Annotated in this window: 164 protein-coding genes, 15 tRNA genes, 2 rRNA genes and 1 pseudogene (2 of these 182 only partly in view); 114 read left to right on the top strand and 68 right to left on the bottom strand. The window is 41.5% G+C overall.

Going from position 1 to position 186,001, the window contains the following annotated elements; genetic code table 11:
* A 23S ribosomal RNA gene (locus S4054249_RS15080) occupies nt 1–2,057 on the top strand (it extends 825 nt beyond the left edge of the window).
* A 180-nt stretch (nt 2,058–2,237) separates the two neighbouring features.
* Nucleotides 2,238–2,352 (top strand): 5S ribosomal RNA (gene rrf / locus S4054249_RS15075).
* Nucleotides 2,353–3,060: 708 nt separating this feature from the next.
* On the opposite strand, the gene S4054249_RS15070 is transcribed toward rrf, so the two are convergent.
* A complete protein-coding gene (locus S4054249_RS15070) occupies nt 3,061–3,795 on the bottom strand; it encodes an IS481 family transposase (protein ID WP_046356366.1) in 735 nt (244 codons plus the stop codon).
* Between the two features lie 751 nt (nt 3,796–4,546).
* On the opposite strand from S4054249_RS15070, the gene S4054249_RS15065 reads away from it, so the two are divergent.
* The gene (locus S4054249_RS15065; protein ID WP_046356367.1) at nt 4,547–6,409 is read left to right on the top strand and encodes a S8 family peptidase; all 1,863 of its coding nucleotides are present in this window, start codon (nt 4,547–4,549) and stop codon (nt 6,407–6,409) included.
* Nucleotides 6,410–6,451: 42 nt separating this feature from the next.
* On the opposite strand, the gene S4054249_RS15060 is transcribed toward S4054249_RS15065, so the two are convergent.
* Nucleotides 6,452–7,642 (bottom strand): class I SAM-dependent methyltransferase, encoded by a 1,191-nt coding sequence (locus tag S4054249_RS15060; RefSeq protein ID WP_046356368.1) that lies wholly within the window; start codon nt 7,640–7,642, stop codon nt 6,452–6,454.
* 95 nt (nt 7,643–7,737) lie between these two features.
* Here S4054249_RS15060 and S4054249_RS15055 point away from each other — a divergent pair, with 95 nt between their 5' ends.
* Nucleotides 7,738–8,370: an HD domain-containing protein gene (locus S4054249_RS15055; RefSeq protein ID WP_230851863.1), complete on the top strand. Its 633-nt coding sequence runs from the start codon at nt 7,738–7,740 to the stop codon at nt 8,368–8,370.
* A gap of 5 nt (nt 8,371–8,375) precedes the next feature.
* Here S4054249_RS15055 and S4054249_RS15050 read toward each other — a convergent pair whose 3' ends face one another.
* Nucleotides 8,376–9,356: an ion channel gene (locus tag S4054249_RS15050; RefSeq protein ID WP_046356370.1), complete on the bottom strand. Its 981-nt coding sequence runs from the start codon at nt 9,354–9,356 to the stop codon at nt 8,376–8,378.
* A 78-nt stretch (nt 9,357–9,434) separates the two neighbouring features.
* Between S4054249_RS15050 and S4054249_RS15045 the strand changes: the two genes are divergently transcribed.
* Nucleotides 9,435–10,097, top strand: coding sequence for a M48 family metallopeptidase (locus S4054249_RS15045; RefSeq protein WP_046356371.1), 663 nt, complete (start codon nt 9,435–9,437; stop codon nt 10,095–10,097).
* Between the two features lie 32 nt (nt 10,098–10,129).
* On the opposite strand, the gene S4054249_RS15040 is transcribed toward S4054249_RS15045, so the two are convergent.
* The 3 genes from S4054249_RS15040 to S4054249_RS15030 all read right to left on the bottom strand — a co-directional run bounded on the left by S4054249_RS15040 (nt 10,130) and on the right by S4054249_RS15030 (nt 10,427).
* Nucleotides 10,130–10,214 (bottom strand) — tRNA-Tyr (locus S4054249_RS15040).
* Nucleotides 10,215–10,238: 24 nt separating this feature from the next.
* Nucleotides 10,239–10,323, bottom strand: a tRNA-Tyr gene (locus S4054249_RS15035).
* Between the two features lie 19 nt (nt 10,324–10,342).
* Nucleotides 10,343–10,427: transfer RNA gene (locus tag S4054249_RS15030), tRNA-Tyr, on the bottom strand.
* Nucleotides 10,428–10,539: 112 nt separating this feature from the next.
* Here S4054249_RS15030 and S4054249_RS15025 point away from each other — a divergent pair.
* Entirely contained in the window at nt 10,540–11,061 is a 522-nt protein-coding gene (locus tag S4054249_RS15025; protein ID WP_046356372.1) for a VC2046/SO_2500 family protein, read from the top strand.
* Nucleotides 11,062–11,120: 59 nt separating this feature from the next.
* On the opposite strand, the gene S4054249_RS15020 is transcribed toward S4054249_RS15025, so the two are convergent.
* The 3 genes from S4054249_RS15020 to S4054249_RS15010 form a co-directional block, all read right to left on the bottom strand.
* On the bottom strand, nt 11,121–11,486 hold the full coding sequence (locus S4054249_RS15020; RefSeq protein WP_080928361.1) for a YchJ family protein: 366 nt from the start codon (nt 11,484–11,486) through the stop codon (nt 11,121–11,123).
* A gap of 105 nt (nt 11,487–11,591) precedes the next feature.
* Nucleotides 11,592–12,017, bottom strand: coding sequence for a SulA-like leucine-rich domain-containing protein (locus S4054249_RS15015; protein WP_046356374.1), 426 nt, complete (start codon nt 12,015–12,017; stop codon nt 11,592–11,594).
* 114 nt (nt 12,018–12,131) lie between these two features.
* Nucleotides 12,132–12,587 carry a tetratricopeptide repeat protein gene (locus S4054249_RS15010; RefSeq protein WP_046356375.1) on the bottom strand — a complete coding sequence of 152 codons (456 nt, stop codon included), beginning with the start codon at nt 12,585–12,587 and terminating at the stop codon, nt 12,132–12,134.
* A gap of 119 nt (nt 12,588–12,706) precedes the next feature.
* Here S4054249_RS15010 and S4054249_RS15005 point away from each other — a divergent pair, with 119 nt between their 5' ends.
* Nucleotides 12,707–13,996 (top strand): NCS2 family permease, encoded by a 1,290-nt coding sequence (locus S4054249_RS15005; protein WP_046356376.1) that lies wholly within the window; start codon nt 12,707–12,709, stop codon nt 13,994–13,996.
* Here S4054249_RS15005 and S4054249_RS15000 read toward each other — a convergent pair whose 3' ends face one another.
* Nucleotides 13,997–14,758, bottom strand: a complete 762-nt coding sequence (locus tag S4054249_RS15000) for a hypothetical protein (protein ID WP_046356377.1) — start codon at nt 14,756–14,758, stop codon at nt 13,997–13,999.
* Between the two features lie 279 nt (nt 14,759–15,037).
* Here S4054249_RS15000 and cysB point away from each other — a divergent pair, with 279 nt between their 5' ends.
* Nucleotides 15,038–16,015, top strand: a complete 978-nt coding sequence (cysB, locus tag S4054249_RS14995; RefSeq protein ID WP_046356378.1) for an HTH-type transcriptional regulator CysB — start codon at nt 15,038–15,040, stop codon at nt 16,013–16,015.
* Nucleotides 16,016–16,070: 55 nt separating this feature from the next.
* Here the strand turns inward: cysB and S4054249_RS14990 are convergent, their stop codons facing one another.
* The 3 genes from S4054249_RS14990 to pabB form a co-directional block, all read right to left on the bottom strand.
* On the bottom strand, nt 16,071–17,447 hold the full coding sequence (locus S4054249_RS14990) for an L-serine ammonia-lyase (RefSeq protein ID WP_046356379.1): 1,377 nt from the start codon (nt 17,445–17,447) through the stop codon (nt 16,071–16,073).
* 100 nt (nt 17,448–17,547) lie between these two features.
* Nucleotides 17,548–18,105: a CoA pyrophosphatase gene (locus S4054249_RS14985; protein ID WP_046356380.1), complete on the bottom strand. Its 558-nt coding sequence runs from the start codon at nt 18,103–18,105 to the stop codon at nt 17,548–17,550.
* Nucleotides 18,102–19,448: an aminodeoxychorismate synthase component I gene (gene pabB, locus S4054249_RS14980; RefSeq protein ID WP_046356381.1), complete on the bottom strand. Its 1,347-nt coding sequence runs from the start codon at nt 19,446–19,448 to the stop codon at nt 18,102–18,104. The genes S4054249_RS14985 and pabB overlap by 4 nt, the downstream gene beginning before the upstream one ends.
* A gap of 237 nt (nt 19,449–19,685) precedes the next feature.
* Between pabB and S4054249_RS14975 the strand changes: the two genes are divergently transcribed.
* From S4054249_RS14975 to S4054249_RS14930, 10 genes and pseudogenes are all read left to right on the top strand, one after another.
* Nucleotides 19,686–21,212 (top strand): fumarate hydratase, encoded by a 1,527-nt coding sequence (locus S4054249_RS14975; protein ID WP_046356382.1) that lies wholly within the window; start codon nt 19,686–19,688, stop codon nt 21,210–21,212.
* Between the two features lie 426 nt (nt 21,213–21,638).
* Entirely contained in the window at nt 21,639–22,679 is a 1,041-nt protein-coding gene (locus S4054249_RS14970) for a Leu/Phe/Val dehydrogenase (RefSeq protein WP_046356383.1), read from the top strand.
* Between the two features lie 59 nt (nt 22,680–22,738).
* Nucleotides 22,739–23,404, top strand: coding sequence for a CatA-like O-acetyltransferase (locus tag S4054249_RS14965; RefSeq protein ID WP_052960984.1), 666 nt, complete (start codon nt 22,739–22,741; stop codon nt 23,402–23,404).
* 379 nt (nt 23,405–23,783) lie between these two features.
* Nucleotides 23,784–24,554, top strand: a complete 771-nt coding sequence (locus tag S4054249_RS14960) for a DUF3450 domain-containing protein (protein ID WP_039607759.1) — start codon at nt 23,784–23,786, stop codon at nt 24,552–24,554.
* 6 nt (nt 24,555–24,560) lie between these two features.
* Nucleotides 24,561–25,925: a MotA/TolQ/ExbB proton channel family protein gene (locus tag S4054249_RS14955; protein WP_046356384.1), complete on the top strand. Its 1,365-nt coding sequence runs from the start codon at nt 24,561–24,563 to the stop codon at nt 25,923–25,925.
* Entirely contained in the window at nt 25,925–26,449 is a 525-nt protein-coding gene (locus S4054249_RS14950) for a MotA/TolQ/ExbB proton channel family protein (RefSeq protein WP_039607761.1), read from the top strand. The genes S4054249_RS14955 and S4054249_RS14950 overlap by 1 nt, the downstream gene beginning before the upstream one ends.
* Before the next feature lie 14 nt (nt 26,450–26,463).
* Nucleotides 26,464–26,868, top strand: coding sequence for an ExbD/TolR family protein (locus S4054249_RS14945; protein ID WP_023402250.1), 405 nt, complete (start codon nt 26,464–26,466; stop codon nt 26,866–26,868).
* Nucleotides 26,868–27,483: pseudogene (locus S4054249_RS14940) on the top strand (energy transducer TonB). Before S4054249_RS14945 ends, S4054249_RS14940 begins: the two are co-directional and overlap by 1 nt.
* A gap of 10 nt (nt 27,484–27,493) precedes the next feature.
* Nucleotides 27,494–28,756 carry a tetratricopeptide repeat protein gene (locus S4054249_RS14935; RefSeq protein WP_046356386.1) on the top strand — a complete coding sequence of 421 codons (1,263 nt, stop codon included), beginning with the start codon at nt 27,494–27,496 and terminating at the stop codon, nt 28,754–28,756.
* 234 nt (nt 28,757–28,990) lie between these two features.
* On the top strand, nt 28,991–30,010 hold the full coding sequence (locus S4054249_RS14930) for a hypothetical protein (RefSeq protein WP_046356387.1): 1,020 nt from the start codon (nt 28,991–28,993) through the stop codon (nt 30,008–30,010).
* Here the strand turns inward: S4054249_RS14930 and S4054249_RS14925 are convergent.
* The gene (locus tag S4054249_RS14925; protein ID WP_046356388.1) at nt 29,997–30,362 is read right to left on the bottom strand and encodes an RNA polymerase-binding protein DksA; all 366 of its coding nucleotides are present in this window, start codon (nt 30,360–30,362) and stop codon (nt 29,997–29,999) included. The genes S4054249_RS14930 and S4054249_RS14925 overlap by 14 nt on opposite strands.
* 44 nt (nt 30,363–30,406) lie before the next feature.
* Nucleotides 30,407–31,387, bottom strand: a complete 981-nt coding sequence (locus tag S4054249_RS14920) for a tRNA-dihydrouridine synthase (RefSeq protein ID WP_046356389.1) — start codon at nt 31,385–31,387, stop codon at nt 30,407–30,409.
* Nucleotides 31,388–31,583: 196 nt separating this feature from the next.
* Between S4054249_RS14920 and S4054249_RS14915 the strand changes: the two genes are divergently transcribed.
* The 6 genes from S4054249_RS14915 (at nt 31,584) to S4054249_RS14890 (ending at nt 37,502) form a co-directional block, all read left to right on the top strand.
* Nucleotides 31,584–31,997 carry an HvfA family oxazolone/thioamide-modified RiPP metallophore gene (locus S4054249_RS14915; RefSeq protein ID WP_046356390.1) on the top strand — a complete coding sequence of 138 codons (414 nt, stop codon included), beginning with the start codon at nt 31,584–31,586 and terminating at the stop codon, nt 31,995–31,997.
* A gap of 46 nt (nt 31,998–32,043) precedes the next feature.
* A complete protein-coding gene (locus tag S4054249_RS14910) occupies nt 32,044–32,883 on the top strand; it encodes an HvfB family MNIO-type RiPP peptide maturase (RefSeq protein ID WP_046356391.1) in 840 nt (279 codons plus the stop codon).
* Nucleotides 32,883–33,653, top strand: coding sequence for an HvfC family RiPP maturation protein (locus tag S4054249_RS14905; protein WP_046356392.1), 771 nt, complete (start codon nt 32,883–32,885; stop codon nt 33,651–33,653). Before S4054249_RS14910 ends, S4054249_RS14905 begins: the two co-directional genes overlap by 1 nt.
* Nucleotides 33,654–34,036: 383 nt before the next feature.
* Nucleotides 34,037–34,582 carry an adenine phosphoribosyltransferase gene (gene apt / locus S4054249_RS14900; RefSeq protein ID WP_046356393.1) on the top strand — a complete coding sequence of 182 codons (546 nt, stop codon included), beginning with the start codon at nt 34,037–34,039 and terminating at the stop codon, nt 34,580–34,582.
* A gap of 5 nt (nt 34,583–34,587) precedes the next feature.
* Complete coding sequence (gene dnaX, locus S4054249_RS14895) at nt 34,588–37,116, top strand: DNA polymerase III subunit gamma/tau (RefSeq protein ID WP_046356394.1); 2,529 nt, start codon at nt 34,588–34,590, stop codon at nt 37,114–37,116.
* 59 nt (nt 37,117–37,175) lie between these two features.
* Complete coding sequence (locus S4054249_RS14890; RefSeq protein ID WP_046356395.1) at nt 37,176–37,502, top strand: YbaB/EbfC family nucleoid-associated protein; 327 nt, start codon at nt 37,176–37,178, stop codon at nt 37,500–37,502.
* A gap of 135 nt (nt 37,503–37,637) precedes the next feature.
* On the opposite strand, the gene S4054249_RS14885 is transcribed toward S4054249_RS14890, so the two are convergent.
* Nucleotides 37,638–38,420 carry an FAD-binding oxidoreductase gene (locus S4054249_RS14885; protein WP_052960985.1) on the bottom strand — a complete coding sequence of 261 codons (783 nt, stop codon included), beginning with the start codon at nt 38,418–38,420 and terminating at the stop codon, nt 37,638–37,640.
* A gap of 117 nt (nt 38,421–38,537) precedes the next feature.
* Here S4054249_RS14885 and S4054249_RS14880 point away from each other — a divergent pair, with 117 nt between their 5' ends.
* The 9 genes from S4054249_RS14880 to S4054249_RS14840 all read left to right on the top strand — a co-directional run bounded on the left by S4054249_RS14880 (nt 38,538) and on the right by S4054249_RS14840 (nt 46,356).
* The gene (locus tag S4054249_RS14880) at nt 38,538–39,446 is read left to right on the top strand and encodes a LysR family transcriptional regulator (RefSeq protein ID WP_046356396.1); all 909 of its coding nucleotides are present in this window, start codon (nt 38,538–38,540) and stop codon (nt 39,444–39,446) included.
* Nucleotides 39,447–39,912: 466 nt separating this feature from the next.
* Nucleotides 39,913–40,899, top strand: a complete 987-nt coding sequence (locus S4054249_RS14875; protein WP_046356397.1) for a DUF1852 domain-containing protein — start codon at nt 39,913–39,915, stop codon at nt 40,897–40,899.
* Nucleotides 40,900–40,923: 24 nt separating this feature from the next.
* Nucleotides 40,924–41,952, top strand: coding sequence for a methionine synthase (locus tag S4054249_RS14870; protein ID WP_046356398.1), 1,029 nt, complete (start codon nt 40,924–40,926; stop codon nt 41,950–41,952).
* Between the two features lie 88 nt (nt 41,953–42,040).
* Nucleotides 42,041–42,865 carry a sulfite exporter TauE/SafE family protein gene (locus S4054249_RS14865; protein ID WP_046356399.1) on the top strand — a complete coding sequence of 275 codons (825 nt, stop codon included), beginning with the start codon at nt 42,041–42,043 and terminating at the stop codon, nt 42,863–42,865.
* A gap of 526 nt (nt 42,866–43,391) precedes the next feature.
* A complete protein-coding gene (locus tag S4054249_RS14860) occupies nt 43,392–43,916 on the top strand; it encodes a rhomboid family intramembrane serine protease (protein ID WP_230851860.1) in 525 nt (174 codons plus the stop codon).
* 129 nt (nt 43,917–44,045) lie between these two features.
* Nucleotides 44,046–44,645 carry a recombination mediator RecR gene (recR, locus tag S4054249_RS14855; protein WP_046356401.1) on the top strand — a complete coding sequence of 200 codons (600 nt, stop codon included), beginning with the start codon at nt 44,046–44,048 and terminating at the stop codon, nt 44,643–44,645.
* Between the two features lie 263 nt (nt 44,646–44,908).
* Nucleotides 44,909–45,283, top strand: coding sequence for a hypothetical protein (locus S4054249_RS14850; RefSeq protein ID WP_046356402.1), 375 nt, complete (start codon nt 44,909–44,911; stop codon nt 45,281–45,283).
* Between the two features lie 175 nt (nt 45,284–45,458).
* Nucleotides 45,459–46,010 carry a hypothetical protein gene (locus tag S4054249_RS14845; RefSeq protein ID WP_046356403.1) on the top strand — a complete coding sequence of 184 codons (552 nt, stop codon included), beginning with the start codon at nt 45,459–45,461 and terminating at the stop codon, nt 46,008–46,010.
* A gap of 1 nt (nt 46,011) precedes the next feature.
* Nucleotides 46,012–46,356 (top strand): hypothetical protein, encoded by a 345-nt coding sequence (locus tag S4054249_RS14840; RefSeq protein ID WP_046356404.1) that lies wholly within the window; start codon nt 46,012–46,014, stop codon nt 46,354–46,356.
* Between the two features lie 41 nt (nt 46,357–46,397).
* Here the strand turns inward: S4054249_RS14840 and S4054249_RS14835 are convergent, their stop codons facing one another.
* Nucleotides 46,398–46,850 (bottom strand): helix-turn-helix domain-containing protein, encoded by a 453-nt coding sequence (locus S4054249_RS14835; protein ID WP_046356405.1) that lies wholly within the window; start codon nt 46,848–46,850, stop codon nt 46,398–46,400.
* A 174-nt stretch (nt 46,851–47,024) separates the two neighbouring features.
* On the opposite strand from S4054249_RS14835, the gene S4054249_RS14830 reads away from it, so the two are divergent.
* Nucleotides 47,025–47,327 (top strand): helix-turn-helix transcriptional regulator, encoded by a 303-nt coding sequence (locus S4054249_RS14830; protein WP_046356406.1) that lies wholly within the window; start codon nt 47,025–47,027, stop codon nt 47,325–47,327.
* 213 nt (nt 47,328–47,540) lie between these two features.
* A complete protein-coding gene (htpG, locus tag S4054249_RS14825) occupies nt 47,541–49,457 on the top strand; it encodes a molecular chaperone HtpG (protein ID WP_046356407.1) in 1,917 nt (638 codons plus the stop codon).
* Nucleotides 49,458–49,546: 89 nt separating this feature from the next.
* On the opposite strand, the gene tpx is transcribed toward htpG, so the two are convergent.
* Nucleotides 49,547–50,134, bottom strand: coding sequence for a thiol peroxidase (tpx, locus tag S4054249_RS14820; protein WP_046356408.1), 588 nt, complete (start codon nt 50,132–50,134; stop codon nt 49,547–49,549).
* A gap of 188 nt (nt 50,135–50,322) precedes the next feature.
* Here tpx and S4054249_RS14815 point away from each other — a divergent pair, with 188 nt between their 5' ends.
* Nucleotides 50,323–51,327 carry a response regulator gene (locus S4054249_RS14815; RefSeq protein WP_046356409.1) on the top strand — a complete coding sequence of 335 codons (1,005 nt, stop codon included), beginning with the start codon at nt 50,323–50,325 and terminating at the stop codon, nt 51,325–51,327.
* Between the two features lie 4 nt (nt 51,328–51,331).
* Nucleotides 51,332–52,303 (top strand): sensor domain-containing diguanylate cyclase, encoded by a 972-nt coding sequence (locus tag S4054249_RS14810; RefSeq protein ID WP_046356410.1) that lies wholly within the window; start codon nt 51,332–51,334, stop codon nt 52,301–52,303.
* 304 nt (nt 52,304–52,607) lie between these two features.
* Here S4054249_RS14810 and S4054249_RS14805 read toward each other — a convergent pair whose 3' ends face one another.
* The 4 genes from S4054249_RS14805 to S4054249_RS14790 form a co-directional block, all read right to left on the bottom strand.
* Nucleotides 52,608–54,116: a SpoVR family protein gene (locus S4054249_RS14805; RefSeq protein ID WP_046356411.1), complete on the bottom strand. Its 1,509-nt coding sequence runs from the start codon at nt 54,114–54,116 to the stop codon at nt 52,608–52,610.
* Nucleotides 54,117–54,134: 18 nt separating this feature from the next.
* On the bottom strand, nt 54,135–55,421 hold the full coding sequence (locus S4054249_RS14800) for a YeaH/YhbH family protein (RefSeq protein WP_046356412.1): 1,287 nt from the start codon (nt 55,419–55,421) through the stop codon (nt 54,135–54,137).
* 22 nt (nt 55,422–55,443) lie between these two features.
* The gene (locus S4054249_RS14795; RefSeq protein ID WP_046356413.1) at nt 55,444–57,366 is read right to left on the bottom strand and encodes a PrkA family serine protein kinase; all 1,923 of its coding nucleotides are present in this window, start codon (nt 57,364–57,366) and stop codon (nt 55,444–55,446) included.
* A gap of 192 nt (nt 57,367–57,558) precedes the next feature.
* Nucleotides 57,559–58,140 carry a superoxide dismutase gene (locus S4054249_RS14790; protein WP_046356414.1) on the bottom strand — a complete coding sequence of 194 codons (582 nt, stop codon included), beginning with the start codon at nt 58,138–58,140 and terminating at the stop codon, nt 57,559–57,561.
* 235 nt (nt 58,141–58,375) lie between these two features.
* On the opposite strand from S4054249_RS14790, the gene S4054249_RS14785 reads away from it, so the two are divergent.
* From S4054249_RS14785 to S4054249_RS14770, 4 genes are all read left to right on the top strand, one after another.
* Nucleotides 58,376–58,714, top strand: coding sequence for a Grx4 family monothiol glutaredoxin (locus tag S4054249_RS14785; protein ID WP_023402222.1), 339 nt, complete (start codon nt 58,376–58,378; stop codon nt 58,712–58,714).
* 435 nt (nt 58,715–59,149) lie between these two features.
* A complete protein-coding gene (gene gltB / locus S4054249_RS14780) occupies nt 59,150–63,607 on the top strand; it encodes a glutamate synthase large subunit (protein WP_046356415.1) in 4,458 nt (1,485 codons plus the stop codon).
* A 10-nt stretch (nt 63,608–63,617) separates the two neighbouring features.
* Nucleotides 63,618–65,033, top strand: a complete 1,416-nt coding sequence (locus S4054249_RS14775) for an FAD-dependent oxidoreductase (protein ID WP_046356416.1) — start codon at nt 63,618–63,620, stop codon at nt 65,031–65,033.
* Between the two features lie 212 nt (nt 65,034–65,245).
* The gene (locus S4054249_RS14770) at nt 65,246–65,836 is read left to right on the top strand and encodes a cytochrome b (RefSeq protein ID WP_046356435.1); all 591 of its coding nucleotides are present in this window, start codon (nt 65,246–65,248) and stop codon (nt 65,834–65,836) included.
* Between the two features lie 52 nt (nt 65,837–65,888).
* Here S4054249_RS14770 and recN read toward each other — a convergent pair whose 3' ends face one another.
* The 3 genes from recN to nadK all read right to left on the bottom strand — a co-directional run bounded on the left by recN (nt 65,889) and on the right by nadK (nt 69,161).
* Nucleotides 65,889–67,565, bottom strand: a complete 1,677-nt coding sequence (gene recN / locus S4054249_RS14765) for a DNA repair protein RecN (RefSeq protein WP_046356417.1) — start codon at nt 67,563–67,565, stop codon at nt 65,889–65,891.
* A 61-nt stretch (nt 67,566–67,626) separates the two neighbouring features.
* Entirely contained in the window at nt 67,627–68,214 is a 588-nt protein-coding gene (locus tag S4054249_RS14760) for a hypothetical protein (protein ID WP_046356418.1), read from the bottom strand.
* Nucleotides 68,215–68,276: 62 nt separating this feature from the next.
* Nucleotides 68,277–69,161, bottom strand: a complete 885-nt coding sequence (gene nadK / locus S4054249_RS14755) for an NAD(+) kinase (protein WP_046356419.1) — start codon at nt 69,159–69,161, stop codon at nt 68,277–68,279.
* Between the two features lie 94 nt (nt 69,162–69,255).
* Here nadK and S4054249_RS14750 point away from each other — a divergent pair, with 94 nt between their 5' ends.
* The 3 genes from S4054249_RS14750 (at nt 69,256) to S4054249_RS14740 (ending at nt 71,849) form a co-directional block, all read left to right on the top strand.
* Complete coding sequence (locus tag S4054249_RS14750; RefSeq protein WP_046356420.1) at nt 69,256–70,200, top strand: HrcA family transcriptional regulator; 945 nt, start codon at nt 69,256–69,258, stop codon at nt 70,198–70,200.
* A gap of 58 nt (nt 70,201–70,258) precedes the next feature.
* Nucleotides 70,259–70,867 carry a nucleotide exchange factor GrpE gene (grpE, locus tag S4054249_RS14745; protein ID WP_046356421.1) on the top strand — a complete coding sequence of 203 codons (609 nt, stop codon included), beginning with the start codon at nt 70,259–70,261 and terminating at the stop codon, nt 70,865–70,867.
* 184 nt (nt 70,868–71,051) lie between these two features.
* Complete coding sequence (locus S4054249_RS14740; protein WP_046356422.1) at nt 71,052–71,849, top strand: M48 family metallopeptidase; 798 nt, start codon at nt 71,052–71,054, stop codon at nt 71,847–71,849.
* 40 nt (nt 71,850–71,889) lie between these two features.
* On the opposite strand, the gene S4054249_RS14735 is transcribed toward S4054249_RS14740, so the two are convergent.
* The 3 genes from S4054249_RS14735 to S4054249_RS14730 form a co-directional block, all read right to left on the bottom strand.
* Entirely contained in the window at nt 71,890–72,396 is a 507-nt protein-coding gene (locus S4054249_RS14735; RefSeq protein WP_046356423.1) for a M48 metallopeptidase family protein, read from the bottom strand.
* Between the two features lie 579 nt (nt 72,397–72,975).
* Nucleotides 72,976–73,137 carry a hypothetical protein gene (locus S4054249_RS26630; RefSeq protein WP_155401384.1) on the bottom strand — a complete coding sequence of 54 codons (162 nt, stop codon included), beginning with the start codon at nt 73,135–73,137 and terminating at the stop codon, nt 72,976–72,978.
* A gap of 406 nt (nt 73,138–73,543) precedes the next feature.
* Complete coding sequence (locus S4054249_RS14730; RefSeq protein ID WP_046356424.1) at nt 73,544–74,392, bottom strand: DUF72 domain-containing protein; 849 nt, start codon at nt 74,390–74,392, stop codon at nt 73,544–73,546.
* A 195-nt stretch (nt 74,393–74,587) separates the two neighbouring features.
* On the opposite strand from S4054249_RS14730, the gene aspS reads away from it, so the two are divergent.
* The 24 genes from aspS to S4054249_RS14610 all read left to right on the top strand — a co-directional run bounded on the left by aspS (nt 74,588) and on the right by S4054249_RS14610 (nt 89,732).
* Nucleotides 74,588–76,369: an aspartate--tRNA ligase gene (aspS, locus tag S4054249_RS14725; protein ID WP_046356425.1), complete on the top strand. Its 1,782-nt coding sequence runs from the start codon at nt 74,588–74,590 to the stop codon at nt 76,367–76,369.
* A gap of 111 nt (nt 76,370–76,480) precedes the next feature.
* Complete coding sequence (ruvC, locus tag S4054249_RS14720) at nt 76,481–77,002, top strand: crossover junction endodeoxyribonuclease RuvC (RefSeq protein WP_046356426.1); 522 nt, start codon at nt 76,481–76,483, stop codon at nt 77,000–77,002.
* Nucleotides 77,003–77,004: 2 nt separating this feature from the next.
* A complete protein-coding gene (gene ruvA, locus S4054249_RS14715) occupies nt 77,005–77,622 on the top strand; it encodes a Holliday junction branch migration protein RuvA (protein ID WP_039607799.1) in 618 nt (205 codons plus the stop codon).
* 2 nt (nt 77,623–77,624) lie between these two features.
* Nucleotides 77,625–78,626, top strand: a complete 1,002-nt coding sequence (ruvB, locus tag S4054249_RS14710) for a Holliday junction branch migration DNA helicase RuvB (RefSeq protein WP_046356427.1) — start codon at nt 77,625–77,627, stop codon at nt 78,624–78,626.
* Nucleotides 78,627–79,445: 819 nt separating this feature from the next.
* Entirely contained in the window at nt 79,446–80,150 is a 705-nt protein-coding gene (tolQ, locus tag S4054249_RS14705) for a protein TolQ (protein WP_039607801.1), read from the top strand.
* Nucleotides 80,137–80,565 (top strand): protein TolR, encoded by a 429-nt coding sequence (tolR, locus tag S4054249_RS14700; RefSeq protein WP_046356428.1) that lies wholly within the window; start codon nt 80,137–80,139, stop codon nt 80,563–80,565. The genes tolQ and tolR overlap by 14 nt, the downstream gene beginning before the upstream one ends.
* Nucleotides 80,565–81,503 carry a cell envelope integrity protein TolA gene (gene tolA, locus S4054249_RS14695; protein WP_046356429.1) on the top strand — a complete coding sequence of 313 codons (939 nt, stop codon included), beginning with the start codon at nt 80,565–80,567 and terminating at the stop codon, nt 81,501–81,503. The genes tolR and tolA overlap by 1 nt, the downstream gene beginning before the upstream one ends.
* A 9-nt stretch (nt 81,504–81,512) precedes the next feature.
* A complete protein-coding gene (gene tolB, locus S4054249_RS14690) occupies nt 81,513–82,871 on the top strand; it encodes a Tol-Pal system beta propeller repeat protein TolB (RefSeq protein WP_046356430.1) in 1,359 nt (452 codons plus the stop codon).
* A 41-nt stretch (nt 82,872–82,912) separates the two neighbouring features.
* Complete coding sequence (gene pal, locus S4054249_RS14685; RefSeq protein WP_046356431.1) at nt 82,913–83,446, top strand: peptidoglycan-associated lipoprotein Pal; 534 nt, start codon at nt 82,913–82,915, stop codon at nt 83,444–83,446.
* Nucleotides 83,447–83,463: 17 nt separating this feature from the next.
* Nucleotides 83,464–84,219, top strand: coding sequence for a tol-pal system protein YbgF (gene ybgF / locus S4054249_RS14680; protein WP_046356432.1), 756 nt, complete (start codon nt 83,464–83,466; stop codon nt 84,217–84,219).
* Nucleotides 84,220–84,370: 151 nt separating this feature from the next.
* Nucleotides 84,371–84,446: transfer RNA gene (locus S4054249_RS14675), tRNA-Lys, on the top strand.
* A gap of 24 nt (nt 84,447–84,470) precedes the next feature.
* A tRNA-Lys gene (locus tag S4054249_RS14670) sits at nt 84,471–84,546 on the top strand.
* Between the two features lie 22 nt (nt 84,547–84,568).
* Nucleotides 84,569–84,644 (top strand) — tRNA-Lys (locus S4054249_RS14665).
* Nucleotides 84,645–84,671: 27 nt separating this feature from the next.
* Nucleotides 84,672–84,747: transfer RNA gene (locus S4054249_RS14660), tRNA-Lys, on the top strand.
* 24 nt (nt 84,748–84,771) lie between these two features.
* Nucleotides 84,772–84,847, top strand: a tRNA-Lys gene (locus S4054249_RS14655).
* Nucleotides 84,848–84,872: 25 nt separating this feature from the next.
* Nucleotides 84,873–84,948: transfer RNA gene (locus tag S4054249_RS14650), tRNA-Lys, on the top strand.
* A 22-nt stretch (nt 84,949–84,970) separates the two neighbouring features.
* Nucleotides 84,971–85,046, top strand: a tRNA-Lys gene (locus S4054249_RS14645).
* Nucleotides 85,047–85,071: 25 nt separating this feature from the next.
* Nucleotides 85,072–85,147 (top strand) — tRNA-Lys (locus S4054249_RS14640).
* Between the two features lie 25 nt (nt 85,148–85,172).
* Nucleotides 85,173–85,248 (top strand) — tRNA-Lys (locus S4054249_RS14635).
* A gap of 23 nt (nt 85,249–85,271) precedes the next feature.
* Nucleotides 85,272–85,347: transfer RNA gene (locus tag S4054249_RS14630), tRNA-Lys, on the top strand.
* Between the two features lie 24 nt (nt 85,348–85,371).
* Nucleotides 85,372–85,447: transfer RNA gene (locus S4054249_RS14625), tRNA-Lys, on the top strand.
* Between the two features lie 122 nt (nt 85,448–85,569).
* Nucleotides 85,570–86,613 carry a quinolinate synthase NadA gene (gene nadA, locus S4054249_RS14620; RefSeq protein ID WP_046356080.1) on the top strand — a complete coding sequence of 348 codons (1,044 nt, stop codon included), beginning with the start codon at nt 85,570–85,572 and terminating at the stop codon, nt 86,611–86,613.
* A gap of 99 nt (nt 86,614–86,712) precedes the next feature.
* Nucleotides 86,713–86,802 (top strand) — tRNA-Ser (locus tag S4054249_RS14615).
* 350 nt (nt 86,803–87,152) lie between these two features.
* The gene (locus S4054249_RS14610) at nt 87,153–89,732 is read left to right on the top strand and encodes a serine/threonine-protein kinase (protein WP_046356079.1); all 2,580 of its coding nucleotides are present in this window, start codon (nt 87,153–87,155) and stop codon (nt 89,730–89,732) included.
* Here S4054249_RS14610 and S4054249_RS14605 read toward each other — a convergent pair.
* Entirely contained in the window at nt 89,682–90,230 is a 549-nt protein-coding gene (locus tag S4054249_RS14605) for a hypothetical protein (protein ID WP_046356078.1), read from the bottom strand. The genes S4054249_RS14610 and S4054249_RS14605 overlap by 51 nt on opposite strands.
* Before the next feature lie 346 nt (nt 90,231–90,576).
* On the opposite strand from S4054249_RS14605, the gene S4054249_RS14600 reads away from it, so the two are divergent.
* From S4054249_RS14600 to S4054249_RS14580, 5 genes are all read left to right on the top strand, one after another.
* Complete coding sequence (locus tag S4054249_RS14600) at nt 90,577–91,605, top strand: GGDEF domain-containing protein (RefSeq protein ID WP_046356077.1); 1,029 nt, start codon at nt 90,577–90,579, stop codon at nt 91,603–91,605.
* Between the two features lie 122 nt (nt 91,606–91,727).
* Nucleotides 91,728–95,012: an exodeoxyribonuclease V subunit gamma gene (gene recC, locus S4054249_RS14595; RefSeq protein WP_046356076.1), complete on the top strand. Its 3,285-nt coding sequence runs from the start codon at nt 91,728–91,730 to the stop codon at nt 95,010–95,012.
* Nucleotides 94,999–98,526, top strand: a complete 3,528-nt coding sequence (gene recB, locus S4054249_RS14590) for an exodeoxyribonuclease V subunit beta (protein WP_046356075.1) — start codon at nt 94,999–95,001, stop codon at nt 98,524–98,526. Before recC ends, recB begins: the two co-directional genes overlap by 14 nt.
* Nucleotides 98,526–100,415, top strand: a complete 1,890-nt coding sequence (recD, locus tag S4054249_RS14585) for an exodeoxyribonuclease V subunit alpha (protein WP_046356074.1) — start codon at nt 98,526–98,528, stop codon at nt 100,413–100,415. Before recB ends, recD begins: the two co-directional genes overlap by 1 nt.
* Nucleotides 100,416–100,653: 238 nt before the next feature.
* Nucleotides 100,654–101,175: a DUF962 domain-containing protein gene (locus S4054249_RS14580; protein WP_046356073.1), complete on the top strand. Its 522-nt coding sequence runs from the start codon at nt 100,654–100,656 to the stop codon at nt 101,173–101,175.
* A 24-nt stretch (nt 101,176–101,199) separates the two neighbouring features.
* On the opposite strand, the gene S4054249_RS14575 is transcribed toward S4054249_RS14580, so the two are convergent.
* Nucleotides 101,200–102,156 carry an FHA domain-containing protein gene (locus tag S4054249_RS14575; protein ID WP_046356072.1) on the bottom strand — a complete coding sequence of 319 codons (957 nt, stop codon included), beginning with the start codon at nt 102,154–102,156 and terminating at the stop codon, nt 101,200–101,202.
* Nucleotides 102,157–102,605: 449 nt separating this feature from the next.
* Between S4054249_RS14575 and S4054249_RS14570 the strand changes: the two genes are divergently transcribed.
* The gene (locus S4054249_RS14570; protein WP_046356071.1) at nt 102,606–103,196 is read left to right on the top strand and encodes a CBS domain-containing protein; all 591 of its coding nucleotides are present in this window, start codon (nt 102,606–102,608) and stop codon (nt 103,194–103,196) included.
* A 25-nt stretch (nt 103,197–103,221) separates the two neighbouring features.
* On the opposite strand, the gene S4054249_RS14565 is transcribed toward S4054249_RS14570, so the two are convergent.
* The 3 genes from S4054249_RS14565 to S4054249_RS14555 all read right to left on the bottom strand — a co-directional run bounded on the left by S4054249_RS14565 (nt 103,222) and on the right by S4054249_RS14555 (nt 105,576).
* Nucleotides 103,222–104,133, bottom strand: coding sequence for a M14 family metallopeptidase (locus tag S4054249_RS14565; RefSeq protein ID WP_046356070.1), 912 nt, complete (start codon nt 104,131–104,133; stop codon nt 103,222–103,224).
* Between the two features lie 61 nt (nt 104,134–104,194).
* A complete protein-coding gene (locus S4054249_RS14560) occupies nt 104,195–104,605 on the bottom strand; it encodes a hypothetical protein (RefSeq protein ID WP_046356069.1) in 411 nt (136 codons plus the stop codon).
* 107 nt (nt 104,606–104,712) lie between these two features.
* The gene (locus S4054249_RS14555; RefSeq protein ID WP_046356068.1) at nt 104,713–105,576 is read right to left on the bottom strand and encodes a hypothetical protein; all 864 of its coding nucleotides are present in this window, start codon (nt 105,574–105,576) and stop codon (nt 104,713–104,715) included.
* Between the two features lie 140 nt (nt 105,577–105,716).
* Here S4054249_RS14555 and S4054249_RS14550 point away from each other — a divergent pair, with 140 nt between their 5' ends.
* Nucleotides 105,717–106,079 (top strand): hypothetical protein, encoded by a 363-nt coding sequence (locus tag S4054249_RS14550; RefSeq protein WP_046356067.1) that lies wholly within the window; start codon nt 105,717–105,719, stop codon nt 106,077–106,079.
* A 22-nt stretch (nt 106,080–106,101) separates the two neighbouring features.
* Here the strand turns inward: S4054249_RS14550 and S4054249_RS14545 are convergent, their stop codons facing one another.
* The 6 genes from S4054249_RS14545 to S4054249_RS14520 form a co-directional block, all read right to left on the bottom strand.
* On the bottom strand, nt 106,102–107,574 hold the full coding sequence (locus S4054249_RS14545; RefSeq protein WP_046356066.1) for a carboxypeptidase M32: 1,473 nt from the start codon (nt 107,572–107,574) through the stop codon (nt 106,102–106,104).
* Entirely contained in the window at nt 107,574–108,512 is a 939-nt protein-coding gene (locus S4054249_RS14540) for a LysR family transcriptional regulator (RefSeq protein WP_046356065.1), read from the bottom strand. The genes S4054249_RS14545 and S4054249_RS14540 overlap by 1 nt, the downstream gene beginning before the upstream one ends.
* Nucleotides 108,509–110,242: a bifunctional isocitrate dehydrogenase kinase/phosphatase gene (aceK, locus tag S4054249_RS14535; RefSeq protein WP_046356064.1), complete on the bottom strand. Its 1,734-nt coding sequence runs from the start codon at nt 110,240–110,242 to the stop codon at nt 108,509–108,511. Before aceK ends, S4054249_RS14540 begins: the two co-directional genes overlap by 4 nt.
* Before the next feature lie 233 nt (nt 110,243–110,475).
* Nucleotides 110,476–110,949: a hypothetical protein gene (locus tag S4054249_RS14530; RefSeq protein WP_046356063.1), complete on the bottom strand. Its 474-nt coding sequence runs from the start codon at nt 110,947–110,949 to the stop codon at nt 110,476–110,478.
* 96 nt (nt 110,950–111,045) lie between these two features.
* Nucleotides 111,046–112,539 carry a DUF3413 domain-containing protein gene (locus S4054249_RS14525; protein WP_046356062.1) on the bottom strand — a complete coding sequence of 498 codons (1,494 nt, stop codon included), beginning with the start codon at nt 112,537–112,539 and terminating at the stop codon, nt 111,046–111,048.
* 4 nt (nt 112,540–112,543) lie between these two features.
* On the bottom strand, nt 112,544–112,756 hold the full coding sequence (locus tag S4054249_RS14520) for a DUF1414 domain-containing protein (RefSeq protein WP_046356082.1): 213 nt from the start codon (nt 112,754–112,756) through the stop codon (nt 112,544–112,546).
* A 66-nt stretch (nt 112,757–112,822) separates the two neighbouring features.
* On the opposite strand from S4054249_RS14520, the gene yejK reads away from it, so the two are divergent.
* Nucleotides 112,823–113,833: a nucleoid-associated protein YejK gene (gene yejK, locus S4054249_RS14515; RefSeq protein ID WP_046356061.1), complete on the top strand. Its 1,011-nt coding sequence runs from the start codon at nt 112,823–112,825 to the stop codon at nt 113,831–113,833.
* A gap of 119 nt (nt 113,834–113,952) precedes the next feature.
* Here the strand turns inward: yejK and S4054249_RS14510 are convergent, their stop codons facing one another.
* From S4054249_RS14510 to S4054249_RS14500, 3 genes are read right to left on the bottom strand one after another with little or no spacing between them, the layout of a single operon-like run.
* Nucleotides 113,953–114,948, bottom strand: a complete 996-nt coding sequence (locus S4054249_RS14510) for an LPP20 family lipoprotein (protein ID WP_046356060.1) — start codon at nt 114,946–114,948, stop codon at nt 113,953–113,955.
* Nucleotides 114,938–115,552 carry a penicillin-binding protein activator LpoB gene (locus tag S4054249_RS14505; protein ID WP_046356059.1) on the bottom strand — a complete coding sequence of 205 codons (615 nt, stop codon included), beginning with the start codon at nt 115,550–115,552 and terminating at the stop codon, nt 114,938–114,940. Before S4054249_RS14505 ends, S4054249_RS14510 begins: the two co-directional genes overlap by 11 nt.
* Nucleotides 115,553–115,565: 13 nt before the next feature.
* Nucleotides 115,566–117,272, bottom strand: coding sequence for a hypothetical protein (locus tag S4054249_RS14500; RefSeq protein ID WP_230851859.1), 1,707 nt, complete (start codon nt 117,270–117,272; stop codon nt 115,566–115,568).
* 205 nt (nt 117,273–117,477) lie between these two features.
* Here S4054249_RS14500 and S4054249_RS14495 point away from each other — a divergent pair, with 205 nt between their 5' ends.
* Nucleotides 117,478–118,056 (top strand): LPP20 family lipoprotein, encoded by a 579-nt coding sequence (locus S4054249_RS14495; protein ID WP_046356058.1) that lies wholly within the window; start codon nt 117,478–117,480, stop codon nt 118,054–118,056.
* A gap of 45 nt (nt 118,057–118,101) precedes the next feature.
* Nucleotides 118,102–119,430, top strand: coding sequence for a murein transglycosylase domain-containing protein (locus tag S4054249_RS14490; RefSeq protein ID WP_046356057.1), 1,329 nt, complete (start codon nt 118,102–118,104; stop codon nt 119,428–119,430).
* Between the two features lie 212 nt (nt 119,431–119,642).
* Here S4054249_RS14490 and rne read toward each other — a convergent pair whose 3' ends face one another.
* The gene (gene rne / locus S4054249_RS14485; RefSeq protein ID WP_069949073.1) at nt 119,643–122,888 is read right to left on the bottom strand and encodes a ribonuclease E; all 3,246 of its coding nucleotides are present in this window, start codon (nt 122,886–122,888) and stop codon (nt 119,643–119,645) included.
* Nucleotides 122,889–123,434: 546 nt separating this feature from the next.
* Between rne and rluC the strand changes: the two genes are divergently transcribed.
* Both rluC and S4054249_RS14475 read left to right on the top strand, forming a co-directional pair.
* Entirely contained in the window at nt 123,435–124,397 is a 963-nt protein-coding gene (gene rluC / locus S4054249_RS14480; RefSeq protein ID WP_046358586.1) for a 23S rRNA pseudouridine(955/2504/2580) synthase RluC, read from the top strand.
* Nucleotides 124,387–125,028: an HAD-IA family hydrolase gene (locus tag S4054249_RS14475; protein ID WP_046358587.1), complete on the top strand. Its 642-nt coding sequence runs from the start codon at nt 124,387–124,389 to the stop codon at nt 125,026–125,028. The genes rluC and S4054249_RS14475 overlap by 11 nt, the downstream gene beginning before the upstream one ends.
* Here the strand turns inward: S4054249_RS14475 and S4054249_RS14470 are convergent.
* Nucleotides 125,008–125,604, bottom strand: a complete 597-nt coding sequence (locus S4054249_RS14470) for a Maf family protein (protein WP_046358588.1) — start codon at nt 125,602–125,604, stop codon at nt 125,008–125,010. The genes S4054249_RS14475 and S4054249_RS14470 overlap by 21 nt on opposite strands.
* Before the next feature lie 121 nt (nt 125,605–125,725).
* Here S4054249_RS14470 and yceD point away from each other — a divergent pair, with 121 nt between their 5' ends.
* From yceD to mltG, 9 genes are all read left to right on the top strand, one after another.
* The gene (gene yceD / locus S4054249_RS14465; RefSeq protein ID WP_046358589.1) at nt 125,726–126,250 is read left to right on the top strand and encodes a 23S rRNA accumulation protein YceD; all 525 of its coding nucleotides are present in this window, start codon (nt 125,726–125,728) and stop codon (nt 126,248–126,250) included.
* A gap of 10 nt (nt 126,251–126,260) precedes the next feature.
* Nucleotides 126,261–126,431: a 50S ribosomal protein L32 gene (rpmF, locus tag S4054249_RS14460; RefSeq protein ID WP_023400289.1), complete on the top strand. Its 171-nt coding sequence runs from the start codon at nt 126,261–126,263 to the stop codon at nt 126,429–126,431.
* Nucleotides 126,432–126,442: 11 nt separating this feature from the next.
* Nucleotides 126,443–127,483, top strand: a complete 1,041-nt coding sequence (gene plsX, locus S4054249_RS14455; RefSeq protein WP_046358590.1) for a phosphate acyltransferase PlsX — start codon at nt 126,443–126,445, stop codon at nt 127,481–127,483.
* Between the two features lie 156 nt (nt 127,484–127,639).
* Nucleotides 127,640–128,566 carry an ACP S-malonyltransferase gene (gene fabD, locus S4054249_RS14450; RefSeq protein ID WP_046358591.1) on the top strand — a complete coding sequence of 309 codons (927 nt, stop codon included), beginning with the start codon at nt 127,640–127,642 and terminating at the stop codon, nt 128,564–128,566.
* A gap of 12 nt (nt 128,567–128,578) precedes the next feature.
* On the top strand, nt 128,579–129,325 hold the full coding sequence (fabG, locus tag S4054249_RS14445) for a 3-oxoacyl-ACP reductase FabG (RefSeq protein ID WP_046358592.1): 747 nt from the start codon (nt 128,579–128,581) through the stop codon (nt 129,323–129,325).
* A gap of 208 nt (nt 129,326–129,533) precedes the next feature.
* On the top strand, nt 129,534–129,770 hold the full coding sequence (gene acpP, locus S4054249_RS14440; RefSeq protein ID WP_010374019.1) for an acyl carrier protein: 237 nt from the start codon (nt 129,534–129,536) through the stop codon (nt 129,768–129,770).
* A gap of 81 nt (nt 129,771–129,851) precedes the next feature.
* On the top strand, nt 129,852–131,090 hold the full coding sequence (fabF, locus tag S4054249_RS14435) for a beta-ketoacyl-ACP synthase II (RefSeq protein WP_046358593.1): 1,239 nt from the start codon (nt 129,852–129,854) through the stop codon (nt 131,088–131,090).
* Between the two features lie 57 nt (nt 131,091–131,147).
* Nucleotides 131,148–131,912 (top strand): aminodeoxychorismate lyase, encoded by a 765-nt coding sequence (pabC, locus tag S4054249_RS14430; protein ID WP_046358594.1) that lies wholly within the window; start codon nt 131,148–131,150, stop codon nt 131,910–131,912.
* On the top strand, nt 131,909–132,892 hold the full coding sequence (gene mltG / locus S4054249_RS14425; protein WP_046358595.1) for an endolytic transglycosylase MltG: 984 nt from the start codon (nt 131,909–131,911) through the stop codon (nt 132,890–132,892). The genes pabC and mltG overlap by 4 nt, the downstream gene beginning before the upstream one ends.
* A 96-nt stretch (nt 132,893–132,988) precedes the next feature.
* On the opposite strand, the gene S4054249_RS14420 is transcribed toward mltG, so the two are convergent.
* Nucleotides 132,989–134,542: a polysaccharide deacetylase family protein gene (locus S4054249_RS14420; protein WP_046358596.1), complete on the bottom strand. Its 1,554-nt coding sequence runs from the start codon at nt 134,540–134,542 to the stop codon at nt 132,989–132,991.
* A gap of 493 nt (nt 134,543–135,035) precedes the next feature.
* Between S4054249_RS14420 and S4054249_RS14415 the strand changes: the two genes are divergently transcribed.
* Complete coding sequence (locus S4054249_RS14415) at nt 135,036–136,907, top strand: DUF885 domain-containing protein (RefSeq protein WP_046358597.1); 1,872 nt, start codon at nt 135,036–135,038, stop codon at nt 136,905–136,907.
* Nucleotides 136,908–137,035: 128 nt separating this feature from the next.
* On the opposite strand, the gene S4054249_RS14410 is transcribed toward S4054249_RS14415, so the two are convergent.
* Entirely contained in the window at nt 137,036–138,628 is a 1,593-nt protein-coding gene (locus S4054249_RS14410; RefSeq protein ID WP_046358598.1) for an ABC-F family ATPase, read from the bottom strand.
* Between the two features lie 241 nt (nt 138,629–138,869).
* On the opposite strand from S4054249_RS14410, the gene S4054249_RS14405 reads away from it, so the two are divergent.
* The 3 genes from S4054249_RS14405 (at nt 138,870) to S4054249_RS14395 (ending at nt 142,340) form a co-directional block, all read left to right on the top strand.
* A complete protein-coding gene (locus S4054249_RS14405) occupies nt 138,870–140,846 on the top strand; it encodes a methyl-accepting chemotaxis protein (RefSeq protein WP_235611254.1) in 1,977 nt (658 codons plus the stop codon).
* A 9-nt stretch (nt 140,847–140,855) separates the two neighbouring features.
* Nucleotides 140,856–141,215, top strand: coding sequence for a hypothetical protein (locus S4054249_RS14400; RefSeq protein ID WP_046358600.1), 360 nt, complete (start codon nt 140,856–140,858; stop codon nt 141,213–141,215).
* A gap of 360 nt (nt 141,216–141,575) precedes the next feature.
* Nucleotides 141,576–142,340 (top strand): class II glutamine amidotransferase, encoded by a 765-nt coding sequence (locus S4054249_RS14395; protein WP_046358601.1) that lies wholly within the window; start codon nt 141,576–141,578, stop codon nt 142,338–142,340.
* A gap of 29 nt (nt 142,341–142,369) precedes the next feature.
* On the opposite strand, the gene S4054249_RS14390 is transcribed toward S4054249_RS14395, so the two are convergent.
* The 3 genes from S4054249_RS14390 to purM are packed head-to-tail and all read right to left on the bottom strand — an operon-like array spanning nt 142,370 to nt 144,775.
* A complete protein-coding gene (locus S4054249_RS14390; RefSeq protein ID WP_187301389.1) occupies nt 142,370–143,131 on the bottom strand; it encodes a DUF3108 domain-containing protein in 762 nt (253 codons plus the stop codon).
* Nucleotides 143,079–143,723, bottom strand: a complete 645-nt coding sequence (gene purN, locus S4054249_RS14385) for a phosphoribosylglycinamide formyltransferase (protein ID WP_046358602.1) — start codon at nt 143,721–143,723, stop codon at nt 143,079–143,081. The genes S4054249_RS14390 and purN overlap by 53 nt, the downstream gene beginning before the upstream one ends.
* Nucleotides 143,723–144,775 carry a phosphoribosylformylglycinamidine cyclo-ligase gene (gene purM, locus S4054249_RS14380; RefSeq protein WP_046358603.1) on the bottom strand — a complete coding sequence of 351 codons (1,053 nt, stop codon included), beginning with the start codon at nt 144,773–144,775 and terminating at the stop codon, nt 143,723–143,725. The genes purN and purM overlap by 1 nt, the downstream gene beginning before the upstream one ends.
* A gap of 367 nt (nt 144,776–145,142) precedes the next feature.
* On the opposite strand from purM, the gene S4054249_RS14375 reads away from it, so the two are divergent.
* From S4054249_RS14375 to S4054249_RS14365, 3 genes are all read left to right on the top strand, one after another.
* Nucleotides 145,143–145,385 (top strand): YdcH family protein, encoded by a 243-nt coding sequence (locus tag S4054249_RS14375; RefSeq protein ID WP_046358604.1) that lies wholly within the window; start codon nt 145,143–145,145, stop codon nt 145,383–145,385.
* Nucleotides 145,386–145,471: 86 nt separating this feature from the next.
* Entirely contained in the window at nt 145,472–147,076 is a 1,605-nt protein-coding gene (locus tag S4054249_RS14370) for a putative bifunctional diguanylate cyclase/phosphodiesterase (RefSeq protein WP_230851858.1), read from the top strand.
* Between the two features lie 415 nt (nt 147,077–147,491).
* The gene (locus S4054249_RS14365) at nt 147,492–148,034 is read left to right on the top strand and encodes an MlaC/ttg2D family ABC transporter substrate-binding protein (RefSeq protein WP_187301402.1); all 543 of its coding nucleotides are present in this window, start codon (nt 147,492–147,494) and stop codon (nt 148,032–148,034) included.
* A 9-nt stretch (nt 148,035–148,043) separates the two neighbouring features.
* Here S4054249_RS14365 and S4054249_RS14360 read toward each other — a convergent pair whose 3' ends face one another.
* Nucleotides 148,044–148,853: a DUF2989 domain-containing protein gene (locus tag S4054249_RS14360; RefSeq protein ID WP_046358606.1), complete on the bottom strand. Its 810-nt coding sequence runs from the start codon at nt 148,851–148,853 to the stop codon at nt 148,044–148,046.
* A gap of 330 nt (nt 148,854–149,183) precedes the next feature.
* On the opposite strand from S4054249_RS14360, the gene S4054249_RS14355 reads away from it, so the two are divergent.
* From S4054249_RS14355 to S4054249_RS14320, 8 genes are all read left to right on the top strand, one after another.
* Nucleotides 149,184–150,626, top strand: coding sequence for a glyceraldehyde-3-phosphate dehydrogenase (locus S4054249_RS14355; protein WP_046358607.1), 1,443 nt, complete (start codon nt 149,184–149,186; stop codon nt 150,624–150,626).
* A 181-nt stretch (nt 150,627–150,807) separates the two neighbouring features.
* On the top strand, nt 150,808–151,935 hold the full coding sequence (locus S4054249_RS14350) for a M14 family metallopeptidase (protein ID WP_046358608.1): 1,128 nt from the start codon (nt 150,808–150,810) through the stop codon (nt 151,933–151,935).
* 66 nt (nt 151,936–152,001) lie between these two features.
* Nucleotides 152,002–153,714, top strand: coding sequence for an alanine/glycine:cation symporter family protein (locus S4054249_RS14345; protein ID WP_046358609.1), 1,713 nt, complete (start codon nt 152,002–152,004; stop codon nt 153,712–153,714).
* A gap of 72 nt (nt 153,715–153,786) precedes the next feature.
* On the top strand, nt 153,787–154,113 hold the full coding sequence (locus S4054249_RS14340; RefSeq protein ID WP_046358610.1) for a hypothetical protein: 327 nt from the start codon (nt 153,787–153,789) through the stop codon (nt 154,111–154,113).
* A 2-nt stretch (nt 154,114–154,115) separates the two neighbouring features.
* Nucleotides 154,116–154,397 carry a YeaC family protein gene (locus S4054249_RS14335; protein WP_046358611.1) on the top strand — a complete coding sequence of 94 codons (282 nt, stop codon included), beginning with the start codon at nt 154,116–154,118 and terminating at the stop codon, nt 154,395–154,397.
* Nucleotides 154,387–157,071 (top strand): DUF349 domain-containing protein, encoded by a 2,685-nt coding sequence (locus S4054249_RS14330; RefSeq protein ID WP_046358612.1) that lies wholly within the window; start codon nt 154,387–154,389, stop codon nt 157,069–157,071. Before S4054249_RS14335 ends, S4054249_RS14330 begins: the two co-directional genes overlap by 11 nt.
* A 570-nt stretch (nt 157,072–157,641) precedes the next feature.
* The gene (locus S4054249_RS14325) at nt 157,642–160,452 is read left to right on the top strand and encodes a bifunctional aconitate hydratase 2/2-methylisocitrate dehydratase (RefSeq protein ID WP_080928484.1); all 2,811 of its coding nucleotides are present in this window, start codon (nt 157,642–157,644) and stop codon (nt 160,450–160,452) included.
* Nucleotides 160,453–160,860: 408 nt separating this feature from the next.
* Complete coding sequence (locus S4054249_RS14320; RefSeq protein WP_046358613.1) at nt 160,861–161,082, top strand: hypothetical protein; 222 nt, start codon at nt 160,861–160,863, stop codon at nt 161,080–161,082.
* Nucleotides 161,083–161,241: 159 nt separating this feature from the next.
* Here the strand turns inward: S4054249_RS14320 and S4054249_RS14315 are convergent, their stop codons facing one another.
* Nucleotides 161,242–162,816, bottom strand: coding sequence for a serine hydrolase domain-containing protein (locus tag S4054249_RS14315; protein WP_046358614.1), 1,575 nt, complete (start codon nt 162,814–162,816; stop codon nt 161,242–161,244).
* 111 nt (nt 162,817–162,927) lie between these two features.
* Between S4054249_RS14315 and S4054249_RS26625 the strand changes: the two genes are divergently transcribed.
* Nucleotides 162,928–163,071, top strand: coding sequence for a hypothetical protein (locus tag S4054249_RS26625; RefSeq protein ID WP_155401423.1), 144 nt, complete (start codon nt 162,928–162,930; stop codon nt 163,069–163,071).
* Nucleotides 163,064–163,207 (top strand): hypothetical protein, encoded by a 144-nt coding sequence (locus S4054249_RS26620; RefSeq protein ID WP_155401424.1) that lies wholly within the window; start codon nt 163,064–163,066, stop codon nt 163,205–163,207. The genes S4054249_RS26625 and S4054249_RS26620 overlap by 8 nt, the downstream gene beginning before the upstream one ends.
* 95 nt (nt 163,208–163,302) lie before the next feature.
* Here the strand turns inward: S4054249_RS26620 and S4054249_RS14310 are convergent, their stop codons facing one another.
* The 3 genes from S4054249_RS14310 to S4054249_RS14300 form a co-directional block, all read right to left on the bottom strand.
* Nucleotides 163,303–163,896 carry an HAD family hydrolase gene (locus S4054249_RS14310; protein WP_046358615.1) on the bottom strand — a complete coding sequence of 198 codons (594 nt, stop codon included), beginning with the start codon at nt 163,894–163,896 and terminating at the stop codon, nt 163,303–163,305.
* A gap of 210 nt (nt 163,897–164,106) precedes the next feature.
* Nucleotides 164,107–166,101: an EAL domain-containing protein gene (locus S4054249_RS14305; protein WP_230851918.1), complete on the bottom strand. Its 1,995-nt coding sequence runs from the start codon at nt 166,099–166,101 to the stop codon at nt 164,107–164,109.
* 179 nt (nt 166,102–166,280) lie between these two features.
* Nucleotides 166,281–167,177: a TIGR01777 family oxidoreductase gene (locus tag S4054249_RS14300; RefSeq protein WP_046358617.1), complete on the bottom strand. Its 897-nt coding sequence runs from the start codon at nt 167,175–167,177 to the stop codon at nt 166,281–166,283.
* 148 nt (nt 167,178–167,325) lie between these two features.
* Here S4054249_RS14300 and S4054249_RS14295 point away from each other — a divergent pair, with 148 nt between their 5' ends.
* Complete coding sequence (locus tag S4054249_RS14295) at nt 167,326–168,357, top strand: AI-2E family transporter (RefSeq protein WP_046358618.1); 1,032 nt, start codon at nt 167,326–167,328, stop codon at nt 168,355–168,357.
* On the opposite strand, the gene S4054249_RS14290 is transcribed toward S4054249_RS14295, so the two are convergent.
* The 5 genes from S4054249_RS14290 to S4054249_RS14270 all read right to left on the bottom strand — a co-directional run bounded on the left by S4054249_RS14290 (nt 168,347) and on the right by S4054249_RS14270 (nt 171,384).
* Nucleotides 168,347–168,760, bottom strand: coding sequence for a hypothetical protein (locus S4054249_RS14290; RefSeq protein WP_046358619.1), 414 nt, complete (start codon nt 168,758–168,760; stop codon nt 168,347–168,349). The genes S4054249_RS14295 and S4054249_RS14290 overlap by 11 nt on opposite strands.
* Nucleotides 168,744–170,087, bottom strand: coding sequence for an ATP-binding protein (locus tag S4054249_RS14285; protein ID WP_046358620.1), 1,344 nt, complete (start codon nt 170,085–170,087; stop codon nt 168,744–168,746). Before S4054249_RS14285 ends, S4054249_RS14290 begins: the two co-directional genes overlap by 17 nt.
* Nucleotides 170,081–170,755 (bottom strand): response regulator transcription factor, encoded by a 675-nt coding sequence (locus tag S4054249_RS14280; protein WP_039607865.1) that lies wholly within the window; start codon nt 170,753–170,755, stop codon nt 170,081–170,083. Before S4054249_RS14280 ends, S4054249_RS14285 begins: the two co-directional genes overlap by 7 nt.
* A gap of 2 nt (nt 170,756–170,757) precedes the next feature.
* Nucleotides 170,758–171,006, bottom strand: a complete 249-nt coding sequence (locus S4054249_RS14275; RefSeq protein ID WP_046358621.1) for a PepSY domain-containing protein — start codon at nt 171,004–171,006, stop codon at nt 170,758–170,760.
* Between the two features lie 78 nt (nt 171,007–171,084).
* On the bottom strand, nt 171,085–171,384 hold the full coding sequence (locus S4054249_RS14270) for a YciI family protein (protein ID WP_046358622.1): 300 nt from the start codon (nt 171,382–171,384) through the stop codon (nt 171,085–171,087).
* Nucleotides 171,385–171,560: 176 nt separating this feature from the next.
* Between S4054249_RS14270 and S4054249_RS14265 the strand changes: the two genes are divergently transcribed.
* Complete coding sequence (locus S4054249_RS14265) at nt 171,561–172,985, top strand: sodium-dependent transporter (RefSeq protein WP_046358623.1); 1,425 nt, start codon at nt 171,561–171,563, stop codon at nt 172,983–172,985.
* A 37-nt stretch (nt 172,986–173,022) separates the two neighbouring features.
* Here the strand turns inward: S4054249_RS14265 and S4054249_RS14260 are convergent, their stop codons facing one another.
* The gene (locus S4054249_RS14260) at nt 173,023–173,667 is read right to left on the bottom strand and encodes a CPBP family intramembrane glutamic endopeptidase (RefSeq protein ID WP_046358624.1); all 645 of its coding nucleotides are present in this window, start codon (nt 173,665–173,667) and stop codon (nt 173,023–173,025) included.
* A gap of 137 nt (nt 173,668–173,804) precedes the next feature.
* A complete protein-coding gene (locus S4054249_RS14255) occupies nt 173,805–174,416 on the bottom strand; it encodes an inner membrane-spanning protein YciB (RefSeq protein WP_046358625.1) in 612 nt (203 codons plus the stop codon).
* A gap of 122 nt (nt 174,417–174,538) precedes the next feature.
* Between S4054249_RS14255 and S4054249_RS14250 the strand changes: the two genes are divergently transcribed.
* Nucleotides 174,539–174,814, top strand: coding sequence for an HU family DNA-binding protein (locus S4054249_RS14250; RefSeq protein ID WP_046358626.1), 276 nt, complete (start codon nt 174,539–174,541; stop codon nt 174,812–174,814).
* A gap of 6 nt (nt 174,815–174,820) precedes the next feature.
* Here the strand turns inward: S4054249_RS14250 and trpA are convergent, their stop codons facing one another.
* Genes trpA through S4054249_RS14220 form a run of 6 tightly spaced genes read right to left on the bottom strand, consistent with a single transcriptional unit; the run spans nt 174,821 to nt 181,340 of the window.
* Nucleotides 174,821–175,627, bottom strand: a complete 807-nt coding sequence (gene trpA / locus S4054249_RS14245; RefSeq protein WP_046358627.1) for a tryptophan synthase subunit alpha — start codon at nt 175,625–175,627, stop codon at nt 174,821–174,823.
* A complete protein-coding gene (trpB, locus tag S4054249_RS14240; protein ID WP_046358628.1) occupies nt 175,624–176,805 on the bottom strand; it encodes a tryptophan synthase subunit beta in 1,182 nt (393 codons plus the stop codon). Before trpB ends, trpA begins: the two co-directional genes overlap by 4 nt.
* Before the next feature lie 10 nt (nt 176,806–176,815).
* Nucleotides 176,816–178,180, bottom strand: coding sequence for a bifunctional indole-3-glycerol-phosphate synthase TrpC/phosphoribosylanthranilate isomerase TrpF (gene trpCF, locus S4054249_RS14235; protein ID WP_046358629.1), 1,365 nt, complete (start codon nt 178,178–178,180; stop codon nt 176,816–176,818).
* The gene (gene trpD, locus S4054249_RS14230; protein WP_046358630.1) at nt 178,173–179,177 is read right to left on the bottom strand and encodes an anthranilate phosphoribosyltransferase; all 1,005 of its coding nucleotides are present in this window, start codon (nt 179,175–179,177) and stop codon (nt 178,173–178,175) included. The genes trpCF and trpD overlap by 8 nt, the downstream gene beginning before the upstream one ends.
* An 8-nt stretch (nt 179,178–179,185) precedes the next feature.
* On the bottom strand, nt 179,186–179,770 hold the full coding sequence (locus tag S4054249_RS14225; protein WP_046358631.1) for an aminodeoxychorismate/anthranilate synthase component II: 585 nt from the start codon (nt 179,768–179,770) through the stop codon (nt 179,186–179,188).
* Nucleotides 179,760–181,340, bottom strand: coding sequence for an anthranilate synthase component 1 (locus S4054249_RS14220; RefSeq protein ID WP_046358632.1), 1,581 nt, complete (start codon nt 181,338–181,340; stop codon nt 179,760–179,762). Before S4054249_RS14220 ends, S4054249_RS14225 begins: the two co-directional genes overlap by 11 nt.
* A 503-nt stretch (nt 181,341–181,843) precedes the next feature.
* On the opposite strand from S4054249_RS14220, the gene rnm reads away from it, so the two are divergent.
* From rnm to rluB, 5 genes are read left to right on the top strand one after another with little or no spacing between them, the layout of a single operon-like run.
* The gene (gene rnm / locus S4054249_RS14215; RefSeq protein WP_046358633.1) at nt 181,844–182,692 is read left to right on the top strand and encodes an RNase RNM; all 849 of its coding nucleotides are present in this window, start codon (nt 181,844–181,846) and stop codon (nt 182,690–182,692) included.
* A 1-nt stretch (nt 182,693) separates the two neighbouring features.
* Nucleotides 182,694–183,314: an L-threonylcarbamoyladenylate synthase gene (locus tag S4054249_RS14210; protein WP_046358634.1), complete on the top strand. Its 621-nt coding sequence runs from the start codon at nt 182,694–182,696 to the stop codon at nt 183,312–183,314.
* Nucleotides 183,315–183,317: 3 nt separating this feature from the next.
* Nucleotides 183,318–184,118 carry a segregation and condensation protein A gene (locus S4054249_RS14205; RefSeq protein WP_046358635.1) on the top strand — a complete coding sequence of 267 codons (801 nt, stop codon included), beginning with the start codon at nt 183,318–183,320 and terminating at the stop codon, nt 184,116–184,118.
* Nucleotides 184,119–184,173: 55 nt separating this feature from the next.
* On the top strand, nt 184,174–184,761 hold the full coding sequence (gene scpB, locus S4054249_RS14200; RefSeq protein WP_046358636.1) for an SMC-Scp complex subunit ScpB: 588 nt from the start codon (nt 184,174–184,176) through the stop codon (nt 184,759–184,761).
* Entirely contained in the window at nt 184,758–185,618 is an 861-nt protein-coding gene (gene rluB, locus S4054249_RS14195) for a 23S rRNA pseudouridine(2605) synthase RluB (protein WP_046358637.1), read from the top strand. The genes scpB and rluB overlap by 4 nt, the downstream gene beginning before the upstream one ends.
* Nucleotides 185,619–185,682: 64 nt before the next feature.
* Here the strand turns inward: rluB and S4054249_RS14190 are convergent, their stop codons facing one another.
* Nucleotides 185,683–186,001, bottom strand: partial view of a YciK family oxidoreductase gene (locus tag S4054249_RS14190; protein WP_046358638.1) — the 3' portion only. It continues 425 nt past the right edge of the window; the window shows 319 of its 744 coding nt (coding positions 426–744); the start codon falls outside the window, past its right edge; the stop codon is at nt 185,683–185,685.

Raw genomic sequence — 186,001 nt, 5'->3', positions numbered from 1 at the left:
GACGAATACTTACGGGGGTAGAGCACTGTTAAGGCTAGGGGGTCATCCCGACTTACCAACCCTTTGCAAACTCCGAATACCGTAAAGTAATATCCGGGAGACACACGGTGGGTGCTAACGTCCATCGTGGAGAGGGAAACAACCCAGACCGTCAGCTAAGGTCCCAAAGTGTATGTTAAGTGGGAAACGATGTGGGAAGGCTAAAACAGCTAGGAGGTTGGCTTAGAAGCAGCCATCCTTTAAAGAAAGCGTAATAGCTCACTAGTCGAGTCGGCCTGCGCGGAAGATGTAACGGGGCTAAACATACCACCGAAGCTACGGCTGCATACTTTGTATGCGGGGTAGGGGAGCGTTCTGTAAGCGGCTGAAGGTGAACTGTAAGGTTTGCTGGACGTATCAGAAGTGCGAATGCTGACATGAGTAACGATAATGCGGGTGAAAAACCCGCACGCCGGAAGACCAAGGGTTCCTATCCCATGTTAATCAGGGTAGGGTGAGTCGACCCCTAAGGCGAGGCTGAAGAGCGTAGTCGATGGGAAACGGGTTAATATTCCCGTACTTGGTATAAATGCGATGGGGGGACGGAGCAGGCTAGGCAAGCATGGCGTTGGTTGTCCATGTGAAAGGCTGTAGGCTGGTGACTTAGGAAAATCCGGGTCGCTAAGGCTGAGAGTCGAGACGAGCCACTACGGTGGTGAAGTTGTTGATGCCCTACTTCCAGGAAAAGCCTCTAAGCTTCAGTTTATATCGAATCGTACCCTAAACCGACACAGGTGGTCAGGTAGAGAATACTAAGGCGCTTGAGAGAACTCGGGTGAAGGAACTAGGCAAAATTGTACCGTAACTTCGGGAGAAGGTACGCTCTTGTTTGTGAAGGATTTACTCCGTAAGCAAACGAGAGCCGCAGTGACCAGGTGGCTGGGACTGTTTATTAAAAACACAGCACTGTGCAAAATCGTAAGATGACGTATACGGTGTGACACCTGCCCGGTGCCGGAAGGTTAATTGATGGGGTTAGACTTTTGTCGAAGCTCTTGATCGAAGCCCCGGTAAACGGCGGCCGTAACTATAACGGTCCTAAGGTAGCGAAATTCCTTGTCGGGTAAGTTCCGACCTGCACGAATGGTGTAACCATGGCCACGCTGTCTCCACCCGAGACTCAGTGAAATTGAAATCGCAGTGAAGATGCTGTGTACCCGCGGCTAGACGGAAAGACCCCGTGAACCTTTACTACAGCTTGGCACTGAACATTGACCCTACATGTGTAGGATAGGTGGGAGGCTTTGAAGCACAGTCGCTAGATTGTGTGGAGCCGACCTTGAAATACCACCCTTGTAGTGTTGATGTTCTAACTTAGGTCCCTAATCGGGATTGAGGACAGTGCCTGGTGGGTAGTTTGACTGGGGCGGTCTCCTCCCAAAGAGTAACGGAGGAGCACGAAGGTTGGCTAAGTACGGTCGGACATCGTACGGTTAGTGTAATGGTAGAAGCCAGCTTAACTGCGAGACAGACACGTCGAGCAGGTACGAAAGTAGGTCATAGTGATCCGGTGGTTCTGAATGGAAGGGCCATCGCTCAACGGATAAAAGGTACTCCGGGGATAACAGGCTGATACCGCCCAAGAGTTCATATCGACGGCGGTGTTTGGCACCTCGATGTCGGCTCATCACATCCTGGGGCTGAAGTCGGTCCCAAGGGTATGGCTGTTCGCCATTTAAAGTGGTACGCGAGCTGGGTTTAGAACGTCGTGAGACAGTTCGGTCCCTATCTGCCGTGGGCGTTTGAGAATTGAGAGGGGCTGCTCCTAGTACGAGAGGACCGGAGTGGACGAACCGCTGGTGTTCGGGTTGTTATGCCAATAGCATTGCCCGGTAGCTACGTTCGGAATCGATAACCGCTGAAAGCATCTAAGCGGGAAGCGAGCCTCGAGATGAGTTCTCACTTTAACTTAGAGTTAACTGAAGGGCCGTTGAAGACTACAACGTTGATAGGCGAGATGTGGAAGTGCTGTGAGGCATTGAGCTAACTCGTACTAATTACCCGTGAGGCTTAACCATACAACGCCAAAGTGGTTTTAAGCTTGTTAGAAGTTAAGAATAAAAAGTAGACGATAAGAATTTAATTACGCTTCCAGATTTAAGCATTGTGAATAGATAAACTCTTATGAGACATCAATTCACCTTGCGCAAATGAAATGACAAAAAGACGTCATTAACCATTTGCACGACAAGAATTTGCTTGGTAACCATAGCATTTTGGAACCACCTGACTCCATGCCGAACTCAGTAGTGAAACGAAATAGCGCCGATGATAGTGTGGGGTTTCCCATGTGAAAGTAGGACATTGCCAAGCGCCAAATAAAAGAAACCCGTTGCAGAAATGCGACGGGTTTTTTTGCGTTTAAGTCCCTTAGCAGCGGTTAAACTCGCTTATTTCACCTTGCGCAAAAAGAGCGCTCTCACTACGTTCGCTGTCGCTAACCTTTTGCACGATAATCACCTTGCGCAAAAAGAGCGCTCTCACTGCGTTCGTTGCCATTAACCTTTTTCACCATGTCGTCCTGAACTCGTTTCAGGATCCAGACTTTGTTGGTTTTTAATCGGTTGCTACGCTGATAGGGGGGTATTGATTATCTCTTGTTAAAATGGGTTACTTCACCTTGCGCAAAAAGAGCGCTCTCACTTCGTTCGCTGTCGCTAACCTTTTGCACGATAATCACCTTGCGCAAAAAGAGCGTACTCACTGCGTTCGTTGTCGCTAACCTTTTGCACGATAATCACCTTGCGCAAAAAGAGCGCTCTCACTTGGTTCGCTGTCGCTAGCCTTTTGCACGATAGCGCCGATGATAGTGTGTGGGGCGGACGGCGAGTCTTCCCCATGTGAAAGTAGGACATTCAACTGCGTAGCGCACCAAGGGCCCAATTAAAGGTCGATTAACAGCATTCATCCATGAATCTAATCGACATTAGTACATCCATGTACGTCAAACCCGTTGCAGAAATGCAGCGGGTTTTTTGCGTTTAAGTTGTGGGTCTCGAAACCTCGGCTGACAAACCATAACTAGGCTCTCATTTTCGAAACTAGAATCTCATAAGGCGTTTTTCCTTTCAAGCCACCATGTGGTCTATGGTAGTTATAAAACGCCTCCCATTCAGCTAATTTGGCCTCTAAATCAACGTCTCCTTTATAGTTTAATAGCTGATAAAACTCTCTCTTGTCGGTTAGATGAGAGCGTTCGACTTTTCCATTGAGATTAGGACTAGCAGGTTTGATATACACATGCTGCATTCCTAGATCCTCGCAGTGCCAATGAAACTTAGATTGAAATTCATGGCCATTATCTGTATGTATCATTTTAATGCGGAACGGAAACTTACCAACAACGTAATTAATAAAGTCGATGGCACATGCTTGATTGTGTTTTTCGTAGACTTTCAATGCTCTTATACGCCTAGCGTCATCGATAGCTGTATATTGGAATCTACGCACCTTCCTGCCTGACTTATCTTTGAAGGTTAGAAACTTAACGTCTACTTGAACATGATGCCCAGGAACCTGTTTCTCATACCTCTTTACGGATTTAACTTGCCGCGTTCTAAGATTCTGGGGAAGACGATTAAGTCCATGTCTACAAAGCACGCTATAAAAGCCTGATATAGAGACTTTTAGCCAACGATAAAACGTATCTTTGGATATCCGCCAGTAGCGACAGGTCTTACTAACGTTTCTGGTTTCTTTTGCGTGATCAAAAATCTTAAGCTTACGTCTAACTTCTTGTTCTTCTTTTCTATTCATCTAAAACCTCAACTAACACAATGTAAATATACAAAAATGTGTCAGCCAAGGTCTAAATATTCACAAACCTTTCGCACGATACTCACCTTGCGCAAAAGAAATGTACTCACCGTATTCGTTGTAATTAACCTTTTCCACTATGTCGTCCTGAACTGGTTTCAGGATCCATGCTTCGCTTTTTTTGAGTTGGTTGCTACGTATAAAGAGAGGTGTTGATTATGTTTAGTTAAAACGGCTCATTTCACCTTGGCAAAAAGGGCGTACTAACTGCCTTTGTTGTCGCTAACCTTTTGCACGTTAATCACCTTTTAGACGTTGAATACCTTCACAGGTAATAATTAGAGTGATTTACCAACTCAGTTATTTATCATGGTGAAATAAAATCATAGAGGATTTATTTGAAAAACTTGTTAGTTAGGCTTTGCCAGTGCTTTATGCACTATTGCTTTATGCATCAAGGCTAAAAAATTTCATTTGGAAATTGTTACATATCTACTTAACCATGTGAAAGGCTTGCTTAAAATCAATCTGTCTATACCACTCGCTTAGTGAATAATTCATTACAACGGCTCAAGTTGAATTAAGTTTGTTTAGGAATTGATATTAATGAATAAAACTTACCATTGTAAATAATACCTTACAATTGAAGGTGTTTTTGGTTAATTATTAGTTAAATAAATTGTTTATTATTTCTACATTTGAGCTACATTTTGTTTGGAAATTAACCAAATGACATAATAAAGGAACAAGTATGCGTAAATTAAACACACTAGCATTTGCGGTCTTGGCAGGTCTTTCAGGAAGCTGTTTAGCGCAAGCACAGCTGATGACTGTGGATCAAAGTAATGCAATTGAAGATCAATATATTGTTGTCTTCAAAACGCCAACCGTGATGAATGCATCGAGTAGTGATGCTATATCTAGTTATGCAAAAAGTCAGGCGCAGGCTTTGACTACTAAACATAATGTTCAAGTCTCGAAGCATTTCGAAGGTGTTTTAAATGGTGTTGTTGTTAGTGCTTCTAAGCAGCAAGTACAGGAATTATTAAACAATCCAAGTATTGATTACATAGAGCAAGACCAAATGGTCACTGTCACACCAATGGTTGATACAAGTGCAGATCAAAGCAACGCAATTTGGGGTCTGGATAGAGTTGATCAGAGAGACTTACCGTTAAATAGCAACTATCACTATGATTTTGATGGAAGTGGCGTAACTGCATATGTTATCGATACGGGTGTACGTATTACGCACGCTGAGTTTGGCGGCCGTGCAAGTCATGGCTATGATTTTGTTGATAATGATGCAGATTCTAGTGACTGTAATGGTCATGGCACGCACGTTGCGGGCACCATAGGTGGTGGTGACTATGGTGTTGCTAAGAACGTAAATGTCGTTGGGGTACGTGTATTAGGCTGTAATGGTTCAGGTTCATACTCAGGTGTGATCTCAGGTATTAACTGGGTTAAGAATAATGCTTCTGGTCCTTCTGTGGCGAATATGAGTTTAGGTGGCGGTGTATCTCAGGCAGTAGATGATGCGGTAAATGCAGCTGTTGCTTCAGGCGTTACATTTGTTGTTGCTGCGGGTAACGATAACAGTAGCGCATGTAATTACTCACCTGCAAGAGCTGCAGATGCTGTTACTGTAGGTTCTACAACAAGCTCAGATGCTCGCTCTAGCTTTTCAAACTATGGTAACTGTCTTGATATTTACGCACCTGGATCTAGCATTAAATCAGCTTGGTACAACTCTGACTCGGCAACTAATACCATCAGTGGTACGTCAATGGCTGCACCTCATGTAGCAGGTGTAGTTGCTTTGTACCTTGATGAGAATCCAAGTTTAACACCGAGTCAAATTGATACATTATTAAGCTCACGCAGTTCAAAAGATAAAGTAAGTGATGCAAAATCAGGCTCTCCGAATGAGTTGTTGTTCTCACTGGCTGATAGCACACCTCCACCACCTCCACCAACATTACCTGAATTAGATGATGGTGTTGCCGTCGGTGCAAGTGGTGCATCTGGCAGTGAGACACATTACTTATTCAAGGTACCTGCTGGTAAAGATACATTGACGGTGACACTATCAGGTGGAACAGGTGATGCAGACCTTTATGTTCAGCAGGGCCAGAAAGCAACTCAAAGCAGCTATGTATGCCGTCCTTATCAAAATGGCAACGATGAAGTGTGTACGATCAGTAATCCAGCCGCTGGTGACTGGTACGTTATGTTGCATGGTTACTCTGCATACTCTGGTGCAAGTTTAGTTGCTGCCACTTCAACAGGGGGTGGTTGTGGTGCTAATTGTTTAGACAATGGAGTGCCGGTAACTGGCTTATCTGGTGCGTCAGGAAGTGAAGTTGCTTACACAATTGATGTACCTGCAAACTCAACGCTCAGCGTCGCTATCTCTGGCGGTTCTGGTGATGCAGATTTATATGTGAGAAAAGGTGCTGCGCCAACAACAGGCACTTACGATTGTAGACCTTATCTCGGTGGTAACAGTGAAACATGTACATTAACTAATAATGGTGGTGCGGCTACGTATCATATTATGTTACGCGGCTATACTAGTTACTCAGGCGTTACTCTAACAGGTAGCTTCTAGAGGTAAATCAAAAGGGAGCGTAATGCTCCCTTTTATGTGTATTTAGTACACTTTACAAATAAGCCCTTTAAGGTAAAACCCTTCTGGGTAAAAACCCGCAATAGGGTGATCTGCGGCTTGATTTAATCTTTCCATAATCATCAAGTCTTTGCCTGCATCTAGAGCGGCATCAGCCACGACTTTTTGGAATAAATTTTGATCCATTAACCCCGAGCAGGAGAATGTTAACAAGGTTCCGCCTGGCTTTAATAATTGCATTGCGAGCATATTGATATCTTTATAACCACGACATGCTCCAGTTAGCTGTGCTTTACTCTCAGCAAATTTGGGGGGGTCCATGACGATGGTATCAAATTGACGGCCTTCATCTCTGTATTCACGAAGTAGCTTGAAGACATCTTTTTTGACAAAATCGACTTTATTTATATCTAGTCCATTGTGCTCGACATTTCGTTTAGCTGTGTCTAATGCTGGTTGAGAGACATCGACATTGATAACTTCATTACATCCACCTCTTAGGGCATATAAGCTGAATGTACCTGTGTAGCAAAAACAGTTTAGAACACTTTTGTCTTTAGAAAAACGTTCAAGTGCTGCACGACTGTCTCGTTGATCTAAATAAAACCCTGTTTTATGGCCGCCGATAATATCTACTTCTAGCCTTAAACCATTTTCTTCAATGAGTACGGGGCCAGTTGGTGCTTCACCATGTAAAACCCCCGTGATTTTCTCAAGGCCTTCTTTTTTACGTACGTCAACATCGGAGCGTTCGTATACATGGCAATCTGGGAATAGCTCGCGCAATGCTGCAACTATCTCGCCTTTGTGTCGCTCTGCACCTGCACTTAATAACTGACAAACTAGGTAATTATCAAACTTATCAATAGTTATGCCCGGCAGTCCATCTGATTCGGCAGCAGAAAGCCTAAAACCAGTCAATCCGCCTTCGGCAATTGCGTACTCTCGCACGGCAAATGCACGTGCCAGGCGGCGTTTGAAAAAAGCTTGATCGATTTGCTCATTTTCATCAAAGCTCCAGATCCTTGCTCTTATCTGAGAGCTTGGGCTGTATGCTGCTGTTGCCAAATACTGACCATCATGACTATAGATTTTGACAATATCTCCGAGTCCGGGTTTACCTTTGATTTTTTTTATTGCTTTGGAGAATATCCAAGGATGTTTTCTTTTAAGAGATTTTTCTCGGCCGGGTTGTAAATACAGCGCGCAAGACATATAAATTCCTTACTAAGTAGAATCCTGTCATTTTAGTGAAGGGGGTTCCAACATACAATGTAAAGCATAAGGTTTAAGTAAAAATGATGGAAAATATGAAACAGTTTGAGGAAGCATTTAAGGAGTTCATGCTAAATACACCTTTTGCTGATACCGCACATGACCTTTCACACATACAGAGGGTTGTAAAAACTGCAAAGCAGCTTGCGATGGCTGAGGATGCAGACTTAGACATTGTTATTCCAGCAGCATGGCTACATGATTGTGTTGCTGTTGCGAAAAATCACCCTGATCGTGCACAGGCGTCAAAAATGGCTGCTGATAAAGCAGAAAGGTTTTTGATTGAAATTGGTTACCCTCAAGATAAATTAGAGGGTATCCATCATGCGATTGTTGCGCATAGCTTTAGTGCAAACGTACCGCCAACGACATTAGAAGCTAAAATTGTTCAAGATGCAGACCGTATGGATGCACTTGGGGCTATTGGAGTGAGTCGGTGTATGAAAGTCGGTGGTGCAATCGCAAGGCATTTGTACCACACGGATGATCCTTTTTGTTCTTCAAGAGAGCCTGATGACAAAAACTATACGATTGATCACTTCTTTATAAAGTTATTGCACATCGAATCTCAAATGCACACAGTGTCAGCAAAGCAAGAAGCAAAGAGGCGAACCGAATTTATGCGTCTATTTCTTAATGAATTAGGCCGCGAAATCTCCCTTGATTGAGTAGGTTACCTTGTCATCCTCTTTACAAATACCACCACAAACAGAGCCAGAGAGAAGCTGCCTATAAAGGCTTCTATGGTAGCTATGAGGCGCGTTATACCTACAGGTGTAATGTCGCCATAGCCCAAGGTTGTAAATGTCACCACGCTGAAATAGAAGCAATTTAGCATTGAATGCAAGTTTTGTTTGATAGGAGCATCTGGAGAAAATTGGATCACATCACCATTGTAATTAATGCCAAGCATAAAGTAACACAGCGCGCACAATAAAATCATACCTAGACTGAAACGGATGACGTTTTCAGGCTTTTCACCATAGCCACACAACATGTCGATAAAGCTTGAGACGAGTCTTTTTTTGGAGTATTTTGGGTACTGCGCATGTCGCATTCGTAACTCGCTGTAAGTATACTTTCCAGCCATTTCAAAAAGCCCTTGCTGCTCAGCGCCTTTTCTTAGCAGTCGGTATATCTCCTCGCTTTGTAAGTAGAGATCTTGCGCCTCCTCGTTATTTTTTTGTTTTGTTGCTTCAATAGCCTGACTTTCTTGGAGTAATTTATCTCCCAGCACGAGGTTATCTATTCTGGTGGCATTGAGCTTTACCCCCAAGATATTGGTATTTTCAATTTTACAGCAATGCAAATTCGCGTCTCTCAAATCTGCTTTCATTAGTGAGGCATTGCGAATTGTACTGTTAAAAAGGTGAGCGCCATGTAAATTTGCCCTGTAGAAATTACCATAGGATAAATCGTAGCCATTATGATCATTAAATTTGACGAGATTAAGGCCTTCAAGATTTGCTCTTTTTAGCTCTAGCCCTTGCAGTAACCCCCCTTTTTTGGCATAACGTTCGAGTTTATGCGATAGCTCTAATCCACTTTTATCGAACTTGGCATCGTGCCAAAAGCAATATCCAGAGCCCATGTCGATTTCTTGGCATTTGTGTCCATCAGGAGATATGTACTGACACTTAGGTTTACTAGTCATGGCAGCCTATTTTTTCCGTAATAAGTATAAAGATTAGCAGCAAATTAGATTGATAGATGAAAAAGCAATAAATTTACTATGAATTTCAATTACCAACTCAAATTGAGTCGCCGTAGAAAAACGGTCGCGATCAGTGTTAAACCGCAAGGAGTTGTTGTCCATGCACCTTATGGTATTTGCGAAAAGTGGTTAAAGGGCTGGTTGTTAAGTAAGCAGGCATGGGTTGAGCAAAAGCAACAACTTGTGACTCAGAAGTTGGACCTTATGAGCGAGCAGCTAGACAGTATTAATATATATGGTCAACCGTTTGCACTCAACTTCGGGGCAACAATGAGTTTTATCGATCACCAAAATACCTGTGTACATCTTCAATCGCTTTTAACGGCAGAACGCACAGAGCAGATACGTGAAATTCATGACTTATTGAGCGCCGAGTTAACAGGCTACTTAGAGGGACGATTACCTTATTTTGAGTCTCTTATGGGCTCGAAATATAAAACACTAAAAGTGAGATTTTATAAAAGGCGATGGGGAAGTTTATCTAGCAAAGGGGTGCTGGCGTTCAACAGCGCTTTGGCGTGTGCGCCAAAATGGGTGATTGATTATGTTATTGTGCATGAGTTAGCACATTATTATGTTATGGCGCACAACCGTGCATTTTGGGACATTGTGAGGCGTTACTACCCTGAGTTTAAAAAAGCGAAAACATACCTGAAGGAGCATGTTAAAGTGATTCAATAAATAGAGATTAAAATATTGAAAAGTAAAAGAAGTGGTGGAGGGAGCTGGATTCGAACCAGCGAAGGCTGAGCCGTCAGATTTACAGTCTGATCCCTTTGGCCGCTCGGGAACCCCTCCATAACAGATTTTAGAAGTACAAAGTGGTGGAGGGAGCTGGATTCGAACCAGCGAAGGCTGAGCCGTCAGATTTACAGTCTGATCCCTTTGGCCACTCGGGAACCCCTCCAATTGTACTTTGTCGTTGATGGTGGAGGGAGCTGGATTCGAACCAGCGAAGGCTGAGCCGTCAGATTTACAGTCTGATCCCTTTGGCCGCTCGGGAACCCCTCCTCAACAACGGCGCTGATAATAACAAAGTTTTTGACGAAGTAAAGAAATGTCCTAAAGTTTTTTCAAAAAATGCCGATAAATTTTTGAATTTAGAATTTTTTGGCGAAAATCCATGCAGATAGAACAATTGTTACTCAAAGAGGCTCAACTCGGTAATGCGTTGAGTATGAGTGTTCATGAATCGAGAAGAGGTGACTTTGCGTTACTGTTGTCTGCATTATCTCAAGATGTATTGGATTTTAGCCAGTTTGATTTACCTCGCAGTGCGGTTGATGAGGTAGATAAATCAGAAGAGTCATTACGCAAAGCACTTCAAGTCGGCCCTAAACAGCCTCTTGCGCCAGAAAAATTTGATTTCTCGATTGGGCAGTACAATCGATATTTTGTTAAAGATGGTGGGTTGGAAGATATCAAGCTAAACGAATGTCTAGATCCAGAACCATTTCATATTCGTGATGATAAGTTACATATTCCCTTGCATATCGTAGAGAATTTGGAACCCGCAGTAAGAGCGAAATTGTATCGCCAAAAACATCCTGAAGTTGATGTAAAAGACAAAGAGATTGATGCAGTGGCATTTTACGACCAACTTTCAAGTGGAGAAATGCAGTCTCAACTTAATGTTGCCGTATAAGCTATCCAAATACCTAGGCAGCTTGATTAGGTTTAAATTGAGCTACCCAGATTTATTTGTTACCCGTGACACTTCTTAAACTTTTTCCCACTTAAGCACGGACAAGGATCGTTACGGCTTACTTTTTTGCTTTCAGTAGGGTAAAGCTCACCATCGAGGTATAGCCACTGATCACCTTCTTTAATAAACCTTGAGCGCTCGTGCAAGGCACTAAGTTGTGTACCTTCTATATAATATGCTTTAAATTCTACATATTGATACTCTGTATTTTCATCTGTATCAATCACGTCTAAATTGATAAATGATACCTGTTTGGCGAATACCAATATATCTTCAACTGTATGGTCACTTCGGGTTTGTGACGCATAGGTATCTAAAATATATTGGCCTTCTTGAGTGCAATATGCACTAAAACGAGAGCGCATTAACTGCTCTGAGTTTATGGGGGTTGTTTGACCTGTAATAAAGGGCTTACAACATTGCTCAAAGGTTTGTGTGTTACCACAAAAACACATAAATGACCTATATGGTTAGTGCGCAAGTTTCGACATCGGTAAATTTGCGTCGCTTTTAAAGCAATACAAAGCTGTTTTTGAGCAGTTAAGACTTCTATGCTCAATTTGCTTTTGTGATAAAACTCCTGGCCATGTAATTACAGCTGCAAAATTACCATTAGACAAAGCGCGATCCAAAGTATGCTCCAAGTTTATCAGATCCTTCTGTTTGAGCACTAGTAGCTTATTTATATCTATCCCATTGCTGTCTAGCATCGTTTTATTGATTGCATGGTCGGGTACAATCAATAGTGTCCAGCCAGCGATAGCATTACATCGGTATAAAATTTTTAATAGCATATCATTGGTGCTTTGTTCATCGTCCGCGTCCAAAACATTAAAACAATCATATTGATTAATGTTTTTTTGCTGTGCGTTAAGGTTCGTTGATATGTGCAACATAATTAAACCACTGATTCTTTATACAGTGTATATACAGTATTTCATACAGTGGTTTTAATCAAGTTTTATTTGATGATTTTTTGTTCTTTTTTCAATCGGAAGATCACCGTTAGATTATTCATGCACTCCAAAATGCATTTGCTGATGTATTTGTTCAAATAATGTCGCTGCATAACACTGGGCATCTATATAACGCTTTGTTGTTAGATGCGGACGAACTTCATTTAGCGTGCTTTGCGCGGCATTATTACCTTGGCTTTGAGCAAGGCTTAACCATGCGACACCGTGGAATACACTTTTAGGAACTCCTTGCCCTTTAATAAAAAGCAGGCCTAAATAGAATTGGGCTTTATTATCTCCAGACATAGCAGCGAGTCTCATCCACTTTGCAGCCAGTGGATATTGTTTTTCTTTGATGTAATAAAGGCCTTTTTTATAAGCTTGCTCGGGCTCTTGTGCTGCTGGCCAGCTGTGTTTAGGGTCTGGCTCTTGAGTCACAAACTCGAGCACATTGAGTAGTTGTTGCTCTAGGTCACCACTGTGCGCTTTTGTTGATAGATTGCTTTTCATACTCACTTCACTTATTACAACTTAGTCTTCATTGTAGCCGATTTTTACTATATTTGTCCGTTAAAGGTCATGATTTATGGTAAAATCGCGGCCCTCGTTTCCATTTAAAATACAAAGACATGCTAGAAAAATTATTTTCGCTCAAGTCGCTACACACGGATGTAAAAACCGAAGTTGTAGCGGGACTCACAACGTTTATCACCATGGTTTATATTGTATTTGTTAACCCAGCAATGCTCGCTGAAGCCGGAATAGATCACGGCGCAGCATTTGTAGCAACTTGTCTAGCTGCCGCAATCGGTTGTTTTATCATGGGCTTTATCGCTAACTATCCGCTTGCCTTAGCGCCAGGTATGGGCTTAAACGCTTTTTTTACCTATGGAGTTGTTTTAGGTATGGGCCATAGTTGGCAGACAGCGCTTGGAGCAGTGTTTTTATCTGGGTGTTTATTTTTATTGTTAAGCCTCTTTAAAGTGAGAGAGTGGGTCATACAAGCTATTCCTGTAGTGTTGAAGCGTGCTATTGCAACCGGTATAGGTGCATTTTTGGCGCTGATAGCGCTAAAAAATGCAGGCATAATCGTGGCAAGTCCTGCAACACTTGTACAGTTAGGCGATATCACCAGCCCAGGCCCTCTACTGGCAATTTTTAGTTTATTTGTAATTACCGCACTGATGTATAGAGAATGGAAAAGCGGGGTTTTGATCAGCATATTGTTGGTCACGGTAATTGCTTGGGCATTGGGTTTAGTTGAGTATCAGGGGATTGTTTCTGCGCCTCCCAGTATTGAACCAACATTTGGTCAGCTAGACATAGTAGGCGCTCTAGAAATATCGATGTTGAGTGTGGTATTCGCATTTCTATTTGTTGATCTGTTCGATACCAGTGGCACATTGGTGGCTGTGACTCAAAAAGCGGGCATTGCAGACGATAAAGGGAATATGCCTAGATTGGGTCGAGCACTATCAGCAGATAGTTCAGCCACAGTAGCAGGGTCGTTCTTAGGGACATCTACTACGACCTCATATATTGAGTCGGTGTCAGGCGTTTCAGTTGGTGGACGTACAGGGCTAACTGCGGTTGTAGTTGGTTGCTGCTTTTTGCTTATGATGTTTTTTGCACCTTTGGCCAAGATGGTTCCAGCATATGCCACTGCTGGTGCAATCCTCTATGTATCTGTGCTCATGTTACAAAATTTGAAGTTGGTAAATTGGGATGATATGACAGACGCAATTCCTGTGAGTGTTGTTCTATTAATGACACCACTCACATTTTCAATAGCACATGGTATTGCGTTAGGGTTTATCGCTTATACCGCGGTTAAATTGGCATGCAATAAAAAAGAAGAGATATCAATCAGTGTTTGGGTACTGACGATATTATTCATTGTGAAATTTGCAATCAGCTGATCACCACTTCTTTTTTGGTGCGAAAAGGACGTCTAAATCGTCCTTTTCTTTTTCTGCTTTTTTCTTAACTGCTGATGCATTAGACGCCTTAAGCTCGGTGCTGATTTCGTTCAAGTAGCTTTCCAGTTGATTTTTCTTTTCTGTAACGTATTCGTCGCTGTACGTTACCGCCATAATTGTTGCGTAAGCTTTTTCGAAATATTGTCTTGCGGAGCCTACCATATTCGCTGTTTTAGCAGATAGGCCACGTTTGATTTGGCTCTCTACATTGATCCTTAACTGAATTTTTTCTAATCGACGATCTTCTTTGACGAAAACTTGTGTATCAACTTTTCCTTTGCTGTGCTCTGAACGCAGGAGTTGACGAAGTTTTTTGATGCCTTGTACAAGGGCTATTAGTTGTTTATCGTTGTCAGGTAAAGCAACATTGTCACTGTCACTGAGGTTAGCTGGTTCAGAGTTCATCCGTTCGGTTGATTCATGAAGACGGTTTTTTAACTCTCGAGAAGTAGGTGAGAGTTCAACCATAGTCGCCAGTGCATTATGTACTCTTTTTTGGATGACCTGAAGCATTGCTCCAGACATAGGTATATTGGCACTATTGACTAGAACATCTTCTGACTCTTCAATGATGCGTTTTTGTTTTGCTAGCTCTTTGCGTCTTTCTGCTTCTTGTTTTTCTTTGTGCTGTTGAATTGCACTAACCCACACCGCAATTATAACCAAAGCAACAATCAACAATACTATTATGTAAACAAACATACCCGATTCTCTACGAAAACTACCCAAGGCGATAATTTTTTATATTACATCAAACAATTGTATATTGGATAGTTTTAATAACAAGGTGTATGTAAATGAATTTGAATACACCATTTTTCAGTATAGACGTTTCTAATTCGTTTTTCTTATATGATTGCGTAAATGTTACAATTACTATCAGGCTATCAATAACTATGCTAGTCTTACAAAAGATCCGACTCGGCGTTCAGCGTAAACCAAGTCTTTTATTGGATAACAACTAAAAAAATAAACAATGTTATGAAACTACAACAATTGAAATACATAGTTGAAGTACTTAATCATAATTTGAATGTATCTGCTACTGCTGAGAGTTTGTATACCTCTCAGCCAGGTATTTCAAAACAAGTACGTATGCTAGAAGATGAATTGGGTGTGCAGATATTTGGTCGCAGTGGTAAGCACCTAACACATGTCACCAGTGCTGGTAATGAGATAATTAACATCGCAAGAGAAATCCTTTCAAAAGTGGAAGGGATTAAAGCGGTTGCAAATGAACACACCTTACCTGATCAAGGTAAGTTGAATATAGCTACCACGCACACACAAGCGCGATATGCTTTGCCGCCAGTTATTCAAGGGTTTATGCAAAAATACCCCGCTGTATCTCTACATATGCACCAAGGTACGCCTCAGCAAATTTCTGATGCTGCGGCTAGAGGGGATGCTGATTTTGCGATTGCAACTGAGGCGCTTCATTTATATGGTGACTTGATCATGTTACCTTGCTATCACTGGAACAGAAGTATAGTGGTCACTAAGGATCATCCTCTAGCACAGTTAGGCAAGAACATTACTGTTCAAGATGTAGCGAAATACCCGTTAATCACTTACGTTTTTGGCTTTACTGGACGTTCAGAATTGGACAAAGCGTTCAATGCACATGGCCTTGAGCCACATATTGTGTTTACCGCGACAGATGCTGATGTTATTAAAACGTATGTCAGATTAGGTTTGGGTGTAGGTGTTTTGGCGACGATGGCGGTTGATGATATCGCTGACAAAGACTTGGTATGTATTGATGCGAGCCACTTGTTTGAGGCAAGTACGACTAAAATAGGTTTTAGAAAGGGCAGTTTCTTACGTGGCTATATGTATGACTTTATTGAGCGATTCGCTCCACATTTAACTAAAGATGTGGTTGAGAAAGCGAGCTTGATGAGAAATCAAGACGATGTCGATGCGCTATTCTCAAAAGTGACACTGCCTGTAAAGTAAAAACTGTTTTACATCGTTAAAATAGAAAACCCAACATTCGTTGGGTTTTTTTGTTTTAACACTCGATAATATTTACTGCGAGACCGCCACGGGCTGTCTCTTTGTATTTGGTTTTCATGTCATTACCAGTGTCGAGCATGGTCTTTATGACTTTATCGAGTGATACTTTTTGTTCACCGGTGCCTCTTAATGCAAGCCTTGATGCATTAATTGCTTTGACAGCTCCCATTGCATTTCGTTCTATACATGGTACCTGCACTAACCCACCAACTGGGTCACAGGTAAGTCCAAGGTTGTGCTCCATTCCAATCTCTGCAGCATTTTCAACATGGACGACGTTACCACCCATAATTTCAGTTAATGCGCCTGCTGCCATGGAACACGCAACGCCGACTTCACCTTGGCAACCTACTTCAGCTCCCGAAATAGACGCATTCTTTTTATACAGAATGCCAATAGCAGCTGCTGTTAGTAAGTACTTAGTTGCAATTTCAACATCGACTTCTTTAATAAATGTGTGATAGTACATCAGTACAGAAGGCAAAATACCTGCCGCACCATTGGTAGGAGCGGTCACGACACGACCGCCAGCAGCATTTTCTTCATTGACTGCTAGTGCAAACAGATCCACCCAGTCCATAGCGCGAAGCGGGTCGTTACTATTTTCTACATTTAATTTTAAATATAAGCTAGGTGCTCGACGTTTTACCTTCAAACCACCTGGTAGGATCCCTTCAGTGCGCATGCCACGCTCGATACACGCTTTCATCACTAGCCAGATATTAAAGAGTTCTTCTTTGATCTCCGTTTCACTGCGCAGTGTTTTTTCGTTTGCCATCATTAATGCAGAAACACTTAATCCTGTTTCTTTACAAATTTGCAGTAGTTCTTCTGCGGTATCGAATAGGTAAGGTGCTGGGTTTTGTTCTCGTACGTCAATCGCAGCTTGTTTTTCAGCTTCAAAATCCTGGTCGGTTACAATAAAGCCGCCACCGATCGAATAATAAATTTGGCTGTGTATTAGATCATCACCATTATAAGCTTGAATTTCCATGGCATTGGAGTGCTTAGGTAATGTTTTACGACGATGAAAAACAACCGCACCTTGTTTAGGGAAATCAGCTTTGTGCTGCTGATCAAGGTATATGACTTGTTCTTGTTCAATTTTTTCGAGTATTTCGGGAACAAGGTCAGCATCGATCGTTTCAGGATCGTGACCAGCAAGGCCTAAGATCACGGCTTTGCCTGAACCATGACCAATACCTGTTTGTCCAAGGGAGCCAAACAGTTCAACTTTTACAGAAGTGACGTCATCAATTAACTTACTATCTTGTAAGTCTTTGACAAAAAGACGCGAAGCGCGCATTGGACCAACAGTATGGGAAGACGATGGCCCAATACCGATGCTAAACATATCGAATGCACTAATCATAAAATTTACTCATCATTGCCTCTGAACGGGCGCACATAATAACGTTAATTATTGCAGAAGTAACCCGTTATTGGATGGAAAATTGACAAATGTAATGAGATTAAGAAAGTGTGCTGGTTAATTTTTTTATAATGCTCGCTGTCGCGCCCCACAACAGACCATGAGGAGTCATGAACCCATTGATGCTTATGGGCTTGCCACGATATCGACAGGGTTGGCTTTGCCATTGATTAGGGTCCATAAGGGCACTTAAAGGTAGGGTAAATACACTTTCTACTTCATTACTTTGATGTTCCCAAGTAGCGCATTTCTGAACTCTTGCAACAACGGGGGTAATATGAAATCCGCTCAAGGTGTTGTGGATTGGAAGTTGGCCCAGCGCACTAATGTGGCTGCGACTTAAGCTGATTTCTTCAAAGGTTTCTCTCAAAGCTGTGTCAACTGCTGAGTTATCACTGTGTTCCACTTTTCCACCAGGAAAACATATTTGGCTCGGATGTGACCGTAATTTGGCGTGTCGTTTACACAGTAATATGTGCGCGCAATTATCTTTATCAATGAGTGGAACCAATACTGCACTTTCTACTCCCTGTGTTACACAGCGGGAAGTAGAAAGTCGAGAGAGTCTAAAACGACTGATTACGTGTTCAAGCTTCATTGTAGTATGGGTAAAATCTTGTTGACCTTGTGGTAAGTTTCTTGATATTCAGCGTCTACTTGCGAGTCAGCAACAATACCACCGCCAGCCCAACAATGAATACGGTTACTTTCGCACACCAATGTACGAATCGTGATAGAGGTATCCATGTCGCCGCAAGCGCTAAGATAGCCCATAGAGCCACAGTACGCACTTCTGCGATGTGGTTCAAGCTCTTCTATGATTTCCATTGCTCTTATTTTTGGTGCGCCAGTGATTGAGCCGCCTGGAAATGCAGCTTCCAATTGGTCTACGGCACTTTTTCCCTTGGCTAACTCACTGGTAACAGTACTCACTAGATGATGCACCGCAGGAAAGCTTTCTATTGCGAATAGCTTTGGAACAGAGACAGAGCCAGGTTCAGCTACCTTACCGAGGTCGTTGCGTAATAAGTCTACAATCATGACATTTTCGGCGCGGTCTTTAGTGCTATTTTGTAGTATTTGAGCTTGCTGTTTGTCGTCATTTATATCGACTAGACGCGGCAATGTGCCCTTAATTGGTTTGGTTTCAACTTGTCTTTGGCGAACAGATATAAAGCGCTCCGGTGAAACTGAAACAATTGCTGTGTCATTACCTAAATTATAATAAGCAGAAAATGGAGCTTGATTTTGTTGTCTTAGTTTTTTGTAAGCAGCCCAAGTAGAGCCTTGATAATTGGCACTAAAGCGCTGCGCTAAATTAATTTGGTAGCAATCTCCGCTGAGTAGGTAATCCTGAATTCGCTGAAACTTAGCTCGGTATTCCTGTTCAGTCATGTTGGATTGCCAGTCGCTTTGCAACTCAAACCGGTGTGATTCTGTATTTGTTCGTTCAATGAGTTGGAGGTAGTCGTCAAGGCGATCAACACGGGGTTGGGAGACATAGTACCACTGGCCGTGTTGGTTATCATAAATCAAGGCATCTAGATACAACCCAACAACCGTATCTGGTAACGGAATGTCTGAGACTGCATTTTGTGGTATTGATTCAATGTAACGACCTAAGTCATAGCCAAAGTAACCAAGCCAACCACCACAGAAGGGAACATTCTCATGTCGTGAAGTACACAGTTTTTCTAATTCTTGATGTAAAATGTTGAAAACACTGTTTTGTTGAATGAGACCATCTAAAAAAACATGTCCGTTTTTGGCTTCTAGTACGTGCGCTGGAGCATAACTAATAATATCGAAACGACTATTTTCATGTATGGCGTCACTGGAATCTAGAAGAATAGCGTATTGTTGTGTTGAAATCTTCTCGAAAACTTCAACTGTAGAGAGTGAAATGTCAACGGCAATGCATTTATTCTGTGCATTTATCATTTACTTGACCCTGAAAACTAGCCCGAAACGGGCGAGGAGGTTATCATAATTAGAAATGAATCTATAGAGTCGAGGAGTGATAACTCATAACCACAATGACAATATCGAAAGTTTAGACGAAATGGGGGCATAAAATCATTTTGCGCTTAACCGATAATTGTGTGGTGGAGTCAACATTTTTCGACTTACTAAGAACACACCATTTGTATAAAGATAATGGTTACTAAAGGAACCGTCATGAGTATTATCCGTCAACAAGACTTTATTGATAGCATTGAAGATGCGTTACAATATATTTCTTTTTACCATCCACTTGATTTTGTGCAAGCGCTAGAGAAAGCGTATAACAATGAGCAAAGCAAGGCGGCTAAAGACGCTATTGCACAGATCTTAATAAATTCGCGTATGTCTGCCGAGGGCAAGCGTCCATTGTGTCAAGATACTGGTATTGTGACATGCTTCGTTAAAGTGGGTATGGACGTAAAGTGGGACAAAACCGATTTAACCGTACAGCAGATGGTTGACGAAGGTACTCGTCGCGCATATACAAACCCAGACAACCCACTTCGTGCTTCAATTGTTGCTGATCCAGCTGGTAGCCGTAAAAACACCAAAGACAATACACCATCGGTTGTACATGTAGATTTAGTACCAGGCGCTGAAGTAGAAGTTATGATAGCAGCTAAAGGGGGCGGCTCTGAAAACAAAACTAAGATGGCCATGCTAAATCCTTCGGATGATGTTGCTGCTTGGGTTGAGAAGACGCTACCGACAATGGGTGCTGGTTGGTGTCCACCAGGCATGATCGGGATTGGAATTGGCGGCACGGCTGAAAAAGCAGCGGTATTGGCGAAAGAATCATTAATGGATCCGGTTGATATTCATGATCTTCAAGAGCGTGGTGCAGAGACAGCAGAAGAAAAGCTACGTTTGGAAATTTTTGAAAGAGCAAACAAATTAGGGATCGGCGCACAAGGTCTTGGTGGTTTGACAACTGTTGTGGATGTAAAAATTAAAACAGCACCTACGCACGCAGCATCAAAACCAGTTGTTATGATCCCGAACTGTGCAGCTACTCGTCACGTACATTTCACGCTAGACGGGTCTGGTCCTGCAGATCTTAAAGCGCCAAAACTTGAAGATTGGCCAGAAGTGACGTGGGAAGTGGGCGAAGATACTCGTCGTGTCAATTTAGACACTTTAACGAAAGATGATATCCAAGATTGGAAGATGGGTGAAACGGTACTTCTTTCAGGTAAAATCTTAACAGGCCGTGATGCTGCCCACAAACGTCTACAAGAAATGATCAACTCTGGCGAAGGCCTACCGGAAGGCGTGGACTTTACTAATAAGTTTATTTACTACGTTGGTCCTGTTGATGCAGTTGGTGACGAAGTAGTAGGCCCGGCAGGTCCAACGACATCAACGCGTATGGATAAGTTTACCGACCTGATGTTAGAAAAAACGGGTCTGGTAGGTATGATTGGTAAAGCGGAGCGTGGTCCTGCTACTGTTGAGTCAATCAAGCAAAACAAAGCTGTTTACCTAATGGCTGTCGGTGGTGCTGCATATTTAGTTGCAAAAGCGATTAAGAAATCTCGAGTTGTTGCTTTTGAAGACTTAGGTATGGAAGCGATCTATGAATTTGAAGTAGAAGATATGCCTGTAACGGTTGCAGTTGATAGTGAAGGTGCAAATGCGCACACGCAAGGCCCAGCTATTTGGAAAGCTAAGATTGAAGAGCTTGATGCTAAGTTAAGCTAATTCACCAAGCAGTTCTAAAAGGCGGACCAGATAGGGTCCGCCTTTTTTGTTCTCATTTTTGGTGAAATGTACCCTTGTAGTTCGATAGGTTGGTCATCAGCTTGTTTTTTGAGCTGTAACTGTTATGGGTAATATCTTTGTAATCTTCAAAATGTAAATTTATACTTACAAGCGTGCTCAGCATTACGTTTACGTAAACAGACGCTATAAAAAATAAAGATATTTTTAATTAATCATGTTTATAATTTGACTTAAAATAAAAATAATAGTCTCTTAATCTTTTTTTTATAGAATGTTTATGCGCTCTGCTGCGTATGAAAGCTTAGATCATCTCATTTGCTGGATTGCCTAAATAGTTAATGATAGAGTCAAGCGCAATTTCAGCGCTATCTGACAAGGTCAGACAAAAATCGGAGAATAATCAAAGTGGCTGTATTTAACCAAGTTGAATTTGATAATCATGAGCAAGTTGTGTTTTGCTCGGATAAAGAGTCGGGCTTAAAGGCGATTATCGCAGTCCATAGTACTAAACTAGGTCCTGCTGTAGGTGGTTGTCGTCTTTGGGACTATGCAGAAGACCAAGATGCAGTGTATGACGTATTACGTTTGTCGAAAGGTATGACTTACAAGAATGCTGTTGCGCGTTTACCATTTGGTGGCGGTAAATCAGTAATTATTGGTGATGCAAAAACAGTTAAATCTGAAGCGCTGTTCAGAGCGTTCGGTAAGCACTTAGAAAGGTTGGGTGGTAGTTACTACTCAGCTGAGGACGTGAACATCACTACAGGCGATGTAATGATGATGCACAAAGAGACCAACTATGTATTAGGTCTTGAAGGAAAAAGTGGTAACCCATCACCATTTACTGCATTAGGCACATTCTTAGGTATCAAAGCTGCTTACCAGCACAAATTTGGTCATCAAGATCTATCAGGTGTGAAAGTGTCGGTACAGGGCTTAGGTGCAGTTGCATATACGTTATGTAAACACTTACACGAAGCAGGTGCAGAATTGTTCGTGACGGATATTAATGAAGAGTCTGTAGCACGTGTCGTAAATGACTTTGGTGCAACTGCAGTCGCAATCGATGAGATTTATGACTTAGATGTTGATATTTATGCACCTTGTGCGTTAGGTGCGACAGTTAATGATGAAACAATTCCACGCATTAAAGCTTCAATTATCGCAGGTTGTGCAAACAATCAGTTAGCAGAGGCTAGACATGGTGACGTACTTCGTGAAAAAGGGGTGTTATATGCTCCAGATTACGTTATTAATGCTGGTGGTATCATCAACGTGTATTACGAAACTAAGCCTGAAGGTTATGACGAAGCGCTTTCTACTAAACACGTAGAGGGTATCTACGATACATTAGCGGAAATTTTCAAGCGTTCAGACGACGAGCAGAAATCAACACACGTTATTGCCGACGAGCTTGCACAAGAAATCATAGAAAACGGGCTTTGATCAAATCATATTAAAGCTATAATAAAGGGCGTATTTCGCCCTTTTTTTGTTGTTACTTTATGAAAGAAATAGATCTCTCTACGTGGGAACGTGCTGAACATTTTAAGTTCTATCAGCAATTTGAAGACCCAAATTTTAATATTACGACTTCAATTGATACCCATTCTTTATATTCAGATTCAGTTACAGCTGGTTTCCCTTTTTCAGACTGTTACCTTTACTGTTTGAGCAGAACACTTCAAGTATGTGACTTTATGCGTTTTCGCATAGTAGATAATAAGCCTGTGGAATTTTCTGAGGTAGCAATTAGTAGTACATTTTTAGCCAATGATAAAACATTCAGATTTATTTTATTAGACAATGCTGATTCAATTGATGAGTTTGTTACAAAGAACAATGTTAAAAAACAAGAGGGCTTATTACAGCCGTTGTTGAATGAGAATTTTGTGTCCCAAAGCGATGCACTTGATCAAATATATGTTTCTATTTTGCCTTGGTTTGAGGTATGTGGATTTAAACATGCTCGGCATAGTGAGGATAATTTAGGCATACCAAAAGTAGTTTTTGGGAAATTTAATAAAGAAGAAAATAGATTATCTGTATCTATAGAGGTACACCATGGACTACTTGATGGTTATCATTTATCGCTGTTTTTAAATGAGTTTTCTACACAGATCATTGCATTATGTGAGCATTTACAACGTAAAAAAAGTTTTATTAGTTGAGAATATTGTGTTATATGCAATGCTTTTTTGCTGCGTAAATTTTCTAAAGTAATGAATTTTAAAGTCAATCTTGTATTTTTGAAGGGATTAGATAGCAAGGTTTGGTTAATTTTTAACTGTAATAAATTGTTAATTAAGTTGCTTTGTGTATGAAAAGTAAGTGATTTAAGTTTTTTTTCTTTGTTTTGTTGTTAATGCAATGTTTTATTTCAATTTATTAGTAGCACTGTCGCAAAATTAGTTTTGAACATGAAGTTGACATGGGCAAATGCATTTAGCATTATTGCACGGTTGATACTTCTAAAAAGGTATCCGGGGTACTCTTCTCAAATAGAGTGCAAAAATTATAAAAGTAACATTACTTAATTGGTTGGGAACTATGTCTGTTAAAATCAGAAAGAGTCTTGTAGCTTCAGCGTTATTTGGCGCAGCAGCATTTGCAAGCAGCAATGTGATGGCAGATCCTTTGAATGACATACAGAAAGTAGGTCAGCAAACTCAAAAGGCTGCTCAAAAGTCTCAAGAAAAAGTTGATAAAATTTACGGTCAGTCAATCGAAATGATTGCCGATTATCGCACGACTGTAGATGAAACAGAGCTTCTAAAAGTATACAACGACCACGTTGCACGTTTGGTAGCGGACCAAAATGCAAATATTGAGTCTCTAGAGCGTCAGATAGCAACAGTTGATAAAACTAAGCAAGACGTTGTGCCTTTGATGTATCGCATGATTGATACACTCGAGCAATTCATCAAAGCGGACGTCCCGTTTGATACAGAAAAGCGTTTGGAGCGTGTTGAAAGACTTCGCGAAACACTTTCTAACGCAAAAGTAACCACTTCTGAGAAATACCGTCAGGTGCTTGAAGCATACACAGTTGAAACTGCGTATGGTACAGCAATGACTGCATCTCAAGGTTCACTGGAAATCAACGGTAAAAACATCAATGTTGACTTCGCACGTCTAGGTCGTATTGCATACGTTGCTCAGTCATTCGATCAAAAGAATGCATGGGTTTGGGACAACACTGCAAAGCAGTGGCAAGCACTAGGTGAAGAGTACCTTAAGCCTGTTAAAGACATGATCCGTATCGCACGTGGTCAGGCTGCCCCTGAACTAGTTAAACTTCCTATTTTTGGCGCGGAGTAATAAAAAATGAAGAAACTATTTAAAGGTTTTGCAGTTGCTGCAGCATTAACAGTTTCTGCTGGTGCCGCGTTGAATGCACATGCAAACACGGAAGCACTAGATAAGATCCTTGAGCAAGTTAAACAGAACCGAATTTCTGAAGGTAAAATTAACAAAGCTCGTGAGCAAGAGTTCTTATCTGAGCGCGCTGACAAGCAAGCTCTTCTTAACAAAGCTAAGCGTGACCTAGCTGCTGAGAAAGCACGTGGCGAGCGTCTTAACAAGCAATTCAAGCAAAACGAAGTTACACTTGCTGAGAAAGAAACTGAGCTAGTAAATGCACAGGGTACTCTTGGTGAGATGTTCGGTGTTGTACGTCGTTCTGCAGCAGATGCTATCGGTTCAATCGAAGCGTCAATCGTAAGTGCTGAAAAGCCAGGACGTGCTGAAGTTCTTCGTTCTCTAGCTGCTGCTAAAGAACTACCAACTACACGTGAACTAGAAGAGCTTTGGATTGCATTCCAAACTGAAATGACTGAATCTGCAAAGACATCTACTTTCGAAGCTGAAGTAGCTGAGCTAAGCGGTGACATCAATGTGAAGCCTGTTACTCGTATCGGTAACTTCAACCTAATCACACAAGATGGTTATGTTGTATACGATGTAGAGAACAAAGCAATTGTTCCTCTAGGTAAGCAACCAGCATCAAACGTTGTTGCTACAATCGGTGACCTTCTTAACACACCTGCAACTGGTTACGTACCTTTCGTAGTTGATCCAACTCGTGGTGCTATCCTTCGCCTGAATACACAAAAAGCAAGTGTTGAAGAGCGTTGGCACCAAGGTGACACAGTAGGTTACATCATCACTGCATTACTAGCACTAGGTGCTCTTATTGCATTGGTTCGTTTTGTTGACCTAATGCTTGTTGGTGCGAAGATCAAATCTCAAATCAAGAACGCTAACAACCCAAGTGATAACAACCCACTTGGCCGTATCTTGAAAGTGTACCACGATAACAAGAACCAAGACGTTGAGAACCTTGAGCTTAAACTTGACGAAGCAATTCTACGTGAAACGCCTCGCATTGAAGCTGGTATCAACATCATCAAGATCCTTGCAGCTATCGCACCACTACTAGGTCTACTTGGTACGGTTGTTGGTATGATCTTGACGTTCGAATCAATCACTCTATTCGGTACTGGTGATCCGAAGATCATGGCAGGTAACATCTCTCTAGCACTTGTTACTACAGCACTTGGTCTAATTGCTGCGCTACCATTAATCCTACTTCACGCTATTGTTGCTGGTCGTAGTAAATCAATCCTACACATTCTTGACGAGCAAAGCGCGGGTATCGTTGCTGCGCACGCGGAGAAGGAGAAAGCATAATGCTAGTCCTGGTGGAGACGTGGGAATCTATCAGGGATTTTGTTGCTACAGGCGGCGACGTACTATTCGTTGTCGCAATGGCACTCTTTCTTATGTGGGTATTAATGATTGAGCGCTATTGGTTCCTATTAGTTGAGTTCCCTAGAATGCATAAGGGGATTGTAGCTAGATGGGATGCCCGCCAAGATACTACATCTTGGTACGCACACAGAATCCGTGAAGCATGGGTTTCTGAAGCGTCTGAAAAATTAGATGAGCGTATGTTGATTATCAAAACATTGGTTGCAATGTGTCCATTAATCGGTCTACTAGGTACAGTAACAGGTATGATTTCAGTATTTGAAACCATGGCTACACAAGGTACTGGTAACCCGCGTTTGATGGCATCAGGCATTTCAATGGCAACGATACCAACAATGGCTGGAATGGTTGCGGCACTATCAGGTGTATTCTTTAGCACTCGTCTTGAAGCGAGAGCAAAAATGGCTAAAGAAAAACTTATCGATAGTTTGCCACATCACTAGAGAGAGATATAAATATGGCACGTAAACAGCGTTTTCGTGAAGAAGAAGAAGCAGCAGTAGATATGACGCCGATGCTTGACATCGTATTCATCATGTTGATTTTCTTCATCGTAACTACCTCTTTTGTTAAAGAGGCAGGCATTGAAGTTAAAAAGCCAAAAGCTGCACAGGCTCAAACTAAGAAAAATGCAAACATCTTTATCGCTATCCGTGAAAACGGTGAGATTTGGATGGACAAGCGTCAGGTCGATGTTGAGCGTGTAAGCGCTAACCTTGAAAATCTATTAGCTGAACAACAAACTGAAACTGTCATTATCCAAGCGGATAAAGGTGCTAAACACGGTGTTGTTGTGAAGGTAATGGACCAAATTAAGGCAACTGATGACGGACTGAAGATTTCAATAGCTGGAGCTAAGTAATGATTCGATTTCTGTTTTCACTTCTAGCAGGTGGGGCAGTAACTTTCGGCTTATTTTTCTTCATGTCTTACCTTATCTCCGGTGGAGCTGAAAGGGCAGACAACCAGAAGGAAGAGATCATAGTCGAGATTATGTCGAATCCGCCTGAATCAGATGTGCAGGAGAGGAAGCGTGTACCGCCTCCACCTCCTCCACCGCCAAAGCAGCCGCCTAAACCGCAGCCGCCACAGCCAGAGACGTCAAATCCTGCTGCAGGCGCAATCGGTTTTAACATGCCTAGCATCAGTATTGGTGGTACGGCAGGGTGGCCTAAGTGGCCCGGGTGATTTCGGTCGTGACGGTGATGCAACACCTATCGTTCGTATTGAACCTAAGTATCCACCACAAGCAGCACGTGATGGTAAAGAAGGCTGGGTACAGCTTGAATTTACTATCAATGAGCTAGGTGGTGTAGAAGATATTAAAATTATTGCAGCTGAACCAAAACGTATTTTCAACCGTGAAGCGCAACGTGCGCTTCGTAAGTGGAAATACAGACCAAAAATTGTTGATGGTAAACCTCAGAAACAATTTGGTATTCAGGTTCAACTTGATTTCAACCTTAACCAGGACTAAGGAGTAAGATATGAAGCAAATGTCAAAAGCAACAGCTCTTGCTCTGATGATGTCATTAGCTGGCGGTGCGTTAAGCACCGCAGCGTTTGCAGCGCCAGATCCAGCAAAGATCGAAGAGCGTAAAAATGCAAAGACAAAAGTCATGGGTGAGCGCGTTGGTAAAAAGGTCATCAAAGCTTTTGACCTTTACAACGAAGATAAAGTGGATGAAGCAATCACTTTACTTCTTGAAATCGATGCATCTGACGATTTTGATAAAGCGACGGTTAATCGTTATTTAGGTAACCTTTATGCTCAGAAAGAAGAGTATAAGACGGCTATCAAATATATTCGTCAAGCAGTAGCACCAGATGTACTTAACTTTAAAGATCATGCTGATCTATTAAAGTTACTTGGTGACCTATTAATAGGTACTGAGCAGTACGAAGGCGCTAAAAAGACTTATTACGACTGGATGGACTTTACAGGTGAACAAGACCCTAAAGTTTATGGTCGTATTGCACAGGCAAACTATGAGCTTAAAAAGTTTGCTGATGTAATTGAGCCTGCTGACCAAGCGATTACCTTAAATGAAGAAGAACCTAACAAATCGTATTATATGCTGAAAATTGGTTCGTACTTTGAACTAAAACAGTATAAGAATGCAGTTAGTGTTGCTGAAACACTTGTCAAAATCTTCCCTGAAGATAAGCAAGTTTGGACTCAACTAGGTTCATTCTATATGCAGACAGAACAGTACCGTAAAGGTCAAACTGTGATGGAAATTGCATATGAGAAAGGCTATTTCGACAAAGAGAACCACTACAAGATTCTTGGTAGTTACTATTCTTTGAATGAGATCCCTTATAAAGCGGCTATTACGTTTGAAAAGGCGATCAAAAACAAACACATTGAGCGTACAAAGCAAAATGTGACTGCAATAGCAAGTTACTTCCACCAAGCGAAGAACATTGATAAAGCAGCTAAGTACTATGAAGAAGCAGCTAAGTTTGAAAACGATCCAGAGTTGTATAGAAAGGCAGGTAGCTTATTGTTACAAGACCTTCAATACGCTGCAGCGGTCGTTCGTTTAAACAAAGCTCTTGAGCTGGGCTCTAAAAAGAAGGGTACAATTTACTCTGACCTAGCCGAAGCTTATCTGTATCAAGAAAAGTACAAGCAAGCATATCGTGCGATTATGAAGGCTCAAGAAGATCCTAAGACTCGCCGATTCGCTCGCAGCTGGGCATCTTTCATCAAAGAAAAAGCACAGCGTAAAGGCATCAGTCTTTAATTTAAAAGCCCCGAAAGGGGCTTTTTTATTGCCTCTTCCAAAGTTTGATTCAAAACATGTTTATCCTTATAAATTTGCGTACACTTGCAGGCTATATTTACACTTATCCTGAGTTGGTGAGCGGTACACTAAGTGTCTGACTCGTTTCTGTTTTCATAAAGTGATGAATAATGTTATGACGGTTAACGTTAGATTATTAGCCAATTTAGATAAAATGATATGTATGGAGATAATATGTTGAGGCTTAGTGGCGTAATAGCTGTGCTAGCGAGTGGGCTTTTTTTAGGTGCTTGCAGTGAGCCAAGTGAACGGATTAATTTGGCGCAATTTAAGGAGCGGGTTCAAGCCCTCAATTGGTTCATGCTTGATAACACAATAGCAAGCGCTGAAAAGGTCATGCCTTATGATGAATTATATTTGTTCCGTCGCAATTCACTATTGAATACACTTGATCAAAGTCAGATAGCACCCAATGATAAGGACACATTGGCTTATTTGACAATCCAACAGCGTTATCCAGAGCGATATTTAGGCTGGCCGATGCAGTCGAACATCGCAAAGAAAGCTTTGGAACACTTTAATTATCAACAAGTCGATGCATGGTTAAATCGTACTCAAAAGAGGCTTGAAAGTGCTAGGGATAGTAACATACTGATTTCTAGAATAGAAAAAGAACAGTTGCTTGCATATCTGGCTGAGACGAAGCATCAAAGTGATGAAAAAGAAGCGCTGACTGTGTTCTTGCAGCAATATAACACTCGTTCTGGGATCGGTTTGTCTCAGTTGCCCAATGGAACGGAGTGGTATCAAAGTAAATTAAATTACTATTTGGGTCATGTAAGCACACCTCATGACTTGACTCGCTTGCTCAACGCTGTAAAAGCAGACGTGCCGAAAAACATATCACCTAATAAGCAGCTTCTTACCTCGTCAGTACAGCCTGCTGCTCTTATGCTACTTGATGAAGGCTGTGAGCATGCGCCGGGGCTTAATTGGCGTGATCACTTTATCGATATTCGCAAAACAGTTGCACAATGTCAGCTTTCGATAGATAAAGATACGCTTAAGATTGCTGCCATCGTAGCAGAGGTTGACTTGGGCGTGCATGCGTTTTCGTGGTCTCAGCAACAAGCAATGCATAGGTTACAAACTCGGTTAAATCTGAATGAAGCGCAAGCCTATGCGTTACTGAAAAGTATAGTATTTTATCCCGCAACAATTCTTGTGTTTTTAGAGCAACTTAAACTTCAATAAGTACTTTGTTGGGACAACATTGAGAACATCTCTGTGTCGCTGGATCTTGCTCTAACAGTTTATCTTCGATCTCTTTTTCACAGTCGCAGCAAAATCCAAATTGTCCTATATCAATTTGGCACAATGCCGCTTCAATTTGAACGAGCCTTTGATAACTGGGAAATTGGTTTGGGCATATCTTTTCATTAATGCTATCAATCCAGTCTGAAGGGGAAGTACTTTCTAATTCCTCTGCGAGTTCTAAAATAACTGGATTTGTATTTGTTCTCAAATCTTGAACAAAGCTTGCTCGTGTTTGAACAAGCTCCTCTTTCAATTTTACTTGGCATTGCTTTAGTAGATTTTCATTCATGGGCAGATTCTCCTCTGAATGCCCATTATCTATTGCAGAGTCAGTTAGATGTTATGATTTGAATCAAGTGACGGAGATTTTGCATATTTCTGTAATACAGTAACGACGTCCGATTTTGCTTTTAGACGTTTTATTTCCTCAAATAAATCGTGTGCTTCAGGGTACTGCAATTTTAAATAACCAAGCCATTGCTTTGTTCTGGCTGAAAAGTATTTCTCACTGACATTTTCGTCTTGGTGCATTGAAGAATTGACAATATGATATACAACCTCTTGCCAGTCTAATGGCTTATAGGTTCGAGCCTGAACATGTGCCTTTATTTTTGCTGCTAGATCAGGTGTGGCAAGTGCACCGCGACCTAACATAAGGTCTTGACACTGACTTTGCTGCTGACATCGAATAGCGTCTTCTATTTGCCATATTTCACCATTTGCAACCACAGGTATAGTCAGTCTTTCCAGTAGAGGTGGGATTTTTTCCCAGTAGGCTGGAGGTCGATAACCATCCCGCTTAGTTCTTGCGTGAATGGCTAAGGATGATGCGCCTGCACTCTGTACGGCATCGACGATTTCACAGCTGTTGGCATCATCATCAAACCCTAATCGGATTTTGGCACTGACTACATGCTCTTCAGGAACGGCCTCGCGAACAGCTTTAATAATTTGATAAATTTGTTCAGGCTCTTTAAGTAGTACCGCACCGCCTTTGCTCTTATTGACGGTTTTTGCAGGGCAGCCAAAGTTGAGATCAATACCATGGGAGCCAAGCTTAACGGCTTTTCTGGCGTTTGCTGCAAGCACATGGGGTACTTGACCTAACAATTGTATTCTCACGGGGGTACCTGATCGAGTTAGCCCCCCGTTTAGTAGCTCTGGGCAATAGCGCACGAAAACTCTTCTTGGCAAAGTTAGGTCAACCACACGCACAAACTCAGTGACGCAAAGATCGAATCCGCCAAGGTCGGTAAGTAATTCACGCATTTTAAAGTCGACAACGCCCTCCATCGGGGCCAATATAAGTTTCATCAGTACTGCACCAAAGTAAAATTCGGGCTATTCTATATGAGATGGAGCGAATTATTAATATAAATCTTATCTGTTCCTCATACTCTAAGTACCCACGACATGTGGCTCTACACTCAAAACAGAAAAACTTTGAAATTTGTTTTTAAGTAATAGGGTCTATTGAATGAACCCGAATTAATGATTGAGAGAAATAATTATGAATACAGTAAAGAAAAATACCCTAGCACTAACTTTGAGTGCAGCTGTTGCGAGTACTGCGGCATTGGCTTCTGGTGAGGCTTCTGCAAACCCATTTTCATATGAAGTTTTAACTGCTGGCTATCAGCTGGATGCGAGTGAAGGCAAATGTGGTGAAGGGAAATGCGGCGGTGATGCAAAAAGTAAAGAAGGCAAATGTGGTGAAGGTAAGTGTGGCGGCGCTAAAAGCAAAGAAGGCAAATGCGGTGAGGGCAAGTGCGGCGGTGCTAAAAGCAAAGAAGGCAAATGCGGCGAAGGTAAATGTGGTGGCGCTAAAAGCAAAGAAGGTAAGTGCGGCGAAGGTAAATGTGGCGGCAGCACAAAAAATAAAGAAGGCAAATGCGGTGAAGGTAAATGTGGTGGTAGCCACTAATCTAAATTTTAGATTAATATAGAAATTGAGAACTAAGGCAGTGGTAATGAAACAAGCTTTTGGCAATGTAGGTTTAGGGCTTCGTAGAGAGATGTTAGACGATGCACTCCGTCGACCTTCTAATTTGGTGGATTTTTATGAAGTTGCACCAGAAAACTGGATGACATTGGGAGGAAAGTTTGGTTCACAATTCGCGAAACTGACCGATCAGCATAACTTTGTGTGCCACGGCTTATCATTATCACTTGGCTCTACAGATGCACTTGATACGGAGTTTATTGCAAACTTAAAAGCGTTTTTTGCACAACATAACATTAAGTGCTACAGCGAGCATCTCAGCTATTGTTCGGGTAATGGGCATATGTATGACTTGATGCCCATTCCATTTACCGAAGAGGCCGTTGTACATACCGCCAAGCGAATTGCAGAGGTGCAAGACAGGCTTGAGCGACGTATTGCGGTCGAAAATGTGTCTTACTATGCTGCACCAGGCCAAAATATCACTGAGCTGGAGTTTACTTTAGCAGTTTTACAAGAGGCCGATTGTGATTTATTGCTGGATGTTAACAATATCTATGTAAATTCAATTAATCATGGATACGATGCCAATGCATTTTTAGCTGCACTTCCTTCAGAGCGTATTGCATATGGGCATATTGCAGGTCACTACGAGGAGGATAAAGATTTACTCGTTGACACACATGGTGCAGATGTATGTGATCCTGTCTGGCAATTATTGCATAATGCCTATGAGATCCATGGTGTTTTCCCAACACTATTAGAACGTGATTTTAACATTCCACCTTATGAGATTTTACTTGAAGAGGTACAGCAAATTCATCATATTCAAGCGTCGTTTCAACATGCGAAAAAGGGGATTGCTTAATGTCATTCCAGGAGGTTCAGGCTTCATTTGTGGCACACATTAAAGATCCAGATAATGTTGCAAAACCCTCAGATGTTGAAGAGCGGAGGATGAAGATTTATAGAGAGTTATTTTTTAACAATGTGGAGGGCTTCGTTGCTTCAGCGTTTCCGGTATTAAAGAGCCTATATAATCAATGTGAGTGGTATAGTCTAGTAAGAAAGTTCTTTGCTCAGCATTCGTGTGAAAGTCCATATTTTTTGGAGATAAGTCAGGAGTTTCTACATTTTTTAGAAAACACGTATCAGCCAACGGAGTACGATCCTGTATTTATGTATGAGCTGGCGCATTATGAGTGGGTAGAACTCAATGTGTCTATCTTAAAGCGTGAGCCGAGTGATAGAATTCGTGATGAACGGATCCAAGAAAATGATGCTTTGTATCTTTCAAGTGTCGCACAATGTGTTCAATATACCTTTCCTGTTCACCAAATCCAAACGGATTTTCAACCTTCGGAGCCTGAAGGGGGGCCATATGGGTTTGTTGTTTATCGTGACCATGACGACGAAACGCAATTTATAGCTCTTAACCCGATGACGAGCTTGTTATTGACGAGTATTGAACAAAACCCAGGTGTGAGTATTTTACAGTTAAGTGAGCAAATAGCTCAACAGATCCCAGGGTTTAGCGCTGAGCAACTATTACTGGGTGCATTACAGACACTTCAGCAATTTACAGAGTTAGGTATCATTGTAGATAAAAAGAACAATTCAGCTTTGTTGAGGTCGTGACTTACACTAAAATAGCGCATGCTCGTGCTAACGTCTTGTGCTCTTCATATGGGGTCAAGGCTCTTAAAAAGGTAACTTTCATGTCTAATTCAGAACGTAAAGATCCATTCAGTCTAAAGTACTTTTTAGCATTTTTAGTGCTTTTTGTGGTCGTTGGGTGTTTAAATGCGATCCTTGGCTGGGCTACTTTAGGTGGCTAAACTTCTAAACAAAATTATTATTGGGTTACAAGAATAATGAGTGGGTCACTTATTCATCGAGTTTGGCCCATTTATTAAACCTTTAGTCGTTTTTTCTCCGATTTTTGTCCATTCCAGTTTAAAGTCGATCCTTTCTTGTTATAATCATCTCCTTTCTAAAATAAACCTTATAACTGAACGATTATGACACAACAAAATTTGTCTTTGATCAAAGATAGTATCGCAACAGTGCCTGATTATCCTAAAGCTGGCATTATGTTTAGAGATGTAACTACATTACTTGCAAACCCTGAAGCATTTCAAGCGACGATGGACGCGTTTGTAGCAGCATATAAGGACCAAGGATTTGACAAAATCATTGGCACTGAGTCTCGCGGGTTTATTTTTGGTGCACCGCTAGCGTTAGCGCTTGGGATTCCTTTTATTCCTGTGCGCAAACCTGGTAAGTTGCCAAGAGAAGTGATCAGCCAGTCTTACCAACTAGAATACGGAGAAGATACGCTAGAGCTTCACACGGACGCAGTTGCTGAGGGTGATAAAGTATTATTGGTGGATGATTTGTTGGCAACCGGTGGTACGATTGAAGCGACTGCTAAGTTAGTTTCTCGTCTAGGTGGTCAAGCAACTGATGCTGCTTTTGTTATTTCATTGCCTGAGCTTGGTGGTGAGGAGCGAGTGGCTGCATTGGGTATTAATATTCTAAAATTAGTAGAATTCGACGGCGAGTAGTATTAATGAGCTATCAGGTCTTAGCAAGAAAGTGGCGGCCTCAATCATTCCATGAAATGATGGGTCAGGAACATGTAAAGCAGGCATTGATTAATGCCTTAAATGAGCAAAGGTTACATCATGCTTATTTGTTTACAGGTACCCGAGGTGTGGGCAAAACGACTATTGCTAGGATCTTTGCTAAAAGCTTGAATTGTGAGCAAGGTATATCTTCTACCCCGTGTGGGCAGTGCAGTACTTGTGAAGAGATCGAGGCAGGTAAATTCATCGATCTGATTGAGATTGATGCGGCATCAAGAACCAAAGTAGAAGATACGAGGGAAATATTAGATAACGTCCAATATGCACCAACGCGAGGCCGTTACAAAGTCTATTTAATTGACGAAGTACACATGCTGTCGAAGCACAGTTTCAACGCATTACTCAAGACGTTAGAAGAGCCGCCAGAGCATGTGAAGTTTTTACTGGCCACGACGGATCCACAAAAGTTACCAATTACGATTTTATCTCGCTGTTTACAGTTTAATTTGAATGCGATGGCGAAAGGTCAAATTGTTGAACAACTGGCGAAAATATTACCAAAAGAAAACTTCCAATTTGAAGATGATGCGTTAAGTGTTTTGGCTAAGGCTGCCGATGGTAGTATGCGTGATGCACTAAGCCTTACCGATCAAGCAATTGCACAAACCAATGGGCATTTGACTGTAGCAGCAGTACAGCAGATGCTAGGCCTGATGGATAGTGCACATGCGATGTTACTCATGAGTGCTGTATTGTGCCAAGACGGTAATGCTTTGATGGCAGAAGTTGAAAACATTGCTTTGAAAAATGGTAACTTTGTTAGTGTCATTGATGACTTAATAGCGCTATTACACATCATCCAATTGACACAACTTGTGCCACAGGCTGCACATGTTGGTCAATTTGATCAACAACAAGTGAAGGCTCTGGCAGAAGAAATTTCACCACAAACAGCCCAGATGTTATACCAGTTGCTATTGAGCGGCAAAAAAGATTTAAGCTGGGCGCCTGATGCTAAGTTAGGCTTTGAAATGGTAATGCTTAGGTTGCTTGCTTTTGAAGGCACTGACTTCTCACAAACCGGAGTTCTCCCTGCTGCTACTAAAGTACATCAAGCACAAGAAAAAAAGTCCAAAGCAGGTGCGTTGCGCGACATATTAAACAATAACCAAAAAAAAACGTTAAATAGCGAACCCGAAGCGCACTTGGCTCAACCTCAAGCTAGGCCAGCTAATACTGCGCAGCAAAGTGCATTGGCGCAACCCATGCAGGCAGAACCTGTTCAGCATGCACCGCATAGCACAACGACGCACGTAGCGCAGGCAGAAACTGTACATCATGCACCGTCTAGTACAACGACGCACGTGGCGCAGACAGAACCAGAACATCATGCACCGCATAGTGCGCCTACGCATGCTACGCAGGCAGAACCAATACATAACGCATTGCATCATGCATCAGAGCACGCTGAATCTCACAGTGAAGCAGGTCGGCCAACTACACCAATAGCTCCTCATAGAGCCCCTTTAGGCGGGGGGTCTACACCGCCTGAATATGAACAACAATATAACGATATCATGGCGCAAGCTGCGGCACAGGGCTTTAACGAGCCTACGCCAGAGAGTAATGGCTTACCTGAAAACACTGCTCAAGTATCTGCGAACGCTGATACATCACCAGGCCAACTTTATGCGCAAAAGCAAGGGCAAGCGCAATCAGCCATCGCCAAAATTTTGCAAAATAGACAGATTTCTGGTGCAGGAAAGTTATTAGGGGGCAAAGAAACGCCAAAAAAGCCCAGTAGTGATAATCACATTCCTAAAAACAATCCAACTCCTTCCTACGAGCAACGGGTAGAGCAACCGGCACCAAACAACTTGCCAGTTGAGGGAGAGGGAACCAGAATACCTGATCAAGCCCCAGTCGCTACAAAGCCTCACACTCCGATTCCAACGCGCACTAAAACTAAAAAGCCTGAAATATCAGAGCGATTTAAGAAAGATGAGAGTAAGTTAGCGCCAGAGTTACTGGAGCAACTATCACCGACTCCCGCAAAAGTTGATGAGCAAGAGCATGTAATTGAAATGCCTGTGCCTGAAAACTTTACTAGCCCAATTAGCAGCTTGAAGTTCGCATATGAAAAAGATGATTGGGCAAACTTAATCGAGAAAATGGCGCTCAGTGGTCGCGTTAGGCAGTTCGCTTTGCATGCGATGTACGAGAAAAAGGGCAATCTGTGTGTATTAAAGGCTGAGCAAAATCAGCAGCATTTAGACTCGCCTATGCTTAGAGATAAATTACAGCAGTCATTTACGTTGGCCTTAAGCGAGCCGGTAGAGCTGCAAATGGAGTTTGTTGAGCAGGTGCAATCTACTCCGTTTTTAATACAACAAGATATTGATCAACAGCGATATTTAGAAGCTGTAGATGCCGTCAATTCAGACCCTATTATCCAGACGATGGTGGCTGAATTTGATGCGGTGGTAAACGAAAAATCGGTAAAGGCATTGTAATTGAGTACAATAGACTTTATCTTTTAACCAATTAAATTATTGAAGTAAGAGAGTACACTATGTTTAAAGGTGGAATGGGCAATATCATGAAGCAAGCTCAGCAAATGCAAGAGCGCATGGAAAAAGCCCAAGAAGAAATCAAAAGCTTAGAAGTAACTGGTGAAGCAGGTGCTGGTCTTGTGAAAGTAACTATGCTTGGTAGCCACAATGTTCGTCGTGTAGAAATTGATGAAAGTCTAATGGAAGACGACAAAGACATGATTGAAGATTTACTTGCAGCTGCGGTAAATGATGCTGTGCGCCGTGTAGGCGAAGAGTCACAAAAGCGCATGTCTGATGTAACCGGTGGAATGCAAATGCCGCCTGGCTTTAAAATGCCTTTCTAAGCTTAACACTATGAATTAAAAGGTTTTTATTCTATTTATCCCCACAGGGGGAGAAGTGCGGGACAAAAACTACAAAAAGCTCAGGTAATAAATGCCTGAGCTTTTTGTATTTGATAGGCGTTTTAGTGACTTTATTTATGCTTCTAGTTTTTCGGCTCTAGGTGAAAACTCAAAAACATCTGAATAGCAATTTCGTTCTTCTAAGCCTAAGGCGTTGAGCTGGTCAATCGTGCCATAAACCATCTGCGGCGAACCACATAAATAAGCATGTGTCTCTTTAAGATCGATATGGTCTTGCTGTATGACTTCGTAGAGAAAGCCTGTTCTTCCTGTCCAACCCGGCTGAGCTGACTCTAAAATTGTATGGAAATTCAGGTTTTTATGCGTAGTCGCCCAATTGTGAAACTGTTCTAAAAGAAAAAAGTCATCGCTATGACGATTAGACCAGTAAATATTGATATTCGCATCAGGATCGCGATGCAAAATCTCTTCCGTTATACACTTAATCTTGGATATGCCAGAGCCCGCGGCGACAAACAAATGAGGCTGATCAAGGTTCGTTTGTAAAAATGCTTTGCCCATGGCAAGCACGATCTTGACTGGCTGGTTACTGGCTTTAGCAGCAAACAAACAGTCAACTACTTTGCCTGAAAAGTCACTAACAACTTGGATAATTAAGCTGACTCTATTTGGTTTATCAGCTTCTAAACGGCTAGAAATCGTGTATGAAAGCCACAATGGTTGACCATCATTATTCACATCCAGTTCGAGCTTCAAATATTGCCCAGACTTATAGTTCAATACTGTTCCCTCTGGAGCTAACAGCTCAATTTCAAAGGTATGTTTATTGAGTGATTCGATCTTGGTTACACACACGTCATAATGTGCGACAGGGGATGTTTTAACTTCATTTTTCATTTTATAAACTTACACTTAATCGTATGGATTATTTAATTGATGCTAGTTTAGGTGAGTTTATTGATGAGAGAAAATGATATATTATAAACAATCTATTAATTTTACTCATGATTAAACATGTTAGAACGTATCCACCTTCGTATCATTCATGCTGTCCATCAGCAAGGATCTCTCACTGCTGCGGCAAAAGAGCTCTGTGTAACACAATCAGCATTAAGTCATACAATGCGCAAACTGGAAGACAATCTCGGTACTGCTGTTTGGGTACGTGACGGAAGAAGCTTAAGGCTAACACAAGCAGGCCACTATTTACTCAATATCGCAAATCGTGCGCTTCCGCTATTAAGCGGTGCTGAAGAAAGGCTTAAGCAAATCGCTATGGGCGAGCGCGGTACATTGCGGATCGGTATGGAATGCCACCCTTGCTATCAATGGCTGTTAAAAGTGGTATCACCTTTTTTAGAGACTTGGCCGGGTGTTGACGTCGATGTTAAACAAAAATTCCAATTTGGCGGAGTAGGGGCTTTGCTAGATTATGAAATAGATTTGCTGGTAACACCTGATCCCTACTTTAAAAGTGGCTTAGTCTTTGAGCCAGTATTTGATTATGAACAAGTGCTCGTCGTTCCTAAAGATCACGAATTAACAGCTAAAAAATTTGCCCAAGCTGAAGATCTCAGAGACCAAGTTTTGTTTACCTACCCAGTATCAAAAGATCGCCTTGATATTTACACACAGTTCCTCAACCCAGATCAAGTGATCCCTAAGCAACATAAAACTGTCGAAACCACCGATATCATGTTGCAAATGGTTGCATGCGGTCGAGGGGTTGCAGCCTTGCCGCGCTGGCTGGCTGAAGAGTACAGCACAAAACTACCATTGTCGGTTGTACGTTTAGGTAAAAATGGCATCGCGAAGCAGATTTATTTAGGTACTCGAGAAGGGGATAGTAATATTGATTACCTCAGCGCTTTTATCAAAATGGCGCATAGTTACAAACATCCTGCAGCAATCAGCCCTGAGTAAATTAGCAGCCATTAGCACTTCCTAATGGCTAAAGTTGTTTTTTTATTTGTCTACATAAATAAAATGCACAAGAGGGTTAAAGCATTCGTTTTACCTATTTTAAATAAATGATAAATGGCCTAAACGTGTGTTTTTCTGTGCGCTTAGGCTGCGGTCTATCACTCAGTAAAACAGTTTTCAGTGATAACACGCCACTTCGAAATACTGCCCGATAAATACACTAATTAATCAATTAGTTTGCTCATAAAACAGTATTACCAAACAGAGAATTAATTACCACCTAAGTGTACTGAGCACAGTGATTAAAAATTCCAGAGCCTTCGAATATTCGATCCGTTAACACGGTATTATGAGCAAAACTCATAGAATCATAAAATTAAATCAATATTAATCATGAATTATTCATCATAGAATTGCTTCAGACATTCAGGTCAGATTTAATTTTAAGCTAAGGACCCACAATATTATGAGCAGCGATTTCACCTATTCAATTAAGACTATTCGATTTGATGAGCATTATTCACCTTCAAACGATACGCGCCTGACTACAAACTTTGCTAATTTGGCGCGTGGTGAAGTACGTCAGGAAAACCTTCGTAAAGCAATTAACATGATCAACAACTGCTTTAACAGTCTGGCAAATTGGGATAACCCAAACAAAGACCGTTACTCTGTTGAAATTGATATTGTACATGTTGATATTGACGTTGAGGGCAATGGTGAAACCTTCCCTACGATTGAAGTATTAAAAACATATATTGTTGATCATCATACAAACAGACGCATCGAAGGTATTGTGGGTAATAACTTCTCATCGTATGTCCGTGACTACGACTTTAGCGTGCTACTGCGTAAACACAATGAAGGAAAAGGTCATTTTTCTGTGCCAGAAAATTATGGTGAATTACACGGTAAAATGTTCCAAGACTTCATTAGTTCAAGCGCTTACAAAGAAAACTTCAGTAAGCCTCCAGTGATTTGTTTAAGTGTATCAGACAACAAAACGTATCACCGTACAAGTAATACACATCCGATTTTGGGTGTTGAATACACGCCGAATGAATCATCACTGACAGAGCAGTATTTCAAAACAATGGGTATGGAAGTGCGCTACTTTATGCCTGAAAACAGTGTGGCTCCGTATGCATTCTTTTTCTTCGGTGATTTACTGAACGATTACAGCACACTGGAGCTGATCAGCACATTGAGCACGATGGAAACGTTTCAGAAGATTTATCGTCCAGAAATTTATAACGCTAATTCTACGGCTGGGGAAACTTACAAACCAAGTCTGAAAAATTTAGATTGCTCTTTAACGCAAGTGGTTTATGACAGAGAAGAGCGAGCTCGCCTTGCGATTGAACAAGGTAAGTGGTGTGAAGACAACTTTATTCAACGATACCAGTCAACACTGGAAAAATGGGCTGCTAACTTTGTTCAACCGTCATTCTGATTTTAAGGTATAGATGTATTAATTATGAAAAAATTATTCCCAACTTCTACCGCTGGTAGTCTGCCCAAACCGTCTTGGTTGGCACAACCTGAGCAGCTTTGGTCACCTTGGAAATTAGAAGGCGAAGAACTGATTGCCGGTAAAAAAGACGCACTGAGAGTTACATTACAAGAACAAGATAATGCGGGTATTGAGATTGTGAGTGATGGTGAGCAAACTCGCCAGCACTTTGTCACCACATTCATTGAAAACTTGAGCGGCGTTGATTTTGAAAATAAAAAGACAGTTAGAATTCGTGACCGTTACGATGCCAGTGTGCCAGGCATTATTGGTCCAGTAAGTCGCCAAAAACCAGTATTTGTTGATGATGCGAAGTTTTTGCGCTCGCAAACAGAGCAGCCAATTAAATGGGCGCTACCAGGACCAATGACGATGGTAGACACGCTTTATGATGATTATTATCAAGATCGTAAAACCCTGGCGTTCGAATTTGCTAAAGCATTGAATGAAGAAGCAAAAGAGTTAGAAGCTGCTGGCGTAAATATCATTCAATTTGATGAACCTGCGTTCAATGTGTTCCTTGATGAAGTGAACGAATGGGGTATTGAGGCACTTGAAATTGCAACAGAAGGGCTTAAGTGCGAAACCGCTGTGCACATTTGCTATGGTTACGGCATAAAAGCAAATACCGACTGGAAAAAAACATTAGGCAATGAGTGGCGTCACTATGAAAGAACATTTCCAGCCATTCAGCAATCTAGTATCGATATTATTTCTTTAGAATGCCATAACGGTCGAGTACCGCTTGAAGTATTGTCACTTCTGAAAGGTAAGAAGGTGATGGTCGGCGCTATTGATGTCGCTACCAATGACATCGAAACGCCAGAAGAAGTCGCTGACACCATCCGCGAAGCACTTAAATATGTTGATGCTGACAAACTTTACCCTTGCACAAATTGTGGTATGGCACCGCTATCAAGGGAAGTGGCAAGAGGTAAATTACAGGCTTTAGCCGCTGGGGCAGAAATAGTAAGAAAAGAGCTCTTGGCATAATTTCTTCGTTTGTCTTACACATAACCAACAAATGGTTTCTCCGTTTGTTGGTTTTATTTATTTTAATTAAACGTTGTTGATTTACACTATGATAGAGTTTTTAAGCAATAATATTTCAACACTCATCGCGCTGGTTGCAACAGGAGCATTTGCGGGGATTTTGGCAGGCTTGCTGGGTGTAGGCGGCGGTATTGTTATTGTACCGGTGCTATTTTTTGTTTTCCAAGGCTTTGGCGTATCACCAGAGTCAGCCATGGTCATCGCAACAGCGACCTCGTTAGCGACAATTATTCCAACTTCTATTAGCTCAATTCGCTCGCACAATCAAAAAGGCAATGTAGATTTTGATTTGTTAAAGCGCTGGGCGGTGTTTATCTTTATCGGTGTTTTGGTAGGTAGTTGGCTGGTAACACGCGTCAACGGCACTTGGTTGACTGGGTTATTTGGAATCATCGCGACCTTATCAGCGCTGAATATGCTGTTTCGAACAGGCAAATCAGCATTATTTCAATCACTGCCCGGTAAAGCTGGACAAGCAACAATGAGTACCTCAATTGGATTATTTAGCTCAATGGTAGGCATTGGTGGTGGTACGATTTCTGTTCCATTACTCACGCTTTATAACTATCCGGCTCATAAAGCTGTGGGGACAGCCGCTGCTATTGGGTTAATTATCTCTTTACCGGGCGCTGCGACCATGCTCATTTTAGGTCAATCACCCGCTGATGCGCCTGTGGGCACATTTGGACTTGTTAATTTAGTGGCATTTCTATGTATTGTGCCTTTAACAGTATTGTTTGCACCTGTTGGCGCCTCGCTCGCAGCTAAATTAGACGCTGTAAAACTTAAGAGAGTATTTTCTATCGTATTGCTTGTGACTGGAATACGTATGCTTCTTCAACTCTTTTTATAGGGCTGAATGTAAATAGGGTTGGTATTAGTTATGAATCAAATTTGATGAGACTGAATCACCAATGCACATTGCAAAACTTAACTCGCATTTGCACGCTTAGTTTGATAGGTCAGCTGCATTAAAGTCGCTGCCCTATTTTAGAACCTAAAATAAATACCCACTTTTTAAAGATCAGAGGCAGCAGGTAATCATTTGAACAATAAAGATTGGTTTTTGCTTCTCAATATCTCCGAATAATCTGCTAATTTTTCTAGACGGTTGAAGAGTCATAAAAGACAAAATCATATTCATCAATTTTTCGGACCGCACGTCTACGTGCCTTTTTCATGTTTTTGAAAAGTTTACAATTAAGTTTTTTACCATCTAGGTTTCATATCTTTAGCAATTATGAAGACTTATTCTTCCAGCTACTTTATTATTTCCCTCTCATCACAAAGTAAGATAAGTTGTAATGCATCTCTCAAACTTCCTGTTTCCACGCAATTTTAGATATGTTTTATGTGCATCGTTGACCATGATTGCTCTGATGCTTTTTGATACATTTGGACTACCAGTTGATAGGCTAGGCCTTATACCACATAGCCAACGTCATCTTACCGGTATCGTTACGGCGCCCTTTGTACATGATTCTTGGTCACATTTAGGTGGTAACTTGGTGGGTTTATTAATTTGTGGCTACTTGGCTAGTCGATTACCTAACTTTAAGACTGCAAGTGTAAGTATTATCTTATTAACAGGAATATTTGTATGGTTATTTGCGGCCAGAGGTAATCACATAGGGGCTTCGGGTGTTGTAATGGGCTATTATGGTTTGTTAGTTGGAGTCGCGCTTTTTCAGCGAAACTTGTTGAGTGTGCTCAGCTTACTGGTATTGGCCTTGGCAACCTATTACGCAAATATTAATTTTATTGGAACATTATTTGATTTTTCTGACAATGTTAGCAGCGAAAGTCATCTATTTGGTTTCATCAGTGGTGTGTTGGTTGCTTTTTTACAGAGGTCTAAATCGTCAAAAAATCGCTCTTTTAAGAAGCGTACGAATAAAGAGTAAACGTTATCAGATGATTTTTGTGCAATAGTTGTTAGCTGCAACTCGATAACTTTCAATCAAGCGCACGATGCCTTATTATCGCGTTTTAGATATAAATAATTGGTGTGTTTACCACCTATTTGAGGAAATATGCAGTTATCACCTAAACTAGCCGCTTTAGTTGAAGCATTAAGATGCTTACCGGGTATTGGTCCTAAGTCTGCTCAACGTATCGCTTTTCATTTATTAGAAAGGGACCGAGAAGGAGGGGCTCAGTTAGGTAACTGTCTTACTGAAGCAATGGAAGATATTGGGCATTGCGAGTCTTGCCGTACTTTCTCTGAGGCACCAGTATGCGATATCTGCCAAAGTATTAAACGTCAGGATACTGGGTTATTATGTATTGTAGAGTCACCTACAGACGTTTTAGCAATTGAACAAACAGGACAATATACCGGTTTATACTTTGTCTTAATGGGTCATTTGTCACCGCTAGATGGAATTGGTCCTCAAGAGATTGGATTAGATAAACTGCAAACGACACTTCAAAATGGAAAAATTCAGGAAGTTATCCTTGCAACCAATCCAACTGTAGAAGGCGAGGCTACGGCACACTATATTGCTGAACTATGCAACAACCTAAATGTTAAAGCTTCTCGTATTGCTCATGGTATGCCTGTAGGTGGTGAGTTAGACTTGGTTGATGGAATGACATTAATGCACGCATTTTCTGGCCGAAAGGTACTGTAACAGTTACTTTTTCTTCTGTGTTGTACTAAATACACTCGCTCAACCTGGTTTGTTTACAAGTTGTAAAATTAAAAGTTGCAATTAGGTATGGAGAAATTTATCATCGAGTAACTGAAGTTTTTATATGATTAGATTGACCCAAATCTTTGTTATTTAACCTCTCTTTTTTTTAGCTTTGGCTTATATGGGGTTGTTTAAAATTAAGAAATGTGAGCAAATCTAATCTTCTACCTTAGTTAGCTAGATATAATAAGGTTTTGATCGTGATAATGCTCATCGCTGCTACATTGCTTTATATTCTTGTTATCGCTATTTGTATCACTGTGATAATCAAAGGACATAGTTTGAATTTTCTAGAAAGAAAAATCAAAAATGTGATTGAACGAGATAAGATCCCTGAAGATAAAGAAATCTCTGAAAAGGATTATCATCAAGCTTATGAGATAATTGATGACCTAGCCGTTGTCTTAGAATGTAATAATGATATGGTCAAGTATAATGGAGTCAAGAGTGTGTTTAAGCGTGTAGAAGCATTCCGAGACCAAAAACAGGATGCTGAACAAGATCTTGACGTATTGAATGACATAGGCCAAAAAATATCAGGTGATAAAAAAGCCAGCTTATGGGTGGTAAAGTAATACCACTATTATACCGATATGAGAATAGGCTCTAACACTTAAATGAAGTTTTTCATGAGATTAAAAACGTATACAGTTGGTTTTGGTAGAAGTTAACAGTAATAATGCAGTCATTGTATTCATACAATGTTTTACTAGTCATTACCTTATCACTTTAAAACGATAGCTTGGTTTTATGAATGATTTTTTAGATATAGCAGCACTGTTCTTTATGGGATTAGGCTGTTTGGTCGTTATAAGTTTTCTTTATCTTTTTAAAGAACGTTGGTTAGAACTTGTTTTTGTGCGCAATAAAAACTTGAAAAATAAGTCTGATCATGAATTACACTCTTGCTTTTTGACTGCATTGACCAGTATTGCAAGCTTTATTTTATTTCAGCATCTTCTAGATTACCTCTACGAACTGCATATGGATAAAATGATTAGAAGGCAAATATATTACTTTATTGCAGCATGTGGTAATGCCTCTTTTATCATTGCTTTAACTCTTTTGCACGCGATTAGAGAGTGCACTTTTTCATCCGTTGCTAGATACGCCTGCTATATGTCCCTGGCTGCAATGATGATCAAAACACTGCAACTAGTACTTCATGGTTATCTAGATATCAGTATATTTAATTTTTATTATAATATATCCATATTTTGCCTTAGTAGCGCACAAACTTTATTGGTTGCAAAATATCCATTCAATTTACTAATGCAAAGAAAGTACGCCAAGGAATACTAATATGCCATTTCTTATCGTTATTCTTTTGATCCACTGCCTTGTGATTTGCTTTATTTTAGCTGCTATTATTAATGGCCATAACTTGAACCGGTTTGAAGAAAAAATAAGAGGGGTTTTTATTAAGCCTAAAGTAGGTGAAGGCGTCCCTGATGCACTTTACGATGAAGCTTACGAGATTGTAATGGACCTTGGTAAAGCACTTGAAATTGATAACGACACGACAAAGCATGATGCTGTTCAAATGGCATTGAAGCGTGTGGAAGGGTTTAGGGATGACTCAAAAGATTATCAAATAAAATCAAAAGAACATGAGCAAGAAAAAGGCAAACTTAAAGTAGTAAAATAACCCATATCAATCTCTAAGGTTATGCGCTACTTTTGTTAGCGTTAGCCTACCTTCTTTTGTTGTGAACCTGCGCTTTTATCTAGAAATGGCTCTAAGTCTCTCAACAAAATTTTACCACAGCTTTCAAAATTGACTTCTTTACCTCTTTTAAACCAGCCTAAGTGACAAATAAATAATAGGCTTTCTTTTGCTGTTTGAATAAATTTAGATTCAAAATCTTTATTATACGATTGGGTTGTATCCGATAGGGTCATATGGGGTTGTGGAGTGTCCGCATTGGGTCGTTCTTCGCCTGTTATTAACCAGCATGCATGGCTTTGCGTTAAAGGGTGTGAAAAGAACTTTTCTATCACAGATAACGTAGGTTCACGTTCGCCCTTCTCATACTTACGATACGAGGCTGTAGGTATATCTAGTATTTCAGAAAAACTGATTTGAGATTCTTCTAAGGAAACTCGAAGTTGTTTCAGTCTTGTTGCAAAAGATGTTGACATATAACCCAATCCGATCAATTATTTACTCAGTTGACCCAGATAGCCTACATTAAATGTTATAAGTTGTCTAATTGGGTCGGGGTTAATTTAATCATTTTTTCTGATATGAAAGTGCTATACGCCTTTAATAGATACACAGTATCAGAATATTGATGTAAACAATATGGATATGTTATGAGTATAATCTCTAGAAACGAGCGCTCTCGCAGAGCCCAAACACAAGACGCTAAACGTTACATTCAAATGACAATTCGTAGGCTGCGTCAGGATATGAACTTGACTCAAGCACAGTTAGGCAAGAGTTTAGTTACACCAGTAGATCAGGCAACCATTTCTAATTGGGAGTCGGGTAAAACTGAACTTTCTGCATCACAACTTCTTGATGTTATGATGCTTTTTGGCAAGCCGAACTTTTTAATGTTATTAGAACAATGTGATGTACAGCCGGATGTTTTCGAAAATAAAAAAAGTGCATAAATATCCCTGACTCATATTTTACAACGCACTGTGCTTGCTCTTTTGCGAGCGCAGTGAAAGTCACATCAATGGTCGCTTTTTATCTGTTTAGAAAGTAATACGAAAAAAATTTAAAGCCCTCCTCTTGAAATACAATTCCTCAGCACAATATATCTTTTCATAAAATGATTAACGGGTTAAATCCTGTGAGCTAATTAGATTAGGATATAGTCGATGTCTGATATTAAAAACAAAGAAAATCATCAATTTGGAACAGATGTAGGTAAGCTACTGAACCTTATGATCCACTCTTTATATTCAAATAAAGAGATCTTCTTGCGTGAGTTAGTGTCGAATGCGTCTGATGCAGCAGACAAATTACGTTATTTAGCACTTCAAAACGGTGACTTGTATGATGGGGATGCTGAATTAAAAGTCAGAGTGAGTGCAGATAAAGATGCCAATACGGTTACTATTTCAGATAACGGCATTGGTATGACTCGCGATGAGGTCATCAACTCTTTGGGTACTATTGCAAAGTCTGGCACAGCTGAGTTTTTCCAAAATTTAACAGGTGATCAGGCAAAAGATTCTCAATTGATTGGTCAATTCGGTGTTGGCTTCTATTCTGCGTTTATTGTTGCTGATGAAGTAACCGTTCGCACTCGTAAAGCAGGTGAACAATCTGCGGTAGAGTGGCAATCTAAAGGGGAAGGCGAATATAGTCTTGCTGAAATTGAAAAAGCAGATCGTGGTACCGAAATCGTGCTTCACTTACGTGAAGATGAAAATGAGTTTTTAGATGACTTCCGTTTACGTTCAATCATCACTAAATACTCAGACCATATCTCTATCCCTGTAGAAATGTTTAAAGCGCCTGTGCCTGAATCCGAAGGTCCTGATGGGGAAAAAATAGAAGCCCAGCCTGGTGAATGGGAAGCAATCAACCGAGCAACAGCACTGTGGACTCGCGATAAGTCAGAAGTGTCAGAAGAAGAATATAAAGAGTTCTATAAGCATGTTGGCCACGATTGGGAAGAACCACTTACTTGGGCACACAATAAAGTAGAAGGTAAAACAGAGTACACTAGCTTACTTTATATTCCTAAGAAAGCGCCATTTGATCTTTGGAATCGTGACCGTCAAACTGGTTTAAAATTATATGTTCAGCGTGTATTTATTATGGATGATGCTGAGCAGTTCATGCCAAGTTACCTTCGATTCGTTAAAGGTTTGCTTGATTCTAACGATTTACCGCTTAATGTATCTCGTGAAATTCTGCAAGACAACAAAATTACACAAGCTATCCGTAAAGGTTGTACATCTCGTGTCCTTAAAATGCTCGATAGAATGGGTAAGAACAAGGCAGATGAATACCAAACTTTCTGGAATGAGTTTGGTCAGGTGATCAAAGAAGGTCCAGCAGAAGATGCGGCAAACAAAGAAGCCATTGCTAGGTTGCTTCGTTTTAGTTCTACACATACAGATGAAAGCACACAGAATGTGTCTCTCGCTCAGTATGTTGAACGTATGCAAGAAGGCCAAGATAAGATTTATTATGTAGTTGCAGACAGCTTTGCAACCGCAAAGAGCTCTCCTCACTTAGAAATCTTCCGCAAGAAAGGCATTGAAGTACTTCTTATGTCAGATCGTGTTGATGAGTGGATGATGGGTCATCTGACAGAGTTTGATGGTAAGCAATTCCAATCAATCACGCGTGGCGATTTAGATTTAGGAAATCTAGAAGATGAAGAGTCTAAAAAAGCACAGGAAGAGAGCGAGAAAGAAGTTGCAGGTCTTGTAGAGCGTATTACAGAATCTCTAGGTGATAAGGTTAAAGAAGTCCGTTTTACGCATCGTCTTACAGATTCTCCGGCTTGTGTCGTTGTTGATGATCATGACATGAGTTCACAAATGCAGAAGCTAATGGAGTCGATTGGCCAATCTGCACCAGAGAGCAAGCCAATATTTGAACTTAACCCAGAGCATCAGTTGGTAAAACACCTAAATGATGAGCAAGATGAAGATAAGTTCGCCCAATGGTCTGAAGTACTACTAGACCAAGCTTTGTTGGCTGAGCGTGGCAGCTTAAAAGACCCTGTGGGGTTTGTAACGCGCCTTAACAAGTTAATGCTGGATTTAAGCAAATAATTCAGTGCCGACTTGAGCATACTAAAAAAGCCCCCGATTGAGTTCAATTGGGGGCTTTTTATATCTCATCAATATAATATACTGGTGACTTAAAGCGTTTTTAGTGTACTTATCACTTCATCGTAGTTAGGTTCGGAAGCAAGGTTGCTAATTAACTGCTTATATTTTACCTTGTGCTCCTTATCTAGAATAAACACGGCCCTACTTAATAAGCCCATGTCTTTTATCAATAAACCATATTGTTCGCCAAAATTGCGCCAAACGGCATCAGAGAGAGTCTGGACTTTGTCAACGTTTTCTTGTTTGCAAAACCGTTTTTGAGCGAATGGTAAATCTGTGCTTATTGTTAGCATCGCAATATTCGGGTACTCACTTGCAACTTTTTCATTAAAGTACTTAGTTTGCAGACTGCAAATGCCAGTATCTAAACTAGGCACTACGCTAATTAAAACTGCTTTACCTTCAAACGTTGATAATGAGACGGGGGTGAAGTCGGCATTAACGACCTTAAAGTCAGGCGCTTGATCACCAATTTTCACTCCAGAGCCGAGTAAAGTAACTGGCTTGCCTCCAGCAGTAACCTTACCTTTGTCTAGTAGATTTTCATCGAACGCTGCACTTACAGAAAAACAGCTCAAAGCGAATAGGGCTGTTGTGATAAAGGGGACTCTACGCATAACGTATTCCTTTTTAAATTTTTCGCAATTCACGTCAGTGTATTATACTGATTTTATATAACCAAGCTTTGGTAGTATTTTGGATTGTAAATTAATCATGCATTGATTAACATATTTAATCTAAACACTGCTGTTTGATAACTATAATTAGAATTTTGGGTAGTGCACCCGATAAATAGAGAGCCTTTATGTCTACACCCGTCCTAATCTGTGATGACTCCAAACTTGCAAGGCGGCAGCTCGCGCGTTCTTTGCCTGATGACTGGGATATTAAAGTTGAATTTGCAGAACATGGATTGGATTGTATTGAAAAAATTAAACAAATCTCACCAGAAATATTGTTTTTAGATTTAAATATGCCCCATATGGATGGATATGAGGTTCTGCAAGCGATACAGGAGCAGGACCTAAATGTACTTACCGTCGTTGTTTCTGGTGATATTCAACCTAATGCGCACCAGCGTGTGATGGAATTAGGCGCGATTGATTTTATCCGCAAACCGTGTGATGCGAATAAACTTGAAGAAATTATTACGCAGCATGGGATCAAGGATAAGGCTATCCGCGAAAGCTTAGTGCATAAACTTGGAGAGCAAGTAGAGCCTGAACTTCGCGATATTTATCAAGAGATAGCGAATGTTGCTATGGGTCAAGCTGGTGACTTATTGGCTAGATTACTCAATGTATTCGTTGAGCTACCTATTCCGAACGTTAATGTGCTTGAAGTGAATGAGTTACATATGGCGCTACAGGCCATTGACGCTAATGCTTCGACTTCTGGTGTGTGTCAGGGATTTATTGGTGGTGGTGTCTCAGGTGAAGCTTTGTTGTTACTGAATGACTCTAGCTTTAAAGAGGTTGCTTCATTAATGAAGTACAACGGTGAATTAAACCAAAAGGTAGAGCTGGAATTACTAATGGATATTAGTAATATCTTGATAGGCGCTATTCTCACCGGACTATCTAAGCAGTTAGATATGCCTTTTAGCCAAGGACACCCAGTCGTTCTTGGTCAGCATTGTGAAGTGTCTGAGTTGGTTAAAGCCAACAAGTCAAGGTGGCAGAGGACATTGGCAATAGAAATTAGCTACGGAATTGAACACCATAATATTAACTGCGATTTGATGCTGTTGTTCACAGAAGACTCTCTGAAGACGTTGAGATACAAAGTCGCATACTTATTAGAAGATTAGAATTATGCCTGCATCTGATTTTGATATGAATGAAATCCATTGGTTAATGGATATGTTTAACACGGTAGATGTTGGGTTAGTTGTTTTAGACAGAGACTATCGAGTATGTGTTTGGAATGGCTTTATGGAGAATCACTCCGGTCTATTACCGAGCGCGGTAAAAGATAAAGACGTATTTGATTTATTCCCCAGTATTGATGAGTCCTGGTTCCGTGGGAAAGCTGAACCAGTATTTGTGCTGAAAAACCGCTCATTTACTATTTGGGAGCAACAGCCTTATATATTCAAATTTAAAAATTATCGGCCGATAACAGGTAAGGCCGAGTACATGTACCAAAATGCGACATTTATTCCGCTTACAACCTTAACTGGGGAGGTGGGGCATATTTGCGTGATTCTTTATGATGTCACTGATGAGGCCATGAATAAGCTTGAGCTTGAGAAGGCTAATAAAACATTAGAAGAGATGAGTCGTACAGATGCTTTAACTAAGTTATCCAATAGGGGATATTGGGAAGAATGTTCAAGAACTGAATTTAAACGTTTAAAGCGCAACCATGGCACAAGTTGCTTACTCATGTTTGATATCGACTTTTTTAAAAAAATTAACGATGTATATGGACATAGCGGTGGCGATGAAGCGATACGACATATCTCAGATCTGTTGAAAAAAACTTTGCGTGAGACTGATGTTGCAGGCAGGTATGGTGGCGAAGAATTTGCCGTGACGCTTGTTGATACCGATGCGGATGGTGCGTTAATTTTTGCAGAGCGACTACGTAGCATGATAGAGAACTCTGTCATCTATTATGATAATAAAGAAATTAAACTTACAGTGAGCTTGGGCATTGCTTGTTATGATGATGCTTTTGAAAAGCATGAGCAGTGGATTGAAGCGACAGACACAGCATTGTATCAATCCAAAGAGACTGGTCGAAATAAAGTTACTGTGTATGATCCTAGCATGTCACCATAGTTCAAGATTTCAAAAAATGATTGTAGTGCTTATTTTTGAAGAGCTTGCGTCGTAGTTTTCTTTTTAAGGAATTGCGACGGTCAGCACTGTGAGAGCGGTTTCCTCTTGATTCTCCTAGCTTACCGTTGTATGGCTTCGTAACAATCAACTGGATTTTAGGTGAGACATAACGCGATTAGCTATAACCGTGAGACTGACATGGGTTCAACAGGTTTTGCCTATAGTAATCACAATTGAGCAAGCTTGCCTGAGGTGGACCTACAATACAGATAACTAAATATATGTATTGTAGGCCTGTGCTGATTTAGTCGTTCTCAGAGCTTGCTGGAGGGCATTGGCCAAGCATATTAATACTGCCATCATCTTCTACTTGTTCAAGCCTTACCTCAAAGCCCCAGAGCCTGTATAAATGCTTGAGTACCTCTATCTTCGATTCAGCTAGAGGGATCTTGTCTTGAGGGACATATCTTAATGTTAGGGACCTGTCTCCTCGTACATCCACTTTGTACACTTGAATATTCGGCTCGTTATTGCTGAGGTTATAGTGCGCAGATAGACTATTTCTTACTTTCTGATAACCGGCTTCATCATGAATTGCTTTCACCTCAAGGTGAGGAGAAGACTCCTTATCTAATATCGTAAATAACTTGAAGTCGCGAATTATTTTCGGCGATAAAAACTGGCTAACGAAACTTTCGTCTTTAAAATTTTCCATCGCGAAATGCAGTGTATCTAGCCAGTCTTTACCGGCAAACTCAGGAAACCACTCTTTGTCTTCTGCTGTAGGGTTTTCGCAAATACGTCTAATATCAACCATCATATTAAAGCCAAGCGCATAGGGGTTTATACCCGAATAAAATTTGCTGTTATAAGGGGGTTGGTAGACGACATTGGTATGGCTTTGTAAAAACTCCAGCATAAATGCATCACTTAATTTACCCTCATCATATAAATGATTAAGAATGGTGTAGTGCCAAAAAGTAGCCCAACCCTCATTCATGACTTGAGTCTGCCTTTGTGGGTAAAAATACTGCGAGATCTTTCTTACGATCCTAATTATTTCTCGCTGCCACGATTCTAATAAAGGTGCATTTTTTTCTATGAAATACAATATATTCTCTTGTGGTTCTGATGGGAACTGAGGTAAATCTTCAGTATCCTCCTGCTTGCTTGTTGGAATTGTTTTCCATAGCTCATTAACTTGTGATTGTAGGTAGTCCTCGCGCTCTTTTTGACGTTTTTGCTCTTCAAATAAAGAGATTTGCTGTGGACGTTTGTACCGATCAACACCATAATTCATTAATGCATGACATGAATCTAATAAATTTTCTACTTCTTCAATGCCATACTTTTGCTCACACTCTGCGACGTAGTTTTTGGCAAACACCAAGTAGTCGATTATTGAAGAGGCATCGGTCCATGTTTTAAATAAGTAGTTGCCTTTGAAAAAAGAATTATGTCCATAACAAGCATGTGCCATCACCAATGCCTGCATTGGCAAGGTGTTTTCTTCCATCAAATAAGCAATACAGGGATCTGAGTTAATTACAATTTCATATGCAAGCCCCATTTGACCGCGTTTGTAATTTTGTTCAGTTTGAATGAACTTTTTGCCGTAAGACCAATGTGCGTAACCAATGGGCATGCCCACACTGGAGTAGGCGTCCATCATCTGCTCGGCGGTAATTACTTCTATCTGATTAGGGTAGGTATCAAGTCGATAGTGCTCAGCAACTCGAGCAATCTCGGCTTGATACATTTCTAATCTTTCAAAAGTCCAATCTGGACCGTCATTCAAAGGGTTATAGGTCATTAGCGCTTCCCCTCGTGTTTATGCTGCACCTTGCTGTTTTTGGCGGTTCTTTTTAAAGAGCTCTCTAAAGATTGGGTAAATATCTTCAACTGAGCGTATGTGCTGCATAGCAAAATTGTTATAGGCTGCAGATAACCCTTGGTACTCTCTCCAAAGGCTCTGATGTGCTCTTGTTGTGATCTCGATGTAGGCGTAATAACGCACCACTTTAAGGAGCTTATTTGCAAGAATATCAGTACAGTGAGGAGAGTCATCTGCCCAATTGTCCCCATCAGATGCTTGTGCTGCATAAATGTTCCAATCACCTTGGGAGTACCTCTCCGCGACGATTTCGTCCATTAGTTTTAACGCGCTTGATACTATGGTACCGCCAGTTTCTTGAGAGTAAAAAAACTCTTGCTCATCCACTTCTTTTGCTTGTGTATGGTGACGAATATACACAACCTCAATGTCTTTGTAGGTCCGAGTCAAAAACTGATACAGCAAAATATAAAAACGCTTTGCCATGTCTTTAGTTGCTTGGTCCATTGAGCCAGATACATCCATTAAACAAAACATGACAGCTTTGCTGGTGGGATGTGGACGTTTTTCATAGTTTCTAAATCTGAGATCGTAATTGTCAATGAATGGCACAGCGGCAATGCGCCTTCTCAAGATTTCGATCTCTGCTTCAAGCGTCTCTATTTTGTGTTGTGGTGGCACCGGCTCAGCCAATAACGCTTCAAGCTCTGCTTCGAGCTCCTTTAGCTTGTTACGCTTACTGGCGGTCATCGCTATACGTCTTGCAATAGAACCTTTTAACGAGCGAACAATATCCAGATTACTGGGCATGCCATCGTTGCAAAATCCAGCTCGATGCGTTTTCATTTGTACCAGTTTATCAAGTTGACTCTTTTGTAAATTGGGTAACTCCAAATCTTCAAACAAAAGATCAAGATATTCATCTTTAGATATTGAAAAGACAAAATCATCTTGTCCCTCACCTTGATCACTGGCATTTCCCTCTCCAGCACCTCCCCCTTGGCCAGAGGGAGGGCGCTGTATCTTGTCGCCAGTACTAAACTGATCGTTACCAGGGTGTATATGCTCACGGTTTCCACCTTTACCTTGATGGAACACAGGTTCACTAATATCACGTTGCGGTATCGATATACTCTCGCCGCTACTAATATCCGTCACACTGCGTTTATTAATAGCATCTGACACAGCTTCTTTAATTTGCTTTTTATAGCGTCTAATGAAGCGTTGCCTATTTGGCGTACTCTTATTTTTACCGTTCAATCTTCGATCGATGAAATGTGCCATGGACCACCCTCCAACCGTTAGATTACTGTGACTTCCGAACTCTTAAATACCATTCAGAAAGCAACCGCACTTGCTTCTGGGTATATCCTTTTTCCATCATTCGATTGACAAAGTCTTCATGTTTTTTCTGATCTTCTGCCGATGTTTTGGCATTGAATGAAATAACTGGTAGCAAGTCTTCGGTGTTTGAGAACATTTTCTTCTCAATAACTGTTCTGAGTTTTTCGTAGCTGGTCCACACTGGGTTATCACCGTTGTGGTGTGCGCGGGCTCTTAGAACAAAATTGACGATTTCATTTCGGAAATCTTTCGGGTTTGAGATGCCCGCTGGTTTTTCGATTTTTTCGAGTTCTGCATTAAGTGCTGCTCTGTCGAAAAGTTGACCAGTATCTGGATCTCGATATTCTTGATCTTGGATCCAAAAATCAGCATACGTGACATAACGGTCGAAAATATTTTGACCGTACTCTGAATAAGACTCTAGGTACGCTGTCTGCAATTCTTTCCCTATAAACTCTACATATTGGGGGATTAAATAGCCTTTTAGATGACTCAAATACCGCTCTTGCACCTCTGCGCTAAATTGTTCGCGCTCAATCTGCTGCTCCAACACGTAAAACAAATGTACTGGGTTGGCAGCGACTTCTGCATGATCAAAGTTAAACACGCGAGATAAAATCTTAAAGGCAAAGCGCGTCGACAGGCCATTCATACCTTCATCAACACCTGCATAGTCACGATACTCTTGATAAGACTTCGCTTTCGGATCGGTATCTTTTAAGCTCTCACCATCGTAGACACGCATTTTTGAATAGATACTAGAGTTCTCAGGCTCTTTAATACGTGATAAAGATGAAAACTTAGCCAGCGTTTCTAACGTGCCTGGGGCGCATTGAGCTTCATTCAGTTCACTGTTTTCAAGCAGTTTCTTATAAATTTTCACTTCTTCAGACACTCTTAGGCAATAAGGTACTTTTACGATAAATACCCTGTCCAAAAATGCTTCGTTGTTCTTATTATTTTTGAAGGTTTGCCATTCAGACTCGTTGGAGTGTGCGAGAATAATGCCATTAAATGGTAACGCTGATATGCCTTCTGTACCGTTGTAATTACCTTCCTGTGTTGCCGTCAATAGTGGGTGCAGCACTTTGATAGGTGCTTTGAACATCTCGACAAATTCCATTAGGCCTTGGTTTGCTAAACAAAGCGCCCCAGAATAGGCATAAGCATCTGGATCATTTTGCGCAAAATGTTCAAGTTTGCGGATGTCTACTTTACCTACCAGTGCAGAAATATCCTGATTATTTTCATCGCCTGGTTCTGTCTTGGCAATTGCAACTTGATCGAGTATCGAAGGGTAACGTTTTACAACTTTGAACTTACTGATATCGCCGTTGTATTCGTGTAATCGCTTGGTAGCCCAAGGTGACATAACCGTTTTTAGGTAACGTTTTGAAATACCATACTCTTTTTCCAATAACTCACCATCCTCTTGAGGGTTGAATAGACTTAGAGGATGGTCGTTAACAGGAGAGTCTTTAATTGCATAAACAGGTACCTGTTGCATTAAATACTTAAGTTTTTCGGCAATAGAAGATTTACCCCCACCAACTGGGCCGAGTAAATATAAAACTTGTTTGCACTCTTCCAAGCCTTGAGCGGCGTGTTTTAAGTACGAAACAATTTGTTCAATGGCGTCCTCCATACCATAAAATTCGTTAAAAGCGGGATAACGTGCTATCACACGGTTTGAAAAGAGTCGACTCAGTCTTGCATCTGTTGATGTGTCGATCATCTCTGGCTCACCGATCGCCATGAGCAACCGTTCAGGCGCACTGGCGTAAGCAGCCTTATCCTCTTTACAGATCTCAAGAAATTCAGCAATTGTGAATTCTTCTTCTTTTGCTGCTTCGTATCGGGATTGGTAATGCTCAAATATTGTCATATCAAACTCCAATAACCTGTTAAATAAAATGCGTGGGCTAAAATGCTAGGCGTACTTAAAGCTTAGTCAGGTTCTTGGATATTTGCTTAAAAAATATGAGAATTTAATGTGATAGGTGTTTTTGAGGAGTGGCAAAAAAGGCGCTTGCGCGCCTTGTTTATTGCTTAAATTGGTACAGTTATACTGTTGTAATTAAGCTAGATTTTGGTTAGCAAAATCCCAGTTTACAAGCGACCAGAAACCTTTTAGGTATTCTGGGCGAACATTGCGGTAATCGATATAGTAAGCGTGCTCCCAAAGGTCAACAGTTAGAAGTGGTGTTACACCATCTAGTGTCAACGGAGTTTCTGCATTTGATGTATTAACGATGTCCAATGAACCATCAGCTAGTTGCACTAACCAAGTCCAGCTTGAACCGAAGTTATTTACTGCTTTGTCGTTGAAAGCGTCTTGGAATGCCGCAAATGAGCCCCATTTTGCGTCAATCAGTTCTGCTACTTTACCCTTAGCTTCGCCACCACCATTTGGCGCAAGGCTGTGCCAGTAGAAAGTGTGGTTCCAGATTTGTGCAGCATTATTAAATACGCCACCTTCAGAGCTAACAATAACTTCTTCTAAAGTTTTGTTTGCAAAGTCAGTACCTTCTACTAGGCCATTCAGCTTAACAACGTATGTGTTGTGGTGTTTGCCATGGTGGAATTCTAAAGTTTCTTTAGAAATATGTGGCTCTAATGCATCGATAGCATAAGGAAGTGACGGTAGTTCAAAAGCCATTTTAATCTCCATTTTTATGTTGGATACTCTAAACAGTTAAAAAAGATGCCATTGCTAGGGCACTTTTAAGTACGTTTTAGTGCTATATAGTGATACTATAATTCCTGAGTATTTTACTCAAGTTTTGGTAAACAGCAATGCCCGAGGCCAAGACTTGTAGTGTGAATTTTTCGTATGCGTTAATTTTGAGCAAAATGTGGCGTGCGAACAGTTAATATCGTCATTTGAGGTATATATGGAAACCATTGATAAGATCAAACAGCAAATTGCAGAAAACCCAATTCTTCTATATATGAAGGGATCTCCAAAGTTACCTAACTGTGGTTTTTCTTCTCAAGCTTCACAGGCGTTGATGGCATGTGGAGAGCAATTTGCGTATGTAGATATCCTTTTAAACCCGGATATTCGTGCAGAGTTGCCACATTACGCAAACTGGCCGACGTTCCCGCAGCTTTGGGTAGAAGGTGAGTTAATTGGTGGTTGTGACATCATTATTGAAATGTTCCAAAAAGGCGAACTTCAACCTCTGATCACTGAGACCGCAGCTAAATATAAAGAAGAAGCCGCTGAATAATCACGTCCTTATTGTTGAAAAGCCCGAATTTATTTCGGGCTTTTTTGTGTCTGTAGTATTTACTTTCCACTCTCTAAACTTAATCTGCTTGTATTTATCCCCCTATATGTTGAAGAAATATCAAACATTGCCCTTGTGAATATTTATGCACAACAGTGCGTCTTTACGTTTACGTAAACTGATCTTTTTTCTCTTCTTAAAATCAAAAGTTTAACATTTGATACCGGTGTCAAATGTTTTATAGGAACTAAAAAGGCTGTTTAGTGCATTATATTAAATTTTGGTTACGTTATGGGGTCGTTGAAAAATATTCAATGTAGTGAATATTTATTCGATATTTTGTTGACTCACTTTGATTTCAGCGCTAGTTTTGAATATCTGCCAGTAAATCGTCGAAGTCATTCAAGCTGGCAGGTGTAGCAAGGGGAGGGGTCTATGTTATACGACTCGGCATTAGAAAAAGATAACTGCGGGTTTGGTCTGATTGCACATACACAAGGCCAAGCAAGCCATAAATTAATACGTACAGCGATCACGGGTCTTGATCGTATGCAGCACCGAGGTGGGATCGCTGCAGATGGTAAAACAGGTGATGGCTGTGGTTTATTACTGCAAAAGCCGGATAGCTTTTTTCGTGCAATCGCAGCTGAAAATGAATGGCGATTAGGCAAAAACTATGCCGTTGGCATGGTTTTCCTAAACGCTGATGATGCGTTGGCACAGTCTGCCAAACGCATTATTAACGAAGAATTAGAAAAAGAAACGCTGAGTATCGTTGGTTGGCGAGTTGTGCCTACTCAACCCGATATGTTGGGACCAATAGCTAAATCACAACTACCGCAGTTTGAACAAGTGTTTGTCAGCGCGCCCGAAGGCTGGCGACCAAAAGATCTAGAACGTCGTTTATATGTCGCAAGACGGCGAATCGAAAAACGCATCACCTCAGATGAGCAGTTCTATATTGCTAGCTTATCGGGACTGGTTACCGTGTATAAAGGTCTTATGATGCCTGCAGATTTACCAAACTTTTATTTAGATTTGGCTGATTTGCGTATGACCAGCGCCATTTGTGTTTTTCACCAGCGATTTTCAACAAATACCCAGCCGAAGTGGCCATTAGCACAACCATTTCGTTATTTGGCACATAATGGTGAAATCAATACCATCATGGGTAACCGGCAGTGGGCAAGGGCTCGTGCGTACAAATTCTCATCGCCTTTACTACCTGATTTGCAAATGGCAGCGCCTTTTGTCAATGAAGCAGGTTCTGATTCATCCAGCTTAGATAATATTCTAGAGCTATTTTTAGCAGGTGGTATGGATATTTTCCGTGCTATGCGTATGTTAGTGCCACCTGCATGGCAAAAAAACCGTGCTATGGATGATGACCTTCGTGCATTCTATGATTTTAACTCAATGCACATGGAACCTTGGGATGGACCTGCGGGTATTGTGATGTCAGATGGCCGCTTTGCAGCATGTAATCTTGATAGGAATGGGTTACGACCTGCGCGTTATGTGGTTACACAAGACGGTTTTATCACAGTCGCTTCAGAGATTGGGATTTGGGACTACGAAGCCGATGAAGTAGTTGAGAAAGGTCGAGTAGGGCCTGGTGAGCTGCTGGTCGTTGATACGCTGCATGGTAAAATTTGGCAATCTTCAGAGATAGATCAGGATCTTAAAGCAAGGCACCCTTATAGAGCTTGGCTTGAACAAAACGTTCAGCGCTTAACGCCGTTTGAGCAGCTTGACGAAAAAGATGCAGGGCAAAGAGACTTTTCTGAGGAAACATTACTGACCTATCAAAAACAATTTGGTTACAGTAATGAAGAAGTCGAGCAGGTGATAAGCGTAATGGGCGCTAATGGTCAAGAGGCCACTGGTTCAATGGGAGATGACACACCATTTGCTGTGCTCTCGCAAGGTACGCGTTCAATATATGACTATTTTAGACAAAAGTTCGCGCAAGTAACTAACCCGCCAATTGATCCATTACGTGAAAATCACGTGATGTCACTGGCAACATGTATCGGTCGTGAGCAAAACGTATTTAATGAGACCACAGGTCACGCGAAGCGATTGCAGTTTGACTCACCCATCTTGACGTATTCGGATATCAAGCAACTTACAGAAGCAGATGACGCTCACTATCAAGTTGGTAAAATAAGCCTTAATTATGCACCAGACGAAGGCTTGCAAAGTGCCATTGTGCGAGTGTGTGATGAGGCTCAGCAAAAAGCCGCTAGTGGCTGTGTGATGATAGTGGTGAGCGATAGAGATATTGCTAAAGGCCAATTGCAAATACCCGCCGCCATGGCAGTAGGTGCAATTCAACAGCGTTTAGTGAATGAGAACCTGCGTTGCGACTCTAATATAATTGTGGAGACGGGCAGTGCGCGTGACCCGCATCAATTTGCTGTACTACTAGGCTTTGGTGCCACCGCAATTTACCCTTACTTGGCCTACGAAACGCTCGTTTCCCTATGTGATAAAGGTGTGATTAAAAAATCATACCGAGATGTGACGCTTGCTTATCGCAATGCAATAAACAAAGGCCTGTATAAAATCATGTCTAAAATGGGCATTAGCACCATTGCGTCATATCGGTGCTCCATGTTGTTTGAAGCAGTGGGTCTTGCTGATGATGTTGTCGACCTGTGCTTTAAGGGAGTGGTGAGCCGCATAAAAGGCGCAGACTTTAGTGATTTTGAGGCTGAGAGCAAGCTATTAAACCAATTGGCGTTCAGTAAACGTAAACTATTGAGCCATGGTGGATTACTTAAATTTGTGCACGGTGGTGAATACCATGCTTACAATCCTGATGTGGTGCAATCACTACAAGTGGCTGTTAAGTCAGGTAAATACGAAGATTATTTAAAATACGCAGATATTGTTAATAATCGACCTGTCACTAATTTAAGAGATTTATTGAAATTAAAGTCTTCGCTCAACGCGGTTTCAATTGAAGATGTGGAGCCGGCAGAAGCTTTGTATAAGCGTTTTGACTCTGCTGCAATGAGTATTGGTGCGCTTTCTCCTGAAGCGCACGAGGCACTGGCAATCGCGATGAACCGTTTAGGCGGCTTTTCAAACTCTGGTGAAGGCGGTGAGGATAAGCTGCGATTTGGCAACGAGAAAAACTCTCGTATCAAACAGGTTGCCTCAGGTCGGTTTGGCGTCACACCACATTATTTGCAAAGTGCTGATGTGATCCAGATAAAAGTAGCGCAGGGTGCAAAACCAGGCGAGGGTGGACAACTACCGGGTGAAAAAGTCACGCCATATATAGCAAAACTCAGGTATTCGGTACCTGGCGTCACTTTGATTTCACCACCACCTCATCATGATATTTATTCCATTGAAGATTTAGCTCAGCTTATTTTCGATTTGAAGCAGGTTAACCCTAAGGCGATGATCTCGGTGAAGTTAGTCTCAGAGCCTGGTGTTGGCACTATCGCAACTGGTGTAGCTAAGGCATATGCTGACCTGATCACCATTGCAGGTTATGACGGTGGTACAGGTGCAAGCCCGCTTACATCTGTTAAATATGCAGGTTGTCCATGGGAGCTAGGTCTTGCAGAAACGCAGCAAGCGCTGGTTGAAAATGGGCTACGTCATCGGATCCGTTTGCAGACTGATGGAGGGCTGAAAACGGGCCTAGACATCATCAAAGCCGCTATCTTAGGTGCAGAGAGCTTTGGCTTTGGTACTGGTCCTATGGTTGCACTAGGTTGTAAGTACTTACGTATCTGTCACTTAAACAATTGCGCTACAGGTGTCGCAACACAGGATGATACGTTGCGTCAGCGTCATTATCATGGTTTACCAGAGATGGCGATGAATTACTTTAAGTTTATTGCACAGGAAGCGCGAGAATTAATGGCTACCTTAGGTGTGACTAAACTTACGGACTTAATTGGTCGCACTGATCTGCTGGAAGTAATAGAAGGCAAGACGAGTAAGCAACAAAAACTAGACTTGTCACCAATTTTGGCGAAACCGAACAACCCAAGCAATCAAACTTTGTACTGTAGTGCTGAAAATACGTCGCATTATTCTGGCGCGTTAAACGAGTCTTTGTTGAATAAGTCCCAACAAGCCATTGATGATAAAAGTGGTACATCGCTAGTTAGCCGAATTAAAAACACAGATCGGTCTGTGGGTGCGATGCTGTCAGGGTACATTGCTAACTTATACGGAAATCAGGGAATGGCAGCAGATCCAGTGGCAATTGAGCTGCATGGTACGGCAGGGCAGTCATTCGGTGTGTGGAATGCTGGTGGTTTGGAGTTAACCCTTGTTGGTGATGCAAATGACTATGTCGGCAAGGGTATGGCAGGTGGTAAGTTGGTAATAAGGCCACCACTTGGTTCTAGCTTTAAGTCTCATCAAGCGACGATAGCAGGGAATACCTGTTTATATGGTGCAACGGGCGGAAAGTTATTTGCTGCAGGAAAAGTGGGTGAGCGTTTCGCTGTACGTAACTCTGGTGTGCATGCTGTCGTTGAGGGCTTAGGTGATAATGGCTGTGAGTATATGACAGGTGGTGTAGTGTGTGTACTTGGTCAAATTGGTGTGAACTTTGGCGCCGGTATGACAGGGGGCTTTGCTTACGTTTTAGACGAAGAATACGATATGGATAAACGCTTTAATCCAGAATTAGTTGAGGTATTAACGTTAGATAACTTGCCTTCTCATCAAGAGCATTTAAGAGGCATGATTGCTGAGCATTTGGAGTGCACTGGTTCTGATAGGGCTGAGCAAGTACTTGCTAACTTTGAATTGTATGTACCTATGTTTAAGTTAGTGAAACCTAAGTCAAGTGATGTAAAGAGCTTGCTTGGACATCGAGCGCGCAGTAGTGCAGAACTTAGAGTACAGGCGCAGTAAAGGAGGAGTTATGAGCGAAAACGTTTACCAATTTATCGATGTTCAGCGCGTTGATCCAAGAAAAAAACCGATATCAACACGCAAGAGCTCTTTTGTAGAAATCTACGAGCCTTTTTCGGGACAACAAGTTGACTCTCAAGCCGACCGTTGTCTAGATTGCGGAAACCCATATTGTGAGTGGAAGTGCCCTGTGCACAATTATATACCTCAGTGGTTAAAGTTGATCCGCACCGGACGGATTTTTGAAGCCGCAGAGTTATCTCATCGTACAAACAGTTTACCCGAGGTATGCGGACGAGTATGCCCACAAGATAGACTTTGTGAAGGGTCTTGTACTTTGAATGATGAGTTTGGGGCTGTGACTATTGGTAATATTGAAAAGTACATTACTGATACGGCTTTTGCACAAGGTTGGAAACCTGACCTTTCGTATGTCACTTGGACAGACAAAAAGGTTGCCATAATCGGTGCTGGACCTGCCGGACTTGGCTGTGCTGATATTTTAGTTAGAAATGGCGTTAAAGCAGTTGTGTACGATAGAAACCCTGAGATCGGCGGTTTGCTTACATTTGGTATTCCCTCTTTTAAGCTAGAAAAAACGGTGATGGAAAAGCGTCGAGAGATCTTCACGGAAATGGGCGTGGAGTTTAAGTTAAATACGGAAGTTGGCAAAGATGTGACAATGGACGAGTTAATTGCCCAGTATGATGCTGTGTTTGTCGGTGTGGGTACCTATCAATATATGCGCGGTGGCCTGGAGAATGAGGATGCTAAACAGGTGTATGATGCCTTACCATTTCTGATTGGTAATACAAATCGCGTCATGGGTTATGACGAGTCTCAGCAAACTTATATTAGCATGGCGGATAAGCGAGTAGTTGTGCTTGGTGGTGGGGATACAGCGATGGACTGTGTTAGAACATCGGTACGTCAAAATGCCAAATCTGTGGTTTGTGCTTATCGCCGTGATGAAGAAAATATGCCGGGCTCCAAGCGTGAAGTTAAAAACGCAAAAGAGGAAGGGGTTAATTTTCAATTCAATGTGCAGCCTAAAGGCATAGTATTAAATGAGCAGGGCAATGTAACTGGTGTGCAGATGGTCAAAACAGAACTTGGTGAGGCTGATAGTAATGGCCGTCGGCGAGCGCAGGAAGTCGCAGGTTCAGAACATATCATAGATGCAGATGCTGTGATCCTTGCGTTTGGTTTTAAACCACATAACCTAGATTGGCTCGCTCAGTATGATGTCGAAATTAATCACTGGGGTGGGATCGTTGCACCAGAGCAGGGGGCCTTTACACATCAAACGAGTAACCCCAAGATTTTCGCTGGAGGTGATGCAGTAAGAGGCTCTGATCTGGTTGTAACGGCAATTTTTGAAGGCAGAAACGCCGCTGAAGGTATTTTAGATTACCTTGAAGTATGACCAAAAATTTAAGATAACTTAGTACTTTGCTTAAAGCCCCGTCATTTCGATGATGGGGCTTTTTTGTTTTAGAGTCGCTAGCGCCTGACCACTGCCCTTACGTTCTATTTTTTTGGATACCTTGTCCATAAATAACCGCAATACAAGGGGTGTGTTTAGCATTATCATCAGCTTTAACATTAAACTTAAGTAGCAAAATGATTGAGGCATCTATGTCGTTTAAAAATAGTGATACAGACTATGGCAGTATTGCCAAATGGATCCATTGGCTGATGGCTATGTTATTTTTAGCAGCATATCTAAGCGTGTACTATCGCCAGTGGTTTACAGAGGCAAAAACACCAGAAAACTGGACGGCATTGCAATTACACTTATCGTTTGGTGTATCTATAATGGCGATTGTGGTGCTGAGATTGTTGTGGCGAGCAATGAATAAATCACCAACGCCTGAGCCGGGTACTAGCTTGGAGCATTTAGCCGCACATTTAGGTCATTACGCCCTCTATGCGATCATGATTATCGCGCCGATTACGGGGTATATTGGAACAGGTGCAAATACGGAGTTCTTCTTTTTATTCGATATACCAAAGTTTTCAGATACGGCGCTGTTTCAATATCTAGTAGTGGAAAGTTGGGGGCTTACTTTTAAAGAGTTTGAAAAGCCAATTGATTTTATTCATAAAGAAATTTTAGGTGCATGGCTCATGTGGATATTGATTGTCGGACATGCTGGTGCTGCTTTGTTCCACCATTTTGTGAAAAAAGATCGCACCCTTAAAAAAATGACCTCAAACGCCCCCTAATTATTTCATTAGAGGTATCAATCTTGATACCTCTTTGCTTTTCGACATTAGCTTAACAGCCCTGTACACTGAGTAGCTCTTTGGCACTGGCTCGCGTGGTATCACTTACGCTGTCACCACCGAGTAAACGGGCTATTTCATCTACTCGTTTTTGCTCATTTAGTGGCACCATAGAGGTGTAAGTTTGCGCATTTTCAACTGCTTTTTGCACAAAAAACTGTTGATGACCACTACAGGCAACTTGCGGCAAGTGCGTTACACAAATGACTTGCGTTGATTTACCTAATAAGCGCAATTGCTTTCCTACTTGAGACGCTGTAGGGCCAGATATACCTACATCTACTTCATCGAAAATCAAAGTTGGTGTGGTGACTTTATTTGCGATAATTACTTGAATTGCTAAGCTTATTCTTGACAATTCACCACCTGAAGCGACTTTAGCAAGTGCCTGCATTGGTTGGCCTGGGTTGGTAGATACCAGAAACTCAATATTATCCATACCGAGTTCATTGGGGCGTCGATCTGTCTCTTTGCTAAGCTCAATGGCAAAGCGGCCATTTTCCATAGAAAGCTCGTGCATACTCTCTGTGATAAGCGTGTTGAGTGTGCTCGCTGCAACGGCGCGGCTTTCACTTAGTTGGCTAGCAGAAATGTGATAAGCGTGTAATGCTTCTGCAATTTCATGTTCTAAGTCGTCGATACGCGCGTTGTCTGAACAGATGTTATCTAGCTCTTGCTTTAAAGCAAAGTGGTGAGCTGCGAGCTGATCAGGTTGAATTTGGTGTTTTCTTGAAAGCGCCATCGCTTGCGTGATCCGCTCTTCGATTTCTTGCAAACGGATAGGATCTTGCTCAACGCTTTCACCATAGCTACGGATCTCCCGACAGGCTTCTTCTAGCTGCACAGCTGCTTCGCTGAGCATTTGAGATATCCCCTCCAAAGATTTATCTAATGTACTTAGCTCACTAAAGGTTTGCACACTGTGTTGAAGTTGACCAAGTACTGTTTGGTCATCTTGTTCATAAAGGCTCATCAGCTCACGTTGCGAGCTCTCTACTAAAGTTTGGGCGTGGCTGAGTCTGTTATGTTCAGCTTCAATTTGCTCAAATTCACCTTCTTGAAGCGCAAATTCATCGAGCTCTTCAACTTGATACTCAAGCAGTTGTTTTTTAGCTGCCTGTGCATGCTGCTGTTTTAACAAGCTGGCGTGTTCTTTTTGCAGCTTGTGATAGTGGTTATATTGGGTTTTGACTGCGCTTAGCAAGTTTTGGTGGCCTGCATACGCATCGAGTAAGCCAAGCTGATGCTCGGGCTTTAACAGCAATTGGTGGGCGTGCTGTCCGTGAATGGCTATCAGCATTTGGCCCAGTTCTTTAAGTTGAGCGGCTGTTACTGAGGAGCCATTGATAAAACTTTTACTGCGACCATTTCGTGTGATCACGCGACGTAAAATACAGTTTTGTTCTTCATCATCGAGCAGTAACTCAGCAAGAAATTTTTGTGCTTGTGGCAACTTACGAATATCAAATTGCGCAGAAATTTCTGCTTTACTACTTTCAGGGCGTATCGCATTTGCATCAGCGCGTTCACCAAGACAAAGGGATAGGGCATCAATTGCTATCGACTTACCTGCACCGGTTTCGCCAGTAATGGCTGTCATGCCAGAACGCCAATCGATGTTAAGTTCACTGACTATGGCAAAGTTTTTAATTTGCAAACTAGTAAGCATGCTGTATATCCAAACAGTATTTTACTGTTAATTTATACAGCATTTCTTAAAAAATCAACTTTTAATTGATGGCGTCAGCTGCTTGTCTTGACGGAGGGGACGCTTGCTCATTGCTATCATTAGGCAAGTTTTCAGGCTCTGCACTTTCTTCAGGCTCCGGTTCCGGCTGCAGTGCTTCGTATGAATCTGGTGTCTGAATACGAGAAATCAGCGCTGGTAGAATTTCTGTGTAAAAGCTTTTATTGTATGCAATGCCAGCTGAAGGCAATTCAGCAGCAAATAAAAATAATTGCTCGGTTAGTAAATCTACCGTGTCATTGCTACGACATTTATTTAACTCTGAGCCAACTTGGCTTAATAAATGTTCACTAACCCTTTCTAGGCGTGCTAGATTTTCTTCATTGTGTGCTTGAACTACGAAAAAATTGCCGACAATAGCGTTAAATTTCGGCGCATGCTTTGGTCTGATCAGTTTACAGTCAACATACTCGGCTATTTTTCTCTTATACAAAGAAGTAATGTCTTTTACACGCTCATTAAAAATTTTTTTCTCAGCATCACGGGCTTTTTGTCGATTGTTTTCAATGACCATGTAAACACCGAGGATAGTGATGAGCAACACTATCGATACAAACACTATGTAAGTCATGTTGTCTTACTTTTCCCTAAATTAGAAAATAAATCTGTCCTATTCTGCTTAACAAATTCACTTTAGTAAAGCCTGCTGCCCCAATTAAGTTTCTCTCTAAGAACATGGTAGTAGGAATAACTGGTCGGGTGGATCAGACGTAGCTTTTGAGCTGCTTTTTTTATAACCACTTCGTCTCCTGGTAAAAGAGCGAGTACAACATGACTATCACAACTCACTTGTAAACTAGCTGTATTTTCTGGGCTGAGCTTTAGTTTAATTTGTTTATTGGCATCCACAACTAAAGGTCGGCTAGAAAGTGTATGTGGAAACATGGGAACGAGTGCCACTGCATTAAGCTCTGGCGTGAGAATTGGCCCACCCCCTGACAGTGAGTATGCGGTTGAGCCTGTCGGTGTTGTCACTATTAATCCATCAGAGCGCTGAGAAAAAACAAATTGATCGTCAATGAAAGCCTCAAACTCTATCATGTGTGCAACTTTATCAGCGTGAAGTACTGCTTCGTTAACGGCTAAATTGGCACTTTTCAACTGAGCATGGCGATAGACTTCTACTTCCAGTAAAAAACGATGCTCTTCAACAAACTTACCGCTAAGTACTTGCTCTAAAGCGGGTTCAAAATCATGCGGGTTCAAATCGGTTAAAAAGCCGAGATTGCCTCGATTTACGCCTATTACAGCAACATCAAAGCGAGCAAGTACACGGGCTGCGCCCAACATGTTTCCATCCCCGCCAACGACAACGGCTAGGTCACATTTTTCGCCAAGTTGAACGAGATCGAGCAAATGTACTTCTTGTAAGGCATCTAATTGTTTGCCGGCACGGCGCTCAACAAAAACGTCATAACCCAGTGCTTGCAAAAATGTATAAAGGCGATGTAAGGTCTGAGCCGCGCCGTCATGGTTCGGTTTGCCAATAAGGCCGATGGTGTTAAATGGAGTGCTCATTTTTTAATGCAAATCCTTGGTATATCAACTATCCCAAGATTATCTCAAAATTGAGGCGCTTGAAACTTTGAAATTCACCCCAACATAAAGATTTATGAAATTAAGTGCTCGTGATAAACAAGTTTTCTCAGCTGTGATGACTCTTTACTGTAATGGTGAAGGGGTGCCCGTTGCCTCTAGTAAAATAGCTAAGATGAAAGGTATGGCTATTTGTTCGGCGACTGTGCGCAATGCGATGGCGCGCTTGGAAAACCATGGACTACTCTATTCCCCCCATACTTCAGCTGGACGCGTCCCCTCTGATGTAGGCATCCAATATTGGCTTCAAGAATATTTTGAATTAGACAATATTGCGACCTACTGGCAACCGGAACAAGAGCAGCTGGTGACGTTGGCACATTCTTTGAGTCAGCATTATCAGGTGTGTTGTGTTGTTGGTCTGCCACAAGTGAGTAACCAAAAAGTGTTCAGGGTTGAAGTACTGGACTTTGACCGTAAGCATTGGCTAGTTTTACTGATTGATAAGGCTGGGCAATCTCATAATATTTGTATAAATAAACCGGCTGTTAACTCTGACGAAATGCGTTATCAGTTTGCATTATGGATGAATACTGTATTTAGTCAGCAAACCTTAAAAGAGGGCTTGCACAGGATGCGTGCGATGGCTAATACAGCGATGCCAGATTGTCGAGAACTACTTACTCAGTGGACTCGTGAGTTGAGTTTGCAATTGGGTACTGACAATAGCATCGTAGTGGGAGAGCGGCATATTTATAATCGTTTAGAGCAGGGTAGCGATGTCAGCTTAGGAGTACCATTTTTACATCAAGTTGAAGATAAATTGGCTTTTCGTAATGGTGTTTCAGTGTTGTTAGGGAGTGAAGTTGATGCCGAATGCTTATCAAGGTATGTTGTGCTGAGTGTCCCATATTTTATGGATCAAGAATATCAAAGTCGTTTTTGTGTTGTATGCCCCGCTGAGGCGCCAATTGAGGCAATAATTGACGAATTTAGCCGGATAGAGCAAAAAGACTCTTGAAACTAAAAAATCCATCCCCATAATTACGGCAGTTGTAAAGAATCGGAGATTAACTTTCATGTCTGAGCAGACAAAAGCACCAGAGCAGGAACAAGAAACTGCACAAGAAGAAGTAGTAGAACAAGCTGCTGAAGCGCAAGCACAGGAAGAAGCGCCACAGTCTGAACAAGGCGAAATAAGCCCTGAAGAGGAAATTGCTGGTTTATACGCTGAGCTTGAAGCTGCAAAGCAAACAATTGAAGGCCAAAAAGACGGCGTTGTACGCGCTGCTGCAGAAGTAGAAAACATGCGTCGCCGTGCAGCTCAAGATGTTGAAAAAGCACACAAGTTTGCACTTGAGAAGTTTTCAAATGAGCTATTACCTGTCATCGATAACCTAGAGCGTGCCATTGAATTTGCTGATAAAGAGAACGAAGCAACAAAATCTATCCTTGAAGGGATTGAGATGACGTTAAAAAGTTTCTCTGATGCATTAGGTAAATTCGGTGTTGAAGCGGTTAACCCACAAGGCGAGACCTTCTCTCCTGAGTTCCACCAAGCAATGTCAATGCAGCCAAGTGCTGATGTGGCGCCAAACACTGTACTCGCTGTGATGCAAAAAGGTTACACGCTAAATGGCCGTTTATTGCGTCCTGCAATGGTTATGGTCTCAAAAGCTGCAGAATAAAAAGTATATGCATTTTAAAAAAGCCCACATTGTGTGGGCTTTTTTATTTTTGTCGCTCCAACAATTGTACAAAGTGATTTATGCTTAAAATAGTGTAAATTGGCTCATTCAAAGAATACCAACAGCTTGATTGGGTAAGCACTTATCTTTTAAATTTGTCGAAAATTAGTAAGTAGGAAGTATTATGAAACGAGTTGTTGCTTGCATGGCTATTACGTTGCTAATTGCTGGGTGTAAAACATCACCAACCGGAAGAACGCAATATATGATGTATTCCGAGCAGAAAATGAATGAGCTTGGGGTCGCGGGGTTTGAACAGATCAAAAATGAACAACAAATTGAAATGGATGTTAAGACAAATCAATATGTTAAGTGTATAGCTAATGCATTGATCGAGCAGCTACCGAATCAATACTCGAAACAAAGCTGGGAAGTGGTGGTATTTGAAGACGATAGTGCAAATGCATTTGCACTGCCTGGCGGTAAGATTGGTGTACATACAGGACTACTCAAAGTTGCGACTGATCAGCATCAACTTGCTGCGGTAATGGGCCATGAAGTAGGTCATGTAATTGCACAGCATGCCAATGAGCGCATGACACAAAATGGGTTGGTGCAGGCTGGGTTACAATTGAGTAATACCGTGATGGAAATGAACAACGTACAATCTCGTAACACCATTATGCAAGGTCTTGGTTTAGGCGCTCAAGTGGGACTAACGTTGCCATTTGGTCGTTCACATGAAAGTGAAGCGGATGTGATCGGGCTGGATTTGATGGCCAGAGCAGGTTTTAGACCGATTGGTGCAGTTGAGCTGTGGCGAAATATGGAAAAGTTAGGTGGAGATAGACCGATGGAGTTTCTTTCGACGCATCCATCACCGGACAACCGAATTGAAAAACTGAACAACAAGATGCCTGAGGCGAATAATCTTTATAGAGCCGCTCAACAAAAAGGTTTTAGACCTCTGTGTCGTATCTGAGGGCGGGTGTATAGGTTGAATAAGCTGGCTGTACTTCAAATTATTTATAGAAGTTGAGCGCTAATTCATCTAAAACGATAAATAGTCGCAGATCCAACTCTAGCTGATGATAATCAGGCTCCATATTGCAACACAGCTTGTAAAAGGCTTTGTCATGATCGGCATGTTTAAAGTGTGCCAGCTCGTGCACAATCAAAGCTCGTAATATTGCTTGCGGTGCATACTTAAGCTGGTTACTCAGTGCAATGTCATAGCGCGTCTTGAGTTTTTGACCATGACGGTGGTGCTTATGTGAGTGAGTACCGAGCGTGCCTTTCATCATATCTGTATGTTTATTAAAGCTGATATTATTTAGCCTTGGTGTGTTTTTTAAATATTGCTGTTTGATCTCAGTACAGTATTGATATAATACTTGTTGGTTCTGAAGCTGGTGTCCGGTTGGGTATTTCTTTTTAAAATAAGTTTGTAGGTTGCCGTCTTCAATCAGCGCGTTGATTTGTGCTTGTAAGCTGTTGGGGTAGTGTTGGAAATACTTTAAGTGATGCATGGGCACTAGGTATAGAGTTTAGCTTTTACGAGCGGCAATTATAATGTATTGAAAATCAAATTTGTACAGGTATCCATTGTACGTTTCGAACAGAAATGGTGGGGTTGCAATCAGGTTTTACTGTAATTTATATTTTGATTCATTCAGATTTTAATGTGAGTGCAAAAGCACCCACATTTGTTAATAACTGTTTTAACGTACAGCAGTTTATGCTTGAAAGCTAAATTAGTTATTAGCTGGACAGCAAGATGAGCCGCCAGTCATTGCGCTATTTTCGCCACCTGCAATGTTTTTAGTTTGTATTTTGGGTAAGTGTACTTTGTCATACGACAATGTTTTATATTGTTTTTTTTTGTAGTTTTAGTAACATTTTTAATCCTTCATTGTTTTTATTAAATCCAAGTCTAACTTTCCACTTTATAGGTACGCCATCAAAAGCTACCACACATATTGTTACGCTTTTGAAGAGCGCTTTATAATAAATGTCGAGTTATTGAACAGTACCCAATAGTGAACTTCGCGAATTGAGAGCGAAGCACTCACAGCTATTAAAGATTTGTACCAGGCGTACAAGTTACCCTATGCAGGTTGGTTACCTCCTTGTATTGCTGGGCAGCACGATGTACCTACTGTAAATACGCTATTTTCACCCCCTACGATGTTTTTAGTCTGTACTTTGGGTAGTTGCGCTTTGTCATAAGATAACGTTTTAAATTGTTTCTTGTGTAGTTTTAATAACATTTTTAATCCTTCATTGTTTTATTAAATCCAAGTTTACACTGTCACTTTATAGGTACACTGTCAAATGTTATTGCTTGAGCTGTTGTTCGAGGGGAAGAGGAAGTGTGCTTATAATTAATACTAAGTAATTACAAAACATGCCGAGAAATGAGAGTAATAAAGCTCTAAACAGTTTTGAATAATGTGTGCATAACATGCAGTAACCCTAAGTGGATGAGTTGCCTGTTGGCTATAGCTGGATTGGTAGACTTCTCCACTCACAGCAATATTTCTTAGTTTGTGCTGCGGGGGCCTGTAATATGCTAATGCTTAAATCATTTTGTTCCAAATTATAGTTATACATTATTCTTAAATATTTTAACTGGAACCAATTGCAAATAGCCATTTTTAGGTAAGCCGCGAATTTTCATAATAAAGAGCGTTGTTTCGGCTGTTGTTCTGCAGGAAAAGGCAGCAGTACTTTATGATCAATGCCAAGATCTCGAACAAACTGTCGTGCCAATAAGGGGGCATCGTAATTATCAGCAGTGTGAAAAAATACAATAGGCTCTTTACCCTCAGAGAGCCAAGTATGGATTTTTTTGAGCCATGGCTGATAAAAAGGGCGATTATTTTCAAGTACAGAGCAGCCAACAAAGCGTAACATTGGGCGCGTGCTCGTCGCAATCACGTTGACGGGTACACGCGGTTTTTTACGCTGCGCGTCTTCAATAGCAGGTGTGCTGGGTGCTTCATTAAATAAAGGGCGTGTATCCATCATTATGCGGTTAATGCCCTTACTCATCAAAAATTGATTTAAGCGTTTTTCATTATCGTCTTTACGAAAAAACGCTAAGTTGCGTACCTCTATACCAAGACATAGCTCACTGGGTATTTGGGTAACAAAGTTTTGTATTCTTGAGAGGTGTTCAGGTCCGCAGCTAGCTGGTAATTGCAGCATGATCATGCCGATATTCTCGAATAGCGGCGCAAAAAGAGTTAACCATGTTTCTAGTTCTTTTTGGCAGTCTTGTAGGGCTAATTCATGAGATATCTGCCTAGGGAGTTTAAAAGTAAACCTAAAATCATCGGAGATGGCATTTTTCCATTGCAAAATAGTGTCAGGTTTTGGGTTGGCATAAAATGTTGTGTTGCCCTCAACGCTATTAAACATGCTGGCATATTCCCTAAGCATATTTGCATTGCTACAGTGCTGGCTAAAAAATCGTCCCTTCCAGTGAGATGAGCTCCATTGTGGGCAACCTAAATACAACATAGTTCTCTTCATTTGTGTTTTTTTCTAGTTTAACAAATTGAGAGTACCTAAAAAAATCAACTTTGCGAAGATTCCTTGCTTTATAAGGATGACAAAGCCCCCCAGTTTTATATAATTGGCGATTATTTTTGTTAATTACGATAGCTATAGGCTGGATAGTACTTTTTCATGCAAGCCTAAGCAAATAGGAACGATATGCGCTCTATATACTGCGGAAATTTAAATAAGGACCACGTAGGTCAAGAAGTCGAATTATGTGGTTGGATCAATAAGCGCCGTGACTTAGGTGGATTAATTTTCGTCGACTTAAGAGACCGTGAAGGCTTGGTTCAAGTTGTATTTGATCCAGAAGTTGAAGGCTTGATGGACGTTGCAAATACGCTACGTCAAGAGTTTTGTGTGAAAGTGACAGGTAGTGTGCGTGCTAGACCTGATAGCCAAGTTAACAAAGACATGGCAACGGGTGAAGTTGAAATCTTAGGCACAGGCCTTGAGATCATTAACCGCTCTGAACCTTTGCCGTTAGACTTTAATCAGCAAAACTCAGAAGAGCGTCGTCTAAAGTATCGTTATTTAGACCTTCGCCGTTTAGAGATGAGCGATCGTATTAAGCTACGTGCAAAAGCATCAAGCTTCGTGCGTCGTTTCCTAGATAACAATGATTTTTTAGACATTGAGACGCCAGTACTGACTAAAGCCACTCCTGAGGGTGCCCGTGACTATTTAGTGCCAAGCCGTGTTCATAAAGGCAGCTTCTACGCACTGCCTCAATCACCACAGCTGTTCAAGCAGTTGTTAATGATGTCTGGATTCGACCGTTATTATCAAATCGTAAAATGTTTTCGTGATGAAGATTTACGTGCAGACAGACAGCCAGAGTTCACTCAAATCGATTTAGAAACATCATTCATGAGCTCAGATCAGGTGCGTGAAGTAACCGAACGTATGATCCGTGAAATGTGGCAAGAGCTATTGAACGTTGATCTGGGTGAGTTCCCAACCATGCCATATGCTGAAGCGATGCGTCGTTTTGGTTCAGACAAGCCTGACTTACGTAACCCATTAGAGCTGATTGACGTTGCTGATATTGTTAAAGATGTCGAGTTCAAAGTACTAGCAGGTCCTGCTAACGATGAAAAAGGTCGTGTTGCAGTATTAACAGTACCAGGTGGTGCTGAGTTATCTCGTAAGCAAATCGACGAGTATACTAAGTTTGTTGGTATTTACGGCGCGAAAGGTCTTGCTTGGATGAAGGTTAATGACCGTGAAGCAGGTATGGAAGGTGTGCAATCACCTATCGCTAAATTCCTAAACGAAGATGTGATCAGTGCACTACTAGAGCGTACTAACGCGCAAACAGGTGACATCATTCTATTTGGTGCAGACAAGCGCAACGTGGTAAATGAAGCGATGGGTGCACTGCGTCTGAAAGTAGGTTTGGACAGAGAGATCACTGATCTGAATAAGTGGGCGCCGCTTTGGGTTGTTGACTTCCCAATGTTTGAAGAAGATGACGAAGGTAACTTGCACGCGGTACACCACCCGTTCACAGCACCGAAGGACATCAGCGCACAAGAGCTAGAAGCAAATCCAGCTGTGGCGATTTCTGATGCGTACGATATGGTTCTTAACGGCTATGAAGTCGGTGGCGGTTCTGTTCGTATCCATAATAATGAAATGCAGCAGGCAGCTTTCAGAATCTTAGGTATTGAAGAGCAAGAACAGCAAGATAAGTTTGGCTTCTTACTTGACGCTTTGAAGTACGGTACACCACCACATGCTGGTTTAGCGTTTGGTCTTGATCGTCTGGTCATGCTTCTATGTGGTACAGATAACATTCGTGACGTGATTGCATTCCCTAAAACAACTCAGGCGTCTTGTTTGATGACGAATGCCCCAAGTATTGCAAACCCTGATGCACTGACTGAGCTTGCAATTGCAGTACAAGCACAGCAAGAACAAAGTGAAGAGCAGTAATTACTGACTGACTTTGAAAAGGCGGCTTTAATAGCCGCCTTTTTTGTTTAACAACTGGTAATCCATACAGTATTTTGGCATGATGTTGAAAAAAGCAAAGAGGGCAATGCCTTGGCAGTTATTTTGGGCATAGACCCCGGTTCGAGATTTACAGGTTATGGCGTTATTGAGCACCAAGGTGCAAAATTTAAATACTTAGGTAGCGGCTGTATCAAAGTTGGGGAGCATGATTTTCCGACTCGATTAAAAATGATCTTTCAAGGTATTAGTCAGTTGATAGAGCAGTTTTCTCCAGACAGCTTTGCGATAGAGCAAGTATTTATGGCACATAACCCAGACTCAGCGCTGAAGCTTGGACAAGCTAGAGGTGCCGCTATTGTTGCTGCAACCATGCAAGACGTGGTTGTACACGAATATTCGGCAAGGCAGATCAAACAGGCTGTAGTGGGCACCGGTGGAGCAAATAAGTCTCAGGTGCAAGAAATGGTAAAACGCATTTTAAAATTACCGGGCACTCCACAAGCAGATGCGGCCGACGCATTGGCAATTGCAATTTGTCATGCACACTCTGAACAAAACTTAATTCGCTTAGCAGGTAATGCTAAAAAGACAGTTCGTGGAAGGTTAAGATAATTATGATAGGTAAACTCAGCGGTACTTTATTAGAAAAGCAGCCGCCAGAAATTCTCATTGATGTAAATGGGGTCGGCTATGAAGTACAAATGCCGATGACTTGTTTCTACGAGCTGCCAAGTACTGGCCAGCCAGCAGCTATTTTCACACACTTTGTTGTCCGTGAAGACGCCCAGCTGTTATTTGGTTTTAATAATAAAACAGAGCGTGCTTTATTTAGAGAGCTTATTAAAGCAAATGGCGTGGGACCTAAATTGGCTTTAGCAATTCTGTCTGGGATGTCTGCTGAGCAATTTGTGCAATGTGTTAATCATGGGGATGCATCTACGTTAGTTAAAATTCCAGGTGTAGGCAAAAAAACCGCAGAGCGTCTAGTCTTAGAAATGAAAGACAAGTTAAAAGACTTTGGTCATGATTTGTTTACGCCATTTAGTGATAATGCAGTTATCCCACCGCAGGACGATCCTACCGTGGGTAATTTACCCGCTGATGATGCTATTGCGGCGCTGGTGGCACTGGGCTATAAAGCTGCTCAGGCACAAAAAGCAGTTAAAGCTGTTAAAGGCGATGGTTTAGATACTGAAACCATTATCAAAGAAGCGCTTAGGTCTATGATGTAATTATGATAGAAGCTGACAGACTAATCGAACCCGAAGTTCAGGGCAATGAAGAGCAAATAGATAGAGCTATTCGACCAAAGCTATTGAGTGATTACACAGGGCAACCTCATGTGAAGCAGCAAATGGAGATCTTCATTGAAGCTGCGCGAACACGTGAAGAGGCGCTGGATCATTTGTTGATTTTTGGCCCGCCCGGATTAGGTAAAACAACCCTTGCAAATATCGTTGCCAACGAGCTCGGTGTGAATATTAAAACAACATCAGGCCCTGTGCTCGAAAAAGCGGGTGATTTGGCTGCGATGTTGACCAACCTTGAAGAAGGTGATGTGTTATTCATTGATGAGATACACCGCCTTAGCCCGCAAGTGGAAGAGATTTTATATCCCGCGATGGAAGATTATCAGTTAGATATCATGATCGGAGAAGGGCCAGCAGCACGTTCTATCAAATTGGATTTACCGCCATTTACATTGGTCGGTGCAACCACCAGAGCAGGATCGTTGACTTCACCGCTCAGAGATCGTTTTGGTATTGTACAAAGGCTTGAGTTTTACTCAGTTGATGACTTGTCACAAATTGTCAGCCGCTCAGCACATTTCTTAAATTTGGAAACAACCGAAGAAGGCGCTCGCGAAGTTGCCAAAAGAGCACGTGGTACCCCAAGGATCGCAAATCGCTTGTTACGTCGTGTCCGTGACTTTGCTGATGTTAAAGGAGATGGCAGTGTTGATAAAACCATTGCCAATCAAGCATTAGATATGGTTGATGTTGATAAATGTGGTTTTGACTATATGGACAGAAAGTATTTGCTGGCCATTATAGAGAAGTTTACTGGCGGACCTGTGGGCCTCGATAACCTCGCTGCGGCAATTGGTGAGGAAAAAGAGACGATAGAGGATGTAATAGAGCCTTATCTTATTCAACAAGGCTTTATACAACGTACGCCAAGAGGGCGGATAGTATCCGACAGGGCATATCTACATTTTGACCTTTCTAAAGAATAACGTCGATTAAGCCATCGTATTCACGATGGCTTTTTTAATGATATTTATCTTAATGTACTAATTCTTCAATCTGAACTTAAATTTCAGGCAAAAAAAAGCCCGCACATATGTGCGGGCGAAAACAACAAGTTGAAGGAAGTAATCCAGGGAACTGATGAGTCTGTTAAGGTTTTATCCAAAAGTTTCTCATCAAAAGCAACAGAGTAAATCAGAACTCTATCACTCGGTAACTGGCTTTGCATTGCGTTAAGCAGTGCGCTCAGTACAGGGTGTATATTAGAGATCTTATGGATTATTATCAAACTAGAAAAATTATATCTTTCAAATAAAAATAACTAATCCGAATGTTATTTACCATTTTTTACATTAGTAAATTGTGACGATATGGGAGTGTGTATCTGTTTGATTTAATTCGATTTGTACTATTTATACTCAAAATGTGAATATTAGATAATTTGTTGTTAATTGGTATTACCAATGGTGTTTTGAGCATTTATTCGTGCAAAGTGAATAAATCCCTTACTTTATGCAGTCTGAGTAAATAATTACGCTCGCTCTGATGGTTAGGAATAAAAATGTTAATTAACCGGTGAAAGCGGAAAATAAAATGATTTAAATACTGAAACAAACATATGGGGTTATAAAAGTCTTGCTAACTTAGACATTGTGTTATTTATCGACATTTAAGCTAATTTTATAGCTTTGTCGTTGTAAGGCCTTATTTGTGTGGTTAAACTACCTGAACCTTTTGTCGTGCTTGAAGTCTATCTGTTTAAAGGTGCCATGCCAGGTACACATTATTATTAGGAGTGTTAAAACGTGGAATCGGGTTTAAATTTCATCGATCTAATCTTAGAAGCCAGTGTGCTGGTTCAACTTGTTATGTTGACACTAGTTGGCATGTCGATCGCGTCGTGGGCGATTATATTCCAACGCCGTTCGGTGATAGCAGAAGCACAAAGCGAAGCTCGAAAGTTTGAACAACAGTTTTGGTCTGGTATGGACTTAGGTAAGTTATACAATGAAATTACGGCACGATCAGGCAGCTCTAAAGGTTTAGAGGCGCTATTTGTGGCGGGTTTCAAAGAGTTTGCGAGACACAAAAAGAACAACACGGGTTCGGCGAATATGATTTTAGATGGTACGCATCGCTCTATGCGAGTTGCGTTATCACGTGAAGTAGAGAAGCTGGAAACTAGCTTGTCATTTTTAGCCACGGTTGGTTCGATTAGTCCTTATATTGGTTTATTCGGCACAGTATGGGGGATTATGACTGCATTTATCGCCCTTGGTAATGTGCAACAAGCAACATTGCAAATGGTGGCCCCAGGTATTGCAGAAGCACTTATCGCGACTGCGATGGGTTTATTTGCAGCGATCCCAGCAGTAATGGCTTATAACCGGTTTGCAAAGCATGTTGAAAAGCTTGAAGTAAACTATGCCAACTTTATGGAAGAGTTTGCTAATATACTGCATCGTCAAGCGGCCACTTTAGTGGAGACAAAAGCTAATGTATCAGCCTAAAAAAAGAAGACCCGTTGCTGAAATCAATGTAGTACCCTACATTGATGTCATGCTGGTGCTACTGATCATTTTTATGGCTACCGCACCGCTTATCACTCATGGTGTAAAAGTAGATCTGCCGCAGATGCAAGAGTCGGATTTGGTCGAGACTAAAGATGCGCCGCCGATAATTGCCAGTATTGATGCGGAAGGACGCTATTACGTGTCTGTCGGTACAGATCCGGAAGCGCCAATGGATGCGGTTGAAGTGGCAGCCATTATCAAACTAAAATTGCAAAAAAATCCCGACACACCTGTGATGATTAAAGGTTCTGGCCGCGTTTCATATCAAGAAGTACTGTTATTAATGGACTTTTTGAAAAATGCTGGAGTGCCGTCTGTTGGGCTGATGACTAAATCGTTTGAGGATAATTAATGGATGCGTTAACAAGCGGAATTATCAAGTCGTTTCTGCTTCACATCGCGCTTGCGGGTATGCTGTTTGCTTCGGCTAATTTGCAGATGTCTAAACCCACAGTAATGCAGGTGCAATTAAATCCAGTCATGCAAGAAGAGCAAGATAAAGCAGTTTCAGCTATTTCTGTGGATCAACGTGCAGTAGAACGAAAAATTGCAGAGCTTAAGCAAGCAGAGGATGCCAAAAAGCGTGCTGAAGAAAAGCGTATCCGTGATTTAGAGCGCCGTGCAATGCAAGCACGTAAAGACCGTGAAGCAGAAGCGCGTCGTATTAAAAAGCTTGAACAGCAGCGCCAAGCAAAGCTGGCTGAAAAGCGCAAAGCTGAAGCGCAAGCGAAAAAAGCGCGTGAGGTTGAGCAAAAGCAGCGGGCTGATGCGGAAAAGGCGAGAAAAGAGAAATTACAAGCAGAGCGAGCAGCAAAAGCAGCGGCAGAAAAGCGCAAATCTGAAGAAGAGCGTTTAAGACAAGCTGAAGCCCAGCGTAAGCGTCAAGAAGAAAAGGCGAAGCGAAAAGCCGAGGCGGCAGAACAAGCACGCCAAAAAGCATTGCAAGAGCAGCTGTTGCAAGAGCAGTTAGCACAAGAGCAGGCTGCACGTGCGAAAGTGAGGCAGCAACAAGTACTTGGTGAAGTGGACAAGTATAAAGCCCTGATCATGCAGCGTATTCAGTCTAACCTATTAATAGACGAAAAAATGAAAGGTAAGCAGTGTCGTTTGAACATTCGTTTAGGCTTCAATGGCTTGGTTACTCAGGCTAATTCGTTAGGCGGAGATAAGTTAGTGTGTGAAGCGGCACTGCGGGCCGTTCGCATGGCAGATACACTGCCTGTTTCAAAAGACAAAGATGTGTTTGAACAACTTAAGAATATTAATTTAACGATTAAACCCAATCTTTAAAGGAAAACCATGTTAAAGCATTTAAAAAACATAGTTCTGGTTTTTGCTTTCAGTATGACAACACTTGCCCATGCGGCGTTAGAAATTGTCATCACTGAGGGCGTTGACAGTGCACGCCCTTTAGGTGTGGTGCCATTTAAATACATCGGTAACGGTGAAGCCCCTTCAGAGATTAGTTCGGTTGTTGCAGCAGATTTAATGCGCAGTGGTAAGTTTAAAGCGGTATCGGAAGATCAGATGCCGCAACTGCCAACCACAGATGAAGAAGTAGACTACGACGCCTGGGTTAATTTAGGTGTTGAAGCGATCATTGTGGGAACCATCACCCAACAGCCAGCGAATCGCTATTTGGTAAAATATGAATTGATTGATGTTTTACGTGCGCAGATCACAGGTGGTGAAACGCGCATGATGAGCAACGGCAAGTTAATGAAAAGCCAAGATCATATCTTGGAAAGCCGTCAGAGTGTGATTGACAGTGATTCATTTCGATACTACTCACATCAGATAAGTGACGTGGTTTATGAAGCCCTTACTGGCGAGCGCGGCGCATTTAGAACTAAAATTGCGTATGTGATTGTGCGAGAAGAGCAAGATAAGCCTTATCAGCTTGTGGTTGCTGATTATGACGGCTTTAATGAGCAAGTACTACTGCGCTCAAAAGAGCCACTGATGTCACCTGCATGGTCACCTGATGGCAATAAATTAGCGTATGTTACCTTTGAAAATCGCCAATCTCAGGTCTATGTTCAAGATATATACACTGGTAAACGTGAAAAGTTAACCAGCTACCCAGGCATCAATGGTGCACCACAGTTCTCGCCAGATGGGTCACAAATGCTGGTTGTATTATCTAAAGACAAAGGCGGTGCGACAGAGGTGTACTTGATTGACTTAGAAACACGCGTCGAAAAGCGCTTAACTAAGCACAGAAGTATAGATACTGAGCCAAGTTGGCACCCAAATGGCCGTGAAATTGTGTATACGTCTGAAAGGGGTGGTAATGCCCAGATTTATAAGTTAAATTTAGATACTGGTAGATCTAGACGCGTCACCTTTGATGGCGATATGAACTTAGCAGGTTCAATTACGCCAGATGGTAAGCAATTAGTAATGGTAAATCGCACATTAGGTCAGTACCATATAGCAAAGAAAGAATTTGATTCAGGGCTGTTTCAGGTGTTAACTCGTACGAGACTCGATGAATCACCGAGTATTGCGCCGAACGGCTCTATGATTATTTACAGTACCCTGCATAATAATAAGCAGGTTTTGGCCCTGGTGTCGATGGACGGTCGCTTTAAAGCGAGATTGCCAGTACTTGACGGGCAAGTGAAGGCACCGGCCTGGTCGCCGTTTTTACAGTAATATTTACTGGTTAGACTTATAAAGATATAGGAATATACTCGATGCAACTTAACAAAACTTTAAAGGCTTTATTGGTAGCGTTGCCTGTAATGACTTTAGCTGCATGTAGCTCATCATCTGGTGATGTTGATGGTGGTGATAGCCAGCAGACAAATGCTTCTTCTAACAGCAATGACAAGGTTGATGTAGGCACAATTAAGCCTCAAATGACTGCAGAAGAGAAGCTACAGAAGAAATATGCTGATTTGCGTCAAAAGCAAATCGTATACTTCGATTTTGACCGCTCTACAGTACGCAGCGAATATGTTGAGTTATTACAAGCACACGCAGACTTCCTAGTGAAAAACCCAAGTGTAAAAGTACTTGTTGAAGGTCACGCAGATGAGCGTGGTACACCTGAGTACAACATCGCACTAGGTGAAAGCCGTGGTAAGTCAGTTGCTAAATACCTTGAGAGCCTAGGCGTTTCTGAAAGCCAAATTTCTGTAGTGAGCTATGGTGAAGAAAAGCCAATGGTTAAGTCGCGCACAGAAGAAGCTTTTGCTAAGAACCGTCGCGCGGTATTGGTATACTAATTTAGACAAGAGATGTTATGAAGCCGAAAACTATTTTGGCAGCCATCATCTTTCTTAGCGGGAGCTCCCAGGTTTTGGCAGCTCCCGCTACTGTTTATGATGCTGCAAATAATCAAAAGTCGCTTGAACAGCGCGTTGCCGAACTTGAAAAAATGATGACAAATCGAAATCGAGTACAGGCAGACCTACAATTACAGTTGCAGCAATTGCAAGACGAAGTCAGCCAAGTTCGTGGTTTTACCGACGAGCAAAGCTATAAACTGGAAAAAGTATTGCAGCGCCAACGTGAGCTTTATCAAGAAATTGAAAACCGCGTTAGCCAAGTGTATGAGCAAACCAAATCTGACATTGCTGCGACGGCTATTCCTACTGTCGGTGAGCAAGCGGTAAGCTCTAACCTATCTGAGAATGAAGCTTATGATCGCGCGGTTGCTCTGATCATGAAGGATAAGCGCTATGATGCGGCTATTCCAGAGTTTCAAAGCTTTTTGCAACAATTCCCAGAGTCAGTATATATTCCTAATGCGCATTATTGGTTAGGCCAGCTACAATCTATAAAAAGCAAGCCTGCTGAAGCGATTAAGCACTTTACCATTGTTGTTGAGCAGTTCCCTGACTCAAACAAGCGCCCTGATGCGATGTTGAAGCTTGGCACATTGGCTGCGAATGCCGGAGACAAGGCAAAAGCGACGCAATTGTTCAATGCGTTGATAAAAGAATACCCAAGCACCACTGCTGCAAAATTAGCAACAGAGCGTTTGTCTAAGCTTTAATAAGCTGCTTTATGAACACAGTGGTGTAAAAATAGGCGCTTAGGCATAAAATTTAAAAAAAACAGCGTAATTCAGTTGCACTAGAATTTTAAATAAGTATTATAAGCGCCCGCAGCAGGCGATACGTTATAAACATCTTGCTGCAATGAGTGGGTCATTAGCTCAGTTGGTAGAGCAGTGGACTTTTAATCCATTGGTCGATGGTTCGAATCCATCATGACCCACCACTTTTGCTTAATTTTGATATGAGCGGGTCATTAGCTCAGTTGGTAGAGCAGTGGACTTTTAATCCATTGGTCGATGGTTCGAGTCCATCATGACCCACCATTAAGCTTAAAATATCCCGAGCGGGTCATTAGCTCAGTTGGTAGAGCAGTGGACTTTTAATCCATTGGTCGATGGTTCGAGTCCATCATGACCCACCATTTTAAGTGTTATTCATATCCCCGAGCGGGTCATTAGCTCAGTTGGTAGAGCAGTGGACTTTTAATCCATTGGTCGATGGTTCGAGTCCATCATGACCCACCATTTAAGCACATCCATATCCAGAGCGGGTCATTAGCTCAGTTGGTAGAGCAGTGGACTTTTAATCCATTGGTCGATGGTTCGAGTCCATCATGACCCACCATTAGCTTAACCCTGGATATCAGAGCGGGTCATTAGCTCAGTTGGTAGAGCAGTGGACTTTTAATCCATTGGTCGATGGTTCGAGTCCATCATGACCCACCATTAAGCTTAAAATATCCCGAGCGGGTCATTAGCTCAGTTGGTAGAGCAGTGGACTTTTAATCCATTGGTCGATGGTTCGAGTCCATCATGACCCACCATTTAAGCTTAAACAATTTCCCGAGCGGGTCATTAGCTCAGTTGGTAGAGCAGTGGACTTTTAATCCATTGGTCGATGGTTCGAGTCCATCATGACCCACCATTATTAAGCTAAAAAATTCTTGAGCGGGTCATTAGCTCAGTTGGTAGAGCAGTGGACTTTTAATCCATTGGTCGATGGTTCGAGTCCATCATGACCCACCATTCAAGTCTAAAACTTCCCGAGCGGGTCATTAGCTCAGTTGGTAGAGCAGTGGACTTTTAATCCATTGGTCGATGGTTCGAGTCCATCATGACCCACCATTCAAGTTTAAAATCTCCTCGAGCGGGTCATTAGCTCAGTTGGTAGAGCAGTGGACTTTTAATCCATTGGTCGATGGTTCGAGTCCATCATGACCCACCATTATCTTTTCTATCTTTTTATTCTTAAATATTCTTTGTGAATCTCGTCTATTACTAGGATTATCTCTGTATTTTTCGTATAATTCGCGGCAATTATGCAATGTGGACTATGTGGTCGAGAGAATGAGTCTAGCAGAACAAATCATGCCTGAGGATTATATATTTCCTCCAAAGCCAGCACCGTTAAATGACGAAGAGAAAGAGCAGTATAAAGCGCGTATCAAGTCGTTGTTAAAAGAGAAAAATGCGGTATTGGTTGCCCATTATTACACAGATCCAGTGATCCAAGCGCTTGCTGAGGAAACTGGTGGTTGTGTTGCAGATTCATTGGAAATGGCACGTTTTGGTGCTAAGCAAGAAGATGCAGATATTATTATCGTCGCGGGTGTTCGTTTCATGGGTGAAACGGCGAAAATCTTAACACCTGAAAAAACAGTTGTGATGCCAACTCTGGCCGCGACCTGTTCATTAGATGTGGGTTGTCCAATCGATGAGTTTTCTAAGTTCTGTGATCAGCATCCAGAGAGAAAGGTTGTTGTATACGCAAACACGTCTACCGCGGTAAAAGCACGCGCTGATTGGATTGTCACGTCATCATGTGCTCTTGAAATCGTAGAGCATTTAGACTCTGAAGGGGAAACTATCATTTGGGGCCCTGATAAGCACTTAGGTTCTTACATTCAGAAGAAAACTGGCGCAGATATGATCATGTGGAATGGTGCTTGTATCGTTCATGATGAGTTCAAGACACAAGCTCTGAAAGACATGAAAGCCCTTCACCCTGATGCAGCTGTGTTAGTGCACCCAGAATCACCAGCTGAAATCGTTGACTTAGCTGATGCTGTAGGCTCAACAAGCCAGCTAATTAAAGCTGCACAGGATATGGACAATAAGAAGTTCATCGTGGCGACAGATCGCGGTATCTTTTACAAGATGCAGCAGCTTTGTCCAGAAAAAGAGTTCTTCGAAGCACCAACGGCAGGTGAAGGTGCAACGTGTCGTAGCTGTGCTCACTGCCCGTGGATGGCAATGAATGGCTTGCAGGCGATTGAAGAAGCGCTTATTAACCCTGAAGGTAAAGAAGTATTCGTTGATATGGAGTTACGTGAAGGTGCATTACGCTCACTTAATCGTATGCTCGATTTCTCGGCGAGTTTGAAGCGTTAATAATAAATTTGTTTGTAATCTGTGCAGTTGGCTCAGATTACAAAAAAAATACTTGCTAAAAGGCGCGGGTTTTCATAGTATTAGGCCCGCTTTCAGTGCGGAGAGGTGGCTGAGTGGCTGAAGGCGCACGACTGGAACTCGTGTATAGGTTAACCCCTATCGAGGGTTCGAATCCCTCCCTCTCCGCCATTTCTTTCCTATATAATCGACACTTTAAAATTTCTTGTATATTTTTAAACATCCCTTAGTTATTAACTAGTTTCCTTTGTTGTGTTTGGTATTTCCCTGTGCACATCGTTTTCTATATTACTTTATATTTTAAAACCCATTTTGATATTTATCATTTAGGTTTTTTAGTTCAAACTGACGTCAAAAGTACACGTATTGATAAGTGACTTGGATTGAAAATATTTTTTCATGCAGCTGCACGCTTAAACTAAAAAACTGACCTTTTGTCTACAATGTTTACTATTAAATTCATTGTTAGGATAGAATATCAGCTGTTCTCATATAGTTTTGAGCCAAGGTAGGTAGAATATATGCGCAGTGACGAATGTTTTTCTGATACATATTTAGCGCCAATAAAACATATTGCATCAGGTGGTATGGGTGATGTGTTTCTTGCCAAGGACACTCGCCTAAATAGGCAAGTTGCGGTAAAAAGAATTAAGTTAAGTCATAAACCCGACGATCTTAAACGTAAAGAGCGAGCACTTTACGAAGCGCGCTTAATGGCCAAAGCTAATCATCCAAATGTTGTTCAGTTGTACGATATCATTGAAGTCGGATCAGATCTGTTACTTGTGCTGGAGTATGTCCCTGGTCAAACATTAGCGAAATATATGAAGCAAAAGCTACTTACGGTAGCAGATAAGCTGGCACTATTACAAAAGGTAGCCAATGGCCTATGCTATATTCATCAACAAGGGCTGATTCACTGTGATATTAAAGCGAGCAATATTCTTATTTCTAACACCTCTGAGGTGAAACTGTCTGACTTTGGCATTGCAAACTCTACACAGAGTAACGTCCCCGAGCAACGCATAGGTGGCAGTTATGGCAGCATGAGTACGATGTCTCCAGAGCAGCTTGAGGGCAAGCCAGTTCAACAGTCGACAGACGTGTTTTCTTTTGGCGTGCTTTGCTTTGAGTTTCTCTTTGGCTGCCATCCTTTTGGCACAGCGAAAGGCTCTGAACTGGCTGAGTGCATTGAACAAAGTGCTTTTATCGAGCCCAGCAGTTTAACACCTGATCTGCCCGTTGAATTTATTCAATTACTACGCAATATGTTGTCTAAATCGCCTGAGTCACGTCCATCAGCGAGAGAAGTGTTCTCGGTGCTTGGCAGAACGTTGGCGTTACTCGAAGTAACCGATGCGGAAGATACGGCGTTATTTTCAGCTACACAAGAACTGAAACATGAGCCCAGAACGCTAATACGACCAAAATATGTTTATAGTGGTTTTGTGTTGAGTGTGTTGTGCTTAATTGTTTATGTAGGGTGGTCTTTTTTACAGCCAAAAAGCGAGCTTCATTACGCCTTGGTGCTTGAGCCGCAAATAACAATTAGTGACCATAGTGAGAGAGTTGGCGCTAATTTGTTACACGCTACAATTGATAGCGCAATTCGACAAGTCATTATTACTGCGACTAATGCAGAGTTGATTAATCATAGAGAATATAGCGATATCAAAGATGTAGCTGGTTTAGCAAAGGCAACCGGCGCAACAGCTATTTTTCTTCCCGAAGTTAAGTGCGAACATGCTCAATGCAATGTTCGCCTTTCCTTACTCAGTGGAGATAGCCAATTGGTTTTGGGAGAACTGAATACGCAAACGAGTAAAGATAATTACTTTGTTATTCACTCAATCTATGAGCGGTTTGCAACTAAATTACTTGGCCAGCCTCAGCAGGATGAAAGGCAAAGCGTTATGTCTACAGAGACGGCGTTTTTTGAGGAATACCTGAGTGTCTATCACGGGGTTAATATAAAAGGAGATCTCTCTCATTTTAACTTATCTCGTGCGCTTGATTTGATAGAGCAAGATCCTAATTATTTACCGCTGTATAGCCTTGTAAGAGATTTATTGCTGGAGCGCTATCATATTGATAGGGAACAACAGTACATCGATAGGTTAACAGTGCTACTCGATACAGCGCCAGAGCGCTACAAATCATCTAAGCCTTATCTGGTTGATAGGATTGTGCTGGCAATTGAAAGTCAGCAGCAAGAACTCGCTGACGAGTTATTTCATCGTTTGTCTGTCTATGGTGAGACGGCATCGAGTTATCAGCTAAAAGGTTATTATTTCTATAGACGACATCAAATAGATAAAGCAATAGAGATGTATTTGAAGTCTGTGTTACTCAAACCTGATTTGAACAATAAATATAATTTGGCCGTTATGTATCTTAATAATGGTCAAGTTATTGAATCTAAATCATTGTTACATGAAGTTGTTCAGGTATTCCCTGATTTTACGAGGGCACATCGGCTTATTGCAAATATTAATATGTTTGATGGGCACTGGCAGGGCGCCGCAGCAGGTTACCTAGCAGTGTTAGAAAATAGCAAAAGCTCGGAGGATTATAATAACCTTTCTCTTGCTTATTTGTACTCTGGAAAAATTGAATTGGCATTATCTGCTGCAAAGCAAGCGACCGAACTAAGTCCTGAAAACCTCGCTATGAGGCTTAATTATGCGGATTTGTTATTACTCGGTGAGCAAAATGAGCGAGCTGTCGAGCAATACAATCAGGTAGCCAATGGTGTACGCGAAGATATGTCTGTCAACGAGTTAATTGCAGCTGGACAGGCAATGGCTCATTTAGAGCGCTACAGCGATGCTCTACACTATTTATACAAGGTAATAAAGCTAACCACAGACAAAATAGAATATGCTTATGGAGCAACTGTGATTTTTACACTCACAGGTGATCATCACTCTGCGTTGCTCCACTATAACGAAACGATTAACGGCGGCTATTCATCTAATTGGTTTAACTTGCCTTGGTTTAAGCCACTATGTAAGTACCCGCAGTTTAAATCATCACATGAGGGATTGTGCTTATCTGGGCGGAATTGGGCGACCAATGATAAGTATCGGGTCAATGATTAAGTTTGCAGTGTCTGCTGCCAAATTAGAGTTAAGTTGAGTGCTTGATACCCTGTCAGCTAACACGATATCGAATTTTAGCTCTGTTTTGATATCTAATGGGAGGTCTTTTGGTACTATCACGGCTAGTTTAAGTACACTGTCGCTGTATCCACTTGTGCTGTTGTCGAGAATACTTGTACTGAAGCTTTTTACATGATCTAGCTGTTTAATATTGGCTGCACTAATGGTGTAATTTTTTGCTGTATCATCATCTAATTTATATAAAAAGTTCACTGCAATCCCATATTGGTACTGATCTTCATTTAGTTCTACTTCAAACGGGTTATTGGCGTAGTTGATTGTTTCTTTTTGTGATGTTGAAGGGTCGAACGTGATCACTGCTTGATCTGCACTTTTCTGTGGATTGAATTGCGCGCTAAAGTCAAAAATAGAACCTGAATGCTGGATTTCCTCACTATTTTTCAGCTCTATGTTGAGCTCGTTTATCACATCGTTCATTTGTAATGTCCTTTCATATTTATTTAAGTCGAGCCTATGCAAATATTCACTTAGCCTTTGGGCAATTATGAGAATAGAAGAATATTCTATTACATGGTATTACACGGCCCCGCTTGCCTTAATTATCATGCAAACCATGTATTCGAATTGCCTATCAGCACAGTGTGTACCAAGACATTAAGGGCAAAGCAGTACGGGAAGCTTTTAGGATGAATAATTTAGAGTAATTTGCTTGGTGACATTGCTGTTCCATACTTTCTGACCAATACTTATATGTGACGATCTAGTACACCTTCACTCAAATAATCATGAAGGTATATAACTGAACAGATAGAACAGGCAAGCGATGCAAGAAGAACTATTAAATTCGGTTATAAAAATAACGAAAACACGTGACATCGATTCGTTGGAATATAGCTTGTTGTCGACAATACAGGAGTTTATAAATTGTCAGCGTATTTCAGTGTTCAAAACGATTCAGGGGCATGGGCCGTGTACCGTGGAGCGCAGCCTTGCACTTATGGTACATGACGTTGGCGAGTATGAGTGGTTAGATAGGGTGATTTTGGATAATCCCCATGCAGAGCTGAGCTCTTGTTTGCAGTCAGCGTGCAGCATTACGATGCAAGATGCGGCAGGTGCAGAGCGGCGTTGGTTACCGATTGTGATCCATGATAAGCCCGTTGGCGCTATAGAGGTACAATGTCGGGGGTTGGATAGTGCGCAACAAGTGATGTTGAATGCGTTTATCCGTATCTACGAAAATTATCTGACGATATTGCGCGAGAATGAGCGGGATAAGCTTACTGGCCTTTTGAATCGTCAAACTTTCGATAAAAAGCTAAAGCAGCTTCTTGAAAAGCAAATGCTGGAACAAAATCGTGCTATTCGTGATGGGTCTGACTTGCGGACTTTACATCAGGGTGCAACATCATGGCTGGCAATGCTGGATATTGATCATTTTAAAAGCGTCAATGATACCTATGGTCATGTTTGCGGTGATGAGGTTCTGCTAATATTGGCGCAGCGTATGCAGGACTTTTTTCGTTCTACAGACTTACTGTTCCGTTTCGGTGGTGAAGAGTTTGTAATTGTATTTGAGCCTGCTGATTATGAGTCAATAAAACAAAAAATGAATGCATTTTTAGAGCTCGTACGCCAGACGTCATTTCCGTTTATTAAAAAGTTAACTGTGAGTGTTGGTCTTGCTCGTATCAGTCCTTATGATTTTCCGATTAATGTTTTAGAAAATGCGGATAAAGCATTGTATTTTGCGAAAGAACATGGACGTGATCAGGTAGGTTTTTATGAAGACTTGATATCTCGCAAGCAAATAACAGATCATATTGAAAGCAGTGATATTGATTTATTCTAATCGGATTAAGGTGACTTTGACTATGTAGTGACCTGACTGTGGCTGCTTATACACATTTTTCTGTCATACCCTGTGTATTTCTCTTAAACTGTTCAATCTAATCGACTTTCAGCTAAACTAAAATGTTGCATATAATTCAATCTAATCGTATGGAAGCGTTGCAAATTCAGTTTAATACTGTGATGCAAACTGCACCTTTGAGTGATCCATTTGTCAGTGAAACCGTGTTAGTCCAATCTCCGGGTATGTCACAGTGGTTAAAAAATGGATTGAGCGAACATATTGGAATTGCAGCGCAAGTAGACTTTCCCCTGCCTTTGAGCTTTATTTGGCGCCTTTATCAGCAATTTTTACCTGATGTGCCAGCAGAGTCTCCTTACAACAAAAATAATATGGCATGGAAGTTATATAATATACTGCCTACTAAGCTATCCCTACCTTTATATTTGCCACTTGCTAGTTATTTAAATGCCGATAAGGCTTCTGAGCAAGATCCTATAGACGGCTTAAAGCTATTCACATTGTGTGAAAAAATTGCCGATGTTTATGACCAATATTTGATGTATCGACCAGATTGGTTGGCTTATTGGGAATCTGGTACTGATGAGTTACTAGATGTCGATGTTGAAATTGCGCGCTGGCAACCTGATTTATGGCGAACTTTAGTTGAGCATACGCATCAATTAGGCCAAAGCCCATATAACCGAGCTAATATGCATGAGCAGCTACTCACGGCGCTTGCGAATGCGGATAGTGCAGAATTGCCAGAACGCATTTCTATTTTTGGGTTATCGGCAATGCCAACCAGTCAACTTGAGGTTTTTCAAGCCCTAGCCAGTAAAACGGAAGTTTTACTATTTTTCTTTAATCCCAGTGAGCATTATTGGGGGGATTTGGTTGATGAGAAAACACAGGCAAAAATCCACGCGAAATATGTCAAGCGACCAGAAATTGATGCCAATTTAGATGAGGAGCAAGACTATTACAATGTAGGTAACCCATTGCTGTCATCATGGGGAAAACTTGGTAGAGACTATCTTGAACAGTTATTGCAGCTGGATGCGCGCTGGCTAGATGGATTCGTAGAGGATTTTAATGACTCATTATTATCGCAGATCCAAAATGAGATCTACCAATTGGCCTTTAAGGGAGAGTCTTTGCAAGCGGACCCCAATTGGTTTGTAAGTGATGAAGGGAAACTGACTATACAAAAGCATGATAATAGTATTTATTTGCAAGACTGCCACACACCGCTTAGGGAAGTAGAGTGTTTACATGATCATCTGTTGAATTTATTCAATCAATATGAGGGCCTGACACCGAAAGACGTGATTATCATGATGCCAGATGTGGGCGCTTATAGTCCCTATATTGAAGCGATATTTGGCAGTGCTCAAGGGAGTCGATATATCCCATATGCCTTAGCTGATATGGCCATAGAACAAGAAAAGCCCGTATTGTCCTCATTCGTGACGTTAGTAAATTTGCCGTTTAGTCGTTTTGGTGTCTCAGATATTTTGGATTTGTTGGCAGTAGAGGCGATTTCAAGCCGTTTTGAACTAGAGCCTGCTGAATTTGAACAAATTAAATATTGGTTGGAACAAGTTGTGATTAAGTGGGGGTTAGATGGCGAAAATAAAGCTGAACATGGGCTACCAGAAATTCCTCTAAACACATGGCTTCATGGTTTAAATAGATTGCTGTTAGGTGTGGCAACAGGTCAAGAAGAAACGGATTTTGGCGGTGTTTATCCTGCTGATTTAGTTGAGGGCATGGCCATTAATATCTTGAGTAAGCTGGTGGCATTTATTGATGCATTGAACAGCGTTAAGCGGCAGCTAAATAAATCTGGCACCTTAGCACACCAGGCTGAGATGTTGCGGATGCTCTTGACGACTTTTTACCATCAGGAAGCCGAGCAAAGCTGGGATTTAATGCAGCTAAATAAGGTGATTGAGGGGATCGAAAAACACTATGAAAGTGGCGATATGCGATCACCTGTGGAGCCAAGGGTATTGGCCTATTTAGTTAAACAAGGGATCCAAGAGAAAGGGGTGGGACAGCGCTTTTTATCTGGCGCAGTCAATTTTTGTACGCTGATGCCGATGCGTGCGGTGCCATTTAAAGTGGTGTGTTTGCTTGGCATGAATGATGCTGATTATCCCCGACAAGTTCAACCTATCGGCTTTGACTTGGTACCGGCATCTTCTCGACGAAAAGGTGACCGTTCACGTAAATTAGATGACAGATATCTCTTTTTAGAAGCTTTATTGAGTGCGCGGCAGCATTTTTACGTAAGTTACATTGGCCGCTCATGTTTCAATAATGAGGTTCAGGTTCCTTCTGTTTTAGTCAGTGAGTTATTTGAATACATCGATCGCAGTTTTCAATTTATCGACAGCGATACGCCGGTTAGCGAACACCTGAAACATCAAGTACCACTTCAACCTTTTAACGCATTGCATTATCAACCAGGTGTATTGCAAAGTTTTAATCCAAATTGGTTGTTTGAGTCAGCAGAGCAAGCGGTGGTTAAAGCATCACCGTTAGCTATGGCACTGCCTAGTGAATTAGAGCTAACTCAGTTTTTGCGCGCATGTACTGCACCACAAAGCTATTTTTATCAAAATTGCTTAGGCGTAAAAATTAATCCAGCCCGTGAGTATCAAGATGATACTGAACCATTTTCTTTAGATCCTCTTACACGCTATCAATACTTGCAAGAAATTGTAGATGCGCAGATAAACAATGTACCAGTTAGCTCAGAGCAACTGCTACAGAGAGGCCATTTACCTCAAGCTTATGTTGGCGAGATACAATTAGAATTACTCGCACAGCGTGTTATACCAATGGTGGGCGTATTGAAATCCAAATTGTCTAACGCACAAGCGCCTATAGACGTGAGTATAGAAATCAAAGGCATTAAAATGGTTGGCTGGCTCGACAAGATATTTGCTAACGAGCAGGTCTTTTACCGACCTGCGAGTATTAAAGCGAAAGATAAAATAAGGGCTTTTATTTATCATTTACTCGCTAATATCACTGTGTCGGCAATGAGTACGACCGTAATTGGCTTAGATGAGCAAGTCACTTTTGAGCCCCTAGATAAATCGAGTGCAATGCAGTTATTAGAGACGTGGATTGATTTTTACCAACAATTGACTGCCCAACCTGTGCCATTTTTTCCTGCCTCTAGTTATGCATTTGCAAGTACGGATGATATAGGTAAAGCGCAATTAAAATTTGCGGGTGGTCAATATATTGGTATGGGTGAATCTGAGGATCCCTATGTTGCACTGAATTTTAGAGAGTTAGAATCTTGTATGGAAGAGTTCATGTCACTCAGCAAGTCTTTATTAGGGCCAATTATTGCGCTAGAAAAGGAGCTGCAGCATGGAGATGCTTAACCCGGTAACGATGCCACTGTATGGTCATAACTTAATCGAAGCCAGTGCAGGAACGGGGAAAACCTATACTATCACTGCCTTGTATCTTAGATATTTACTTGGTCTTGCAGACTCTCAGCACGCCACTTGCTTGAGCGTGGAACAGATACTGGTTGTGACGTTTACTGACGCTGCAACTCAGGAAATTAAAGATCGAGTGCGTGCTAGGATCATAGATGCTCGAGATACCCTGCTAGGGGCTGAGTGTAAAGATCCGCTGATCCCCGCGTTGTTGGAACAAGTCGAAGATAAAAAGGCTGCGTTTAAACTGTTAGATGCGGCAGCAAAATCGATGGACGAGGCGGCAATTTTTACAATCCATGGATTTTGTCAGAGGATGCTAAAGCAGCATGCTTTTGAGTCAAATTTAAGTTTTAATTTAGAGTTTATTATTGATGAAACTGAGTTGTTAAAAACCGCAGTGGAAGATCATTGGAGAAAATTTTTATATACCCTAGATAAGGAGCAGACAGCCCTAGTCTTAGAGCATTTCTCGCATCCACAGAGTTTGATGAAAAAGTTACTACCGCTGCTTGGTAAAGCAGGTGCAACACTTTCACCAAACGTCAGGCTTGAAGAAGTCTTGTCTGCACGAGCACAATATCAAGCACGAGCTGCGGGGTTCAAACAGGCTGTGCGCGAAAGCGAATTTATTGCTTGTTTAACGGGTTCGAGCCTGGCTAAAAATAAAGCGCCAGGGCGAGCGGCAAACATCAACGCATTAGACGATTATATTGCCTCGGATGCGTGGTATTTTGAGTTTGGTACGAGTAAGCATTCGTTTAACTTGTGGGGGAGTGCACAGTTAGGCGATGCCAAAAATTATAAAAAAAATGCTGAGCTTATCTCTCATGACATGATCGCGCTATTTGATGAGATGGCGGACTTGCACCATCAAGTGAAAAATCTATTACCGATAGCGTTATTGCAAGATGCATTGGTGCAGGTCAAACAGCTTTTAGTGCAGCATAAACAAACTCAGAGTACGATATCACCAGATGATTTGTTGAGTAATTTATATAGCGCATTGCAAGGTGAATCGGGGGAAATACTAGCCACAAAAATTGTTCAACAATTTCCGGTCGCACTGATCGATGAGTTTCAAGACACTGATCCTATCCAATACGGTATTTTTAGCTCAATATATGAGGGGGCTGACGGCTCTGCTTTGACTATGATAGGTGATCCTAAGCAGGCGATTTATGGGTTTCGTGGCGCAGATATATTTACTTATATAACAGCAAAGCAAGCGGTAGATGAGAGTCGGCATTTTACTTTAGCTAAAAATTATCGCTCGGCAAAATCTGTGGTAGATAGTATCAATGCGGTTTTTTCTCAGCACGAGCAAAGCTTTATATTCAATGATGATATTCCATTTTATGCCGTTGACGCTCAAGGCAAGTCACATCAACAGTCTCTCAAAGGCCATTTCGATCATGTTTTAAACTTTTGTGTATTTGATAGTGCTGGCGAGGTGACAAGCAAAGCCCATGCGCATCAAGCGCTCGCACAAACTTTTGCGGCAAAAGTTGCTACGTTGCTTTCTTGCTCTGCGCAAGGGCAAGTGATGATAGGCGATAACCCAGTTAAAGCGGCTGATATCTGTGTGCTAGTGCGGGATAGGAATGAAGCTTCAGTGATGAAACAGGCGCTACATGGATGTGGCGTAAGCGCCGTATACTTGGCCAGAGATAGTGTATTTTCTCAACCAGTTGCTGGCGCGTTAAATCAACTTTTGCACGTCCTACATGGTGCGTATGATGAAGCAGCCTTAAGAGGAGTATTAGTAAGCCCTCTGTTTTCATTAAATTATGAACAGGTTTATACACTTTCTCAGCATGAGACACAGTGGCAAAGTTATTTAGACTTTTTTGCAGAGTTAAAGCGCATTTGGTACCAAAGTGGCGCAATGGCAATGTTAGAAAAGCTCATGGTGCGTAATCAACTAGCAAATACATGGCGTGATAATGGTTATGAAGTCGAACGCTGGTTGACAGACTACCGACATCTTGCAGAATTACTGCAACACAAACAAATTGAGCTGGAAGGGACTCAACGTGTTTTGAGGTGGTTGAGTATTCAGTGTGCTGAAGCGACGCTTGACGGTGCGCAATTACGTTTGGAAAGTGACGCTAATTTAGTAAAAATTGTCACTATGCATGCGTCAAAAGGCCTTGAATATCCGATCGTTTTCATGCCATTTGCGCTTGGATACCGTGACCCAAGCGAAATTGTTTACCACAAAAATGATAAATTAGTCATTGATTTAGATGCCGATGATGATGCGACACTAGCGGCATCAAAAGAGCGTCTCGCTGAGGATATTCGACTGCTCTATGTTGCTTTGACACGTGCAGTGCACTATTGCGAATTAGGACTGTTTAATATTCCCCTAGGGCGAAGTAAAAAGCTCGGTATTGGTCAGACAGCACTTGGTTACGCTTTATTCGGTGGCTGTGATTTTAAAGACGCGCAACAATGGCATCAAGCGTTAGGGCATATATGTCAACAGCATACGGGCATGTCTATGGAGGTTTTTACGGAGCCACAATCAGCGTATTTTGGTGAAAAGAAAACTTTATTGCCAGAAAACCTGTCAATTAAGACACAAACAGCGTCTATCGAAACAAATTGGCGTACAACTAGCTTCAGTCAGTTAAGTTATCATGCACATCACGATGATAGGCCTGCAGGTGCGCTTGATGAACGCCATGAACTAGATTTACCTAGACTCGCACAAACGCCGCTTAAGACGCCATATAGCTTTGTGAAAGGTGCTAAAGCGGGAAGCTGCCTTCATGAAATTTATGAGCAAATTGACTTTACTGCTCCACATGACCCCATTGCGCCTGAAAAACTACCTTTGAGTGATGTTGTTGAGGCATGTTTAGAAAAATACCAAATTGATACGCAGTGGCAGGAATGCGTCGTTTTGTGGGTGGAGCAAAGCCTAGCCTGCTCGTTGACGGCAGCCGGCGACCTATCATTAAGTCGTATTTCGCCCGCCGATTGTTTAGTTGAAATGGAGTTTCATCTGCCGCTAACGGCGCTGAGAGCAAATCAGTTAAATAAAGTTTTAACGGACATAACAGGCCAGCCAAGTTATTTACAGTTTGATGAGGTAAAGGGCATGTTAAAAGGCTTTATTGACCTTATTTTTCGCTGGGAAGGTAAATACTTCGTGCTAGATTACAAGTCAAATTACTTGGGAGATGACTTACGCGATTACAATGATGATAATTTAATGTCAGCAATGTCGTCTCATCAATACCACTTGCAGTATTTGATTTATAGTGTTGCTCTGCATCGTTTACTTAAATACCGCATCGCGAATTATTCAATCGAGACACATATGGGCGGCGTTTATTACTTGTTTTTGAGAGCACTGCCTCAAGGTGGTGGTGTTTTCTTCAAATCTTTGACTGAAGAAGAGTTATTAACTCTTGATGCGCTTTTTGAGTCGGAGGCACTGTAATGTCACAAATTTCACTAGACTTTACACCGCACAATTTTGACGACATGTTGTTTTTAGAGGTTCTGATTGAACAGCGAAAAGTAAGAAGTGTCGATATTGCATTGGCTAAGCTGCTGTGTAATGGGCTCTATGATGATGTTTTTTACCTCATTTTGTTGTTATTAAAAGCAGAGCAAAGCCAAAACAGTTGTTTAATACTCGATGATTTAGATTGGTTTAACCCGTTTGAGTTAAATGTGGAACAAATTGAGCAACCGATTGAATTAACTCCATTTAATGACAAAGTGAAAGCATTAGAATCTGTTAATTCTCATCCTGCAGTTGGAGACAGTAAGCCTATAGTGTTGTTCAATGGTCAGTTATATTTGGCGCGATTGGCTGGTTATGAGGCATTTTTAGCTGAGCGTTTTATTTCATTGGCTCATCGCAAGATTGATCTTAATTTAACTCAGTTGACTCAACTACTTGATATCTATTTTCCAGAGCAAGTTGAAGACACGATAGATTGGCAAAAAGTGGCGTGTGCTATTGCTGCCTCAAGTGCATTTTGTGTGATTACGGGCGGTCCAGGTACTGGGAAAACAACGACCGTCACAAAGCTGCTGGCAGTGTTACAGTCACTGTATGCCAAAGCGCCACTCAATATTAAGCTGGTGGCACCGACAGGAAAAGCAGCAGCAAGGCTGAGCGAATCAATTATTGGTGCGAAAGGGCGGTTAAATTTGGCACCAGAGTTAGCAGATTTAATACCTGAACACGCACAGACAATCCATCGTTTACTTGGGGTGATCCCCAACAGTAATAAATATAAGCACCATGATAAGAACCCCTTGCATTTAGACTTGTTGATAGTGGATGAAGCTTCCATGGTTGATTTATCACTCATGCGTAAGTTGGTTTCGGCGTTACCTGAAAGAGCTAGGTTGTATTTATTGGGTGATAAGGACCAGTTGGCTTCTGTTGACACCGGTTGCATTCTTAACGATTTATGTACTGATTTACAGCTTGGTCACAATCCGAAATATTCATCGGATAGAGCAGCTTTCCTTAATCAAGTATGTTTTGGTGGTGCACCAAAGTTGTCTGGCACCAGTGGTAAGTTCCTGTTACAAGATGTGATGGCATTTTTGCAGCATAGCCATCGTTTTAAAAGTGATAGTGGTATCGGCCAGTTGGCAGGTGCTGTTAATAACAACGATCATAAACATCTTGACTGGGTTATCCATCAAGACTTTTCAGAGTTAAGCTTGTACGGCCTTTCAAATGAATCCTATTTAGAGATGATCGAGCGTGCTGCCGCAGCCTATAGTGGTTATCTACAAGCTATCCATGCGGGGAAAAGTGCCGATCAGATACATAAGTTGTTTTCTAATTATCAGCTCTTAGCTGCCGTACGCGAGGGACCATATGGTGTTAATGAGCTGAATAAGCGCATTGAACACAAGCTTGCTCAGCAGAATTTAATAAAACCATATAGTCGTTACTATTCTGGCATGCCGATAATGATCACCCAAAATGATTATCAACTAAAGTTATTTAATGGCGATATAGGTATTATTTTGCCAGACAGTAGTGGACAGCTATTTGCGACTTTTATGGATGAACAAGGGACATTACGCTCAATTAACCCAGCCCGTTTACCCAGCCATGATTTGGTTTACGTGATGACAATTCATAAATCTCAGGGCTCTGAATTTAATTATACAGCGATGATATTGCCACCAATTCAAAGAGCAAGGCAGGGTATTAATAGGCAGCTCGTATACACAGGGATCACACGTGCTAAGAATCATTTTGAATTGATCTGCCAACCTCAGGTTCTTAGATTAGCGATGAATAAAACGGTCGGTAGGAGCTCTGGGTTACGATTTAGGTTGCTAAAAGATTAATTTTTTGTTTTTTATTTGTTTCGTTACGATATTAGTCTATGGTTATGACTAAAGCAGAAATAGATGATAAACCTGCTTTTTATTGCCCAGTGAATGTGCCGCCAAAGTCGTAGGCGGCCTTTTTTATTACGACTGACTTGAGTTAGCCTTTTACCAATAGAATCCTTATCCCTTATTGACTTTTGTTCATTTATAGCGCTAGATAAAGTTAAAGTATTTACTCTGAATGAGTGTCATGATGAAAAGTTTAGAGAGTCATTTGGTGCAATATGCCCTCTATCATAGGGATAACCGTAACATCCGTACACACTTAATAGGTGTTCCTTTAATAGTCTGGTCAGTGATTTTATTGACGTTTATACCGCTTTTTGAATTAAGTGGTATTCAAATTACGTTGTCTAGCTTATTGACTACTGCAGTTTCTTTTTATTATTTGTATTTGTCTCCGAGGTTAGGCGTGGTCATGATAGGTATGCTGGCTCTTGGAAACTTACTTGCCATGCAGCTTTACACTCAATTTATTCAATCAGGCGTACCGGTGACTATATTTTATTTCGGTGGGCTTGGTGTGTTTTTAATTGGCTGGGTTGTGCAGTTTATTGGTCATTATTATGAGGGAAAAAAGCCTGCTTTTGTCGATGACCTAATCGGCCTTTTGATTGGTCCTTTATTTGTATTAGTAGAGGTCTTATTTAAGTTGGGATTAATGAAGGGATTAGAGGAAAATATAATTTCACAAGCTGGGCCCTATCGAAATTAGGTGATAGGTGCCCCGCTAGAGTGGTTAAAGGCTCATACGTGTTTCGAGCTGAGTTCCTTTTAGAATGGTTACGTCTTGGCAGTTCAACCGCAGTTGGCCATTGTTGGTTTCAATGATATATCCAGCTTCAGGTGCTTTATCTGGGGATGTTTCGCTCAACTGTTTGCGCGCTCGGTGGACCATGATATTCATATGATTCATTTGAATACCAAGTTGTTTTGCCAGATCCTCTCTGTAAACCCAGCCTTGAGACTCAGGATCAAGTCCAGCTTGTTTGTCTTCAATCCTTGTTCTAGCAAGTAGCAATAACAAGTAGTGATGGCTGCGGCTGCCTAAATTGAATTCTTGACCTTCCACATGCAAAGAAAGCTCTGTTTTCTCTTCATCTAGGCTAACCGCGAAACTGAGTGCTAACGGCTTCACAGCGGGTTGTTGCTCTAAATGTTTCGTCATTGTAGAGATCCCTGCGCAAAAAAACAGCCATTGCTCACCAAATAGATTAGTGATCCCTCCGTCGATGAGTGCTTGGCGATCTGACGTGTTTAGGTCTTCTAGAAACCAGTAATTAAGTAAAGCGTCGTAATAGACAATATGACTTGGCTCTTCTTCATTAGGAAGGAGCATTTGATTTTCGATTTCAATTACATTGTTACGGTTATTTTGCGAAACAAAGTATTGGCAATTCGCATTTAGACTGCCAACGACAAATGAGTTTTGACTAGGAGCAGCGAAATCGATTTTATCATTCTCAGATAACTGGTAGGGTAAATTTTTATCAATTTTTCGGTCATTTATCCAGATACCATTGGTACTTACGTCACGAATGAGCCAATTATCATTCGTGTATTCGATGATAGCATGGTGTCTCGATATACCAGGCTTATCTAGAAATGTATCAACATTGAATTTGTACCGCCCAAAGGTATGATAACTCTTTAGATAAATTTTTTCGAGCTTAAGCTCATCGATTAAGTAAGCCATAAATTTTCCTAGATTTCCGTATAATTGCTAAAGGCTAGCAGCACGTATTATTTGCAGAAATTCTACCTGATATGAGGCGTGCCTCGCTAGAAAAAAGTACCGCTCGCATTAATTAATTCAAGATGAACAAGAACGTATACATTACCTAAAGCGGTTAAGCGAGTAATTACGCCTGATTACTCTATCAGTAGCATCATAAAAGTGGGCTCACTTACGTGAGCACCATTAAAGGGAAATCTGCAAGTGTGGCTGTAATTTGTAGCCTGTTATTGTGTTAGTTCTTTAACTGATAAAACCATTGTAGGGAGAATAACTTATTTTATCTATTACAGCGGATTACAGCACTTTGCTACGATGTCATCGTACCTTTAATCAGCCTTGCGTTCCCTTGAACAATGAACCATGCTTTTTTATATAAAGTCGGATTATAAGTCCACAAGAGGTGGTATATGAGTGAGTTTAAATTATTAAATACGACTAAGCTGGAAGGGATCTATCAGTTTTGTGAGCATTATGAAGGTAACCCGTTATCGGTATTCAGTCCAGCAGAGCAAGTTGTTACAGATTTTACTCGGCGACAACCGCAAATGATATTAAAAGACGTGGATATTGATCATGCATTGTTCATGATGGTAAATGGCCATGTTAGGTGTAAATTGGTCATAGATCATGACGACACGTTTGTGGGAGTTGTTAATTCTAAGGACTTAACTGGCAGAAAAGTTTTGATGACAGCGCAGAAGCGTAATGTAGCGCGCTCAGATCTCACAGTAGAAGACGTAATGACCAAGAAAAGTGAATTGCATGCAATGTATTATGATTGTGTCAAAGATGCTCGGATCGGTGATATTTTAGAAACCTTAAAAGAACTTGGGCACCAACATGTCCTTCTAATGGACAGAAATCAGGTTTTGCGAGGCATGATTTCTGCTTCTGATATAGCGCGTGCTCTGCATATACCAGTCAATATTTTGCAAAAAGCGCATTCATTTAAAGAGATCTTTGAAATTATTTACGAACATGGAGAAGTAACGGCCTGATATTAGCCGTTACATACCAGAAACTTTAGAGGCTATCTAAGTATTTGATAACACCGATAATGGCAGCAACCTGGCCGTCGGTACACTCTTGTTCGGTGGTGTTCTGACTATCGGGATAAACCTCAGTTGTTGTTACAAAGGGTGCTTGTGTGAAGCCCATACATAGTCCAAGAGCGGTTGCGTCGTAATTGATCACTCCAAATTGTTCAATATCAACGCCAATCAATTGTGAACTTTCGTCAGCATCGGCGATATGTGTCACTCGTTGTACGGTCTCAATAATGCACTTTTGAAATGCAGGTTCTGGTTTCTGCGAATGACCGACCAAGTAAAATCCGTCGGGAATATTCCAGTTGTTATTTATTTTACCGTCTCGTGCGGCCAGCGCAGGGCGAAATTCGCTATTGTCTGTGTCTGTTGTTTCATGAAGATCAATATGTGCGATGATATTTGCGGAGCTTCGATTTATATATTGCATCGCATGATAAGACTCTAGCGCTGGGCTATCACTGTAAAAAGAGCGATTAGGATCGATTGCATTTGGGTTCCATCTATTGATCGTTTCAAAACCCCATGGGCTAATGCATGGCAAAATGATAAAGTTAAACTTATCTGTAAAGCTAGACATTTGGTATTTAGCAAATGCTATAGCGCCCATAACGCCACTGGTCTCGTAACCATGTACACCACCCGTAATCAGTATAGTAGGTAGTTCGGTATTGATATGTTTACTTTTTAGCGCGAAAAGTGGATAGCTATCATCTTGATAACTCAATAGGCCGTACTCTTCTATATCGCATAAGGCACTCAAAGCCTGAATCTCACTGATAACAAGCGTTTTGTAACAGCGTTTTTTTGATTGAGACTTCAACCAAAGCTTTTTCTCTGTGTCTCCCCAAGGGGTCCCTGAAGTGCCTATTTGATATTGCTTCGACATTACTTAACTCTCATCAGATTTTTAGGGCATCCTAAGTTGATTATTTATCAATGGCAAACTTTTAAGCCAAGTAACCAAGTTGAGCGAGTGACCTTTTTTGTGCTTTAGTAATCTTAAATGCCAGCAATGTGATTGTTTTTTCATAGGTGTGAATTTGAATTACTCGGAGTCCCAATGCGTTTCTTGTAGTTAGTTTTTGGATCTCCTCTGATGGAATAAATTGCCTTTTTGCAAAGAGGTTTAAGTAGGAGAAACCTTGATTACAGATAGTCACCTTCTTCTGTCCCGAGATAGTAAGCATAAAATGCACTAGGGCGACGAAAAGTGCTGAAACCGCGATAATAAATTGTAATGTAGCAAGTTGAGATAATTGCATTTCTAAAAATAGTTTTGCGGCGCTAAGCAATACTAATGAGACAATTAGAACGAGTATGTAGAATGAAATATTAACCTGAAGCCTAAGCTCTTTCATTTTTAATTCCTATTTTATATCTGTGTTTTTTTTAAGTTTGGGAAAGATATTGGAACAAAATGGAGTAAATATGAATCTGAGCATGATTTGTTAAAAACACGATTTTTCTATGGTATTTCCCTCCATTTATCAACCAAAATGTTGAGAAATCCGCATTTGCGATAGGATTCTTCAATGAATTTCGAAGCTCTGAGTTGTTTTATTCCCAATTCGAGAGAATTGAAAATAGCTTGACTATCAGGATGCTTTTTGCTGATCACAAAGTGGCGGCTATCTTGCAGTGCAACTTTAATACCTTTAATCGCTTTGACAGTATAGCCTTTTCCAGTGTACCTGAAAGGGGTTTGATTGTTGAATGGTATGAGCATAATATCGACCCATTCGTTACTTACTAAGCGTGCCATAATTGTCCAGTCTGATTCATTAAATAATTGTTTGGGTTTTAATTGCATGAGTGTTGACCAGTCAACGGTCCATGCTTTGTTACTAATGACTGTGACTTGTGAAAAATCTTGCTGGATCTTCTGACTCAGAATATCGGCTCGTTTTTCTGATGTGTAAACACCCGCATAATACTCCCCTTTTCTTATGATGGGAGATGATATAAAGACACTATTATTCAAAGCTTTTGCTTGTGAAAGCCACAATGTATCAACGCTAATGATGGACATACCTGCTTGAAGTAGGATTTCTTCACGCTCTTCGTGGTCAATCATAAAAAATTGCAAAGTGACATCTGCTTTCCCTTCAATAAGTGCCCTTTGAATAACGATTAAGTCGACTACATCTCTTTGACATAAAGGATGATCGAATATATCTGGGGATACATCTTTGATGCTTCGATTATCGAGAATAGTTTGTGCATAGCTAAAAATATCCCTATTTACAGGGACAGCGATGATGTCACTTGCTAGGGAGTGGCTGCAAGAGCTGAAGATTAACAGTGCAAAATAAATGAGTATCTTGGACATTTTTTACCATTTTAATTGCCCAGTTTTAAGGCTAGCGCATGGATGACAACTTGTATATTTTTTAAGTGACAATAACTGCGTAGTTTTATATGTTCATTAAGATAGCATTTTAGGCATACCGTCAATTGAAGGAGTCAATAATGAAGTTTGAACAACTATTATCACATTTAGACAGTGGAGTTTGTGTTGAGCAATTACAAAAAGAGTCTCTGCTTGATATTGCACTGATGTCGCAATGTGTATGTGGTGAAATTAGACCTAGCGAGTTAAGTCATGTTTTACAATGGGCCAATTCTCTGCAATGGAATGCATCGATTTCATTGAATGACTATATTGATGAGTCTATTTCTAAGTGCTTGTTAGCATTAAAAAGCAACAGGTTACAAAGCTTTATAGATCAACGCATGCAACAAATAGAAGATGCACCCCTTAAAGATACAGCTCAATTTTTAATTAATAAAATAAATACAGCAAACCGAGAAAAGGCAGAAGCTAATATATAGCTATATATTAGCTTACTCGCAATTAAGTGTAGCGTTGTTGCAGATGAGACTTAAATAAGCGGGGATCTAACTCACCGCCGGTAGCTTGGATTAGGAGTTCGTTTGTGCTCATGAGGCTCGCATTTTGCCAGACATGTGTATTTAACCAATTATAAATTGCAGAGAAATCTCCGCTCTTGATATGTTCTGACACGTTAATATTTTTGGCCATTGCATGTTTAAATTGAGCGGCATACATTGCACCTAGCGTGTAGCTCGGGAAGTAGCCAAAACTGCCATCTGTCCAATGGATGTCTTGCATGCAGCCATCTTTGTAATTGTCTTTTGTAGAAATGCCCAGTAACTGCGACATCTTTAAATCCCATAGCTCAGGGATGTCTGCGATATCAATCTTTGAGTTCATTAGGTCTCTTTCTATTTGATAGCGTAAAATGATGTGTGCAGGGTAGGTCACTTCGTCTGCATCGACGCGGATCAAGCTGGGCTGAACTCGTTGGAGCTGTGCTTGTAGGTTTTTCGTCGTATTAAGGGATGCATGCTCAGGAAAGTAGTGCGCTGCGCGCTCACTTAGAAGCGCGATAAACTCATTGCTTCTGGCAATTTGCATTTCGTAAAACAGTGATTGAGATTCATGAATACCCATGGAACGCGCTTTGCCGACAGGCAGTTTATTCAGTTCCTTTGGAAGGTTTTGTTCGTAGCAAGCATGCCCTGTCTCATGGATCACGCCCATCATAGCATTAATAAAATCTTTTTCCTCATAGCGTGTAGTTATACGGGTATCTTGACTGGTCCCACCGCAGAATGGATGTACGCTTGTATCCAGTCGGCCGTGATTAAAATCAAACCCAACCAGTGTCATCAGCTCGTGGGCAAGCTGTTCTTGTTTTAGTATGGGATATGTTGCATGTGTGGTGGGGTTATTGTCTGTACTTGCAGTCCGGATCAGGTCAGGTAGCCATGAGATGACATCACTAAATAGGAGATCTACCTGAGCGCTTCGCATACCGGGCTCATAGATATCTAACATGGCATCATAAGGTGTAAGCTCTGATGCAGCTGCACGTACCTGTGCTTCCTCTTGACTAAGTGCGACAACAGGTTCGAAATTTTTGACAAATCCTAGCCAGTCATTTTCTCCCCTTTGAGTACGCCACTGATGCTCACATTTTGCGCCTGCAAGGCTCTTTGCTTTGACAAGCTCAGGTGGTAAAACAGTTTTCATCTGCCATACCCTAAACATTTCACGTACGCTAGCTTGCTGTGAAAGTGTTAATTCTTCATCTCTAGCGTTGTCAAAAAGTTCTGCCAATTGAGGAGCGCTATGCAAGGTATGAAGGTGCACTGCTAATTCTGCCATCGCTTCTGCTCGGCTATCAGAGCCTCCAGAAGGCATCATGGTTGCCTGATCCCAGCTGCATACAGCGCTGAGATGTTCAAAGTTATGAATTATTCGATAATGCTCGACTAGTTTTTGATAACTTTTGCTTACCATTACTTTATTTCCTCTGCGACTTCAGCAATTTTCTGTCTTAGCCAAACGTGGCTTGCATCTCTATGCAGTAATGGGCTCCAAATCATATCCAGCTCAAATGGTGGGATAGGGAAAGGTGGTTCTAGAATGGCTAATGAAGCATCATCTCTATATATATTCGCAGCTTTTGAGGGAAGTGTGGCAATCAGATTCTGTTCTTTTGCTAGGTGAATGGCGACATGGTAATTTCGTGTAAAAGTAGCAATATTACGGTGCTTTCCGAAGTTCGAAAGTGCCTCATCAACCCAACCTAATTTTTGTACATCTTCGGGGTTCATTCCTACTCCGACCCCAAATCCAGTTTTGCTTACCCATATGTGGCGAGCGTTTAAGTAGGCATCTAGCGTAAAATCTTCTTTGATTGGGTTATCGGATTTTACGAGGCAACTAAAGCTGTCTTTCCAAATTTGTTTGTAGTGAAAAGATTGTGGCAGATTTTCAAAGCGGTTTATTGCCATGTCAACTTTGCCATTCTCAACATCGTGAAAGGTAACATCACTGGGAGTGAGGATATCAAGCGTCGTATCAGGCGCTTCATTGTGCAATTTAGCCAGTAATTTAGGCGCAAGTGTACTTGCGGCATAATCGCTAGCCATAATTCTAAATACACGTTTACTCTGTTTTGCTTCAAATTCTCTATTAGGCGCTAACGTTTCTTCTAACGTCATCAGAATACCGCGTATGACTGGCTGTAGTTCAAGTGCTCGCTCAGTTGGTACCATGCCCTCGCTAGTGCGAACTAAAATGGGGTCGTTGAATAAATTACGGAGTCGTTTCAGACCGTTACTCATGGCTGGCTGTGTAATACTTAGCTGATTAGCTGCACGTGTTACATTACACTCTCTGAGAAGGGTGTCTAAGTATACAAGCAAGTTAAGGTCGATTTTACTAATATTCACAATGTTCCTTTCTTGTTATTGTGATGTCCAAACCGCTGCTGTTGAGGGTACGGATAAACATGTTTCGTGATGTGTTGTCTTATATCCTTTTGAACATTTTTCCAGTATGTTGGTGTTAAAAGTTCAGGATGGAAACGTTTGAAAGCAGCCTTGAGTTTAGGGTTTGTCAGTACAAATGTACACATCTGCTCGGGAAATACATCGTTAGGCGCACAAGAGAGGGTGCTCTGTCCAGAATACAAATCGTCAAGCGATGTTTCAGGTAATGCTTTAAAACACATTTCAGTAAGATATTGTACTTCATCATAATCATAAAAGATCACGCGATGATGGCGGCTAACACCAAAGTTTTTCAGCAGCATATCACCTGGGAAAATATTAACTTGTAGCATTTCTTTGATGGCATCTCCATAGTCTTTTATTACATGCTCAATTTGCTCATCAGTTGCATCTTGTATATAGAGATTGAGCGGAGTGATGCGTCTTTCAATGTATAGGTGTTTGATGGTAATGAATTCGTCATCTTCTATGATACTTTGCGCTATTTTTTCCTTAATCATTTGTAAAAGCTGAGCGTCAATACGGTCTTTTGCGATCACAACATTTGAGTATTCAAGTGTGTCTGCCATACGGCCAACCCGATCATGATTTTTGACTAATTGGTATCTGGCTAAGACAGTGTCTCTACCAAAAGGTTTGCTCGGAGCAAACTGATCTTTGATAACTTTAAATACATAAGGGAAGGAGGGCAATGTAAACACAAGCATCACCATACCTGGCGTACCAGGTGCGATTGAAAAGCGCTCCTTATGGGTGTTTTGATGTCGTAAAAATGCGCGATAAAACTCTGTTTTACCATGCTTATGAAATCCTACAGAGTTGTATAGTTCGGCGGGGGTTTTACTCGGCATAAGCTGGTTTAAAAACCTCACCAATGCGGACGGTGCATGGGTTTCAATCAAGAAATAGGCTCGGGCAAAACCAAAGATGACACTCATTTGTGATGCATGTGTGATTAAGGCGTCTATTTTTAGCTTCCCTGTACTGTGATGTAGTAGTGCAACAATAAAAGGCTGTACACCAGAACAAGAAACGACTCGCCCCACTATGTAGGCACTTTTATTGCGGTAAAAAGGCGATTTAAGTATGTCAAAACGCATTTTAAAGTGCTGGTGGTGCGTATCTGGTGCTTGTTTTAAGAAAGCTTTTTGCAGGAGTCTAATATCTAGCTTAAAGTCGTAGAACTCACCTAGCAACCCTGTATCTGATATGATCTTCTCAATAGTTTTCTGCAACCCCTCTACAACAGGAAAATAACTTCGATACTCGGCTTCCTCAGGCAGCTGTGAATCTGTCGACTGTGCACTGTCAACAAAGATAAAGTCGTTGTTAAAGTAATTATGGTGGAAAAGGTGACAAAACACAGAATTGTAGAATGTTTCGGCGAGCTCTGCTTGAGGATGGAATACAAGAAACTCAATATATGCTTGCTTAACTTGGTACCATAAGTTGTTATTTATCTGGTTGGAGGGGAAGTGAAGTTTGAGAATATTAACAGTTTCTTGTACTCGTTCGTCATAATGACTAATACGTAATTTGCTGATCCGCTCTATGATTGACCACTGCTGTGTTAAAAATGCGCTAGGTATTTTTGCTGTCATTTCCTGAAACATTGAATAATGTTTCTTAAATCCTGAAATAATTAAAAAAGCAATTTCTTGAGGGCCCATGTAGGTTCCTATTAGCGCATTAATAATCCTAAATTTTATTTTTCTAAGGTGTTTATATCTAAACTATTTGTATTTAATGCTTAATGTGTTTTTCAGTCGATAGTTATACTCTAGCTCGAACTATGGGGAATTAGCAAATATTGTCAGCCGATATCACGATAACTTCACAGAGATTTGCCTTGATATTGCTACGCAGGCTAATAGTTTACTACAGAGGTAATAATTTCCAGTGTTTATTGCAGCCGTTTGAGCTTTTTTTCAATCTTAGCGATTTCTTTATTGAGCACTTTAACTCTCTGTAAGTAATCTTTATTAATAGACTTGAGCTGTTTCTTTACGTCTTTGACGGTTGCTTTGCGTTTGTCATCATCCATCAAACGTGTTACTCGTCTCTGCTGCTCTCTTGCTGCTTCATCGCGTTTTCGTCCAAGGATTGCTGCGTGCTGTTTTTTTGCGCGTAAGGCATTTTTAAGATTGTGAATAATTTGCTTACGCTCTATTTCATTGAGCGTTTTAAAGTGTTGCTCTGAGGGGATTTTTGCTTGAGGATCTGAATGCGTTAGTGTGTACTGCTGTGCGCTATTGGAGCATGGATGTTGACTAAAAATAGTGCTCTTATCTGTTACGCACTTATAATATGACACAGTGGTTTTTGCGTCACTATTATTAAAAAACAATAACAAAATTAGAATTAAAGCAAATCTCATAGCAGACGTTTCCTTGTTGTCGCGCAATGTTTAACTATAGACGAAAATAAGATAGATAAGTGGATTAAAATAGATGAATGCGCGAAAAGCACCTAATTAAAGGTTAGGTGCTTTTACTGTAAACTTTTTGAGGGATTTAATGCTTTGCACAAGGAAAGGAATATCCATTTTTTGTTCAATTGGGAAGCCTTCTTTGGCCGATATTTGCTTGTGCCTACCATCATGATTAACCAATATAATACGGTCTTTTTTATACGTAATTAAGACCCCTTGTGAATAATTTACACCTTGGTTCAATTCGCTTTCACCCACAACATTTCCTATCATAGTCTGTTCGGCAAGGGAACCGCATTCAAAATGTTTGTCTAACAAAGTCACCATAATATCTGTACCTTGCATAAGTCCTTTGTGGTCAGAAAAATAAGGCAAGTTTGTGTGTAATGTAGTTTGTGAGACAATTTCATTCCCTAATGGGGGTTCTATAATAATAAATGAAGTATCTCCAGTTAATTTTGGCAGTTCAGAGATAAAGTGAAATCTAACCTTACTATTATCAGTTTGATGATTGAGGTAGTCAAAAGTACTCTCAGACGCAACGGATAACACGTTATTGATGTTCCAGACGGGCGGTAAATTTTGTTCCGTGATGGTATTTCGATAATAAGCTGGCAAGCCATATATTAAATTAAAAGCATGATCCTTTGTATCAGTTGGCACCAATAGTTGTGAGTGACTAATCACTGTTTCATCTTGAAGTGTAGGGGTATCTTTTAATACGGTATCGAGTACAAAAATATCTACTGCTGGTGCATTAAACTCACAAGACTGGACATTCTTTGGTGGATTAAAATGGGTTGTTGCATTTTCTAAGCGAACAGTTCTCGCTTGCTCATATTCATTTAAATCTAGTAACTCATGTCTAGCAAGTAAGGTTTTTGCCGTTGTAGGGTAGGATAACGGTAGAACATTATCTTGCTTTGTTACGTCAAAATAATTGTTTGCATCTGCCCATACATGCATTAAATGACTCGTCGCAAAGCACGTCACCAAGAAAGCGGTTGCTTGCTTCGGAAATTTATAAGACTTTAGTTTTTCTAAATGATGCCACGCGTGATTGCCAACAACTAACTCAAAACCAAAAATAGCTGAAAACCCAAGGAGTATTAGTGCACCCGTAAGTACTGACATGCCATTTAGCATACCAATCAAAAGAGTGATTATTTCAGGCAAAGTTTGAAAGCTTAAGTGGTAACCATGTTGGTAATATACAAATGCATCGAGACATAGTATGGATATGCCAAATGTTGCAATAAGTGCTGCCATTCCACGAATATGCCGCGGATAAGGGAATACTAAACTGAGTGGAAACACGGTTAATACAAACGCACAAAACGTAATAAAGCTTGTATGACTGACCCAGGTAACAAGCATATATACCCAGCCAAGCACACTACTAGGTGCTGCATCTGCCGCTAAATAAGCCAGTGCAATAATAAGCACCAGCCCTATGTTAGCAAAGGTAAACCAGTGTCCCCAACTTAGCAGTTGACTTACTTTAGAAGAAAAAGGACTGTGTGGTGTTAGATTCATTCCGTTACTTTACCGATTGAGTAAGCGCCTTCGCAAAATTTTCTGTGACGTCTTGTCTTTTACTCTCTGGCACATGCTCTTTTAAGATGTGCGTGATAGAATTTCCTAAACACATTAAACTTAAGTCGACAGGTGCTTTGTGCTCTTGAAGTACATTGATTAAACTATCAACAATTTGTTCTACTTGTTCATTGGAATATTTAGACTGAATTGGCATCGGTTGGTTCAAATTAATATAGTTACAATTCTTCATATTCTAACACCAGAGGCGTTAAAAACAAAGATGAGCATTGAGGTGAAAAAGCTTGTTGTACATTATGTAGACAAGCAAGACGAAGAAACGCAAATCCATTTACGTGAAGACGAAATGGTCATTAATGATCGGGTCAATGTTTTTATTGAGCAATTGCATCACGCATATAATGGAAAACCAGGAAAAGGGTTTTGTGCGTTCGATGGTGATAAAAACAGTACAGTTGCATCAGCAATGCAAAGCTACCGTAATAATGAGCTTGGCTTTTGGCACTTGACACAACAGGCAACTGAAGTGTTAAAAGAGGAGCTCAATAAATATGCGTTTCATGAAACTGGTTATTTAGTTTTTTGTCATTATCAATATGTCGGCTGCGATTATATGTTAATAGCCCAAATTAGCATTAAAGAGCACTATTCTATTACGTCAGAGCTAGATCTAGCGAGTTCACGACATTTGGATATCTCTAGGATGCAGTTAGCTGCACGTATTGATTTAACAGCATGGGATACTCAGGCTGAAGAAAATCGCTATATCTCCTTTATTAAAGGCCGTGCTGGGCGAAAAGTGGCTGACTTTTTCTTAGACTTTTTGGGCTGTGCCGAGGGCGTAGATCCTAAGCAGCAGTCTCAGACTATGCTACATGCAGTAGAGGATTACTTGGCTGAGCAGCAATTTGAAAAAGCTGAAAAAGATGTGATTAGAAAAGAGGTATTCGATTATTGTAACGACTGTATCAACAGTGGGGAAGACGCTGATATCGAAGGCTTATCTGACACATTATCAAAATCCTCAGATGTTCAATTTGAAGACTTTTATAAAGAGCAAGGCTATGAGCTCGAAGAGTCATTTCCGCTTGATAAAAAGACGGTGACAGCCATGGTGAAGTTTTCAGGTATGGGTGGCGGAGTAAGTGTGGGGTTCGAACGTAAGCACTTAGGCGAGCGAGTGATCTATGATCCTGTTAGCGACACTTTAACGATCAAAGGTGTACCACCCAATTTAAAAGATCAGCTAGAAAAATATTCTCAAGAAAATTAACAAAGCCTTGATGAAGTGACGTTACAAAGTTGGACTCATTTCTAAGTGGTAAAAAAGGCCTGATTTCAATGCTGCATTGAGTTCAGGCCTGCTTAGTTGTAACAGAACTAAGCGTTTAGTTAGGGTTTTCCTGTTACAAGGAAGTGTGCTAATTGCTGACCTAATTTATCCGACAGCTTGCCCATAGCATTACTTTTGGCTGTGTCTTCAAAGCTTGAAGCACCTTTCACCTTAGCATTGAAGTGAGCTTTTTCTTCGCCTTGTTCTTTAACCACAAGATAGCTTTCCGCAAGGCTGTAGTACGTCCCTGATTTTTTCATATTTTGCCAATCAACACGGAAGCTTAAATCGAAATCAGCGTTTTGGTTTGTGATTTTAATCCCTTGGCTGGTCAGTGCTTTTGCAAGCATATCTCTGACTTTTAGGTGTTTGTTACTGTCTGTATTAATACTGAAGCTAATGTCATTTAATAGTGCATCGGCCAATTCCAGTTTGGTACGTACAGGATTTGGCATACTGACATGCGCAGCTTGAAGCATTTGCAAGTAGTTGTTGTACTTATCTCGCTTCACCCCCAGTTCTTTTAACGCTACTGCGTTTTTCATTGCCAAACTCTTACTTTGCGTAGGAGATAACTGGAAGTGACCGATCTCGTTATCGATGGCGTTAATTGACAGCTCAGTTTGCATAACGGCTTCAGTACGATTAAATGCTGCCAATGCGTACAGTGTTTTATTGTCAGCGCTGATATATTCATCTTCTATCTTTACCCCTTGTAATTGGATATTGGGTACTTGTGATTGAATATATTCGTCAATATGAAATGTCATCGATTTATTGTCTGCTTGTTGACTGATCGTCGTATTAGCGGATATCGTGACATTTAGCTGTTTTGCTAATGCTAAGCGGGCGGACTCTTGGGCCGCGAGTTTAGCTTGCTGCAAATCGCCTGTATTGTGCGCGCTTCCAACTCCATACACCATATAACTAGAAGCGGGCGTTACAGAGATCCACTGAGGCGTAGCAATTTGTTGCACTTGGCTTGCGGAGTTGCTTTGACAACCTGCCAAAAAAGCAGCAGTGATAAATGTCGCTAATAGCGGTTTAGAAGCCAAAACGTGAACGTTCCTGTAGTTTCTGTATTTTCTTCTGTCCATTCCATACCTCACGGTTTGTAGTCATGTCTATTAAGCGCAAGTCAACTTGATAAAACGTGACACGATCACCACCTTGCTCATCAACGAAAGAGTTGATAGTGCCTGAAAGTGCATAATCAGCGCCGTATTCTTGCCCCATTTCATTTTGAGTTTCTAGACTTGAGTTCAGCTCTTGGTCCTTTCTCTCTTCACGTATTTCGCGACGTACATCTTTGTTTGCTACGAAATCTGCTTGACCGCTACGCAGTATTGAACGTTTTAAATCATTCAAAAAAGTATCTACAGCGATGTGCTGATGCGATTTGTTGCGTACCGATTGGATGATAATAGCAGGTTTAGAGCCCTCTCTTTGTAAGTGATCGTTTACCCATGGAAAACTTAACATGTCATTGATCATGGCTTCAGCAACGAGTTGAGAGTCCTTTGCATTCCACTTGTCAGATAATGCAACCTCTTGATTTGCATCAACTCGCTGAACTTTGGTTGATGAGCAACCAGAAAGAGCAAGCGTACAAGCTACAAATAGTGGAGTAAGTTTTAGTAAGGTCTTATTACATTTCATAACAATTTTTCCATTATAAAAAAGTTGAATCCGTGGTTTGAGTACGCGTTTGATTGAGAAAAGTACGCGTATGCCAAAGCGTAATATCATCGACTATGCGTATCGTTTCAGTTTGTTCGATTACTTGTCCCGATGATAAATGTGTCTTGAGTGTAATTACATGTTCCCCCTTGGTAATTGGGAGCTGAACATAGTTAATTTGTGCAGGTAAGGATTGCCATTGCCTTAAATCAGCAGAGGCCGTCACCGCGTTGACAACCGAAGTCGCGAGTTTTGCAAACCCTGAAAATGAAGTATCCAAACCGGTTGCTGAAATTGCTTTTTGCGCGGTCATCGCTTTAACTATTTCTCTTGCTAATGCGATCTGAATTTCTGAGTTGGCATTATTCAATGCATCTTGCAGTGTGAGTAAGCTTACAGAGTAGATTTTATCTAAATTGGCAACTTTCTGATTTCCAACCCACACTTCAGAGTGATTTATTTGCTGTTGTATCGGTTCCAGATAGGTAACAGAAATACGGCTACCGTATTCAAGTGCGCTGACAAGCCCCACATCTACAGCATCTTCCCATAATGGCCCTAAGGGAATACGTTTAGTGAGAGCGCCCATGGCAACATCGCCAATATCGCCCGTTGCATAGTTTTGGATCAGGTCAAAGATACTGGTATCCGCATAGAGCATTTGGAACCAACGCATTTGTGCTTGTTGCTCTTGACGTGTTCCCCAAAGTATAGGAGTCATAACCAGCGCTTTTGCTTCTTCATCGATATTTAAAAGCAGATTAAATTGCTTTTTTTGAGGACCGATCCCGATATTTTGCAAAATATTAAGCATGGGTTGAGTGGAAGTTGCGTTATCAATGTTTAACGCTTTTTTTAATTTTGCAACCTCATTAGTGTAGCCGCCTGCGGTTTGCATGACACGGAGTAAGTCAGTTTTTACTTGAGTGATGATGGTATCATCGATGTTGTATTGTTGGGCAAATCCATTTTCAAAAGCTTGTAACGCTCGTTGATATTGAAGCCGAGCTGAATCTAACTCCCCACTGCGTTCAAACAGAATGCCACTTACATAATGTGCGAAAGCATCATCTTTATACTCTATATCTTCAAGCAAATCATTGGGCGCAAACAAGGGTCTCGTTAAGTTATATATTTGTTGAGTTATACTATCTAAACCAGAAAGTTCTTGCTGGCTGCCATAGCCGCCAGTCTTATCTTTCATTCCACTTAAGTATGTATCTAGCTGGCGCATTTCTACAAGTGCGGAGTCAAGGAGTGCTTCACTTCCACTGTTGGATTGATTTGCCAATGCGTTGTAGTTGAGTGCTTTATAAAAATTGATAAGTGGGCGGTGGTATACTTTACCTGCATAAGTGGTATAAGTAGGGCCACTGACTAATGCAAGTGCGCTTTCAGAAATACTAATTGTATATTGCTCTTCTATAATTTGTTGCGCTTGATCTAAAAGCTGGTTGCTGAGTTGGTAGTTACCTTGTAGGTGATTTAGCATACCCAACTCTAAATAGTGCAGGAGTTTGCTTTTACCTGTTGCAGAATAATCAGATCTTATTGTTTGTTTGGCAGTTTCAAATTGCCCTTGTTGAGCAAGCAGAATTGCACTCTTATTTGCAGGTGTGCTTTGGCACCCGCTTAACAAGAATGCATAAACTATTGTTAAGAAAGCAAAGTGCGATTTGTTTACTATGTTATTTAGCACATTGACATCCATGACTTGTAAAAAACATGACAGTGACTATACCAATTTATTCAGTTATATTGTCAGCAAGTTTAAGATTTTTTTAGTTTTTTTAAAGAATAAAGTTGTAAAAAATCGTTCTTACAATTTATTACTGTAATTAGTCGAGCCTTTTGATAAATTTATACCATCGCTTTAGGCAATCAATCTCACGAAGGAAAATACCATGAAACTTAAATCGCTACTTACAACTGTGCTTGTTACAGGGATCCTAGCAGGTTGTAGCTCTACACAAGAACAGTCTGCTTCTCAATCAAAAGTAAATATTCCAGATTGGGTTTTAAATCCAACAATTGAGAACGGTATCGCTGCGGCTGATTGTGTTAAATTCTCTGGTAATATTTCAATCGACCAAAAAAGTTCAGTCGCTAATGCTCGACTTGCATTGGCACAGCAAATAGAAACGCGCATTGAGGGTTTGGACAAAACATTTGCAAACCGTACGGATGCTAACGATGATACTACAGTTGGGTCGACATTCAGTTCGGTATCAAAACAACTTACAAAGCAAACACTTAACGGCTCACGTGTAAATAGAGCAGATGTGGTTGAGATCGGCGGTAAAGACTATTATTGTTCTCTAGTCGTATTATCCCCACAATTAACACAGTCGCTATTCAAAGATGTTATCAAAGAGAGCAAAAAAGAACTCAACCCTCAAGATGAAAAGTTTTTATATCAAGAGTTCAAAGCATATAAAGCTGAAAAGGACTTAGAAAAAGAAATTGCTAGATTGACAAATTAATAAAGCGCGCTCTCAGGCGCGCTTTTTGCTTGTAAGGATTTTAAAGTGAAGAAAGTACTAGCACTAACAATCGCTTCTCAATTCGCACTAGGTACTGCTTATGCAAGTACTGCGACACTTTTTGATGAGTTGTCACAAGAGATGCAGGGTTATGATAGCAAAAAGCAATCTAGCCCTAATTCGAGCTTGGAACAAACTGAATTTGAAAAATTTAAAGCTCAGCATTTGGGTGAATACGAGCAGTTTGTTGAGCAGCATTTAGCAGAGTACGACGCGTTTAGAGATGAATTAATTAAAGAGTGGGGCGAAGCAAAGGTAGCGTCAAAAAGTGAGTATGTAACTTACTCTGAAGATAACCGCGCTCGTCTTGAAGTTGACTTCGAACGCAATGAAGTTGTTTTGAGTATTCGTCATGAAGGCGCAGGTGCACCATCAAAGTCTGAGATACAACGTGAGTTTGAACGCTTCAGGCAGTCTGAAAGTGCTTTAATGCAAAGTTTTTTTAATGGTGATAATGCATCTCTAGATAAAGCGACTATTCAAGACTATGAAATAGATAGAAATTTGAAAGTTAATGCTATCATCGATGCAAAAGCGAAAATAAAGCAACAAACTCTTGAGCAAAAGCAACTATTAGAAAAAAAAGCGGACGATCGGTTGGCGTTGCCAGATTCGAGTGAAGTTGAGGTAGAAGGCAAGCTTGTTAAAGACAAGGCTAAACTAGAGCAACTTGAAGTCAAACGTATACAAAATCTTGCGCAATCTGTGAGGCAAATTGCAGGGAAAAATGACGGAAAAGTCACGAAAGTGACGATTAAGCTGCCTCAGGGAAGTCTGGCCAAAAAGCGAGCTTCAAATTACACAGAGAATATTGCCAAGCACAGTGAACGATTCGAGATTGAGCCAAGCTTGGTATTGGCGGTAATGCACACAGAGAGCCACTTTAACCCACTTGCGAAATCGCATATTCCTGCCTACGGCTTAATGCAGGTTGTACCAACCAGCGCTGGCGTTGATGTTAATCGCTTTTTATTTAAGATTGATGCGCCTATGAGTGCACCATATTTGTATGTGGTGAATAATAATATTGAAGCTGGTACTGCGTATCTGCATTTATTAAATGACAGATATCTAAGTCAGATAAAGGATCCTTTAAGTAGAAAGTACTGCATGATTGCAGCTTACAATACAGGCGCGGGAAATGTCGCGAGAGTTTTCAATACGAACAATTCTCGGAATATTCGCGCTGCGGCCAAAGTGATTAACTCTTTGCCTCCAGAGCGCGTTTTAGAGGCACTGCAAACAGGATTACCTTATGATGAGACTAAGCACTATCTTAAAAAGGTATTAACGGCCGAAAAACTATATATTTAAGCTGAAGACAGTAGCAAGTTGACTTGCTACTGTCATATGCTGAGTGTATACCTGACCTGACCTGACCTGACCTGACCTGACCTGACCTGACCTGACCTGACCTGACTGACCGAGTTTGAATTAAAGAAACGCAAAGTGGCCCGCTTAAAAAGAGGTAAAAAAAACCAGTCAATAATGACTGGTTTTCATATTTACGAACATCTTTCAGACTTTTATTCAACCGCTTGCGGAGATGCCATTTGAGCACTTGCTCGGGCAGTCGGTGATTTGGAGCCCGCTCCTAGGCCACTAGGCTTAATGACAGCTCTGAGTTCGTTAGGCATCGCCTTAGGAGCTGCTACGTTTACTAACGTGTCTGTAGACCTGGCTTTAGTCATAGGTGATGCTGATGTACAGTTATAACGCGTACGACTACATGCAACAGGTTCAGATTCTGCGACAGGTGCAGGCTCTGCGACAGGTGCAGGCTCTGCGACAGGTGCAGCCTCTGCCACAGGTGCAGCCTCTGCGACAGGTGCAGCCTCTGCGACAGGTGCAGCCTCTGCGACAGGTGCAGCCTCTGCGACAGGTGCAGCCTCTGCGACAGGTGCAGCCTCTGCGACAGGTGCAGCCTCTGCCACAGGTGCAGCCTCTGCGACAGGTGCAGCCTCTGCGACAGGTGCAGGCTCTGCGACAGGTGCAGTCTCTGCCACAGGTGCAGGTTCTGCGACAGATGCAGGCTCTGCGACAGATGCAGGCTCTGCGATAGGTGCAGGTTCTACGACAGGTGCAGGTTCTACGACAGGTGCAGGTTCTACGACAGATGCAGCCTCTGCGACAGGTGCAGGTTCTGCGACAGGTGCAGGCTCTGCGACAGGTACAGGTTCTGCGACAGGTGCAGGTTCTGTAATAGGTGTTTGCTCGGTCAACGGGGCTGACTCAATCACGGGAACTTGACCTGCTAGAGGTGCTTGTTCAATCGTTTTAGTCTCACTAGAGCGCTGCTGTGCTTCAAATTCAGCCGCTGCTTGATCTGCAACTGGCACAAAAGCAGGGGCAGATTGACGATTTGCTGATTCACCGCGTTTACGTCTTTGTCCAGCCGCTCTTAGGTGACGAGGAGAACGTCTTGAACGAGTTTTTGCCTCACGCTTATCTGGATCTGCCTCTTCAGCATGCTCAGCGACAGTTGCGACAATCTCTGCTTGCTCATGCTGTTCATCACTGATAGTTGATTGAACAGGAGCTTCAGCTTTGTCCGACGTTTCCGTAGCGGCATGCTTCACTTCTTCAACGACTGGTGCTTCTTCAACAGGTTTAACTGATTTTTCGATGCGTACAGTCTCGACAGGTACTTGAGGGTCTTCTGTTGCAACGGCTTCTTGAGTCGCTTCAACTTGATTTTCGACACGTACTTTCTTACGCAAGTTACGACGTTGGCGACGTTGCTTAACAGGCTTTTCCTTTTGTTCCTGCTGAGTATCTTGTTTTTGATTCTCATTGCTAACATTCTGCTGCTTATCAGAATCTACACGCTTGCGGTTGTTCTGACGGCGTCGCTTGTTACGATTTTCAGAACGTTCTTGGTTATCTGAACGATCTTTGTCTTCGCCTTTTCCTTGGTTGTCGTTAGTATTTATCTCTTTTTGAGCATCACTACGTCCACGACCTTTACGTCTTTGATTGCGACGACGGTTATCTTGTTTACCACGACGCTTCGGTTGCTGCTTCTTCTCATCTTCTTTAGGTTGCTCCTCTTCAGCAGAGAATAAGCCTTTTAACCAATTACTTACTCGCGTTAGTAAACTAGGTGCTTGCTCAGCCTTTTTATCAGCCGCTGGCTTTGGTGCTTTCTCTACTTCTGGCTGAGATGCAGGAGCTGGCGCTGAAGGCATTACCACACCCTTTAATACAGGCTCTTCTTTAGGCGTTACCTGCGTCATTTGCACTTCTACAACATCAGCTTCAGGCTCTGCTACTTGCTCATAGCTAGCAAGTTCAGGCACATCATCTTTACGTAAGCGAATGACTTCGTAGTGAGGCGTTTCTAAGTGTTGATTTGGAATGATTACAACGTGACAGTTATGTCTTTTCTCAATACGCTGCACCGCACGACGCTTTTCATTAAGTAAGAACGAGCCAACTTTTACAGGGACTTGAGCATTTACCTGCGCAGTATTCTCTTTAATCGCTTCTTCTTCAATTAATCTTAAAATTGATAGTGCGATGGACTCGTTCGAGCGGATCGTGCCTTGGCCACTACAACGTGGACATGTATGCTGGCTCGCTTCGCCAAGAGATGGACGCAAGCGTTGGCGAGACATTTCTAATAAACCAAATCGTGAAATCTTACCGATTTGGACTCGTGCTCTGTCTGCTCTAACTGCTTCTTTTAAGCGATTTTCAACTTCACGCTGGTGCCGTGGAGGTGTCATATCGATGAAATCAATGACAATAAGTCCACCAAGATCTCGAAGTCTTAACTGTCTGGCAATTTCATCTGCGGCTTCTAAGTTTGTATTCAGAGCCGTTTCTTCGATATCACCGCCTTTTGTCGCCTTAGATGAGTTGATATCTATAGAAGTTAGCGCTTCAGTCGGGTCTATGACAATCGAGCCACCAGAAGGCAGGCGTACTTCGCGTTGGAACGCAGACTCAATTTGACTTTCAATTTGGTAGTGCGTGAAAAGAGGCACATCATTTTTGTACAGTTTCACACGATTTATGAAGTCAGGTCTAAAACGCTCGATATGCGCTCTCGCTTCATCGAATACCTTTTGCTTATCAATTAAGATTTCACCAATATCACGGCGAAGGTAATCGCGAATCGCTCTGAAAATAACGTTACTTTCTTGGTGGATTAAAAAAGGAGCTTTGCGACTGTCTGCGGCCTCTTGAATAGCTTGCCAATGTACAAGCAGTGCTTTTAAGTCGTATTCAAGTTCCTCAAATGACTTGCCTACGCCAGCGGTGCGCACGATAAGTCCCATACCCTTTGGTAATTTAAGGCGGCTTAACGCTTCTTTAAGCTCAATGCGCTCGTCACCTTCGATACGGCGTGAAATACCACCGGCTCTCGGGTTATTAGGCATTAGTACTAAATAACTACCAGCAACGCTAATGAAGGTTGTTAATGCTGCCCCTTTTTGTCCACGCTCTTCTTTGTCGACTTGAACAATAACTTCCTGACCTTCTTTGATCACATCTTTGATATTTGGGCGACCGTTAAACGTATAGCCGTCAGGGAAGTATGTTTTAGCGATTTCTTTGAGGGGAAGGAAGCCGTGACGCTCTGCGCCATAATCGACAAAAGCAGCTTCAAGTGAGGGTTCAATACGGGTTATTTTGCCTTTATAAATATTGGCTTTCTTTTGTTCGTGACCAGGGCTCTCTATATCTAAATCGTATAGACGTTGGCCATCAACCAGTGCAACGCGCATTTCTTCTTGCTGCGTCGCATTGATTAGCATGCGTTTCATATTTTCTTATACTCTATTTACTTTATTTATCTTCCCATACTTACATTACGTCGGGGCGATAAAATTCTACTTATACTATTCTTGTGCGCCATTGCAGGCAGTTTAAATGTTCCTGTTACTGATGCAGTCTCACGACTGGGGAGAAGGGAACTTAGTCTGTTTTAACACTTATGCCTGAATCATATTGTCGACGGGTTAAAAAATAGCTTTTACTTTTGCTACAGAACTCGCTCGGGTTAAACACACCCACAAATTTACACAAGACACGATAGTTTTGCTTTTATTTACTCGTACGTCGTGTCTGGCAATTGAAGGATGAACTGTTACACGCTTCACCTTATGCCAATTACACGTAATAATTGTCTTGGGTCGGAGATAAAAGCTTTGGAAATCTTAGCTCTGATCTGTATGATCCTCCACCCAAGATGTGCATCACGACAGTTTATTTGCGATAAAAAAGCAATGCTCGCAAAATTTGCGAGTCGATTATCCCACTAATAACTGTGTGATAGCAACTAAATTATTACTCAAATCAGTGATTAGGCAATGTCAGAAAAGAATGGTTTACAAGTTACCTTTGTAACTATCACCGAAGATCAGTTAGGTCAGCGTATTGATAACTTTTTGGTTACCCACTTAAAAGGTGTACCAAAGAGTGCAGTCTATAAAATTTTGAGAAAGGGCGAAGTGCGCGTTAACAAAAAGCGTGTTAAACCGGTATATAAACTGCAAATTGATGATGTAGTGAGGATCCCGCCGGTTAAAACTGCCGAAAAAACAGAATTTGTTCCTAAGAATTTAGATAGGGTTGCAGGCCTAGAAGACTGCATAATATATGAAGATAAATATCTGATTGTTATAAATAAGCCTTCAGGTATGGCGGTGCATGGCGGGAGTGGCCTGAGTTATGGTTTAATTGAGGCTATCCGTGCGTTAAGACCTCAAGAAAAGTCGCTAGAACTGGTTCACCGCTTAGACCGAGATACATCTGGTTGCCTTTTGATTTCGAAACGACGGGCGGTATTGAAAGGGTTGCATGAGCAGCTACGAGAGAAAACCATGGAGAAAAACTATTGGGCACTCGTAGCAGGTGAGTGGTCTTCAAAACACAAGAATGTGACAGAGCCGCTAAGGAAAAATACTTTAAAATCAGGTGAGCGTGTCGTGCGTGTTGACCATGAAGAAGGAAAAGCATCTCATACTCGTTTTCGCGTATTAGAAAGGTTTAATGGTGCGACGCTAGTTCAAGCGTCTCCTGTAACTGGTCGTACTCATCAAATTCGTGTACATACTCAGTGTAAAGGCCACCCTATCGCATGCGATGATAAATATGGTGATCAAGCATTTGACGCACAAATGCGTGGCAAAGGGCTGGGGCGCTTGTTTCTACATGCACGAGAGCTTCGTTTCTTTCACCCTAAAACAGAGACAACCGTTCACGTTGAAGCACCATTGGATGATGCATTGTCATCGTGTATAAAAACGTTAAGAGCAGAGAATGGATTATAAGTTAGTTATATATGATTGGGATGGCACGGTAATGGATACGGTGCCTAAAATAGTTAACACCATTAATTTAGTCGCAGATAAATATGGATTTGCGAGAGAGACTGAAGAGAAAACCAAAAGCATTATTGGATTGTCACTTGAACATGCATTAGCAACCTTGTTCCCTGCACAGTCAAAAAGAAGTGCTGAACTAGCTGATGCCTATAAAGCGATTTATAGAGATATAGATTGTACGCCTACTGAGCTCTTTGAAGGTGTTGAAAGTGTTATTAAGCAATTATCTGACAATAATATTAAATTGGCCATTGCGACGGGAAAAAGTCGTACAGGGCTTGATAGATTGCTTAGCGAATCGGGGTTAGCACATTATTTTGTCTCTACTCGAACTGCCGATGAAGCCCAATCGAAACCAAATCCGGATATGATACAGCAGATTTTGGCGGAATTAGATGTCGCACCACAAGAAGCTGTCATGATAGGGGACACAACAATTGATATGGATATGGCGGCGAGAGCTGGTGTGGCCGCCGTTGGTGTGACATTTGGTGTTGCAAACGCTGCTGAGCTGCGGGCTTATTCACCAATTCATATTGTCGATGAGTTTGAGCAGTTATTGACTTGCTTGCTCTAGTACATCAACGCCAAACTCCGCCAGCGATTTAGTCAACTCAATAAGTGGAAGGCCTATCAAAGTATTAGGATCTTCCCCTTCTAACTTTTCAAATAAACAAATTCCTAGACCTTCACTTTTAAAACTACCCGCACAATTATATGGCTGTTCGATATCTAAATAGTTAGAAATCTGAGTTTGAGTGAGTTTTCGAAAGTAAACGTTGAATGGCACAACTTTAGAAATACACTTTTGCTCTTCGATATTATATACAGTCAACCCCGTATAAAAGGTGACACATTGCCCGCTAAATAAAGTAAGTTGCTTTATGGCATTTTCTTTATTATGTGGCTTTCCTAAAATTTCATTATTAAATACAGCAACTTGGTCTGAGCCGATAGATAGACCTTGAGAGAAGTGATGGCGAGCGACTTTTGCTTTATCTTCACTTAAGCGCTTTACCAGATCTTGTGGTGACTCTTGCACTAAAGCTGATTCATTTATGTCGGGGGTGAATGTGGAAAAAGCGAGACCAATTTTTTTTAAAATTTGCTGCCTAAATGGTGAGCTAGAGGCTAATATAATAGGTGTTTTCATGAATCTATTTTTATCTGAACTGAGTAATTGAGACAAGGATAAGGGTTAGTCTACGAAAAACAATAGGAAAGTTTATTTTTACTTTGACTAAACCACTAACAATCTATATGATGCAGCCCCTATGCAAAAGGTGAAAATTCCCATCACTCTTGATCCAGGCAGGGCAGCGCAGCGTCGAGCTACTTATGACGGCATTGTGTCGCTTGAAGAACTTTCTCGACTGCAGCAAGTTGTGCAGGATCAGGTAGGTGAAATAGCGGTAACTATTCATTGCGATATTGATCAGCAAGGTTTGGTTGTGATTCGGGGCTCAGCTCGAACACGAGTGACTTTGGTGTGTCAACGTTGTAATGATGAATTAGGGTTGGATTTGGCTCAAGACTTTGCGTATTCGCCAGTCGGATTAGGTGCAGAGTCGGATGATCTTCCAGAAAGCTACGATGTGGTGGAGTTAGATGAAGAAGGTGAAATCAATCTTCAACAATTGATTGAAGATGAATTGATTTTAGCGATTCCTATAGTTCCTATGCATGATGAAGCTTCATGTTCGTTTTCAAATAAGCCAGTGAGCTTTGGCGAAATCGAAACAGAAGAAAGTAAACCAAATCCATTTGAAATTTTAAAACAACTTAAGAAAGATTCTTAGGAGAAGGCTAATGGCGGTACAAAAAAGCAAAGTGACTCGTTCACGTCGTGGCATGCGTCGTTCACACGATGCTATCAGCGGACCAGCTTTAACTGTAGACCAAGTTTCAGGTGAGACTCATCGTCGTCACCACGTAACTGCAGATGGTTACTACAAAGGCGTTAAAGTAATTTCTAAGTAAGAGATTGCTTTATGCTGACTAATCTAACCATCGCGTTAGATATGATGGGGGGCGATTACGGCCCCCGTTCATCTATTCCAGCTGCTATTCTTGCAGTTGATAAATACCCAAATTTAACTTTGTTGTTATGCGGTAATGAAGCTGTATTGCGACAGGCGCTTAGTAAAGAAAATCAATTAAATCATCCCAGACTTATAATAAAACATTGCGATCAAGTCGTCACAAACAACTGCGAACCTGCACACGCACTCAGAAATAAACGTAAGTCTTCAATGCGTATCGCACTTGACCTTGTGAAGTCAGGTCAGGCTCAGGCATGCGTGAGTTCTGGTAATACAGGCGCTTTGCTGTCTATGGCACATTACGTGTTGAAAATGTTGCCAGGTATTAAAAGACCTGCGTTGATCACTTCAATGCCGACAGAACAAAAACACCCAGTATATCTTCTTGATCTAGGTGCAAATGTACTTTGCGATCCTGAAACGTTATTTCAGTTTGCAATTATGGGGTCAATCGTTGCTGGCGAGTCATTAGACAAAGAGCACCCAAAAGTAAGCTTACTCAATATTGGTGCCGAAGATATTAAAGGTCATGAAGGTATCAAACAAGCCGCTAAGCTAATGTCTGAGTGTGAGCATTTAAACTACCAAGGTTATTGCGAAGGCAGCGATATATTCTCTGGTAAGTCAGATGTTATTGTTTGTGAAGGTTTTGTAGGGAATATAGCATTAAAAACTTGCGAGGGAATTGCTAAGTTGATCATGCTAAAATTCACGAAAGCCCTGAAAAAACACTTTTTTTACAAGGTTCTTGCATTTTTACTACGCCCAGTGATAAAAAAACTCTATAAAAAGGTGAACCCCGACCAGTATAACGGTGCAAGTCTGGTAGGATTACGTGGTATTGTCGTAAAAAGTCACGGAAATGCATCGAATAAGGCATTTTTAGCAGCGATTGATGAAGCTGTTAGAGAGATTAACCGACGCATTCCCGAAAAAATACAAACAGCTTTTGAAAAAATGACTGACGTGGAAGAAACGTCCATTAGTTAGCACGTACGCTACACTTTTAGCGAAGTTCGCGGTCGTTCTGATAAAGTTGTTTTTGAATAATCAAATTTAGTCACACTTCGACAATTGGCGTTCTAGGTCTAGTCAGTCATGCTAATTGTAGGTGTTCTAATTTTAAGACGAGTAAAAGAGCATCTTATGTCACAAAAAATTGCTTTACTTTTCCCAGGCCAAGGCTCTCAGAGTGTTGGTATGTTATCAGAGTTATTGGAGTCTTCTGAAGTTGTAAAAAATACCTTCGCTGAGGCTTCTGAAGCGCTGGGGTACGACCTTCAAGATTTAGTATTGAATGGTCCGGAAGAAGAGTTAAATAAAACAGATAAAACGCAACCTGCACTGTTGACTGCTAGTGTTGCAATTTTCCGTCATTGGCAATCGAAAAGTGCTGATGCAGAGTTAGTGCTAGCTGGTCATAGCTTAGGTGAGTACTCAGCGTTGGTATGTGCAGGCGTGTTAGAATTGGCTGCGGCAGTCAAGCTAGTAGAAAAGCGTGGCTTATATATGCAAGAAGCTGTACCAGCAGGCACAGGTTCAATGGCGGCAATTATTGGTTTAGACGATGATGTGATTGCTAAAGTATGTGAAGGCGCTGCGCAAGGTGAAGTTGTTTCTCCTGTTAACTTTAACTCACCTGGTCAAGTAGTTATTGCAGGTCATAAAGACGCTGTTGCACGTGCAAGTGAAGCATGTAAAGAAGCAGGAGCAAAACGTGCACTACCTTTATCTGTAAGTGTGCCGTCTCATTGTGAATTAATGAAGCCTGCTGCTGAGCGTCTAGCTGCTGATCTTGATGCGCTGACATTTTCGGAGCCTAAATATCAAGTAATTAATAACGTCGATGTTGAAGTAGCAAAAAACGCTGCTGAAATAAAAGATGCCTTAGTGAGACAGCTATTTAGCCCGGTTCGTTGGACCGAAACGGTTCAAAAATTAGCTGCGCAGGAAATTACTCAAGCTTATGAGTTTGGTCCAGGTAAAGTACTGACTGGCCTAGCAAAAAGAATCGATAAATCAGTTAAATGTGCTGCTGCTAACGATGTAGCATCAGTTGAAAGTGCAGAATAATAGAGAAGAAAAATGTCAAATATATTTGATCTTAAAGATAAAATTGTATTGGTAACCGGCGCAAGTCGCGGGATTGGTAAGTCTGTGGCACAAACTTTGGTTGCGCAAGGCGCGACGGTACTTGGTACTGCGACGAGTGACTCTGGCGCTGAAAGAATCAGCGAATACTTAGGTGAAAACGGTAAAGGCTACAAGTTAAATGTAACTGAAGTAGAGTCTATCGAAGCTGTATTAAAGCAGATCAAAGCAGATTTTGGCGATATTGATGTATTAGTTAATAACGCTGGTATTACGCGTGATAATTTACTTATGCGCATGAAGGATGATGAGTGGACTGATATAATTGACACTAACTTAAGTGCCATTTATCGTTTATCAAAAGCCGTACTTCGTCCTATGATGAAGAAAAAATCAGGTCGTATTATTAATATTGGCTCTGTTGTTGGTACAATGGGTAATGCTGGTCAAGCTAACTATGCTGCTGCAAAAGCGGGTGTAATTGGTTTTTCTAAGTCACTTGCTCGTGAAGTGGCATCTCGTGGTATTACGGTAAACGTCATCGCACCTGGTTTTATTAAAACAGACATGACTGACGAGCTAACCGAAGATCAAAAAGCAGCGACATTAGCAAATGTACCAGCAGGTCGTTTAGGCCAGCCTGAAGAGATTGCAGCAGCAGTTGCATATCTTGCTTCTGATGCCGCGGCATATATTTCTGGTGAGACATTGCATGTAAATGGTGCGATGTATATGGTGTAAAGATTACAAAATAATTTAAATTTTTGTGATCTTGCCGCAAACAAGCTTGAAATTGCCCTGAAAATAGGCGATAAAGAGTAAAAAAAATTAGTAACAGGTTTGACCAGACAAAAAAGTCTTAGTCAATCCTTGAATCAATACATGATGCGCCGTAAACTACGCCGCAATCTGAAATTAACGCAAAAGCGTTTTAATAAAGGAAAGAAGAATGAGCGACATCCAAGAACGCGTAAAAAAAATCATCGTTGAGCAACTAGGTGTTAAAGAGGAAGAAGTAAAATCAGAAGCTTCTTTCGTAGATGACTTAGGTGCTGACTCTCTTGACACTGTAGAGCTTGTAATGGCTCTAGAAGAAGAGTTCGACACAGAGATCCCTGATGAAGAAGCTGAGAAAATCACTACTGTTCAGGCAGCGATCGACTACGTTACTGCTCACGCTGAGTAATTAACGGATCTGAAGGGCAGCACTCGCTGCCCTCATTCATTCTACCCCCGCAAAATTTCAAATCCCTTTTTGGAGGAAACCGTGGCTAAACGTCGAGTCGTAGTAACTGGCTTAGGTATGTTGACGCCGCTAGGTAATGATGTTCAGTCAACCTGGCAAGGCCTATTAGAAGGTCGTAGTGGCATTTCAAACATTACGCATTTTGATACATCGAGTTTTGGAACTAAGTTTGCTGGCTTAGTTAACGACTTTGATGCGACAGAATACATGTCCAAAAAAGACACAAAAAAAATGGACTTGTTTATTCAATATGGTATCGCAGCAGGTGTCCAAGCATTAAAGGATTCAGGTTTAGAAATCACTGAGCAAAACGCAGCGCGTGTTGGTGTTGCTGTTGGTTCAGGGATTGGTGGATTGACTCTAATCGAAGAGAATCACCACAAATTGATCTCCAGCGGCCCTAGAAAGCTTTCGCCTTTCTATGTGCCTTCTACAATCATCAATATGATCTCAGGACATTTGTCTATCATGCATGGTCTGAGAGGCCCAAACATTTCTATTGTTACGGCGTGTACAACAGGTCTTCATAATATTGGTCATGCAGCGCGTATGATTGCCTATGGTGACGCGGATGCTATGGTTGCTGGCGGTGCTGAGAAAGCTTCTACACCTATTGGTATGGGTGGTTTCAGTGCGGCGCGTGCCTTATCGACTCGCAATGATGATCCTCAAGCTGCATCTCGTCCTTGGGATAAAGACCGTGATGGATTTGTACTAGCTGATGGTGCAGGTGTGATAGTACTGGAAGAGTATGAGCATGCCAAAGCTCGTGGTGCAAAAATTTATGCTGAGCTAGTTGGTTTTGGTATGAGTGGTGATGCTTATCACATGACTTCTCCTCCAGAAGATGGTTCTGGTGCTGCGCTTGCAATGGAAAATGCATTGAACGACGCAGGTGTGAATGCTGAGCAGATTGGTTATATTAATGCGCATGGTACATCGACTCCAGCCGGTGATATTGCCGAAACCTCTGCGGTTAAATCTATTTTTGGCAATGCAGCACAGGATGTAATGGTAAGCTCCTCTAAGTCAATGATGGGTCACTTATTAGGTGCGGCAGGCTCTGTTGAGTCAATAATCAGTATTTTGTCATTGGTAGATCAGAAAGTATCGCCAACGATTAATTTAGATAATCCTGATGAAGGCTGCGATTTAGATTATGTGCCACACACTGCTAGGGATGCGAAATTAGACTATGCATTGTGTAATTCATTCGGCTTTGGCGGTACCAACGGGTCACTGTTATTTAAAAAGATTTAAATCTTTTGATAGTTTGACTAAGCCTGGCAATGCCAGGCTTTTTTATTGGGGGAATATATGGAAATCAGTCATCGAGATCGCGGCTTAAATTACGGAGACGGTTTTTTTACTACCATTAAAGTCGAAAATGAGGAACTTCAACTGTGGCCTTATCACCTCCAAAGATTAAAGCAGTGTCAGCAGGTGTTACGCTTTCCTGAACTTGACGAGAAAGCGTTGTTTGATGCTTGCCAAGAGGCTACTCGAGGCTGTCGTTTAGGCGTGCTTAAACTGCTTATTACGCGCGGTGTAGGTGGGCGAGGTTATGGTTTACCAGAACAAGCAAGCCTGACGGTGATAGTCTCTAAGGCTGAGTTTCCTAGCCACTATACCGATTGGCAAGCGCAAGGTGTTTCATTGTCAGTGAGTACTGTGAAATTAGGGCACCAGCCTTTACTCGCTGGACTAAAAACGCTCAATCGTTTAGAGCAGGTCTTAATCAAAGAAGAGGCTCTGCGGCTATCAGGCGATGATGTGATTGTACTTGATTTGCAGGACAATGTTATTGAATGCTCAGCTAGCAATATCATTATCGTCAAAAACCACCAACTCATTACGCCTAATTTAGAGATGTGCGGTATTAAAGGGGTTTATCTTAGTCTGCTCTCAGATCATCACGAAATAGCTGTTAAAACGCTTTCAATGGAAGATTTGATGGGTGCAGATGCAGTATTTATGTGCAATAGCTTGATGGGGCTGGTGCCGATAAAATCAATAGACAAACAAATGTTTAACCTACAAACTGCCCTTGAACTTAAGATGAAATTAGAAATATCAATATGATCAGAGTGTTGTTGTGGATTGCTGCTGTTATTTTTATGAGCGCTTTTTTTGGTGTGTATCACTTTTTAGAACCTCTACGAAGTGAAACGCTTAAATTAACTGAAGAGTATACGGAGATCCCGCAGGGTGAAACGTTTACGAGTTTATGCGCCAAATGGCAATCTCAGCAAGCATTGGTTAGTTGCTTACCTTATAAATTTTATAGCAAATTATATCCGCAAAAATTTACGTTGAAAGCGGGCATTTATAAGCTGAAAAATATGACGGTAGTATCTGCTATCGAAAAAATAAACTTAGGCGAAAAAGCGGATTTTACCTTTACTATTATCGAAGGTGATACCTACAAGACCGTGGTTAAAAACCTCCAAAATAGTGCATTTTTGATATTCGATATTGAGGACACTGAGTCTGCAAGGTTCACTCAGTTTGGTAATAACCATCCTGAAGGGTGGCTTTATCCAGATACATATCATTATGAGGGCGCTACACGTGCTTCTGCACTAATAAATCGTGCCCATCAAAAAATGAAAACGGTGCTGTCTGAAGCTTGGGACAAACGTGATAAAAATTTGCCTTTAAAAACTCAATATGAAGCACTGATCCTGGCCTCCATCATTGAAAAAGAGTCCGGTGAAGCTGCCGAGCGAGATATTATTTCTTCAGTATTCCACAATCGATTGAACAAGGGAATGCGCTTGCAAACTGATCCGACGGTGATTTATGGGCTAGGGGAGCGTTTTGACGGGGATATTAAGCGTTCGCACCTGAGGGAATATACGCCGTACAATACATACCGAATTGACAGATTTCCACCAACTCCGATCGCGATGCCCTCACACGATGCGCTCATAGCGGCTGTACAACCTGCACAAACTGATTACTTTTATTTTGTTTCGAAAGGAAATGGTGAACACCACTTTTCAAAATCTCTAAAAGAACACAATAGAGCAGTTAGAAAGTATATTTTAAATCAGAAATAATTGATTGCAGTGAGCATATTGCGTCTGTAGTTTAACACGCTGAATTTTGCTTTGGATCTAAAGGCTGCCAGTGCAGCAGCCTTTTTAGTGGGTTAATTACTGTTTACTAAACTCGACTGTGAGTGTCTGGTTTGCGGTTAAATTGTTGAATGTGTACTCTGTCATCGCACCTAAGTTGACGCCATTGAGTGTTACGCTTTTAACCTTCGCACCTGCTGCGGCATTAAAATAGAATGTCTGCGCTTTATTGGGTGCAATCAGTGTATCGCCATAAATGTCGCCAACAGGTGTGACACTTCCTAGGTGACTAACCTTGGTTGCTTGCTCTCTGGTGAGTAATTTCCATGGGTCATAGTCTGGGCTAAGCGCACCGGGCATTGAGTCTGCATACCACTTGGCTTCGTAATACTTACCGTCGTGGTATACTTGATCGCCTCTTTGATAAATACTGCCTTGAACATAAGTTGGACTTGCGCCAATACTTTTTACCGTAACGACTTTGCCGTCAGTCAATGGGGTCGGGTTGCGCATCCACTCTATGATGTCTTTGAATGGCACAATACGAACGACTGGTTGGCCATTGACTTTGATGCTAAGCGCATATTGAATGAATTCTTCAATGGCTTGTTGGCGCTCCAGATAGGTAGTTGCACGGCCGCCTTGATCATATGCAGGTGCATAGATGTGCGCGTGTGCGCCATATAGCAACGGTGAGCGGTTTCCTTCAAGTCTCAAGTGCAAATTATGTTTAAGCATTTCGAGCACGGCGTTTTTGCTCATGTTTGTGCTAACCCACATATTGGTATCAAAGCCAACCATTTTTCCACCCTGTGGCTTTTCAAAAACATTTGATGGAAGCTGCCACAGTCCTGGGAAATTGCCTACATCAGGCTTTCCGACGCGTTTGGTTGGGGTGCCATTATTTAAAGTATAAGGCCACGCATTATTAGTGCCGTTAAATTGACTGTCCCAGCCCTCTTCAATACTGGTATCGTATACGAAGTTGCCTTTTACCAGTGCAGAGAATAAAGCGTTATTATGGTTTAAGTAAGGCGTTCTAAAGCCAATGATTTCACTGGCAGGTACACCAGGCCCTGCAGCATTATTTGCACCATTGGTCACTTCAGTTGGGTCGTAGGGTTTGCTCAACCATGCCTGAGTGATGTTAAGCTCTTCTGTCCACTTTTGTTCACTAAAGTTACCTGTGTCAGGGCCACCATCTCCATGGCTAAAGGTATGATTACCGACTTCATGACCGTCTGCATAAGCATCACGCCAAGCGTGTTTAATGCCGACTTCGTCGCCGGCCTCTTTCACGATATACGATGGCGTATGGAAGAAAGTAAACCTGACTGGCGCACCATCAAATGTCGCTGGATTGTTTGCGCCCATATCGTTGTGAAGATGACGGGTATAATTATTGATCCAATCCATACCTTCTTTTGAACCATTGTCATCAAACCCAATAGAGACGAATAGAGGGACTTGTACTGGCCGCAAATTTGCTGGCGGCATTTGACTCCAAGGTTGATTGTCTGAATAGTCGTATTGAGTTGCTTGCGTTGTTCCTGTTTCGGAAGTGTTAGTTTGAGCGGCTGCTGACAAGCTGATAAATACACCTAATGACAGCGCTGACATTTTAAACTTCATGTTAGTTCCTTACTTAAAGTTTTTATATTGGGATACATTCATTGTACATAAAATGAAGCCAATATAAGGGAGCTAATATACTTAGTTGCAAATGCTTTGCGCTATCTCAAAAGGCGTGTTTTATTTTTTTTAAGTTTTAAAAACATTGATTTACAGCAGTGTGTTGTTTTCTTTTTTGTGCTGGATAAGGCTTTCATTACTATGTGATTATTTATTATTTTTGAATATTTAAAAGTACTGATTTACAGCTCAGAGTGAGGGGTGTTTACGATATTATAATTGATGTGTTTTTAAGTTACCTTGCTTTGCCAGTAAAGTTCAAAATGACTTGTTTTAACTTCACTTTATGTACAGTCGTTTTGATTCATTGCAAAGGCGCTTGGGTAAGTGACATGTCACTGCAACTTCTGTAGATTACACAGCAGTGAAAAATACTTTAATTAAATTAACATTCATATTTAAGAATATAGTGACAACGTCTTGGGGAATTTAAATGGGAAAGGTAAGTATGCTAGCGGCCGGTGTGCTCTTAGCAATCATGGGATGTGCAAATGAAACAGCATCATATAAGAAAAATGAGAGCACTATGGAGACCCAAGAGGTGGTGAGTCGAGCTGACGTCGCCGCCATTGTGGAACAATATACTAAAGCATTCATTCATCATCAGCCCGCAATGGCAACGTCATTAAAGCTCGACAGTGCAGAATATGGAGAGTATTCAAACCGCCTACCTGATTATTCTGTTGATGGTATGCAAGCAATGCAGATTGATATGACTCGTGCAGCTGAGCAGCTCAAACAATTGCAGCAAACCAAATTGAATGACAAGGATTTATTGCATGTTCAGGTCAATGAGGTGATTGCGCGTTATTACGCTGGCGATAGTGTTTTTCATGCAGGTTACATTGACACTTGGGGCGGACATTTACCTTATATTGTCAACCAGATCTCTGGTCCGTTGATGGATGTGCCTGGGATATTACAAAATCAGCATGAGGTTAACAGTGAATCTGAAGCAAAAGCATATTTATCGCGATTGTCTGCATTTGCAATTATGGTGGATCAAGTTAATGAAAAAGTACTGAGTGACGCAAAACAAGGCGTGATTTTACCAAAGCCATTATTCCCAAATACATTATCTTATTTAACAGGGTACACGAAGCCAAAAGCGGATGAACATGTATTAGTGACTTCTTTTGCCCAAAAGTTGTCAGACGCACAAAGCATTGATGCTTCTACCCGTAAAGAGTTAACCCAAGTTGCCGCAAAGGTGGTGGAGCAGCAAGTTTACTCGGCATTTGAACGTGTTACAAAAACGATGCAGACTTTAGAAAAGCAAGCTTCCAATAATGTCGGTATTTGGTCACAGCCAAATGGTGAAGGCTTTTATCAACATGCCATTACGTACTTAGCTGATTCGGATATGACTGCACAGCAGATCCATGATATTGGCCAAGCAGAGGTGACACGTATCACAAAAAGAATGGATGAGATCCTCAAAGCGAATGGCTATACACAGGGTTCTGTGAGTGACAGAATGAAACGGCTCAATGAAGAGCCGAGGTTTTTATTTGCAGACAGCGATGAAGGACGACAAGCTTTATTAGACTTTCTTGAAGGTGAAATAAAAACCATCAATGATAAGGCTCCACAATATTTTTCTACTTTACCACCTCAAAAAGTTGAAGTGAAACGCATCCCTGTTGAAGTAGAAGCCGGAGCACCTGGTGGTTATTATTATGGCCCTTCTCTAGATGGGAGCCGACCTGGTGTGTTTGCGATTAATTTGAAAGACATGAAAGCGGTACCAAGTTTTGGCTTGAAGACGCTTACATATCATGAGGCTGTACCGGGTCATCACTTTCAAATCGCCTTGAATATGTTACAAACAGATATTGGCTTAATGAGACAAAACGCGTCATTTAACGGGTATATAGAGGGCTGGGCACTTTACTCTGAGCTACTTGCTTATGAAATGGGCATGTACGAAGGAGATCCGTTCGGTGATTTGGGCAGATTACAAGCGGAAGCGTATCGCGCTGCGCGGCTTGTCGTAGATACTGGTTTGCATTACAAAAAGTGGTCGCGCCAAGAGGCTATTGAGTATTTTGCTGAGGCAACAGGTTCTGCAATGAGTGATGTGGTCCCTGCCATTGATCGTTATATTGCGTGGCCAGGTCAGGCTTTAGGTTATAAGCTCGGTATGTTGAAATTTGAAGCTTTGAGGAAAGAGGCGCAGCAAGCGCTCGGTGATAAGTTTGATATGACTTCTTTCCATGATGAAATTTTGCTTAAAGGTGCACGTCCTTTAGCTTTGGTTGAGCAAGACATTGCTCGGTGGGTGAAAAAACATCAAGCCATGTAGTTATTAAGCATAGAAAAAAGAGGCGCTAGCTTCTTTTTTTGTATGTATCGCTCGTTTATGGAATAAACGGTTACACTTTTAGAATAATGCGTTGAGGTCAGCGCGGCAAAAATACCGCGCAAAAAGGATCAGTCTTCGATACCTCTGAACTTTAAGAACTCAGTATACGTGCCCTTAAAGTCAGTTACCTTGTTGTCTTTGATTTCAAGGATACGTGTTGCCAAAGAGTCAACGAATACACGGTCATGAGAGACGAAGAACAAAGTCCCTTTATACTGCTCTAGTGAGGTGTTCAATGATTCAATTGATTCCATGTCCATGTGGTTAGTTGGTTCATCCATCAAAAGAATATTTGGTTTATGCATCATAAGCTTACCAAGCAACATTCGGCCTTGCTCACCACCTGATAAAACTTTGACAGATTTCTTGATGCTGTCTTGAGAGAACAACATTCGGCCTAAGAAACTGCGCAGTACTTGCTCATCATCGCCTTCTTGGCGCCATTGACCCATCCACTCCATCAGATCCATGTCTTTTTCGAAGTCTTCAGCATGATCTTGAGCATAATAACCAATATTGCTATTTTCTGACCACTTAAACGCACCATCGCGAGGCTGTAATTGACCTGCCAATGTATTTAGTAATGTTGTTTTACCGACGCCGTTTTCACCAATGATAGCAATTCTTTCGCCGACTTCAAAAATGCCGCTAAAGCCACTGAATAAATCTTCTTCAAAGCCTTGAGATAGGTTTTCAATCTCAAGTGCATTTCTAAATAGTTCTTTAGATTGTTCAAAACGTATAAATGGGTTCTGACGGCTTGATGCTTTTACTTGCTCAAGCTGGATCTTATCAATCTGCTTAGCACGAGATGTTGCTTGTTTTGCTTTTGAGGCATTTGCAGAGAAACGTGCAACGAAAGTTTGTAATTCAGCAATTTGTGCTTTCTTCTTCGCGTTATCTGCCAGTAAGCGTTCTCTTGCTTGTGAGGCTGCGGTCATGTATTCGTCGTAATTACCTGGGTAAAGACGCAGCTCGCCATAGTCTAGGTCAGCCATATGTGTACACACACTGTTTAAGAAGTGTCTGTCGTGCGAGATGATGATCATAGTGCAATTACGCTCGTTTAAGGTATGCTCAAGCCAGCGGATCGTGTCGATGTCCAAGTTGTTGGTTGGTTCGTCTAGCAACATGATATGCGGGTCAGCAAATAGGACTTGTGCAAGTAGTACTCGCAGTTTCCAACCGGGGGCGACTTCGCTCATCAAACCAAAGTGCTGTTCAGTCGGAATACCCACAGCCAATAGAAGTTCGCCTGCTTTGGACTCCGCCATATAGCCGTCCATTTCAGCGAATTTCACCTCAAGATCAGCAACAATCATGCCTTCTTCTTCACTCATTTCAGGAAGTGAGTAAATTCTGTCACGCTCTTGTTTTACTTCCCAAAGTTCCTTATAACCCATGATTACAGTGTCAATTACTGTGTATTCTTCATAAGCAAATTGATCCTGATTAAGCTTGGCTACGCGCTCTTGCGGATCGTAACTGACATTACCGCCAGTAGGCTCTAACTCGCCGCTAAGAATTTTCATGAAGGTTGATTTACCACAGCCATTTGCACCGATCAGGCCGTAGCGATTACCTTCGCCAAATTTGACGGAGATATTTTCAAAAAGCGGCTTAGAGCCAAATTGCTGTGTGATATTCGCTGTAGAAATCAAAATCTCATACCTTAAAAAGTTTAAATCGGCGCCACGTTACCCGCTGAAGGCTACAACTGCAAGTGCTGAACCATATAAATGTGTGATTTCGGCAATTCGGTACGGTGAAAACTATGGCATTGTTCAGATTCGTTCAATTTTAGTGTCAAACTCGCCAATATGCAGATTGTTGACTATAAGTTTAATTACGTAGACATAAAATGATCATCACAATATGCAATTAACCGTTTCGGCTCGTGTAATGAGTGGGTTTACGGCAGTTGTAGTTTTAGCTTGCATTATTTACATAGTAGCGCTGACAGGGAACATAACTATCGGTGGATCTGTTCAAAAGGTTTCCAAACAAAGCGTACCTACGCTGATCTCTGGCAATAATATGTTGCAATCTGTGTTGTTATCCAGATTGTCTCTTACACAACTTGACCAAGCAACGTCACTGGGTGCAATAAATGCAATTCGTACTGAGTACGATGCGCAAAGAACAATAAATGAAAGCGCGTTGAGTCGGTTGTCTGCACTGACCAAGTCTGAACTTGAGTTGAGTACGCCTTTTGATAATTCAAGGAAATTAAATTCGATCTTTTTTCAACGTTCAGATCAAGCTTTTGATAATGCAATCAGCGCACTTAAGTTAAAAGAGAAAACATCAGAGTTGGCAAGTGAGTTTGCAGATATGGGTGACGAAACGCTCAGTTTAGCTTACGACTTGGATGGCATATCTGATAACCAAAGCGTATCAGACACAGTAAATTCGCTCATTGAAAATGTTGAAACGCTTGTTGACGAAGTGAATGCTGGGTTGGGCTCGAGTATCACGTTTGAAATCATGAATGTGACCAGTGTCGCCAAAGAGTCGATTGCGGAAATGGAAGGTCAGTTAGGCAAACTGAAGCAATCGCCTGATGTGGCCAATAGTCAGTCATTGGCTGATATGGAGAGTAACTTTACCCTATTCAGAGAAGCAGTTGTGGGCTCAGATAATGCGCTTAAATCAAGGTTAGAGACATTAAATGAGAAAAAGCGCTTAAAAACCCTAATAGAAGAAGCCTCTATCACAGCGAATAAGTTACAAACACAGCTGAAAGAGCTCAATGCCCGTATTGTTGGGTCAACTGAAGAGGCTCAGCAAGCGGCTGAAAATGCGATTGCAGAAAGCCAACAAGTCACGACCGCACTGACAGTGGTCACGATTTTATTGTCTGTGACAATCGCGTACTTTGTAATTAACAGTGTGCGTAAGCCTCTACACTCGATTATTGACACTATTAAACAAGCTGCACAAGGCGATTTAACAGTGCAACTGACTGGCTTTAAAGAAGATGAGTTCGGTCAATTGGCTGCCAATATTCAAAAGTTGATTACCACACTTGCATTAACGCTCAAAGATGTCACCAGTAACACACAGCTGCTTGCGTCGACTGCTGAACAAACCAATATCATAGCAGAGCAAAGTTGTAGTAGTGCAACACAACAGAGCGAGCAGATGAGCGCTATGAGTAGCTCTATCTCTGAGATGAAAGAGACGGTTAGCTCTGTTACCGACAGTATACATCGCACTTTAGAGCAAGTGCAGCAAGCAAGTTCGGAAGCCGCATCGGGGGAAAACTTGCTAGTGACTAATGTGCAGAATATCAAAGGGCTTGAGTCATCCATTGAGACTTCAGCCAATGCCATTAATCAATTGAGTAATGAGCTTGAAAACATTAATACAGTGCTTGCCGTGATCCGAAGCATCGCTGAACAAACTAACTTGTTAGCGCTAAACGCGGCCATAGAAGCTGCGAGAGCGGGAGAGCAGGGGCGTGGATTTGCTGTTGTGGCAGATGAAGTAAGAACATTGGCGAGTCGCTCTCAAGATGCGACAGAAGAGATTGAGAAAGCGATTGCGGGATTGCAAGATGGTGCGAAAGGCGCAGTAGATACGATGTCTCACTCACAACGTGAAACCCATACGTGTGTGAGTGGTATTGAAGCGGTACAAGGTACGTTAGGTTCAATAATAACCAGTGTTGAGACTATCAAAGACATGAGTCAGCAGATAGCCGCGGCATCTGAGCAGCAGAGCTTAGCTGCGGTGAGTCAGTTTGAAAGTGTGCAGCATATGCATGACATCACTAATCTCAGTTCAAATCACGCACAAGAAAACAAACAGGCAAGTCAGCAACTGACAGAAATGGCCGAAACACTCAGGCTGATGATGAGCCAATTTAAAACTTAGGAGATGAAAATGAAACTACTTTTAGCAATAGGGGCTGTATCACTGGTTTTAAGTGCCATGCCGGTAGAGGTAAAGGCTGGGACATGTGAAATAAAGTACCTCAGAACTGCGTGTCCGGGTAAAGAGAAGATCAGCTATAAAAAATGTAAGGGCAAGCAGCGCTGCTCTAAATTTAAAGAAGCCGCAACAGCAGCAGAGTGTGGAGAAATGGCCGTCAAATCGTGCCGCAATAAACGCGTAACCATTACCGAGTCAAAAGTCATCACGGCGTTGTTTGATGGACAGCAAATCAAAGCGAGTAATGGCAGTGAGGATTTTTGTACTGTGTATGAAAAAGCATCAGAAGAATTCAACAAGTGCGGCGGGTAACGTAGCCCTCCGTATCATGTATACAATTGCTTTGAACCATTTAATTTAGGTATTTAGCTAAGCTATATGCCTAGAGTGGTTTTATGGGCTAGTGATTGTTTTTTGTTGATGTTGGCGGGAGGGGTTTCCTGTTTGACTTATTTTTTAATACCGCGCACGTGGCCAAACCTTATTTAATCAAAGTGTAGCTGATTAAGCGTTACTTCAGATTGTTTCAAAGTAAAAAATTAGCCATAATCAGCTCAGTTTGATTTTTTATTTAAGAGCAACCAATTAGTTGATTTAGCGGCTAGGGTAGGTGTTACAGCCAAACATGTTGTTAGAAGTTAGCTCATAAATAGTGTTAGATAAGGCCAGAAAATGTGTGAGCTATTGGGGATGTCGGCGAACGTGCCGACTGATATTTGTTTTAGTTTTTCCGGGCTGTTAGAGCGCGGGGGAAATACAGGCCCTCATAAAGATGGGTGGGGGATCACCTTCTATGAAGGTAAAGGATGCAGGACATTTAAAGATCCTGAGCCGAGTTGTCAGTCTGAAATTGCCAAGCTAGTTAAAGCGTATCCGATTAAAAGTGTGTCGGTGATAAGTCATATCAGGCAGGGAAATCGGGGCAGAACATGCTTGGAAAATACGCACCCTTTCACCCGAGAGTTGTGGGGTAGAGAGATTTCTTATGCGCATAATGGTCAGTTGTCGAACTATAAAGACTTAAAGCCCGAATATTATAAGCCGGTAGGTAATACAGACAGTGAACTGGCGTTTTGCTGGATATTAGATAAGATCAGAGAAAAGTATCCAAAAAAGCCATCTAATATGGCAACGGTATTTCGCTATGCGGCTAAATTAGCCGATCAGCTCAGAGAAAAAGGTGTGTTTAACATGCTATTGACCGATGGTGTGTTTGTGCTGGCGTATTGCAGTAATAATTTGCATTGGATAACGCGCAGAGCGCCTTTTGGTAAAGCGACCTTGATTGATGCTGATATGGTAGTAGATTTCCAAAAAGAAACGACACCCAATGACATTGTTTCTGTGATAGCGACCCGTCCGCTAACCAATGATGAGCATTGGACCAAAATGGAACCGGGCGAGTCGGTGCTATTTAAGCTCGGTGAAAAGATGTAAAAACAGGTGCTTATGCACCTGTTTTACTTTTATTGCTTCATTGTTTGAGCAGTCATCTGAATTTGAAATTGCTCTACACCATCTTTGCCTTTGAGCATTTGTACCAGCATATAATCATATTCTGGTGCAAACCAAGCTAGAGCATGGCGCTTGTTGTTATCGTAAAGTCGCTTAACTTTTACGGTTTTAACGTTGCCAATTGGCAAGGTGATGGTCTCTTCCCCAACGACTTTAAAGTTGTACATGCGCACGTTACCATTTTTGTCGATGATCGGATAACTGAACTGTGTCTTCCCTTGTTTGAGCTCATTTCGAAGTTGGTTTTGATAGGAAAGTACATCTTGTCGGGACTCATCCCACTCTACCTTTAATGGGTAGCTCTGCTCTTTAGAGAATAACTGTTTGTTATCTCTATCGAACTTTATTTTAAAGCTTTTATCTGGCCGTGTGCCTTCACGGTTTAAACTGTAATGGAGAGGTTTGGTCTGCCCATTTTCAAATTTAAATAAGCTTTGTTCAGTACGTTTTTCTGTGAAGATCATCCACTTCACGTCAGTCTCATAGCTCAGCGCGTAAGTATTATCGGCAACTTGAAGAAACTCTCTGGTTGCGGTGCCATGAATTTTCCCTTTTCTAAGTACATTGTACTCGGCTGTGTATTCGGTGAGCGTAGAAGCATGAAGGGAAGAAGAGAAAACAGCGCTTAAGCCAATTAGCAAAGCGCTGTGAATTTTGATTTTAGCTGTAATCGACGCCTTGTGCTGGAAGGGGTTGTTTATCAAAAACTGCATAGTCTGCTTCCATTGTTAGTCTGTGTTCACTGAACCACTTGACCACCAAAGGATAAATGACATGTTCTTGTTCATGTACCCGCTTCGCTAGTGTCTCTGCTGTGTCTTCTGGCAAAATAGCAACTTTTGCTTGGACAATCACAGGACCTCCGTCTAATTCTTCTGTTACGAAGTGAACACTAGCGCCATGGTACGCATCATTCGCGTCAATTGCTCTTTGATGGGTGTTCAGCCCTTGATACTTAGGCAACAAAGATGGGTGAATGTTCAACATTTTCCCTTTAAATTTTTGCACTAAGTCAGGAGTTAGAATACGCATAAATCCAGCCAATACAACTAAATCTGGATTACAAGAGTCAATTAATTTTGCTAGTTGCTCGTCATAAGCCTCACGACTGTCATAGTCTTTATGGCTTAAAACACTTGTTTTGATCCTAGCTTGCTCTGCTCGAGTAAGGCCGTAAGCGTCCGCTTTATTGCTGATGACAGTGACGATTTCGCCATTGATATCACCAGATTGGCAATGATCAATAATTGCTTGTAAATTAGAGCCACTGCCAGAGATCAAAACGACGATCCGAGAGGGTGCCATTACTGGGCACCGCCTACTATTTCAACTTGCTCTTCACCTTCAACAGCATCTTGGATTTCACCAATGTGCCAAGCATTTTCGCCTTGGGCTGTTAGGATCTCTAAGCTTTGTGTTAGCTTGTCAGCGGGTACTACCAAGATCATACCTACACCACAGTTGAAGGTACGATACATTTCGTGAGTACTGATGTTACCGTTTTCTTGTAGCCAGTTAAAAATAGCAGGCCATTCCCAGCTATCGCCTTTGACAACGGCTTTGGCTGACTCAGGAAGGACACGTGGGATGTTTTCCCAGAAACCACCACCAGTGATGTGTGATAGCGCGTGTACATCAACATCTTTCAATAATTCAAGGATTGGCTTAACGTAGATGCGAGTAGGCTCAAGTAAATGTTCGCCTAGGGGTTTACCCGCATATTCTGCATTAGTATCTGCGCCAGAAACCTCTAACACTTTACGAATTAAAGAGTAGCCGTTCGAATGAGGTCCGCTTGAAGCAAGTGCGATAAGCTGATCACCTGCTTTAACCTTAGTACCATCGATGATTTTTGACTTTTCAACAACACCAGTACAAAAACCAGCCATGTCATAATCATCACCTTCGTACATGCCAGGCATTTCTGCTGTCTCACCACCGATTAGTGCACAGCCAGAAAGCTCACAGCCTTTACCAATACCGCTCACTACATCAGCTGCTGTATCAACGTCTAGTTTGCCAGTTGCATAATAGTCTAAGAAGAAAAGCGGCTCTGCGCCTTGTACGATTAGGTCGTTTACACACATAGCGACAAGATCGATACCTACCGTGTCGTGTTTTTTCAGGTCAATGGCTAAACGAAGTTTAGTACCCACACCGTCAGTACCAGCAACCAAAACAGGCTCTTTGTAACCTGTCGGAAGTTCACATAGTGCACCAAAACCGCCAATGCCGCCCATTACTTCTGGACGACGTGTTTTTTTCACTACGCCTTTTATGCGCTCTACTAATGCGTTACCCGCATCAATATCAACGCCTGCGTCTTTGTAGCTCAGAGACTGTTTTTGTTCGCTCACAGGTTTTCCTCAAAATAACAGTATAGATTTGCTTAGAAACGCGCGTATTTTACAACAATTGCGCCCAAGCGGCTAGTTGAAATAAGTGCTCGGAGCAACCTTGTTTGAATCTAGGTTATGAGAGGTATGAAAATTAACGCTTAGATATTATGTATCAGTGTTTTAAGTGGTTGTTAACTTGCGATAGATCAAGGCTGAGTCTTCGTTTGAGCTTAGTATTTGAGGTGTGGCGTTGTAGGTAGGGGGCAAATAATGTTTAAGCCCTTTAATAAGCTGTGACTGGACAAAAATAGCGCGTGATTCCAAATTCAATGAAGAGGGTTGGCGATAAGTCTCCTTTTTTGCGTTAAAACGATGGGGGCCGATTATGTGTAAAGAGAGTTGTAGTTTAGTGAAAGAGCTACCAGAGTTCAGGTCTAAAATAGATGAGTTGAAGTTAACAGATGACGAGTTTGCCAAACTTTCGCAGGACTATTATGCGCTTGAGCAACAAATAATTGCCTGCGAAAAAAACAATGAACGAATGTGTGATACGAAATTAAAAGAGTTGAAGATCCGCTGTTTTACTATCAAAGACCGCCTATATATGCGTTTAAAACATGGAGTATGAATATGTATTTAATTTGGATTGTCATGTCGAGCAGAGTGAAAATAATAAACTATAATAAAGGCAAGTTTCGTTAACTGGCTGCGCTTTTGGAAACTTTGAGTCTTTGCTTAATTCTGATGGGGTTAATTTTCTTACTGCTGTCAGTTAAGCCTGCTGTAGAGATATGTGGCATTGCGAAATCGAAAGGCTGGTGGTTGCTCCTCTCTTTGATTTGCATTTTTACTTTTGGCTATGCAAGTTTTGCCGCATATGTTTATTTGAGTGTTGATAGCTCACAAGTGGTTATGGCTTTTTCTTTGATCCTCGCGTTGGGAGGGTTGTTTGTAATTGTTGTGGTTGACTTAGGTAAAACCAGCTTAGTTCGATTACAAGCATCACTCGATTTAGAAAAATACAACGCTCAACACGATCACCTCACTAAACTTCAAAATCGACCGCAATGTTTCTCATGTATTGAGCAAAGAAAAGAACAAAAAGAAGATTTCGCAGTCGTTATCTTTGATTTGTATAACTTAAAACAAATCAATGATGCGATGGGGCACTTTTTTGGAGATCAATTGCTAGTCGCTTTTTCTGGTGCCATATCCAATAGCTTATTACCCGGTAGTGAGCTTTTCCGTATTGGTGGAGATGAATTTGCTGTTGTGAGTGAAGCACGTAATGAGTCGGCATTGTTTGCACAAAACAATGCAATTTTGAGTGCACTGCATAATGGGTTAGTGGTCGAGCAAACCGCTGTAGATGTGATATACAGCTCTGGTGCGATTCTGAGTACACCTAGCGAGGATATTTCTGCACCTGAACTGTTAAAGCGCGCTGATATTGCTATGTATGCAGCTAAGAGAAGCAAACAAAGCTTGGTGCTTTTTGATAAGACCTTACATCAAGGAGTCGTGTCTGAGTTCCATATGCTTAATGATTTTAAAGGTGCCTTGGCTCGAGGCGATTTAATGGTTTTTTATCAACCGATTGTAGATGCACAGAGTTCCATGATACATGGCGTAGAAGCGTTGGTCAGGTGGCCCTCAGATGATGGTAGCTATATTATGCCTGAGCGTTTCATTCCCATTGCTGAAAAGAATAACATGATAAAGTATTTAAGTGCCTACGTGATAAATACTGTTTTTAGTGATTTGGACATGTTGTTAAAGCTCAATAGCGAACTGACGGTACACATAAATTTGTCTTGCCAAGATTTATTAGGCAAAAACCTTATCAATGTGTTAAACAGTCAGATAAGTAGCAAAAAAGTAGACCCAAGCCGTATAATCTTTGAGCTTACTGAAAGCATGGTAATGACGGATGTTGAGCAAACAAAAACTTTAATAGAACAATTAATAGAAATGGGCTTTTCTGTCAGCATTGACGATTTTGGAACGGGCTTTTCTTCTTTTTCTATCCTTAAAGAACTTCCTATCTCACAGATTAAAATAGATAAATCTTTTGTCACACAATGTCTTTCTGAAGACAAGGACCGTGCCATTATTGAAACTACATTGTTTCTTGCCAAGCGTCTCGGCTGTTCAGTTGTTGCTGAAGGTGTTGAAAATGACGAAACTACGCATTATTTAGCACAACAAGGCTGTAAATACATTCAAGGCTATATCATTAGTGAACCATTGGCACTTGGTGAAATAAAGCGTTGGATTTCAAGTAATGGCTTGGTACATAATGCGTTAAGGAAGTATTAAGGTTTATCAATTTACAATCACCAGCTTTTTCACTCCGAGTTGACGCTACAACACATGTATATTATTTGTGTTTAAAAATTTGCGTTTAAAATTTATTTTGTGAACTAAATCATAGTACTACTTCGTAATAGCATTGAGTTTTTGGTATTTGATACCACAACGGTGAATGTGATTTGCAAGTGGCGCGGTCCATTCTGTTTGGGAGAATGTATCATTCTGTAAAATCCCATACAATTTTTGACAACTTTTGCGATCATTAATCCGTAATATACGCCTTAGTTTAGTCAGGTTTATAAACGGTTTTTGTAATAGTTAAATCCGTCTTCGCATTTGAGCCATGTGAGACGTAAATATTTTTGAGGAATTAAAATTGAAAAAAGTCATCAGCTTTTTATTTTTACTTGTTTGCTCAACGATGGCTATGGCCAATGAGACACCATATCAACTAATCAATCAAGTTGGTGAGGGGCTCTTTACGGACATAAAAAAAGTCAATGCAGGAGGAAAAGCAACATCAAAGGAAATGCGTAGTATAGTTAAGGCGCGATTAATGCCGCATATTGATACGCGCTTCGTATCAAGAAAATTACTGGGAAAACACATTAAAGGGCTTAAGCGCCAAGAGGCAATAAAGTTCATTGATGCAGTAACTCACTATTTAGAAGTAACTTATGCAAGTGCGTTAATGCAGTATAAAGGGCAAGAAGTCGTGTTTGAAAAAGCACCAGCTCCCAAAGACAGTAAGTACGCAACAGTGAAAGCTGTGATCAAAGAAAACTCAGGTCCTGATATTGACTTACATTTCAAATTTCGCAAGGGAAAGGGTGGGAGTTGGAAGGTCTATGATCTAGTAGCTGAGGGCATATCTTTACTTAGCGCGAAACAAAAAGAGATTGTTTCGCGCATCTCTCAAGTCGGGCTACAACAGGTCACTGAAGAGCTCAATAAAAAGGCGTAATGCGCCTTGTTAACCTCGAGGGGATAAAAACTTACCTGTTTCTATCTCCTCGCGGGTCTTAAGTGCTAGTTGATTCAATACACCTATACTTCTACCGCGCGACGTTAATTCGTGTTCTATATCGATAATATCAATTTCTTTAAAGCCTGAGAGCTGAGCGATTCTTGCAAAGGTATACGCATGCTTGTATTTTTTCTGTTTGTAAAAAATGCTTACCAAAGCCTTATACACTTCTAAGTCTGGAGTTTGCCCTGCTTGATTTAGCTCCAAAACTCGGTACAGAAAATCGATTGTTTTGTCGTCGTCAAATTTCGCGTAGTAAGTTGCCAGAAACATTTGTATCTCTTGGCTTTGACGCACGTAAGGCTCATCTTCTTGGCGCAGCAGCTTATTCATCGCAAATTGGCTATTATTTCTAGACCAATGATAGTACAGCAAACCTGGGTGAGAGGTTTGTTTGGTATCTTGATAGATCCGATTCATTTCTTTGAGACTGGTGAGGTGGCCCTCAACGCGAGAAGTCGTTTTCTCTTTTAGCTTGATGTGTTCAATTTTTGCCGCCAGTGACACACACTCATTATATGCTTCAAATTGTTTTAGCAATTGGTATTTATGTTCGTCTGTTGGGTCTTTGTACTCAACATAACGACCGATGATCACAGATGCTCTTTCCTCTTTACAATGACTGTCTTTATTTAAATCATTGCAAAAACCTGGGGTTTCCTCACATACCTTTGCCAATGTCAACGGTTCTTCACATCCACTCAGTAATGTTAATAAAGAAGCGCTAACAATAGCTAGCATCCACTTATTAGCCATTGTTTATCCTACGTAATATTTAATCGCGCACAACATATCACTTTTGCTCCTTTCGAAACAGCCCAAACGCGCTGAACGCGATTAACTTTGCTGATAGTGCTGCCAATTTTACTACTAATTACCTAGTTTAGTCTGATATCACAAATAAGATATAAGTATATTTTCTTCAATATATGGAAAAAATAAGACATTTTTCTGTCTTTTCATCGTTCCCTTTACGAAAACAAAAGGAAATGTATGGCTAAGAGTGGAGAATAATTGCAGATTAAATTAGAATGGCGGTGCCCAATAGGGCTATCCGTTCAAAAAATTGTTTATTAGGCAGAAAAAATGACCTTATCTCACGAGCAAGAATATCAAAATAGCTGGCAAGAACGCCAAGACTACGCTGAAAATATGCAACCTATCATTGGTCGCTTATACCGTAACTTGGGTGTTGAAATTGCTGTTTATGGCCGTCCACTTGTTAACACAAGCACAATTGACGTAATTAAAGCACATAAAACAGTAGCACGTTTTGAAGAGACTAAATTGCGTCTTCGTGAAAGCTTCCCTTTCCTAGAAGCTATCAGCAAAATGGAGCTTGCACCTGGTCGTATCGATTTAGGTAAGTTAGCTTATGCATACATCTACAAAAATGCAGGTGAAGGCCGCTCTATTGAAGAGTATTTAAATGGCGAGCTTGCTGAGTTACTAAATAAAGGCACAGGCCCAGAACCGCGCGATGTTGTTTTGTATGGTTTTGGTCGTATTGGACGTTTATTAGCGCGCCTGCTTATCGAGCGCGGCGGCTCTCACGCTGATTTACGTTTACGTGCAATCGTTGTACGTGGTGGCCGTGATGGCGACCTTGAAAAGCGCGCAAGTTTATTGCGTCGTGATTCTATCCATGGTCCATTTGACGGTTCAATTACCGTTGATCATGAGAAAGGCGCTATCAAAGCAAACGGTAACTACATTCAGGTGATTTATGCGAACTCACCAGAAGAAGTAGATTACACTAAGTATGGCATCGAAAACGCACTAGTTGTTGATAACACGGGTGTATGGAAAGACGAAGATGGTTTAGGTAAACACCTAGCGTCTAAAGGTGCATCAAAAGTACTACTTACTGCACCTGCTAAGGGCGATATCAAGAACATCGTTTACGGTGTAAATAACATTGATATCCTAAACGAAGATAAAATTGTATCAGCAGCAAGCTGTACAACAAATGCAATCACGCCAGTGCTTAAGGCATTGAATGATAAGTTTGGTATTAAGAATGGTCACGTTGAAACAGTGCACTCATACACAAATGACCAAAACTTGATCGACAATTACCACAAAGCTGAGCGTCGTGGTCGCAGTGCAGCACTTAACATGGTTATTACGTCAACTGGTGCTGCAAAAGCGGTTGCTAAAGCGCTTCCAGAGCTTGCCGGTAAGTTAACTGGTAACGCAATCCGTGTTCCAACACCGAATGTTTCAATGGCAATTTTGAACTTAAATTTGAATGCAGAGACTACTGCGGAAGAGTTAAATGAGTTCTTACGTGAAACTTCACTGTATTCAGATCTTCGCGATCAGATCGACTACACTGCATCTACTGAAATCGTATCAACAGATTTAGTAGGTAGTCGTTATGCAGGTGTTGTTGATTCTCAAGCAACAATTGTAGATGGCGACCGCGTTGTACTATACGTTTGGTACGATAATGAGTTTGGTTACAGCTGCCAGGTAGTACGTGTAATGCGTGACATGGCTGAAGTTGCTTTCCCAAGCCTGCCATAAATTCGCTTTGACGATGAAAAAAGCCAGCATTTGCTGGCTTTTTTAGTTTTTGATCCGCGTTATATATGATAGGCTTTTCCATGTTTTTAGCTACATTTAGCTAACATGAATAACAATTCATTGTTTAGCGAATAAAGCGCAATGTGACGGCAAGAATCTTGCCATAAATTTTAGGGTATATATGAGAATTTCTAGTAATTTTGACAGTGGTAATATCAAGGTAATTTCGGCACAGCAGCCTCACGATATTCAGCTTGAAATCAACAAAGACAACAACTCAGACTTTTTTCAGTGGTTTCACTTCCGTCTTGAGTCAACTCCTTTTGTAGAGCATAAATTACATATTAATAATTTAACAGCATCAGCATACCCTGAAGGGTGGGATGACTATCAAGCAGTGGCATCATATGATAGACAAACTTGGTTCCGAGTACCTACTACTTACCAAGATGGTCAGCTCGTTATCGATTTTGAACCTGAGTATAGCCATACGTTTTTTGCATATTTTGCTCCGTACAGCTATGAGCGCCACTTGGATTTATTATATTGGGCACAAAGCCACGACGCATGTCAGATTGAAACGCTAGGTGAAACAATTGATGGCAGAGATATCAGTTTACTGGTAGTCGGTGAGCCAAGTGAAACCAAGAAAAAGATTTGGATCACGGCAAGACAGCACCCAGGGGAAACCATGGCAGAGTGGTTTGTCGAGGGGCTTTTACATAAATTATTAGACGATGAAGATCCACATGCCGCAGCACTGTTGTCAAAGTCGGTATTTTATATCGTGCCAAACATGAACCCAGATGGCAGTGTTCGTGGTCATTTAAGAACAAACGCAAACGGTGTTAACTTAAATCGTGAGTGGGAGACACCGAGCGTTGAAAACTCACCAGAGGTTTATTACGTACTGGAAAAAATGCGTGCGGTTGGTCTAGATATGTACCTAGATATTCACGGTGATGAAGCATTACCATATAACTTTGTAGCGGGTAGTGAAGGGATCCCAAGCTATGATGCTCGTTTAGAGAGCTTGGAGAACCAGTTTAAAGATGCACTGCTTGCGATTACGCCTGATTTCCAAGATGTATATGGCTATCCAAAAGATGAACCTGGCCAAGCAAACTTGACGGTTGCCTCTTGTGCCGTTGGTGAAGAGTTTAAGGCATTATCTTATACAATTGAGATGCCATTTAAAGACAATGCAGACCTACCGGACCCTCATTACGGCTGGTCTGATAGACGTTCTTACCAGTTTGGACAAGATACGTTATCGGCAATAGTGAAAGTAGTTGATAACTTAAGATAATCAAAAATTAAGGCAGCCTTTAAGGTTGCCTTTTTTAATATAACAACAATTAGAAGAGGATAAGTTGTGGACGTATTAGGAAGTTTTCTTGATAGCTTAGATGCCATGCTAGGGGGCTCGTGGTGGTTTCCTTATGTATTGCTAGGGGTGGGATTCTTTTTCACTGTTTATTTAAAGTTCCCACAGATTCGCTATTTTAAACATGCCTGCCGAGTGGTTTCTGGTAAGTATGACAAACAGTCTCATGAAGGTGACACGACACACTTTCAGGCATTGTCAACGGCATTATCTGGTACTGTTGGTACGGGTAATATCGGTGGTGTTGCTCTCGCTATTTCTATTGGTGGCCCCGCAGCGTTATTCTGGATGTGGATGACCGCATTTTTTGGTATGACGACTAAGTTTGTGGAAGTGACGCTATCACATAAATACCGTGTTAAAACAGAAGATGGCACCATGGCTGGTGGTCCAATGTATTACATGGATAGACGCTTAAATATGAAATGGTTGGCCGTTTTATTCGCAATTGCAACGGTTATTAGCTCTTTCGGCACAGGTAGTCTGCCACAAATAAATAATATTGCGCAGGGAATGGAAGCGACCTTTGGTTTTGAAAGAATGGCCACTGGTGCGGTGTTATCTATATTACTTGCTTTGGTTATTTTAGGTGGAATTAAGCGCATTGCAGCAATCACGTCTAAAGTAGTTCCTGTTATGGCTGCAGTTTATATCTTAGGTGCTTTTGCAGTTATTTTCTACAATATTGAAAATATTGGTCCATCATTCGCGTCTGTTTTTACTAATGCATTTTCTGGTTCAGCGGCAGCCGGTGGCTTCTTAGGGGCATCATTTGCATACGCATTTAACCGTGGTGTAAACCGTGGCTTATTCTCTAACGAGGCAGGTCAAGGTTCTGCGCCAATAGCGCACGCATCAGCAAAAGCAGATGAGCCTGTATCTGAAGGTATGGTCTCTATTTTGGAGCCTTTCATTGATACCATTATTATTTGTACCTTAACAGGTTTGGTTATATTGTCTTCTGGTGTTTGGACTGAAAAGTTTGAAACCGAGTTTGAACGTTCTTCGATGACCTTTATAAAAGGGAATTATGATGAGGCTAATGAAGCGGATCGAACTGAGCTGTATAAATATTTAAATGGATATGCAGATCATAAGGTTGAGGAGTACAATGGATCTATTCAGGTTGTGCAAGGTATAGCAGTAAACAAGGATTTTACAGTCATCCATTCTCGCTCTATCGGTGAAGACATTCGCTTTGGAATTACGGATAAGCATCAATACACAGGAACGGTTGAAATTGAAGGTGGTATTCCTGCTGACCCGAGTATATCTGTTCAAGGTAAATCACTGGTTCATTCAGCAGAATTGACGACAAAAGCATTTACACGAGGCTATTTTGGCGATAGTGGTAAGTATATCGTTTCCATTGGTTTATTGTTATTTGCTTTCTCAACAGCGATCGCTTGGTCGTATTATGGTGATAGGGCAATGACTTATTTGCTTGGACCTCGCTCAGTTATGCCATATCGTGTTTTTTATGTTGCAGGTTTCTTTTGGGCATCGTTTGCAGATACGACCTTAGTATGGAAGTTAGCAGCAGTGGGTATTGTTGTAATGACGTTACCAAACCTGTTTGGCATCATGGTTTTGAGAAAAGAGATGAAAGAAACAGTAGATGATTACTGGGAAAAATTTGAAAATGGCAAAGGTCAAGCGTCAGATGACGATAAAATCGAGAAATCTCGCGATTTCCAATAAGACAAAGTAACTCAAAACAAGTAGAATAGGGCGCCATATGGCGCCTTATTTTTTATTCGGAGTAGCGAAAGTATGGCAATAGCCCAATGCCCGAGTTGTAATAAACCCATTTCATCAAAGCACGTGGTTTGTCCACATTGTGACGTTGAGATTGGAAAAATAAGTGATGACGAACTTCGTCGAATTGCGGTTAAAAACCGTATAAAGAAACAACAGAGTATTATGAATTACTCGTTTCTGGCTTTGATTTTGTTCTTGGGTGGTTTTTTATACCTATATTGGCAGCACCCAGTTGAAGGCAGCATTGAAATGTATGCTGCAAAATCCGCGATTGGTATCGGTATGGTTTGGTACCTCATCAATCGTGTGATATTGGTTATTTTGAAAAAGAAAAAGTGACGATGAATGTAGATAATTTGGTAAGTAGCATTACCCCAGAAGTATTCGAACGCTTACAGTATGGCGCCTCTACAGGTCGCTGGCCTGATGGTACTGAGCTAAGCGATGCACAAAAAGAGCAAACTGTTCAACTCGTCATGCTATACCAGGCAAAAATTGCTAAATCGAACGAGCAATTTACGATTAATGAAGATGGCGAGATGGTTCAAAAGTCTAAACGCGAATTGCAAAAAGAATTTAAAGCAGAAAACGAAATAGCTAGGTTCACTGAAAATGATCTTTAAACACTTATTTACACCTAAATGGAAGCACCCTAAGGCGCAAGTGCGCTTAGCGGCGGTGGATAAATTAGACACAACCAAGGATGTCGAAGCATTAACAATTCTAGCCCTTGAGGACGACTCAATTCAAATAAGAAAAAAAGTCCTGAACAAGATTGATGATTTAGGTTTGTGGTGGAAAGTCTACAAGCAAGATCAAGAGCTAAAAGACATCGCCGAACAGCATATTAGCCAAGCTGTTTTATCAGGCTCGCAAATGCTAAGTAATGATATTCGTGAAGAATACATTGATAGGTATGCGCCACAAAAAACATTAGAAAAATTGGCATTTTCAGATATCGCACAAGTACAGCGAGTCAAATTACTGAAGCGTATTGCCAATTCACGTCTGATTGAAAAGGCGTTTAAAGAGGGTAATGAAGCGCTTCAAGTGGCTTTACTCGACTTAATTTATCAATACGATTTAACTAAGATCGTATTAAAAAGCGCTCATGGAGAGGCAAAATCACAATTAGATGATCACCTTGAACAAGCTCGTCTAGCAAAAGTGATGCCTAAGCAGATTGCTGAGCAAGTCAAACTCATTTTAGCTAAGTTCAACGCATTGAGAGAGAAGTCAGACTATGAAGTTGTTAGCTCTCAATTTAACGCACTAAGCCAACAGTGGCAAAGTCTAGAGCTTAAATGGTTGGATGAAGAAACACTAAATTTACAGTCTGATAAATATCAACTGCTTACTGGTAAACTTACAACTCATATTGAGAAGCTAAAAGCGCAGTATGATGCTGAGATTGCTGCACAACAAGCTGAAGAAGAAAAGCAGCGCATCATTGCAGATTACACTTCTAAAATGGATGTTTTTGAGCGTGAGCTCAATGACGCGGTGAGTAAATTAGATATTGAGTTTCAAACATCACTACAAAGCCAGTTTACGCAACTGCAGGGTATTTTAAGTGAGTCGGTATATAAAGAGTCAGCTGCGGTAAAAGGGTTATCACAGCGTTTGAATCATCTTAATCAACTGCTTCAAACACTGCCTGAAATGATCGCTGCGACAAAAGAGTTTCAAGTTGCGTTGGAAGCCTTGAAAGCCATTGAAGCAAGCGACGATCTAGCTCAATTAGACGAATTACTGGCTACGCAAAAGTCAGCATATCAATCATGCAACAACGTATTGAGGTCTTTACCTGCTGAGTTGAGACAGGCTGCGAAAGGTGAGCTTAGTCAAGCGTCTAAAGTATTTTTAGATGCAATGAAGCCACTGGTAGATAAACAGCAAAAGTTGTTAAAAGAAGCTCGTAAAAAAGCGCGTGATGTGCAAAGGCTTATTGAGCAAGGTCGTTTTAATATCGCGTTCGGTGTATTTAATGGTCTAAAGGAAAGCTATGATGAGCTTACAGAAGGTCACAAAGAGCAAGTGAGTAAGCAGTATGAGGCGTTGCAGTCTCAACTGGCCGAGTTCAAAGATTGGCAAAAATACGCATCCGCTCCAAAACGCACAGAGTTACTTGAGCAACTAGATGAGAAGTTAGCAGAAACTGACATTGATCCTAAAGTACGTGCTGCTGAAGTTAAAATGTTGCGCATTCGCTGGAATGAATTGGGGCGTATTGAGAGCGAAGAAGAGAAGCAGCAAGCTCAATTGTTTGATGAAAAGATTGAATTGCTTTTTGCACCATGCCGAGCTTATTTTGCAGAACAAGAAGAAGCGCGTAAACAAGTGATTGTTGAGCGTGAAAAGCTGATCAGTCAAATGAAAGAGCTTGAACATTTTTCTGTAGAAGAAGAGGGCAGCTGGCGTAAGTTGGAAAGCCAATTTAATCGTATAAACAAGCTATGGCGTGGCGCTGGTAGCTTAGACTCACAAACCTACCAAGCATTGAACGGACAATATCGTGAAGTATATGCACAGGTGAATGGACGACTCAAAGCGCATCATCAGAATAATGCAGAACAAAAGCAAGGTTTGGTTGATGAAGCCTTGGCTCAAGTTGAAAATGAAAATGTAGCTGAGGCATGCGATGTGCTTAAAACGCTACAAAAACAGTGGCAAGGTATCGGATTTGCGGGTAGCAAAAGTGAGCATGCCTTGTGGCAGTCGTTTAGAAAGCATAATGATGCTGTATTTGCTAAGCGTGAAGAAATGGTTGCTCAGCAAAAGCGTGAAAACGCCGCTTTGGAAGCGCAGCAGCGCCAAGAGTTGGCTAATTTTGATAATCTGGTTATTGAAGCTAAGACGCAGTCAGAACTTACTCAGTTGCAAGAACAGATCAGTCATTTTGACGTACTTGGTGGTCTGAACAAAATTAAGAAGTCTTTAATTGAGCAAGTTGAAGTTAAGTTAAATGAATTATTCTCGACATTAAATCGCGAAAAATTTTCTGAATTAGTGAATGCTGTGGAGAACAATCAAGAGATCCCTGCATGCTGGCAAGGTAAAAATGTATTGGGGATCAGCGCTGCACAGTTGCTTTTAAGATTGGAAATCCTGACAAATGTAGAATCTCCTGAACATGAGCAACAGGCGCGAATGGCAGAGCAAGTTGCGCTCTTAGATGAGAAGCTTCAAGGTGAATCTCACAAGCTTGATTTTTATCTGGTCAGCTATTTTGCGCAAGCGAAGATTGAAGGTATTGAGTTCAATTCAAGCCGAATTTTAAGTGTGCTAAACGCATAATATGAAAGGCCCTGTTGAGGGCCTTTTTCTTTTCTATCTCGTGTTGTCGATATCGAGTGTAAAATCACACTGTTTCTACATATATTACCCTAAGCTTTACTTTGTTTTATTTTTTTCAATTCAAAGTCTCTGGCTTTTTTGATCAATTGCGGTCGTTTAAATTTTGGGGTTTTTCTTTTGAGTAGCAACTTCAACCTTATCCTTTGAATTTATTAATTTAATTTCGTCTATTTATATTTCTAGAGCAAGTGTAAGTATATGCCTGATAAAACTCATGTTTGTAATTGTGCAGTTAATAGCATTAATTGATTTGAAATTAGGCATTCTGTCATCTACTTTTAGCGAGGAAAGTGACAAATATTTATCTCGGAAATAATAATCATTATCACATAAATGGTATTTATACCGCCCATTAACTTTATAAATTAGCGTAACCTAGTGAATTTAGTGTATTTTGCGGCGCAAACTAATACTAAAAAGTGCTTTTTAGTTAAATGATTACTAGCGCTTTAAATTTAGGGTAAAATAACCCTGATTTATATATGCGTATTACTGCCTGACGAGGTTCATATGAGTTTGTATACTGAGTACTTGGATGAAATCCAAACCCGTAAAACGGAACTAGGACTTAATCCAAAACCAATTGATAGCGCAGATTTGCTATCAGAAATTATTGCCCAAATTAAAGATACAGAGAATGAGCACCGCGAAGATTCTCTTAAATTCTTCATCTACAACACACTTCCAGGCACAACTAGCGCTGCTGGTGTAAAAGCACAATTCCTAAAAGAAATTATCCTAGGTGAAGAAACTGTCGCTGAGATTTCAGCTGAGTTTGCTTTTGAACTAATTTCACACATGAAAGGTGGTCCTTCAATCGCTGTACTTCTTGATCTTGCACTTGGCAACGAGGAAGCTGTAGCAAAGCAAGCTGCAGACGTACTTAAAACGCAGGTATTCCTATACGATGCGGATACTGCTCGCCTACAAGAGGCTTTCAAAGCAGGTAATGCTGTTGCAAAAGATATCTTAGAAAGCTACGCGAAAGCGGAGTTCTTCACTAAGCTGCCTGAAGTTGCAGAAAAAATTGAAGTAGTTACTTTCATCGCAGGTGAAGGTGATATTTCTACTGACTTACTTTCTCCTGGTCACCAAGCGCACTCACGTGCAGACCGTGAACTTCACGGTCAATGTATGATCACACCTGAAGCACAACAAGAAATCGTTGCGCTTAAAGAAAAGCACCCTAACGCGAAAGTGATGCTAATCGCAGAAAAAGGCACAATGGGTGTTGGTTCTTCACGTATGTCTGGTGTGAACAACGTAGCACTTTGGGCTGGTACTCAAGCAAGCCCTTACGTTCCATTTATCAACATCGCGCCAGTGGTTGCTGGTACTAATGGTATCGCACCTATCTTCCTGACTACTGTTGATGTAACCGGCGGTATTGGTCTTGATCTTAAAAACTGGGTTAAGAAAGTAGATGCTGATGGCAACACAGTGACTGACGAAAATGGCGACCCAGTATTAGAAGAAGCGTATTCAGTAGCAACTGGTACAGTGCTTACCATTGATACTAAAGCTAAAAAGCTTTTCAACGGTGAAGAAGAACTAGCAGATATCTCATCTGCGTTCACACCACAAAAAGTTGAATTCATGAAAGCGGGTGGTTCATACGCAGTTGTATTTGGTAAGAAGCTTCAAACTCTAGCGGCTGAAACGCTAGGTGTTGATGCGCCGACTGTTTATGCTCCTTCGAAAGAAATTTCGCACGAAGGTCAAGGTCTAACAGCGGTTGAAAAAATCTTTAACCGTAATGCGGTAGGTGTTGCTTCAGATGCGCCACTACACGCTGGTTCTAACGTTCGTGTTAAAGTGAATATCGTAGGTTCTCAGGATACAACGGGCCCTATGACGTCACAGGAGCTTGAAGCAATGGCTGCTTCAACGATTTCTCCACTTGTTGACGGTGCATACCAGTCTGGTTGTCATACAGCGTCTGTATGGGATAAAAAAGCGCAAGCGAACATTCCAAAGCTAATGGCATTCATGAACAAGTTCGGTCTTATCACAGCGCGTGATCCAAAAGGCATCTACCACTCAATGACTGACGTTATTCACAAAGTACTGAATGACATCACAGTGGACGACCGTGCTATTATCATCGGTGGTGACTCGCATACGCGTATGTCTAAGGGTGTAGCCTTCGGTGCTGACTCTGGTACTGTTGCACTTGCATTGGCAACGGGTGAGTCTGCAATGCCAATTCCTGATTCTGTTAAAGTAACCTTCAAAGGTAAAATGGCAGAGCACATGGACTTCCGTGACGTAGTACACGCAACTCAAGCGCAAATGCTGAAGCAATTTGGCGGCGAGAACGTGTTCCAAGGTCGTATCATCGAAGTACACATTGGTACACTAATGGCTGACCAAGCGTTTACCTTCACTGACTGGACTGCAGAAATGAAGGCGAAAGCGTCAATCTGTATTTCAAACGATGAAACGCTTATCAAGTCAATTGAACTGGCTAAGAGCCGTATCCAAATCATGATCAACAAGGGTATGGAAAACGAAGCGAAGACACTACAAGGTCTTATCGATCTTGCTGACGAGCGTATTGCAGGTATCAAGTCTGGTGAGCAACCAGCGCTTGCACCAGATGACAACGCGAAGTACTACGCTGAAGTTGTGGTTGATCTTGACGAAATCGTTGAGCCAATGATTGCTGACCCTGATGTAAACAATGAAGATGTATCTAAGCGTTATACGCACGATGTAATTCGCCCTGTTTCATTCTACAACGACAAGCCAGTAGACTTAGGTTTTGTTGGCTCTTGTATGGTTCACAAAGGCGACATGCAGATCATTGCACAGATGCTACGTAACCTTGAGAAGCAAAATGGTTCGATTGAGTTTAAAGCACCTCTAGTTGTTGCACCGCCAACATATAACATTGTTGACGAGCTTAAAGCAGAAGGTGATTGGGAAGTGCTAGCTAAGTACGCTGGTTTTGAGTTTGACGATGAAAAGCCAAAAACAGCAGCACGTACTAAGTATGAAAATATCCTTTACCTAGAGCGCCCTGGGTGTAACCTTTGTATGGGTAACCAAGAGAAAGCTGAGCCTGGTGATACAGTAATTGCAACGTCTACACGTCTATTCCAAGGCCGTGTTGTAGCTGATACATCAGAGAAGAAAGGTGAGTCACTACTTGGTTCAACACCATTAGTAGTACTTTCAACTGTATTAGGCCGCTTCCCAACGATGGATGAGTACAAAGCTGCGGTTGAAGGTATCGACCTAACAGCATTTACTCCGCTTGAAGAAGAGCTAACAACTAAATTTGGTTCTGAGCAAACAGTACCTGTTAAAGTAGTTTAATCAGTTACAGATTGACTATGAAAAAGCGCGTTTTTAAACGCGCTTTTTTTATGGCTGTGCCCTTGAGTGCGCTTGCCGAAGCATCAAATAATCTTCATTATTTTAGCGTCCTCACAATATTATCCTTAGTTTCTCCTGAGACGCATTGTCAGTCATATACTTTACTAACCTTAAGATTCTGCTATTTGAAGCAGTACAGCCTTACTATGCGGCTAGACCCAATTTATTATGAAAATAGATTTGGATATTCTGCAATGAAAAGTGGAATAAGACAGATATTTTTACATTGCAAGTCTAAACTTTACCTTTTCAAAATCGTTATATAGTAACAAAAGTTGAGTGCTCTACTGTGTTTGAAGTACAGCTCAGTGCTCTCCCAACGCGCTAATATAAAGGAGCTCGGGTAATATGAATGACCATAGCAGTTTTTACTTCCAAAGTTATGAGCAGTGGCGCCATGCAATCACTGTGCGATGTAAAATTACTTTAACCGCTGAATATGCAAGAACTCGTATCAATGCATTGAGCGACCCTACGGATCTTCACACGCAAGAATTTGCGGCTAAGTATGGAGATGCATACTTACAACAAGTAGTCGCTTGGTTCACTCGTGCAGAGCAAAGTGCATAGCTGTGAGGCTATAGATCACGCATTGTCACTCTTTTATCAGTCTTAGGTGTTATTCTAAAATCGTTTTAGCGTTGTCGTTGATGGGCTGTTGGTAAGCCATACTTGAGGTGATATGAGGATTTGAGGTGATCGAGCATGCTATGCTCGCTCACCTGCAATTTAGAAACGTTTGTTGTAACCCATCTCTTCAAGTGCCACCAAAACCGACTCAGCAAACATCCAGTGTGCTTCAGTACCAAACTGACTGTCCCAAGCGATGATTCTAATATTATAAGGTTTAAAATCGAAGGCTAGGGCTCCCCAAGAGCCTGCATGCCCAATCATTTCTATTTGCGTGTCATAATCATCAAGTTCGCCAACAGCAGACTGCAAGCCTAAGCCATAAAACTCAGTTCCTTGCTCGTTAGTCGGTATTTTCCATGATAACCACTGCTCTTGTAACTGCGGGTCTTGGATCAGTGTGCCATCATGTATCGCGCTATAAAATTTATTTAAATCCCCCAGCGTTGAAACGACACCGCCACCTGCCCAAGCGAAGGATGTGTTCATATGAATTGCTGATATATTATGATTGCCATAAAAGTGTTCAGGGTAGTCTCTTTCATGGTTTTCCTTACTAAGAATGTAATAGTGGTCGACTGGCATGAGTCCTTTATTACTATCATGAAAGTCCATAAAAGTATTTTCCATCGCCAATGGGGCAAAAATAAGTTGCTCCATTAATTGGTGCAAGGGAGCTTGACCTACTTTTTCTAAAACAATACCCAGTAAAACAGCGTTACTATCTGAGTATAAGTGATGTGTACCTAGGGAAGATTGCACATCCCGAGTTAGCTTTCTATCGAGCATGTCTTTTAATATGTCTTGTGCACTCCATAGCTGCGCACCCTGAGGGTTACTTTTCAGTGCACTGTCTAACGCCAAGTAATCTGGTGACATAGGGTCATTAAGGTAAGATATATAATCTTTAATACCTGTACTTTGATCGAGTAATTGGCGTATGGTAATCTCTCCTCCGCGCTTTATGCCATTGTGTTCATGCAGATCGGCCACTTGGTATCCCTTTGGCATATCTGAATCCATTAGCAGCTCTGATAATTGAGTATCTAGGTCAAACTTGCCCATTTCTATCATCTTCAGTGTGACAGCTGCCGTCACTGTTTTTGTAATGCTCGCGACTCTAAATGGATGTGTGGTTGTCATTTCTAGTTGTTCTTTCACATTGGCAAAGCCGGTGGCGCCTTGCCATGTATAGTCTAAGTCATTAAAAGTAACAGATAGTGCCATATTGGCAATCAGTGGCTGATGCATTTGATAGAGGCTATCCATTAATTTGGTGAGTGCAGGCTCGGCGAATTCGAGAACAGGTTTAACCTCGATATTGATGGTTGCCTGAGATTGGCTGCCTTGTTTATCCACAGCTGTTAGGCGAAATTGATATTGGCCTGGTAACTTCGGCGCTAAGAAGCGGGTCGAGGCTTTATTGGGGTGTTCAATGACGGCTAGTTCCTGTCCATCTATTTGTTGCCAATGCAGTTTATCGAGGTTGTTTTCACTGTCACTCACAATGGCGGACAATACGCCCCGGCTATTTTGAATGACAGAGACTTGCTCAGTACTTACTTGGATACTAGGCGCGGTGTTTTCATTATTAGAGCCACATGCGGCTAAGTTGGTTATAACCCAAGTGATAAGAGACAAGCGTATAAATTTATTAGTATGTGATCGAATCATGCAATCTAACCTCAAGTTTATTAATGTTGTTTTTATAAAAATATAAGAACATTGCCTGCTCGCGTCTGTATCAAACTGTAGCTGGCTGTATTAGGGTGTAGATTGTTTTTTATGAATGGAAAAGGTAACGGTTGGTACACATGTGGTAGTGGCTTTGATGTCACTGGTATGTACTTTTATGATGAGGGCGATAGAAGTGTCAAACGCTTTGAGTGCACGAAGGTATTGGGTAAAAATACCTTAGCCAATGTTTGACTACCAAAATGCAGAGATAGATGGTCCTGTTGTTTGCGGCAAAAGGAATGGTCAAGACACCTATGCGACAGGTTTCTACTATCAAGATATCGGAGATGACCGCATTATCTACATGCAGTGTGGTTATTTTTATTGATAAAAATTTAATAGATTTGACTTTATAATATCAAAGCAAAGCAATATCGTTTGTGGTGTTTTTTTCTATTTTGATTGGCTATGCCTTTAAATGATTTAATTGATTTGCTGACCCTGATAAACACGAGTGTCGGCAATACTTAACATGGCTCTGTCTTCTTCAGTATCACCATACGCATAGATATGTTCATAGTTTGACACATTGATTTGCTTTTTGAGCAGGTCAACTTTATTTGTGCCACTGCAATCCCCGTGAATATAACTACCTGTATACTTTCCATTGATACATTCAAGCTCACTGCATACCAAGTGAATATTATGCTGTTTGCACCATAGTGACAAATAAGGATTGAGTGATGCTGAGACCACAAAAATCTCATGCCCCTGAGATTGGTGCCATTGTATTCTTTCAAGCATATTCTGTCTTATTAACGGTGGTAAAACCTGTTCGACATAATCGCGTGCTTTATAAATAACATCACTTTCAGAGCGACGCCAAAATGCGACTTTTGATAGGATCAGGCGGGTTTTACTTGCAGGTAACGCACCCAGTTTATATAAAAAGATGATTGGAAGCAGAATAAAGTAGCCGACATAAAGCCGAGTCTTGGGTGTAGCAAAGAATAAAAACTTGGTATAACAGTCTTCTGTTGTGATGGTGCCATCAAAATCGAACAAAGCAAGTACCATATTTCCCCTAAATTTGACCTAAGCTAAAAATAGAATGTGCCAGCATAGCGCAAATTGTTTCTACGATCACTTATCAAAGTATGATTTTGATGTACACAAGGTTGGCCCCAAAGTATCTTGGTTCACATATAAAACTATACACAGCATTATATTTAATAGACAAGTAGTAGAGTGTTGCTGGCCTAGTCCGTTAGTAGGACACATATCCCCCTAACTGTTATTGGAAGAGAAGTGCTCTTGATAGGGTATGATCTCTTGCTTGGGCAAAGCCTTCTGATAATACCATCCCTGAACAGTTTCAATTTGTAGACCACGAACAAACTCGAGTTGACGCTGAGACTCTACTCCTTCAGCGACTAAGTGTTTATCCATTTTATGTAGTAATTCAACTACATAGGTGTAAAAATCTGCACCTGACTCTTCTTGTGCATTATCTAAAAGTGATTTATCTAACTTAACAATATCAATAGGTAGATCGGCTAACATTGATAAACTTGAGTAGCCAGTGCCAAAATCATCAATCACAGTTTCTATTTTTGAAGAGCGAAGTTTGAGGATATTTTTGATGACTTTATTTTTGTCACTTAAGTAACCGGACTCGACAACTTCTATCTTTAGTTGATTAGGAAATTGATGAAACTTTTCGCAGAGATAGTTAATGAGCACGTGATCAGTCATGACTTTAGGGTTTATATTGATGCTAATGATAGGGAAAAAATCTTTTTTTCTAAAATACGCAAGGTCACGTTGGGCTTGCTCGATAACCCACTTATCAATAATGTCCGTTTGATCATGTTTTATTAATGTGTCCAAAAAGTATGGGCCGACCAGATTGCCACTTGGCTTTTGCAGCCGTAAAAGCGCTTCAAACCCATTTACAGTCGCTGAGATCTGACAAATTTGTGGTTGGTAATATAATTTGAGCTTTCCTGCACTGATATCATTTAGTACTTGGTTAAGCTCTTTGCTGGCATAGTCAATATCTCGTTGGTGTGCGATGAATACGGATTCACCTGTACTGCGTAATTGCTCTGATATTTTTAATTTATCGGTGAGCTTATTAATGGCGCTTTCAAAGTTGATTTGGCGGTTGTGCCAGTATAGAAAGGGGTAGTAGATAAGCGCACTGGTAACAATCAGACAGCTTTGCAAAATGACACCAGACACACCTCCAGATACTTTATAACCACTAACGAGTGCGGGAGTCATCCAGCTGAGCTCAATATTTGTTACGCCCACCCAGCCATGACTTAACACAAAGTAAGCGAATAAAAAGTTAACACTTGGTACCAAAATGAAAGGAACAAGCATAATCGGGTTTAAAAATATAGGCAGGGCAAAAACGATAATTTCACAAAAGTTAAAGATAGTAAAAGGAATAGAAAGTTTGGCTATGTTGCGTTCATGCCCACTGCGTTGCAGGCACAGCGCAGCCAGAATCAAGCCCGCAAAACAGCCTGTACCACTAATGAGAACGAAAGTGTCATAAAATGTTTTTGCAGAGATACCGGGCAAGATCGGTTGTGATAAAAACTGAGGGCTGAGTAGCATATCAAATGTATTATCTCCATGGATCCCAAGAAACCACAGACCATGTGTAATAAGCATTCTTTGATAGGTTAGCCAAGCAACGGAGGTATTGGTGGTATCTGGAGTGATCCACGAAGCAATGATATCACCGATGGCAAAGAGGATTGGCATAAACAGGTAGAAACTGAAAAAAACCAAAGAGAAAGGGAGGAGCGTGCGTAACTTTTCACTTAAAAAGTGGCTGACCCGATATAAATAACTATCGAAGTTTGGCTGAAGACGCATGCATAACACAAGCAGCAAACTACTAATGCTGGGAATGATAATTGCGAATGGCGTTGCGCCTGTGGGATTAAGTTCAAAGTTATTTTGCACGAAAATAATATACTGGCCATGCAGTGAGAAACTCAGCAATGCCAGCATGGCCCCAATGATCCCGCTTTGGCCGTAATTTTTACAGATAAAAAAGCCGATAGAGGTAGCGACTATGAGTGGAAATAAATTCAAAATTAGCGCTGCACCATTAAATAACACAGCATATAATTCATTACTTTTATTGATTAAATTAAAAAATAAGGCGCTGTTTATAATAAGAAGTGCAAGAGCACTGCTGACAAAGTAGGGTAAAAGAGCAATGAACGCCTCTCGCAGCGAGAGTAAGTACTTGCTGTGCAATATTGTTTGAATGAATTTATTGAATCGAGAGTAAGGCAATCATTCGGCTCTTTATAGATAGTATGTTTAATTATAATCATACTCTGGAAATCTGCATGTTCATGTGAGTGAGTATAAAAGACTATTTAGGAGTGTGAACAAAAAGGGCGCTCAAGTAGCAAGCCCTTTATGCCGTTTTGTTAGTGCATTATTTGCTTTAATGCTTCTTCTAATGATTGGTAGCGGAATCTGTAATTTGCATCGAGGGCTTTTTTAGGGATTACTTTTTGGCCATAAAGTAAAATATCAGACATTTCCCCAAACGCCCACTTTAAAAAACGCTCAGGAAGCCAGAAAAATGCTGGACGATTTAGGACGTTTGCAAGACAATTTGTAAACTCTTTATTTGATACAGGCTGAGGAGCCGTGGCATTGAATGCACCATGAAGCTCAGTATGGCGGATAAGGAATAAAATAAGTTGGATCATGTCGTCGATATGTATCCAAGACATAATTTGCTCTCCCGACCCCATCGGTCCACCCATACCCCACGAAAATGCAGGTAACATTTTCTTGAGTGCACCGCCGCGACGAGACAAAACAACGCCAGTTCGCAGTAAACAGACTCTGGTCTTTTCACTCTGGCTCGATAAAGCAGCCTGCTCCCAGTCACGACATAATTGATGGCTAAATTCGTCATAGGGCTTGTCGAATGTTTCATCGACTAAAACATCCGCATTTTGTCTGCCATAAAATCCAATGGCACTACCGGAGATGAATGTATGGGGAGGAGTTTCTGCGGCATTCACATAGTCAGAGATTTGCTGTGTAATACCTACTCGACTGTCGATGATTGCTTGCTTTTGTTTGTCACTCCATCTTTTGTCAGCGATGGGCTCTCCTGCAAGGTTAATGATGATGTCAATATCATTGAAGTCCACTTCTGATAGACAGGCGACAAAGCGTGAGTTTTGCCCAATTAGCTGTCTTGCTTTTAACTCATTCCTAGTCAACACGACCAAGTTGTATTTGTTGATTAAAAACTTACAAAGTTCCTGCCCAATTAGTCCGGTTCCACCCGTGATCAATATATTCATTCCACGCTCAATTATGATTTGGTTTATGTATGTTTTTTAATTAGCCCTAGTGCTTTGAATTTAAATTCAATTACAATAGTAGCAGATACATGTAAAAGTTATGTGTTAACTTTACCTTCAACGTTGCGACCTCGCATAAGGATCAACAGTGTCATCATTGACCGGCATAAACAAGAGCTTAGTTGTATTGGCCTCATTATTCATTGTATTGGCAGGTGTAAAACTTGCGAATGACATTTTAGTGCCGTTTATTTTAGCTGCATTTATTGCGATTATTTGCAATCCCTTACTCAAGTTTTTCGCCAGTTATCGTATTCCAAAAGGGGCTGCTATTGTGATTATAATCGCACTGGTGGCGTTATTAGGAATGAGTTTGGCGGGCTTGGTTGGTCAGTCTCTAAATGACTTTTCTCAGCAGTTACCAAGTTACAGAGAAGCACTTCAAAGTAAATTTATTTGGTTGGTTGATACCGCTGCGAATTACAACATATTGATCGATAAGCAACAGCTCATTTCTTTATTTGACCCAGGAAAAATGATTGATGTGGCTACTAATATGCTGGCAGGGTTTGGAGGAGTCATGGCCAATATCTTCTTAATTTTGCTAACGGTCGTATTTATGTTATTTGAGGCGCCGATGCTCAGTAAAAAAGTACATATTGCATTGGACGATCCACAAATGAAGATGCAACAAATTGATCGCTTTTTAAATTCAATCAATAGTTACTTGGCTATTAAAACGTTAGTTTCTTTGGCTACAGGTGTATTAGCGTGCTTTTTATTGTGGTTGCTTGATGTAGATTATTTTGTACTATGGGGAGTATTGGCTTTCTTACTCAATTATATCCCAAATATCGGTTCAATAATCGCTGCTGTGCCTCCCGTTTTGTTAGCCTTAGTAACACACGGTCCGGTCGTGAGTGGTTTGGTTGCGGCAGGATATTTATCTATCAATACCATCATGGGTAATATTATTGAGCCAAAATACATGGGCAAAGGCGTTGGGCTCTCCACTTTGGTTGTGTTTGTATCTTTAATATTTTGGGGCTGGTTACTCGGTACGGTAGGTATGTTGTTGTCCGTCCCCTTGACGATGGTGGTAAAAATTGGCCTAGAAAATAGCGAAGATGGTCGCTGGTTAGCGACCATGCTAGGGAGTTATGAAGAGGCTAAAAATTAGTTTGAAGCTCTTTGATGTGCTGCTGTAAAAAGGAAATTTTACAGCGCTTGAATACTTTGGCTGCTCGCGTCGAGTTTGGCAACTCTTTTAAATATCTCCACTTACAGGCGTCATCCATATATCGGCTTTGATTGAGCATACCGCGCTGAATAATAGGCATTAATTGAGTATTACCGGTATTTTTCTCAAGTTCCTCGGTGTCCATGATTAATTTAGTGATCCAAGTCTGACGATTGCGCTCTAGCTGCTCTATGTTGCCATCTAAGCACATCAGGTATTTTTTGGCTTTTTGAGGGTGGTCAGACTCCAGATGACTGCAATCTGTCAATGCTTCAGTGCGAGAAAACACCTCAAAACTGAATGCAACGGCAATAAATAGAAAGAAATTAATGGTTTTGGTCATCGCTAAACTCTATTGTAAATTGGGCACCGCCAAGCTCACTATACTCAATAATGATTTTGCCATGATAGGAAGCAACCAGATCAGAAACAATTGCCATACCAACACCGTGCCCCGCTTCATAGGTGTCTAACCTAGAGCCACGTTGTAAAAGTTCTTCTCGTTTGTTTTCAGGGATCCCTGGGCCATCATCACTTATTATGAATATAATCCCTTTTACGGTGTCCGTTTTAACAGTGATATCAACTTTATGCACACATGCTTTACATGCATTATCGATGATATTACCCAAAATTTCCATCAAATCGGTTTTATCACCAAGAAATGCGGCGTTTTGATCGCAATGAGCCGAGAAGTCTATTCTTTTGTCTAGGTAGACCTTACCCATTGCATTGAGGATAGAATCAAGTACAGGTTTTACTTTTGTTTGCTTTTTCCAGGTATCAGAGCCGCCAGTCGCAGCTCGTTTAAGCTGGTGTTCGATCATTGCGTTGATGCGATCTAACTGCTCTTGTGCTTCCGAATCGGCGGCGAGAGGACTCGATTTCAGTACCGCTAATGGTGTTTTCAAAGCATGTGCAAGATCACTTAAAGAGGCACGATAGCGCTCTTTTTGTCGCTTTTGCGAGTCTAGCAGTAGGTTGAGGTCGGCTTTTATTGTCGTGAGTTCTACAGGGTATAAACCTGATATCTTCTCCCGCTCACCGGCTTCGATTTCTTTTATCTCTTTATCTAGCCTTTGAAGTGGGCGAGCATTCCATACGAACCCGATTGCCATCAATGCAGCAATCACTACACCCATAATCAACATCCAGTTGACGAGGGTGTTTCTAAACTCCGACATCAGTGCAAGCAGCGCTGAGTTTTTCTTTAATAATATGAACTTTGCCTGTTGGGATTGGTCTGCATTCCCCAAAATCACGGTTAAGCTCAGCTGTCGGTAATCCTCTCCATTGTACCGGACTTTCTTAAATTCAGACGCGCCAGCTTGTGTCTGAGATACATCAGGTGTGACAGTGAGATTTACCGCGGATTCGGAGTACCAAACAAGCGTATTTTCTTGATAGACTAACGCATAGGTATCCGAGTTTAGACGATTTAATTCTGGTGCGAGGATTGTCCTTGGCATTGAAATACCATCAGATAAAAACTCCACTTCCGAAATTAATGAGTAAAGATGTGCTTCAAGGGTTTTTTCAGTGGCATCAATTAAGGTGGCATAATAAGCGCGCCCAATAGAGAAAAACAATGCGGGCAACGCGACGATTAAAACAAAGACAAGGATAAACCCTTGTCTTATTTTAAGAGATACTTGTGCACTACTTACCACTGAGTTTTGAACCTATAGCCTCTACCACGTAAGGTTTCCACTGGGTTCAATGAACCATCTGGGTCTAGTTTTTTACGTAACCGTAAAACAAATACTTCAATGACGTTAGAGTCTAAGTCAAAGTCTTGATCATAGATATGCTCTGTAAGCTCTGATTTAGAAATTACTTTGTGAGGATTGACCATTAAGTATTCAAGCACTTTGTACTCGTAAGCGGTCAGTGAGAGTTCTCTTTCATTAACGAACACTTGCTGAGAACGTGTATGTAATGTGATTGGACCAATGCTGATTTCAGGGTTAGCTTGACCAGCACTTCTTCTGATCAGGGCATTACAACGCGCGATTAACTCTTCAACATGGAATGGCTTGGTGAGATAGTCATCAGCACCTGCATCTAAGCCTTCTACTTTTTCTTGCCAACGGTCACGGGCAGTTAATATCAAAATTGGGATTTTGATATCTTGCGCACGAGCACGTTTAATTAATTCTACCCCGTCTAATTTGGGCAAGCCTAAATCGACAACAGCTAAATCAAGCGGATACTCTGTCAAATGAAAAAGGCCGTTTTCGCCATCATGACACAGGTCAACGCTGTATTTTTCTTTTTCTAGTACATTTCTTAGGTTTTCAGCCAGTTGTACATCATCTTCAATTACTAAAATTCGCATCGTCAGTCCTTCTTCACTTCACCCGTTATTTTGTGGACTTTTATATCAACTATCCTGCCGTCGCTCTGTAAAATACGTACAACAAAGTAATCACCTTCGAGGGAAATCTTAAGTGTTTTCCCAGGTTGTTTGGTGGTTGCTAATTGTACTGCTTCTTTTTTACTTATCGTGTTTTGCCCAGTCGCATGCGCCTGATTTATAGTCAGGGCAGAAACAAGCGCTAAAATAGCAAAACATAAAGGCAACTGCATTCTAAGCTCCACGTTAGGGTTGCTTAACATCTTGTGCAGCAGGTTAAGCTCACTTGACTTAACCCGTGCTGAACTTTGTTAAGGTAGTACTTTCTTATATGGTTTGACTACGCTATTCGCATACACGCCTGCTTCGATATAAGGGTCGGCATCAGCCCATGTTTTTGCTTCTTCTAAAGAAGAAAACTCTGCGATGACTAATGAACCGGTAAACCCAGCATCTCCTGGGTTTTCATCATCGATCGCAGGCAGGGGACCTGCTGCAAACAGCCTATTTTCCTCTTTTAACGCGTTTAGGCGCGCTAAATGAGCAGGCCTTGCTTTCATACGTTTTTCTAGAGAGTTTTCCACATCCGTTGAGTAAATCATGTAAAGCATAATAGTCAGAAATAATGCGTAATTAATTTTGTGTTTCGTATCATAGACTGGATTGTCCCTAAATGTAAATGAAATGACGTTATCTGAGGAGAATCCCTATTTATACTTGAAATACTCAGGGCAGGGCTGTTACAGTCCTTCGACTATCATGAAAAAATAATAATAAGGTTGTTTTAATGAGTGCAAATCGCGAGCAATTTAGCTCTCGACTGGGTTTCATTTTGGCAGCGGCAGGGTCCGCTGTGGGGATCGGAAATCTAGTTGGATTCCCAGTTTCTGCTGCAAAAAATGGCGGCGGTGCATTTTTAATCGTTTATGCGCTGTTTGTTATATTTATTTGTCTACCCGTTATGATTGCTGAAATGGCCTTGGGTCGTAAAGCGCAAAAAGATCCGTATGGTGCTTATCATTCTTTAACTGGGGGTGATAAAAAGTGGTCGTTTGCTGGAGCATTGGCTGTATTAACGCCATTTATGATTGCAGTTTTTTACATGGTTATCACTGTTTGGATTTTTGGCTATCTGGTGCAAACTGTCATGGGGAACCTGGACCAGCTAGCAACCCCGAGTAATTTTGGTGTTTTTATTAACGAGTATAGTGTTTTTGGTTATATGGCCGGTGTCGCTATCTTGGTGAATCTTATTTTAGTCGGTGGCGTAAAAGAAGGTATCGAAAAGGCTGCCAAGCTGATGATGCCAGCATTATTTGTCCTCTTGATCGGTTTAGTAGCTTATGTGTTGACTCTCGATAATGCGATGGCTGGTGTACGTTATTACATTGTTCCTGACTTTTCTAAAATGGATGCCAGTGTCTTAAATGGTGCGCTGTCACAAGCATTTTTCTCATTGTCACTCGGTATGGGTATTTTGATTACTTATGCGTCTTACATTTCTAAGAAAGAAGACATTGTAGGTAGCTCAAAAATGGTAGCAGTCACTGATTCGTTAGTGGCATTTATTGCAGGCCTAATGGTACTACCTGCTATTTTCAGCTTTAACCCAGACGTTAAACTTGACGAGTTATCAGATTCATCTGTTTCCATGATTTTTGTATATTTACCTCAGCTATTCTTAACGATGCAAGCCGATATCGGGTATACAGGTGCATCGATTGTTGCGGGTATATTCTTCTTATTGGTATTTTTCGCGGCGATCACCTCTTTGGTATCAATCGTAGAAGTACCGACAGCAAGCTTAATGGAAGCTAAAGGTTTCAGCCGTAAAAAGTCATTGACGGTATTGGCTGTATCGACAGGTGTGTTAACTGTGATGTGTACAATGTCTTTTGGCATGGTTGAGTGGTTGACGAAGTTTACCCAGTATGGCGGTGTGGATAAGAGCTTTTTTGATATTGTTTCTGATGTATTCTACGACACGATCTTACCGTTTAACGGCTTGTTACTATGTTTGTTTGTTACTTACCGTTGGAGAAAGGCGAGCTTATCTGATGAACTGTCACAGGGCTGTGAAAGCTATAAAGGCAGCTTTATGGAGAAGTACGTCAACTTCTCGCTGTCGACGTTTATTCCGGTGATTTTGCTGGTGATATTCGTCAATACAGTTGCAACCAAGTACTTTGCTGTTAGTTTGTTTGGTTTCTAATTGATAAATAAAAATGTGGGGCGCTTGCCCCACATTTTTATGTGAACGTGACACCCGTATCTAAGTATTTTCCCGCCCCAATTGTAAATATCCAAAGCCCCCATAAACTGTGCTCTAAGACACATACAGCTAATGATCGGCTGTGTGCATAGGTGTATGAAAACAACAAGCCGCCTAAAAACGACAAAATGATGGCCATCCAGTTATCGTATACACAATGAGCCAATGCAAACACACTGGCGCTAAGTACCACTCTGACAGTCTTACTCGGTAAAATGCGTTTATATCGGTGAAAAAAGTAGCTTCTAAAAATGAGCTCTTGTGGCAATACGGACAACACAGGGTAGGCGACTAACAGGACTAACCAGTCCAATGTTGAATTGATAGGCAATGAAAACCAGCTCTCTTGACTAATTAAACCGTAAAGCATGCCAGAGAAAAGTGCCCCAATAAAAAACATTGAAAACAACCGTTTTTTAATGGCTGAGAACTGTCCGAGGCTGGTCAGCCTAAACCTTTTAAAATGAGGGTCAGCGAGGAGTAAGTAAGTGCACACTACCATCAGTGTAATTAGTGCAGGAAAGAGCCAATTAGCTAGCTCTGCGCGAAATAAATAAGCGACACAAGGAAGAAAAATAAAAACAGAGAATAATTCAAACCATCGATATTGATGTGCGTTCAAAGGGCCACCCTACTGAAAATCTGCCTTGCTTAAAATATAGCAAGGGGTGTCATTTTGGCTGGATCTTTTACTGAGTTATTTTCACTTTCATATGGCTTGATACTGTATAGGCAGATGACTGAATTACAGCGTTTTCCTTATTCATCTTCTGGAAGGTATTTAGATACCTTAGCGATGGTTAACATGACGGCGATAAAAGTGATTGCCATCAAACCAAAGACCTTAAAGTTGACCCAAAAATCGAGCGAAAAAGTATACGCTACGATTAAATTTAATATCGCAATGATGAAAAAGAGTGCTGACCAAGCGAGATTAAGCTGCACAAAGAGTGAATCGGGGATTGGGAGATCTTCGGCTCTTTGCTGTTTGGATTGTTTATTGTTGCTTTGATCAGTTTGATGCATTTGCTTCATGGCACTATTAAGGACACCGAGCAAAGCTTTTTGGGTGAGGTTTTTACCTAACACATGGTGTGACACCAGTAGTGTGATAGCCAGCGCAGCGTATATGATAGTGGCTTTCCACATGATGAACTGTTCGTCTTGGAACAGTATGGTTAATCCGCCGAGCAATAAAGCGATGGCAAAGAAGATCCAATGCCGTTGAGAGATTGCGCCCTCTTTAAAATATTGCCATGCCATTTGTATTAAAGATGCGACAATTAAGATACCCGTAGCCCAAAATATATCCATAAATTTATAGACGAGAAAAAATAGGATAAGGGGTAAATATTCAACGATAAATGCCATTTAAAACCTCGTGCTACCATACCTCTATTGCGTTGTATCAAGTTATGACAATAAGTTCAAGATTGACTTTTAGCTGCTAAACTTCTAGCCTCCGCACACCTTAAAAATAATTTGAGAACTCAATGAATAAGAGTGAATTAGTTTCAGCGATGTCTGAGCGCAACGAACTGACTAAAAAGGATTCAAAAGCAGCGTTAGACAGCATTTTAAATGCCATTACAAAACGATTGTCAGAGGGCGATCCTGTTGCATTATCTGGTTTTGGCACGTTGACGCTAAGCTATCATCCTGCAAAGGCGGGAAGAAACCCAAAAACTGGGGAAGAAATTATCATAGAAGGTCAAAATAAAGTGTTATTTAAACCAGCTAAGGCATTTAAGGATGCCCTAGCTGATTAGGTAAGCTTACTTGGCGGTTGCAGCCTTCATGGTTGCAACAAACTCACGCAAACGCTCGCACATCAGTGTTGGCTCATTCAAATTATCTTCAATAATTTTCACGACGGCTGAACCTGAAATTGCACCTGCTGCGCCTGACTTAATGGCTGCTTGTACGTGTTCCGGTGCAGAGATACCAAAACCTAATAACGTAGGAGCTGCATTATATTCGTGCAGTTTGTTGATCATGGTATCTGCTGGCATTTCCGCTTTAGTTTCTGTACCCGTTACGCCTGAACGTGATAACAAGTAAGTGTACCCGCGGCCATAGCTTGCACATTGGCGCAGCGTATCATCACTGGCGTTAGGCGTTGCGATGAAGATGGGCTCAATTTCAGCTTGTTGCGCAGCCTGTCTGAACATTTTTGATTCATGTAGAGGCACGTCAGCGACTAAGATAGAATCAACTCCCGCATCTTTTGCCTGTTGATAAAAGTTTTCCAGACCTTGTGCAAAGATTAAGTTGGAATACAAAAGTAGACCGATAGGAATGTCTGCATTGTACTCTCTGATCTCGCGAATGATATCAAAACAGTCTTGTGTATTGATTTTACTTTCAAGTGCACGGATATTTGCCGCTTGGATCACCGGACCATCTGCAATTGGATCTGAGAATGGGATCCCAAGTTCTAGCGCATCAGCACCGCCGTCTATCAAGCTTTTTACGATATCAATACTGATTTCTTTTGTCGGATCGCCTAAAGTAACAAACGGCACAAATGCACCTTCTCTGGCGTCATTTAGGCGTGTAAATAAGTTGCTGTAACGGCTCATAGTGCACCTCGCTCATTCAATACATTGTGTACATGGGCAAGATCTTTGTCACCACGGCCACTTAGGTTTACGACAATTACGGTTTCTTCTGTTTGCTGCTCTGCGTACTTTAATGCGTACGCGATTGCATGGCTTGATTCAAGGGCTGGGATAATCCCTTCATGTTTTGCTAGAGCTTGGAAAGCATCGAGGGCTTCAGTATCTGTGATCCCTACATATTGTGCGCGGCCTGTTTTGTGCAAATAAGCGTGCTGAGGACCTACGGCTGGGTAATCAAGACCGGCAGACACAGAGTAGGACTCTTCGATTTGTCCATCACTGTCTTGCATAATATAAGTATACGCGCCGTGCAAGATACCTGTACTACCTTTACAAAGGGCTGCACCGTGCTCGTCTGTATCTAGGCCTTTACCTGCAGGCTCTATGCCCACAAGCTTCACTTCTTTTTCATCAATAAAATCTGCGAACATACCGATTGCATTTGAGCCACCACCAACACATGCCATCACTACATCAGGTAGACGACCTTCTGCTTCAATGACTTGTTGTTTTGCTTCTTCGCCGATCATGCGCTGGAAATCGCGCACAATGGTTGGGAAGGGGTGAGGGCCCGCTGCTGTGCCTAATAAGTAGTGTGCTGTTTTGTAGTTTGCAGACCAATCACGCATTGCTTCATTTACAGCATCTTTTAGTGTGCCAGAACCCGCTGTGACAGGAATAACTTCAGCACCCATAAGACGCATTCTGAATACATTCGGCTGCTGACGTTCAACATCTTTTGCACCCATATAAACTCGACACTTTAAGCCAAGTAGTGCACATGCTAAAGCGGTTGCTACGCCGTGTTGCCCTGCGCCAGTTTCAGCGATGACTTCTTTTTTACCCATACGCTTGGTTAACAGTGCTTGGCCTAATACTTGGTTAGTTTTGTGTGCACCACCATGAAGTAAATCTTCACGTTTTAGGTACAGTTTAACTTTTGAGTTTTTGACTAAATTTCGAGACAGCGTTAATGGCGTTGGACGGCCCGCGTATTCGTTTAGCAGTGCATAAAACTCGGATTTAAAGCTTTCATCTTGCTGTGCTTTTTCAAATTCTTGTTCAAGTTGTTTTAGTGCTGGTACGAGTAACTCTGGAACATACATGCCTCCAAAATCACCAAAATATCCTGTATTCATTCTATCCACCTCAGTATTTTCGAATATTGTTAAAAGCGTCGCGTAATTTTTCAGGACACTTTTTACCGGGGCTCGTCTCCACCCCTGAATTAAGATCAAAGCCTGCTGCACCTAAATAGGAAGCGTCTTTAACATTGTCCGCGTTAAGTCCGCCTGCAAGCATAAATGGTTTTTTTGCACTTTTAAGTAGTTGCCAGTTGAAAACTTTTCCAGTTCCGCCAAAAGCCGACGGGGTTTTTGTGTCGTATAGGTGCTTGTCTACTTCATCAAATGGCACAGGAAATTCATCGACGATGCCCTGAGCTTTCCAAATTTGGCAATTGACAGGTAGTTGTTTACGCAGCGCACTGATGAATTCTTGTGTTTCATGGCCATGTAATTGCACCACACTCAACCTAAGACTTTGAGCATATTCCACAACCTGCTCAAGCGGCGCATCAACAAAAACGCCGACATATTTGAGAGGGGCACTATCCACTACTGCTCGAGCGCAGTCATAGTCGACAAATCGCGGAGATTTCGGATAAAAAATCAAGCCACCGTATACCGCACCAGCTTGATATGCCGCAAGGGCATCATCAACACGTGTTAAACCACAGACTTTATTTTCACCCAAAATAAGCTTGCGACAGGCGCCTTCCAGATCTGTTTCAGCCATTAAAGAGCTACCGACTAAAAAGCCATTGCAGTGAGCTGTGAGTCGCTTAACATCATTATGTGTATAAATGCCTGATTCAGAGATAACTGTTTTGTCACCTGGGATAAGCTTTCTGAGTTGCTCAGTGGTCGCCAGATCGGTGCTGAGATCTCTCAAGTTACGGTTATTGATGCCGATTAGTTTTGCATCAAGGCGCAGTGCTCTGTGCACTTCCTCTTCGTTGCTAACTTCCGTTAGCACAGCCATGTTAAGAGAGTGGGCAAGTGCCGCCAGTTTTTCATATGTTTCATCATCTAAGACAGACAGCATTAATAAGATGGCATCGCCGCCTTTCAGACGAGCGAGGTATACCTGATACTCGTCAATGAAAAAGTCTTTACAGATAAGTGGTTGTTCAACTTTACCGCGTACATAGCTTAAGTAATCGAAGCTACCTTGGAAGTATTTCGCATCAGTCAAGACACTGATACAGGTTGCGTACTTTGCGTATACAGACGTAATTTCATCTAGGTCAAAATTCTCTCTGATCAGACCCTTTGAAGGCGATGCCTTTTTGCACTCTAAAATAAACTGAATGCCAGGCTTTGCCATTTCACCATAAAAGTCACGTTCACTTGGCTTAACCAATGATTGAAATTCACTTAACGGCAATGTTTTTTTACGCTCAACAAGCTCAACTTTTTTGTCTTCTACGATCTTTTCTAAGACGTTAGGCATGACTGACCTCCGCAATTGTTTGCAGTGTTTGAACACATTTACCTGATGCTAATACGTCTAAAACTTGCTTTGTGCCTTCTTTAAGGTTGTCAGCTTTGCCAGACATCACCAGTAACGCGCTGACATTGGCGGCAATAGCTGCATTGTGTGCTGCCTTTCCGTTGCCGGCTAAAATATCGCGAGTCGCTTGTGCGTTGTATTCAGGGGTATCACCTGCAATATCTTCAAGCGAATAATTATCTAATCCAAAGTCGGCGGGTGTAAGGCTGTATTCAGTAATTTCACCATTTTTAAGCTCGGTGACTTGTGTCGTGCCATGCAATGCGATTTCATCACACCCAGCACCATGTACTACCATTGCTCGCTCTGTCCCGAGCATTTTCAACGTTTCTGCCATTGGACGACACAGCGCAGGGTCGTAAACACCCAGTAGTTGAAGCTGTGGCTTTGCTGGGTTTGCAAGCGGGCCTAAAATGTTAAACAAGGTACGTGTTTTGAGTTTGGTGCGCACTGGCATCGCGTGTTTAACCCCGCTGTGATAAAGCGGCGCAAACAAGAATGCAAAATTGGTTTGCTCTAGGCAGTTTGCCCCTTGCTCTGGCGTCATCTCAAGGTTTATACCCAGTGTACGCAGTAAATCAGCGGATCCTGATTTACTTGAAACACTGCGGTTACCGTGTTTGACCATGGGGATACCACAGGCAGCAGCGACAATCGCTGCGGTTGTGCTGACATTGATGGTATTAGTACCATCGCCGCCTGTTCCACAACTATCTGCGCAATAAAGACCTCGATTATCAAAAGCCACAGCGTGGTCACGCATGGCTTTAGCAGCGCCCGCTATTTCTGAGGCTGTTTCCCCTTTTATTTTCAGGGCGATGAGGGCGGCAGTTAATTCTACTTCTGATAGTGCACCTTGCATAACTTGCCCAAATAGCTCTGTTGCTTGCTCAAAGCTGAGAGATTGCTGTTCAATCAGCTGATTTAAACTTTCCATGTTGCCTCCTAACAGGTCAAGTAATCGATGCTTTGCTTAAGCAGCTTGGCACCATCTGGCGTTAAAATTGATTCAGGATGGAATTGGTAACCAATTACTTTGTCAGTTGAGTGGTATACCGCCATCGGAATATCTTGGTATCGAGCAATAATATTTAGTGACTCAGGTACACTTGTCGCCATAAGAGAGTGATATCTCGCGACAGGAAACTGCCGACCCAAGCCTGCAAAAACCGGGTGTTCATCAACGTCAATTTGTGACGATTTACCATGCACGGTTTCACCCGCATGACCAATGGTACCGCCATAACTTTGCGTGAGTGCTTGCTGGCCAAGACATATGCCCAGCATTGGGAACTTACCTTTGCACAATTCAATCAGTTCAAGCAAACAACCTGCTTCACTCGGTTTTCCGGGGCCCGGGGATAGTACCAGCACAACAGGTACTGTTTCATTACACATTTTGTCGTAGATAGTTCGTGCATCGATATGGTTGCGATAAACAACTAACTCACTACCAAGTTGTGATAACTCATCAACGAGGTTATAACTGAATGAGTCGAAGTTATCTAAAAAGTATACTTTAGGCGTCATGACCCACTCCTTGATAACTTGACTGAATCGCTTTGATCACCGCGCGCGCTTTGGCTTTCGTTTCATCGGCTTCGGCTTGCGGATCTGAGTCATAAACGACGCCAGCACCAGCCTGTACATAGGCTGTGTCATTTTTTACGAATGCAGAGCGGATAACTATACAGGTGTCCATTGCACCATCACCAGTTAGATAGCCAACAGCACCCCCATAGCTGCCGCGACGTTGTTGTTCTGTATCACGAACAAGTTGCGCAGCTTTTACTTTTGGAGCACCTACTAGGGTTCCCATGTTCATGCAGGCTTGGTAGGCATGTAATGCATCAAGATCTGGCTTTAATTGACCAACTACTCGAGAGACCAAGTGCATGACTTGTGAGTAGCGGTCTACTTTAAGCAATTCTTTAGCATGACGAGTTCCTGGTACACTGATCCGTGCAACATCGTTACGAGCTAAATCGACGAGCATTAAGTGTTCTGCACGCTCTTTTTTGTCGTCACGAAGATCAAGCTCGATGCGACTATCTAAATCAGGGTTAATGGAGCCATCTGCAAATTTGCCGCGAGGGCGTGTGCCAGCAATTGGGTATACTTCGACTTGATTACTGTCTTGGCAGTATTTCAAAGCCGACTCAGGTGATGCGCCAAATAACACAAACTTTTCATCTCGCATATAAAACATATATGGGCTTGGGTTTTGCTTTTTCAGATGCTTGTAGGCGGCAAGTGGCTTTGCGCAAGGCAGAGAGAAGGTACGTGATGGCACAACTTGAAATATGTCGCCATCAACAATATTCTTTTTCAGCTTGACGACTTGGTCTTTGAATACCTCATCACTGATATCAACATTAACGTCATGCGAGGTATCTTCAGGCGCTTCTTTATACGTCTCGTACTCATCACATTGACGATTGAGCTCTTCAAGTTGCTTGCCTACTTCAAAACAGTTTGCATGAACATCTGGGCCATTAAACACATTGCCTATTAGCTCTGTGGTTTTGGCTTGATGGTCAATCATGACTAACGTTTCAGCTAGATAAAATACATAGTCAGGGCAGTCATTTTTACCATCCGGTACCGTTGGCAGTGTTTCAAAGTTGGCTACCATGTCATAAGCAAACACTCCACCTAAGAAGACAGAGAATGGCGTATCTGAGTTACGTTTAATTGAATTAATACAAGTACGTAATGCACTAAATGCATTGTCTGCTTTTAGTTTACTGTACTCATCTAATGATAAATCTTGAGCATTATATGTTAGTGTAAGTACAGCATATTCTTTAACAACTGTGCAGTTATTTACTTGGTCAGCCAAGTAGTTTAGTAATTGCTCACCATTATTTGATAGTGCACGCACTTTCACTTCAAGGCCGTTACACTCAATACGAAGTGCCGCATCGGCCAAGATAATACTCTTTACATTGTCTTTTGAGTCTATTTCCGCAGACTCTAACAACAGTGTGTTGGGTTTATTGAGGGCCGCGTATAATGACAAAGGGCTTTCGATATAATCGCGCCGCTGCCTTATACTCGTCACCTCACCCGGTGTTGTAGTTATATGACTAAAAATCAAACCTCATTCCTCTTTAGTACAAAAAACCCCCCGAAGTATTTTTACTTGCGGGGGGTGTGTATTTAGTTACAACAATGCCTTCCCGCTATTTCAGGCACCACCACCAAGATTTTGTAGATGAATTGTTGCAAAAATTGTTAATCACTAAAAAAATTCCATAAAAAAACCCGCGGACTCAGCGCGGGTTTAAAAGTTGCTAGACACAACGAATCACACCCGCAATTACGAGCGCCACCACCAAACGATTTTTGTTTTTTGTGTTAGAGTCATTTGTAAAGTTTTCGTTATGTCAATTTAAGTGCCTACAGTAAACCTTACTCAGGTGTAAATTGTCAAGCACTAATATCAAAAAATAAACAATCGTCCGTTATTCATTTCAATAATACGATTTTTGGCCTAGTAAAAATGGCTAAATTCACCACTGTTTTGAGAGAGGAAATAAAAGCGCACTCGTACTGACGGGCATGGTATACTGCGCTCACTTAGTTTTTAAGGGGAAAATTTTGATTAAATATGACTTACACAGTCATAGCACTTTTTCTGATGGGCGTTTAGCAGTACCTGAGCTTATTGAGCGGGCAACAGAAAAAGGCGTTGATGTACTGGCATTAACTGACCACGACACGGTTGCGGGTGTATCCATTGCGCGTGACTATATTGCAGAAAAAAACTTAGCATTAGAGTTGATTTCAGGCGTTGAGATTTCTACCAAGTGGGAAAGTTTTGAAATTCATATCGTTGGTCTAAATATTGACATCGATGATACAAATCTGCAGGCATTATTGATACAGCAGCAGCAAAAACGCCGTGAACGAGCCAAAGAAATCGGTGCTCGCCTTGAAAAAAGAGGCTACGAAGGTATTTATGCGCAAGCCTTAGAGTTGGCACAAGGTGCAGAGATAACCCGCGCTCATTTTGCGAAGGCGCTTGTTGAGCGCGGTGTTGCAAAAAATATTCAGGGCGTATTTAAGAAATTTTTAGCACGCAATAAGACCGGCTATGTGCCCAGTGTTTGGTGTTCTATGCAAGAAGCCATTGAAGCCATTCAAGGTGCGGGCGGTGTTGCTGTGTTGGCTCACCCTGGACGTTATCAGATGTCCAACAAATGGCTGCGAAAATTACTGGATGAATTTACTGTTGCTGGTGGTAAAGCGATGGAGGTAGCACAACCTCAACAAGCGCCGAGTGAAAGGCAGTTTCTTGGCCAGTTATCGCAAGAATACAATTTATTAGCCAGCCAAGGGTCTGATTTTCATTATCCTACTAGCTGGTTAGATTTAGGAAGAAATCTATACTTACCAAAAGATTGCCAAGGTGTATGGCAATTTTGGGGAGCCACAGAGGAATGTTAGCATGAGTCAATTTTTTCATATTCACCCAGATAACCCGCAAGCCCGATTGATCCGTCAAGCGGTTGAAATCATCCAAAAAGGTGGGGTGGTTGTTTATCCAACTGACTCGGGTTATGCGATCGGTTGTAGTTTAGGAAACAAGCAGGCAAAAGAGCGCATTGAACGTATTCGTGGGATCGAAAAGCATCATAACTTCACATTAATGTGTCGCGATCTATCTGAGTTATCGACTTATGCGCGTGTTGATAATCAAATGTTTCGTTTGATAAAAAATAATACGCCGGGACCGTATACCTTCATTTTAAAGGGCACCAAAGAGGTCCCTAAAAGGTTGATAAACGAAAAGAAAAAAACCATAGGTATTCGCGTCACTGAGCATCCAATAATCTGCGCGATTTTAGAAGAGCTCAATGAACCGTTAATGTCTTGCTCGCTTATCTTACCTGGTGAGCAGTTTACAGAGTCTGATCCGGACGATATTCGCATGCAACTTGAAAAGCATGTTGACCTTATTGTGCATGGTGGTTATTTAATCGAGCAAGCGACCACAGTGATTGATATGTCTGAAGACAATGTCGAAATTTTACGTCATGGATGTGGTGATACCGCACCATTTGAATAATTCATGACAGAAGTTGCAAGCCACACATCCCCGCTGGCTTTTTTGAACGGGGAAGCCGTTTTAGAAAAGCCAGAAGATCTTTATATTCCACCAGATGCTTTACAGGTGATCCTCGAAAGCTTTGAAGGGCCACTGGATTTACTGTTATATCTGATAAAACGTCACAAGTTAGACATCTTAGAGCTCCCAATACTGAGCATTACTCAGCAATACGTGCAATATGTTGAGATGATGCAAGAACTGCAATTGGAGCTTGCTGGTGAGTATTTGGTGATGGCTGCTTTATTGGCACAGATTAAGTCTCGTTTGTTGCTTCCTACGCATGAAGAACTTGAAGAAGAAGAAGACCCTCGTGCGGAGTTAGTAAGGCGCTTACAAGAGTATGAGCAGTTTAAAGTAGCTGCGGAAAACTTGGATAAAATCCCCCGTGTTGAGCGTGATATTTTTATTGCTCATGCATTAATTGAAGACAATGAGCAAAATGAAGATTCATTACCTGATGTAGATTTAAAAGAGCTACTATTGGCGATGAGCGAAGTTATGGCCAGAGCTAAGCAATTTGAGCATCACCACATTAGTGCAGAAGTCTTATCTACTCGTGAACGCATGTCGATGATATTACAATATTTAAGTGAGCATTCAGAGCCTGTAGAGTTTGCTTGTTTATTTAGTGTACAAGAGGGCAGGAGCGGTGTGGTTGTGACATTCATCGCGATGTTAGAGCTGCTTAAAGAGCAGTTAATTTCGATTGTTCAAATCACACTGGATAGTGCAATTTATTTGTCATTAAAGCTACAAGAGTAGCCTCGGCTCTGTCATAATACCGCGCCTTCTACTAGCCTTATGAAGAAATAGTGACATGAAACGCCGAGTCAGTGATGAACAACTTGTCGAATTGGTTGAAGCTGCCATTTTTGTGGCGGATAAGCCTCTTTCGAAAAAGCACATGAAAGAGACGGTGCTGCAAGATATTCATGTTTCTGATCAGCGAATAGGGCAAGCGATAGAAACGATTTTCGAACACTATCAAACACGCGGTGTACGACTTGTTGAAGTAGGCACAGGGTATCGCTTTCAAGCATGCCCAAGCTTGAGTCCATGGCTAAATATGCTCTGGCAAGAAAAAGCACCTAAGTATTCTCGGGCAACGTTGGAAACGCTGGCATTAATTGCCTATCGTCAACCAATTACTCGTGGTGAAATTGAACAAGTCCGTGGTGTGACAGTCAGCTCTAACATTATGAAAAGCTTATTAGAGCGGCAATGGATAAAGGTTGTTGGTCATAAAGAGGTGCCGGGTAAACCCGCACTGTATGCGACAACCAAGTTATTTTTAGATTACTTCTCGCTTACAGGGCTGGATGGGTTGCCAAAACTCCCAGAACTGCAAACCGAGAAGTTAGATCAGATGTTAAATGATCCTTCTGTGAGAGAACCATCAGAATGAGTGAAAAGCTACAAAAAGTATTAGCGCGCGCCGGTGTTGGCTCGCGTCGTGAAATGGAAAAATATATTGACTCAAATCGTGTCAGTGTTGATGGTAAAGTTGCTAAATTGGGCGACAGAGTCGAAGAAAATGCGGTGATCCGCGTTGATGGCCATGTGGTTAAAATTGAGCAAAAAGAAGAACGTATTTGCCGAGTTTTAATGTATCACAAGCCAGAAGGTGAGCTGTGTACACGTAAAGATCCTGAAGGGCGTCGTACGGTATTTGATAGGCTTCCGCGATTGGAAGGTGATCGTTGGATTGCCATTGGTCGATTGGATATCAATACTTCAGGTTTATTATTGTTTACTAATGATGGTGAGCTGGCAAACCGTTTAATGCACCCTAAATATGAAGTAGAGCGTGAATACTCTGTGCGTGTATTTGGTGAAGTGACGAATCAAACACTGAAAACACTTTCTCAAGGTGTTGAATTAGAAGATGGACATGCTAAGTTCTTATCTATTAAACCGCGTGGTGGTGAAGGTATCAACAAGTGGTTTAATGTAACGCTAACAGAGGGTCGTAACCGTGAAGTACGTCGTTTATGGCAGTCACAAGAGGTCGAAGTATCACGCTTGATCCGTGTTCGTTACGGTAAGTTAGAACTGAATAAACGTTTACCACAAGGCGGTTGGGAAGAGTTGGCGCTAGAAGACGTGAACTACTTAAGAAAATCAGTAAGCCTGAGACCTGAAACACAAACTAAGTTATCTGTGATGCCTGAAAAGCGCAAAGATAAGCGTGCTAAGGTGAATCGTATTAGAAAAGCGGTACATAAGCATAATCAGCGTTTGAAACAGACTAAGCGTCGATAATTGCGAGTGTAGTAATAAAAAAGGGCCAATCAGCCCTTTTTTGTTTTGAGTAAATATTACACGCTTATTTTGGCTGAGCATCAATTGATTGGCCGTTCACTTCTAATGAGTCATCTGACATCAAATATAGATATGTTGGCATTAAATCCTCAGCGGTTTTTAACTTATCTTTGTCTTCACCTGGGAAGGCGGCTTCTCGCATGCTAGTACGGGTGGCACCGGGATTGATGCAATTGACTCGGATATTGGTTTTACCCACTTCACAGGCCCAGGTTTGCATCATTCCTTCAGTGGCAAATTTAGAGATTGCATAAGCTCCCCAAAATTCACGGCCTTGTCGCCCTACACCAGACGAGGTGAAAATGATTGAAGCACTTGGTGCT

Origin of the sequence: Pseudoalteromonas luteoviolacea, assembly GCF_001750165.1 — a bacterium.
Lineage (GTDB): Bacteria > Pseudomonadota > Gammaproteobacteria > Enterobacterales > Alteromonadaceae > Pseudoalteromonas > Pseudoalteromonas luteoviolacea_G.
This window is presented reverse-complemented; position numbering and strand designations above follow the sequence as displayed.

Coding starts and splice junctions, on each gene's coding strand:
- S4054249_RS15070 (WP_046356366.1), bottom strand. CDS start 3,795: ATGAATAGAAAAGAAGAACAAGAAGTTAGACGTAAGCTTAAGATTTTT.
- S4054249_RS15065 (WP_046356367.1), top strand. CDS start 4,547: ATGCGTAAATTAAACACACTAGCATTTGCGGTCTTGGCAGGTCTTTCA.
- S4054249_RS15060 (WP_046356368.1), bottom strand. CDS start 7,642: ATGTCTTGCGCGCTGTATTTACAACCCGGCCGAGAAAAATCTCTTAAA.
- S4054249_RS15055 (WP_230851863.1), top strand. CDS start 7,738: ATGAAACAGTTTGAGGAAGCATTTAAGGAGTTCATGCTAAATACACCT.
- S4054249_RS15050 (WP_046356370.1), bottom strand. CDS start 9,356: ATGACTAGTAAACCTAAGTGTCAGTACATATCTCCTGATGGACACAAA.
- S4054249_RS15045 (WP_046356371.1), top strand. CDS start 9,435: ATGAATTTCAATTACCAACTCAAATTGAGTCGCCGTAGAAAAACGGTC.
- S4054249_RS15025 (WP_046356372.1), top strand. CDS start 10,540: ATGCAGATAGAACAATTGTTACTCAAAGAGGCTCAACTCGGTAATGCG.
- S4054249_RS15020 (WP_080928361.1), bottom strand. CDS start 11,486: ATGCGCTCTCGTTTTAGTGCATATTGCACTCAAGAAGGCCAATATATT.
- S4054249_RS15015 (WP_046356374.1), bottom strand. CDS start 12,017: ATGTTGCACATATCAACGAACCTTAACGCACAGCAAAAAAACATTAAT.
- S4054249_RS15010 (WP_046356375.1), bottom strand. CDS start 12,587: ATGAAAAGCAATCTATCAACAAAAGCGCACAGTGGTGACCTAGAGCAA.
- S4054249_RS15005 (WP_046356376.1), top strand. CDS start 12,707: ATGCTAGAAAAATTATTTTCGCTCAAGTCGCTACACACGGATGTAAAA.
- S4054249_RS15000 (WP_046356377.1), bottom strand. CDS start 14,758: ATGTTTGTTTACATAATAGTATTGTTGATTGTTGCTTTGGTTATAATT.
- cysB (WP_046356378.1), top strand. CDS start 15,038: ATGAAACTACAACAATTGAAATACATAGTTGAAGTACTTAATCATAAT.
- S4054249_RS14990 (WP_046356379.1), bottom strand. CDS start 17,447: ATGATTAGTGCATTCGATATGTTTAGCATCGGTATTGGGCCATCGTCT.
- S4054249_RS14985 (WP_046356380.1), bottom strand. CDS start 18,105: ATGAAGCTTGAACACGTAATCAGTCGTTTTAGACTCTCTCGACTTTCT.
- pabB (WP_046356381.1), bottom strand. CDS start 19,448: ATGATAAATGCACAGAATAAATGCATTGCCGTTGACATTTCACTCTCT.
- S4054249_RS14975 (WP_046356382.1), top strand. CDS start 19,686: ATGAGTATTATCCGTCAACAAGACTTTATTGATAGCATTGAAGATGCG.
- S4054249_RS14965 (WP_052960984.1), top strand. CDS start 22,739: ATGAAAGAAATAGATCTCTCTACGTGGGAACGTGCTGAACATTTTAAG.
- S4054249_RS14960 (WP_039607759.1), top strand. CDS start 23,784: ATGTCTGTTAAAATCAGAAAGAGTCTTGTAGCTTCAGCGTTATTTGGC.
- S4054249_RS14955 (WP_046356384.1), top strand. CDS start 24,561: ATGAAGAAACTATTTAAAGGTTTTGCAGTTGCTGCAGCATTAACAGTT.
- S4054249_RS14950 (WP_039607761.1), top strand. CDS start 25,925: ATGCTAGTCCTGGTGGAGACGTGGGAATCTATCAGGGATTTTGTTGCT.
- S4054249_RS14945 (WP_023402250.1), top strand. CDS start 26,464: ATGGCACGTAAACAGCGTTTTCGTGAAGAAGAAGAAGCAGCAGTAGAT.
- S4054249_RS14935 (WP_046356386.1), top strand. CDS start 27,494: ATGAAGCAAATGTCAAAAGCAACAGCTCTTGCTCTGATGATGTCATTA.
- S4054249_RS14930 (WP_046356387.1), top strand. CDS start 28,991: ATGTTGAGGCTTAGTGGCGTAATAGCTGTGCTAGCGAGTGGGCTTTTT.
- S4054249_RS14925 (WP_046356388.1), bottom strand. CDS start 30,362: ATGAATGAAAATCTACTAAAGCAATGCCAAGTAAAATTGAAAGAGGAG.
- S4054249_RS14920 (WP_046356389.1), bottom strand. CDS start 31,387: ATGAAACTTATATTGGCCCCGATGGAGGGCGTTGTCGACTTTAAAATG.
- S4054249_RS14915 (WP_046356390.1), top strand. CDS start 31,584: ATGAATACAGTAAAGAAAAATACCCTAGCACTAACTTTGAGTGCAGCT.
- S4054249_RS14910 (WP_046356391.1), top strand. CDS start 32,044: ATGAAACAAGCTTTTGGCAATGTAGGTTTAGGGCTTCGTAGAGAGATG.
- S4054249_RS14905 (WP_046356392.1), top strand. CDS start 32,883: ATGTCATTCCAGGAGGTTCAGGCTTCATTTGTGGCACACATTAAAGAT.
- apt (WP_046356393.1), top strand. CDS start 34,037: ATGACACAACAAAATTTGTCTTTGATCAAAGATAGTATCGCAACAGTG.
- dnaX (WP_046356394.1), top strand. CDS start 34,588: ATGAGCTATCAGGTCTTAGCAAGAAAGTGGCGGCCTCAATCATTCCAT.
- S4054249_RS14890 (WP_046356395.1), top strand. CDS start 37,176: ATGTTTAAAGGTGGAATGGGCAATATCATGAAGCAAGCTCAGCAAATG.
- S4054249_RS14885 (WP_052960985.1), bottom strand. CDS start 38,420: ATGAAAAATGAAGTTAAAACATCCCCTGTCGCACATTATGACGTGTGT.
- S4054249_RS14880 (WP_046356396.1), top strand. CDS start 38,538: ATGTTAGAACGTATCCACCTTCGTATCATTCATGCTGTCCATCAGCAA.
- S4054249_RS14875 (WP_046356397.1), top strand. CDS start 39,913: ATGAGCAGCGATTTCACCTATTCAATTAAGACTATTCGATTTGATGAG.
- S4054249_RS14870 (WP_046356398.1), top strand. CDS start 40,924: ATGAAAAAATTATTCCCAACTTCTACCGCTGGTAGTCTGCCCAAACCG.
- S4054249_RS14865 (WP_046356399.1), top strand. CDS start 42,041: ATGATAGAGTTTTTAAGCAATAATATTTCAACACTCATCGCGCTGGTT.
- S4054249_RS14860 (WP_230851860.1), top strand. CDS start 43,392: ATGCTTTTTGATACATTTGGACTACCAGTTGATAGGCTAGGCCTTATA.
- recR (WP_046356401.1), top strand. CDS start 44,046: ATGCAGTTATCACCTAAACTAGCCGCTTTAGTTGAAGCATTAAGATGC.
- S4054249_RS14845 (WP_046356403.1), top strand. CDS start 45,459: ATGAATGATTTTTTAGATATAGCAGCACTGTTCTTTATGGGATTAGGC.
- S4054249_RS14840 (WP_046356404.1), top strand. CDS start 46,012: ATGCCATTTCTTATCGTTATTCTTTTGATCCACTGCCTTGTGATTTGC.
- S4054249_RS14835 (WP_046356405.1), bottom strand. CDS start 46,850: ATGTCAACATCTTTTGCAACAAGACTGAAACAACTTCGAGTTTCCTTA.
- S4054249_RS14830 (WP_046356406.1), top strand. CDS start 47,025: ATGAGTATAATCTCTAGAAACGAGCGCTCTCGCAGAGCCCAAACACAA.
- htpG (WP_046356407.1), top strand. CDS start 47,541: ATGTCTGATATTAAAAACAAAGAAAATCATCAATTTGGAACAGATGTA.
- tpx (WP_046356408.1), bottom strand. CDS start 50,134: ATGCGTAGAGTCCCCTTTATCACAACAGCCCTATTCGCTTTGAGCTGT.
- S4054249_RS14815 (WP_046356409.1), top strand. CDS start 50,323: ATGTCTACACCCGTCCTAATCTGTGATGACTCCAAACTTGCAAGGCGG.
- S4054249_RS14810 (WP_046356410.1), top strand. CDS start 51,332: ATGCCTGCATCTGATTTTGATATGAATGAAATCCATTGGTTAATGGAT.
- S4054249_RS14805 (WP_046356411.1), bottom strand. CDS start 54,116: ATGACCTATAACCCTTTGAATGACGGTCCAGATTGGACTTTTGAAAGA.
- S4054249_RS14800 (WP_046356412.1), bottom strand. CDS start 55,421: ATGGCACATTTCATCGATCGAAGATTGAACGGTAAAAATAAGAGTACG.
- S4054249_RS14795 (WP_046356413.1), bottom strand. CDS start 57,366: ATGACAATATTTGAGCATTACCAATCCCGATACGAAGCAGCAAAAGAA.
- S4054249_RS14790 (WP_046356414.1), bottom strand. CDS start 58,140: ATGGCTTTTGAACTACCGTCACTTCCTTATGCTATCGATGCATTAGAG.
- S4054249_RS14785 (WP_023402222.1), top strand. CDS start 58,376: ATGGAAACCATTGATAAGATCAAACAGCAAATTGCAGAAAACCCAATT.
- gltB (WP_046356415.1), top strand. CDS start 59,150: ATGTTATACGACTCGGCATTAGAAAAAGATAACTGCGGGTTTGGTCTG.
- S4054249_RS14775 (WP_046356416.1), top strand. CDS start 63,618: ATGAGCGAAAACGTTTACCAATTTATCGATGTTCAGCGCGTTGATCCA.
- S4054249_RS14770 (WP_046356435.1), top strand. CDS start 65,246: ATGTCGTTTAAAAATAGTGATACAGACTATGGCAGTATTGCCAAATGG.
- recN (WP_046356417.1), bottom strand. CDS start 67,565: ATGCTTACTAGTTTGCAAATTAAAAACTTTGCCATAGTCAGTGAACTT.
- S4054249_RS14760 (WP_046356418.1), bottom strand. CDS start 68,214: ATGACTTACATAGTGTTTGTATCGATAGTGTTGCTCATCACTATCCTC.
- nadK (WP_046356419.1), bottom strand. CDS start 69,161: ATGAGCACTCCATTTAACACCATCGGCCTTATTGGCAAACCGAACCAT.
- S4054249_RS14750 (WP_046356420.1), top strand. CDS start 69,256: ATGAAATTAAGTGCTCGTGATAAACAAGTTTTCTCAGCTGTGATGACT.
- grpE (WP_046356421.1), top strand. CDS start 70,259: ATGTCTGAGCAGACAAAAGCACCAGAGCAGGAACAAGAAACTGCACAA.
- S4054249_RS14740 (WP_046356422.1), top strand. CDS start 71,052: ATGAAACGAGTTGTTGCTTGCATGGCTATTACGTTGCTAATTGCTGGG.
- S4054249_RS14735 (WP_046356423.1), bottom strand. CDS start 72,396: ATGCATCACTTAAAGTATTTCCAACACTACCCCAACAGCTTACAAGCA.
- S4054249_RS26630 (WP_155401384.1), bottom strand. CDS start 73,137: ATGTTATTAAAACTACACAAGAAACAATTTAAAACGTTATCTTATGAC.
- S4054249_RS14730 (WP_046356424.1), bottom strand. CDS start 74,392: ATGTTGTATTTAGGTTGCCCACAATGGAGCTCATCTCACTGGAAGGGA.
- aspS (WP_046356425.1), top strand. CDS start 74,588: ATGCGCTCTATATACTGCGGAAATTTAAATAAGGACCACGTAGGTCAA.
- ruvA (WP_039607799.1), top strand. CDS start 77,005: ATGATAGGTAAACTCAGCGGTACTTTATTAGAAAAGCAGCCGCCAGAA.
- ruvB (WP_046356427.1), top strand. CDS start 77,625: ATGATAGAAGCTGACAGACTAATCGAACCCGAAGTTCAGGGCAATGAA.
- tolR (WP_046356428.1), top strand. CDS start 80,137: ATGTATCAGCCTAAAAAAAGAAGACCCGTTGCTGAAATCAATGTAGTA.
- tolA (WP_046356429.1), top strand. CDS start 80,565: ATGGATGCGTTAACAAGCGGAATTATCAAGTCGTTTCTGCTTCACATC.
- tolB (WP_046356430.1), top strand. CDS start 81,513: ATGTTAAAGCATTTAAAAAACATAGTTCTGGTTTTTGCTTTCAGTATG.
- pal (WP_046356431.1), top strand. CDS start 82,913: ATGCAACTTAACAAAACTTTAAAGGCTTTATTGGTAGCGTTGCCTGTA.
- ybgF (WP_046356432.1), top strand. CDS start 83,464: ATGAAGCCGAAAACTATTTTGGCAGCCATCATCTTTCTTAGCGGGAGC.
- nadA (WP_046356080.1), top strand. CDS start 85,570: ATGAGTCTAGCAGAACAAATCATGCCTGAGGATTATATATTTCCTCCA.
- S4054249_RS14610 (WP_046356079.1), top strand. CDS start 87,153: ATGCGCAGTGACGAATGTTTTTCTGATACATATTTAGCGCCAATAAAA.
- S4054249_RS14605 (WP_046356078.1), bottom strand. CDS start 90,230: ATGAACGATGTGATAAACGAGCTCAACATAGAGCTGAAAAATAGTGAG.
- S4054249_RS14600 (WP_046356077.1), top strand. CDS start 90,577: ATGCAAGAAGAACTATTAAATTCGGTTATAAAAATAACGAAAACACGT.
- recC (WP_046356076.1), top strand. CDS start 91,728: ATGTTGCATATAATTCAATCTAATCGTATGGAAGCGTTGCAAATTCAG.
- recB (WP_046356075.1), top strand. CDS start 94,999: ATGGAGATGCTTAACCCGGTAACGATGCCACTGTATGGTCATAACTTA.
- recD (WP_046356074.1), top strand. CDS start 98,526: ATGTCACAAATTTCACTAGACTTTACACCGCACAATTTTGACGACATG.
- S4054249_RS14580 (WP_046356073.1), top strand. CDS start 100,654: ATGAAAAGTTTAGAGAGTCATTTGGTGCAATATGCCCTCTATCATAGG.
- S4054249_RS14575 (WP_046356072.1), bottom strand. CDS start 102,156: ATGGCTTACTTAATCGATGAGCTTAAGCTCGAAAAAATTTATCTAAAG.
- S4054249_RS14570 (WP_046356071.1), top strand. CDS start 102,606: ATGAGTGAGTTTAAATTATTAAATACGACTAAGCTGGAAGGGATCTAT.
- S4054249_RS14565 (WP_046356070.1), bottom strand. CDS start 104,133: ATGTCGAAGCAATATCAAATAGGCACTTCAGGGACCCCTTGGGGAGAC.
- S4054249_RS14560 (WP_046356069.1), bottom strand. CDS start 104,605: ATGAAAGAGCTTAGGCTTCAGGTTAATATTTCATTCTACATACTCGTT.
- S4054249_RS14555 (WP_046356068.1), bottom strand. CDS start 105,576: ATGTCCAAGATACTCATTTATTTTGCACTGTTAATCTTCAGCTCTTGC.
- S4054249_RS14550 (WP_046356067.1), top strand. CDS start 105,717: ATGAAGTTTGAACAACTATTATCACATTTAGACAGTGGAGTTTGTGTT.
- S4054249_RS14545 (WP_046356066.1), bottom strand. CDS start 107,574: ATGGTAAGCAAAAGTTATCAAAAACTAGTCGAGCATTATCGAATAATT.
- aceK (WP_046356064.1), bottom strand. CDS start 110,242: ATGGGCCCTCAAGAAATTGCTTTTTTAATTATTTCAGGATTTAAGAAA.
- S4054249_RS14530 (WP_046356063.1), bottom strand. CDS start 110,949: ATGAGATTTGCTTTAATTCTAATTTTGTTATTGTTTTTTAATAATAGT.
- S4054249_RS14525 (WP_046356062.1), bottom strand. CDS start 112,539: ATGAATCTAACACCACACAGTCCTTTTTCTTCTAAAGTAAGTCAACTG.
- S4054249_RS14520 (WP_046356082.1), bottom strand. CDS start 112,756: ATGCCAATTCAGTCTAAATATTCCAATGAACAAGTAGAACAAATTGTT.
- yejK (WP_046356061.1), top strand. CDS start 112,823: ATGAGCATTGAGGTGAAAAAGCTTGTTGTACATTATGTAGACAAGCAA.
- S4054249_RS14505 (WP_046356059.1), bottom strand. CDS start 115,552: ATGAAATGTAATAAGACCTTACTAAAACTTACTCCACTATTTGTAGCT.
- S4054249_RS14495 (WP_046356058.1), top strand. CDS start 117,478: ATGAAACTTAAATCGCTACTTACAACTGTGCTTGTTACAGGGATCCTA.
- rne (WP_069949073.1), bottom strand. CDS start 122,888: ATGAAACGCATGCTAATCAATGCGACGCAGCAAGAAGAAATGCGCGTT.
- rluC (WP_046358586.1), top strand. CDS start 123,435: ATGTCAGAAAAGAATGGTTTACAAGTTACCTTTGTAACTATCACCGAA.
- S4054249_RS14475 (WP_046358587.1), top strand. CDS start 124,387: ATGGATTATAAGTTAGTTATATATGATTGGGATGGCACGGTAATGGAT.
- S4054249_RS14470 (WP_046358588.1), bottom strand. CDS start 125,604: ATGAAAACACCTATTATATTAGCCTCTAGCTCACCATTTAGGCAGCAA.
- yceD (WP_046358589.1), top strand. CDS start 125,726: ATGCAAAAGGTGAAAATTCCCATCACTCTTGATCCAGGCAGGGCAGCG.
- rpmF (WP_023400289.1), top strand. CDS start 126,261: ATGGCGGTACAAAAAAGCAAAGTGACTCGTTCACGTCGTGGCATGCGT.
- plsX (WP_046358590.1), top strand. CDS start 126,443: ATGCTGACTAATCTAACCATCGCGTTAGATATGATGGGGGGCGATTAC.
- fabD (WP_046358591.1), top strand. CDS start 127,640: ATGTCACAAAAAATTGCTTTACTTTTCCCAGGCCAAGGCTCTCAGAGT.
- fabG (WP_046358592.1), top strand. CDS start 128,579: ATGTCAAATATATTTGATCTTAAAGATAAAATTGTATTGGTAACCGGC.
- acpP (WP_010374019.1), top strand. CDS start 129,534: ATGAGCGACATCCAAGAACGCGTAAAAAAAATCATCGTTGAGCAACTA.
- pabC (WP_046358594.1), top strand. CDS start 131,148: ATGGAAATCAGTCATCGAGATCGCGGCTTAAATTACGGAGACGGTTTT.
- mltG (WP_046358595.1), top strand. CDS start 131,909: ATGATCAGAGTGTTGTTGTGGATTGCTGCTGTTATTTTTATGAGCGCT.
- S4054249_RS14420 (WP_046358596.1), bottom strand. CDS start 134,542: ATGAAGTTTAAAATGTCAGCGCTGTCATTAGGTGTATTTATCAGCTTG.
- S4054249_RS14415 (WP_046358597.1), top strand. CDS start 135,036: ATGGGAAAGGTAAGTATGCTAGCGGCCGGTGTGCTCTTAGCAATCATG.
- S4054249_RS14405 (WP_235611254.1), top strand. CDS start 138,870: ATGAGTGGGTTTACGGCAGTTGTAGTTTTAGCTTGCATTATTTACATA.
- S4054249_RS14400 (WP_046358600.1), top strand. CDS start 140,856: ATGAAACTACTTTTAGCAATAGGGGCTGTATCACTGGTTTTAAGTGCC.
- S4054249_RS14395 (WP_046358601.1), top strand. CDS start 141,576: ATGTGTGAGCTATTGGGGATGTCGGCGAACGTGCCGACTGATATTTGT.
- S4054249_RS14390 (WP_187301389.1), bottom strand. CDS start 143,131: ATGCAGTTTTTGATAAACAACCCCTTCCAGCACAAGGCGTCGATTACA.
- purN (WP_046358602.1), bottom strand. CDS start 143,723: ATGGCACCCTCTCGGATCGTCGTTTTGATCTCTGGCAGTGGCTCTAAT.
- S4054249_RS14375 (WP_046358604.1), top strand. CDS start 145,143: ATGTGTAAAGAGAGTTGTAGTTTAGTGAAAGAGCTACCAGAGTTCAGG.
- S4054249_RS14365 (WP_187301402.1), top strand. CDS start 147,492: ATGGCTATGGCCAATGAGACACCATATCAACTAATCAATCAAGTTGGT.
- S4054249_RS14360 (WP_046358606.1), bottom strand. CDS start 148,853: ATGGCTAATAAGTGGATGCTAGCTATTGTTAGCGCTTCTTTATTAACA.
- S4054249_RS14355 (WP_046358607.1), top strand. CDS start 149,184: ATGACCTTATCTCACGAGCAAGAATATCAAAATAGCTGGCAAGAACGC.
- S4054249_RS14350 (WP_046358608.1), top strand. CDS start 150,808: ATGAGAATTTCTAGTAATTTTGACAGTGGTAATATCAAGGTAATTTCG.
- S4054249_RS14340 (WP_046358610.1), top strand. CDS start 153,787: ATGGCAATAGCCCAATGCCCGAGTTGTAATAAACCCATTTCATCAAAG.
- S4054249_RS14335 (WP_046358611.1), top strand. CDS start 154,116: ATGAATGTAGATAATTTGGTAAGTAGCATTACCCCAGAAGTATTCGAA.
- S4054249_RS14330 (WP_046358612.1), top strand. CDS start 154,387: ATGATCTTTAAACACTTATTTACACCTAAATGGAAGCACCCTAAGGCG.
- S4054249_RS14325 (WP_080928484.1), top strand. CDS start 157,642: ATGAGTTTGTATACTGAGTACTTGGATGAAATCCAAACCCGTAAAACG.
- S4054249_RS14320 (WP_046358613.1), top strand. CDS start 160,861: ATGAATGACCATAGCAGTTTTTACTTCCAAAGTTATGAGCAGTGGCGC.
- S4054249_RS14315 (WP_046358614.1), bottom strand. CDS start 162,816: ATGATTCGATCACATACTAATAAATTTATACGCTTGTCTCTTATCACT.
- S4054249_RS26625 (WP_155401423.1), top strand. CDS start 162,928: ATGAATGGAAAAGGTAACGGTTGGTACACATGTGGTAGTGGCTTTGAT.
- S4054249_RS26620 (WP_155401424.1), top strand. CDS start 163,064: ATGTTTGACTACCAAAATGCAGAGATAGATGGTCCTGTTGTTTGCGGC.
- S4054249_RS14310 (WP_046358615.1), bottom strand. CDS start 163,896: ATGGTACTTGCTTTGTTCGATTTTGATGGCACCATCACAACAGAAGAC.
- S4054249_RS14300 (WP_046358617.1), bottom strand. CDS start 167,177: ATGAATATATTGATCACGGGTGGAACCGGACTAATTGGGCAGGAACTT.
- S4054249_RS14290 (WP_046358619.1), bottom strand. CDS start 168,760: ATGACCAAAACCATTAATTTCTTTCTATTTATTGCCGTTGCATTCAGT.
- S4054249_RS14280 (WP_039607865.1), bottom strand. CDS start 170,755: ATGCGAATTTTAGTAATTGAAGATGATGTACAACTGGCTGAAAACCTA.
- S4054249_RS14275 (WP_046358621.1), bottom strand. CDS start 171,006: ATGCAGTTGCCTTTATGTTTTGCTATTTTAGCGCTTGTTTCTGCCCTG.
- S4054249_RS14270 (WP_046358622.1), bottom strand. CDS start 171,384: ATGCTTTACATGATTTACTCAACGGATGTGGAAAACTCTCTAGAAAAA.
- S4054249_RS14265 (WP_046358623.1), top strand. CDS start 171,561: ATGAGTGCAAATCGCGAGCAATTTAGCTCTCGACTGGGTTTCATTTTG.
- S4054249_RS14255 (WP_046358625.1), bottom strand. CDS start 174,416: ATGGCATTTATCGTTGAATATTTACCCCTTATCCTATTTTTTCTCGTC.
- S4054249_RS14250 (WP_046358626.1), top strand. CDS start 174,539: ATGAATAAGAGTGAATTAGTTTCAGCGATGTCTGAGCGCAACGAACTG.
- trpA (WP_046358627.1), bottom strand. CDS start 175,627: ATGAGCCGTTACAGCAACTTATTTACACGCCTAAATGACGCCAGAGAA.
- trpB (WP_046358628.1), bottom strand. CDS start 176,805: ATGAATACAGGATATTTTGGTGATTTTGGAGGCATGTATGTTCCAGAG.
- trpCF (WP_046358629.1), bottom strand. CDS start 178,180: ATGCCTAACGTCTTAGAAAAGATCGTAGAAGACAAAAAAGTTGAGCTT.
- trpD (WP_046358630.1), bottom strand. CDS start 179,177: ATGGAAAGTTTAAATCAGCTGATTGAACAGCAATCTCTCAGCTTTGAG.
- S4054249_RS14225 (WP_046358631.1), bottom strand. CDS start 179,770: ATGACGCCTAAAGTATACTTTTTAGATAACTTCGACTCATTCAGTTAT.
- S4054249_RS14210 (WP_046358634.1), top strand. CDS start 182,694: ATGAGTCAATTTTTTCATATTCACCCAGATAACCCGCAAGCCCGATTG.
- S4054249_RS14205 (WP_046358635.1), top strand. CDS start 183,318: ATGACAGAAGTTGCAAGCCACACATCCCCGCTGGCTTTTTTGAACGGG.
- scpB (WP_046358636.1), top strand. CDS start 184,174: ATGAAACGCCGAGTCAGTGATGAACAACTTGTCGAATTGGTTGAAGCT.
- rluB (WP_046358637.1), top strand. CDS start 184,758: ATGAGTGAAAAGCTACAAAAAGTATTAGCGCGCGCCGGTGTTGGCTCG.